Source organism: Pseudomonas frederiksbergensis (assembly GCF_001952935.1).
GTDB classification, from domain to species: Bacteria; Pseudomonadota; Gammaproteobacteria; order Pseudomonadales; family Pseudomonadaceae; genus Aquipseudomonas; species Aquipseudomonas frederiksbergensis.
In genome coordinates, this window is sequence record NZ_CP018319.1 from 602019 (window position 1) to 832704 (window position 230686).

215 protein-coding genes, 8 tRNA genes and 3 pseudogenes (2 of these 226 only partly in view) are annotated in these 230686 nt (G+C 59.3%); 74 read left to right on the forward strand and 152 right to left on the reverse strand.

The features are described from left to right. The 5 genes from PFAS1_RS03050 to PFAS1_RS03070 all read left to right on the forward strand — a co-directional run. A protein-coding gene (locus PFAS1_RS03050) for a deoxyguanosinetriphosphate triphosphohydrolase (protein ID WP_074878806.1) crosses the window boundary here: on the forward strand, positions 1-929 show its 3' portion. 400 nt of this gene lie to the left of the window's left edge; only the last 929 of its 1329 coding nucleotides appear in the window; the start codon falls outside the window, past its left edge; the stop codon is at positions 927-929. A 185-nt stretch (positions 930-1114) separates the two neighbouring features. Then, positions 1115-1507: a response regulator gene (locus PFAS1_RS03055; RefSeq protein WP_076028159.1), complete on the forward strand. Its 393-nt coding sequence runs from the start codon at positions 1115-1117 to the stop codon at positions 1505-1507. Between the two features lie 255 nt (positions 1508-1762). Then, positions 1763-2389 carry a response regulator transcription factor gene (locus PFAS1_RS03060; protein ID WP_074878811.1) on the forward strand — a complete coding sequence of 209 codons (627 nt, stop codon included), beginning with the start codon at positions 1763-1765 and terminating at the stop codon, positions 2387-2389. Between the two features lie 8 nt (positions 2390-2397). Next, a complete protein-coding gene (locus PFAS1_RS03065; RefSeq protein ID WP_076028160.1) occupies positions 2398-6042 on the forward strand; it encodes a transporter substrate-binding domain-containing protein in 3645 nt (1214 codons plus the stop codon). A 49-nt stretch (positions 6043-6091) separates the two neighbouring features. Beyond that, positions 6092-9037, forward strand: coding sequence for an HD domain-containing phosphohydrolase (locus PFAS1_RS03070; protein ID WP_076028161.1), 2946 nt, complete (start codon positions 6092-6094; stop codon positions 9035-9037). Here PFAS1_RS03070 and PFAS1_RS03075 read toward each other — a convergent pair whose 3' ends face one another. Together PFAS1_RS03075 and PFAS1_RS03080 are read right to left on the reverse strand one after the other, a co-directional pair. Further along, positions 9038-9520, reverse strand: coding sequence for a GAF domain-containing protein (locus PFAS1_RS03075; RefSeq protein ID WP_076028162.1), 483 nt, complete (start codon positions 9518-9520; stop codon positions 9038-9040). It lies immediately after the preceding gene. Beyond that, positions 9517-10407: an ATP-binding protein gene (locus PFAS1_RS03080; protein WP_076028163.1), complete on the reverse strand. Its 891-nt coding sequence runs from the start codon at positions 10405-10407 to the stop codon at positions 9517-9519. Before PFAS1_RS03080 ends, PFAS1_RS03075 begins: the two co-directional genes overlap by 4 nt. Before the next feature lie 166 nt (positions 10408-10573). Here PFAS1_RS03080 and PFAS1_RS03085 point away from each other — a divergent pair, with 166 nt between their 5' ends. Continuing rightward, positions 10574-12895 (forward strand): hybrid sensor histidine kinase/response regulator, encoded by a 2322-nt coding sequence (locus PFAS1_RS03085; RefSeq protein ID WP_076028164.1) that lies wholly within the window; start codon positions 10574-10576, stop codon positions 12893-12895. Here PFAS1_RS03085 and PFAS1_RS03090 read toward each other — a convergent pair. The 3 genes from PFAS1_RS03090 to msrB all read right to left on the reverse strand — a co-directional run bounded on the left by PFAS1_RS03090 (position 12879) and on the right by msrB (position 14381). After that, the gene (locus PFAS1_RS03090; protein WP_076028165.1) at positions 12879-13340 is read right to left on the reverse strand and encodes a MarR family winged helix-turn-helix transcriptional regulator; all 462 of its coding nucleotides are present in this window, start codon (positions 13338-13340) and stop codon (positions 12879-12881) included. The two genes, PFAS1_RS03085 and PFAS1_RS03090, sit on opposite strands and share 17 nt — an antisense overlap. Then, complete coding sequence (locus PFAS1_RS03095) at positions 13337-13822, reverse strand: glutathione peroxidase (protein ID WP_008002671.1); 486 nt, start codon at positions 13820-13822, stop codon at positions 13337-13339. Before PFAS1_RS03095 ends, PFAS1_RS03090 begins: the two co-directional genes overlap by 4 nt. A gap of 163 nt (positions 13823-13985) precedes the next feature. Then, a complete protein-coding gene (msrB, locus tag PFAS1_RS03100) occupies positions 13986-14381 on the reverse strand; it encodes a peptide-methionine (R)-S-oxide reductase MsrB (RefSeq protein ID WP_076028166.1) in 396 nt (131 codons plus the stop codon). A 226-nt stretch (positions 14382-14607) separates the two neighbouring features. On the opposite strand from msrB, the gene PFAS1_RS03105 reads away from it, so the two are divergent. Together PFAS1_RS03105 and htpX are read left to right on the forward strand one after the other, a co-directional pair. Next, a complete protein-coding gene (locus tag PFAS1_RS03105; protein ID WP_008145866.1) occupies positions 14608-15819 on the forward strand; it encodes a pyridoxal phosphate-dependent aminotransferase in 1212 nt (403 codons plus the stop codon). 316 nt (positions 15820-16135) lie between these two features. Further along, positions 16136-17023 carry a protease HtpX gene (gene htpX, locus PFAS1_RS03110; protein WP_074878828.1) on the forward strand — a complete coding sequence of 296 codons (888 nt, stop codon included), beginning with the start codon at positions 16136-16138 and terminating at the stop codon, positions 17021-17023. A gap of 189 nt (positions 17024-17212) precedes the next feature. Here the strand turns inward: htpX and PFAS1_RS03115 are convergent, their stop codons facing one another. Continuing rightward, complete coding sequence (locus PFAS1_RS03115; RefSeq protein WP_074878830.1) at positions 17213-17869, reverse strand: thiopurine S-methyltransferase; 657 nt, start codon at positions 17867-17869, stop codon at positions 17213-17215. A gap of 103 nt (positions 17870-17972) precedes the next feature. On the opposite strand from PFAS1_RS03115, the gene PFAS1_RS03120 reads away from it, so the two are divergent. Then, positions 17973-18740, forward strand: coding sequence for a DODA-type extradiol aromatic ring-opening family dioxygenase (locus tag PFAS1_RS03120; RefSeq protein WP_076028167.1), 768 nt, complete (start codon positions 17973-17975; stop codon positions 18738-18740). A gap of 30 nt (positions 18741-18770) precedes the next feature. On the opposite strand, the gene PFAS1_RS03125 is transcribed toward PFAS1_RS03120, so the two are convergent. Beyond that, a complete protein-coding gene (locus PFAS1_RS03125; RefSeq protein ID WP_076028168.1) occupies positions 18771-19484 on the reverse strand; it encodes a UTRA domain-containing protein in 714 nt (237 codons plus the stop codon). Positions 19485-19833: 349 nt separating this feature from the next. Here PFAS1_RS03125 and PFAS1_RS03130 point away from each other — a divergent pair, with 349 nt between their 5' ends. The 6 genes from PFAS1_RS03130 (at position 19834) to PFAS1_RS03155 (ending at position 25149) form a co-directional block, all read left to right on the forward strand. Next, the gene (locus PFAS1_RS03130; RefSeq protein WP_076028169.1) at positions 19834-20904 is read left to right on the forward strand and encodes an ABC transporter substrate-binding protein; all 1071 of its coding nucleotides are present in this window, start codon (positions 19834-19836) and stop codon (positions 20902-20904) included. 135 nt (positions 20905-21039) lie between these two features. Further along, positions 21040-21846, forward strand: a complete 807-nt coding sequence (locus tag PFAS1_RS03135; protein ID WP_074878838.1) for an alkaline phosphatase family protein — start codon at positions 21040-21042, stop codon at positions 21844-21846. Between the two features lie 5 nt (positions 21847-21851). Further along, positions 21852-22688, forward strand: a complete 837-nt coding sequence (locus PFAS1_RS03140; RefSeq protein ID WP_198044968.1) for an ABC transporter permease — start codon at positions 21852-21854, stop codon at positions 22686-22688. Next, positions 22675-23475 (forward strand): ABC transporter permease, encoded by an 801-nt coding sequence (locus PFAS1_RS03145; protein ID WP_076028171.1) that lies wholly within the window; start codon positions 22675-22677, stop codon positions 23473-23475. Before PFAS1_RS03140 ends, PFAS1_RS03145 begins: the two co-directional genes overlap by 14 nt. Beyond that, positions 23472-24461 (forward strand): ABC transporter ATP-binding protein, encoded by a 990-nt coding sequence (locus PFAS1_RS03150; RefSeq protein WP_076028172.1) that lies wholly within the window; start codon positions 23472-23474, stop codon positions 24459-24461. The genes PFAS1_RS03145 and PFAS1_RS03150 overlap by 4 nt, the downstream gene beginning before the upstream one ends. 34 nt (positions 24462-24495) lie before the next feature. Beyond that, positions 24496-25149 (forward strand): HAD family hydrolase, encoded by a 654-nt coding sequence (locus PFAS1_RS03155; RefSeq protein ID WP_076028173.1) that lies wholly within the window; start codon positions 24496-24498, stop codon positions 25147-25149. A 105-nt stretch (positions 25150-25254) separates the two neighbouring features. Here PFAS1_RS03155 and PFAS1_RS03160 read toward each other — a convergent pair whose 3' ends face one another. Continuing rightward, positions 25255-26217, reverse strand: a complete 963-nt coding sequence (locus PFAS1_RS03160) for a zinc-binding dehydrogenase (protein WP_074878849.1) — start codon at positions 26215-26217, stop codon at positions 25255-25257. A gap of 182 nt (positions 26218-26399) precedes the next feature. On the opposite strand from PFAS1_RS03160, the gene PFAS1_RS03165 reads away from it, so the two are divergent. Further along, entirely contained in the window at positions 26400-28481 is a 2082-nt protein-coding gene (locus PFAS1_RS03165) for a carboxy terminal-processing peptidase (protein ID WP_198044948.1), read from the forward strand. A gap of 149 nt (positions 28482-28630) precedes the next feature. Continuing rightward, positions 28631-30421 (forward strand): bifunctional diguanylate cyclase/phosphodiesterase, encoded by a 1791-nt coding sequence (locus PFAS1_RS03170; protein ID WP_076028175.1) that lies wholly within the window; start codon positions 28631-28633, stop codon positions 30419-30421. A 130-nt stretch (positions 30422-30551) separates the two neighbouring features. On the opposite strand, the gene PFAS1_RS03175 is transcribed toward PFAS1_RS03170, so the two are convergent. The 5 genes from PFAS1_RS03175 to PFAS1_RS03195 form a co-directional block, all read right to left on the reverse strand. Further along, on the reverse strand, positions 30552-30971 hold the full coding sequence (locus PFAS1_RS03175; RefSeq protein WP_074878855.1) for an SEL1-like repeat protein: 420 nt from the start codon (positions 30969-30971) through the stop codon (positions 30552-30554). Continuing rightward, positions 30972-31343, reverse strand: a complete 372-nt coding sequence (locus tag PFAS1_RS03180; protein ID WP_003223109.1) for a hypothetical protein — start codon at positions 31341-31343, stop codon at positions 30972-30974. Further along, complete coding sequence (locus PFAS1_RS03185) at positions 31340-31681, reverse strand: helix-turn-helix domain-containing protein (protein ID WP_074880824.1); 342 nt, start codon at positions 31679-31681, stop codon at positions 31340-31342. The genes PFAS1_RS03180 and PFAS1_RS03185 overlap by 4 nt, the downstream gene beginning before the upstream one ends. 109 nt (positions 31682-31790) lie before the next feature. Beyond that, positions 31791-32246 (reverse strand): YkvA family protein, encoded by a 456-nt coding sequence (locus PFAS1_RS03190; RefSeq protein WP_074878857.1) that lies wholly within the window; start codon positions 32244-32246, stop codon positions 31791-31793. A gap of 292 nt (positions 32247-32538) precedes the next feature. Beyond that, positions 32539-33255 (reverse strand): FKBP-type peptidyl-prolyl cis-trans isomerase, encoded by a 717-nt coding sequence (locus tag PFAS1_RS03195; protein ID WP_074878858.1) that lies wholly within the window; start codon positions 33253-33255, stop codon positions 32539-32541. Between the two features lie 269 nt (positions 33256-33524). Here PFAS1_RS03195 and PFAS1_RS03200 point away from each other — a divergent pair, with 269 nt between their 5' ends. Beyond that, positions 33525-35333, forward strand: coding sequence for a di-heme-cytochrome C peroxidase (locus PFAS1_RS03200; RefSeq protein ID WP_076031487.1), 1809 nt, complete (start codon positions 33525-33527; stop codon positions 35331-35333). Beyond that, positions 35330-36463, forward strand: a complete 1134-nt coding sequence (locus tag PFAS1_RS03205) for a catalase family protein (RefSeq protein WP_076028176.1) — start codon at positions 35330-35332, stop codon at positions 36461-36463. Before PFAS1_RS03200 ends, PFAS1_RS03205 begins: the two co-directional genes overlap by 4 nt. 309 nt (positions 36464-36772) lie before the next feature. Here PFAS1_RS03205 and PFAS1_RS03210 read toward each other — a convergent pair. The 4 genes from PFAS1_RS03210 to PFAS1_RS03225 all read right to left on the reverse strand — a co-directional run bounded on the left by PFAS1_RS03210 (position 36773) and on the right by PFAS1_RS03225 (position 37316). Then, positions 36773-36849, reverse strand: a tRNA-Asp gene (locus PFAS1_RS03210). 19 nt (positions 36850-36868) lie between these two features. Continuing rightward, a tRNA-Val gene (locus tag PFAS1_RS03215) sits at positions 36869-36944 on the reverse strand. Positions 36945-37144: 200 nt separating this feature from the next. Further along, a tRNA-Asp gene (locus tag PFAS1_RS03220) sits at positions 37145-37221 on the reverse strand. A 19-nt stretch (positions 37222-37240) separates the two neighbouring features. After that, positions 37241-37316, reverse strand: a tRNA-Val gene (locus tag PFAS1_RS03225). A 160-nt stretch (positions 37317-37476) separates the two neighbouring features. On the opposite strand from PFAS1_RS03225, the gene rdgC reads away from it, so the two are divergent. The 3 genes from rdgC (at position 37477) to sugE (ending at position 39943) form a co-directional block, all read left to right on the forward strand. Beyond that, complete coding sequence (gene rdgC, locus PFAS1_RS03230; protein WP_076028177.1) at positions 37477-38397, forward strand: recombination-associated protein RdgC; 921 nt, start codon at positions 37477-37479, stop codon at positions 38395-38397. Positions 38398-38543: 146 nt separating this feature from the next. Continuing rightward, on the forward strand, positions 38544-39509 hold the full coding sequence (locus tag PFAS1_RS03235) for a bile acid:sodium symporter family protein (RefSeq protein WP_076028178.1): 966 nt from the start codon (positions 38544-38546) through the stop codon (positions 39507-39509). Between the two features lie 119 nt (positions 39510-39628). After that, positions 39629-39943 carry a quaternary ammonium compound efflux SMR transporter SugE gene (sugE, locus tag PFAS1_RS03240; RefSeq protein WP_008151200.1) on the forward strand — a complete coding sequence of 105 codons (315 nt, stop codon included), beginning with the start codon at positions 39629-39631 and terminating at the stop codon, positions 39941-39943. 81 nt (positions 39944-40024) lie between these two features. Here sugE and PFAS1_RS03245 read toward each other — a convergent pair whose 3' ends face one another. The 7 genes from PFAS1_RS03245 to PFAS1_RS03275 form a co-directional block, all read right to left on the reverse strand. After that, positions 40025-40786 (reverse strand): TenA family transcriptional regulator, encoded by a 762-nt coding sequence (locus tag PFAS1_RS03245; protein ID WP_418329144.1) that lies wholly within the window; start codon positions 40784-40786, stop codon positions 40025-40027. Between the two features lie 78 nt (positions 40787-40864). Next, entirely contained in the window at positions 40865-43324 is a 2460-nt protein-coding gene (locus PFAS1_RS03250) for an EAL domain-containing protein (protein WP_076028180.1), read from the reverse strand. A gap of 143 nt (positions 43325-43467) precedes the next feature. Continuing rightward, a complete protein-coding gene (locus tag PFAS1_RS03255) occupies positions 43468-45285 on the reverse strand; it encodes an ABC transporter ATP-binding protein (protein ID WP_076028181.1) in 1818 nt (605 codons plus the stop codon). Next, entirely contained in the window at positions 45278-45880 is a 603-nt protein-coding gene (locus tag PFAS1_RS03260) for a DsbA family protein (protein WP_173860450.1), read from the reverse strand. The genes PFAS1_RS03255 and PFAS1_RS03260 overlap by 8 nt, the downstream gene beginning before the upstream one ends. Positions 45881-45919: 39 nt before the next feature. After that, positions 45920-46861, reverse strand: coding sequence for an oxygen-dependent tRNA uridine(34) hydroxylase TrhO (trhO, locus tag PFAS1_RS03265; RefSeq protein WP_076028182.1), 942 nt, complete (start codon positions 46859-46861; stop codon positions 45920-45922). Positions 46862-47015: 154 nt separating this feature from the next. Continuing rightward, on the reverse strand, positions 47016-47315 hold the full coding sequence (locus PFAS1_RS03270; protein WP_076028183.1) for a BolA family protein: 300 nt from the start codon (positions 47313-47315) through the stop codon (positions 47016-47018). 12 nt (positions 47316-47327) lie between these two features. Continuing rightward, the gene (locus PFAS1_RS03275; RefSeq protein ID WP_074878884.1) at positions 47328-47849 is read right to left on the reverse strand and encodes a DUF2059 domain-containing protein; all 522 of its coding nucleotides are present in this window, start codon (positions 47847-47849) and stop codon (positions 47328-47330) included. Between the two features lie 191 nt (positions 47850-48040). On the opposite strand from PFAS1_RS03275, the gene PFAS1_RS03280 reads away from it, so the two are divergent. Next, positions 48041-49435: a class II fumarate hydratase gene (locus tag PFAS1_RS03280; protein WP_076028184.1), complete on the forward strand. Its 1395-nt coding sequence runs from the start codon at positions 48041-48043 to the stop codon at positions 49433-49435. Positions 49436-49550: 115 nt separating this feature from the next. Here PFAS1_RS03280 and PFAS1_RS03285 read toward each other — a convergent pair whose 3' ends face one another. After that, on the reverse strand, positions 49551-50510 hold the full coding sequence (locus tag PFAS1_RS03285; RefSeq protein WP_076028185.1) for a DMT family transporter: 960 nt from the start codon (positions 50508-50510) through the stop codon (positions 49551-49553). A gap of 211 nt (positions 50511-50721) precedes the next feature. On the opposite strand from PFAS1_RS03285, the gene PFAS1_RS03290 reads away from it, so the two are divergent. Beyond that, positions 50722-50916 (forward strand): DUF6316 family protein, encoded by a 195-nt coding sequence (locus tag PFAS1_RS03290; RefSeq protein WP_033055288.1) that lies wholly within the window; start codon positions 50722-50724, stop codon positions 50914-50916. Positions 50917-51043: 127 nt separating this feature from the next. Here PFAS1_RS03290 and PFAS1_RS03295 read toward each other — a convergent pair whose 3' ends face one another. Together PFAS1_RS03295 and pap are read right to left on the reverse strand one after the other, a co-directional pair. After that, the gene (locus PFAS1_RS03295) at positions 51044-52228 is read right to left on the reverse strand and encodes a thiolase family protein (RefSeq protein WP_076028186.1); all 1185 of its coding nucleotides are present in this window, start codon (positions 52226-52228) and stop codon (positions 51044-51046) included. A 101-nt stretch (positions 52229-52329) separates the two neighbouring features. Further along, complete coding sequence (gene pap, locus PFAS1_RS03300; protein ID WP_076028187.1) at positions 52330-53853, reverse strand: polyphosphate:AMP phosphotransferase; 1524 nt, start codon at positions 53851-53853, stop codon at positions 52330-52332. Between the two features lie 338 nt (positions 53854-54191). Here pap and mnmC point away from each other — a divergent pair, with 338 nt between their 5' ends. The 5 genes from mnmC (at position 54192) to PFAS1_RS03335 (ending at position 61582) form a co-directional block, all read left to right on the forward strand. Beyond that, positions 54192-56174 carry a bifunctional tRNA (5-methylaminomethyl-2-thiouridine)(34)-methyltransferase MnmC2/FAD-dependent 5-carboxymethylaminomethyl-2-thiouridine(34) oxidoreductase MnmC1 gene (gene mnmC, locus PFAS1_RS03305; protein WP_076028188.1) on the forward strand — a complete coding sequence of 661 codons (1983 nt, stop codon included), beginning with the start codon at positions 54192-54194 and terminating at the stop codon, positions 56172-56174. 124 nt (positions 56175-56298) lie between these two features. Beyond that, complete coding sequence (locus PFAS1_RS03310; RefSeq protein ID WP_076028189.1) at positions 56299-58071, forward strand: N-acetylglutaminylglutamine amidotransferase; 1773 nt, start codon at positions 56299-56301, stop codon at positions 58069-58071. 3 nt (positions 58072-58074) lie between these two features. Further along, the gene (gene ngg / locus PFAS1_RS03315; protein ID WP_076028190.1) at positions 58075-59820 is read left to right on the forward strand and encodes an N-acetylglutaminylglutamine synthetase; all 1746 of its coding nucleotides are present in this window, start codon (positions 58075-58077) and stop codon (positions 59818-59820) included. A 144-nt stretch (positions 59821-59964) separates the two neighbouring features. After that, positions 59965-61155 carry an osmoprotectant NAGGN system M42 family peptidase gene (locus PFAS1_RS03325; RefSeq protein WP_074878900.1) on the forward strand — a complete coding sequence of 397 codons (1191 nt, stop codon included), beginning with the start codon at positions 59965-59967 and terminating at the stop codon, positions 61153-61155. 199 nt (positions 61156-61354) lie between these two features. Continuing rightward, a complete protein-coding gene (locus PFAS1_RS03335) occupies positions 61355-61582 on the forward strand; it encodes a YheU family protein (protein WP_003199186.1) in 228 nt (75 codons plus the stop codon). 4 nt (positions 61583-61586) lie between these two features. Here the strand turns inward: PFAS1_RS03335 and csrA are convergent, their stop codons facing one another. The 3 genes from csrA to PFAS1_RS03350 all read right to left on the reverse strand — a co-directional run bounded on the left by csrA (position 61587) and on the right by PFAS1_RS03350 (position 63138). Next, positions 61587-61772, reverse strand: coding sequence for a carbon storage regulator CsrA (csrA, locus tag PFAS1_RS03340; RefSeq protein WP_076028192.1), 186 nt, complete (start codon positions 61770-61772; stop codon positions 61587-61589). 153 nt (positions 61773-61925) lie between these two features. Beyond that, positions 61926-62258 (reverse strand): YnfA family protein, encoded by a 333-nt coding sequence (locus PFAS1_RS03345; protein WP_074878904.1) that lies wholly within the window; start codon positions 62256-62258, stop codon positions 61926-61928. 64 nt (positions 62259-62322) lie between these two features. Next, positions 62323-63138, reverse strand: a complete 816-nt coding sequence (locus tag PFAS1_RS03350) for an SDR family oxidoreductase (protein WP_074878906.1) — start codon at positions 63136-63138, stop codon at positions 62323-62325. 279 nt (positions 63139-63417) lie between these two features. Here PFAS1_RS03350 and PFAS1_RS03355 point away from each other — a divergent pair, with 279 nt between their 5' ends. Next, entirely contained in the window at positions 63418-63576 is a 159-nt protein-coding gene (locus tag PFAS1_RS03355; RefSeq protein ID WP_173860449.1) for a DUF3309 family protein, read from the forward strand. Between the two features lie 61 nt (positions 63577-63637). Here the strand turns inward: PFAS1_RS03355 and PFAS1_RS03360 are convergent, their stop codons facing one another. The 10 genes from PFAS1_RS03360 to PFAS1_RS03405 all read right to left on the reverse strand — a co-directional run bounded on the left by PFAS1_RS03360 (position 63638) and on the right by PFAS1_RS03405 (position 73392). After that, positions 63638-65731, reverse strand: a complete 2094-nt coding sequence (locus PFAS1_RS03360; protein WP_076028193.1) for an LTA synthase family protein — start codon at positions 65729-65731, stop codon at positions 63638-63640. A gap of 627 nt (positions 65732-66358) precedes the next feature. Next, positions 66359-66964 (reverse strand): START domain-containing protein, encoded by a 606-nt coding sequence (locus PFAS1_RS03365; RefSeq protein WP_076028194.1) that lies wholly within the window; start codon positions 66962-66964, stop codon positions 66359-66361. Between the two features lie 41 nt (positions 66965-67005). Continuing rightward, positions 67006-67260, reverse strand: a complete 255-nt coding sequence (locus tag PFAS1_RS03370; protein ID WP_076028195.1) for a YkgJ family cysteine cluster protein — start codon at positions 67258-67260, stop codon at positions 67006-67008. Between the two features lie 162 nt (positions 67261-67422). Further along, a complete protein-coding gene (locus PFAS1_RS03375) occupies positions 67423-67890 on the reverse strand; it encodes a translation initiation factor 2 (RefSeq protein WP_076028196.1) in 468 nt (155 codons plus the stop codon). A gap of 88 nt (positions 67891-67978) precedes the next feature. Further along, positions 67979-69418, reverse strand: a complete 1440-nt coding sequence (locus PFAS1_RS03380) for an aminotransferase-like domain-containing protein (protein WP_008146981.1) — start codon at positions 69416-69418, stop codon at positions 67979-67981. Between the two features lie 202 nt (positions 69419-69620). Next, on the reverse strand, positions 69621-70433 hold the full coding sequence (locus PFAS1_RS03385) for an OmpA family protein (protein WP_076028197.1): 813 nt from the start codon (positions 70431-70433) through the stop codon (positions 69621-69623). After that, positions 70430-70786: a DUF4398 domain-containing protein gene (locus PFAS1_RS03390; protein ID WP_076028198.1), complete on the reverse strand. Its 357-nt coding sequence runs from the start codon at positions 70784-70786 to the stop codon at positions 70430-70432. Before PFAS1_RS03390 ends, PFAS1_RS03385 begins: the two co-directional genes overlap by 4 nt. Before the next feature lie 9 nt (positions 70787-70795). Beyond that, a complete protein-coding gene (locus PFAS1_RS03395; protein WP_076028199.1) occupies positions 70796-71632 on the reverse strand; it encodes a substrate-binding periplasmic protein in 837 nt (278 codons plus the stop codon). 80 nt (positions 71633-71712) lie between these two features. After that, the gene (locus PFAS1_RS03400; RefSeq protein WP_074878922.1) at positions 71713-72642 is read right to left on the reverse strand and encodes an electron transfer flavoprotein subunit alpha/FixB family protein; all 930 of its coding nucleotides are present in this window, start codon (positions 72640-72642) and stop codon (positions 71713-71715) included. Further along, complete coding sequence (locus PFAS1_RS03405; protein ID WP_024164570.1) at positions 72643-73392, reverse strand: electron transfer flavoprotein subunit beta/FixA family protein; 750 nt, start codon at positions 73390-73392, stop codon at positions 72643-72645. A gap of 549 nt (positions 73393-73941) precedes the next feature. Between PFAS1_RS03405 and PFAS1_RS03410 the strand changes: the two genes are divergently transcribed. Then, a complete protein-coding gene (locus tag PFAS1_RS03410; RefSeq protein ID WP_076028200.1) occupies positions 73942-75606 on the forward strand; it encodes an electron transfer flavoprotein-ubiquinone oxidoreductase in 1665 nt (554 codons plus the stop codon). Between the two features lie 186 nt (positions 75607-75792). Here PFAS1_RS03410 and PFAS1_RS03415 read toward each other — a convergent pair whose 3' ends face one another. Next, on the reverse strand, positions 75793-76683 hold the full coding sequence (locus PFAS1_RS03415; RefSeq protein ID WP_076028201.1) for an AraC family transcriptional regulator: 891 nt from the start codon (positions 76681-76683) through the stop codon (positions 75793-75795). Between the two features lie 190 nt (positions 76684-76873). On the opposite strand from PFAS1_RS03415, the gene PFAS1_RS03420 reads away from it, so the two are divergent. After that, entirely contained in the window at positions 76874-77926 is a 1053-nt protein-coding gene (locus PFAS1_RS03420) for an NAD(P)-dependent alcohol dehydrogenase (RefSeq protein WP_076028202.1), read from the forward strand. Here the strand turns inward: PFAS1_RS03420 and PFAS1_RS03425 are convergent. The 6 genes from PFAS1_RS03425 to PFAS1_RS03450 all read right to left on the reverse strand — a co-directional run bounded on the left by PFAS1_RS03425 (position 77923) and on the right by PFAS1_RS03450 (position 83766). Further along, positions 77923-78726, reverse strand: a complete 804-nt coding sequence (locus PFAS1_RS03425; protein ID WP_076028203.1) for an IclR family transcriptional regulator — start codon at positions 78724-78726, stop codon at positions 77923-77925. The genes PFAS1_RS03420 and PFAS1_RS03425 overlap by 4 nt on opposite strands. 60 nt (positions 78727-78786) lie before the next feature. After that, positions 78787-80097, reverse strand: coding sequence for an MFS transporter (locus PFAS1_RS03430; protein ID WP_074878934.1), 1311 nt, complete (start codon positions 80095-80097; stop codon positions 78787-78789). Positions 80098-80266: 169 nt separating this feature from the next. Beyond that, on the reverse strand, positions 80267-81415 hold the full coding sequence (gene dgoD / locus PFAS1_RS03435; protein WP_008152275.1) for a galactonate dehydratase: 1149 nt from the start codon (positions 81413-81415) through the stop codon (positions 80267-80269). A gap of 46 nt (positions 81416-81461) precedes the next feature. Beyond that, positions 81462-82082, reverse strand: coding sequence for a 2-dehydro-3-deoxy-6-phosphogalactonate aldolase (locus tag PFAS1_RS03440; protein ID WP_076028204.1), 621 nt, complete (start codon positions 82080-82082; stop codon positions 81462-81464). A 19-nt stretch (positions 82083-82101) separates the two neighbouring features. Then, the gene (locus PFAS1_RS03445; protein WP_076028205.1) at positions 82102-83094 is read right to left on the reverse strand and encodes a 2-dehydro-3-deoxygalactonokinase; all 993 of its coding nucleotides are present in this window, start codon (positions 83092-83094) and stop codon (positions 82102-82104) included. Between the two features lie 192 nt (positions 83095-83286). Next, positions 83287-83766, reverse strand: coding sequence for a GNAT family N-acetyltransferase (locus PFAS1_RS03450; RefSeq protein WP_007945701.1), 480 nt, complete (start codon positions 83764-83766; stop codon positions 83287-83289). Between the two features lie 132 nt (positions 83767-83898). Between PFAS1_RS03450 and PFAS1_RS03455 the strand changes: the two genes are divergently transcribed. From PFAS1_RS03455 to PFAS1_RS03470, 4 genes are all read left to right on the forward strand, one after another. Next, a complete protein-coding gene (locus tag PFAS1_RS03455) occupies positions 83899-84552 on the forward strand; it encodes an HD domain-containing protein (protein WP_076028206.1) in 654 nt (217 codons plus the stop codon). Positions 84553-84664: 112 nt separating this feature from the next. Continuing rightward, entirely contained in the window at positions 84665-85870 is a 1206-nt protein-coding gene (locus tag PFAS1_RS03460) for an MFS transporter (protein WP_076028207.1), read from the forward strand. A 101-nt stretch (positions 85871-85971) separates the two neighbouring features. Continuing rightward, entirely contained in the window at positions 85972-86226 is a 255-nt protein-coding gene (locus tag PFAS1_RS03465) for a hypothetical protein (RefSeq protein WP_076028208.1), read from the forward strand. A gap of 73 nt (positions 86227-86299) precedes the next feature. Next, the gene (locus PFAS1_RS03470; protein WP_076028209.1) at positions 86300-86680 is read left to right on the forward strand and encodes a Rho termination factor N-terminal domain-containing protein; all 381 of its coding nucleotides are present in this window, start codon (positions 86300-86302) and stop codon (positions 86678-86680) included. A 115-nt stretch (positions 86681-86795) separates the two neighbouring features. On the opposite strand, the gene PFAS1_RS03475 is transcribed toward PFAS1_RS03470, so the two are convergent. The 27 genes from PFAS1_RS03475 to PFAS1_RS03605 all read right to left on the reverse strand — a co-directional run bounded on the left by PFAS1_RS03475 (position 86796) and on the right by PFAS1_RS03605 (position 111681). After that, positions 86796-87725 (reverse strand): PfkB family carbohydrate kinase, encoded by a 930-nt coding sequence (locus PFAS1_RS03475; RefSeq protein ID WP_076028210.1) that lies wholly within the window; start codon positions 87723-87725, stop codon positions 86796-86798. Further along, on the reverse strand, positions 87718-89184 hold the full coding sequence (locus PFAS1_RS03480; RefSeq protein ID WP_076028211.1) for a purine-cytosine permease family protein: 1467 nt from the start codon (positions 89182-89184) through the stop codon (positions 87718-87720). Before PFAS1_RS03480 ends, PFAS1_RS03475 begins: the two co-directional genes overlap by 8 nt. Positions 89185-89405: 221 nt before the next feature. After that, entirely contained in the window at positions 89406-90404 is a 999-nt protein-coding gene (locus PFAS1_RS03485) for an ADP-ribosylglycohydrolase family protein (protein WP_076028212.1), read from the reverse strand. Next, positions 90401-91114, reverse strand: a complete 714-nt coding sequence (locus tag PFAS1_RS03490) for a GntR family transcriptional regulator (RefSeq protein ID WP_074878956.1) — start codon at positions 91112-91114, stop codon at positions 90401-90403. The genes PFAS1_RS03485 and PFAS1_RS03490 overlap by 4 nt, the downstream gene beginning before the upstream one ends. 196 nt (positions 91115-91310) lie before the next feature. Further along, complete coding sequence (gene araH / locus PFAS1_RS03495) at positions 91311-92279, reverse strand: L-arabinose ABC transporter permease AraH (protein WP_076028213.1); 969 nt, start codon at positions 92277-92279, stop codon at positions 91311-91313. Positions 92280-92288: 9 nt separating this feature from the next. Further along, entirely contained in the window at positions 92289-93833 is a 1545-nt protein-coding gene (araG, locus tag PFAS1_RS03500) for an L-arabinose ABC transporter ATP-binding protein AraG (protein ID WP_076028214.1), read from the reverse strand. A gap of 65 nt (positions 93834-93898) precedes the next feature. Beyond that, positions 93899-94903: a substrate-binding domain-containing protein gene (locus tag PFAS1_RS03505; protein ID WP_076028215.1), complete on the reverse strand. Its 1005-nt coding sequence runs from the start codon at positions 94901-94903 to the stop codon at positions 93899-93901. Positions 94904-95022: 119 nt separating this feature from the next. Beyond that, positions 95023-95841 (reverse strand): SDR family oxidoreductase, encoded by an 819-nt coding sequence (locus tag PFAS1_RS03510; RefSeq protein WP_076028216.1) that lies wholly within the window; start codon positions 95839-95841, stop codon positions 95023-95025. Between the two features lie 198 nt (positions 95842-96039). Then, positions 96040-96915: an SMP-30/gluconolactonase/LRE family protein gene (locus tag PFAS1_RS03515; RefSeq protein ID WP_076028217.1), complete on the reverse strand. Its 876-nt coding sequence runs from the start codon at positions 96913-96915 to the stop codon at positions 96040-96042. A gap of 132 nt (positions 96916-97047) precedes the next feature. Beyond that, entirely contained in the window at positions 97048-97764 is a 717-nt protein-coding gene (locus PFAS1_RS03520) for a FadR/GntR family transcriptional regulator (protein ID WP_076028218.1), read from the reverse strand. 127 nt (positions 97765-97891) lie between these two features. Further along, the gene (locus PFAS1_RS03525; protein ID WP_008152312.1) at positions 97892-98452 is read right to left on the reverse strand and encodes a DUF1285 domain-containing protein; all 561 of its coding nucleotides are present in this window, start codon (positions 98450-98452) and stop codon (positions 97892-97894) included. A gap of 16 nt (positions 98453-98468) precedes the next feature. Continuing rightward, the gene (locus PFAS1_RS03530; protein WP_076028219.1) at positions 98469-99077 is read right to left on the reverse strand and encodes a DUF4823 domain-containing protein; all 609 of its coding nucleotides are present in this window, start codon (positions 99075-99077) and stop codon (positions 98469-98471) included. Between the two features lie 252 nt (positions 99078-99329). Beyond that, entirely contained in the window at positions 99330-100298 is a 969-nt protein-coding gene (locus PFAS1_RS03535; protein ID WP_074878968.1) for a GTP 3',8-cyclase MoaA, read from the reverse strand. 139 nt (positions 100299-100437) lie between these two features. Beyond that, a complete protein-coding gene (locus PFAS1_RS03540) occupies positions 100438-101076 on the reverse strand; it encodes a TetR/AcrR family transcriptional regulator (RefSeq protein WP_007945721.1) in 639 nt (212 codons plus the stop codon). Positions 101077-101419: 343 nt separating this feature from the next. Continuing rightward, entirely contained in the window at positions 101420-102205 is a 786-nt protein-coding gene (locus tag PFAS1_RS03545; RefSeq protein ID WP_076028220.1) for a TatD family hydrolase, read from the reverse strand. Positions 102206-102219: 14 nt separating this feature from the next. Beyond that, on the reverse strand, positions 102220-102576 hold the full coding sequence (locus PFAS1_RS03550) for a PilZ domain-containing protein (RefSeq protein ID WP_074878972.1): 357 nt from the start codon (positions 102574-102576) through the stop codon (positions 102220-102222). 42 nt (positions 102577-102618) lie between these two features. Further along, the gene (locus tag PFAS1_RS03555; protein WP_076028221.1) at positions 102619-103608 is read right to left on the reverse strand and encodes a DNA polymerase III subunit delta'; all 990 of its coding nucleotides are present in this window, start codon (positions 103606-103608) and stop codon (positions 102619-102621) included. After that, on the reverse strand, positions 103601-104233 hold the full coding sequence (tmk, locus tag PFAS1_RS03560; protein WP_076028222.1) for a dTMP kinase: 633 nt from the start codon (positions 104231-104233) through the stop codon (positions 103601-103603). Before tmk ends, PFAS1_RS03555 begins: the two co-directional genes overlap by 8 nt. A gap of 19 nt (positions 104234-104252) precedes the next feature. Then, a complete protein-coding gene (gene mltG, locus PFAS1_RS03565; RefSeq protein WP_076028223.1) occupies positions 104253-105518 on the reverse strand; it encodes an endolytic transglycosylase MltG in 1266 nt (421 codons plus the stop codon). A 3-nt stretch (positions 105519-105521) separates the two neighbouring features. After that, a complete protein-coding gene (gene pabC, locus PFAS1_RS03570) occupies positions 105522-106337 on the reverse strand; it encodes an aminodeoxychorismate lyase (protein WP_074878978.1) in 816 nt (271 codons plus the stop codon). Beyond that, positions 106337-107581: a beta-ketoacyl-ACP synthase II gene (fabF, locus tag PFAS1_RS03575; RefSeq protein WP_008152330.1), complete on the reverse strand. Its 1245-nt coding sequence runs from the start codon at positions 107579-107581 to the stop codon at positions 106337-106339. Before fabF ends, pabC begins: the two co-directional genes overlap by 1 nt. Positions 107582-107690: 109 nt before the next feature. Then, positions 107691-107927 (reverse strand): acyl carrier protein, encoded by a 237-nt coding sequence (acpP, locus tag PFAS1_RS03580; RefSeq protein WP_003442511.1) that lies wholly within the window; start codon positions 107925-107927, stop codon positions 107691-107693. Positions 107928-108118: 191 nt separating this feature from the next. Next, the gene (gene fabG / locus PFAS1_RS03585) at positions 108119-108862 is read right to left on the reverse strand and encodes a 3-oxoacyl-ACP reductase FabG (RefSeq protein ID WP_074878980.1); all 744 of its coding nucleotides are present in this window, start codon (positions 108860-108862) and stop codon (positions 108119-108121) included. Between the two features lie 16 nt (positions 108863-108878). Then, positions 108879-109817, reverse strand: coding sequence for an ACP S-malonyltransferase (fabD, locus tag PFAS1_RS03590; RefSeq protein ID WP_076028224.1), 939 nt, complete (start codon positions 109815-109817; stop codon positions 108879-108881). Positions 109818-109942: 125 nt separating this feature from the next. Further along, positions 109943-110953 (reverse strand): phosphate acyltransferase PlsX, encoded by a 1011-nt coding sequence (plsX, locus tag PFAS1_RS03595; protein WP_076028225.1) that lies wholly within the window; start codon positions 110951-110953, stop codon positions 109943-109945. 4 nt (positions 110954-110957) lie between these two features. Then, positions 110958-111140, reverse strand: a complete 183-nt coding sequence (gene rpmF / locus PFAS1_RS03600; protein WP_008152339.1) for a 50S ribosomal protein L32 — start codon at positions 111138-111140, stop codon at positions 110958-110960. Positions 111141-111153: 13 nt separating this feature from the next. Next, entirely contained in the window at positions 111154-111681 is a 528-nt protein-coding gene (locus PFAS1_RS03605) for a YceD family protein (protein WP_004371317.1), read from the reverse strand. A 106-nt stretch (positions 111682-111787) separates the two neighbouring features. Here PFAS1_RS03605 and PFAS1_RS03610 point away from each other — a divergent pair, with 106 nt between their 5' ends. Continuing rightward, entirely contained in the window at positions 111788-112366 is a 579-nt protein-coding gene (locus PFAS1_RS03610) for a Maf family protein (RefSeq protein WP_076028226.1), read from the forward strand. 56 nt (positions 112367-112422) lie between these two features. On the opposite strand, the gene PFAS1_RS03615 is transcribed toward PFAS1_RS03610, so the two are convergent. Genes PFAS1_RS03615 through rluC form a run of 3 tightly spaced genes read right to left on the reverse strand, consistent with a single transcriptional unit; the run spans position 112423 to position 115049 of the window. Beyond that, complete coding sequence (locus tag PFAS1_RS03615; RefSeq protein WP_076028227.1) at positions 112423-113412, reverse strand: S49 family peptidase; 990 nt, start codon at positions 113410-113412, stop codon at positions 112423-112425. Between the two features lie 25 nt (positions 113413-113437). Next, complete coding sequence (locus PFAS1_RS03620; RefSeq protein ID WP_076028228.1) at positions 113438-114100, reverse strand: HAD-IA family hydrolase; 663 nt, start codon at positions 114098-114100, stop codon at positions 113438-113440. After that, a complete protein-coding gene (gene rluC / locus PFAS1_RS03625; protein ID WP_074878993.1) occupies positions 114087-115049 on the reverse strand; it encodes a 23S rRNA pseudouridine(955/2504/2580) synthase RluC in 963 nt (320 codons plus the stop codon). The genes PFAS1_RS03620 and rluC overlap by 14 nt, the downstream gene beginning before the upstream one ends. A gap of 700 nt (positions 115050-115749) precedes the next feature. Here rluC and rne point away from each other — a divergent pair. Further along, a complete protein-coding gene (gene rne, locus PFAS1_RS03630; RefSeq protein WP_076028229.1) occupies positions 115750-118947 on the forward strand; it encodes a ribonuclease E in 3198 nt (1065 codons plus the stop codon). A 189-nt stretch (positions 118948-119136) separates the two neighbouring features. Here rne and PFAS1_RS03635 read toward each other — a convergent pair whose 3' ends face one another. The 12 genes and pseudogenes from PFAS1_RS03635 to PFAS1_RS03690 all read right to left on the reverse strand — a co-directional run bounded on the left by PFAS1_RS03635 (position 119137) and on the right by PFAS1_RS03690 (position 130588). Next, positions 119137-119730 carry a nucleotidyltransferase family protein gene (locus tag PFAS1_RS03635; protein ID WP_076028230.1) on the reverse strand — a complete coding sequence of 198 codons (594 nt, stop codon included), beginning with the start codon at positions 119728-119730 and terminating at the stop codon, positions 119137-119139. Then, a complete protein-coding gene (locus PFAS1_RS03640; RefSeq protein ID WP_076028231.1) occupies positions 119727-120710 on the reverse strand; it encodes an XdhC family protein in 984 nt (327 codons plus the stop codon). The genes PFAS1_RS03635 and PFAS1_RS03640 overlap by 4 nt, the downstream gene beginning before the upstream one ends. Continuing rightward, positions 120710-123031: a xanthine dehydrogenase family protein molybdopterin-binding subunit gene (locus PFAS1_RS03645; protein WP_076028232.1), complete on the reverse strand. Its 2322-nt coding sequence runs from the start codon at positions 123029-123031 to the stop codon at positions 120710-120712. The genes PFAS1_RS03640 and PFAS1_RS03645 overlap by 1 nt, the downstream gene beginning before the upstream one ends. Further along, the gene (locus tag PFAS1_RS03650) at positions 123028-123498 is read right to left on the reverse strand and encodes a (2Fe-2S)-binding protein (protein WP_074879003.1); all 471 of its coding nucleotides are present in this window, start codon (positions 123496-123498) and stop codon (positions 123028-123030) included. The genes PFAS1_RS03645 and PFAS1_RS03650 overlap by 4 nt, the downstream gene beginning before the upstream one ends. A 244-nt stretch (positions 123499-123742) precedes the next feature. Next, positions 123743-124762, reverse strand: coding sequence for a UDP-N-acetylmuramate dehydrogenase (murB, locus tag PFAS1_RS03655; RefSeq protein WP_076028233.1), 1020 nt, complete (start codon positions 124760-124762; stop codon positions 123743-123745). Further along, positions 124759-125223, reverse strand: a complete 465-nt coding sequence (locus tag PFAS1_RS03660) for a low molecular weight protein-tyrosine-phosphatase (protein ID WP_074879007.1) — start codon at positions 125221-125223, stop codon at positions 124759-124761. The genes murB and PFAS1_RS03660 overlap by 4 nt, the downstream gene beginning before the upstream one ends. Further along, complete coding sequence (kdsB, locus tag PFAS1_RS03665) at positions 125223-125987, reverse strand: 3-deoxy-manno-octulosonate cytidylyltransferase (protein WP_008152377.1); 765 nt, start codon at positions 125985-125987, stop codon at positions 125223-125225. The genes PFAS1_RS03660 and kdsB overlap by 1 nt, the downstream gene beginning before the upstream one ends. Beyond that, complete coding sequence (locus tag PFAS1_RS03670) at positions 125984-126169, reverse strand: Trm112 family protein (protein WP_007945752.1); 186 nt, start codon at positions 126167-126169, stop codon at positions 125984-125986. Before PFAS1_RS03670 ends, kdsB begins: the two co-directional genes overlap by 4 nt. Positions 126170-126194: 25 nt before the next feature. After that, positions 126195-127204, reverse strand: a pseudogene (gene lpxK / locus PFAS1_RS03675) (tetraacyldisaccharide 4'-kinase). Further along, positions 127204-127635: an ExbD/TolR family protein gene (locus PFAS1_RS03680; protein WP_074879013.1), complete on the reverse strand. Its 432-nt coding sequence runs from the start codon at positions 127633-127635 to the stop codon at positions 127204-127206. Before PFAS1_RS03680 ends, lpxK begins: the two are co-directional and overlap by 1 nt. Further along, the gene (locus tag PFAS1_RS03685) at positions 127632-128267 is read right to left on the reverse strand and encodes a MotA/TolQ/ExbB proton channel family protein (RefSeq protein WP_046054381.1); all 636 of its coding nucleotides are present in this window, start codon (positions 128265-128267) and stop codon (positions 127632-127634) included. The genes PFAS1_RS03680 and PFAS1_RS03685 overlap by 4 nt, the downstream gene beginning before the upstream one ends. A 98-nt stretch (positions 128268-128365) precedes the next feature. After that, positions 128366-130588: a DNA internalization-related competence protein ComEC/Rec2 gene (locus PFAS1_RS03690; protein ID WP_076028234.1), complete on the reverse strand. Its 2223-nt coding sequence runs from the start codon at positions 130586-130588 to the stop codon at positions 128366-128368. A gap of 134 nt (positions 130589-130722) precedes the next feature. Here PFAS1_RS03690 and PFAS1_RS03695 point away from each other — a divergent pair, with 134 nt between their 5' ends. Continuing rightward, positions 130723-131241, forward strand: coding sequence for a DUF2062 domain-containing protein (locus PFAS1_RS03695; protein WP_074879019.1), 519 nt, complete (start codon positions 130723-130725; stop codon positions 131239-131241). A gap of 177 nt (positions 131242-131418) precedes the next feature. Here the strand turns inward: PFAS1_RS03695 and PFAS1_RS03700 are convergent, their stop codons facing one another. The 4 genes from PFAS1_RS03700 to PFAS1_RS03715 form a co-directional block, all read right to left on the reverse strand. After that, positions 131419-132198: an ABC transporter permease gene (locus PFAS1_RS03700; RefSeq protein ID WP_076028235.1), complete on the reverse strand. Its 780-nt coding sequence runs from the start codon at positions 132196-132198 to the stop codon at positions 131419-131421. Continuing rightward, positions 132195-133127 (reverse strand): ABC transporter ATP-binding protein, encoded by a 933-nt coding sequence (locus PFAS1_RS03705; protein WP_076028236.1) that lies wholly within the window; start codon positions 133125-133127, stop codon positions 132195-132197. The genes PFAS1_RS03700 and PFAS1_RS03705 overlap by 4 nt, the downstream gene beginning before the upstream one ends. A 133-nt stretch (positions 133128-133260) precedes the next feature. Further along, a complete protein-coding gene (locus PFAS1_RS03710) occupies positions 133261-133884 on the reverse strand; it encodes a glutathione S-transferase family protein (protein WP_076028237.1) in 624 nt (207 codons plus the stop codon). Positions 133885-133927: 43 nt separating this feature from the next. Continuing rightward, positions 133928-134587, reverse strand: coding sequence for a transglutaminase-like domain-containing protein (locus tag PFAS1_RS03715; RefSeq protein ID WP_076028238.1), 660 nt, complete (start codon positions 134585-134587; stop codon positions 133928-133930). 250 nt (positions 134588-134837) lie between these two features. Between PFAS1_RS03715 and PFAS1_RS03720 the strand changes: the two genes are divergently transcribed. Further along, positions 134838-137285: an acyl-CoA dehydrogenase gene (locus PFAS1_RS03720; protein ID WP_076028239.1), complete on the forward strand. Its 2448-nt coding sequence runs from the start codon at positions 134838-134840 to the stop codon at positions 137283-137285. A gap of 87 nt (positions 137286-137372) precedes the next feature. Then, positions 137373-137780 carry a PA2817 family protein gene (locus PFAS1_RS03725; protein WP_008152400.1) on the forward strand — a complete coding sequence of 136 codons (408 nt, stop codon included), beginning with the start codon at positions 137373-137375 and terminating at the stop codon, positions 137778-137780. A 207-nt stretch (positions 137781-137987) separates the two neighbouring features. On the opposite strand, the gene PFAS1_RS03730 is transcribed toward PFAS1_RS03725, so the two are convergent. Further along, positions 137988-138986, reverse strand: coding sequence for a LysR family transcriptional regulator (locus tag PFAS1_RS03730; RefSeq protein WP_076028240.1), 999 nt, complete (start codon positions 138984-138986; stop codon positions 137988-137990). 91 nt (positions 138987-139077) lie between these two features. On the opposite strand from PFAS1_RS03730, the gene PFAS1_RS03735 reads away from it, so the two are divergent. The 6 genes from PFAS1_RS03735 (at position 139078) to PFAS1_RS03765 (ending at position 144207) form a co-directional block, all read left to right on the forward strand. Further along, positions 139078-139704 (forward strand): alanyl-tRNA editing protein, encoded by a 627-nt coding sequence (locus PFAS1_RS03735; RefSeq protein WP_076028241.1) that lies wholly within the window; start codon positions 139078-139080, stop codon positions 139702-139704. 92 nt (positions 139705-139796) lie between these two features. Further along, on the forward strand, positions 139797-140567 hold the full coding sequence (locus tag PFAS1_RS03740; protein ID WP_076028242.1) for a 2OG-Fe(II) oxygenase: 771 nt from the start codon (positions 139797-139799) through the stop codon (positions 140565-140567). A 1-nt stretch (position 140568) separates the two neighbouring features. Next, a complete protein-coding gene (locus tag PFAS1_RS03745; RefSeq protein WP_076028243.1) occupies positions 140569-141204 on the forward strand; it encodes a LysE family translocator in 636 nt (211 codons plus the stop codon). Between the two features lie 652 nt (positions 141205-141856). Continuing rightward, entirely contained in the window at positions 141857-143089 is a 1233-nt protein-coding gene (locus tag PFAS1_RS03755; protein WP_074879044.1) for a type II and III secretion system protein family protein, read from the forward strand. A gap of 119 nt (positions 143090-143208) precedes the next feature. Beyond that, positions 143209-143919 carry a tetratricopeptide repeat protein gene (locus PFAS1_RS03760; protein WP_074879046.1) on the forward strand — a complete coding sequence of 237 codons (711 nt, stop codon included), beginning with the start codon at positions 143209-143211 and terminating at the stop codon, positions 143917-143919. Positions 143920-143937: 18 nt separating this feature from the next. Beyond that, complete coding sequence (locus PFAS1_RS03765) at positions 143938-144207, forward strand: DUF3613 domain-containing protein (protein ID WP_076028245.1); 270 nt, start codon at positions 143938-143940, stop codon at positions 144205-144207. Between the two features lie 293 nt (positions 144208-144500). Here the strand turns inward: PFAS1_RS03765 and PFAS1_RS03770 are convergent, their stop codons facing one another. The 11 genes from PFAS1_RS03770 to PFAS1_RS03820 all read right to left on the reverse strand — a co-directional run bounded on the left by PFAS1_RS03770 (position 144501) and on the right by PFAS1_RS03820 (position 154641). Then, complete coding sequence (locus PFAS1_RS03770; protein ID WP_076028246.1) at positions 144501-145463, reverse strand: type II secretion system F family protein; 963 nt, start codon at positions 145461-145463, stop codon at positions 144501-144503. 29 nt (positions 145464-145492) lie between these two features. Further along, positions 145493-146479, reverse strand: a complete 987-nt coding sequence (locus tag PFAS1_RS03775; protein ID WP_076028247.1) for a type II secretion system F family protein — start codon at positions 146477-146479, stop codon at positions 145493-145495. After that, complete coding sequence (locus tag PFAS1_RS03780; RefSeq protein WP_076028248.1) at positions 146476-147909, reverse strand: CpaF family protein; 1434 nt, start codon at positions 147907-147909, stop codon at positions 146476-146478. The genes PFAS1_RS03775 and PFAS1_RS03780 overlap by 4 nt, the downstream gene beginning before the upstream one ends. 3 nt (positions 147910-147912) lie before the next feature. Next, positions 147913-149133 (reverse strand): AAA family ATPase, encoded by a 1221-nt coding sequence (locus PFAS1_RS03785; protein WP_076028249.1) that lies wholly within the window; start codon positions 149131-149133, stop codon positions 147913-147915. Then, positions 149127-149621, reverse strand: a complete 495-nt coding sequence (locus PFAS1_RS03790) for a TadE/TadG family type IV pilus assembly protein (protein ID WP_076028250.1) — start codon at positions 149619-149621, stop codon at positions 149127-149129. The genes PFAS1_RS03785 and PFAS1_RS03790 overlap by 7 nt, the downstream gene beginning before the upstream one ends. Continuing rightward, positions 149621-150100: a TadE/TadG family type IV pilus assembly protein gene (locus PFAS1_RS03795; protein ID WP_076028251.1), complete on the reverse strand. Its 480-nt coding sequence runs from the start codon at positions 150098-150100 to the stop codon at positions 149621-149623. The genes PFAS1_RS03790 and PFAS1_RS03795 overlap by 1 nt, the downstream gene beginning before the upstream one ends. An 8-nt stretch (positions 150101-150108) precedes the next feature. After that, positions 150109-151455 carry a TadE/TadG family type IV pilus assembly protein gene (locus tag PFAS1_RS03800; RefSeq protein ID WP_076028252.1) on the reverse strand — a complete coding sequence of 449 codons (1347 nt, stop codon included), beginning with the start codon at positions 151453-151455 and terminating at the stop codon, positions 150109-150111. 74 nt (positions 151456-151529) lie between these two features. Next, positions 151530-152336 carry a Flp pilus assembly protein CpaB gene (cpaB, locus tag PFAS1_RS03805; protein ID WP_076028253.1) on the reverse strand — a complete coding sequence of 269 codons (807 nt, stop codon included), beginning with the start codon at positions 152334-152336 and terminating at the stop codon, positions 151530-151532. A gap of 15 nt (positions 152337-152351) precedes the next feature. Next, the gene (locus PFAS1_RS03810; RefSeq protein ID WP_076028254.1) at positions 152352-153680 is read right to left on the reverse strand and encodes an AAA family ATPase; all 1329 of its coding nucleotides are present in this window, start codon (positions 153678-153680) and stop codon (positions 152352-152354) included. A 2-nt stretch (positions 153681-153682) separates the two neighbouring features. Next, on the reverse strand, positions 153683-154213 hold the full coding sequence (locus tag PFAS1_RS03815; RefSeq protein WP_076028255.1) for an A24 family peptidase: 531 nt from the start codon (positions 154211-154213) through the stop codon (positions 153683-153685). 236 nt (positions 154214-154449) lie between these two features. Beyond that, positions 154450-154641, reverse strand: coding sequence for a Flp family type IVb pilin (locus PFAS1_RS03820; protein ID WP_076028256.1), 192 nt, complete (start codon positions 154639-154641; stop codon positions 154450-154452). 393 nt (positions 154642-155034) lie between these two features. Here PFAS1_RS03820 and PFAS1_RS03825 point away from each other — a divergent pair, with 393 nt between their 5' ends. Continuing rightward, positions 155035-155904, forward strand: coding sequence for a helix-turn-helix transcriptional regulator (locus PFAS1_RS03825; protein ID WP_076028257.1), 870 nt, complete (start codon positions 155035-155037; stop codon positions 155902-155904). 59 nt (positions 155905-155963) lie between these two features. On the opposite strand, the gene PFAS1_RS03830 is transcribed toward PFAS1_RS03825, so the two are convergent. From PFAS1_RS03830 to PFAS1_RS03845, 4 genes are all read right to left on the reverse strand, one after another. Then, a tRNA-Gly gene (locus PFAS1_RS03830) sits at positions 155964-156039 on the reverse strand. Positions 156040-156042: 3 nt separating this feature from the next. Continuing rightward, positions 156043-156118 (reverse strand) — tRNA-Glu (locus PFAS1_RS03835). Between the two features lie 105 nt (positions 156119-156223). After that, a tRNA-Gly gene (locus PFAS1_RS03840) sits at positions 156224-156299 on the reverse strand. 3 nt (positions 156300-156302) lie between these two features. Further along, positions 156303-156378 (reverse strand) — tRNA-Glu (locus PFAS1_RS03845). 393 nt (positions 156379-156771) lie between these two features. Between PFAS1_RS03845 and PFAS1_RS03850 the strand changes: the two genes are divergently transcribed. Further along, entirely contained in the window at positions 156772-157530 is a 759-nt protein-coding gene (locus tag PFAS1_RS03850; protein WP_198044949.1) for a hypothetical protein, read from the forward strand. Positions 157531-157773: 243 nt separating this feature from the next. Here the strand turns inward: PFAS1_RS03850 and PFAS1_RS30300 are convergent, their stop codons facing one another. From PFAS1_RS30300 to PFAS1_RS03865, 4 genes and pseudogenes are all read right to left on the reverse strand, one after another. Continuing rightward, positions 157774-158655: a methyl-accepting chemotaxis protein gene (locus PFAS1_RS30300; protein ID WP_371916929.1), complete on the reverse strand. Its 882-nt coding sequence runs from the start codon at positions 158653-158655 to the stop codon at positions 157774-157776. Positions 158656-158682: 27 nt separating this feature from the next. Then, a pseudogene (locus tag PFAS1_RS30305) lies at positions 158683-159738 on the reverse strand (methyl-accepting chemotaxis protein); the annotation flags it as partial. A gap of 108 nt (positions 159739-159846) precedes the next feature. Next, entirely contained in the window at positions 159847-161238 is a 1392-nt protein-coding gene (locus PFAS1_RS03860; protein ID WP_076028260.1) for an aminotransferase-like domain-containing protein, read from the reverse strand. Positions 161239-161422: 184 nt separating this feature from the next. After that, positions 161423-162184 (reverse strand): SDR family oxidoreductase, encoded by a 762-nt coding sequence (locus PFAS1_RS03865; RefSeq protein ID WP_076028261.1) that lies wholly within the window; start codon positions 162182-162184, stop codon positions 161423-161425. Between the two features lie 235 nt (positions 162185-162419). On the opposite strand from PFAS1_RS03865, the gene PFAS1_RS03870 reads away from it, so the two are divergent. Further along, positions 162420-163424 carry an NADP-dependent oxidoreductase gene (locus tag PFAS1_RS03870; RefSeq protein WP_074879081.1) on the forward strand — a complete coding sequence of 335 codons (1005 nt, stop codon included), beginning with the start codon at positions 162420-162422 and terminating at the stop codon, positions 163422-163424. Between the two features lie 137 nt (positions 163425-163561). Here PFAS1_RS03870 and pyrF read toward each other — a convergent pair whose 3' ends face one another. The 11 genes from pyrF to PFAS1_RS03925 form a co-directional block, all read right to left on the reverse strand. Then, positions 163562-164260 (reverse strand): orotidine-5'-phosphate decarboxylase, encoded by a 699-nt coding sequence (pyrF, locus tag PFAS1_RS03875; RefSeq protein ID WP_008148060.1) that lies wholly within the window; start codon positions 164258-164260, stop codon positions 163562-163564. Between the two features lie 188 nt (positions 164261-164448). Next, a complete protein-coding gene (locus PFAS1_RS03880; protein ID WP_076028262.1) occupies positions 164449-165504 on the reverse strand; it encodes an AI-2E family transporter in 1056 nt (351 codons plus the stop codon). A 69-nt stretch (positions 165505-165573) separates the two neighbouring features. Next, positions 165574-166380 (reverse strand): DUF4892 domain-containing protein, encoded by an 807-nt coding sequence (locus PFAS1_RS03885; RefSeq protein WP_076028263.1) that lies wholly within the window; start codon positions 166378-166380, stop codon positions 165574-165576. Between the two features lie 8 nt (positions 166381-166388). Beyond that, positions 166389-167048 (reverse strand): glutathione S-transferase family protein, encoded by a 660-nt coding sequence (locus PFAS1_RS03890; protein ID WP_076028264.1) that lies wholly within the window; start codon positions 167046-167048, stop codon positions 166389-166391. Between the two features lie 50 nt (positions 167049-167098). Beyond that, on the reverse strand, positions 167099-167953 hold the full coding sequence (locus PFAS1_RS03895; RefSeq protein ID WP_076028265.1) for an alpha/beta hydrolase: 855 nt from the start codon (positions 167951-167953) through the stop codon (positions 167099-167101). After that, positions 167950-168756: an alpha/beta fold hydrolase gene (locus PFAS1_RS03900; protein WP_076028266.1), complete on the reverse strand. Its 807-nt coding sequence runs from the start codon at positions 168754-168756 to the stop codon at positions 167950-167952. The genes PFAS1_RS03895 and PFAS1_RS03900 overlap by 4 nt, the downstream gene beginning before the upstream one ends. A 131-nt stretch (positions 168757-168887) precedes the next feature. Continuing rightward, the gene (locus PFAS1_RS03905; protein ID WP_076028267.1) at positions 168888-169331 is read right to left on the reverse strand and encodes a hotdog fold thioesterase; all 444 of its coding nucleotides are present in this window, start codon (positions 169329-169331) and stop codon (positions 168888-168890) included. Between the two features lie 32 nt (positions 169332-169363). Beyond that, positions 169364-171031 carry an AMP-binding protein gene (locus PFAS1_RS03910; protein WP_076028268.1) on the reverse strand — a complete coding sequence of 556 codons (1668 nt, stop codon included), beginning with the start codon at positions 171029-171031 and terminating at the stop codon, positions 169364-169366. Between the two features lie 136 nt (positions 171032-171167). Further along, the gene (gene sixA / locus PFAS1_RS03915) at positions 171168-171620 is read right to left on the reverse strand and encodes a phosphohistidine phosphatase SixA (protein WP_076028269.1); all 453 of its coding nucleotides are present in this window, start codon (positions 171618-171620) and stop codon (positions 171168-171170) included. Further along, a complete protein-coding gene (locus tag PFAS1_RS03920) occupies positions 171617-171964 on the reverse strand; it encodes a DUF4389 domain-containing protein (protein WP_076028270.1) in 348 nt (115 codons plus the stop codon). The genes sixA and PFAS1_RS03920 overlap by 4 nt, the downstream gene beginning before the upstream one ends. Positions 171965-171983: 19 nt before the next feature. Continuing rightward, positions 171984-173009, reverse strand: coding sequence for an NAD(P)H-dependent glycerol-3-phosphate dehydrogenase (locus PFAS1_RS03925; protein WP_076028271.1), 1026 nt, complete (start codon positions 173007-173009; stop codon positions 171984-171986). Between the two features lie 196 nt (positions 173010-173205). Here PFAS1_RS03925 and PFAS1_RS03930 point away from each other — a divergent pair, with 196 nt between their 5' ends. From PFAS1_RS03930 to PFAS1_RS03955, 6 genes are all read left to right on the forward strand, one after another. Continuing rightward, positions 173206-175329 carry a TonB-dependent receptor plug domain-containing protein gene (locus tag PFAS1_RS03930; RefSeq protein WP_076028272.1) on the forward strand — a complete coding sequence of 708 codons (2124 nt, stop codon included), beginning with the start codon at positions 173206-173208 and terminating at the stop codon, positions 175327-175329. A gap of 1 nt (position 175330) precedes the next feature. Beyond that, positions 175331-176263: an ABC transporter substrate-binding protein gene (locus tag PFAS1_RS03935; protein WP_076028273.1), complete on the forward strand. Its 933-nt coding sequence runs from the start codon at positions 175331-175333 to the stop codon at positions 176261-176263. Next, positions 176260-178161, forward strand: coding sequence for an ATP-binding protein (locus PFAS1_RS03940; protein WP_076028274.1), 1902 nt, complete (start codon positions 176260-176262; stop codon positions 178159-178161). Before PFAS1_RS03935 ends, PFAS1_RS03940 begins: the two co-directional genes overlap by 4 nt. A gap of 247 nt (positions 178162-178408) precedes the next feature. Next, positions 178409-178924: a 3-hydroxyacyl-[acyl-carrier-protein] dehydratase FabA gene (fabA, locus tag PFAS1_RS03945; protein WP_008148022.1), complete on the forward strand. Its 516-nt coding sequence runs from the start codon at positions 178409-178411 to the stop codon at positions 178922-178924. An 11-nt stretch (positions 178925-178935) separates the two neighbouring features. Beyond that, on the forward strand, positions 178936-180156 hold the full coding sequence (gene fabB, locus PFAS1_RS03950) for a beta-ketoacyl-ACP synthase I (RefSeq protein ID WP_076028275.1): 1221 nt from the start codon (positions 178936-178938) through the stop codon (positions 180154-180156). Between the two features lie 399 nt (positions 180157-180555). Further along, positions 180556-180744, forward strand: coding sequence for a hypothetical protein (locus PFAS1_RS03955; protein ID WP_076028276.1), 189 nt, complete (start codon positions 180556-180558; stop codon positions 180742-180744). Positions 180745-180814: 70 nt separating this feature from the next. Here PFAS1_RS03955 and PFAS1_RS03960 read toward each other — a convergent pair whose 3' ends face one another. From PFAS1_RS03960 to PFAS1_RS03995, 8 genes and pseudogenes are all read right to left on the reverse strand, one after another. Beyond that, positions 180815-181357: a DUF2058 domain-containing protein gene (locus PFAS1_RS03960; RefSeq protein WP_008148015.1), complete on the reverse strand. Its 543-nt coding sequence runs from the start codon at positions 181355-181357 to the stop codon at positions 180815-180817. A 28-nt stretch (positions 181358-181385) separates the two neighbouring features. After that, positions 181386-182219 (reverse strand): nucleoside triphosphate pyrophosphohydrolase, encoded by an 834-nt coding sequence (mazG, locus tag PFAS1_RS03965; RefSeq protein ID WP_076028277.1) that lies wholly within the window; start codon positions 182217-182219, stop codon positions 181386-181388. A gap of 128 nt (positions 182220-182347) precedes the next feature. Further along, a pseudogene (gene relA / locus PFAS1_RS03970) lies at positions 182348-184590 on the reverse strand (GTP diphosphokinase). A gap of 124 nt (positions 184591-184714) precedes the next feature. Further along, positions 184715-186067 carry a 23S rRNA (uracil(1939)-C(5))-methyltransferase RlmD gene (gene rlmD / locus PFAS1_RS03975; protein ID WP_074879117.1) on the reverse strand — a complete coding sequence of 451 codons (1353 nt, stop codon included), beginning with the start codon at positions 186065-186067 and terminating at the stop codon, positions 184715-184717. Then, complete coding sequence (cysM, locus tag PFAS1_RS03980) at positions 186067-186969, reverse strand: cysteine synthase CysM (RefSeq protein ID WP_076028278.1); 903 nt, start codon at positions 186967-186969, stop codon at positions 186067-186069. Before cysM ends, rlmD begins: the two co-directional genes overlap by 1 nt. A gap of 108 nt (positions 186970-187077) precedes the next feature. Continuing rightward, a complete protein-coding gene (locus PFAS1_RS03985) occupies positions 187078-188100 on the reverse strand; it encodes a PDDEXK nuclease domain-containing protein (RefSeq protein ID WP_076028279.1) in 1023 nt (340 codons plus the stop codon). A 183-nt stretch (positions 188101-188283) separates the two neighbouring features. Beyond that, the gene (locus tag PFAS1_RS03990; RefSeq protein ID WP_076028280.1) at positions 188284-189714 is read right to left on the reverse strand and encodes a sensor histidine kinase; all 1431 of its coding nucleotides are present in this window, start codon (positions 189712-189714) and stop codon (positions 188284-188286) included. Then, a complete protein-coding gene (locus tag PFAS1_RS03995; RefSeq protein WP_076028281.1) occupies positions 189701-190423 on the reverse strand; it encodes a response regulator transcription factor in 723 nt (240 codons plus the stop codon). Before PFAS1_RS03995 ends, PFAS1_RS03990 begins: the two co-directional genes overlap by 14 nt. Before the next feature lie 214 nt (positions 190424-190637). On the opposite strand from PFAS1_RS03995, the gene PFAS1_RS04000 reads away from it, so the two are divergent. The 4 genes from PFAS1_RS04000 (at position 190638) to PFAS1_RS04015 (ending at position 195321) form a co-directional block, all read left to right on the forward strand. After that, positions 190638-193391, forward strand: coding sequence for a response regulator (locus PFAS1_RS04000; RefSeq protein ID WP_076028282.1), 2754 nt, complete (start codon positions 190638-190640; stop codon positions 193389-193391). Positions 193392-193412: 21 nt separating this feature from the next. Next, positions 193413-194405: a 2-hydroxyacid dehydrogenase gene (locus PFAS1_RS04005; protein WP_076028283.1), complete on the forward strand. Its 993-nt coding sequence runs from the start codon at positions 193413-193415 to the stop codon at positions 194403-194405. Between the two features lie 77 nt (positions 194406-194482). Beyond that, positions 194483-194917, forward strand: coding sequence for a hypothetical protein (locus PFAS1_RS04010; RefSeq protein WP_076028284.1), 435 nt, complete (start codon positions 194483-194485; stop codon positions 194915-194917). Further along, entirely contained in the window at positions 194917-195321 is a 405-nt protein-coding gene (locus PFAS1_RS04015) for an META domain-containing protein (RefSeq protein ID WP_076028285.1), read from the forward strand. Before PFAS1_RS04010 ends, PFAS1_RS04015 begins: the two co-directional genes overlap by 1 nt. A gap of 162 nt (positions 195322-195483) precedes the next feature. Here PFAS1_RS04015 and PFAS1_RS04020 read toward each other — a convergent pair whose 3' ends face one another. Further along, the gene (locus PFAS1_RS04020) at positions 195484-195951 is read right to left on the reverse strand and encodes a TlpA disulfide reductase family protein (RefSeq protein ID WP_074879132.1); all 468 of its coding nucleotides are present in this window, start codon (positions 195949-195951) and stop codon (positions 195484-195486) included. Positions 195952-196065: 114 nt separating this feature from the next. On the opposite strand from PFAS1_RS04020, the gene arsC reads away from it, so the two are divergent. The 3 genes from arsC to PFAS1_RS04035 are packed head-to-tail and all read left to right on the forward strand — an operon-like array spanning position 196066 to position 197439. After that, positions 196066-196419 (forward strand): arsenate reductase (glutaredoxin), encoded by a 354-nt coding sequence (gene arsC, locus PFAS1_RS04025; RefSeq protein WP_076028286.1) that lies wholly within the window; start codon positions 196066-196068, stop codon positions 196417-196419. Next, the gene (gene wrbA, locus PFAS1_RS04030) at positions 196416-197012 is read left to right on the forward strand and encodes an NAD(P)H:quinone oxidoreductase (protein WP_008147989.1); all 597 of its coding nucleotides are present in this window, start codon (positions 196416-196418) and stop codon (positions 197010-197012) included. The genes arsC and wrbA overlap by 4 nt, the downstream gene beginning before the upstream one ends. Position 197013: 1 nt before the next feature. Continuing rightward, positions 197014-197439 (forward strand): DUF2069 domain-containing protein, encoded by a 426-nt coding sequence (locus PFAS1_RS04035; RefSeq protein ID WP_074879136.1) that lies wholly within the window; start codon positions 197014-197016, stop codon positions 197437-197439. Between the two features lie 122 nt (positions 197440-197561). On the opposite strand, the gene PFAS1_RS04040 is transcribed toward PFAS1_RS04035, so the two are convergent. Both PFAS1_RS04040 and ttcA read right to left on the reverse strand, forming a co-directional pair. Then, a complete protein-coding gene (locus tag PFAS1_RS04040) occupies positions 197562-198236 on the reverse strand; it encodes a DNA-3-methyladenine glycosylase I (RefSeq protein ID WP_076028287.1) in 675 nt (224 codons plus the stop codon). A gap of 131 nt (positions 198237-198367) precedes the next feature. Beyond that, a complete protein-coding gene (ttcA, locus tag PFAS1_RS04045) occupies positions 198368-199192 on the reverse strand; it encodes a tRNA 2-thiocytidine(32) synthetase TtcA (protein ID WP_008147982.1) in 825 nt (274 codons plus the stop codon). A 372-nt stretch (positions 199193-199564) separates the two neighbouring features. Here ttcA and PFAS1_RS04050 point away from each other — a divergent pair, with 372 nt between their 5' ends. Together PFAS1_RS04050 and PFAS1_RS04055 are read left to right on the forward strand one after the other, a co-directional pair. Continuing rightward, positions 199565-200167, forward strand: coding sequence for a Yip1 family protein (locus tag PFAS1_RS04050; protein WP_074879141.1), 603 nt, complete (start codon positions 199565-199567; stop codon positions 200165-200167). Between the two features lie 158 nt (positions 200168-200325). After that, positions 200326-200820 carry a SprT family zinc-dependent metalloprotease gene (locus PFAS1_RS04055; protein WP_074879143.1) on the forward strand — a complete coding sequence of 165 codons (495 nt, stop codon included), beginning with the start codon at positions 200326-200328 and terminating at the stop codon, positions 200818-200820. A 110-nt stretch (positions 200821-200930) separates the two neighbouring features. Here the strand turns inward: PFAS1_RS04055 and PFAS1_RS04060 are convergent, their stop codons facing one another. Beyond that, a complete protein-coding gene (locus PFAS1_RS04060; protein WP_076028288.1) occupies positions 200931-202112 on the reverse strand; it encodes a CaiB/BaiF CoA transferase family protein in 1182 nt (393 codons plus the stop codon). Positions 202113-202256: 144 nt separating this feature from the next. Further along, on the reverse strand, positions 202257-203591 hold the full coding sequence (locus PFAS1_RS04065) for a dicarboxylate/amino acid:cation symporter (RefSeq protein WP_074879147.1): 1335 nt from the start codon (positions 203589-203591) through the stop codon (positions 202257-202259). A gap of 340 nt (positions 203592-203931) precedes the next feature. Here PFAS1_RS04065 and PFAS1_RS04070 point away from each other — a divergent pair, with 340 nt between their 5' ends. After that, entirely contained in the window at positions 203932-204930 is a 999-nt protein-coding gene (locus tag PFAS1_RS04070; RefSeq protein WP_076028289.1) for an AraC family transcriptional regulator, read from the forward strand. Positions 204931-205087: 157 nt separating this feature from the next. Here the strand turns inward: PFAS1_RS04070 and PFAS1_RS04075 are convergent, their stop codons facing one another. From PFAS1_RS04075 to PFAS1_RS04085, 3 genes are all read right to left on the reverse strand, one after another. Next, positions 205088-206434, reverse strand: a complete 1347-nt coding sequence (locus tag PFAS1_RS04075; RefSeq protein WP_076028290.1) for an ATP-binding protein — start codon at positions 206432-206434, stop codon at positions 205088-205090. Next, positions 206431-207108 carry a response regulator gene (locus PFAS1_RS04080; protein ID WP_076028291.1) on the reverse strand — a complete coding sequence of 226 codons (678 nt, stop codon included), beginning with the start codon at positions 207106-207108 and terminating at the stop codon, positions 206431-206433. Before PFAS1_RS04080 ends, PFAS1_RS04075 begins: the two co-directional genes overlap by 4 nt. A 208-nt stretch (positions 207109-207316) precedes the next feature. After that, a complete protein-coding gene (locus PFAS1_RS04085) occupies positions 207317-207919 on the reverse strand; it encodes a hypothetical protein (protein WP_076028292.1) in 603 nt (200 codons plus the stop codon). A 146-nt stretch (positions 207920-208065) separates the two neighbouring features. On the opposite strand from PFAS1_RS04085, the gene PFAS1_RS04090 reads away from it, so the two are divergent. Together PFAS1_RS04090 and PFAS1_RS04100 are read left to right on the forward strand one after the other, a co-directional pair. Next, entirely contained in the window at positions 208066-208857 is a 792-nt protein-coding gene (locus PFAS1_RS04090) for a dienelactone hydrolase family protein (RefSeq protein WP_076028293.1), read from the forward strand. Positions 208858-209025: 168 nt separating this feature from the next. Then, complete coding sequence (locus PFAS1_RS04100; RefSeq protein ID WP_198044950.1) at positions 209026-209751, forward strand: 4'-phosphopantetheinyl transferase family protein; 726 nt, start codon at positions 209026-209028, stop codon at positions 209749-209751. A 159-nt stretch (positions 209752-209910) separates the two neighbouring features. Here PFAS1_RS04100 and PFAS1_RS04105 read toward each other — a convergent pair whose 3' ends face one another. Beyond that, on the reverse strand, positions 209911-211521 hold the full coding sequence (locus PFAS1_RS04105; protein ID WP_074879160.1) for an ATP-binding protein: 1611 nt from the start codon (positions 211519-211521) through the stop codon (positions 209911-209913). Further along, positions 211518-212231, reverse strand: a complete 714-nt coding sequence (locus PFAS1_RS04110; protein WP_074879161.1) for a response regulator — start codon at positions 212229-212231, stop codon at positions 211518-211520. Before PFAS1_RS04110 ends, PFAS1_RS04105 begins: the two co-directional genes overlap by 4 nt. A gap of 739 nt (positions 212232-212970) precedes the next feature. On the opposite strand from PFAS1_RS04110, the gene PFAS1_RS04115 reads away from it, so the two are divergent. Next, a complete protein-coding gene (locus PFAS1_RS04115) occupies positions 212971-215865 on the forward strand; it encodes a ribonucleoside-diphosphate reductase subunit alpha (protein WP_074879163.1) in 2895 nt (964 codons plus the stop codon). 289 nt (positions 215866-216154) lie between these two features. On the opposite strand, the gene flgE is transcribed toward PFAS1_RS04115, so the two are convergent. From flgE to PFAS1_RS04145, 6 genes are all read right to left on the reverse strand, one after another. Beyond that, positions 216155-217459, reverse strand: coding sequence for a flagellar hook protein FlgE (gene flgE, locus PFAS1_RS04120; protein WP_076028296.1), 1305 nt, complete (start codon positions 217457-217459; stop codon positions 216155-216157). 31 nt (positions 217460-217490) lie between these two features. After that, entirely contained in the window at positions 217491-218213 is a 723-nt protein-coding gene (flgD, locus tag PFAS1_RS04125; RefSeq protein ID WP_076028297.1) for a flagellar hook assembly protein FlgD, read from the reverse strand. Positions 218214-218228: 15 nt separating this feature from the next. Then, the gene (flgC, locus tag PFAS1_RS04130) at positions 218229-218672 is read right to left on the reverse strand and encodes a flagellar basal body rod protein FlgC (protein WP_076028298.1); all 444 of its coding nucleotides are present in this window, start codon (positions 218670-218672) and stop codon (positions 218229-218231) included. Between the two features lie 3 nt (positions 218673-218675). Further along, positions 218676-219083, reverse strand: coding sequence for a flagellar basal body rod protein FlgB (flgB, locus tag PFAS1_RS04135; RefSeq protein ID WP_008147960.1), 408 nt, complete (start codon positions 219081-219083; stop codon positions 218676-218678). 278 nt (positions 219084-219361) lie between these two features. Continuing rightward, positions 219362-220189 carry a protein-glutamate O-methyltransferase CheR gene (gene cheR / locus PFAS1_RS04140; protein WP_076028299.1) on the reverse strand — a complete coding sequence of 276 codons (828 nt, stop codon included), beginning with the start codon at positions 220187-220189 and terminating at the stop codon, positions 219362-219364. Between the two features lie 46 nt (positions 220190-220235). Beyond that, complete coding sequence (locus PFAS1_RS04145) at positions 220236-221168, reverse strand: chemotaxis protein CheV (RefSeq protein ID WP_074879173.1); 933 nt, start codon at positions 221166-221168, stop codon at positions 220236-220238. Between the two features lie 82 nt (positions 221169-221250). Between PFAS1_RS04145 and flgA the strand changes: the two genes are divergently transcribed. From flgA to PFAS1_RS04165, 4 genes are all read left to right on the forward strand, one after another. Continuing rightward, the gene (flgA, locus tag PFAS1_RS04150) at positions 221251-222012 is read left to right on the forward strand and encodes a flagellar basal body P-ring formation chaperone FlgA (RefSeq protein WP_076028300.1); all 762 of its coding nucleotides are present in this window, start codon (positions 221251-221253) and stop codon (positions 222010-222012) included. Positions 222013-222180: 168 nt separating this feature from the next. Then, entirely contained in the window at positions 222181-222507 is a 327-nt protein-coding gene (gene flgM / locus PFAS1_RS04155; protein WP_076028301.1) for a flagellar biosynthesis anti-sigma factor FlgM, read from the forward strand. Between the two features lie 48 nt (positions 222508-222555). Beyond that, positions 222556-223023, forward strand: a complete 468-nt coding sequence (locus tag PFAS1_RS04160) for a flagella synthesis protein FlgN (RefSeq protein ID WP_074879179.1) — start codon at positions 222556-222558, stop codon at positions 223021-223023. A gap of 92 nt (positions 223024-223115) precedes the next feature. Continuing rightward, positions 223116-223862, forward strand: a complete 747-nt coding sequence (locus PFAS1_RS04165; RefSeq protein ID WP_076028302.1) for a flagellar brake protein — start codon at positions 223116-223118, stop codon at positions 223860-223862. A 72-nt stretch (positions 223863-223934) separates the two neighbouring features. On the opposite strand, the gene PFAS1_RS04170 is transcribed toward PFAS1_RS04165, so the two are convergent. The 4 genes from PFAS1_RS04170 to PFAS1_RS04185 form a co-directional block, all read right to left on the reverse strand. Then, positions 223935-225305, reverse strand: coding sequence for an MFS transporter (locus PFAS1_RS04170; RefSeq protein WP_076028303.1), 1371 nt, complete (start codon positions 225303-225305; stop codon positions 223935-223937). A gap of 71 nt (positions 225306-225376) precedes the next feature. Continuing rightward, positions 225377-226618 (reverse strand): glutamine synthetase family protein, encoded by a 1242-nt coding sequence (locus PFAS1_RS04175; protein WP_198044969.1) that lies wholly within the window; start codon positions 226616-226618, stop codon positions 225377-225379. A gap of 201 nt (positions 226619-226819) precedes the next feature. Continuing rightward, on the reverse strand, positions 226820-227512 hold the full coding sequence (locus tag PFAS1_RS04180) for a sensor histidine kinase (RefSeq protein ID WP_074879187.1): 693 nt from the start codon (positions 227510-227512) through the stop codon (positions 226820-226822). Next, positions 227509-229113: a tetratricopeptide repeat-containing response regulator gene (locus tag PFAS1_RS04185; protein WP_076028305.1), complete on the reverse strand. Its 1605-nt coding sequence runs from the start codon at positions 229111-229113 to the stop codon at positions 227509-227511. The genes PFAS1_RS04180 and PFAS1_RS04185 overlap by 4 nt, the downstream gene beginning before the upstream one ends. 245 nt (positions 229114-229358) lie before the next feature. Between PFAS1_RS04185 and PFAS1_RS04190 the strand changes: the two genes are divergently transcribed. Next, positions 229359-230686, forward strand: the start of a protein-coding gene (locus PFAS1_RS04190; protein WP_076028306.1) for a CheR family methyltransferase. It continues 2809 nt past the right edge of the window; the window shows 1328 of its 4137 coding nt (coding positions 1-1328); it begins with the start codon at positions 229359-229361; the stop codon falls past the right edge of the window.

Here is a 230686-nt window from a genome sequence, read left to right on the forward strand (position 1 = left end):
GGCTGGATGCGATGAGCGAAGTCGAACGCAATGACTTCCTCAATTTCGAAGGCAATGCCCAAGGCTTCCGGGTACTCACCCAGCTGGAATATCACCAGTTCGACGGCGGCACCCGGCTGACCTACGCCACGCTGGGTACTTATCTGAAGTATCCATGGACTGCAAAACACGCGGACTCACTGGGTTACAAGAAACACAAGTTCGGCTGCTATCAGAGCGAACTTCCGCTCCTGGAACAAATCGCCCATAAACTCGGCCTGCCGCAACTCGAGGAACAACGTTGGGCGCGCCATCCGCTCGTGTATCTGATGGAAGCTGCCGATGACATCTGTTACGCGCTGATCGATCTGGAAGACGGTCTGGAAATGGAGCTGCTGGAATACGCCGAAGTCGAGTCCCTGTTGCTGGACCTTGTAGGTGACGATCTGCCGGAAACCTATCGCCAGCTGGGCCCATTGGATTCGCGTCGACGCAAACTGGCGATCCTGCGAGGCAAAGCCATTGAGCACCTGACCAATGCCGCAGCGCGGGCTTTTGTCGAGCAACAGGACGCGTTACTGGCCGGCACGCTGCCCGGTGATCTGGTGGAGCACATGCACGGGCCTGCCAAGCGTTGCGTGCTGAATGCGAAGGACATGGCGCGGAAAAAAATCTTCCAGGACAAGCGCAAGACCCTGCATGAAATCGGCGCCTACACCACGCTGGAAATCCTGCTCAACGCCTTCTGCGGCGCGGCACTGGAACAGCATAACGGTCGAACCCCGTCCTTCAAGAGCCGCCGGGTCCTCGATCTGTTGGGAAACAATGCGCCCGATCCTCACGGTCCATTGCACGCCTCGTTTCTACGGATGATTGATTTCATCGCCGGCATGACCGACAGCTATGCCAGCGAAATGGCGCTGGAGATGACCGGTCGTTCAAGCCACTGATAAAACCGGGGGGTCAGCCATTACACCGCGTGCAATGGTTGATTTGCCCCCCTCAAACCCCAAGTGCACTCAACGTTCGCCGAATCCCCCTACAACATGTGCTGAGCTAACTGATCGATTTATTCGGTAACTTCGCGAAATAATCTCGCTTCCTTCAGTCCAACAGAAGAAGCGTGAATACTCCTATGTTCAAAGACGATCTGCGCATCTTGCTGGTAGAAGATCATCCCTTCCAACTCCGGGCGACTCAATACTTGCTTGAGAGTTACGGTTTCACTCAACTGACCACGACCGACAGCGCCGATGGCGCCTTGCATCAAATGCTCAAGGCAGTGCAACCGTTTGATATTCTTCTGTGCGATCAATGTCTGCCCGGTCTTTGCGGACTTGATCTGGTCGAATTTGCCAGCCAGCGGGGGATGATCAGACAGGCAATACTATTAAGCAGCCTGACATCCGATGAACTGGATGAACTTGAAAAAAAGGCCAACGAACACGGACTGCCATTATTGGGATACTTGATCAAACCTCTGAAACAATCCGAATTTAGAAACTTGTTGACCTTGGCATCATTCTAAAAAAAGACATACCAACCACACTAAAACCCCCGCCATAACACAATTTGAAACTTACCATTAAATAACTCCAACACTTCGACCAACTACCAACAACCTTCACCTTTCCTCATAAGAAACCTAGTTGATACGTAGTCCTATTCTTCTTCAGCCGTAGGACTATTCCTATATTGCGACTACAGGTCCGTCAGTTCATGCGTCACCTCAACTATCTGAGCTAAGGTGCGCGCTTTATTAGAGCTCGTATGGGATTTGATTATGAACTCCGTTTTTATTGTCGACGATCACCCGGTCATCCGCCTTGCCGTCAGAATGTTGCTTGAACATGAAGGTTACAAAGTCGTCGGCGAAACCGATAATGGGGTCGACGCCATGCAGATGGTTCGCGAATGCATGCCTGACCTCGTCATACTCGACATCAGCATTCCCAAACTGGACGGGCTGGAAGTTCTCGCCCGCTTCAACGCAATGAGTACCCGTCTTAAAACATTGGTATTAACAGCACAGAGCCCAACACTTTTCGGTATTCGCTGCATGCAATCCGGCGCATCGGGATATGTGTGCAAACAGGAGGACCTGAGTGAACTGGTCAGTGCTATAAAAGCCGTATTGTCAGGTTACAACTACTTTCCCAGCCAGGCCTTGAATCCTGTTCGCTGTGATGACGCTCGTTTTTCCGACCTGGAATTGTTCAAGTCAGTCAATGATCGGGAACTGATGGTCTTGCAACTATTTGCCCAAGGACGCACCAACAAGGAAATTGCCAAAGGCATGTTTCTGAGTAACAAGACTGTCAGCACTTATAAAAAACGCCTCATGCAGAAACTCGAAGCCAAATCCCTGGTTGAACTCATCGATATGGCAAAACGTAACGCGTTAGTGTGAGAGACAGGATGCCCAGTCGTATAAAGGATTATCTGACACTCATGGCCGCAGGTTTATGCCTGCACACCTCAGTGGCCGCTGCGCAGACCGTCAGCGAGAACTACAATCTGATGAGTCGCTCGATGGCTGGACACCAGGAAGTCCAACTGGATAAGTCACAACGACAATGGATTGAGCATAAACGGGAACTGATCCTTGGCACGTCAGCCCCGGACTACCCCCCTTTCGACCTGACCATCAGTGGTCACGACTACGAAGGCTTTACCGCCGATTACGCAGGTATCCTTGGCAAAACAACCGGTTTGCCCATCAAGGTGCTGCGCTTTGCGTCCCGGGAGGCCGCGATCGAGGCACTCGAAAGTGGCAGGATCGACTTGCTGGGGACCGCCAATGGCTTTGAAGCCCGCAACGTTGACATCGTACTTTCCGCCCCCTACGCCGCAGACCAGCCGGTTCTGGTGACCCGCGAAGGTGAAACCCGATCCCTGACCGATGGGCTGGCGGGGCTACGGCTGAGCATGGTGTATCACTATTTGCCACTGGAAGAGGTCAAGGCCATGTATCCGGGGGCGATCATCACGTCCTTTCCGTCCTACCAGAATGCGATCAATGCCGTTGCCTTCGATCAGGCTGACGTGTTTCTGGGTGACACCATTTCCACCCATTACATGATCAACAAGGGGTATCTGAACAACATCCGCATGGCCAACTTCGGCAAACACGAAGCCCACGGTTTCAGCTTTGCCGTGCATAAGGACAACCCGCAACTGCTCGGCATCATCAACGCAATGCTGATGGCCATCCCCACCAGCGAACGAGACAACATTGCCAAGCGCTGGAGTGCCGGCAGTGACATGCTGCTCACCGATCAGAAATTGCAACTCACCCACAACGAGGAACGATGGCTGGCACAAAACCCGGTAGTGCGAGTGGTGGTCAATGAGGCTTTTGCGCCGCTGACGTTTTTCGACAGTGATGGCAACTTTCGTGGGGTTACCGCGGACTTGCTGGAGCTGATCAGATTGCGCACCGGCTTGCGCTTCGATGTCCGTCGCAGCCGCAGTGATGAAGAGATGATCCAACAGATCAGCGACAACCAGGCCGACGTGATCGCCGCGCTGCTCCCCAGTGCCCAACGTGAAACGACGTTGAACTTCACCCGCCCCTATTTGCAAAACTCCTTTGTCCTGCTGACTCGCAAAGCCGCCGACAGCCCGGCAAGCCTTGCGCAACTGGAGGACAAACGCCTGGCAATCGCCCAAGGCAATCCCCTGGTGGATTACCTGCGCAGCGAGTTCCCGCGGATCAGGCTGATTGAAACCCCGGATACGTTCAGCGCCGTGGAGTTACTGGCCGAGGGCAAGGCAGAAGGTGCGGTGAATTCACTGGTGATTGCCAACTACTTCATCTCTTCGCAGCTCTTCGAGCACAACCTTCAAATCAGTACCACCATCGGCACCCGGCAGGCCGCGTTTTCCCTGGCCACAAGCCGGGACGCCAAAGAACTGAACACCATTCTCGACAAGGCGCTGCTGAGCATTGCGCCGGAAGAACTGGGCATCATCAACAGCCGCTGGCGCGGCTATTCGGCGTCCTCGCAAAGTACCTGGCGCAACTATCACCGTCTGTTCTACCAAGTCGTCATCGGTGCCGGGGTGCTGCTGCTGATTTCCGTTGCCTGGAACGCTTACATGCGGCGCCAGATAAAGCAGCGCCAGGCAGCCGAGCGTGCATTGAACGATCAACTCGAATTCATGCGATCACTGGTCAACGGGACGCCTCATCCGATCTACGTCCGCGATCGCCAGGGACTGCTGCAAAGCTGCAACGACAGTTACCTGGAAGCCTTCTGTGCAAGACGTGAAGACGTCATCGGCAAAAGCGTCATGCAAGCCAGCCTGAGCAATGCGTTCGAAGCCCGGGAATTTCAGGCTGATTACCAGCGCGTCGTGGCCGAGGGCAATCCGCTGATTCTCGATCGCGCGCTGCACATCGGCGAGCGCAGGTTGACGATTTACCACTGGATTCTTCCCTACCGTGATTCGAGCGGTGAAGTCCAAGGCATCATTGGCGGCTGGATCGACATCAGCGAACGGCGGCAACTGTTCGATGACCTGCGCGAGGCCAAAGAGCGCGCCGATGAAGCCAACCGTGCCAAAACCACCTTTCTGGCGACCATGAGCCATGAGATCCGCACTCCGATGAATGCGGTCATCGGCATGCTCGAACTCACACTCAAACGCATCGATCACAAGCACCCGGATCGCCCGGCAATCGACGTGGCGTACAACTCGGCGAAAGACCTGCTGGAGCTGATCGGAGACATTCTCGACATTGCACGGATTGAATCCGGACGCCTGAGCCTGAGTCCTGAACGGGTCAATCCCAGTGAAATCGTGGCCTCGGTGGTGCGGGTCTTCGATGGACTGGCGCGTCAGAAAAATCTGCGGCTGCTACTGGAATTTCGCCCTGCCAATCCAGGGTTTGATGTCCTGCTGGACCCGATGCGCTTCAAACAGGTGCTGTCCAACCTGGTGAGCAACGCCATCAAGTTTACGGAACGCGGCCAAATCAGGATCATCGTCGACCTGCAGCCGACCGCCGAGCCTGAGCGGGTCCGGATGTTGTTGCAGGTTCACGACAGCGGCATAGGGATCAGTCAGCAGGATCAGCAGCGGTTGTTCGAACCTTTCGCTCAGGCCGATCACGCCGGGCAGGCAGGCAGAGGCGGTGCGGGGCTTGGGCTGGTGATCAGCCGCAGCCTGTGCGAAATGATGGGCGGCAGCCTGCAATTGAGCAGCCAGCCGGGTGCTGGCACTCACGTCGAGGTGTCGTTGCACCTGGCAACATTGCCATTGGTACAGATGCCGGAAACTGCTGAAGCGCAAATCCGCACCACGGCGACTCCCTTGAACGTTCTGGTGGTCGACGATCACCCCGCCAATCGCTTGCTCATGTGCCAGCAACTGGAGTTTCTGGGCCATCGATTCAGCGTCGCGCCGGACGGCCAGGCGGGGCTTCAGGCATGGGAAGCCGAGCCGTTCGATCTGGTGATTGTCGATTGCAACATGCCGGTCATGAACGGATACGAACTGGCCCGCGTCATTCGCCAACATGAACAAAAAACGCACCGCCCGGCCTGTACCGTGCTGGGCTTTACCGCCAACGCACAACCGGAAGAAATACAACGCTGCAAACAAGCCGGGATGGACGACTGCCTGTTCAAGCCCCTTACCCTCACAGCCTTGAGTCAGTGGTTTGAAGGTGTCAGGCCAACCGTCCGCGATCCTGCCTTCAGTCTGCAAGGATTGCGTCTTTTGACCGGCGGAGATCCGATATTGGACCAGCGACTGTTGACCGAACTGTTGAACAGCAACCGTCTGGACCGACAGGAATTGCTGGCGCTGTCCCCCTCTAAAGAACCTCAGTCATTTCTCGACGTCGCCCACAAAATCAAGGGCGCCGCCCGAATCGTCCAGGCGTCCCGGGTGATCGACAGCTGCGAGGCGATGGAAAAGGCCTGCCATGAAGTGTTCCATCAGGATCAAGTGGCCGATTGCAGCAAGGCTATAGAGCGCGCCATGCTCGAACTGGAGCAGGCATTGCAGCAACAGATCGGCCAAAACGACAAAGGCAGAATGACAGAGCCTTAACTATGCTTGGACGCTGAGCAGTGTGTTAACCATCATGGAGAGACCTGCAATGCCCAGCCCACTGCGCCCGGATCAACGTCGGTTTCCCCTGCACGTCCATATCAGTGTGATGTTCACGTTCCTGCTGTTGCTGACCGGCGTGGTGCTGGGCCTTTTCAACTACCAGCAAACCACGCAGATCATCCTTTCCAGCAGTGAGAAACTCTTCAACCGCATCGAGCAGGATGTTCGCCTCGACCTGCACGCCACTTATGAACCGATTCGCCATCTGCTATCCCTGCTGGCGCAATACCCGGCGACCCAGGCACCTGACCTTGCGCAACGCCTGGCGCTGCTCAAACCCTTCAGCCAGTCGCTCACGGACAACCCCGACCTGGCCTCGTTGTACCTTGGCTATGGCAACGGTGATTTCTTCATGGTTCGGCCCTTGCGAATCCCCGAGCTGAAAACGCTCCTCAAGGCACCGGACACGGCGGCTTATCAGGTGTGGAGCATTGAGCGAACAGGCAACAGCGGCCAGGTCCGCTCCCAATCATTGTTTTTCGATCAGGATCTGGCCCTCATCAGCCGCCAGGACAACCCCGACGAATCCTACGATCCGCGAACCCGTGCCTGGTATGCCAATGCCCGTAGCGACAGCGATCAGATCACCACCGAACCCTATGTCTTTTTCTCCACCCGCAATGTCGGCACTACCCTGGCCCGGCGCAGCGGCGAACAGGCGGTCATGGGTGCCGACCTGACCCTGGCGGCACTCTCCGCAACCCTGGCCAAACATGTCGTGACCCCCAGTACCGAAATCGTGCTGTTCGATGCTGAAGGAAATGCCATCGCGTATCCCGACAACAGCAAACTGATCATCGACGATCAGACTGCCCGCCTGACCAAAGCCGCCGACCTGAGCCCCAGCCTCGGTGCATTGCTCAACAATCCCCCCGCAGGTAATCGCCTGGATGTCGCCGGTCGTCAATGGATCGTTGCCCGCAGCCGCATGCAAGAGGGCGGCCCTCAGGGACTGCAACTGGCGCTGCTGGTGCCGGAAGATGAATTACTGGTCGATGCCTACCGCATGCGCTGGCAAGGCGCGCTGATTACCCTGGCCACGCTGTTGCTGTGCCTGCCGCTGGGCTGGCTGACCTCACGAATCCTGGTCAAACCCTTGCGCGCGCTGGTGCAGGAGGCCGATGCGGTGCGCAGTTTCGACTTCAACTTTCCGGCCTCGCGTCGCTCTCCTGTGCTCGAAGTCGACCAACTGAGCGTGTCGATGACGCGCATGAAAGACACCCTGGCGAGTTTTTTCCGGATCACCGACAGCCTGAGCGCCGAGACTCGCTTCACCCCCTTGCTGGAACGGGTGTTGTTTGAAACCGTGAAAATCGGCCAGGCCCAGGCCGGCCTGATCTACCTGCGCGAAAGTGATGGCGATCGAATGGAGCCCCATGGTCTGGTCCTCAACGGCTCCTCACGGCCATTGCCGTCATTTCATCTTCGAGCACACGACTCCCAGGCGCCGCAAAGCCCGGCATGGCTACAACAGCTGTCGAAGGCCGACAACATCGTCACCACACTTGGTTTTGAACAGGCCGGGGATTTGCAAAAGGTGTTGCATGAGCTGGAGTGTCCCCGGGTGCACCTGATCGGCATTCGACTGCACAATCGTCATAACGAAACCGTGGGCCTGCTGGTCCTGCTATTGGCCGATACCGGTAACCAGAGCGATCTGGAGAAACTTCGTCCGGACCGCATCGCGTTCCTCCAGGCTGTGTCCGGCGCGGCCGCCGTCAGTATTGAAAGTCAGCGTCTGCAAGCCAAACAAAAACAACTACTGGATTCCTTCATTCAACTGCTGGCAGGGGCGATTGACGCCAAAAGCCCCTATACCGGCGGTCACTGCCAGCGAGTACCGGCGCTGACCCTGATGCTCGCCCAAGCCGCCGCTGCCAGCCAGGACCCGGCCTTCAGTGGCTATCAGCCCACCGAAGATGAATGGGAAGCGCTGCACATCGCCGCCTGGCTGCACGACTGCGGCAAGGTCACCACCCCGGAATATGTGGTCGATAAAGCCACGAAGCTGGAAACCCTCAACGACCGTATTCACGAAATCCGCACCCGCTTCGAAGTGCTCAAGCGCGATGCCTGGATCAGCTATTGGCAAGCCCTGGCCCTGGGCGGTAACGAGCAGCACCTGGCCGAACTGCGTAACACCGCGCTGGCAGAGCTGGACGATGATTTCGCGTTCGTTGCCCGCTGCAACCTGGGTGGCGAGGCGATGGCCGAGTCCGACCAGCAACGCCTGCGCAGCATTGCCCAACGCAGCTGGACCCGAACCCTGGATGACCGGCTGGGCGTTTCCTGGGAAGAGAATCGACGTCAGGCACGGACCCCGGCACCGGCACTGCCGGTCAGCGAGCCATTGCTGGCGGACAAACCCGAGCACCTGTTCGAACGCCCCGAAGCCGAGTTGATTCCAGAGGACAATCCCAGGGGGTTCAAGCTCGATGTGCCGCGCTACAAGTACAACCGGGGCGAGCTCTACAACCTGAGCGTTGCCCGAGGCACCCTGACCCGCGAGGAGCGTTACATCATCAATCACCACATGGTGCAGACGATTCTGATGCTCAGCCACCTGCCCTTCCCCGGCCACCTCACCAACGTCGCGGAGATCGCCGGCGGCCACCACGAGAAAATGGACGGCACGGGGTATCCCAAACAGTTGAAGCGCGAAGAAATGAGCCTGCCGGCGCGGATGATGGCGATTGCCGATATTTTCGAAGCCCTGACCGCCGCCGATCGCCCCTACAAGAAAGCCAAGTCCCTGAGCGAAGCGCTGGGCATCATGGCCACCATGTGCCGGGATGCTCACATCGATCCCGAGTTGTTCGGGCTGTTCATCAACGCGCAAATCTACTTGCAGTACGCCGATCGTTTCCTCGATCCCCAACAAATCGATGCGGTTGATCCGGCAAGCCTGCTGGTCAAGGCAGGCCTGGCATGATCAGCAGTCGGTCAGGCGCAGGAAAATCGCCGCCAATTGCTCGATACCAGCCTGATCTTCAGCGGTAAAACGCGCCAGTTTCGGGCTATCGAGGTCCAGCACGCCAATCAATCGACCGTCCTTGACCAGTGGCACCACCAGCTCGCTGTTCGACGCACTGTCGCAAGCGATGTGCCCGGGGAACGCATGCACATCCTCGACCAATTGGGTCTGCAAGGTAGCCGCTGCCGCTCCGCACACGCCACGGCCGAACGGGATCCGCACGCAGGCGATTTGCCCCTGAAACGGGCCAAGCACCAGCTCTTCGTTGCGATTGAGGTAGAACCCGGCCCAGTTCAGGTCATCGAGCTGGTTGAACAGGAACGCCGAGAACTGCGCGGCGTTGGCGATGAAATCCCGTTCGTCCGCCAGCAATGACTCCAATTGCGCCCACAGCATGCCGTAGCCTTCAAGGCCCTGGCCGCTCTTTTGTAAATCGATCATGCCTTGTGCTCCAACAGCTTCAACCCGACCCAATAGCGGGCAAATTGATACGCGCAACGTCCGTTGCGATTACCGCGGCCCGTGGCCCAGCGTACCGCGAGGATGTCCAGTTCTTCGTTGCGCTGCCACTTGAGGCCCGCCTTGTCGGCCAGTTGACCGATCCAGTGTTCGACGACGTTGAGGAAGTGCTCCTGGGTAAACGGATAGAACGACAGCCACAATCCGAAACGGTCCGACAGCGCAATCTTGTCTTCCACCGCCTCACTAGGATGGAGTTCGCCGTCAACGCGTTTCCAGTTTTCGTTATCGCTTTCCTTTTCCGGCACCAGATGGCGACGGTTGGACGTGGCGTACAGCAAAACGTTGTCCGGCGCCTGTTCGAGAGAGCCGTCGAGCACGCTTTTGAGCACGCGATAATCGCCCTCGCCCGACTCGAACGACAGGTCATCGCAGAACAGCACAAAACGCTGGGGCAGCCTGGCGATCTGTTCGACAATACGCGGCAAGTCCGCCAGGTGATCGCGCTCGATTTCGATCAAGCGCAAACCGGCTTCGGCGTGTTCGGCCAGCAAGGCGCGAACCAGCGACGATTTACCGGTTCCACGCGAACCCCAGAGCAGCGCGTGGTTGGCCGGCATGCCGTCGAGGAACTGTAGGGTATTACGCCCCAGTTGCTCCACTTGACGGTCGACACCGACCAGGTCGGTCAAACGCGTGTCGAGGCTGACTTGCAGCGGCAACAGAAAACCGCTGCGGCCCTCACGTTGCCAGCGCGCGGCCAGGCAGTGAGTCCAGTCGATGGTTTGCCGAGGGGCTGGCAGCAGCGGTTCGATACGGGCCAGAACGGCATCGGCGCGTTCAAGAAAAGCATTTAATCGGGAATCCACGTCTTCTCCTCGGGCACGTTCACAGTAATGATGGTGATACAGCGACGAAACACAACATCCGGTGTCCGGTTCATCCCTCTGCACAAGGGCTCACGAGAACATCGGTATCCATGCATGATCGACTATGCTTGAGCAGCGAAGGGAAACGGAAGTGGTTCAACACCCCATGGATATCAAGTTCACCAACCGGCTGTCCTACAAGCAAGCCAGGCTGACTGTGCTGGTCGGTTTCATTCTGGGCACGCTGCTCAGCCTGCTGCAAATAGGCATCGATTATGCCAGTGAAGACGCCTCCATCAACCGCGAAATCCTGTCGTTGCTCGAAATCAGCCATAACCCCGCGTCCCGCATTGCCTACAACATCGACGCCGAACTCGCTCAGGAACTGACCCTGGGCCTGTTGCGCTCGCCGGCGATCATCGGCGCACAATTGATCGACAACAACAGTACCGTGCTGGCCAACGTCAAACGCCCGGGGGTGCAAAGCGGCTATCGGGTGATCAGCGACTTCCTGTTCGGCGCCAATCGGCAGTTCGAAGACCGTCTCTACCTGGATCACTTGCCGACAGAATCCCTCGGTATCCTGCGGCTGGACGTCGACACCTATTCATTCGGCAACCGCTTTCTGCGTCGGGCCGAGGTGACCCTGCTCAATGGCTTCGCGCGCAGCCTGCTGCTAACTGGCATCCTGCTGGCGCTGTTCTACGTGATGCTGACCAAGCCGTTGGTGCGGGTGATCCGTGAACTCAGCAGTCGCGACCCGCGCAGCGCGGAGTCAACGTCGCTGGAGTGTCCGACGGACCATGAAAACGATGAAATCGGTGTACTGGTCAAGGTGGCCAATCAACAATTTGAAAACATCGCCACCGAAATCCAGCAGCGACGCAACGCGGAAAACCGCCTGACCGACTACCTCGGGCAACTGGAGAACATCGTCTCGGCCCGCACTGCGGAACTCAAGGCGATCAACTCGCGGCTCAGCCAATCCAACGAGGAACTGGAAGTCGCCCGCAGCACCGCCCTGGACATGGCCGAAGCGCGCTCGGTGTTCCTGGCCAACATGAGCCACGAGATCCGCACGCCGCTCAATGGCCTGCTGGGGATGATCGCGCTTTCCCTGGACGGTCCGCTCAATGCCGAGCAACAGCAACAGCTGTCCATCGCCCATGACTCGGGCAAAGTGCTGGTGGAACTGCTCAACGATATTCTCGATCTGTCGAAGTTCGATGCCGGCCAACTGGAGCTCGAACATATTCCGTTCGATCTTGGCTCGCTGATCGAAGACACCGCCAACCTGCTATCGCAAAACGCCGCGCCGAGTGTCGAGCTGAGCTGCCTGATCGACCCGCAGTTCCCGGCCCTGGTCCTGGGGGATCCGACGCGAGTCCGACAGATCGTCAGCAACCTGTTGTCCAACGCCCTCAAATTCACCCGTTTCGGTCGGGTCGATGTGCGCCTGTCGACATTCGAGGACGGCGTCAGAATCGAAGTCTGCGACACCGGCATCGGTATCGCCCAGGATGCCCAGGTCAAGATCTTCCAGCCCTTTACGCAAGCGGGTGCCGGCATTACCCGGCAATTCGGCGGGACCGGGCTGGGTCTGGCACTGACCTATAACCTCTGCGAAGCCATGCAAGGGCGCCTCACCATCAGCTCGGAAGCAGGCTTCGGCAGTCAGTTCTGTGCCGATCTGCCGCTACCCAGCCACACCCGCGCCCTTCCCCCGGCCTCTTTACGGGGCAAGGTCATCGCAATCACCGCCGCCAGCAGCGGTCTGGCCGAACTGTTGAGCAGTGTTTTGCCTGGCTGGGGACTCGACTATGAGCAGCGTTCCATCGATGACTCGTTGCTGGGTGTGAACCCGGATGTACTGATTACCGATTGCCCCGAATGTCTGTTTGGCCTGCGTCCTTCGTGTACAGCCCCCATTCTGCTGGTCACCGCGTATGGCAGTTTCATGCCCAGCGAAGAAGCCCTCGCCCTCGCCCCCTTACAGCAACAGGCGCGACCTCTGGCACGCAACGCGCTGTACCAGACGCTAAGGCGAACCCTGCAGCCGGAACTCAGCACGATCAACGGTGCCCGGCTCGACGTCCTCTCCCCACAACGACGCGGGCGCGTGCTGTTGGTGGAGGACAATCCGGTCAACCAACTGGTGGCCAAGGGGATGCTCGGAAAACTCGGTTGCGAGGTGATTGTCGCCGGTCACGGTGGTGAGGCGCTGGATCAGCTGGAGCAAAGCGAATTCGATCTGGTGCTGATGGACTGCAACATGCCGGTGATGGACGGCTACGAGGCCAGTCGGCAAATCCGTCGCAGCGGGCGTTGGCCACAGCTGCCCATCGTCGCCCTGACCGCCAACGCCATGTCCGAGGAGCGCGAACGCTGCCGTGCGGCTGGCATGAGCGATTACCTGGCAAAACCCTTCCGCCGGGAAGAGCTGGCTGCCCTGCTGGACTTATGGGTTCCGACTACGACAGTGCTTTGATTTGCCCCAACAGGTGATCAAGGCCGTCGCGCAGATCATTCAAGCGATCCAGATCGACACCGCTGTCGCATAACAGACGGGCCTTGAGCGGCCCGACCTGATCGCGCAAAGCCTTGCCGGTTGGCGACAGGCTCAAGTGCACTTCCCGCTCGTCCCGCGCCGAGCGCTGACGCTGAACCAGTTGCAGTTGCTCAAGACGCTTGAGCAACGGCGTCAGCGTGCCGGAATCCAGTGCCAGGCGTTCGCCCAATGCCTTGACCGTCGGCTGCTCTGGCGCTGTGTCCTGCCATTCCCACAACACCAGCATCGCCAGGTACTGCGGGTAGGTCAGGCCAAGCTGATCGAGCATCGGCTTGTAGGCGCGGATCACCGCCCGGGAAGCGGCGTACAGCTTGAAGCACAGTTGACTGTCAAGCTTCAGGGAATCGACTGACAAGGTGTTCATTTGAGCAGGGCTTCGATCTCGCGGGTCAGGTCCTGCGGCTTGGTCGCGGGGGCGAAGCGCTTGACCAGTTGGCCATCCTTGCCAATCAGAAACTTGGTGAAGTTCCACTTGATGCCTTGGGAACCCAGCACACCCGGCGCGCGCTTTTTCAGTTGAACGAACAGCGGGTGGGCACCGGCGCCATTGACTTCAATCTTTTTGAACAGCGGGAAACTGACGCCGAAGTTCAACTCGCAGAACTCGGAAATCGCCCCTTCGTTGCCCGGCTCTTGCTTGCCGAACTGGTTACACGGAAAACCCAGCACCACCAGACCTTGATCCTTATAGGTCTGCCACAACTCCTCAAGGCCTTTGTACTGCGGGGTGAAACCGCATTTGCTCGCGGTGTTGACCACCAACACGGCCTTGCCGGCGAAATCCGCCAGGGTCTTTTGCTCACCCTTGATGGTGGTGCAAGGGATGCTCAGCAGATTGTCGCTCATGGTTCGGACTCTGAATGAGGGAAGATGAGACAAACATAGCGAGCAATTGAATTGTGTGCAATTTAATAAATCAATTGCCGATTGACTGTAGGAGCACGGCTTGCCTGCGATGGCGTCCTTTTGATCGCCATCGCGAGCAAGCTCGGCTCCCACAGGGCTCGCATTACTCGCGCGGTACCAGGTCCAGGCACACCGAGTTGATGCAATAACGCAGGCCGGTCGGCGGCGGGCCGTCCGGGAACACGTGCCCCAGGTGCGCATCGCATTTGGCGCAGACCACTTCGGTGCGGATCATGCCGTGGCTGACGTCACGGATCTCGACCATGGCGCTGTCGCCGATCGGTGCATAAAAGCTCGGCCAGCCGCAGCCGGAGTCGAATTTTGTTTTGGAGTCGAACAGCGGTTCGTTGCAACAGATGCAGTGGTAGACACCGTCAGTTTTGGTGTCGTTGTACTTGCCGGAGAACGGTCGCTCGGTGCCCTTGAGGCGGCAAACGTTGTACTGCTCCGGGTCGAGCATCGCCTTCCATTCTTCCTGGGTTTTTTCCAACTTTTCCATTGTCACACCTCAGCAGCTGAAAAAGCCCGATCTGAACCTTTTCCACGGATCGGGCGGCACGTATGATTGCGCCTCGTCAAACGCCAGTCTGGCAGCCAGACCACGCGCATTCAAACGGATTTATGGATGCTGCCTCTCAAGGCGTCAGGCCTGTGTGAATACGCAGGATTCCCAGCACGGTCGTTCATACACCGCCTGGATCGTTCATTTTCGGGAACACATCGCCATGCAGGTCAGCAAATCGAACAAGCTCGCCAACGTCTGCTACGACATTCGCGGCCCAGTGCTCAAGCACGCCAAACGCCTGGAAGAGGAAGGCCATCGCATCCTCAAGCTGAACATTGGCAACCCGGCGCCTTTTGGTTTCGAAGCGCCGGATGAAATCCTCCAGGACGTCATCCGCAACCTGCCGACTGCTCAAGGCTACAGCGACTCCAAAGGTCTGTTCAGCGCCCGCAAGGCCGTGATGCAGTACTACCAGCAAAAGCAGGTAGAAGGCGTCGGCATTGAAGACATCTATTTGGGCAACGGCGTTTCCGAGCTGATCGTGATGTCGCTGCAGGCCCTGCTCAACAACGGCGATGAAGTGCTGGTGCCAGCTCCAGACTATCCGCTGTGGACCGCCGCAGTGAGCCTGTCGGGCGGCAACCCAGTGCATTACCTGTGCGACGAGCAGGCCAACTGGTGGCCGGACCTGGCCGACATCAAGGCCAAGATCACCCCGAACACCAAGGCACTGGTGATCATCAATCCGAACAACCCGACCGGCGCGGTGTATTCGAAAGAAGTCCTGCTGGGCATGCTCGAACTGGCCCGTCAGCACAACCTGGTAGTTTTTTCCGACGAGATCTACGACAAGATTCTGTACGACGATGCCGTGCACATCTGCACAGCCTCGCTGGCGCCGGACTTGCTGTGCCTGACCTTCAACGGTTTGTCCAAGTCCTATCGCGTGGCGGGTTTCCGTTCTGGGTGGATTGCCATTTCCGGCCCGAAACACCACGCCCAGAGCTACATAGAAGGCATCGACATGTTGGCGAACATGCGCCTGTGTGCCAACGTACCGAGCCAGCACGCAATCCAGACCGCCCTCGGCGGTTATCAGAGCATCAATGATCTGGTATTGCCCAACGGACGATTGTTGGAACAGCGCAATCGCACTTGGGAGCTGCTCAACGATATTCCCGGCGTGAGCTGCGTCAAGCCAATGGGCGCGCTGTATGCGTTCCCAAGGATCGACCCGAAAGTCTGCCCGATCCATAACGACGAGAAATTCGTGCTCGACCTGCTGCTGTCGGAGAAACTGCTGGTGGTACAAGGCACGGCCTTCAACTGGCCATGGCCGGACCACTTCCGTGTGGTGACCCTGCCGCGCGTGGACGAGCTGGACATGGCCATCGGACGTATCGGCAACTTCCTCAAGTCCTATCGCCAGTAACCTGCCTGTCACCGTGCGACGCTTGCGCATGTCGCACGGTGATTGATTCAGCAACATTTCTTTGCGCCCTGCCGAACATCGCTTCTTCAATCGCTGACCGATGCCTCGTTGCGTGCTCGCGCCTAACAACGGCGGGGCTTACGACGTTAATTGGCTGACAAACACTTCCTGCATCGATGTCGGAAATGCCCTTCAAACAGCTAGACTGTTGCCGTAGGACACAGTTTGAAATAGTCACCCGGTTGAATAGCCCGGGTCAGCACCTTATATACCCCGCAGTACGCTACATCTTTAGCATGAGGAGATTTCTACAACCATGATGCGCATCCTGCTGTTTTTGGCCACTAACCTGGCGGTCGTGCTGATTGCCAGCATCACCCTGAGCCTTTTCGGCTTCAACGGGTTCATGGCGGCCAACGGGGTTGATCTCAACCTCAATCAGCTGCTGATTTTCTGTGCGGTCTTTGGTTTCGCCGGTTCGCTGTTCTCGCTGTTCATCTCCAAGTGGATGGCGAAGATGAGCACCAGCACCCAGATCATCAGCCAGCCGCGCACACGTCACGAGCAATGGCTGCTGCAAACCGTCGAGCAATTGTCCCGGGAAGCCGGGATCAAGATGCCCGAAGTCGGTATTTTCCCGGCCTACGAGGCGAACGCCTTTGCCACCGGCTGGAACAAGAACGACGCGTTGGTCGCGGTCAGCCAAGGGCTGCTCGAACGTTTCTCGCCTGATGAAGTGAAGGCCGTTCTGGCCCACGAAATCGGCCACGTAGCCAATGGCGACATGGTCACCCTGGCATTGGTCCAGGGTGTGGTGAACACCTTCGTGATGTTCTTCGCACGGATCATCGGCAACTTTGTCGACAAGGTGATCTTCAAGAACGAAGAAGGCCAGGGCATCGCCTATTACGTGGCGACCATCTTCGCCGAACTGGTCCTGGGCATTCTGGCCAGCGCCATCGTCATGTGGTTCTCGCGTAAACGCGAATTCCGTGCAGACGAAGCCGGTGCACGCCTGGCCGGCACCGCCGCAATGATCGGCGCCCTGCAACGCCTGCGTGCCGAACAGGGGCTGCCGGTGCACATGCCGGACACCCTGACGGCTTTCGGCATCAACGGTGGCCTCAAACAAGGGTTCGCCCGCATGTTCATGAGCCACCCGCCGCTGGAAGAGCGTATTGACGCGTTGCGTCGTCGGGGCTGAGAGGCTTCGCACTAAAAGAAAAGGCCCGCAGTGAATGCGGGCCTTTTTTTGTCTGCTGATTGTTGCAGTGTTCATTCGGGCCCCATCGCGAGCAGGCTCACTCCCACATTAGACTGCGTCTATCTAGACAGCTCGGTCAACTGTGGGAGCGAGCCTGCTCGCGATGAGGCCGGTACAAACAACACCAATCTATCGGCTGGAAACCCGATAAACCCGCTCTTCAAGCCGCGTAACACCCTTTTCCAGGAACTTCCAGCTTTCGCCCAGAACGTCCTGATCTTCCAGAATCTTCAACTCCCACGACGCACCGAACAACCGCTGCACTTCGTCATCCAGCACGGCAAAGGGCGGTCCCTCCATTTGTGCCTGGTCGTAATCCAGGGTAATCAGCAGCCCCAGCGAATCCTTCGGCATAATCCGCTTCAGATGCTCGGCATATTGCTCGCGCATCTTCGGTGGCAAGGCGATCAACGCAGCGCGGTCGTACAGCGCGCTGCAATCGGCAACGTCGCCGGCCGTCAACGCGAAGAAATCACCACACCAGATCTCGATCGAGCCCGCCCGATAGACCGTGAAGGGGCCTTGATCGCTGACGTCCGGATCAAATTGATGCTCATGGAAAAAGTCTTCCACCGCTTTTTCCGACAATTCGATGCCCAGCACCTCATGACCGCATTTCGCCAGCCACAGCAGATCCAGGCTTTTCCCACATAACGGCACCAGTACGCGCGCGCCCTCTTCCAGGCCCAGCTGCGGCCAGTACCGCTGCAGATATGGATTCACTTCCGGCAGGTGAAAGCCGATCTGATTCGACGTCCACCGCTTGTGCCAAAACTCCGGCTGCATAATTAATCCCGAAAATTCGATCAAAAGACTCTAAAACTTATATTAGATTTAGATCAATGATCTGACTGAAGATGATGCCATCTTACCCCTCAGGAGCGCATTCATGTTCCCCAGCCTTTACATATCCCATGGCTCGCCCATGTTGGCACTGGAACCGGGCGCCAGCGGGCCCGCTCTTGCTCGCCTGGCGGCAGAACTGCCGAAACCCAAGGCCATCGTCATTGTTTCTGCGCATTGGGAAAGCAACGAGTTGCTCGTCAGCGGCAATCCCCAGCCTGAAACCTGGCATGACTTCGGCGGTTTTCCACAGGCGTTGTTCAACGTGCAATACCCGGCACCCGGCAATCCACAATTGGCCGCAGAGGTTGCCGAACTGCTGAAGAGCAATGGCCTGCCCGCTCGCATCGACGCCGAACGGCCGTTCGACCATGGGGTCTGGGTGCCCTTGTCATTGATGTATCCACAAGCCGACATCCCCGTGGTGCAAGTTTCGCTACCCACCCGCGGCGGCCCGGCCCTGCAGACCCGTGTCGGTCATGCCCTGGCCAGCCTGCGCGAACATGGCGTGTTGCTGATTGGTTCCGGGAGCATCACCCACAACCTGCGCGAACTGGACTGGCACGCCGGCCCGGAAAGCGTCGAACCCTGGGCCCAGGTATTTCGTGACTGGATGATCGAAAAACTTGCTGCCAACGACGAAACCGCGTTGCACGATTACCGTCAGCAAGCGCCGAATGCCGTGCGCAACCATCCCAGCGATGAACATCTGTTGCCGTTGTACTTTGCGCGCGGCGCGGGAGGGACATTCAGCGTGAGTCACAAGGGATTCACCATGGGCGCCCTGGGCATGGACATTTACCGATTCGGGTAATGACAGGACCGAGGCCTGTGGCGGTCAGGCTCAGACCACATCAACCCCGACATGAATCGCATCGTGCCGCCAAAACTCCAGATCACAATCGATCAACCGTTCATGCTGATCGTAATTGACCCGAGCGATGCGCAACCCCGGGCTCCCCACCGACACCCGTAAAGCCGCCGCCGCATCCACCGACAACGCCGTCGGCACAATCTCGAAACGCACCCGCCCATAGTGCAAGTCGTAATGCCGGGCATACAGTTCGGTAATTGACTGATTCAGATCGAAATCCAGAATCCCGGGGAAAAACTGCGGATTCAAATAATGCTCCACATACAACACCAGCCGCTCATCAATCCGCCGTGCCCGGCAGATCTGAATCACGCTGGACAACGCCGGCAACTGCAACCAGGCACAGACCGCCGCCGACGCCGGTTGCAACCGCGCGCTGATCACCTCGGTAGACGGCACCCGCCCCTGCGCACTGACCATCGCGTGAAAGTGACTGCGCTGCATCAGGTTATAGGCCAGGCGCGGTGGCGATACGAACCAGCCACGGCGCTCCTCCCGATAAATCTGCCCCTGGGCTTCCAGTTGCAACAACGCTTCACGCACGGTGATACGCGTGGTTGCGAACAACTCACTGAGCTTGCGCTCGGCCGGCAGTTTGCTCCCGGGCGCCAACAGACCATGGTCGAGCTGTTCCTGCAGCACCTGCCCGATGGCTGTCACCGCTTTGGTTGTCTCGATGCGCATCAACGTTACCTATCTGGACTAGACCAGCACTGTTCCGGGGCGGAACCGCGGTTCAAATCGGTTCCCTCAATTCCCGACAAGCCTAGGCACTGCACATGACTGACAGATGACAAAGCCGCCGAACGGTTGCTCCAGATGCCTGCAATTTCACGGCCAAGTCCTTTTAGATCAGCCTATTAGCCATGGTCTACGCTTACTCCGAAGCCTGAGCTTTGCAACTTGAAAAATATAGGCCGACCGGTCGTCGACATCAAAATGTCATCCGAGGCGCCTAGATTGGCTCAGGTATTGCTGACCTAGACCAACACACCCGCAATCGCAGCGTTGAAAACGCCCAAAGGAGCTTCGGATGAAACAGCTTTTCCTGGCCTCACTGTTAGGCTCGACCATTGCCATGTGTACCGCCGCGATGGCGGCTGATAGCGATTTGAAAACCCTGGAAGCCGCGGCGAAAGCGGAAGGTGAGGTCAACAGCGTCGGCATGCCCGACAACTGGGCCAACTGGAAAGGCACCTGGGATGACCTGGCCAAGAACTACGGCCTGAAACACATCGACACCGATATGAGCTCGGCCCAGGAAATCGCCAAGTTCGCCGCTGAAAAAGACAATGCCACTGCCGATATCGGTGATGTCGGTGCCGCGTTCGGTCCGATCGCGGTGAAGCAAGGCGTTGTGCAACCTTACAAGCCAAGCACCTGGGATCAGATCCCGAGCTGGGCAAAGGATAAGGACGGCAACTGGGCGCTCGCCTACACCGGCACCATCGCGTTCATCGTCAACAAAAAGCTGCTGCACGGTTCCGACGCTCCGACCAAATGGGCTGACCTCAAGGATGGCAAATACAAGGTTTCCATCGGTGATGTGAGCACTGCGGCCCAAGCCGCCAACGGTGTTCTGGCTGCCGCGCTCGCCAATGGTGGCAATGAGAAAAACCTCCAGCCGGCGCTGGATCTGTTTTCCGATATCGCCAAGCAAGGCCGACTGTCGATGGCCAACCCGACAATTGCCACCATGGAAAAGGGTGAAATCGAAGTCGGCGTGGTCTGGGACTTCAATGGTCTGAGCTACAAGGCCAAAATGGCCAACCCGGATGACTACACCGTGCTGATTCCCTCCGATGGCTCGGTGATCTCTGGCTACACCACCATCATCAACAAGTACGCCAAGCACCCGAATGCCGCCAAGCTGACCCGCGAATACATCTTCAGCGACGCCGGCCAGATCAATCTGGCGCGCGGCAACGCCCGTCCGATCCGCGCCGAGCATCTGACTCTGCCGCCCGAGGTTCAGGCCCAGTTGCTGCCTAACGAGCAGTACAAAAAGGTCACGCCGATCAAAGACGCCGATGCATGGGAAAAGACCTCCAAAGCCCTTCCGCAGAAGTGGCAGGAAGAAGTCATCGTCAACATGAAGCAATGATGCAACCCTCGTAGGCGCAAGGCTTGCCCGCGATGGCTTCACCTCGGTCACCAGACAGACCGAGGTGCCTGCATCGCGAGCAAGCTTTGCGCCTACAGGTGTTTCGAATTTCTGTTTTGCGGAGTTCCAGCCCCTATGAAGCACAACGTCATCCTTGTCGTGCTCGACGGCCTCAATTACGAGGTCGCCCGTCACGCCATGGGGCACCTGCAGGCTTATGTCGGCGCAGGACGCGCGGCACTCTACAAACTGGAGTGCGAATTGCCGGCGCTGTCCCGACCGCTTTACGAGTGCATCCTGACCGGTGTCACCCCGATCGACAGTGGCATCGTTCACAACAACGTCTCGCGCCTGTCGAACCAGCGCAGCATCTATCACTACGCCAGCGATGCCGGCCTTGTCACCGCCGCCGCGGCCTATCACTGGGTCAGTGAGCTGTATAACCGTTCGCCGTTCGTGGCCGCGCGGGATCGTCACACCGACGACCTGGACCTGCCGATCCAGCACGGTCATTTCTACTGGAACGATCACTACCCGGACTCGCACCTGTTCGCCGACGCCGAAAACCTGCGCCTGCGTCATGCGCCGAATTTTTTACTGATCCACCCCATGAACATTGACGACGCCGGGCACAAGCACGGTCTCGACACCCCGCAGTACCGCAACAGCGCCCGTTCGGCCGACATAATTCTGGCCGATTACCTGCAAACCTGGCTCGACGCCGGGTATCAGGTGCTGGTGACCGCCGACCATGGCATGAACAACGATCGTTCCCACAACGGCCTGCTGCAGGAAGAACGCGAAGTACCGCTGTTCGTCCTCGGCGATGCTTTCAGCTTCAATGCCAACGCCGCACCGAAACAGACTGAAATCTGCGGCACTGTCTGTGAACTGCTGGGCGTGCCCCACGACAAACCTGTGTGCCGGGAGCTGCTCAAGTGAATACCATGACCCGCGGAAAATGGCTGGCAGCCTTGTGTCTGGTGCCTTTCGCATTGTTCTTTATCGTGTTCCAGATCGCCCCGCTGACCTGGGTGATGATCAACAGCCTGCAATCGGAAGAGTTCGGCTGGGGCATTGCTAACTTCACCAGGATCTTCAATTCGAAGTTCTATCTGCAGGCGATCCAGTTCAGCCTCGAGATCAGTTTCTGGTCCAGCGTGTTCGGGATCATCATCGCGGTGCTCGGCGCCTATTCCCTGCGTCGGGTCGATTCGAAACTGCGCAACTTCGTCAACGCCTTCGCCAACATGACCAGCAACTTTGCCGGTGTACCTTTGGCCTTCGCGTTCATCATTCTGCTGGGCTTCAACGGCAGCTTCACCATCATGCTCAAGCAGGCCGGGATCATTCAGGACTTCAACCTGTATTCAAAAACCGGGCTGATCATTCTCTACACCTACTTCCAGATTCCGCTCGGCGTGTTGCTGCTCTATCCGGCCTTTGATGCCCTGCGCGAAGACTGGCGCGAATCCGCCGAGTTGCTCGGCGCCAATGGCTGGCAGTTCTGGCGGCACATCGGTTTGCCCGTGCTGACCCCGGCGCTGCTCGGTACGTTTGTGATCCTGCTGGCCAACGCCTTGGGCGCCTACGCGACGGTGTACGCACTGACCACCGGCAACTTCAACGTGCTGCCGATCCGCATCGCGGCGATGGTTTCCGGCGACATTTCCCTGGACCCGAACCTGGCCAGTGCTCTGGCCGTGGTACTGGTGGCGTTGATGACCCTGGTGACCCTCGTGCATCAGTTGCTTTTGAAGAGGAGCTACCATGTCTCGCGCTGAACTGGGCCCCGCTGGGGTCTATCACCGGGTGGTGGTGTATTTGCTGTTTGCCATCCTGTTGCTGCCGTTGCTCGGAACGCTGATCTACTCGATTTCCAGCAGTTGGTCGGCGACCATTCTGCCCAGCGGCTTCACCGTTAAATGGTACGTGGAGCTGTGGAGCGATCCGCGGTTTCTCCATTCGTTCGGCCAATCGCTGCTGGTCTGCGTCGGCTCGCTGATTCTGTCGGTGGTGCTGATTCTGCCGTTGCTGTTTGTGGTGCATTACCATTTCCCGAAACTCGATGCGCTGATGAACATTCTGATCCTGCTGCCCTTCGCGGTGCCGCCGGTGGTGTCATCGGTGGGGCTGTTGCAGCTTTACGGTTCGGGGCCGTTCGCGATGGTCGGGACGCCGTGGATTCTGATCGGCTGCTACTTCACCGTGGCGCTGCCGTTCATGTACCGGGCGATCACCAACAACCTGCAGGCGATCAATCTGCGCGACCTGATGGACTCCGCTCAGTTGCTCGGTGCCAGCACCTGGCAAGCGGCGTTCCTGGTGGTGCTGCCAAACTTGCGCAAAGGTTTGATGGTGGCGTTGCTGCTGTCGTTCTCGTTCCTGTTCGGTGAGTTCGTGTTCGCCAACATCCTCGTCGGGACCCGCTACGAAACCCTGCAGGTCTACCTCAATAACATGCGTAACAGCAGCGGCCACTTCACCAGTGCGCTGGTGATTTCCTATTTCTTCTTTGTGCTGGTTCTGACCTGGGCTGCCAATATTTTGAACAAGGACAAAAGCCAATGAGCTTCGTCAGCGTCCAACACCTACTGAAAAGCTACGCGGGCACCACGGTGTTCAGCGACATCAACTGTGAAATCCAGAAGGGTGAGTTCGTCACCCTCCTCGGCCCGTCCGGTTGCGGCAAGTCCACACTGCTACGCTGCATCGCCGGGCTGACCTCGGTGGATGGCGGCAAAATCCTGCTCGATGGCCAGGACCTCGTGCCGTTGAGCCCGCAAAAACGCGGGATCGGCATGGTGTTCCAGAGCTACGCACTGTTTCCGAACATGACGGTTGAGCAGAACGTCGCCTTTGGTTTGCGCATGCAGAAGGTCAACGCCGACGACAGCCACAAGCGTGTTACCGAAGTACTGAAGCTGGTGGAACTCAATGACTTCGCCGCGCGTTATCCGCATCAACTGTCTGGCGGCCAATGCCAGCGAGTCGCCCTCGCCCGCTCGTTGGTGACCCGACCTCGCCTGTTGTTGCTGGATGAACCGCTGTCGGCCCTGGATGCGCGGATTCGCAAGCACTTGCGCGAACAGATCCGTCAGATCCAGCGCGAACTTGGCTTGACCACGATCTTCGTCACGCACGATCAGGAAGAAGCCCTGACCATGTCCGACCGGATTTTCTTGATGAATCAGGGAAAGATCGTACAAAGCGGCGATGCCCAGACCCTTTACACCGCACCTATCGATATCTTTGCCGCCGGTTTCATCGGCAACTACAACCTGCTGGACGCCGACAGCGCCACAAAACTGCTGCAGCGACCGATTACCCACCGCATCGCGATTCGCCCGGAAGCCATCGAACTGAGCCTGAACGGCGAACTCGACGCACAAATCCGCAGCCACAGCCTGTTGGGCAACGTGATTCGCTACCGGGTCGAAGCCCGGGGGGTGGAATTGGTGGTGGATGTGCTGAACCGCTCGGCGGCCGATCTGCATCCCGATGGTCAGCGTCTGGCGCTTTCCATCGATCCGACGGCCCTGTGTGAGGTAGCCTGATGACTTTGCTGATGTTGAAGAGAGAACCGCACTGATGGCCCTGGCAATTTTTGATTTGGACGAAACCCTGATCCACGGCGACTGCGCCACCCTCTGGAGCGAACAAATGGGTCGCCTGGGCTGGGTCGATCCCGAGTCGTTCATGCGTCAGAACAATGAACTGATGGACGCCTACAGCCACGGCAAACTACGGATGGAGGAGTACATGACCTTCAGCCTGGAGCCGATGATCGGGCGCACCCCCGAAGAGGTCGACCATTTGGTAGGGCCTTGGGTGGAAGACTTCATCGAGCCGATCATTTTCAGTGACGCCACCAAAGCCATTGCCGCCCATCGCAAGGCCGGCGACCGGATTTTGGTGATTTCGGCGTCGGGCACGCACCTGGTCAGGCCGATTGCCGATCGTTTGGGCATTGACGAGATTCTCGGCATTGAACTGGAAGTGGCACATGGGGTGTATAGCGGCAACACCGTTGGCACGCTGACCTACCGCGAAGGCAAGATCACGCGGTTGCTGGAGTGGCTGGATGCACAAGAGGAAAACCTGGAAGGCGCGAGCTTCTACTCCGATTCACGCAATGATTTGCCGTTGCTCCTGAAAGTCGATTTCCCACACGTGGTAAACCCGGATCCGGTGCTGCTTGAACACGCAGAAAAAGCCGGCTGGCCAATCCATATCTGGAAGTAACCGAAAATCAATGTGGGAGCGGGCTTGCTCGCGAAAGCGAACTTACATTCAACACATGTGTTGACTGACACACCGCCTTCGCGAGCAAGCCCGCTCCCACAGGGATCAAACCAGGCTTTCGTCGATCACCAACACCAACTTTCCAGACACCTTGTTAGTCGCCAACTCCGCAAACGCCGCTTCGGCGTCCTTGATCGGGAAGGTCTTGGCCAATTGCGGGCTCAAACGCCCTTCGGCAAACAACGGCCAGACATGCTGGCCGAGATCGCTGAACAGATCCGCCTTGAACTGCTCGTCACGACTGCGCAAGGTCGAACCCAGCAGTTGCACGCGCTTGGCCAGTACCTGTGCCAGATCCAGCTGCGCCTCACGACCGCCCATCAGGCCGATCAGCACCCAACGACCATCGAGCGCCACCAGTTTCAGATTCAACGCGGCGTAGCTGCCGCCCACCGGGTCGAGAATCACATCGAACGGCCCCAGGTCGCTCAAGCTATCCAGATCGCCGTTGCGCACGACCCCACCTTGGGCACCCAGCGCTTCGCAGTAAGCCAAACGCTCGGCGGAACCGACGCTGACCCAGCACGGGTTACCAAACGCCTTGCACAGCTGAATGGCAGCTGAACCGATTCCACTTGCGCCGGCGTGCAGGAGAACTTTCTCACCCGGCTTGAGCGCAGCCAGTTGAAACAAATTCAGCCAAACGGTCGCATACACTTCGGGCAGCGCTGCCGCCTCCGCCAGGGACAAACCTTCGGGAACCGGCAACACATGCCGTCCGTCGACAACTACCTCCTCGGCCATCCCGCCCCCGGCCAGCAAGGCGCAAACCCGATCCCCGACCTGCCAGGACGAGCCCGGCCCCACCTCGCTGATCACCCCCGAACACTCAAGACCCAGTACCTGACTGGCTCCTGGCGGTGGCGGATAAAGACCCGCTTTCTGTAACAAATCGGCGCGATTAAGACCCGCTGCCGCCACTCGAATCCGAACTTGTCCTACATCGCATGTAGGACTGGGCTCTTCAAGCCATTCCACTCGACCTTCAACGCCTTGCAATGCTTTCACAGTGCCTCCATAGTGAGTCTGGACTGAGCCCGTTGCTGTAGCGCCGGGCTTTCTTGCATTATGCGACCGGCCCTGGGGTCTGTACGAAAGCTAACAGGCAGTTTCCATACAGAGACTAGTGGTACCGGCGACTTCAAAGACGGCCTAATATGCGTGATCAATTGTCCCCGCGTCGAATCAGCATGAAGCATTTTTTTCCCAGCACCGCCCTAGCCCTGTTCATTGGTATCGGTCTGCTGCCGATGTCGACCCATTCGTTTGCAGCCAACAGCTGGGACAAGCTTCAGCCTGATCGTGACGAAGTGATCGCCAGCCTGAACGTCGTCGAGTTGCTAAAGCGCCATCACTACAGCAAGCCGCCGCTCGATGACGCACGCTCCGTGATCATCTATGACAGCTATCTCAAACTGCTGGATCCGTCGCGCAGCTACTTCATGGCCAGCGATATTGCCGAATTCGACAGGTGGAAAACCCAGTTTGACGATTTCCTCAAAAGCGGCGACCTGAACGCCGGCTTCACCATCTACAAGCGCTATCTGGACCGCGTCAAGGCGCGTCTGGACTTCGCCCTTGCCGAGTTGAACAAAGGCGTCGACAAGATCGACTTCAACGCCAAGGAAACCTTGCTGGTCGATCGCAAGGACGCCCCTTGGCTCAAGAACACCGCAGAACTCGACGATCTGTGGCGCAAACGCGTCAAGGACGAAGTCTTGCGGCAGAAGATCGCGGGCAAGGACTCCAAGCAGATTCAGGAAACCCTGACCAAGCGCTACAAGAACCAATTGGCGCGCCTGGACCAGACCCGTGCGGAAGATATCTTCCAGGCGTACATCAATACCTTCGCCATGTCCTACGACCCGCACACCAACTATCTGTCACCGGATAATGCGGAAAACTTCGACATCAACATGAGCCTGTCCCTCGAGGGCATTGGCGCCGTGTTGCAGAGCGACAACGACCAGGTGAAAGTAGTGCGTCTGGTGCCTGCCGGCCCGGCCGACAAGACCAAACAGGTCGCACCGGCCGACAAGATCATCGGCGTTGCCCAGGGCAACAAGGAAATGGTCGACGTGGTCGGCTGGCGCCTGGACGAAGTGGTCAAGTTGATCCGTGGGCCAAAAGGCACCGTAGTGCGCCTGGAAGTGATCCCGGCCAGCAATGCGCCGAACGACCAGACCAGCAAGATCGTCCCGATTACCCGCGAAGCGGTGAAGCTTGAAGACCAGGCCGTGAAGAAGTCGGTTCTCAACCTGAAACAGGACGGCAAGGACTACAAGCTCGGCGTCATCGAGATCCCGGCCTTCTACCTGGACTTCAAGGCCTTCCGTGCTGGCGATCCGGATTACAAGAGCACCACTCGCGACGTCAAGAAACTGCTGACCGAGTTGCAGAAAGACAAGGTCGACGGCGTGGTCATCGATCTGCGCAACAACGGCGGCGGTTCCTTGCAGGAAGCCACCGAGCTGACCAGTCTGTTCATCGACAAAGGTCCGACCGTTCTCGTGCGTAATGCCGATGGCCGGGTCGATGTGCTGGAAGATGAAAACCCGGGTGCCTTCTACAAAGGGCCGATGGCGTTGCTGGTCAACCGCTTGTCTGCCTCGGCTTCGGAAATTTTTGCCGGCGCCATGCAGGACTACCACCGCGCGTTGATCATCGGCGGCCAGACCTTCGGTAAAGGCACCGTGCAAACCATTCAGCCGCTGAACCATGGCGAACTGAAACTGACGCTGGCCAAGTTCTACCGGGTTTCCGGCCAGAGCACCCAGCATCAAGGCGTACTGCCGGACATCGATTACCCGTCGATCATCGACACCAAGGAAATCGGTGAAAGCGCACTGCCTGAAGCCATGCCGTGGGACACCATCCGCGCGGCCATCAAGCCTGCGGTCGACCCCTTCAAGCCGTACATTTCGCAGCTCAAGTCCGAGCATGACGTACGCTCGGCCAAGGACGCAGAGTTCGTATTCATCCGCGACAAACTGGCCCTGGCGCAAAAACTGATGACGGAAAAAACCGTCAGCCTTAATGAAGCCGATCGTCGCGCACAGCACGCCGATATCGAAGCCAAGCAACTTGCCATGGAAAACATCCGTCGCAAGGCCAAGGGTGAAGAACCGCTCAAAGAGCTGAAGAAAGAAGACGAAGACGCGATTGCGGCCGAGACAGACAAGACCAAGCCAGAAGACGATGCCTACCTGAGCGAGACCGGGCGGATTCTATTGGACTACCTGAAACTCAATACCGCAGTAGCCAAGCACTAAATGGTTACACGCAAGATGATGGCAATTTAATGCTGACGCTCCCCGGAGCGTCATCAAACAGTCATCATTCTGTCGTGAAATAAAGGACTGGGAGCCCCTCTTCATCCAAGAGAGTGCTCCCGGTCCTTTTTTTATCGCCAGAGAAAGCCATGACCACCACAGAACAGCTGAGTGCCTTGAGTTCCATACTGACTCAAAGCGGTTTGCACAGCTTGTTCCAGCCGATCATTTCCCTCTCCGAGCGACGTATTGTCGGTTACGAAGCCCTCAGTCGCGGCCCCTCCAACAGTCCGCTGCACTCTCCCCTCGCGCTGTTCGCCGTTGCCCGTCAGGCAGGCCGGTTGAGCGAGCTGGAAATCGCTTGCCGTCAAAGCGCCTGCCGACATTTCAATGAGCAGCAACTACCCGGCAAACTGTTCCTCAACGTTTCCCCTGAATCCCTGCTCGAAGCCGCCCACCAACCCGGGCGCACCCTGCAACTGCTGCAGGATTTCGGTATACCGCCAAGTCAGGTGGTAATCGAACTGACCGAACAGACCCCGACCGATGATTTCGAGCTGTTGCAAACCGCTCTGCATCACTATCGAGCGATGGGATTTTCCATAGCACTGGATGATCTGGGCGCAGGCTATTCGAGTTTGCGACTGTGGTCTGAATTGCGTCCGGACTACGTGAAGATTGATCGACATTTCATCGACGGCATTCACCAGGATGCCTTAAAGCGCGAATTTGTCGGCTCGATCCTGCAAATTGCCAAGGCCTCACGGGCACAAGTGATCGCTGAAGGTATCGAGTTGCCAGAAGAGCTCGCGGTGTTGACCGAGATGGGCGTTGATCTGGTTCAGGGCTATCTGCTCTGCCGCCCTCAAGAACATCCGCCTCGTGATGCCCGAGCCCTGATGCCCAAGCGGGAAAGCACTGCGGTGGCGTTGAATGATGAAGTCAGCGACCTTAGCGCTTTGCTTAACGACCAACCCGCAGTGGGTCGCGATACCCCGACCGCGACAGTGCTGGAAGCCTTTCGCCGCCAGGCCAACCTGAACTCCCTGGCGGTGCTCGACGAGCAAGGCCAGCCCTGTGGCATCGTCCACCGGCATTCGCTCTCCGATGCACTGCTCAAGCCTTTTGCCACCGACCTGTTCGCCCGCAAACCGATCAGCCGCTTAATGAGTGATGACTTCCTCGCCGTTGAGATGAGTCAGTCGTTGCAACAAGTGAGTCGCCTGATCACCAGCCGCGCGCGACAGCGCATCGAAGAAGACTTCATCATCACCCTCAACGGTGGTTACCTGGGACTGGGCCGGGTGATCGACGTACTCAAGCTGATTACCGAACTGAAGATCCAGCAAGCCCGTTACGCCAACCCGCTGACCCTGCTGCCGGGCAACGTGCCGATCCAGCAATGCCTGTCGCGAGTGCTGCAACAGCAACGGGAGTCGGTGATCTGCTACGTCGACATCGACAGTTTCAAACCCTTCAACGACATCTATGGCTACGGCCGTGGCGACGAAGTCCTGCTGTGCCTGGCGCAATGCCTGAATGATCGCGTCGACCCTTCCCGCGACTTTGTCGGCCATATCGGCGGCGATGACTTCCTGCTTGTACTGGGCCCGGAAGACTGGCGCAAACGCTTGAACCAGTTACTGGACGACTTCCAGAGCCAATGCCGACGCTTTTATCGCAGTGAACACCTGGAGGCCGGCTGCTTCATCGCGCCAAACCGTCAGGGTGTGCGCCAGGAGTTTGCGTTGTTGTCACTGTCGATTGGCGTGGTGCATTTACATCCACAGGCCTGTGGACAACTCGATGCCAGCCAGTTGGCGGAGATGGCATCGCAGGCCAAGCATCACGCGAAGAATGTGCCGGGCTATAGCGTGCATGTGATCGATAGTCTGGCGGTGCCAGCAGCCGAAGAAGAATTGCTCGTCGGGCAGCGGTGATCGGTCTGACGCCTTCGCGAGCAAGTCGAATCGTCGCACCGCCGCTCCCACGATTCAATCCCATTTCTTCTGGAGGAACTCGGTGAAATGTGGGAGCGGGCTTGCTCGCGAAAACGCCAGTTCTGCCAACTCAGATCGAGGGCGGTGCCTCGGAACCGCGAGCCGCCAACTCTTTCAGTTTAAGCTCCGCCAACGGATGCCCTGCTTTGGCGGCGATCTCCCAAAACCGCGCAGCTTCAACCGCGTCCGGCGCCTTGCTCGGCGTTCCCGCCAGGCTGATCACACCCACCTGATACGCTGCTTTGCCATCCCCCGCCAACGCCGCCAGGCGCAGCAATCGAACACCTTCCTCACGAGCCCCAAGGCCCACGCCGCGAAAGGTCAGGATGTGGCCATAGAAGCTCTGGGCACCAACATCCCCCAGGTTCGCCATGCGTGCGAACTGACCTTCGAGCCAGCTCCAGCCACGCGGCTGACGCACAAACCATGACCAGTGAAACAAGCGGCGAGCCAGCCAGTAGCTGGCCCGCGCCTTGAGTTTTAAAAACACTCAGGCCTCCGCCGATTCCGGGTACTCGTATTCGAACACCCGCACCACTTCCGAGGCATGCCAGGACGCAGCGGCCACCCCATCGGACGGCCCGGAGAAACGCCCCAGACGCTCGACACATTCAAAGAATCCGGTGCGCGGCAGGCGGCTGGCGCCCTGGCTGATCACCAGCGAACTGCGCAATGGCTGCTCGGCCTTGGCGTCCAGCGCGGCCAGGTGCTCAAGGGCGGCGGTCAAGGTTTGCATGGCCGGTGTGGGTAATTGCAAACGTTCAAGTAACGCCCGGTATGTCAGAAGATGACGCTGGCGCCGTGCCTGATCCAGTTCGCCTAGCAACCCGTCCCAATGTTGACGACTGATGCGTACGCTCACGATTCATCCCTCCACCCTGGCACCGTCAATTCCCAGGCCAGGCTGCGGCGAATCGCAGCGTCGGGTAGACGCTCGCCACTTTCGATCAAGGCCAGATAAGACGGGCTGATGCCTACCGTGCGGGCCAACGCCTCGATGGCGATGCCCTTCCCTTCGCGCAAACTGCGTAATTGATCCAGCCCCGGAAGAATCTGGTCTGGTGTTGCCGCCGGACGCTCTGGGGCGACCCGAGGCGGTTGTTCATTGATGCCTGCTGCTTTCAGTAGAGCCTGATACTGAGCCCATGGAAGAACCGCATACTCGGGCTCTCCTTCGCGTGTAATTATCTGAATATCCATGACTACCCCGTAGGACAACAACACTTAGCGAGTCGGCACTTTTCCCTAGAAGTGTAATCCTAACAGCGGCCAAGGTCGCGGGGGTATCAATGGATGAGACTGAATCAGTTCAGTTTTTTTTCGGACCCTGAAGTTGAAGTTGTTCGGGTGTATCGGGCAGGCGTTCGACCACCGCAAGCTTTTCCGGTAACTGACGCTTGCGCCAGGCGCGGAAGGCGTTGAGTTCATCGTCGAGAACCTTCATCAGCCAAGCCAGCACGGCGATGTCATCGAGCATGCCGAACACTGGAATGAAGTCCGGCAAGGCATCCAGCGGACTGAGGAAATACATCAGGCCTGCCACCACCGATATCAGCGCTTTGGGGCTGATGGACCGATACTCGCCGCGCCAGTAAGCCAGGCAGAGTGCCTGCAGCAGGCGTAGATCATCCTTGATCTTGCCCAGCCGATTACCTTGGCTGGCACCTTTGCTGGCTACGGCGAAGAGCAAGGTCGGCAAACGTCCGCGCGCGAGCAGGCGTCCAGCCAGAGGCAGGAAACGAGCGAAATTCCAGGGCGTTTTCATCATTTCTCCCGCTGAAATGTTATCCACACAAATTGTGGATAACCTTGTGAACAGAGCTGCATTTCATGGCTGAAAGCCCCGATTCATAAGGGCCTGACTCAGATCGGGCGTTTTTTACTCACATAAAAAAACCCAAGATTTCATTGACTTGGCGCTTTGGCGCGGCTAGCGCGGGCGCCCTCAATGGCTAAGACTCCAGCCTATAGCATCCGTTCGCTTTGTTTACCTTCGCCGAACGCCAGATGCAACAACGCCCCGCATAAGCGAGGCGTTGTTTTTAAAGCAGACGCTGTTACTTGGCAGGAGCGTCTTGTTTTGCCGGATCCTTGATTGCCAGCAGTTCCAGGTCGAATACCAGCACCGAATTGGCTGGAATCGCCGGGCTTGGGCTTTGGGCGCCGTAAGCCAGTTCGCTAGGGATGTACAGTTTGTACTTCTCGCCAACGTGCATCAGTTGCAGGCCTTCGACCCAACCCGGAATCACACCGCTGACCGGCAGATCGATCGGGCTGCCACGTTCGACGGAACTGTCGAAAACAGTGCCATTGGTCAGGGTGCCGGTGTAGTGAACGGTCACTACGTCAGTCGGCTTAGGCTGTGCGCCATCGGCTTTCTTGACCACTTCGTACTGCAGGCCCGAAGCGGTGGTGGTTACACCGGCTTTCTTGGCGTTGTCTTCGAGGAATTTCTTGCCAGCAGCTGCCGACTCTTCGCTCATTTTGGCCATACGCTCTTCGGCACGCTTTTGCAGTGCTGCGAAGGCTTCGACCAATTCATCGTCCTTCAGCTTCTGTTCTTTCTTGCCGACGGCATCTTCGATGCCTTGGGCTACGGCTTTGGAGTCCAGATCATCCATGCCTTCCTGAGCCAGGCTCTTGCCCATGTTCAGGCCAATCCCGTAGGAAGCTTTTTGCGCCGGGGTTTTCAGCTCTACGCTGGTCTGCGAATCACAACCCGCAAGTACCAGGCCAACCAGGGCCACCGCCGCCGCCAACCGATGCTGTTTCATGCTATTTCCTTGTTCATGCGCCTAAAGGGCAATCGAGTAAAGCCGCGAGCTTATCAGGCCGCCACGACCAATGGCTACCGGCATGAGAGCAGGAAACTTCTGATAAGTTCAGGTGTTTTAACGCATTTCGGGGAATGGACCGATGAAGCTTCTGTCATCTTGAGCTCACAAGGACCGATAGCAGAACCCCGGCATCTGGCGTAATGGCCTCTTGCCGCACTTCAGCTGCTGAGGCATAAGGGAGCTTCAAATCAACAAGGATGTTCATCTTGCGCCTCTTCTTTCGCTTGCTGGTTCTGTTCGCAGTCCTGCTGGGGCTGGGCCTCGCTGTGGCTCTGTACTACGTCGCCAATCCGAAACTGCCAGTCTGGTCTCCCGTGGAGCAAGTGCATTACCTGGAACAATGGAGCGCCAGCGATCGCGAGACTTACTACTTCACACCCCAGGGCACTCAGGTCAAAGGCTTGCGCTATGACTGGTTCAAGGCCCTCGAATTACCGTTCTCGCAACAGCGATTCGCCGCCCCCGAATACCTCGCCCGCTTTGGTTTTCTGGTCGACCCCAGCCAGAAACCCACACTGAACAACCCCGGCAATCTGCCCGTAGGTTTTGCCCGTCATAAGAACCCTGGAAGCCAGGACGAGTTTCTGGACATTACCTGCGCCGCCTGCCACACCGGGGAACTGCGCTTTAACGGTCAGGCTGTGCGCATCGATGGCGGTTCGGCGCAGCACGTTCTGCCCTCCAGCGTTCCCACGTTGCGCGGCGGCAGTTTCGGACAAGCGCTGGTAGCGAGTCTGACGTCGACTTACTACAACCCATGGAAATTCGAACGTTTCGCACGCAACGTATTGGGCCAGGACTACGATGCCCGGCATCAACAACTGCGCAAGGACTTCAAAGTCTCTCTCGACACCTTCTTGAAAGTGGCCTGGAACGACACCCATCGCGGGCTCTATCCCACCGAAGAAGGCCCCGGTCGCACCGACGCTTTCGGGCGCATTGCCAACGCCAGTTTCGGCGATGCGATTTCCCCCGCCAACTACCGTGTGGCCAACGCTCCGGTCGACTATCCGCAACTGTGGGACATGTGGACCTTCGACTGGGTGCAGTGGAACGGTTCGGCGCAGCAACCGATGGCCCGTAACATCGGCGAGGCCCTGGGAGTGGGCGCCACGCTGAGTTTCTTCGACGCTGACGGCCAGCCGCTTAAAGGAGACGACCGTTATCCGTCCAGTGTCCGCTTGCGCGATCTGCACCTGATCGAACAAACCCTGCAGCGGCTCAAACCACCAGCCTGGCCGGAAGCACTGCTGGGCGCCATCGACAAAACCCAGGCCGCAAAAGGTCGTGAGTTATTCACCGAGAACTGCGCCGGCTGCCATGTACCTCGAACGGTCCAAAGTGACGGGCGCTGGGTGCAACATTTGAAAATGCTGCCCGTGGAGTTCATCGGCACCGACCCGGGTGCGGCCAATAACATCGCCGACCATCGCTTCGACCTCACCGCCTTGCAATGGGACCCGGCAGAGTTGGCGCAGCTAGGTGTTCAGTTGCAGCCGACGCCCACTGAATCGCTGGATTTGAGCAAGCTCTCATCGGCTAAGGGGTTGGCCTACGTCACCGCTTTCGTCGGAAACCGGGCCTACCGTGACGCAAACATTCCTGCGGCCGAACGACCGGACATGGATGGTTTCGGCCTGCCGATTGGCGTGCGCGAATTGCGCGCCTACAAGGCGCGACCATTGGCGGGAGTCTGGGCAACCGCACCGTTTCTGCATAACGGTTCGGTGCCGAGCCTTTATCAGTTGCTCTCACCCCAGGATGAACGCGCAACCACCTTCTACAAAGGCACTTTCGAGTACGACCCCCGGCACCTCGGCTATCGCACCGAGGCCTTCACCAATGGCTTCATGTTCGACACACGCATCACCGGCAATCACAACAGTGGCCACGAATTCCGCGCAGGCAAGCGTGGTAACGGCGTCATCGGTCGCCTGCTGCAACCAGAAGAGCGCTGGGCGCTGCTGGAGTATCTGAAAGTGTTGGGCGGCCCATTAGAGGCACAATTGCCATGAGCAGACTCTGGATGCGTTTTGGCACCTTCCTCGGCAAAACCCTGCTGTGGTCGCTGGGCTTGGGATTGCTCGCCTGGGCGTTTGCCGCCGCATGGTTCGCCTGGCAGCACCGCGGCCCTGTCTCGGCTGAAGAACTGATTCCCGATGGCGAATCAGCGATGACCCGAGACATCATCCAGACAGCCGTGCGCATCGTCGATCAGCACCGGGAAAGCACCCGCTACCTGCGTGACGCCCATGCCAAGGCCCATGGCTGCGTGAAGGCCGAGGTTCAGGTGCTGCCGGATCTGGCAGGCGAACTGCGTCAGGGTGTGTTCAACGAACCCGGCAAAACCTGGCAAGCGACGATGCGGCTGTCCAACGGCAATGCGTATCCGCAATTCGACAGCATCCGCGATGCCCGGGGCATGGCAATCAAATTGCTCGATGTGCCTGGCAAACAGTTGCTGAGCGATCGCCAAGGGCACAGTGAACAGGACTTCGTGATGTTCAACCATCCGAACTTCTTTGTCAGCGATGTCGCTGAGTATCGTCAGAATGTGGCTGCTCAGGCTGATGGCAAAAAGGCGATGGCGTTCTTCCCGGGTTGGGACCCGCGCACGTGGCAAGTCCGCCATCTGTTTATTGCGTTGGCGACGCTCTCCCCTGCCCCGGCAAGCCCGACGCAGACCACTTACTTTTCGGTTTCGCCGTACAAGTTCGGTGAAGCCAACGCTAAATTCCGCGTGATGCCGGATCCTGATAGCTGTCCGGCCTACACGCTGCCCACGCAAAATCAAAACCTGCCGAACTTCCTGCGCACTGCGCTGAACCAGCAGCTGTCGACCGATCGGGTGCCAGCCTGTTTCGTACTGCAGATACAGCGCCAGGATCCGACCAAATACATGCCGATCGAAGACACCAGTATTGAGTGGCAGCAACGCGATGCTCCGTTCGAGACCGTGGCGCGGATCAAAGTACCCGCCCAGGACTTCGATACACCTGCGCTGAACATGCAATGCGATAACCAGTCGTTCAACCCGTGGTTTGGCCTTGAGGCTCATCGCCCCATTGGCGGCATCAACCGGTTACGCAAAGCCGTGTATGAAGCAGTCAGCGACTACCGCCACAGCCGCAATGCTGAACAATAGGCAAGGCAGAAACGAAAAAAGCGACCCGAGCAGGTCAATGCCTGTCAGTTCAGGCGCACAACTTGTGGGAGCGAGCCTGCTCGCGATGACGGCGGTACATTTAGCATCAATGTTGGCTGACCTGCCGCTATCGCGAGCAGGCTCGCTCCTACAGGGGTTGCCGTGTTCAAGTCCTAACTGACGGGCATTACCCGAACAGGTCGCTTTTTCAGTGGATTCGCTACAAAGCCAAACCCCAGACAGCAAAAAGCCCGCATTAAGCGGGCTTTCTGTGGTGACCTGGCGTTCAGCGTTCCAGGTGACCGAATATGGCGCAGCGGACGGGACTCGAACCCGCGACCCCCGGCGTGACAGGCCGGTATTCTAACCGACTGAACTACCGCTGCGCGTAGCGTTGAAAGTAAGTGGTGGGTGATGACGGGATCGAACCGCCGACATTCTGCTTGTAAGGCAGACGCTCTCCCAGCTGAGCTAATCACCCTTTACCTTCGTTGCGGGGCGCATTGTGCCACAGATTTTCATAAAGTGTTGATTTAATTGAATAATTCTTCAAAAAAATCTGAAAACCCATAAAACGACGCGACCTGCAGGAACAAATTGCAAACTTTTGACAGAAAAAAACCCGCGTTAAGCGGGCTTTTCCGTGGTGACCTGGCGTTCAGCGTTCCAGATAACCGAATATGGCGCAGCGGACGGGACTCGAACCCGCGACCCCCGGCGTGACAGGCCGGTATTCTAACCGACTGAACTACCGCTGCGCGTAACACTGGAAGCGAATGGTGGGTGATGACGGGATCGAACCGCCGACATTCTGCTTGTAAGGCAGACGCTCTCCCAGCTGAGCTAATCACCCTTCACTTTCGGTGTGGCGCGCATTCTACGGAGCGACCACATCTCTGGCAAGCACTTTTTTAATTAATTTTTTCAGGCCTTCCAAAGGCTTAGAGAAGGGTTGGCCTATGGCGCTGCGAAGAGAATAATGCCCCCCTTTGTATAAAGGAGAGACTCGCCCCATGTGGTTCAAAAACCTGCTTATCTATCGCCTGACCCAAGATCTGCCTTTTGATGCCGAGGCGTTGGAAACTGCACTGGCGACCAAACTGGCGCGTCCATGTGCAAGCCAGGAGTTGACCACCTACGGTTTCGTCGCGCCCTTCGGCAAGGGCGAAGATGCTCCGCTGGTGCACATCAGCGGCGACTTCCTGCTGATCGCTGCCCGTAAAGAAGAACGCATTCTGCCGGGCAGCGTCGTGCGCGATGCGGTAAAGGAAAAGGTCGAAGAGATCGAAGCCGAACAAATGCGCAAGGTCTACAAAAAAGAGCGCGACCAGATCAAGGATGAAATCATCCAGGCCTTCCTGCCGCGGGCCTTTATTCGTCGTTCGTCGACTTTCGCTGCTATCGCGCCGAAACAGGGCCTGATCCTGGTCAACTCGGCCAGCCCGAAACGTGCCGAAGACCTGTTGTCCACCCTGCGTGAAGTCATCGGCACGCTGCCGGTACGTCCGCTGACCGTGAAGATGTCCCCTACCGCGACCATGACTGAATGGGTCACTACCCAGAAAGCCGCGGACGATTTCTTCGTGCTGGACGAGTGCGAGCTGCGCGACACCCACGAAGACGGCGGCATCGTGCGTTGCAAGCGCCAGGACCTGACCAGCGAAGAAATCCAACTGCACCTGAGCACCGGCAAAGTGGTTACTCAGCTGTCGTTGGCCTGGCAGGACAAGCTGTCTTTCGTTCTTGACGACAAGATGGTGGTCAAGCGCCTGAAGTTCGAAGATCTGCTGCAGGACCAGGCGGAACAGGACGGTGGCGAAGAAGCCCTCGGCCAACTGGACGCCAGCTTCACCCTGATGATGCTGACCTTCGGCGACTTCCTGCCGGCGCTGGTTGAAGCGCTGGGTGGTGAAGAGACTCCGCAGGGGATCTAAAAGGTAAAAAGTTATCACTGTGGGAGCGAGCCTGCTCGCGATGGCGTCATCACGATCAACATGTATGTTGACTGTGAAACCGCTATCGCGAGCAGGCCCGCTCCCACATTGGTTTTGTGGTGTTACTCAAGAACAAGGATCAGGCCATGCGCGCACTGCCTGCATTGAGTCGTTTTGTCGGCAACACCTTCGCTTACTGGGTATTGATTTTCGCCGTCGTGGCGTTCCTGCAACCGACCTGGTTCATCGGCCTGAAGGGCGCGATCGTGCCGCTGTTGGGCCTGGTGATGTTCGGCATGGGCCTGACCCTCAAGCTCGAAGATTTCGCCGAAGTCGCTCGCCATCCATGGCGCGTGGCCTTGGGCGTGGTTGCGCATTTTGTGATCATGCCCGGTGTGGCGTGGTTGCTTTGCCAGGCTTTCCACTTGCCGCCGGAGATCGCTGTCGGCGTCATCCTGGTCGGCTGCTGCCCTAGCGGCACCTCGTCAAACGTTATGACCTGGCTGGCCCGCGGCGATCTGGCGCTGTCGGTGGCCATCGCCGCTGTCACCACCCTCCTCGCCCCGCTTTTGACCCCGGCTCTGATCTGGCTGCTGGCCTCAGCCTGGTTGCCGGTGTCGTTCATGGAGCTGTTCTGGTCGATCCTGCAAGTGGTGCTGCTGCCGATCGTGCTTGGCGTGGTTGCCCAGCGCCTGCTGGGTGATCGGGTTCGCCACGCGGTAGACGTGTTGCCACTGGTGTCGGTGGTGAGCATCGTAATCATCGTCACAGCCGTGGTGGCCGCCAGCCAGACGAAGATTGCCGAATCCGGCCTGCTGATCATGGCCGTGGTGATGCTGCACAACAGCTTTGGCTATCTGCTGGGTTACTTCACCGCAAGGTTGTTCAAATTGCCACTGGCCCAGCGTAAATCCCTGGCACTGGAAGTCGGCATGCAGAACTCCGGTCTGGGTGCAGCGCTGGCCAGTGCACACTTTTCACCGCTGGCGGCGGTGCCGAGCGCGTTGTTCAGCGTCTGGCACAACATCTCCGGGGCGCTGCTCTCGACATATTTCCGCCGGATGAGCGAGAAAGAAGATCGGGAAACGGCGGCGCAGCAGGCTATCGACTGATCCGAAAACTTGATCCCCGGGTTAATGATGGGCAATCTATTGCAAAACGCGAGGACGACCTCGCGGCTCGATCGAGTCATTAATCTGGGGACGACCCCGTCAATCGATGGAGGTCTCTCATGTCCTGGATCATTCTGTTTTTCGCCGGCCTGTTCGAAGTTGGCTGGGCTGTCGGCCTGAAATACACCGATGGCTTCAGCCGCCCTCTCCCCACCGCATTGACCGTTGCCGCCATGGCGATCAGCCTTGGCTTGCTGGGCCTTGCCATGAAGGAATTGCCGCTGGGCACGGCCTATGCGATCTGGACGGGTGTCGGTGCGGTCGGGACGGTCATTGCCGGGATCATCCTGTTCGGTGAATCCATGGCGTTGTTCAGGCTCGCCAGTGTAGCGTTGATCATTTCCGGGCTGGTTGGACTGAAGATCAGCGCCTGACTGTTGTTGACTGCCAATACAAAAAAGCCCGCCTCCCTAGACAAGGGGGAGCGGGCTTTTTCAATGGCGTGTATCAGCCGATCAGCTCTCGGCCAGTTCCATGCGCTCACGCGCGACAGGTGCCTTTTGCGCATGCTCAAGCTGCATGCAGCGCTCCAGGAACAGGAACATGTAGTCGTAGCTCTTGCACACGGCCTGACGCAGTTCCACTTGCAGGGATTTACAAGGGTTCATACCCGCCAACGTGCAGATGATTTCCAGGGCTTCCCACGGATGGGCATCGTCGTACTGGGCATGCATCTTCAACCACTTCATGGCCCGCTTGCGATCTTCCTCCGGGAAAGAGGCCGCGTAGATACCATTGGAACAGACCAGCGCCGACCATTCCCCGGTCGCGCCTTCAATGGCGTAGTTGGTGGCGGCAATGGCAACAATCAGCGAATCCGCTGAACTGGTGTGCCAGCACCAATGGCTCAAGGCGTGAAGTTCAGGGGCAACTTTTTGCGCTTGCAGATCTTCCAGGCTGACACCGTGAGCACGGCTCCAGTGCACCCAGTAATCGGCATGGTTCAATTCAACGCGTATGTTACGCATCAACCAGCGACGTGCCATGTCTTCACCTGGATGGCGGGCAAAGCGTGTCTTGGTCAGGTTTTGTGCCATATATAACGCGAACTGTTCGACTACCGGCCAGCCACCAATCAGGTACTGGCGCATGGTCTTTGCACTGAGTTTGTTATCACGCAGTCGCTGATACAGTTCGTGTTCGACAACCCGGCGTTTGCTCTCGCTGCAATCCTGGATCAGGCGTTGAGCCCAGACGGGATAACTTGCAGCGTCCATGAGTGGTCCGGTTCGGTTGAATGTGTCGATCACTGTCGAGCTCCTTTTGATTGTGATTATAAGGATCAGCAAGAGATTTCAACGGAACGTGCCAGGCGCCTTGAACAACAAAGGCTGTGGCCTGGCGGGACGACTTTGTAAACTGTCGCAGGTAAACAAATGCGGGCGTTCAATAACATACCCTTGAGCGTAATCCACCCCGATCTCCAACAGTGCCTGCTCGATCTGGGGTGTTTCAACAAACTCGGCAATCGTACGCTTACCCATAACATGACCGATGTGATTGATCACTTCGACCATGGCGCGGTTAATCGGGTCGTCCAACATATCCTTTACGAAACTCCCGTCGATCTTCAAGAAGTCTACAGGTAAATGTTTCAAGTATGCGAATGAGGACATTCCGGCGCAAAAATCATCCAGTGAAAAGTGGCAACCTAAGCCTTTGAGTTCATTAATAAATCTGATTGCACTTCCAAGATTTGAAATAGCACTGGTTTCAGTGATTTCAAAACAAATCATTTCAGGCGGTATGGAGTAAGTAACAAACTGTTCACGCAGGAAGTGCAGAAACGCCTCATCTCCGATAGTTGTGCCTGACAGATTAATCGCACACATGGCCAATGGGCCTTTGTGCTGTTCGGCTATGCATTGGGCAATAATTTTGAATACGTTCTGTACCACCCAGCGATCAAGGGATGTCATCAGACCATATCGCTCAGCAGCCGGAATAAAACTGTCGGGCAATATCATGCGTCCGGCTTCGTCATGCAGGCGCAACAAAATTTCGATATGTCCACCGCCCTTCTCGACATGACCAAGTGGCGCGATTTCCTGGGCATACAAACAGAAACGGTCTTCTTCCAGTGCGATGTGCAAGCGCTGTACCCAAGCCATCTCGCCGAAGCGCAGGGACAGTTCCGAATCATCGGCGTGATAGACCTGAACCCGATTGCGCCCCTTTTCCTTGGCCATGTAGCAGGCCATGTCGGCAGCGCGCAGCGAGGCCTCGAGGGTGGTCGGATTCTGAGCAACGTGAACCAGCCCGATGCTCACAGTGGTTACAAAGGGTCGGCCTTTCCAGACGAAGTGCAGGTTCTGCACAGTCTGACGCAGGCCCTCGGCGATTTTCTCGGCGGCTTCCGGGGCGCAGTTCTCCAGCAGGATGCCAAACTCGTCGCCACCCAGGCGGGCCAGGGTATCGCCTTCGCGCAAACCAGACTGCAACAGTGCGCAGATATGCCGGAGCAATTCATCACCCGCTGCATGGCCACAGGTATCGTTGACCAGTTTGAACTGATCCAGATCGAGGAACATCAGCGCATGGCGCCCCGTCTGACGTGTCAGGTTGTGCAGCGCCTGCTCCAGGCGATACTCAAACTCACGGCGGTTGGCGAGCCCGGTCAAGGCGTCATGGGTCGCCTGCCAGGACAGATTGGCAATGTATTGCCGCTCCTGGGTCATGTCGTGCAGCACCAGCACCGTGCCGCTGACCTTGCCCGCGTTGCGGATCGGCGCACCGACCAGGGTCACCGAAACCGTGCTGCCATCCAGGCGCTGGATCAGTTTTGAGTGTTCGCTGCCACCGCTCAGCTGTCCGCTCAAAATGTGCTCGATCAACGTAAAACCTTCGGCCTGAGCGTTCTCGTCCAACAGATTGAATAGCGCCGCCAGCGGCAAACCCGTCGCCTGTTCGGCTTTCCAGTGCGTCAACGCCTCGGCGGCCGGGTTCATGTAGGCAATCGCTCCCTCGACATTCGTGGTGATCACGCCATCGCCGATCGATTGCAAAGTGATTTGTGCCCGGTCTTTCTCCAACTGCAACGCGTCGGCGAAGGCATGGCGCTGCTTGAGCAGTTTGTGCGTGCGCATCAAGGCCAGGAGGATCAATCCCAGAGCCGTGGCGAGGTTGGTCACCAGCAACACCCGCAGGATCCTCCGCGAGCCTTCGCCCAAGGCATCGCTGAAGGCCTTCGCCGCCGGTGTCACACTTTCGTTGATGAGGAATATCTGTTCCTTCCAGCGCTTGATATCGCCAGCGGTGGCCTGGCGGGTGGTGACGCGCTGATGCATTTCCCGCGCAATGGCATCGAGTTGCAACAGATACGCATCCCCCACCCTCCAGAGGTCAATGGCTTTCTCGTGGTAACTGAAGTGCCGGAAATTCAGGTACAGCCAGATCACACTATCGATGTCATCCGGGTGGTTGCCGCCTTTGAGGATCGCCACGCGCGCGGCTTCGATATTCGGCGGTTGATGATCCAGCGCCACGCGCAATTCGTGGCCCCCTTGGGGCACGGCAATGGCGTTCTGGTATTTGAGGAAAATCGCCTCGTCGCGACTGTCGGCGTAGAGATTGAGGTAATAAATGGCGTCTTTCTGGCCTTTGGACCACAGGCTTTCACCGGCAACGTAGCCGCGAACCGCCGACAGAACGTACAGGCTCACGCCGCCCAACAGGGCCTGAAATAACACAACGGCGATAAATGGCCAGACAATGCCCAACAACCGTGGCGTTCCGAGAGTCCGCGTTTGTTTCATGAGATCCCTTGCATTAGCACTGCTTGATCGTCTTCCGGACGAAATCGCTACAGCTAGACTAGGGTGCGTTCCCGGTTCCGGCAAGCGGAGGATCCGCCTTGGCACCCTCTGAACATCGCCCTATATAGGTACGCGGCACTGATCTAATGCTGCTGCAAATGCCCATAAAGCTTGGCGTATAAACCACCCTCGGCAATCAACTGCTGATGGTCGCCATCCTCGGCAATTTGTCCGCCATCGAATACCAGCACCCGGTCGGCCTGTTTCACCGCCGATAACCGGTGCGCAATGATCAGCGTGGTGCGATTGCTCAGGAACCGCGCCAGCGCCTGGTGAAGGTTGTATTCGGTGGCGGCATCCAGTGCCGAAGTGGCCTCGTCGAGGATCACTACCTTGGGTTCGGCCAACACCATCCGCGCAATGGCCAGGCGTTGGCGCTGGCCGCCGGACAAACGCACGCCGGAACGCCCGACGATACTGTCCAGGCCATTGGGCAACTCTCGAATCGTGGCGTGCAATTGCGCGATTTCCAACGCCTGCCAACAGGCGTCGTCGCTGCGCTCACGGCCCATGGTCAGGTTGGCGCGCACGGTATCGTTGAACAGCGCCGGGTGTTGCAAGACCACGGCGACGTTCTCCCGCACGGTTTCCAGGCCGATCTCTTGCTGGGTCGAGCCGCCGAAGCGGATCGTCCCGGCGAGCGGCGTGTACAACCCCAGCAGCAACTGCACCAGCGTGCTTTTGCCACCACCGCTGGCGCCGACGATCGCGACTTTTTCGCCGGGGGCGATGGACAGGTCCATCTGGTTCAACACCAACTCGTCGCCGTAACCGAAACTCAATCCCTGGACTTCAATGCCCACGGTTTCGCGACCGTTGAACGGGTCCACTCCGCCCGGGTATTCAGGTTCATCGGCCCGGGCCAGCAGCTCGTTGATCCGCGACAGCGCGCCGCCGGCGGCATAGTAGGCGTATTGCAGATTCAGCAGCTGTTCCACCGGACCGATCATGAACCACAGATAGCTGAACACCGCGAGCATCTGGCCGATGGACAGGTCGGAAAACAGCACGGTGAGCATCGCCGCCGCACGGAAAATATCGATGCCGAACTGGAACAGCAAGCCGCTGGCACGGTTCGAAGCATCGGTTTTCCACTGCGAGTTCACCGCGTAATCGCGCACTTCCCGGGCGCGCTGCCCCAGGCGCCCGAGGAAAAAACCCTGACGGTTGCCGGCACGCACTTCCTGAATGGCATCGAGGGTTTCGGTGAGTGCCTGGGTAAAGCGCGAGGTGCTGTCGTTCTCGAGTTTCTTCAGGTGCTTGACCCGCTTGCCCAGCAATACCGTGGCGTAGATCACCAGCGGGTTGAACAGCATGATCAGCAGCGCCAGCTTCCAGTGCATCCAGATCAGAATGCTCGCGGTGCCGACCAGGGTCAGCATGGCGACCAGGAAACGGCTGAGGGTTTCGCCGACGAATTTGTCCACAGTGTCGAGGTCGGTGACCAGGTGCGTGGTCACCGTGCCGCTGCCCAGGCTTTCGTATTCGCCCAGGGAAATGCGCTTGAGCCGATCTATCAGCCGTGTGCGAATGCGGTACACGATGTCCTTGGCCAGTGCCGCAAACAACTTCGCCTGAACCACGTTGAACAACAAGGCGCCACAACGCAGCAACAAGGTCACCAGCAGCATCAGGCCGATATAGCCCGACGCTTTCTGCCAGCCGTCGGGCAGCGCGTGGTTCATGATCTTCAGCGCAGAGTCGCCATGGCCCAGCAGCACTTCGTCCACCAGCAACGGCAAGAGCAAGGGAATCGGCACGCTGCACAAGGTGGCCAACACGGCCACGCCGTTGGCGATCCACAGGGATTTTTTGTGATGCAGCGCCAGGCGACGGATTTCCGCCCAGCTCAGACGGTCGACACGTGTAGCGGTTGCTGCTTCGTCAGGCTGGTCATGCACAGGCAGCGCGCTCCAGCCAGCGGCCGAGCAACGGAGACAGTACGCTGAGCGGCTGATAGCCATTGGTCAACAGCGCCAATTGACCATTACGCTCAGCCAGCAAGGTAGGGAAACCGGCAATGCCCAGGTCCTGGACCCAGGTGAAATCGGCCGCTGTCGCGGCGTGCTGATCGGCACGGTCGAACGCGGCGGCGAACTCGATGCGCGGCAGACCGGCCTGCTCCGCCAGCTCCACCAGGACACTGGCATGCGTGACGTCGCGACCTTCGGCGTAAAACGCGTGCTGAATCAGCCCCAGCAGTTTCCACGCGCAATCCGGCGCCAGGCTGCGCGCGGTTACCAGTGCCCGACAGGCAGGTTCGGTGTCGTAGACGAACCCGGCGGGCAACGCACCTTCCAGTTTGAACGGTTGACCCGTGGCTTCGGTGACCGCTTGCCAATGCTCAAGGATGTAGCGCCGGGTGGTCGGCTCCAGCGCGGAACCGCTGCCGGTACGCAAACCGCCCACCACCAGGTGCACGTCCACCCCCGCTGCTTGCGCCTGCTCGACCAGCGCGTTGGCCACCGGCGCGAAGCCCCAGCACCAGGAGCACATCGGGTCCATCACATAGAGCAGGCGTTGCGCAGACATGGTTCAAGCCTCGGAAGGAGTTTGCTTGTAGTTGTAGCCGATCGGGTGCGGCAGGTTGCGCGCCTTGGCCAGTTCGATCTGCTTTTGCCGGTCGATGGCACTGCGACGGGTCTTCTCGCTCAGCTTATCCCAGCAATGCGGGCAACTGATGCCGGCCACGTAGTGCTCGGACGCGCGGTCTTCGACACTGACAGGGGTACGGCAGGCATGGCATTGATCGTAGTCGCCTTCGCTGAGGTCATGACGCACGGTCACGCGGTTATCGAACACGAAGCAGTCGCCCTGCCATTTGGTTTCTTCCTGCGGCACCTCTTCGAGGTATTTCAGAATGCCGCCCTTGAGGTGATAGACCTCGTCGAAACCCTGGCTGAGCATGTAGCTCGAAGCCTTTTCGCAACGAATGCCGCCGGTGCAGAACATCGCGACTTTCTTGTGCACGGCCGGGTCGAAATGGGCTTTGATGTAGTCGGGGAATTCGCGAAAACTGGTGGTCTTCGGGTCGATGGCGCCTTCGAAGGTGCCGATCGAGACTTCGTAGTCGTTGCGGGTGTCGATCAACAGCACTTCAGGATCGCTGATCAGCGCGTTCCAGTTCTGCGGATCCACATAGGTGCCGACCTTTTTGTTCGGGTCTACGCCTTCGACGCCGAGGGTGACGATTTCTTTCTTGAGTTTGACTTTGGTGCGGTAGAACGGCTGGTCGTCGCAGTACGACTCTTTGTGGTCAATGTCGTCCATGCGCGGGTCGTTCTTGAGCCAGGCCATCAGCCCGTCAATGCCTTCGCGGCTGCCGGACACGGTGCCGTTGATGCCTTCTTCGGCGATCAGCAGGGTGCCTTTGATGCCGTTGTCGACCATCGCTTGCAGCAGGGGCTCGCGCAGGGCGACGTAATCTTCCAGGGTGACGAACTTATACAGTGCCGCCACGACAATCTGTTGTGTCATGGGTGATTCTCCAGGTGGCTACCCTCGTAAGGGGTGAACCGGATGCGAAAAAAAACGCGCCGGGTGAGCGGCGCGTTGCGGATTCTAGCAAAAACGGTGTGGTTTAGGACTGCGATCTGCAGGCTTGGCACAGCCCATCAATCAACCCTTCACATCAATGCTTGCTGCCGCCAGCACAGGTCGGCGAGGCCGGAGCCGCGTCGATCTGTGCCCATTCCTCTGGCGTGTAGGTATGCAGCGCCAACGCATGGAACTCGCCCATCAGCTCGCCGAGCGTGCCGTAGACTTTCTGGTGACGCTTGACCCGGTTGAGCCCTTCGAACTGCTGGCTGACCACCACGGCCTTGAAGTGGGTCTGCAACCCACGGCTGTGCATGTGGCTTTCATCCAGCACTTGCAGATGCAGCGGCTGCAACAGGCCCAGCGTTGATTCGATGCGTTGTTGCATGGTCATACCGAACTCCGCTTAAGGCTTTTTCTTGGCAGGAGCGGCGCCTTTAGGCTCCAGCTCGGCCGTCATGTCAGCCAGCAGCTTGTTGACCACAGGCACCGCGCTTTCCAGCTTGGCTTGAGTCATCTGGGCCGATTGCTGAGTCAGCTGCGGCATTTTTTCCAGGACTTTCTTGCCCAGTGGCGACTTGTAGAACGCGACCAGGTCTTTCAGCTCGGATTCGCTGAAGTTGGTGGTGTAGAGCTTGACCATGTCCGGCTTCAGCTTGTTCCAGCCAATGGCTTGGTCCAGCGCGGCGTTGGCTTTGGCCTGGTAAGTTTCCAGCAAGGCTTTTTTCGACTCGGGGGCTTTGGTTTGCTCAAAGCGCTGAGCGAACATTTGCTGCACTTGCATGTACACCGGAGTGCCCAATTTGTCAGCGTGCGCCAGGGTCAGGAAAGCTTCGGCACTGGCGTTGTGGCTGGCGGTATCGGCAAGAACCTGGCCGCTGGCGCAAACCAGTGCAACCGCGGTACAGATGGCACGAAGACGAGTCATCGAGTTTCCTTTTCTAGCAGGCGAGGCAAAACCTCAAGGGCGACCATTCTGCACCTAAAAAACTGTGTCACTCAACCCCAAGCCTTGTCGCACCTGATTTAGAGGGGCTGAACGGTCAAAAAACAGACTGATGGAACCACGGCCGGCGATCACGGCCTAAACTGCGCTATCGACCTACAGGAGTGTGCATGATGAGCCGTATCGAAACCGACAGCCTTGGCCAGGTTGAAGTCCCGGATGAAGCCTACTGGGGCGCTCAGACGCAACGCTCGCTGATTAACTTCGCCATCGGCAACGAAAAAATGCCGCTGGCGGTGCTGCATGCCCTGGCGCTGATCAAGAAAGCCGCGGCGCGGGTCAATGACCGCAATGGTGACCTGCCCGCCGACATCGCCCGGCTGATCGAACAGGCCGCCGACGAAGTGCTCGACGGCAGCCATGACGACCAGTTCCCGCTGGTGGTCTGGCAGACCGGCAGCGGCACCCAGAGCAATATGAACGTCAACGAAGTGATCGCCGGTCGCGCCAACGAGTTGGCCGGTAATGCTCGTGGCGGCAAGTCGCCGGTTCACCCTAACGATCACGTCAACCGCTCCCAGAGTTCCAACGACTGCTTCCCGACCGCCATGCACATCGCGGCCGCCCAGGCGGTGCAACAGCACTTGTTGCCGGCGATCAACGAACTGTCGGGCGGATTGGCCGAGTTGACCGCGCGGCACATGAAACTGGTCAAGACCGGCCGCACCCACATGATGGACGCGACGCCGATCACCTTCGGTCAGGAACTGTCGGCCTTCATCGCGCAACTGGATTACGCCGAGCGGGCGATCCGCAGTGCGCTGCCGGCCGTCTGTGAACTGGCCCAGGGCGGCACCGCGGTCGGCACCGGGCTGAATTCGCCCCACGGTTTTGGCGAAGCCATCGCTGCTGAACTGGCCGCCCTCTCCGGCCTGCCGTTCGTCACCGCACCCAACAAGTTCGCCGCCCTGGCTGGCCATGAGCCGCTGACCACGCTGTCCGGCGCGCTGAAAACCCTCGCCGTGACCCTGATGAAAATCGCCAACGACCTGCGCCTGCTCGGCTCCGGGCCGCGAGCAGGCTTCGCTGAAGTGAAATTGCCGGCCAACGAACCGGGCAGTTCGATCATGCCGGGCAAGGTCAATCCGACTCAGTGCGAAGCCCTGTCGATGCTGGCGTGCCAGGTATTGGGCAACGACGTCGCCATCGGGTTTGCCGCGAGCCAGGGGCACCTGCAACTGAACGTGTTCAAACCGGTGATCATCCACAACCTGCTGCAATCGATCCGCCTGCTTGGCGATGGATGCAGCAACTTCCAGCAGCATTGCATCACCGGTCTGGAACCGGATGCAGAGAAAATGGCTGAACATCTGGAGCGTGGATTGATGTTGGTGACGGCGCTTAATCCGCACATTGGCTACGACAAATCGGCAGAGATTGCCAAGAAGGCTTATGCCGAAGGACTGACCTTGCGTGAGGCGGCGTTGCAGTTGGGGTATCTGACGGATGAAGAGTTTGATGCGTGGGTAAGGCCGGAGAATATGCTGGAGGCTGGTGCCAAGGGCTGACCTGACTGATCGTTCCCACGCTCCGCATGGGAATGCAGCCCGGGACGCTCCGCGTCCCTGCCGAAGCGGACGCGGAGCGTCCATTGAGGCATTCCCACGCAGAGCGTGGGAACGATCATCCGACCGCTATTCGGGCCTTTCGAGCCCTGAGCCCCGCAATCAACGACGGCCCCAACGCCACCAGCGCCGATCCCAGCACCACCAGCACCGCCCCGCCATACCCCAGACCATTGATCGTCTCGGCATGCACATAGTCCGGCCATAACCACGCCGCCACGGCCACCGCAGCGAATGTCACCAATGGCGTGATCGCCAGCGTCGCACTGACCCGCGATGCCTCCCAATGCGCCAGGGCTTCGGCAAAGGCACCATAGGCGATCAGGGTGTTCATGCAGCACGCCAGCAGCAGCCAGCCTTGCAGCGGGCTCAGTTGCAGCGCTTCCAGCGGGTGCACCCACGGCGTCAGCAACAACGCGCAGAACAGGTAGATCACCATCATCACTTGCAGCGAATTCCATACCGTGAGCAGTTGCTTCTGGCCCAAGGCATAAAACGTCCAGACCGTGGACGCCAACAACACCAACAGCACGCCGGCGGTGTAATCAGTCAACGAGGTCAGCAATTCGGCCAGCCGCTGATTGAAAAACAGGGCAAAGCCGATCAGCAGCACGAGCAGGCCAATCCCCTGCCCCACGCTGAACCGTTCCTTGAACACAAACAGACTGGCAATCAGCAACATGATCGGCCCCATCTGCACCACCAGTTGCGCGGTGCCGGGGCTGAGCAGGTTCAGGCCCATCAGGTACAGCACGTAGTTGCCCACCAGGCCGAGCACCGCCATCAACACCAACCAGCCACCACGCGGCCCGAGCACCTTGCGGCTCGGCAGGCGCTTGGTCGCCGCCAGATAAATGAACAGGCAGCCGCCGGATACGATCAGGCGAAACCAGGTCACCGTCACCGGGTCCATCACCAGCAGCACTTGCTTGAGTTTGATCGGCAGGATTCCCCACAACAGCGCGGTCACCAAGGCCAGGAACAGACCGTAAACCCAGCGACCCGATGAAATGTGCATTGCGAACCCCGAAGCCAAGTGGCGAGAACCGTCATTCTAGGCTCAGACCTGTTCGGTACACAGGGACAGTTGGGGGCGGGCCGCGAATGAAACTGTGCAGGTCGCACCATTAAATTGGCGCTATGCCGTCGATCGGCTGGCCAGGCGTCGCAAGTGGTTCATGCATAAGCTCATGGAATTCGCCAACAGGAATATTCCTCAGGAGATCGCCATGTACGGCAAACGCGCCCAGGACAATGCCCCCGCCACTCACTTTCGCTGTGACCGGGTGTGTCGTGTGAATGGGGATTTGTATTTCAGCACCCGGGAAAACACCCTGGAGGGCCCGTTTGAAAATCCGGAGAAGTTGGCGCGCGAGGTACAGGCTTACATTGAGCGGATGCTGCTTTTGCGGATGAGCTTATAGACCGCGTCGCTCCCTTCGCGAGCAAGCCCGCTCCCACATTCAACCGCACTCCAATATGGAAACTCGGTCAATGTGGGAGCGGGCTTGCTCGCGAAGGCGATCTAATAAACAGCAAGAACTTTAAGGGTTAACGCACCGCCTCGAACAACCCGGTCGCCCCCATCCCGCCCCCCACACACATGGTGACGATGCCGTAACGCACATTGCGGCGCTGCAACTCACGCACCAGATGCCCGACCTGACGCGAACCGGTCATGCCGAACGGATGGCCGATGGAAATCGAGCCGCCATTGACGTTGTACTTGTCGTTATCGATCTCCAACCGAATGCGGCTGTACAGGCACTGGGACGCAAACGCTTCGTTGAGTTCCCACAGATCAATGTCGGAAATCCGCAAACCCTTGGCCTTGAGCAACTTCGGCACCGAAAACACCGGGCCGATGCCCATTTCATCCGGCTCGCAACCGGCCACGGTGAAACCACGGAAGAACGCCTTCGGTTTCAACCCCAGTTCCAGTGCTTTTTCCAGGCTCATCACCAGCGTCATCGACGCGCCATCGGACAGCTGCGAAGAGTTGCCCGCCGTCACCGAACCGTCTTCGGCAAACACCGGTTTCAATCCCGCCAGGCTTTCCAGGGTGGTGCCCGGGCGGTTGCAGTCATCGTGGTCGACGATGCCGTCGAGGATCTGCACCTGACCGGTGGCCTTGTCTTCAACCCGATACTTCACCGCCATCGGCACGATTTCATCGTCAAACAATCGATCGGCCTGAGCCTGAGCGGTACGTCGCTGACTTTGCAGCGCGTACAGATCCTGTTCTTCGCGGCTGACGTTGTAACGACGAGCGACGATTTCGGCGGTCTGGCCCATCGGGAAATAAATGCCCGGCACCTGCTCTTTCAGCAGCGGGTTGATCAGGTTGTCGGTGTTGATGCTTTTCATGGTCAGGCTGATCGACTCGACGCCACCGGCGACGATGATGTCGCTGCAACCCGAGGCAATCTGGTTGGCGGCGATGGCGATCGCCTGCAAGCCCGACGAGCAAAAACGGTTGAGGGTCATGCCGGCAGTGCCGGTGCCCAGGCGTGACAGCACCGCGATGTTGCGTCCGATGTTGAAGCCCTGGCCACCTTCGTTGGAACCGGCACCGACGATGCAGTCCTCGACGCTGGCCGGGTCGATGCCCGAGCGCGCCAGCAGCGCATTAACGCAATGGGCCGCCATGTCGTCCGGGCGGGTCATGTTGAACTTGCCGCGAAAGGATTTGGCCAGGCCGGTCCGCACACTGTCGACGATCACCACTTCACGCATGGCATACCTCATTGTTGTTGTCGGTTGGGAGTGGACCGAGCATAAGTCCACTGCATTACCGACCGCGACAATCATTCACCCCGCGTATGCGTAACCATCGCTCACTTCTGGTGCTGCTTCACTTTCCTGCTGTGCTTGTCGGACTTTTCGAAAGCCTCTTCCAGCGCCAGATTGATCGTGCGCAGGACTTTGACCCGCGCCCAGCGCTTGTCATTGGCTTCCACCAGCGTCCAGGGTGAAATCTCGGTGCTGGTGCGATCTACCATGTCACCGACCGCCGCGCGGTACGCGTCCCATTTGTCACGATTGCGCCAGTCATCTTCGGTGATCTTGAAACGCTTGAAGGGAATTTCTTCCCGCGCCTGGAAGCGCTCCAGTTGCGTCTGCTTGTCGATGGCCAGCCAGAACTTGACCACGATCACCCCGGCCTCGGCGATCAGTTCTTCAAAATCATTGATTTCACTGTAGGCCCGCAACCAGTCAGCCGGCGGGCAGTAGCCTTCGACGCGTTCCACCAGCACCCGCCCGTACCACGAACGATCGAACACCGTGAACTTGCCCTTGGCCGGGATGTGCCGCCAGAACCGCCACAGATAAGGCTGCGCCCGTTCCTCTTCAGTGGGCGCGGCAATCGGCACGATGTTGTACTGACGCGGATCGAGGGCCGCGGCAACCCGGCGGATCGCCCCACCCTTGCCGGCCGCGTCATTGCCCTCGAACACCGCCACCAAGGCATGCCGACGCATGCGTTTGTCGCGCATCAGGCCGGAGAATCGTGCCTGTTCGGTAATCAATTGTTCTTCGTAATCGTCCTTGTCCAGGCGCAGGGTCAAATCCAGGCTGTCGAGCAGGCTCAGTTGATCGACATGGATCGGCAACGGCGCGGCATTGACCTTGGAAGGATGGACCTTGTGTCGCTTCAGGGCGCTTTGCAGGCCTTCGAGCAGGATCTTGCCCACCGCCAGGCTGCGGTAATGCGGGTCAACCCCTTCGATCACATGCCAAGGCGCATAGTCGCGGCTGGTGCGGCGCAACACGCGTTCGCCGTATTTCACGAACTTGTCGTAGGTTTGCGATTGCTGCCAGTCCAGCGGACTGATGCGCCAACTGTGCAGCGGGTCATCCGCCAGGGCCTTGAGCCGCGCCTTCATTTGCTTCTTGGAGAGGTGGAACCAGAACTTGAAGATCAGCGCGCCTTCGTCGCAGAGCATTTTTTCAAAGCGCTCGGACTGATTGATGACCTGATCCAGCACCGGGTCCTTGAACAAGCCATGCACCCGGCCTTGCAGCATCTGGCTGTACCAGTTGCCGAAGAAAATCCCCATGCGGCCCTTGGCCGGAAGCATCCGCCAGTAGCGCCAGGCCGGTGGCCGCGCCAGCTCTTCGTCGGTCTGCTGATCGAACGTGCGGACCTCGATCAAGCGTGGGTCCATCCATTCGTTGAGCAACTTGACCGTCTCGCCCTTGCCGGCGCCTTCGATGCCATTGATCAGAATGATCACCGGGAAGCGGCGTTGCTGGTGCAGTTCGAACTGCGCTTCGAGCAAGGCTTCACGCAGGGCCGGTTCTTCGGCTTCGTAGGTTTCTTTGTCGATGGCGTGACCGATTTCGGCGGATTCGAACATGGGACGGCTCCTTCCAGGATTGAGCAAGACTAGCGGATTGACCTCTCCTGCGTGGGAGAAATCCCATTTTTGAGGCTGATATGAAACCTGTGGCGAGGGAGCTTGCTCCCGCTGGACGGCGAAGCCGTCCCGGTATCGGCAAACTTGCACTCGGGAGGTACACAGATAACCCGTTTGCGGCTGCTTCGCACCCGAGCGGGACGGTGCGGCGATCCGACAAGCTCCCTCGCCACAAAAGCAGCGATTGTCCCTGACACTTCCAACCTGACACTTGCCATGGATCAAGCACCACCCCGGCGATCGGCTAGAATGGCCGCCTTGCCGTTGCCGAGCCTGCCATGAAACCTGTATTGCCCCACGCCCAGCTCGACTGGGACGACCAAGGGCTCCCGCGTTCGCGGGTGTTCGATGATGTGTATTTCTCCGACCTGTCGGGGTTGGACGAAACCCGCTACGTATTCCTCGAACAGAACGCTTTGCGTGAACGTTTTGCCGCGTTGCCGGCCGGCGGTCGACTGGTGATTGGCGAGACCGGTTTCGGCACCGGGCTGAATTTCCTTTGCGCCTGGCAGTTGTTCGAACAGCACGCGGTGGCGGGGGCGCGACTGCATTTTGTCAGTGTCGAAAAGTACCCGCTGAGCCTGCCCGACCTGCAGCGCGCCCTGGCCTTGTGGCCGGAGCTCAAGCCGTTTGCCGATCAACTGCTGACGCAATACATCGCCATCCACCCAGGCTTCCAGCGCCTGGTGCTGGACAACGGCCGTGTGACCCTGACCCTGCTGATCGGCGATGCGCTGGAACAATTGCCACAACTCGACGCGCAGATCGACGCCTGGTTTCTCGACGGTTTTGCCCCGGCGAAAAACCCCGACATGTGGACCGCCGAACTGTTTGCCGAATTGGCGCGTCTGGCGGCCCCCGGCTCGACCATCAGCACCTTCACCAGCACCGGTTGGGTGCGCCGTCTGCTGAATGCGGCGGGCTTCAAGATGAAGCGCACGCCAGGCATTGGCCACAAATGGGAAATCCTGCGGGGCGTGTTTCTCGGCTGGCCTGAAGAAGTCCCGGCGCCCGCCGCGGCCAAACCATGGTTCGCGCGCCCGACGCCACTGACCGGCGAACGTCGTGCTCTGGTGATCGGCGCCGGCCTGGCCGGTTGCGCCACGGCCGCCAGTCTCGCTGCACGGGGTTGGCACGTCAGCCTGCTGGAGCGTCACAACGCACTGGCGCAGGAAGCCTCGGGCAATCCACAGGGCGTGCTGTACCTCAAGCTTTCGGCCCATGGCACCGCGTTGTCGCAGTTGATTGTCAGCGGGTTCGGTCACACCCGACGCTTGCTTGAACATCTGCAACGGGGCGTCGACTGGGACGATTGCGGGGTCTTGCAACTGGCCTTCAACGCCAAGGAAGCCGAGCGTCAGGCACAATTGGCCGCCGCCTTTTCGCCAGACCTGGTGCACTTGCTCGATCAACCGAAAGCCCAGATTCAGGCCGGCATCGCCCTGGAGCACGGCGGATTATTCTTCCCGGAGGGCGGCTGGGTTCATCCGCCGGCGTTGTGCCATTGGCAAGCATCTTCGGCGAACATCCAGTGGCTGCCCCATCGCGATGTCCTGGAGCTGCGCAAGGTTGATGATCAATGGCAGGCCTGGGACGGTGATGATTTGCTGGCCAGTGCCCCCGTGGTAATCCTGGCCGGCGCCGCCGAAATCAAGCGCTTCCCTCAAAGCGCCGAGCTGCCCCTCAAACGCATTCGTGGCCAGATCACTCGGCTGGCGCAAACACCGGAAAGCCAGAGCCTGACCACCGTCGTCTGCGCCGAAGGCTATGTGGCGCCGGCTCGACTGGGCGAACACACCCTCGGCGCCAGCTTCGACTTCAAGAGCGATGACCTGACCCCGACCCTCACCGAACACCTCGGCAACCTGGCTTTGCTGGAGGAAATTTCCCCCGACCTGGCCACGCGACTGCATGCACAGGAATTGGACCCGCAACTGCTTGAAGGACGCGCCGCGTTCCGCTGCACCAGCCCGGACTACCTGCCGATCGTTGGCCCGTTGGCCGAACCCGCGGCCTTCGCCGATGCCTACGCCGTGCTGAGCAAGGACGCCCGGCAAGTACCGGACATTCCCTGCCCCTGGCTTGAGGGCTTTTACGTCAACAGCGGCCACGGTTCTCGCGGCTTGATCACCGCACCACTGTCGGGTGAATTGCTCGCGGCATGGATCGAAAACGAACCGCTGCCCCTGCCCAGAATGGTTGCCGAAGCCTGCCATCCCAACCGTTTTGCCGTGCGCCAATTGGTCCGCGGAAAAGTCTGACGCCGCGTCTTATAACTTATCGGTCTAAAACTCCGGGGATTCAGCCGGGTCAGTTTCTGAGTACCCGCCGTTTTTGGCGCGGTATCGATTGACCCTCCCCAACGGAAAAACCGGTAAGGAATTTATGTGCGGATTAGCTGGCGAGTTACGCTTTGATCATCAACCTGCGGACCTCGCGGCCGTTGAACGAATCACCCATCACCTGGCCCCACGCGGCCCTGACGCATGGGGCTTCCACAGCCAGGGGCCGATTGCCCTGGGCCATCGTCGCCTGAAAATCATGGACCTGTCGGACGGCTCGGCGCAGCCGATGATCGACAACCAACTGGGCTTGTCCCTGGCCTTCAACGGCGCGATCTACAACTTCCCGGAACTGCGCACCGAGCTTGAAAGCCTCGGTTATGCCTTCTATTCCGGCGGTGACACCGAAGTCCTGCTCAAGGGTTATCACGCCTGGGGCGAAGCACTGCTGCCCAAGCTCAATGGCATGTTCGCCTTCGCCATCTGGGAGCGCGATGCCCAACGCCTGTTCATCGCCCGCGACCGTCTCGGCGTAAAGCCGTTGTACCTGTCGCGCACCGGCCAGCGCCTGCGCTTTGCCTCGGCACTGCCGGCGTTGCTCAAGGGCGGCGACATCAACCCGATCCTCGACCCGGTGGCACTCAATCATTATCTGAACTTCCACGCCGTCGTCCCGGCACCGCGCACCTTGCTGGCCGGCATCGAAAAACTGCCACCGGCGACCTGGATGCGCATCGAAGCCGATGGCACCACCGAGCAGAAAACCTGGTGGACCCTGCCCTACGGCCCACACGCCGACGAGATGAATCTGACACTCGAAGACTGGCGTGACCGCGTACTCGACAGCACCCGTGACGCGGTGGCGATCCGTCAACGTGCGGCAGTCGACGTCGGGGTGCTGCTGTCGGGCGGTGTCGATTCGAGCCTGCTGGTCGGCCTGTTGCGTGAAGTCGGTGTGGAAAACCTGTCGACCTTCTCCATCGGTTTCCAGGATGCCGGCGGCGAGCGCGGCGACGAGTTCCAGTATTCGGACCTGATCGCCAAGCATTACGGCACCCAGCATCACCAATTGCGCATCGACGAAAAAGAAATCATCGAGCAATTGCCCGCGGCGTTCCGCGCCATGAGCGAACCGATGGTCAGCCATGACTGCATCGCGTTCTATCTGTTGTCCCGTGAAGTTTCCAAGCACTGCAAAGTGGTGCAGAGCGGCCAAGGCGCGGACGAGTTGTTCGCCGGGTATCACTGGTATCCACAAGTCGACGGTGCCGAAGATCCGTACACCGCCTATCGCGATGCCTTTTTCGACCGCAGCTACGACGACTACGCCGCCACCGTGCAGCCGAAATGGCTGACAGCGAATGACGCTGCTGGTGACTTCGTGAAGGAACATTTCGCACAACCCGGCGCCGATGCCGCGGTGGACAAAGCCCTGCGTCTGGACAGCACGATCATGCTGGTGGACGACCCGGTCAAACGCGTCGACAACATGACCATGGCCTGGGGCCTGGAAGCGCGCACACCGTTTCTCGACTATCGCCTGGTGGAATTGTCGGCGCGCGTGCCGGGCAAATTCAAACTGCCCGATGGCGGCAAGCAGGTCTTGAAAGAAGCGGCGCGGCTGGTGATTCCGAGTGAAGTGATCGATCGCAAGAAAGGCTACTTCCCGGTCCCCGGCCTGAAGCATTTGCAAGGCGATACGCTGAACTGGGTGCGCGAACTGCTGCTCGATCCGAGTCAGGATCGCGGCCTGTTCAACCCGGCGATGCTCGACCGTCTGCTGACCGATCCACAAGGTCAATTGACCCCGTTGCGCGGTTCCAAGCTGTGGCAATTGGCGGCGCTGAACCTGTGGCTCAGCGAACAAGGAATCTGATCGATGAAACCCCACGCCACGGCCTACAGCCAACGCTTGTTGCGCGGTCAGGCGCCCTCTTACGAACGCTTGCAGGCGCGCCTGGCCGAAGACGGCAGTGAATTGGGCGCTGCACCCATCGCCGTGCATTGCGGTTGGGGCCGGTTGCTGATCGGCCATACCTTTCCGGATGCGGCGAGCCTGGCCCAAGAGCTGCTCAACGAGCACACCGGTGAACGCGACATCGCCCTGTACGTGGCTGCGCCTCAGCAAGTGCTGGGGCTGGAACCGGCCCAGTTGTTTCTCGACCCGTCCGACACCCTGCGCCTGTGGTTCAGCGATTACCGCCAGTCGACGCGGGTGTTTCGCGGCTTTCGTATCCGCCGCGCCCAGAGCGACGCGGACTGGCAGGCGATCAATCAGCTGTATCTGTTGCGCGGCATGCTGCCGATCGATGCGAGCCTGCTGACGCCGCGTCATCAGGGCGGGCCCGTCTATTGGCTGGCCGAAGATGAGGACAGCGGTGCGATCATCGGCAGCGTCATGGGCCTCAATCACCACACGGCGTTCAACGATCCGGAAAATGGCAGCAGCCTGTGGTGCCTGGCAGTCGATCCGCAATGTTCGCGTCCGGGTGTCGGTGAAGTGCTGGTGCGACATTTGATCGAACACTTCATGAGCCGTGGGCTGAGTTACCTGGACCTGTCGGTGCTGCACGACAACCGGCAGGCGAAAAGCCTTTACGCCAAGCTGGGGTTTCGCAACCTGTCGACGTTCGCGATCAAGCGCAAGAACTGCATCAATCAGCCGTTGTTTCTCGGCCCGGGTCCCGAAGCCGAGTTCAATCCTTATGCACGAATCATCGTCGAGGAAGCGCACCGTCGCGGCATCGAAGTGCAAGTCGATGACGCCGATGCAGGCCTGTTCACCTTGATCCATGGCAGTCGCCGCGTACGTTGCCGTGAATCCCTCAGCGACCTGACAAGCGCCATCAGCATGACGTTGTGCCAGGACAAAAGCCTGACGCACAAAGTGCTCAAGGCCGCCGGGCTGAACCTGCCGTCGCAGCAACTGGCCGGCAATGCCGACGACAACCTGGCGTTTCTCGACGAGCACGAACGGGTGGTGGTCAAGCCGCTCGATGGCGAACAAGGCCAAGGCGTCGCGGTGGATTTACGAAGCATCGAAGAGGTCCAGCAAGCCATCGAATCCGCCCGCCAGTTCGACAGTCGCGTGCTGCTGGAGAGTTTCCACGAAGGCCTCGACTTGCGGATTGTGGTGATCGGTTTTGAGGTGGTCGCCGCGGCGATTCGTCGTCCGGCAGAAGTGGTCGGTGATGGCCAGCATTCCATCGGTGCGCTGATCGAAGCGCAGAGCCGGCGTCGCCAGGCGGCTACCAGCGGTGAAAGCAAAATCCCGCTGGATCACGAAACCGAGCGCACCTTGAAGGCGGCGGGTTTTGACTACAGCAGCATTCTGCCGGCGGGCGAGCATCTGTTCGTACGGCGTACGGCGAACCTTCATACCGGCGGGATTCTTGAGGATGTGACGGCGATCCTGCATCCAACCTTGGTGGATGCGGCGGTGCGCGCGGCGCGGGTGCTGGACATTCCAATGGTCGGGCTCGACCTGATGGTGCCTGCCGCCGATCAACCGGAGTATGTGTTTATCGAAGCCAATGAGCGCGCCGGACTGGCCAACCACGAACCGCAGCCGACGGCCGAGCGGTTTGTGGATTTGTTGTTTCCGCACAGTCAACCGGCGGCTTAGCCCCCCCTTCCTGATCGTTCCCACGCTCTGCGTGGGAATGCAGCCAGGGACGCTCTGCGTCCCAAAAGCGGACGCGGAGCGTCCAGTGAGGCATTCCCACGCGGAGCGTGGGAACGATCAACGCTTAACTCATCAGGAGTTTCCATGACCAGCAACATTCCCGAACCGGATCTGAACTACCTGCAAAAAGTCCTGCTGGAAATGCTCGCCATTCCCAGCCCGACCGGGTTCACCGACACCATCGTGCGTTACGTCGCCGAACGGCTTGAAGAGCTGGGTATTCCCTTTGAGATGACCCGCCGCGGCACTATCCGCGCCACCCTCAAGGGCAAGAAGAACAGTCCCGACCGCGCGGTCTCCGCTCACCTCGACACCATCGGCGCAGCGGTTCGCGCGATCAAGGACAACGGCCGCCTGACCCTGGCGCCTGTCGGTTGCTGGTCCAGCCGTTTTGCCGAGGGCAGCCGGGTCAGCCTGTTTACCGACAACGGCGTGATCCGTGGCAGCGTGTTGCCGCTGATGGCTTCCGGGCATGCGTTCAATACCGCCGTGGATGAAATGCCGATCAGTTGGGATCACATCGAATTGCGCCTGGACGCCTATTGCGCCACGCGTGCCGATTGCGACTCACTGGGGATCAGCGTCGGTGATTTTGTCGCCTTCGACCCTTTGCCGGAATTCACCGAAAGCGGCCACATCAGCGCCCGTCATCTTGACGACAAGGCCGGCGTTGCCGCATTACTGGCGGCGCTCAAAGCGATCGTCGACAGCGGCCAAGAGCTGATGATCGACTGTCATCCGCTGTTCACCATTACCGAGGAAACCGGCAGTGGCGCGGCGGCGGCGTTACCGTGGGACGTCAGCGAATTCGTCGGCATCGACATTGCCCCGGTCGCACCGGGTCAGCATTCCAGCGAACACGCGGTGAGCGTGGCGATGCAGGATTCCGGCGGGCCTTACGACTACCACCTGTCGCGACATCTGCTGCGCCTGGCCAGTGACAACGAGTTGCCGGTGCGCCGTGACCTGTTTCGCTATTACTTCAGCGATGCGCATTCGGCGGTCACTGCCGGACATGACATTCGCACCGCCCTGCTCGCCTTCGGCTGCGACGCCACTCACGGCTACGAACGCACCCACATCGACAGCCTCGCTGCGCTCAGTCGCCTGCTCGGCGCCTATATTCTGAGTCCGCCGGTGTTTGCCAGCGATGCACAACCGGCCAAGGGGTCGCTGGACCGGTTCAGTCATCAGATCGAACATGAGACACAGATGGAAAGCGACACGCGGGTGCCGTCGGTGGATAGCCTGGTGGGGCAGCGCTCCGAAAGCTGAGTCTTGCTTCGATCGTTCCCACGCTCTGCGTGGGAATGCAGCCCGGGACGCTGCGCGTCCCTTTCTAGAGTTGGAACGCGGAGCGTCCCTTGAGGCATTCCCACGCAGAGCGTGGGAACGATCATTAACAGGTGAAGCCCAGGCTAGCCGCCGTTGGTCATTCGCCGTAGCATCGCGCCATTGTTTAGCCGAGGTGCCTATGCTGATCCCCCACGACCAACTTGAAGTCGACACCCTCACCCGCCTGATCGAGGATTTCGTGACTCGTGACGGTACGGACAACGGCGATGACACGCCGCTGGAAACCCGTGTTCTGCGTGTTCGCCAGGCATTGACCAAGGGCCAGGCGCTGATTGTCTTCGACCCGGAAAGCGAACAATGCCAGTTGATGCTCAAACACGATGTGCCCAAGCACTTGTTCGACTGAGATCTCAGCGCCCTTTGTTTTTCGCCAGTTTGAGCTGGATGCGGTCGTAGACCTCGGACCGGTGCACGTTGACGTTTTGCGGCGCTTCGACGCCGAAGCGCACACTGCCGCCGTTGACGGCAAGAACGCGCACGGAAATGTTGTCACCGATGGAAATCAACTCGCCCACAACGCGACTGAGTACAAGCATGGCATTCGTCCTTCAGGGGTATCGGACCCTGACGATGCCTTGCGTTAAGAGGGGCTTCAATGGGATTACGGCAAATCAGTCCCGCCCTACAGCCCCTTCCGAACAGTTCCTATGGAAACGTCTGACAAACCTGTTGAATGAAGGACCGATCCTTCAGGAAGCGGAGAATCGCGGGCCGAAAAGGATGACGCTGGCCCCGATCACACACAGCGCCACCCCGAGCCAGTCCGAGCCCAGCGGACGAATCCGCTCGACCACCGCCAGCCAGCCGATCGACGCGATGATGTAGATGCCTCCGTAAGCGGCATAGGCGCGACCGGCGTAGGTCGCTTCGATGCGGGTCAGCAGCAGCGCAAACAAGGTCAGACTGAGCAGCGCGGGCACGACCCACCAGGCACTTTTACCCTGGCGCAGCCACATCCAGAAGGCAAAACAGCCGGCGATTTCGAACAGCGCGGCGAGGAAAAACCACAGGTAATTGAGCATGCAAACGTCTCGCGAGGATGGCCGATGGCGGCCACCCTAACGACGGTATTGCGTACGGGCAAGTTCAGCCTGCGGTTTGTTTGGCCTTGGCGCGCATTTTGTCGGCCATGGCGGTCATTTCGTCGTAGAGCAGTTGCGGGTTCTTCTGCTTGAGCGCCCAGGCCATGCGGCCCTGTTCGTGAGGCAGGATCATGAATTCGCCGGCGGCAACGTGCTGATAGATGTAGTCGGCAATGTCGGTTGCGGTGATCGGCGAGCTTTCCAGCAACTTGCCGACCTGGGCTTTCATGGCCGGCGTCGGGCCACGGAAGGAGTCCAGCAAGTTGGTCTGGAAGAATGACGGGCACACCACATGCACGTCGATTTCCTGCTGCGCCAGCTCCACCAGCAGGCTTTCGGATAACGCCACCACGCCAGCCTTGGCCACGTTGTAGTTGCTCATGGCCGGGCCTTGCATCAGGGCCGCCATCGACGCGATGTTGATGATCTTGCCTTGGCTTTTTTCCAGCAGCGGCAGGAAGGCCTTGCAGCCCTTGACCACGCCCATCAGGTTGATCGCGATCTGCCAGTCCCAGTCTTCCAGGGACAGTTCACTGAAAAACCCGCCCGAGGCAACGCCGGCGTTGTTGACGATGACATCGATGCCCCCGAATTTCTCGTCGCAGGCCTGGGCGAAAGCGGTCAGCTGGCTGTAATCGCGCACGTCGCAACGCTGGATAAAACCGTCGCCGCCGGCTTCTCGAACCAACTTCAGGGTTTCCTGCAGACCGGGTTCGCTGACATCCGACAAGGCCAGCTGCCAGCCTTCACGCGCCCAGCGCAGCGCGATTTCGCGACCCAAGCCCGAGCCCGCGCCAGTGATCATCATGCGATTTTGCATAGCAAACAGCCTTGTTGTTCCGGGGAAGATGTACCGAGTGTAGCGAAGGACCATGCCCGATCCACGCTCCATCAGATTGCTGAATGGCCCGAGCAAACCGTGGCAGCGCCTGAACCAACTTGTGCATTAAAAACGAAATAAGCCTTTCTTCGAAAAACATTAAAAAAACTTGGAATTTTCTTTCATTCACTACAGTCGGATTTTGTAAGCAGCCCGGATTTATAGCAGCCCGGCTGACCGTTAAACGCCAGGTAATTCCAGAACACTTCCAACAAGGAAATAGATATGGGCACAATTCTAATCATTATTCTGATCCTCCTACTGATAGGTGGTTTACCGGTCTTCCCTCACTCCAGAAGTTGGGGTTATGGCCCGTCGGGTATCATCGGCGTGGTGTTGGTGGTGCTGTTGATCCTGCTGTTGCTCGGCAAGATATAGAGATTTAAAAGGCAAAAAAAAGAGGCCCTTTTCAAGGGCCTCTTTTTTATTGCATCAAGACTTAGTCCGGCGTGCCGTCAACCACACCGGCGGTGTTGTCGATCAGGCTCTTGGTCGCCGTTTGCAGGAACGCTTCGAGCTTGAGCTTCAGCTCAGCGGTACGCGGCGCATCCGGAACGATCTCGGCGTGAGGTGTGGCGCCCAGTTCGTACTGGTACATTTTCGGCGCCATTTCCTTTTCCTTCGGCAGCACCAGAATCTGATCCACCGTGATGATGGCGGTGGTCTGCTCGCTACCCGACGGCTTGATCACGCCGAAACCGGTATCGCCTTCAGGCAGGTTGAGCAAATCGCGGCCCCAGCACTGATGGCGCACTTCGCCACCAATACGGCCCATGATGGTCGGCACGATGTCGATCTGCGTGCCCACGGTATGGTCCCGCTCGCCGAATTTTTCCTGGATGCCCGGTGCGATCATCAGCATCGGTACGTTGAAGCGGCCCAGGTCCATTTCGGTGATTTGACGCTCGTTGCCAAAACCGTGGTCGCCGACGATCACAAACAGGGTTTCCTTGAAATACGGCTCCTTGCGGGCCTTTTCAAAGAACTGGCCGAGCGCCCAGTCCGCATAACGCATGGCGGTCAAATGCTCGTTCAGGCTACCGCGATCGGTCACGGGCTCAACCGGCAATGGCGTCGGCAAGGCGTATGGCGTGTGGTTGGACAGGGTTTGCAGCAGCGCATAGAACGGCTTGCCGTTTTCCCGTGCCTTGAGCTCAGTCAGACCTCGGTCGAACATGTCCTGGTCGGACACGCCCCAGGTCGGATCGGAGAACACCGGGTTCACGAAGTCGTTGCGCCCAATGAAGTTGGTCATGCCCTGGTTGCTGAAGAAACCCGACTGGTTATCCCAGGCGAAGTCGCCGTTGTAGACGTACACGTCGTCATAGTCACGGGCACTGAGCAATTGCGGCAGGCCGGACAGCTTGTGGCTGCCTTCCGGCGTCTGCATCAGGTATTCGAAACCCGGCAGGTTCGGGAAGCAGGCCATGGTGGCGAACATACCCTGGTGGGTATGGGTGCCGTTGGAGAAGAAGCGGTCGAACATCAGGCCTTCCTTCGACAGTTTGTCGAGGTACGGCGTGATGTTGCCCGGTGCACCCAAGGCGCCCACCGAGTGACCGGCCATGCTTTCCATCAGGATCACGACGACGTTCTTGATCGGCAGGGTCTTGTCGGCCGGCGGCGTGTAATCGCGACGCACGGCTGCGGTTTGGGCATCCACCAGTTTGTCGTCCGCCATCACCAGCATGTCACGCACCACTTTCTGCGCTTCAGGCTGTGGCAGGGTGGCCTTCCAGATGTTGTCGCGATCTTCGGACATCCGGCTCTTGGCCGCGGCGACCAGCGACAAAGTACCGTTGAGGCCCAACTGGTTGGCGAAGTTCGAATCGGTGGTGTAGACGTCACCCCAACGCATTGGCGGGCCCTGGCGCAAGGTGCCACGAGCGGCGACCACGCAGACCAGCAGGCAGACGACAAACACCGCGATGCGTGAGTACCACGGGGCGACCTTGCGCGTACCGATACTGCCGCCGCTGAAGGGGCCACGAGGCCGGGTGGCGCGGTCGGCGCCCTTGAATGCCAGGGTCAGGATCAACGTGCCCACGGCCCAGGCCAGCAGGTAGCGAACCACCGGAAAACCGTACCAGAGCATACTCATCACGGTTTTCGGGTCTTCTTTTACATATTGGAAGACCAAGCCGTTGAGGCGCTGGTGGAACTCGCGGTAGAAGTCCATCTCCATCAGGCCGAGGAACAGGGCGATGCTCGAGGCAATGGTCAGCCAGAACCGAAAGAATCCGCGTGCGGCCATCGCCTGGGCGCTGAACAGCGCCAGCAGCAATGGAATGCTGAGGTAGACCACCAGGCGCAGGTCGAAACGCAGACCGTTGGCGAACGCTTCGAGAAAGGTCGAAGCCGGGGTGTCGAGGATCATCTCGCGGTTGTAAACCAGCAGCGCAACGCGCAACAGGCTGAACATGACCATCATGACCAAGGCACACAGCAGCGTGTAGGCCAGATGCGATTTGACGGTCGGTTGCAGCAGGCGACTAGAAGCTCGCTGCTGACTCAGGGCGTCCGGGTTTGCCATGTCGTTTTAGGACCCATTGGAAGTTGAAGTTTCAAAAAATACAGCGGCGCCTTGCCCTCTGTTGGCCTGTACTCGGCCCCGGGGCTTGCGCGGTGCGCAAATGTTGCACGATCAACCGCGGCATTGCCATTGATTACTGTCCGGCATGTCTGGCGCGGGCGAATTGTCTTGGAGGCGTTGTGAAAATTTCGTGCAACGTATATTCGGATACAAAATAAAGTCACCCGCTCCGAATGCCCGTTAGTTTGATCGTTCCCACGCTCTGCGTGGGAATGCATCCCGTGACGCTCCGCGTCACCAGTGCGCAGGACTTACGCCTTGCGTCAACAGCGGAACGCGGAGCGTCCCCGGCGGCATTCCCACGCAGAGCGTGGGAATGATCAGATGTACGCGCCAGCGTTGAGGAAACAGGGGCCCACGGAGCAGGACCGGCGAGGGCATGCCGAACCTGGACGTGGCACCGACCGAAAGGGGCAAGAGCCCTTGGTTACTTGGGACTTTTCCAAGTGACTCGCTATAAAAGCGAAGCCGCCAGCCGCCGTTACGGCAAAAACGGATATGCCCCTAAACCACCCCACCAAATAGAAAACGCCCCAAACAAGTCAGGGCGTTTTATCAAAAGAGCAATTATTTCTCAGCGCGTTCTTTCAGGGCTTTCAAAGTATTAAACGGCGCATCCACCACAAACTTGTTGGCAACCATCGACGGAATGCTACCGCCCGGCTCGGTATGCACCTGATAGGTCACTTCAATCTGATCGCCCTTGGGCACAAACTTCCAGAACCCATCAATCTTGGTCACCCGCACAAAGCCTTTTTCTTCAGGAAGGTACGTCGGCACACCTTCAAGGTTGCGAGTCAGACTGCCATCGGCGCCTTCGGTGGTGGTGACATGCAACACCGAGTCACGCGCGGTAACCGGCCAAGGCGTATTGAACTGAGTGTAGGTCCAGCTCTGACCACCTTCGTGTTTGAGCAATTTCTGAGTCTTGCAGTCGTGAATCCAGGCACAGGCGCCTGGCACGTCTTCCTGCAGGGCACGCAGTTTGGCCATGGTGGTCTTCATCAGGGTGACGCCCTGGTAAGCCTTGTAATCGGAGCCAGCCACTTCACTCAAGGAAACCTTGATGCCGTCTTCGTTCTTGGCAACTTTCCAGTCTTCTGCCTGAGCGGCCGTGGAAGCCAGTAAAACCGTCAAACCACACAGCACAGCCATACGTTGCAGCGAACCCATAGTCTTATTCCTTATTGTTGAAGATCCGTTCGTTGAACACATCATGCCGCCGTCATTTCCTCCCACCACCCCAGCAATTTGATCGCTTCGTCACTGCTGCTTCCGCAGACTTCGACGTCGGCTGCGAACGCCGAACACACTGCTGGACGTTCCGGTTTGCCGAAAATGCCGCACAGGTTATCGACAGAGAGTTGTACGCAACGTTCTCCCGCGGGCTTGCCATTAGGCATGCCGGGGATCGGTGAACTGATGGAAGGGGCAATGCAACAGGCGCCACAGCCTTCACGGCATTTCATGACGACGAGCTCCTCGACGGGTGATGTGTTAAATGACGTGGCACAGAGTAACCGCTAAAACGCTTGTTTAAAATTGTCTGTACCGGGGTTTTTCGCTTTAACGAGCGTGACTGACCAGTCTCCGACAAAGCGTCTGGCCAACAGGTCACGGACGGTAAGAAATTATCGCTTGAACTCGAATTCCAGGGCTGCGCCTTCGACCTCATGACGCTCTTCATTGCGCAGTTGCAACTGCATTTCGTTGCTGATCAGCCTCCCGTTGAGCTGAAACGGGCCAGCCTTGTCACTAAACATTTGCGGCAATACTGCATCGTGCCGTGGCAATTCTACCGTACCGATCGGTTTCAGCTCCTCGGCCATGTCTTCGGGCAGGCTTAAATCCAGGTCGGCCGAAGGCAGCCTGGTTTTCGCGATCTCACTGGCGGATTTCGACTTGGATGCAATCGGCGCTCGTTTTTTCGCCTTGGCCGCTTTCTTCTTGACCGGCGCGGCTTTCTTCACCTGTGCCGGTTTTTTCGAGGTGGCGCTGGCTGCCGGTTTTTCTTGAACGGAGGCCGCCAATACACCTTCGGCCTGGAAGGTCATCAGCAGGCAGATCGATAGCCATACGGCGGGGAAAATCGGCTTCATGGACCCAACGGGGCAAACGGCAGGAGCCATATGCTCGCCTGTTGTACGCGACATGACAAGCTCGGGCAGGAATATCCTGCCCGCCCCCTCAAAAGCCGCCGACCATTTCCTGACAGAGCTGGGTGGCGAGCATGCCCAGGGTCATCAATGCACGTTCGGCTTCACGGTTCCAGGGTGTGCCGCAGTTCAGCCGAATGCAGTGGTTGAACTGCTCGGTGTTACTGAAAATCAGCCCCGGCGCGATGCTGATGCCCTGCTGCAACGCACGAACGTGCAGCTCTTGCGTGTTGACCCGCCCCGGCAGGCTGACCCACAGAATGAAGCCGCCGGTCGGCCGGGTCATCTGCGTGCCTTCCGGGAAATATTGCTGTACCGCCAACTGGAAAGCGCTGAGGTTCTTGCGGTACTCCTGACGGATGTAGCGCAAATGCCGGTCGTAACCACCATTTTCCAGATAAGCCGCGATGCCCATTTGGGTGACGCTGCAGGCCGAGTGAGTGCTGAAGGTCTGCAAACGCTGGATTTCCTGCTGGTACTTGCCGGCAATCATCCAGCCGATTCGCACGCCCGGCGACAGGGTTTTGGAGAAGCTGGAGCAATAGATAACCCGATCCAGCCGATCGTAGGCTTTAAGTGATTTGGTGCGCCCCTGCTCGAACATCAGTTCGCCGTAGATATCGTCCTCGACAATCTGGATATCGAAATCCGAGGCCAGGCGCAGCAGTTGTTTCTGCCGCTCTTCGGGCATGGTGCCGCCCAATGGATTGCTCAGACGAGTGGTCAGCACCAGTGCCTTGATCGACCACTGGTTGGCCGCCAGCTGCAAAGCTTCGAGACTCATGCCGGTGGCCGGATCGCTCGGAATCTCGATGACCTTCAGCCCCAGCAGGTCAGCCAGTTGCAGCAAACCGTAATAGGTTGGCGACTCCGCCGCGATCAAATCGCCCGGCCGGGTCAATACGCGCAGAGACATCTGCAAGGCATCAACGCAGCCGTGGGTAATCACCACTTCCGAGGGATCGACCACTACGCCGGCATCGCGCATGCGAATCGCCACTTGTCGGCGCAACGGTTCGAAACCCGGGCTGAACATGTAGCTGAACGCCCGCGGGCTATGGAAACGGGTGACTTTGGCCAGTTGCTGATGCAGAGCGCGCACCGGCAGGTAATCAACGCTCGGTACCGCCGCGCCTAAGGGAAACACACCCTCGCGGCGGGATTCGACCAGGACTTGTTGGATGATGCTGCTGCGGGTGACCAGACCTGGACGCTCGACCCGGGCGATGTCCGGTGTCGGCGCGGTCAGGGCCGGGGTCTGGTGCACGTAGTAACCGGACTGCGGCCGGGCGCGGATCAGCCCCTGATCCTCGAGGTTGGCGTAAGCCTGCAACACCGTCGCATGGCTGACATTGAGCTGCGAGCTCATCTTGCGCACCGATGGCACGCGCTCCCCCGGTTGATAGACGCCACGGCGGATGTCTTCGGCCAGTTGCTGAGCAATACGTTGGTAGAGCAAGAGATTGGTCATGACGCAGCACTCGATTTCACGGGCATTTTATTCTTGTGTGAAACAATACCGGAACAGTTTAGAAGTGTACTGGGACAGTTGCCACAATAGTCGACCGTACAGTGCAGTGTCAGCAAAAACTGTACTGTTTTTTGGAGTTGACCGGCAGGCGTAAAAAAACCCGGCGCTGACGGGCAGGCCGGGTTTTCCAGTGACGCAGCCCTTAACGGGCAGCGCCGAGCTGGCCTTTTTCGTCAGAGAACACAATTTCCACCCGACGGTTCTGTGCACGTCCCCGCTCGGAGGCGTTCACGTCGACTGGATATTCATCACCGTAACCTTCGACCTGAATGCGTTTATCGTCGATACCCAAATCCATCAGCACGTCTGCCACCGATTGCGCACGGTCACGGGACAGCTTGAGATTTTCCTGCTTGCCGCCGGTGCTGTCGGCATAACCTTCGATGCGCACTACGCGCTTGGGGTTGAGCTGCAGGAACTGCACGATCTTCAACACCACGCGGTTAGCCGAGTTTTTCAACTCCGCTTCGCCCGTGTCGAACAGCACGTCGCCCAAGGTCATCACCAGGCCGCGATCGGTCTGGGTGGTCGCCAGCGCGACAATCTGTTCTTCGAGCCATTTGCCCTGCTGTTGCACGCTGAGCAGTTTGGATTCGCGCAGGGCCAGCTGCAGACGCTGACGCTCCAGTTCAAGCTTCGCCGCACGTTCTTCGTTGAGCACCTGATTGGTGTGTTCGCGCGCGATTTCGCTATAGCGTTCACTTAGGTAAGCGTAATGCAGCACGTCCGATCCGCTGCCCCAATAGCTGGACAGACGATCGGCACGGGCTAGCGACTCACCGGCGCGAATCACTTCCTTGGGCGCGATTCGCAGCACGTTGGAATCTTCCTTGACCTTCTGGAAGTCAGTACTGGCCTGCTGCAATGCGGCCTCGCTGTGCTGACCGGCACAACCGTAGAGGCTGGCGCAGCCTGCCAGGATCAAACCGCCCAAGGCTTTGGTCTTGAGGCTCATTGGGCATCTCCCAGTTGCTTGCGCAGGCGAGTGATGCGGGTGTTGAGCACGTTCAACTGTTCCTCGCTCTTGAGGGTCAGAACCCGGGCTTCGGCCAGACGCGCGTCCAGCTCGGCTTGCTCGGCCCGCATGCGCGCGTTCTTGAAGGATTGGTCGTTCATGCTGCCCTTGGCGCGGTTGAACTTGTCTTCGGCCAGTTTCATTTCCGGCACGTCGGCGGCGGTGGCGCCCACGGCCTTGGCCTGCTCTAGTGCCCGTTCGGTCAGGCGCATTTGTTCATTCGGCGCCGGATCGGCTGCACAACCCGCCAGAGCCAGAACGGCCAGGGCAGCGAAAAAAGGTCGGATACTCACTAAAAATCCCTACTGTTTTGGGGTACTGACAGGTGGTTGCTGCGGCTGTGAGAGCTGCGCCTTCCAGCGCTCGATGTTGCGTTGCAGCACGGCTTCCGTCAGTCCGGACGCGGGCAATTCTGTCATCTTTTTCGCCAGCTGTCCGCGCAACCACGGATCGTTGCAGGCGGAGTTGTGGGAAACCGCGAGGAACAGGCCGGGTTTGTCGATCGGTTGTGGACGGGCGATCAGGTCGTTGGCCAGATTAAGTGTCTGCGCAGCCGTCAAGCCCGAGTAGCGTCCGGCGAGGACAAATTCCACCTCACCCAGCAGCAATTTCTGAAAGGCCTGGGTGAGGTTAGGCGTACGTGCGAGGGTCAATTGCTGCTCGGCGAACACGCCAAATGCCGGTGTCATACGAGACTTTTCCGACAATGCGCCGGGATGACCGTGAAGGTCCTGCGCTTCGTTGTAGACCAGCGTCGAGTCTTTGCGGGTCCAGACCAGGTAATCGTTTTCCAGTAATGGAGGATGAATGTAATCCAGAGTGTCCAGTTCGCTGACCGTCAATGACGCATCCGCCAGCATGTCCATTCGCCCACTGCGCACTTCATCCAGAGCCTGTGCGCGTTTGCCGGCGTAAAGCAGTTCGACCTTGATCCCCAACTCCCCCGCCACTTGCTGCAACAGATCAGCACTGGCGCCGATCAGGTGCTTGGGGTTTTGCGGGTCCTGCCACAGGTACGGTGGCGCGTCCGGGCTGCCGGTCACCACCAGGCGCTCGCACTTGCCCGCGGCGACGGACAACGCCGGCAACACCATCAGGCCCAGCAGCAATGACCAGCCGTAAACGCGGCGCAGATCCATGGCAACATTCTCCCACTCAAATCCGGAACAAAAAAAAGCCCGACCAAAAGGTCGGGCTCTTTATAAGTCAGGCCGCTGGATTAGACCAGCTTCTCGAACTCAGGGATTGCTTCGAACAGGTCTGCCACCAGGCCGTAATCGGCCACCTGGAAGATCGGCGCTTCTTCGTCCTTGTTGATCGCAACGATCACTTTGGAGTCTTTCATGCCGGCCAGGTGCTGGATCGCGCCGGAGATACCGACGGCGATGTACAGCTGTGGAGCAACGATCTTGCCGGTCTGACCGACCTGCATGTCGTTGGGTACGAAACCTGCGTCGACGGCGGCGCGGGAAGCACCGACGGCAGCGCCCAGCTTGTCGGCCAGGGCGTACAGATGTTTGAAGTTGTCGCCGTTCTGCATGCCGCGGCCGCCGGAAACGACGATCTTGGCAGCGGTCAGTTCCGGACGATCGGACTTGGCCAATTCTTCGCCGACGAAGCTGGAAATACCCGCATCGTGAGCAGCTGCAACGGCTTCAACCGAAGCAGATCCACCTTCAGCAGCAACCGGGTCGAAACCGGTAGCACGCACGGTGATCACTTTGACCGCAGCGTTCGATTGAACGGTGGCGATGGCGTTACCGGCGTAGATCGGACGCTTGAATGTGTCAGCGCTTTCGACCGAGATGATCTCGGAGATCTGGTCAACGTCCAGTGCAGCGGCAACGCGCGGCAGGATGTTTTTGCCGTTGGAAGTAGCGGCAGCCAGGATGTGGCTGTAGCTCTTACCCAACTCGGCCACCAGCGGCGCGACGTTTTCCGGCAGCTGATGCGCGTAAGCGGCATTGTCAGCTGACAGGACTTTGCTCACACCAGCGATTTTCGCCGCTGCTTCAGCCACGGCGCCAGCGCCCTGACCTGCAACCAGAACGTGGATGTCACCACCGATTTTAACGGCGGCAGCGACGGTGTTCAGCGTGGCCGGGGCCAGCACTTTGTTGTCGTGTTCAGCAATAACCAAGATAGTCATTTAGATTACCTTCGCTTCGTTTTTCAGTTTCTCGACCAGTTCAGCCACCGACTTGACCTTGATACCCGCGCTGCGTGCAGCTGGCGCTTCGACTTTCACGGTCTTGTTGGTGGAGGCGGTGGAAACGCCCAAAGCGTCCGGAGTCAGCACTTCGAGAGGCTTCTTCTTGGCTTTCATGATGTTTGGCAGGGACGCGTAGCGCGGCTCGTTCAAACGCAGGTCGGTGGTGACGATGGCCGGCAGTTTCAGGGAAACCGTCTGCGCGCCGCCGTCGACTTCACGAGTCACGGCAACGCTGTCGCCGCTGATTTCGACTTTGGAGGCGAACGTGCCCTGACCGTAGCCGCTCAATGCCGCGAGCATCTGGCCGGTCTGGTTGTTGTCGCTGTCGATGGCCTGTTTGCCAAGGATCACCAGCTGAGGCTGTTCCTTGTCGACAACAGCCTTGAGCAGCTTGGCAACAGCCAGCGAAGTCAGGTCTTCAGCGGATTCGACGAGGATGGCACGGTCGGCACCCAGAGCCAGCGCGGTGCGCAGTTGCTCTTGAGCGGTGGACGGGCCGATGGAGACGACGACGATTTCAGTCGCAACACCTTTCTCTTTCAGGCGTACGGCTTCTTCCACTGCGATTTCGCAGAACGGGTTCATCGACATCTTGACGTTGGCGAGGTCGACGCCGGAATTGTCCGCCTTGACGCGAACCTTGACGTTGTAATCCACAACGCGTTTGACAGCTACAAGAACCTTCATGGATTCCTCGTTACTCTCCGGTGAAAAGAAAGTCGCCTAGGCGAACCTGGCGGTTTGATGCTCAGCGGCGCAAGGGCACCTCTAAAAACGCTGGCAAAGGTGTCAAGTGACAAGCGCTCACGATGAAGATGACCGTTCGTCAGTGGTGACTGACGAGTCATTCAATATCGTGGCGTGTAAACTGCGCGCCGGAACCTGCGCTGCGCATCACCTTGTACTGCCATCGCCCTGTCTTTAGAGGTGCTCTTGAAACCAACAGTCAGCCTACGGCGAGCGCAAAACCGACCGTATCTTGACCGGAACGCCTATTCCGGTCAATACGGCAAAATGGCCAGTCATAAGCCGCGTGACTTTGATTTCTCTGGCTTTGAGCCGATTCAAACAAACGTTTGTATTGGACGCTAGGAGTGGTGTAGATATAATGCGCCACCTTAGAGAGAAAGGTGGCTCATCGATTGTCCTCTTCCTGCATTGCGCAGGAATTCATGGATGCGACACCAAACCTCCAATTAGAAAAAAAACTGTTGAGCCTTGAGTAGGAGATAACCTGTGGAACGCGAATACATGGAATTCGACGTCGTCATCGTCGGTGCCGGCCCCGCTGGTCTTTCCGCCGCCTGCCGCTTGAAGCAGAAGGCCGCCGAAGCCGGTAAGGAAATCAGCGTCTGCGTGGTCGAAAAAGGCTCCGAAGTCGGTGCTCACATCCTGTCCGGCGCCGTGTTCGAACCACGCGCCCTGAACGAATTGTTCCCTGACTGGAAAGAACTCGGCGCCCCGCTGAATACGCCAGTCACCCGCGACGACATCTTCGTTCTCAAGAACGCCGACAGCGCGCAGAAGATTCCTGACCTCTTTGTGCCCAAGACCATGCACAACGAAGGCAACTACATCATCTCCCTGGGCAACCTGTGCCGCTGGCTGGCCCAACAGGCCGAGAACCTGGGCGTGGAAATCTACCCAGGCTTCGCCGCCCAGGAAGCACTGTTCGACGAGAACGGCGTGGTTCGCGGGATTATCACCGGCGATCTGGGCGTTGACCGCGAAGGCAACCCGAAGGAAGGCCTGTATACCCCGGGCATGGAACTGCGTGGCAAGTACACGCTGTTCGCCGAAGGTTGCCGCGGCCATATCGGCAAGCAACTGATCAAGCGCTTCAATCTCGACAGCGATGCCGACGCCCAGCACTACGGCATCGGCCTGAAAGAAATCTGGGAAATCGATCCGGCCAAGCATCAACCAGGCCTGGTGGTGCACACCGCCGGTTGGCCGCTGGACATCATGGGCACCGAGAACACCGGTGGCTCGTTCCTCTATCACCTGGAAAACAACCAGGTTGTAGTCGGCCTGATCGTCGATCTTTCCTACAGCAACACCTTCCTGTCGCCGTTCGACGAGTTCCAGCGCCTCAAACATCACCCGGTGCTCAAGCAGTACCTGGAAGGCGGCAAGCGCATCAGCTACGGCGCTCGCGCCATCTGCAAAGGCGGCCTGAACTCGCTGCCGAAAATGGTCTTCAAGGGCGGCGCGCTGATTGGTTGCGACCTCGGCACCCTGAACTTCGCCAAGATCAAAGGCAGCCACACCGCGATGAAGTCCGGCATGCTCGCCGCTGAATCCGTGGCCGAAGCGCTGTTTGCTGAAAAAGACGGCACCGAAGAGCTGACCACCTACGTCGACGCATTCAAGAAGAGCTGGCTCTACGACGAACTGTTCGCCAGCCGCAACTTCGGCCCGGCGATCCACAAGTTCGGCGCCATCGTCGGCGGCGGTTTCAACTGGCTCGACCAGAACATCTTCGGCGGCAAACTGCCGTTCACCTTGCACGACACCAAGCCGGATTACGCTTGCCTCAAGCTGGCGGCGGACTGCAAGAAGATCGACTACCCGAAACCGGACGGCAAGATCAGCTTCGACAAACTCAGTTCGGTGTTCATCTCGGGTACCAACCATGAAGAAGAGCAGCCGTGCCACCTGAAGCTGACCGATCCGAGCATCCCGATCGCCAAGAACCTGCCGCTCTACGATGAGCCTGCCCAGCGTTACTGCCCGGCCGGCGTGTACGAAGTGGTGACCAAGGAAGACGGCGAGAAGCGCTTCCAGATCAACGCCCAGAACTGTGTTCACTGCAAGACCTGCGACATCAAGGACCCTGCACAGAACATCACCTGGGTCGCACCGGAAGGCTCTGGCGGCCCGACTTACCCGAACATGTAAGTCGAATCGCTGAACATCAAGGCTCCCGAAATGGGGGCCTTTTTGTTGTCCGCCATTTACCCCACACCACAATCCCCCTGTAGGAGTGAGCCTGCTCGCGATTGCGGTGAGTCATCCAAAGAAGATGTCGACTGACCCACAGCAATGGCGAGCAGGCTCACTCCTACAGGGGGGATCAACGTCAACTTAAGCCGCGCGCTCATCCCCCGGATTACGCTCGAAGTAGCGCTTGTACTCGCGACTGAACTGCGACGTACTTTGATACCCGACCCGATGCGCCACCTGCGCCACACCCAGCCCCTCGGATAGCAACAACTGCTGCGCCTTGAGCAAACGTAAACGCTTCAAGTACTGCACCGGCGACAACAATGTGCTGCGTTTGAAATGCTCGTGAAAGGTCGACGCACTCATGTTCGCGCAACTGGCCAGGGTTTCGACGTTCAGCGGTTCGGTGTAATGCGCATGCAGATGGCTGAGCGACGCCGCGATCCGGGCGAACTGCCCCTGCTGCTCGACCAGCGCCCGCAGCACATCGGCTTGCGGCCCGCGCAAGGCGACGAACAACAACTCGCGCAATCGCGCCTGCCCCATGACCTGGCATTCCAGCGGATCGTGCAGGCAACGCAGCAGTCGTTCAACACAACCACGCATCGCATCGTCGAGTACCGCCGAGGTCATGGACTCTGGCGTTTGCGCCGCAATGCTACGCCCCGGCGCCAGCCCCATGGCCAAGACCAACTCACCGAGCAACACCCGGTCAATGGCAATGGAAACACCCAGCATCGGTCCATCTGGCGCCGAAAACGTTTCGCACTCAAAAGGTACCGGCAATGCCTGAATCAAATAATGCCCGGCGCCGTATTCCAGCGTCCGCGGCCCCAGATACGCCAACTTGCTGCCCTGGGCGATGATGACCAGGCTTGGCTCATAAATCTGCGGGCCACGAGCCACATCACAACTGGCGCGCAAAACCTGCACCCCCGGCAACGCCGTGGGGGCGAAACCGTCGCGATTGGTCAAAGGCTGAATCAGCGAAACCAGCGTGGCATTGGCATCCAGATGACGGGTCAACAACATGAGAGCTCTTCACAAAAAAGTCGCGAAAACAGGGATGAAAGCATCATCGCAGGTCTGATGGCCAATGCGACCCGTCGAAGGCTGATGCCGGAGGATTAGGCATGACACCCGGAGGAATCGCCATGGCCGGTGGCCGGTGCGGCGCCCAAAATGCGCCACCTCACCCGTCACAGCTTTTGCGAGGTTCATCATGTACACCGCCATCGGATACGCCGCCCAGTCGGCCACCACTCCCCTCGCCCCCATGAAATTCGAGCGCCGTAGCCCACGAGCTGACGACGTTGCGATCGACATTCTCTACTGCGGCGTCTGCCATTCCGACATCCATCAGGCACGCAACGAGTGGGGCATTGCCGTTTATCCACTGATGCCCGGCCACGAGATCGTAGGCAAAGTTACCGCCGTCGGTGTGAACGTCACCCAACATAAAGTCGGCGATCTGGTTGGCGTCGGCTGTATGGTCGATTCCTGCCGCAACTGCGAAGCCTGCCAGTCGAACCTCGAGCAATACTGCCTTGAAGGTCCGACCATGACCTATGCCACGCCGGACCGCGTCGATGGCAGCAACACCATGGGCGGCTATTCCGACAGCATCGTGGTCAGCGAACATTTCGTCGTGCGCATCCCGGAAAAACTCGACCCGGCCAGCGCTGCGCCGATCCTGTGTGCCGGCATCACCACCTATTCGCCGCTCAAGCACTACGGCGTGAAGGCGGGCGACAAGGTCGGGATTCTCGGCATGGGCGGCCTCGGCCACATGGGCATCAAGTTCGCCAAGGCGATGGGCGCCGAAGTCACGCTGTTCACCCGCTCGGCGAGCAAGGCTGAGGAAGGTCGTCGCCAGGGTGCGGACCACGTGATCGTGTCCACCGATGCCGAACAGATGAAAGCCGCCGCAGGACATTTCGACTTCCTGCTGGACACCATTCCGGTGCAGCACGACCTCAATCCCTACCTCGATACGTTGCGTTTCGACGGCGTGCACATTCTGGTGGGCTTGATCGAGCCGGTCGATCCACCGGTCCACGCCGGCAAACTGGTGATGAGCCGTCGCGTATTGGCCGGCTCCCTGATCGGCGGCATCGCCGAAACCCAGGAAGTGCTGGATTTCTGCGCCGAACACGGCATTACCTGCGACATCGAAATGCTCGACATCCGCCAAATCAACGAGGCTTACACCCGCATGATTGCCGGTGACGTGAAGTACCGCTTCGTGATCGACATGGCGACACTGAAGATTTAAACCTTCAAACCAAGCTCCGCCGACAGCCGAGCCGTTACCCCTTTGATCAGGGGAATCAGCTCGGCCATTTTTTCCAGCGGCATATAAGGCACAGTGCTGGCGATGCTGATGCCAGCAACGATGCGTTTACTGGCATCACGAATCGGCGCCGCCACACAACGGATCGACGGTTCGTTATCTTCCAGATCGAAGGCGTAACCGCCCGCCACATACTCGACCATGCGCTGCTGAAACTGCTCCCAGGACTGCTCCGGGTGTTGCGGCCAGAACTGATTTTTCCCACCCGCCGGCAAGCTGACTTCGTACAGCCGCTGCCATTCTTCCTGCGTGTCGTCGAGCATCAGCGCCTTGCCGATCCCGGTGCGCGCCAACGGCATGCGATGGCCGACCCGCGAACGCATTTCCGGGCCATTGCGCCCCGGATTCTTATGCAGGTACAGCACTTCGTCGCCTTCACGAATCGCCAGGTGAATGGTGTCGCCGGTCAACGCTGACAACTCATCCAGATACGGCCCGGCCAATGTGACCAGCGGCAATTCTTCACGCGCCTGGAAGCCCAGCTCGATCAACTTTGGTCCCAACAGATAACCAACTTGCGGCACCACGCGCAGATATCGCTCGTCCACCAGGCAGCTGGCCAGTCGATGAGTGGTGCTGCGCGTGGTGCCGATCAGCCGGGCGATCTCCTTGAGATCGCGGGCGCCGCTGGCCACGGCCTGAACCACACCCAATCCACGAAGCAATGTCTGGGTGCCGGTCGGGGCGGCGTCCTTGGCGATTTTTGGGGCGTCTTCCTGCATATCCAGCCTTTACCGTTGAGCGAGTGAACGGGCGGCATTATGGTCGCCCGCATGCCGCAACTACAACTTGATACGCTCGACTTTGCCGACCAGCAAGATGTAGGAAAGCGCACCAATCAACGCCAGAACCGAGATATAGGTAATCGCCGGGGCGAACGAATCACCGGTAGCAAGGAAACCGATGACGATCGGCGTGGTAATCGCCGACAGGTTGCCGATGAAGTTGAACACCCCACCGGTCAACCCGAGCAATCGCGCCGGGGCCAGCGTTGAAACCAGCGACCAGGTGATCGAAGCCAGCCCGTTACCGAAGAACGCCAACGCGAGGAAGGCAATCACCAGCGGTGTCGACTCGACGAAGTTGGCGCCGATAATCGAGGTGGAGATCAGCAGGCCGCCAATGATCGGCAACTTGCGGGCGAAACCCACGGTGTAGCCGCGACGGATCAGCCAGTCGGAGAAGAACCCGGAACAGAGCACACCAACGAAGGCGGCGAGAAACGGCAGCGACGCCAATAGGCCGGACTTGATGAAGTCCATGCCGCGATATTTCACCAGGTAGGTCGGGAACCACGTCAGAAAAAACCACAACGTCGAGTTGAGGCAGAACTGGCCGAGGTAGATGCCCCAGAGCTTGCGCTTGGTCAGCACGATACCGAGGTCGATCCAGCTGAATTTGGCTTTGACTTTGGCTTGTTCAGCCTGGATATCCACCAGCCCGCCGCCCTCGCGGATCAGCTCGATTTCGGCGTCATTGGCCCCTTTGAAATCCCGCGGCTCGCGATACACCGCGTACCAGATCACTGCCCAGAGAATGCCCACCGCACCGGTGCTGACGAACACCATGTGCCAGCCATATTGATGCTGCAACCAGGCCAATACCGGCGTCAGGAATGCTAGGCCGACGAATTGCCCGGAGGTATAGAAACCAATGGCCGTGGCGCGTTCGCGCTCGGGAAACCAGGTAGTGACCACGCGGCTGTTGATTGGGTACGCCGGCGCTTCCAGTGCACCGACTGCCATGCGCAACACGAACAGTGCGATGAAGCTGCCGGCGAAGCCGAGCATCACTGTGGCGATCGACCATAGCAGCAGCGCGACGCTGTAAAGAATCCGCGGTGGAACCCGATCCACCAGCCAGCCGCCGGGGATTTGCATGGCGGCGTAGGTCCAGCCGAATGCCGAGAAGATCAGCCCGACGTGGATCGGATCGATGCCCAGTTCGCTGGTGAGTGCCGGGGCTGCGATGGACAGGTTGCTGCGGTCCAGGTAGTTGATCACCACGGTGATGAACAGCAGCACCATGATGAAAAAACGCTTGCGACTGGGCGTCACCAACGACGCCTGCCCGGTGAGGGTTTGCGGTTGCATGAGGAATGCCTCTTCTTATGTTTATTGAGGTCGATGAAAAGCTTGGATGTGATCGTTCCCCCGCTCTGCGTGGAAATGCCTCACCGGACGCTCTGCGTCCGCTCTTGGGACGCGGAGCGTCCCTGGCTGCATTCCCACGCGGAGCGTGGGAACGATCATCGAGAGGGCATCACCACTCGGCAAAACTGCCATCGGCATGGCGCCAGATCGGGTTGCGCCAGCGGTGGCCGACGGCCGCGCGTTCGATGACGTATTCCTCGTTGATCTCGATCCCCAGGCCCGGGCCATTGGGGATTTTCACGAAGCCTTTGTCGTAGTCGAACACCCGCGGATCCTTGACGTAATCCAACAGGTCATTGCTCTCGTTGTAATGAATGCCCAGGCTCTGTTCCTGGATGAACGCGTTGTAGCAAACCGCATCCAGCTGCAAACACGCCGCCAGTGCAATCGGGCCCAACGGGCAATGCAGCGCCAGCGCCACGTCGTAGGCTTCGGCCATGTTGGCGATCTTGCGGGTTTCGGTGATGCCGCCGGCATGAGACGCATCCGGTTGAATGATGTCGACATAACCTTCGCTGAGCACACGCTTGAAATCCCAGCGCGAGAACAGCCGCTCGCCGAGGGCAATCGGGGTGCTGGTCAGCGGCGCCAATTCTTTCAGCGCTTCGTAGTTTTCGCTGAGCACCGGCTCTTCGATAAACATCAGTTTGTACGGGTCGAGTTCCTTCATCAGCACCTTGGCCATGGGCTTGTGCACCCGGCCATGGAAGTCGACGCCGATGCCGACGTTCGGGCCCACCGCATCGCGCACGGCGGCGACGTTGGCCAGGGCCAGGTCGACTTTCTCGAAGGAATCGAGGAACTGCAGTTCTTCGGTGCCGTTCATTTTCACCGCAGTAAAACCACGCTCGACCGCCTCTTTCGCCGCACGAGCGGTGTCCGCCGGGCGGTCGCCGCCGATCCACGAATAGACGCGAATCTTGTCCCGCACCTGACCGCCCAGCAGATCACTGACCGACACACCCAAGGCCTTGCCCTTGATGTCCCACAACGCCTGGTCGATACCGGCCAGCGCACTCATGTGGATTGCGCCGCCCCGGTAGAAACCGCCGCGGTAGAGCACGGTCCAGATGTCTTCGATGTTGCGTGGGTCTTTGCCGATCAGGTAGTCGGACAATTCTTCAACGGCGGCGGCGACAGTGTGGGCGCGGCCTTCGACCACGGGTTCGCCCCAACCGGTTACGCCCTCGTCGGTTTCGACCTTGAGGAAGCACCAACGCGGCGGAACGATGAAGGTGGTGAGTTTGGTGATTTTCATCTATTGCCTCTCTTATTAGATGCAGCGCTCGCAGCGCCAAAAAGTCTTAGCGAAGGGCTTTCCAGGCAGCCACGTAGGCCTTGGCGTTTACCGCCACTTCCTCTGGCGTCATGCCCGGTTTGAACAACCCGGAACCGAGGCCGAAACCTTTGACGCCCGCGTCGATAAACACCTGCATGTTGTCCGGCGTGATCCCGCCGACCGGCGCCAGAATCGTTCCCGCTGGCAGCACCGCGAGCCAGGCTTTGACGACTGCCGGGCCCATCTGCTCGGCCGGGAACATCTTCAGCACGTCCGCCCCTTCGGCCAATGCCGCAAAGGCTTCAGTCGGCGTGGCCACACCCGGCGACAGGAACAACCCCGCCGCTTTCGCTGCGCGCAACACCTTGGCATCGCTGTGCGGCATGACGATCACCTGACCGCCCGCCGCTTTCACTTGCTCGACCTGCTCCGGCGTCAACACCGTGCCGGCACCGATCAGGCAATCGGCGGGCAAGGTACTGCGCAGGATGCGGATACTTTCGTACGGCTCAGGGGAATTGAGCGGCACTTCGATGACGCGAAATCCGGCGGCGTAAAGGACTTCGCCGATGGCTGCCGCTTCTTGCGGGCGCAGGCCACGCAAAATCGCGATCAGACCGTTTTGCGCCAATGCTTTCTTGAGCATGTCAGACCTCCAGTCAGGTTTAACGGGATGGGTTGGGTGTGATCAGTCCGGCGGCAACCGCCAACTGCCACAAGCCGCGTTCGGTGGCTTGCTCGGCCAGGGTCACCCGGGTAAAACCACAGGCCTCGAGCGCCCGGCTGTAGCGGGCACAGAGTTGGGCATTACCGATGAGGACGATCGAAGGCAGATGAACGCTGTTGCGTCGGCGACGCTGAACAGTCGCCAACGCTGACAATTCATGGCCGATCAACAGGCCGGACAAGTAATCCGGTTGAGCGGTGGCGCCGAGTTCGCCAGTCAACCCAAGGCTGCGGGCACTGAACAATGTCGACAACGGCCCGATCTCGCCATCCGCCGACAGCGCCACCTGCACACCACGATCAAAGGCGTGGCCATCAAAGGACGCGCCCTTTTGCTGGGTGCGCCCCAGAATGCTGTGTTCGCTGAGCACGGCGAAGACTTCGCCGGTCATGAAGGTATCGAAATGCACGATGCAGCCGTCGGCCACTTCCACCCATTTCGAATGACTGCCCGGCAGGCCGATCAACAGATCACTACCCGCCTCGGCCGGTAGATTGTGCAGCACGCCAAGCACCTGAGTTTCTTCGCCGCGCATCACGTTCGGCAAACGCGAACGCTGAATCACGCCCGGCACGATGTGCACATCGACACCGCGAAGACTGCGAACCGTTTGTAGGGAGATTCCGAGATTGGCGACGTTCGCCGGCGTATCGCGGTAGGCCGCTTCACGCCAGCCTTGTGCGCTGCCGACCATGCCGCAAGCGATCACCGGCAAATCGGGCTGCGCGTCGAGCCAGTCACCGCAAGCCTCATCGAAGGCCAGTTCAAAACCGTCGGCACATTCCTGACCCGCAATCATTCGCGGCGTCCTGGGCAGTTGCATGATCCCCGACGACAGCGAACGCTGTTCGAGCACCTGGCCACCCGCGGCGAGTTTGTAAGCACGTAATGAGGTTGTCCCCCAATCGAGCGCGATCAATTGCGCCAGCATCGCTTCACCTGTTTTGTTTATTGGCAGTGAGTGAGCTGGACTATAAACCCGGACGCGCCTAAATCTCAATATATAAATATTGATCCCATATATTGAGACATAGTCAAAAAAAGATCGCAGCCTTCGGCAGCCTCCTACGGATAGATGTAGGCGCTGCCGAAGCTGCGATCTTTGGTGGAGGTCGGTTGCGATCTAGCCTTCGGCAAACTCCCGCAACACCGCCCCATCCATCCGATACCGAACCCACTCCTCCTGCGGCTGAGCACCCAACGATTTGTAGAACTCGATCGCCGGTTTGTTCCAGTCGAGCACGCTCCACTCAAATCGACCGCAGTCATTGGCGCAGGCGATTTTCGCCAAGTGGCGCAGCAAGGTTTTACCGGCGCCGCCGCCACGCTGTTCAGGGGTGATGTAGAGGTCTTCGAGGTACAGGCAGTTGCTGCCCAGCCACGTGGAATAGCTGAAGAAGAACACCGCGAAGCCAATCGGCAAGCCGTCGCGCAGGCAAATCAGGCCGTGAGCGGTGGCGCCTTCGCTGAACAGGCTGCGCTCGATGTCGGCGACGCTGGCGATGACTTCGTGGCGGGCACGTTCGTAGTCGGCCAGTTCGGTGATGAACCCGAGGATTTGCGGTGCATCGCTCGGGGTCGCCGGGCGGATCTCGATCGTCATGGACGTGCCTTCGTCAAAAGTTGAAAACGCAATACTAAGTCGGCAAGCAGCGCTCGTCACACTGGAAATTCAAAGCTGATCCATGGAGCATGTGGAGAGCTGCAAAAGACGTTTTCACTTAACAGGATGTTTATGAACACTGATGCTTTCGCGCCACTGCAACTTCTCGCTGCACAACTGCTGCCCCACGCGCTGGAGCCGTCGGAAGACGGTGCCCATGACCTGTCGCACTTGCAGCGGGTCTGGCACAACGTGCGTACGCTTCATGCTGAAGAGGGTGGCGATCTTGAGGTGCTGCTCGCGGCCGTGCTTTTGCACGATTGCGTGGCGGTAGAGAAGAATTCGCCGCTGCGTTCTCAGGCGTCCCGGCTGGCCGCCAAAAAGGCATCGAAATGGTTGGCGGACATGGCCTGGCCTGGCGCAAAAATCAGCGCAGTTGCCCATGCCATCGAAGCGCACAGTTTTTCCGCCAACATCGCGCCAACCACGCTCGAAGCGAAAATCATGCAGGACGCCGACCGCCTCGATTCCCTCGGCATGCTCGGTGTGGCGCGGACCTTTTACATCGCCGGACGTATGGGTAGCGCTTTGTACGACCCAGAGGATCCCGAGGCGAAGGACCGGGAATACGATGACAAACGTTTTTGCCTCGACCATTTCCAGACCAAACTGCTGCACCTGGCGGATGGGTTCCAGACGACCACCGGCCAAACTCTGGCGCGGATTCGTCATGAGCGGTTGAAGGGGTTCATGGTGTTGTTCAAGGAAGAAATCGGCGTCTGCTGAAGGCCTTACTCCGGCCAACACTAACCCTGAAATCAATAACCTCAGACCTAACATCGACGCCTTGCGTGATAGATAGATGAAGCTCTCTTCTATCGGGTCAAGGAACTGCGTCATGCCTAGCGCAACACCCCAAGTCTCAAGCAGGTTGTTCGGCCTGTTTTGCCTCGCCAGCTATTTGCTGTCGCTGTCCTATGGCTCGACCTTTTTGCTGTCGCTGTTGATCGGTGCCCGCGGCGGCAACGAGCACGATGCCGGCAGTGTGATTTCGGCGGCGATGCTCAGTACGTTTGCAGCGGTGATCGTCTCCGGGCACTTGTCCGATTTGCTCGGCGCGGCGCGCTCGATTGCGCTGTTCGGCATTCTGCTGGTGGCCGCCAGCCTGGGCTTTGCCCTGGCGCCAGGCTTCGGCAATCTGCAGTTGTTTTTCGGGCTATTGCTGGGGCTGGGTTGGGGCGTGTTCTACACCCTCGGGCCGATCATCGTGGCGAGTCTGGTAACGCCTGCCCAACGCGCGAAATACTTTGCGCTGTTGTCGGGCAGCATGATGACCGGGATCGGCAGCGGCCCCTTGTTAGGCCGCGCCGCCAGTGCACTCGGTTATCCGGTCACCACAGCGTTTTACCTTGCGGCGCTGGCCAGCCTGATCGGCGTATTACTGTTCTGGCGGTTGGATTCGCAGCTGAAAAAAGCGCCGGCCCACTCGGCAGCGGTGTCGCGAATTTCCTGGCGGGCAGCGGCGCAAGTGCTGTCGTCCAGAGCAGTGTTTCCGATCATCATGGTCGGGCTTGGCGGTTGCGTTTTCGGCGGTCTGTCGAGTTTTCAAACCAGCTACGCGGCGGCGCGTTCACTCGACTATTCACTGTTCTTCCTCGGCTTCATGAGCGCTGCGATCAGCAGCCGCATGCTGATCGCCGGTTTCGTGGTCAAGCGCGACCCGTTCCGGGCGTCCTGCCTGCTGTCGGGCTTGATGATGGGTTCGATCCTGATGTTCGGGTTTGTCGTCGACGACGGGTTCAGCTACGTGTTGGCGGCGGTGATGCTCGGGGTCGGTTACGGGCTGACCTATTCGGTGATCAACGGCCTGGCGGCCAACGAGACGCCGAACGGCACCACCGCGCAATCCTTGCTGCTGTTCAGCCTGTCCTACTTTATCGGCGTGTTTGGCTTTCCGTTGCTGGCCGGGAAAATCATCGTGGAACAGGGGATGGCGACGCTGTTGCTCACGGTGTTGGCGGTTGCTGTACTGAATTGGCTGATCAGCGTCGGCCGGCTGGCCTGGCTCCGAGCCGTTACCCGCAAAGTGTTGCAGCAGGCCTAGACCGTTCGTCGTTCATCAGGCACCAATCCAAATCGGGGGCGGACCAATTCAGATAAGGAGTCTAATTAAATGGACCTATCCACATCCATGAAGAGGTAACCATGAACGTCGATAACAACCTTGAGAAAGAAGTCCTGACCCGTCTGCTGCATGCCCATCCAAGCGGTTTGGGCAAAGAGGTCCTGGACAATTACCGGGGGGAGAGAATCGTGGCCAGCACCCTCGCCACGCTGCAGGATCGTGGGTTGATCCAGCAGGGTCATGTGACCTGCAACGAGGCCGGTGAGCACTCGTTGAACTTGCCGATCAAACTCAGTGCCGCAGGCGTTGAGGCGGCGCGCAAGCTGGACGTTTGACAAGACGAATCAGGTCGCAGTCGTGCGCGGCTGTGACCGTTTGAGAGACTCTACAAGCAAGAGGAGAAATCCCATGCCTCGTGGAAGCAAAGACAGGTACACCGCCGAGCAGAAACGCAAGGCCGAACACATCGAAGAGAGCTACGAGCACAAGGGTGTCTCGAAAGAAGAAGCCGAAGCCCGGGCCTGGGCGACCGTGAACAAACAGTCGGGCGGCGGTGAGCGCAAAGGTGGGTCCGGACGCAAGAAACCGGCGAGTGCCAAGTCGCAAGATCGCCAGGAATCAGCTCGTCGTGCGGTGGCCAGCCGTGAAGGTCATTCGCGTAACAGCAAGGCTTCGCGCGAAACCCAGACCGTCGACAGTTTGATGAAAGAAGCCCGGGCGAAGAAGATTCCGGGACGGTCTAGCATGCGCAAGCAGGAGTTGATCGAGGCGTTGCGCAAGGCTGGGTAAGGTCGGGATTTGTGTTGAATTGGATGCCGCCTTCGCGAGCAAGCCCGCTCCCACATTGGTTTTGTGTACGACACAGATCCAATGTGGGAGCGGGCTTGCTCGCGAAGGCGATAGATCAGGCGCCAAAGGTCTTGCGGATTAAATCGTCCACCTCAGCCGACCCCGGCGAAGTCGCCGGCCCCCATCGAGTCACCGCCAATGCCGCCGCCGCATTAGCCCGCCGTGCAGCTTCAAACGGTACCAACCCTCGCGCCAACCCGGCCACAAATACCCCGGCATGCGCATCCCCCGCGCCATTGCTGTCCACCGCCTCGACCTTGAATCCCGGCACGTGCTGGCAGTCTCCACGCTGGCTGATCCAGCACCCCTGCGGGCCGTCACGCACCACTATCAACACGTTGGCCGGCAGATGATCGGCCAACCGGTTCAAGGCTTCGGCAATGTCCGCCGCACCGGTAAACTTCAGCGCTTCGACACTGTTGCTGGTCCACAGATCGATGCGCGCCAGCAAGGCTTGCATCAACGGCTCATCCGGCGAATCCACCAGCGGACCCGGATCGAACACCACGTTGATTCCTCGCGGCAAATCCAGCACCCAATCCACCAGCGCCTGGGCTTTGCCGCCATGCAGCAGGCTGTAACCGCTGACGTAGACATAGTCACCCGCCTCGGCTGGCACGCTGGCCAGATCCTCGGCCGTCAGCTCACCTTCGGCACCGATATAGGAAATGAAACTGCGCTCGGCCGACGCTTCGGTCAGCGCGACGCACAATCCCGTATCCCGTTCGGCACGGTGAATGATGCCAATCCGTATGCCTTCAGCCTTCATCGCTTCACGGGCAAGATCACCGAAACGCCCGGTGCCGTGGCGGCCGAGGTAAACCACCGGCAAACCATTGCGCTGGGCGGCAGCCATCACATTGAATCCGCCGCCAGCCTCGAAACTGGCGGAGTGCGCCAGCACGTCGCCGCCCGAATGCGGCAGTTTATCCACGGCCATGACCAGGTCGATCATGACCTGGCCGGTGTGCAGCAATCTAGGCATGAGCGTTCTCAACCAACGCGGCGCGGCGATCCTTGGCGCCGCCGAGTACACAGTAAATACCACCGGCCACCAGGAACGTCACGATCCAGCCGAGGCCGTTATGACCCAGCCAGGAGTCGGACAGGAAGCCGCGGAACCACACGGTTTGTTCGGTCGTGCCTATGGTGGTGAAACTGAAGCCCAGCACGATTGCCAGCGCCCACGCACCAAAGGCGCGCCACTCGACACCGCCGCTGTACCAGTAAGCGCTGCTCGGGCTGACGTCCAGCAGGTCTTTGGGGCTGTAGTAATGACGATGGATCAGGTCAACGACGAAGATCCCGACCCACGCGGTGATCGGCACCGCCAGCAGTGAAATGAAAGTAATGAACGGGCCGTAGAAACTGTCGGCGATCAGCATGAAATAGATTGAACCGGCAAAAATCGCAACGATATCGACGACCACCGCGTAAACACGTTTGACCTTCAGGCCAAGGGTCAGCGTGGTCAAACCGGCGGAGTACACCGACAGGTTGTTCGACAGCAGCAACCCGCCGAACGCGGTGATCAGGTACGGCACGGCCATCCAGGTCGGCAGCATGTCGCGGATCGCGATGATCGGGTCGGTGGCCGAGGCCAGGTCATTGTTGCCCACTGACAACAGGCCGCCGAGGGTGATCAGCAGCACCAGGGGAATCCCCGCACCGAACGCCGCCGACGCCACCAGGCGCACGGCTTTGACGCTGCGGTGCTGGTAGCGCGACATGTCGGCACCGGCGTTGGCCCAACCAATCCCGGTGCCAGCGGCCATGGTGCCGACGCCGATGATCATCGCGCTCAACGGTGCCGGTGTGGCGTTGAACACCGCGCTCCAGTCGATGGTGGCGCAGAGGAAACCGCCGACCAGAATGTTCAGCGCACCGAACACGTAGGTTGCCCACTTCTGGATCACCAGCAAGGTGGCGTGGCCGAGGCCCGACACCGACAGGGTCAGCAGCACGAAAATCGCAATGAAGATCAATGTCAGCACGGGTGCGCTTTTGGCTTCCACCGGCGAGCCGAACAGGATCGAGCACAGCGACAGCAACACGAACGCGGCGGTGGTGGTGTTGACGGTTTCCCAGCCCAGACGCGACATCAGCGAGACCAGGGTCGGGCCGATGTTGCCGCGTACACCGAAAATCGCTCGCGACAACGTCAGGCTCGGGGCGCGACCACGGCGACCGGCAATGGAGATGATCCCGACCACTGCGAAGGAACCGGCGGCGCCGAGGACAGCGACGATGATCGCCTGCCAGATCGCCAAGCCGCGAAAGGCTACAAGGGTCGCACCCAGCGGCAGGCCGAGGATGGAGATGTTGGCCGCAAACCAGACCCAGAACAGCTGCAGTGGATGACCGTTGCACTCCGCTTCCGGCACCGGCTCGATGCCTCGGGTTTCCAGTTGCCCGGCACTTTGCCCGGTGTTCGATGAACTCATGTGAAATGCTCCTGTTGCCTTTGTTGTGGTTGTGGGCAATTGCGGAAGACGACATAACATTTCGGCGGTCCTGGCCGTGTTTGTGCTTTCCGTTGCGGGTTATCAAATCAAGCAGGCGGCGCGCTCATCGCGAGCAGGCTCACTCCCACAGGTACGGCGTGTACCTCAAGGTTTGCACTATCCCTGTGGGAGCGAGCCTGCTCGCGATGGCGCCAGTGCTGTCAACGCAAGGCCAAGAGCCCCTGCACCAACGGTTCCAGCTCCAAGTCATTGACAGCTTTGACCTTGTCGATCATCGCCGCCGGCCAACTCTCAAGACCCAGGCAGGCCCCAAGCATGGCGCCGAGAATCGCCGCGATGGTGTCCGTGTCGCCGCCCAGGCTCGCGGCCATGCACAGCGCTTCGAACGCATTCATTTCACCAATGGCCACTTGCTGGGCCAGGGCAAACGAGACCACCACCGACTCCTGTGAAGCCACCGAAGTGCCGATCACGTCGTACATCAAATCCGCCAGCAATGCCTTGTCGCTGTCGACACTGATGGTCCGCGCCCAGCTGATGCGCGAGGCGATGCGTCCGCCCGCCACCCAGTTACCGTGGCCTTCAGCTTGTAGAGCGATTTGCTGGCCGAGGTTCAACGCCTCGCCCAGGTCCATGCCGTTGATACCGGCCGAGACCACCGCCGCCACCGCCGCCGCACTGGAAATGCCCAGCGTGGTGTTGTGGGTGACCTGGCAAGCCTGCACGACAGCGTTGATGAAACGCTCAGGGTTGGCGACATCCGCCGCAATCCCCACCGGCGTGATGCGCATCGCCGCGCCATTGGTGGTGCCGTAGCGTCCCGCTTCTTCCGGCGAGTGGCCGGCGAGGATCATCTCGATGGCACGTTTGGTCGAAGGGCCGAGCAAGTCTTGCGAGCCCTTGGCCTGCATCGCCGCTTCCCATTCGATCAGCCGTTGGGCGAGCAGCGCCGGTTCGATCCGGCCCTCTCCCTCAACCAGCAGTTGGCCGACCAGAATCGCCTGTTCGGTGTCATCGGTGATCGAGCCTTTGAGCATGTTGGCGGCGATCGGTTGATCGGGGCCTGCGTCTTCCAGGCCAGTGATTTCGCCGAAGCGCACCTTGATCTCGGCACGGCTCAGGGATTGGGTCGGCATGCCCAGCGCATCGCCCAGGGCCAGTCCATAGAACGCGCCCAATGCACGATTGAGCGCGGTCACTTTGACTCTCCAAACTGCAGGTGCAAGCGAAAATGCACCGGGTCGAGCAAGCTTTCGACCTGTTCCATGAAGCGGTTTTTCCGGTCGTAGGTGGTGCGCAACGCCTTGAGGAACACCGTGCCCTCCGGACGACCGAGCAGTTCGGCGTCTTCGGCGTTCAACGGTTCGGCGCCGATCCATTGATCGCCGCGCTCGCCGATATAGCCGTAGGCGGCCAGGGTGATGGTCAGGGAGTTGTCGATAAGGCCGACCCGCGGCAGGCTTTCCAGGCCTCCGGTGGCGGGCATCAATGAGCGTTCAAGGGAGACCAGCTTGCCTTCGTTGGAACGACGGCGACGGTCGAGGGTGATGAATTGGTCGGTGCCGAAACGCGGCAACAGGTCAGGACGGGTGACCGCCTCCAGCCGCAGCACTTCGGTATTGATCAGCGCCCCGCTGTCGGCCAGGGCCTGGGCCCAGCCGCTGCGTTGATCGAGCACCACGCCGTCGAAGGTGACGATGGAGCCCACCCCGCTTTGCGTCGCGATGTAGTTGCGCCGTTTCAACTCAGCCAGGGCTTCGCGCAGCGTGCCGCGGCTGACTTTGAATTCTTGAGCCAATTGATGCTCGCCCGGCAACAGAAAACCGTCCTCCATGAGGCCGCTTTCGATGCGCCGGATGAGTTCGTCGACCACCCGTTGTTTCTTGTCAAATCGTACCTGTCTAATCATGTACAAAGAGATACCCGAAACGGGCTGGGGCGAGCAAGGAATATTTAGGGGAAATGACGGAAGGAATTACACATGATCGTTCCCACGCTCCGCGTGGGAATGCAGCCCGGGACGCTCCGCGTCCTGCCGAAGCGGACGCGGAGCGTCCATTGAGGCATTCCCACGCGGAGCGTGGGAACGATCAGTTAGCGGGGGGTTAGCGTTGTTTGAGGCGGTCGATCACCACGGCCAGTAGCAAGATCGAACCGCGAATCACGTACTGGTAGAAGGTATCGATATTCTTCAGGTTCATCGCATTCTCGATGATCGCCAGAATCAGCACCCCGGCAATCACATGCCGGATCATGCCGATCCCCCCGCTCAATGACACCCCGCCCAACACACACGCCGAGATCACCGTCAGCTCAAAACCCTGGCCAATCATCGGCTGGCCGGACGTCATGCGCGACGCCAGGATCACCCCGGCCAGCGCCCCGATCAACCCGTGCACGGCAAAGATAATGATCTTGGTCCGGTCAACGTTCACCCCGGCCAGCAACGCCGCTTCCTGGTTGCCGCCGATGGCCATGGTGTTGCGACCGTAGGTGGTGTAATTCAGCAGCCAGCCGAAAAACAGGAAGCAGACGATGGTGATCAGGATCGGCACCGGCACACCCAACAACTGGCCGTTACCGAAGACGAAGAACTGCTCTTGCGACACGCCCACCGCTTTACCGTTGGCGAAGATGTAAGCCAGGCCGCGAACGATCTGCATGGTCGCCAGCGTGGTAATCAACGCATTGACCCGCAGCTTGGCGATCACGATGCCGTTGATCAACCCGACGATCAGCCCCATGAACAGCGCCGCAGCCACACCGAGAAACACGCTGTCGGTATCGCGCATCACCACCGCGGCAACCACGCCGGCGCAGGCAATCACCGAACCCACCGACAAATCGAAATGCCCGGACGCCAGGCAATACAACATGGTGCACGCGGCAATCCCCGTCGTCGAAATCGCCAGGCCCAGGCCGCGCATGTTCAGTGGCGAGAGGAAGTTATCGATCAGCAAAGTGCAGAGCACGAAGATCCCGACAGCCGCCAGCAGCATCACCCAGTCATCGAGAAAGCGCCGCAGGTCCAGAGGTTTGCGTTGGGTGGGCAAAGCGTTGTTTTGGATTGTCATAGTCACCTCTCAGTTCGCCACGCCGTCAGCGCGTTGGCGCGGCAAAGCCAGTTGCAGCAGGTTGGATTCATTGGCCTCTGCGCGGGACAACTCGCCGCGCATTGCGCCTTCGCAGAGCACCAGGATGCGGTCGGAAATACCCATCACTTCCATCAGGTCGCTGGAGACCACGATCACCGCGATGCCGCTGGCGGCCAGGTTGTGGATGATCTGGTAGATCTCGGCTTTGGCGCCGATGTCGATGCCGCGAGTCGGTTCGTCGAGCAGCAGCACTTTCATCGGCATCGACAGCCAGCGGCCGAGAATGGCCTTCTGCTGATTGCCGCCGGACAGGTACATGATTTTCTGCGCCGCGTTGGGCGTCTTCACTTTCAGCGCCTTGATCTGCTTGTCGGCGTTGTCCTTCTCCCACAGGCCGCGCAACAGGCAACCGAAGGTGGAGTGGGCGCCGCGGGCGCTGATGTTGATGTTTTCGGCGACGCTGGCGAGCGGCAGGATCCCCTCTTTCTTGCGGTCCTCGGGGCACAGCAGAATCCCGGCGGCAATCGCATCGCGGGGTGAACGCAGCTTCAGTTCATGACCGCGCAATTCCAGGCGTCCGGCGGTGTTGCGTTCAAGGCCACTGAGCATACGGAACAGCTCGGTGCGACCGGCGCCGACCAAACCGAACAGCCCGAGAATCTCGCCTTTGTGCACCTCGAAACTCACCGGCTCACGCAAACCCGGCCCCAGCAAACCGTCGACCTTGAGCGCCACCGCGCCACGCTGACGGTGGCGGTAATCGTAGATGTCCTGAATGTCGCGACCGACCATGCAGGTCACCAACTGATCGTGAGTCAGTTCGCTCATGTCTTCGAACGTGCGCACGAAGCGGCCATCCTTGAACACCGTCACCGCGTTGCAGATGCGGAACACTTCTTCCATGCGATGGGAGACGTAAAGCACCACTTTGCCTTCGTCGCGCAGGCGACCGATGATCGCCATCAACCGATCGATTTCACGCGCTGACAGGCTGCTGGTCGGTTCGTCAAACGCGATCACATGCGCACCACGGGACAAGGCCTTGGCGATTTCCACCAGTTGCCGCTGACCGAGGGACAGGCGCCCTACTTTCTCTTGCGGATCGATTTCATCGGCCAGGCCTTTGAGACAGGCCAATGCCTGTTGCCGCAACGCACCGCGATTGATCAAGCCGAAACTGGCCGGCAGATGACCGAGGAACAGGTTCTCTGCCACGGTCATTTCAGGGACCAGGTGCAACTCTTGATGGATCACGGCGACGCCACTGCCGATGCTGTCGGCGGTGGACTTGAAGACCATCACTTGCTCGCCGATCTGCAGGTCGCCGCTGCTGGGGGTGTAAGCCCCGCCGAGGATTTTCAGCAGGGTCGATTTGCCGGCGCCGTTCTCGCCCATCAAGGCATGAACCTGCCCCGGGTGGGCGACGAAGCTGATGCCATCCAGCGCCTTCACCCCGGGAAAGGTCTTGCCGATCCCGTTGAAGCGCAAGCTGCCGCCGGCATTGTGTTGTTGTATTTTTGATTGCGCGTGCATAACCCACCTCTTCACACAGATCAGGCAGCCCCGTCGCCAGGGCCACCGATGAAATCAACCGCGCCTCAGTTCCAGAGGCCGATCTTTTCCAGTTCCTGCTTGAAGTTCTCGCGAGTGATCAGCGTTACGTCGTCCATCGCGGTGTACTTCGGCGGTTCTTTGCCGGTGGTGACCCACTCGTACATCATGCTGGCGGTGTTGTAGCCCTCGATGTGCGGGCTCGGCAGCATCGAGCCGAAGAAGCCGCTGTTGGCCTTCTTCAATTCGCCAATGGCGTCAGTGCCGTTGATGCCGATGCCGATCACATTGGCCGCGGCAAAACCGGCGCTCTCGGTGGCGCGCACGCCGCCCAGCACGGTGTTGTCGTTCATGCCGCCGATGATCAGGTTTTTCGCCGCGCTCGGCAGTTTCACCAGTGCCGAATTGGTGGCGTCCATGCTGCCGGGTACGTCGAGGGTTTTCAGCGCCGAGAACAGGATGTGGTCTTTGGGCATGCCGGCATCTTCCAGCGCCTTGACCGAACCGTCGGTGCGTTTCTTGCCGGTGTCGAGTTCGTTGAAGGTGTTGATCACCGCGTAGGTATCTTTCCAGTCCCAGCCACGTTTCTTCGCTTCGGTGGCCATGGCGCTGCCTTGTTTCTGGCCGACTTCGAACGCAGCCATGCCGAGGTACGGAACGTCTTCCATGAACTTGCCGCTGGCATCGACGAAGCGGTCATCGACGGCGATGACTTTCAAACCGTTGAGCTTGGCCTTGGCCATGATCGCCGGGCCCAGGGACACGTCTGGCGGGCAGATCACAAAGCCCTTGGCGCCGTTGGCAGCGAGGCTGTCGATGGCCGAGAGGGTTTTCTCGCCGTCCGGCACGGCGATCTTGATGACGGTGAAGCCCTTCTCTTTCCCGGCCTTTTCGGCAAATGCCCATTCGGTCTGGAACCAGGGCTCTTCCGCCTGCTTGACCAGAAAACCGATCTTCACTTCCTCGGCCGCCAGCAACGAACTGCTCAGGCTGACCGCGGTGACCGCCAAAGCGGCACAGCACAGGGAACGGATCCCACGACGACGATTCATAAGCTGACTCCTTGTTATTTTTTTTAGCGTTATTTGAAAGCCAATCAAACTGTGCAGCTAATAGTCATATCGTATGATGATTGGATTTCAGGCGTAGTTCCGCGCGAAATCCGATTGACTCAGTCGTGGTACATGACCGAGCGACCGCCATCGATGGTGATGCACGAGGCATTGATGAACGGCGCTTCATCGCTGGCCAGGAAAACGGCGGTCATGGCGACTTCGATCGGCTGGCCGATACGACGTGGCGGGTGCAGATCGAACGCGCGCTGTCGCTCGGCATGCGGGTCGGCAAAACCGTTCCAGTAATCGACGTTCAGTTGGGTTTCGATGTAACCCGGCGCGATGGCGTTGACGCGAATGCCCTTCGGCGCGTACTCGATGCCCAGGGCGCGGGTCAGGCCGAGCAAACCGTGCTTGGCCACCGGGTACGGGAAGCAACCGGGAATGATGTGAGTGGAATGGGTCGAGGCGATGTTGATGATGCTGCCAATGCCTTGCTCGATCATCTGCGGCAGCACCGCTTTGCAACCGTACCAGGCGCCATCGAGGTCGATGGCGAAGCAACGACGCCAGTCTTCCTCGGTCATTTCCAGCGGATCGCGGAACACGTTGACCCCGGCGCAGTTGACCAGCACATCGATGCGACCGTGCAGCTCGATCGCCAGTCCGGCCATGGCGTGCAGGTCTTGCTGGTTGGAAACGTCAGCCTTGATTGCCTGCACATCAAAGCCTTTGTCCCGCCATTGAGCCGCGACTTTTTCGACTTTCTCACCCTGGATATCGCTGATGATCAGCCTGGCCTGCTGGGAAGCGAAGGTCGCGACAATCGCCTCGCCAATGCCCTGAGCAGCACCGGTCAGCAGCACCACCTTGTTTTTCAGGCGCTCACCCTTTGGTGGTTCGGGCACCGGTGGCAAGGAAAGAGGTTCAGCCATGGATCAACACTCCTTTTCGAAGGCACGACAAAAACCGGGCATCTGTCGATGTCCGGTCAAAAAGCTTTTTGGAAAATCGCTGCATCACTTCACCTGTTTTGTTTTTTTAAGTGTGAGTGCGTGTAACTGATGGAGCCGACTATAAACCCGACCGCCAAATAATCTCAATATATAATTTTACATCCCATATTTTGGGATTTACCCCACAAACCGCGTGCAGGCCTTTCCGGGCACATCGACTCGAACCGACAACAACGCCCCGTCCAACGGATGATTGAGCGGGCTCGCAGCGCTGGTGATGTACAGGGTTTTGAAGTCTTCACCGCCGAATACGCAGCTGGTGGGACGGCTGACGGGCAGTTCAATCACGCGATCGACCTGCCCGTCCGGGCTCAGCCTGAGTAGACAGCTGCCATTCCAGCGGGCATTCCAGATATAACCTTCGGCATCCATCGCCGAGCCATCCGGCTCGCCGCGCTCATACGGCCCGAACCAGATGTGGGCCGGGTCGAGGCTGCCGTCGGTGCGGATGAAGTACTGGTAGAGCGTGTTGTCGAGGCTGTCACCGAAATAGACGGTGGTCCCGTCGTCGCTCCACAGCAACGTGTTCGGGATGCCCAACCCGCGAAGCAACGGCGTGACCCGAGCATCGCGATCGATGCGAAACAGGCCGCCGGAGCGCCGGACGATGGGCACATCTTCACCCTGCTCGCCAATGTTGTTCTGCATGGTGCCGAGCCAGAGCCGGCCCTGCGCATCGCATCGGGCTTCATTGGCGCGATTGCCGGGTTGCGGATCGGCGACGCAGAGCAAGGTCAATCGTGGCTCGAGGCCGGGGGAATCCAGATCAAGTCGATACACGCCGCTGTTCAACGTCACCAGCGCATCGCCGCTTTCGCAGGGAATGAAGGCTGACACGTGCTCGGGCATCTGCCAGATCTGCACGTTGGCGCCGATCAGCCGCAACGCCTGTTGACCGGCGATATCAACCCAGTACAGCGCCTGGGTCGGCGCATCCCAGAACGGACTTTCGCCCAGTCGTGCCCGGTGTTCGGTAACCGCGGTCCATTCCATGAAACCTCCTGCTTTCTTATTGCTTTTATGTGGGAGCGGGCTTGCTCGCGAAGGCGTCGGTACATTCAACATCACGGTTACCTGACACACCGCCTTCGCGAGCAAGCCCGCTCCCACAAGGGATTTGAGTGATCAACTGGCCTTCTTGTCAGCCATGACTTGCGGGTAGAAACGCTTGATCGCCAGGTTGGCATTATCTATCAGGGTCATGCAGGCCCAGACTCCTCGCGCGGCATCCCGGGCGGCGATGGCCTCAGCCATGTCTTTGTGAATCGGCAGCGTACGACGCAGTTCGTCCGGGTCAGCGGCCGAAACTTCGAACGACACCGCCAGCAGTGCGCCGAGGGCCGGGACCATTTGTTCGATAAATTGATTGTGGCTGGCAGCGAGGATGCACTCGTGGAAGAACTGGTCGGCACGGTTGTAATCGATGCCGCTGTCCACTGCCCGCTCCAATGCGTTGTAAGCCTGAAGGATGGCGTGAACCTGCTCGACGGTAGCGCGCTCGCAAGCCCAGCGTACGGCCATGGGTTCGATGGTGCGGCGCAGGTCGAGCAAGTCGTCGACGAAGTTTTCCGGCAAGCCGCTGCGCGACAGCCAGCCTACGACTTGCGGATCGAAGAGGTTCCAGCGGCGCACCGGCAACACCCGCGTGCCGACCTTGGGCCCGACTTCGAGCATGCCCTTGGCGACCAGGGTTTTGATGGCTTCGCGGATTACGGTGCGGCTGACACCGAGCTGTTCGCCCAGGTCGGCCTCGACCTTGAGCGTCTCACCGGGTTTGACCTGCCCCGTGGCGATCCAGCAACCCAGCCAATCGACCGTCGACGCATGAAAACTGCTGGACATGGACACCTCGATTCAGGGACGGCACAAAGCCGTTCGCGATAGGTGCCTACGCTAATCATCATACGATTGGGTGTCAATTTGAATTTTCAGCGCCAACACACATCAAGCATGCACAGTTTTTTACTGTTTACGGCTCAAGCCCGATGGGGAAGAACTCGCCAGCGCTCCACACACCTAACCAGCGCTGCCCGTCGATCTCGCGGGTGACGGCCAGCTCCACCAGTTGGTAGAACACGTTGCGGTGGATCAAGGCTTCGAGGTTGGTGCGCACATGCACGTAGGGCGCAGGTTCTTGCGTGACCGGATCGATCACCACACGCATGGGGTGTTCGGGACCGGCCTCGGCGGTCTCGTCAACATTGGTGGTGAAGCGCAGGACCTGGGTTTCACCCTCGCCTTCGACATCCACGGCAATCGCCACGAAGGGCGCATCGTCGACCTTGATGCCAACCTTCTCGACCGGGGTGATGAGGAAGTAATCGTCACCATCGCGGCGGATGATGGTAGAGAACAGCTTGACCATCGGCTTGCGCCCGATCGGCGTGCCCAGGTAGTACCAGGTGCCGTCACGGGCGATACGCATGTCGATGTCGCCGCAGAAGTCGGGGTTCCACAAGTGGACCGGCGGCAAGCCTTTGGTTTTGGGGATTTGCCCCAACAGGTCGTTGGCTTTTTGCGGGCCACTCATGGCGTTCTCCTTTGAATTACTGGTCGCTGAGCCCCAGCAGGCTGCGCGCGTATTGCTCCAGCGGCGGGCCCATCAGGTCTTCTGGCTTTTTATCGTGGAACGTCAGTAAACCGCCACGACTCTTGATACGTGCAGTATCAATCAAATACTGGGTGCTGGTCTCGATCAACATGATCTGAATCACACCACCGTCGATACCGAGGCGATCCAGGGCTTCCTGATCGAGCCACTCGTCCGAGTTGCCGATACGGTCATCAGACTTGGCGAACCGGGTATAGAGCAGGTAATGGGCACCGGCGGCACGGGCTTCGCCCATGGCTTGATCAAGACCTTGCGGGGCACGGGCGCGGCGGACCATAGGGAAGTATTCGACAAAACCATCGAAGGCGACTTCGGCAATCACGTTAGGTCGTGGGTAGACAGTACTGCCTGGCGGCACAAAGGCGCCCTGGGCGATATAGACGAAAGAGTCCGGCTGGATGCGCAGGTTATTCACCCGGCGGCTGTCGCTATGGTCGAGCAGCCCCGCGTCGCTCATGTGGTAGCGAGTCCCTTCAGCCAGATCGCTGACATTCATGCAGCCACCAAGCGCCAAAACGGCCAGCAGCAAAACCAGGCTACGCATCCTACCCTCCAGAGGCCGGTGACGGAAAACCGGCGAATGGCCATGGGATGCAGCTTCCGCGCCAGTCCCTGGAACTCAAATCATTTCACGTGAACTGTGGCGAGGGGGCTTGCCCCCGTTCGGCTGCGTAGCAGCCGTAAAACCGATACAGACGGTGCTTCAGACACAGTAGAGAGAATGGTTTTAGGGTCGCTTCGCGACCCAACGGGGGCAAGCCCCCTCGCCACAACAGCTCCTCACCACAGGGCCAGCTCAGCCGCCGATGATTTTCATGATGGTCGCGCCCCCAGAGAATGCCACTTCCTGCTTGTCGCCCAAGGCTTTCACCAGGAGTCTCTGCAAGGCGGGCAACGCTTGATGACGGGGCTTGTCCAGCAGGTCGCCGACATAGTGGCGGTTGCTCGACGACAGGCAGCCATGCAGCCAGCCCGTGGAGGACAGACGCAGCCGCGAACAGGTGCGGCAGAAAGGAACGCTTTCGTTGGCGATAACGCCGAAGTAGCCCTGCCCCGGAATTTCATAACGCACGGCGGTGGCATCTACCGGCGCATCGGCCTGCAGGTATTCGTAGCGCTCGCCGATCAGGCTCAGCAACTGCTGAAGGCTGACAAACTGCTGCAGGAACGCATTGGAGTCACTGGCCAGGTGGCCCATGCGCATCAACTCGATGAAGCGAAGCTCATAGCCGCGCTCCAGACAGTAATCGAGTAGCGGCATCACTTGATCGAGGTTCTGCCCACGCAGCGGCACCATATTGACCTTGATCTTCAAGCCGGCGGCGCTGGCTTGATCCATACCGTCGAGCACAGTCGCCAGATCGCCGCCACGGGCAATGCTGCGAAAGGCGCTCGCATCCAGGGTATCGAGGGAAACGTTGATGCGACGAATACCTGCATCCACCAGCAGTGGCAGCTTTTTCGCCAGCAGCTGACCGTTGGTGGTCAGGCTGATGTCCGCCAGGCCCATCTGCCCGACAGCAGTCATGAAGGTTTCGAGTTTGGGGCTGACCAGCGGCTCGCCGCCGGTGATGCGCAAACGCTCAATGCCGGCAGCTTCAATCAGATAGGCCACGCCACGCGCCATGGCCTCGGCCGACAATTCATCCTGCGCAGCGACCAACCGTTTGCCATTGGGCACGCAGTAGGTACAAGCGTAATTACAGGCTGAAGTCAGACTGATTCGCAAATTGCGAAAACGCCTGCCTTGACGGTCAACGATCATGGACTACTCCGGCGGAAGAATATTCGGACCGCTAAAACTTGACTCACAAATCAAGTTTTAGCAAGTCCTATGCCTGAGTATATTCCTGCGGTACTGCACCACGTAGCGAAATCATGGCGCAATAAGGCAACTGAATGGTTCAGCTGCTCGGAGTGTCGCTATCTCGCTTGCGTTTGTTGCCCATGCGCACGCCGATGTCCATCAGGAACTGGAAGAAGCCTTCCTGATCTTCCAGCACATTGCTCCAGAATGGCGAGTGATACAGCGCCACGGCGCCGTGCACCAACGCCCAGGAAGCGCAGTAATGGAAATAAGGCGGTACGTCTTCGAGTTTGCCTTCGCTGATCCGGCCCTTGATCAGCAGGGTCAGGCGTTCGAAGTTCGAGGCGCGGATCTTGTGCAGCTCCTCGACCATCTCCGGCACCTGATTGCCCTTGACCACCTTTTCTTCCAGGCGATCGAACAACCGATAGCGTTGAGGATCGCGCATGCGGAATTCGAAGTAGGCCCGGGACAGGGCTTCCTTGTCCTTGTCGACATCGGCCGAATGCAACAGCTCGTTCAAATCGCGCTCGTAATCGAGCATCAGGCGCAGATAGATTTCGGCCTTGGATTTGAAGTGCTTGTAGATCGTGCCTTTGCCGATACCGACGGCATCAGCAATCATCTCGACGGTGACACTGTCTTCACCTTGATCGAGGAACAGCTTGAGCGCGGTATCGAGAATTTCTTGCTCGCGGCGACGAAACTCACGGACCTTACGAGGTTCTTTATGCATAAGAAAAGGTCTGTAGGGGGTCAAAATTCGAAGCCGCGTATTATGCCTAACTTGCGCAAAAATGCACGGATCATCCAACCATATATGTGTTTCTTGATGAATTCCGCCAGTCTCGCAGATTAATGAGAACTCAACCGAAGCGCCCGTATTCCAAATTTGTTTAAAAACCGGCGCCGGGAAACTGGACTCGGCGCGATACTGATCAATACTTCAACTGTCGGCGGGACATCTCCCCCAAGTGTTGCGCCGATATAGGTACCAACGGACCGCGTGCCTTTGTTTTACTCCTAATGGTCTTAACCCGGATTCACCCCCCAGAACCCGGGTTTTTTTTGCCTGCGATTTAGCCTTTCACATGTGCCAACGGAAACAGGCGCTTGAAGTTCTCGGTGGTTTGCTCGGCAAACCGCTCGTAGGGCTCCCCTCGCAACATTGCCAGAAATTCCGCTACCTCGCGCACGTACTGCGGCAGGTTCGGCTTGCCGCGATGCGGGATCGGCGCCAGGTAAGGCGAGTCGGTTTCCACCAGCAACCGATCAGCGGGTACTTTACTGGCTACGTCACGCAGGGCGTCGGCATTGCGGAAAGTGACAATCCCGGACAAGGAAATGTAATACCCCATGTCCAGCGCCGCTTTGGCCATGTCCCAGTCTTCGGTGAAACAATGCAGCACGCCCGCCTGGGGCAGCGCCGCTTCACGCAGGAGGTTCAACGTATCGGCGCGGGCACCACGGGTGTGGATGATCACCGGTTTGCCCGTCTGCTGTGCCGCTTGCAGATGCAGGCGAAACGACGCCTGCTGCAACTCTGCCGCTTCCGGTTCGTAGTGATAATCCAGGCCCGTTTCACCGATCGCGACCACACGCGGGTGATTGAGCTCGCGCAACAGCCAGTCCAATGCTGGCGCGGCGCCCGGTTGCACGTCCAGCGGATGCACGCCAACTGAACAATCGACGTCGTCGTAACGTTCGGCCAGGGCTTTGACGTCGGCGGCATTCTCGACGCTGACGCCAATACACAGAAAGTGCCCTACCCCGCGCAGACGGGCCGCATCCAGTGCAGCATCCAGGGAGCCGTCGTGGGCGGCAAGGTCAAGGCGATCAAGGTGGCAATGGGAATCTACGAGCATAAAAGGGCTGCAACTTACATCGTATGAGTGGGACGGTCGGACTTCAGGGCTCCGGCCAGATGGGTTTCGATTCGACTGCGCGCGGTATTGTCGCCATCGTTGAATTGTACGCCGACCCCGGCGGCCCGGTTACCCTGCGCACCTTTTGGGGTGATCCAGGTGACCTTGCCGGCGACCGGAATCTTCTCCGGCTCGTCCATCACGCTCAACAGCATGAATACCTCGTCGCCCAACTTGTAACTCTTGTTGGTCGGGATAAACAGGCCACCATTCTTGATGAACGGCATGTAGGCCGCGTAAAGCACGGACTTGTCCTTGATCGTCAGGGACAAAATGCCGTTGCGCGGCCCCGGATTGACGAGTTCATTCATGCTGACCTCCGTTGCTGATGCTCAGAGTCTAGGCACAGACGGTCACTTCTGGGTAGGCAAACCTACCCATTGCACCAACAGCGCCTCCAGCAACAACACCCGGTTGAGGTTGGCTTTGCTCATCACTTTCTGGCGCTGGGCGAGGATCCAGTCCTGGATATTCAGGACTTTGTCCTGGCCGGCTTTCTGCGCCAGGTACTGAATCACCTTGCGCATGTCCGTCAGTCCCAGGCCTTCTTCATCCTGAGTCAGCTGATAGCGCAGGATCAGGCTCGACCAGTCGCAGAACCAGTCGAACAACAGCAACAGCGGAATCGCATTCCAGCCTTCGGCCAGTTGCGTCGGTGACTGTTGCTGCTTGAGCAATTTCTTCACGCCATCGACCACCAGCGCCCGCTGCTCGCGCACGCCCTGGGCCTGCAAGTTGACGGCGGCCAGTGGCGAACCGGCAGCCAGCGTCAGCAACTCGATGCGTTCTTCTTCCGAGCAGTCCGGCAAAGCCTTCGCCAGCCAGGCCAAACTCATGGCTTCGCTCGGCAGCGGACAGGCCTGCTGCTGACAGCGGCTCTTGATCGTCGGCAGCAAACGACTGGCCTGGTGACTGATCAGCAGCAACACGGTATCACCGGAAGGCTCTTCAAGACTTTTGAGCAAGGCGTTGGCGGCGTTGATGTTCATCGACTCGGCCGGCTCGATCAGCACTACTTTGCGACCGCCCATCTGCGCGGTCTGAACCACGAAGCTGACCAGATCACGAACCTGATCGACCTTGATCGCCTTATCGGCTTCTTCCGGTTCCAGAATGTAGTTGTCGGGGTGACTGCCCGCCTTGAGCAACAGACAGGATTTGCATTCGCCGCAAGCATCGTGGGCGGCGCTCGGGCGCTGGCACAGCAAACTGGCCATCAAGCGCTCGGCGAGCGCGCGTTTGCCGATCCCGGCCGGGCCATGCAACAGATAGGCGTGGGCATGTTGCTTGCGACCGGCCAACTGCTGCCAAAGGCTGTCCTGCCACGGATAGGCTTCAGCCACGGGTCAACTCCAGCAGACGCGGCAGCAAGGCATCTAGTGCCCGCTGAACCTGCGTCAGCGGCTGGGCGGCATCGACCAGGACATAACGCGCAGGATCCGCCTCAGCACGCTTGAGAAAGGCACTGCGCACCGCATCAAAAAAGGTCCGGCCCTCGAGCTCGAAACGATCCAGACGACCGCGAGCGCTGGCGCGGGCCAGGCCCACTTCCACCGGCAGATCGAAAATCAACGTCAGGTCCGGGCGCAGATCGCCCTGGACGAAGGCTTCCAGCGTCGCGATGCGCTCCAACGACAGGCCGCGGCCGCCCCCCTGATAGGCATAGGTCGAATCGGTAAAGCGATCACACAGGACCACCGCACCGCGGGCCAGTGCCGGGCGAATCACCTCGGCCAGATGCTGGGCTCGCGCGGCGAACACCAACAGCAACTCGGTGTCGGGGTTCATGACTTCGTCAACCGGCGCCAGCAGCACTTCGCGGATCCGCTCGGCCAACGGCGTACCGCCTGGTTCGCGAGTCAGCACGACCTCGATACCCGCGGCGCGCAGGCGCTCGGCCAGGTATTCGCGATTGGTGCTCTTGCCGGCCCCTTCCGGGCCTTCCAGGGTAATAAACAAGCCAGTCACAGGCAGTCCTTAGTCAGGGTCATTGCGGGCTTTGCGGCGCGACTGCATCCGGTTCGGGCGCGGGGGCAGCTGCGGGTTCTTGAACGGGTTCTTGCACCGGCTCCGGTGATGACGAAGGCTCAGGCGCTTGCGATTCTGGTGGCGCCGCCTGAGCAGGCTCTTGCGGCGACACTTGCGGCACAGCCTCGAGGACTGTGTCGGGTGAAGCAGCCGGAATCGGTGCCTGCTCATCCGTCGCCTCTGGTGCCGTGGTCGGCGCCGGGCTGGAGCGGTAGTCGGCACGGCGCTTGATCTGGAATTCCCGCACAGCGTTATTGTGCGCGTCCAGATCATCGGAGAACACGTGGCTGCCATCACCACGAGCAACGAAATAGAGGCTATTGCCTGGCACCGGATTCAGCGCTGCATGAATCGCTTCGCGGCCGACCATGGCGATCGGGGTCGGCGGCAGTCCCGAAATCACGTAGGTGTTGTACGGTGTCGGTTCCTTGAGGTGGGCGCGAGTCAATTTGCCGTTGTAACGATCACCGAGGCCGTAGATCACGGTCGGATCAGTCTGCAACAACATGCCCATTTCCATGCGCCGCACAAACACGCCAGCGATTTGCCCGCGCTCCTGCGGCACGCCGGTTTCCTTCTCCACCAGCGAGGCCATGATCAGCGCCTGATAGGGCTCGGTGTACGGCACGTCAGCGGCGCGCTGGCTCCATTCCTTGGCGAGGACTTCGTCGAGGCGGTCGTAGGCTTTTTTCAGCAGTTCGACATCGGTCATGCCGCGCACGAAGCGATAGGTGTCAGGGAAGAATCGCCCTTCCGGAAAAATCCCGCTGTGGCCGAGTTTGTCCATCACCTCGCTATCACTCAAACCGTCGAGGGTCTTTTCGAGTTTTTCATCCTTGGCCAGAGCAGCGCGGACCTGATGGAAATTCCAGCCTTCGACCAGCGTCAGGCTGTACTGAACCATTTCCCCGCGTTTCCACAGGTCAATCAGGCCTTCGACGGTCATGCCCGGCTGCATGCGGTACTCGCCCTTGTGCAACGGTTGTTTGGCGAGATTGAAACGCCAATAGACCCGCAGCCAGAAAGCGTCCTTGATGACGCCATCGGCTTCAAGTCGATAGAAAGTGCGGGTCGGTGTCGTGCCTTTGGGCACTTCCAGCAGCTCTTCCTGGGTGATGTTCAGCGGCTGTTCCAGCGCCGAATGAATTTTCCAGGCAGAAGCGCCCAGACACAGCCCTGCCAGAACCAGTCCGGTTTCCAGCAGCAGCAACAATTTACGTCTCACGTATCAAGCATCCAGTAGCGCGCGGGCAATGGTTTGGAGTTTACGGGTGAGCGGTCCAACCGGCCAGCTTAGTGCGGCATAGGCGCGCACCGGCCAAACGCCATACACGCTGTTGCAGACAAAGACTTCATCAGCCCATTGCAGCTGATCGAGGGTGATATCGGTGATTTGTGTGGCGATCCCCAATGACTCGGCTTGAAACAATAATTCGGCACGCATCACACCAGCCACGCCGCAGCGCTTCAAATCAGCCGTGATCAGCACGCCATCGCGAATCAGGAACAGATTGCTGAACACGCCTTCAATGACACGTCCGGCCTGATCGAGCATCAAGCCTTCGGCATGATCGGTGTCTTGCCATTCGGAGCGGGCGATGACCTGCTCAAGACGGTTCAGATGCTTGAGTCCGGCGAGCAGAGGCTGTTTGGAAAGCCGCGTCGCACAGGGAAACAGGCGAACGCCCTGCTCCGCATGGGCAACAGGATAAACCGCAGGAGGGTTGCCGAGCATGATGCGGCGCGCCTGGGCCGAAGGATCGGGCGCATAGCCGCGCGCGCTTTCGCCACGGGTGACGATGAGCTTGAGCACACCTTCGCCCAACGCTTGGGCGTAGGTCAGTAATTCTGTGCAGACAGCCGGGTGATCGAGATTGATTGCCAACCGCTGACAACCCTTGACCAGGCGCACCAGATGCCGATCCAGCAGCACCGGGCTGCCGTTGTGTACGGCGATGGTCTCGAACAGACCATCGCCGTAAGCCAGGCCGCGATCCTTCAGCGACAAAGCGTCAGCCGGCTGACCGTCGACCCAGCTGTCCATCAGTCAGCGAACCGGCGGAACACCAGCGAGCCGTTGGTACCGCCAAACCCGAAGGAGTTGGACAGCACCACGTCGATATCCATATTGCGCGCGGTATGCGGTACGAAATCGAGGTCGCAACCTTCGTCCGGCTCATCAAGGTTGATGGTCGGCGGGGCTACCTGGCTGTTGATCGCCAGCACGCTGAAAATCGCCTCGACCGCGCCCGCCGCACCCAACAGGTGACCGGTCATGGACTTGGTCGAACTGACCGCCAGCTTGTAAGCGTGATCGCCGAATACCGACTTGATCGCGCAGGCTTCGGCAAGGTCGCCCGCCGACGTCGAGGTGCCGTGGGCGTTGATGTACTGAACCTGATCGCCGTTGATCCTGGCATCGCGCAGCGCATTGGTGATGCAGCGTGCAGCACCCGCGCCATCAGCCGGTGGCGAAGTCATGTGGTAGGCATCGCCACTGGTGCCAAAGCCGATCAGCTCGGCGTAGATCGTCGCGCCGCGGGCCTTGGCATGTTCCAGTTCTTCCAGAACCAGAGCGCCGGCACCGTCGGACAACACGAAGCCATCACGGCCCTTGTCCCATGGACGGCTGGCGCGGGTCGGTTCGTCGTTGCGGGTCGACAGTGCGCGGGAGGCCCCGAAGCCGCCCATGCCGAGGCCGCAAGCGGCCATTTCAGCGCCGCCGGCAATCATCACGTCGGCTTCGTCGTACATGATGTTGCGTGCAGCCATGCCGATGCAGTGCGTACCGGTGGTACATGCGGTGGCGATGGCGTAGTTAGGTCCCTGTGCGCCCAGATGGATGGACAGGAAACCGGAAATCATATTGATGATCGAGCCAGGCACGAAAAACGGAGAAATCCGTCGTGGGCCGGAATCATGCAGCGTGCGGCTGGTTTCTTCGATATTGGTCAGTCCGCCGATACCCGAACCCATGGCCACGCCGATGCGCTCACGGTTGGCGTCGGTGACTTCCAGACCGGCGTTACGAACTGCCTGAAAACCTGCGGCCAGACCGTACTGAATGAACAGGTCGAGCTTGCGAGCTTCCTTGACCGACAGGTATTCCTCGACATTGAAGCCCTTTACCGAGCCGCCAAAACGGGTGGAATAGGCAGAAAGGTCGGTGTGTTCGATCAGACCAATGCCACTGCGGCCAGCCAGAATGCCCTGCCAACTGCTCGGCACATCCGTGCCCAGTGGCGACAACATACCCATACCGGTGACTACGACGCGTCTACGCGACACAGCACTCTCCTTTTTTCAAATGACGACTTTGCATCAGGCCTAAAGAAAAAACCGCACGCCGTGATGGCAGTGCGGTTTTTCCATGACAGCAAGCAACGATTACAAGCTATTAAGCCTGGTGGTTAGTAACGTAATCGATTGCGGCTTGTACAGTAGTGATCTTCTCAGCTTCTTCGTCAGGGATTTCGGTCTCGAATTCCTCTTCCAGAGCCATCACCAGCTCAACGGTGTCAAGGGAGTCGGCACCCAGGTCTTCAACGAAGGAAGCAGTGTTGACCACTTCTTCTTCTTTAACGCCCAGTTGCTCAGCAACGATTTTCTTGACGCGCTCTTCGATGGTGCTCATACCTTGTTTTCACTCCTAATGGACAAATTCAGGCAGCTGGCCAGTGGGTAAGTGTATAGAAAGACTTTTCAGTTTTTCAACTGAAAGCTTCACTCCTCAAACCCGACGACCCTCTGCCTATAAATAGATTGCAGCTTTATAACGGATTTTAGACAGCTCGTATGACATTTTTTTGAAGCAATCCGTCACATTTAACTCATGTACATCCCGCCGTTCACCGGGATTGTAGCCCCAGTAACGTAAGCCGCACCGTCGGATGCAAGAAAAGCGACCACAGACGCGATCTCTTGAGCTTGCCCCAGACGGCCCAGCGGAATCTGCGTCTGCAAGGCTTCACGCTGTGCCTCAGGCAATTCGCGGGTCATATCGGTGTCGATGAACCCAGGGGCCACCGAGTTTACCGTAATCGAACGCGAACCGACTTCACGCGCCAGGGAACGACTGAAACCTTCCAGACCGGCCTTGGCGGCTGCGTAGTTTACTTGGCCTGCGTTGCCCATGGCACCCACAACCGAGCCAATACTGATAATTCGTCCCCAACGGGCCTTGGTCATGCCGCGCAAAACGCCCTTGGACAGGCGAAACAGACTGTTCAGGTTGGTATCGACGACATCATGCCATTCGTCATTTTTCATCCGCATTATCAGATTATCGCGGGTGATACCGGCATTATTGACCAGGATCGCCGGCGCACCGAACTGCGATGTAATGCTCGCCAGGACTGCCGCAACGGATTCGTCGCTGGTGACATTGAGTTCCAGGCCAGTGCCTTGAATCCCGTTTTCCGCCAGGGTTGCCGCAATGCGCTCGGCACCCGAGGCAGACGTCGCAGTGCCGATAACGATGGCGCCCTGACGACCCAATTCCAGGGCGATAGCCTGGCCGATACCGCGGCTCGCGCCAGTGACCAGTGCAACTTTACCTTGCAGACTCATGCAGGCTTCTCCTGATTCAGGCCAACGCTGCGCGAGCGGCAGCGAAGGCGTCGGGGGTATTGAGGTTGGATGTCGACACGCCTTCGGCGCAACGCTTGTTCAGGCCTGCCAGCACTTTGCCTGGGCCGCATTCGACCAACTGGGTAGCACCTTTGGCGGCCAGCGCCTGAACCGATTCGACCCAGCGTACAGGCTTGTAGAGCTGCTCGAGCAGATCGCGCTTGAGGGTTTCCAGATCGGCCGGCACAGTGGCGCTGACATTCTGAACCAGCGGAATCTGCGGCGCCTGCCAGTCGATCGCTGCGATCGACTCGGCAAAACGCTCGGCCGCCGGACGCATCAACTCGCAATGGGACGGCACGCTGACCGGCAACGGCATGGCACGCTTGGCACCACGGGCCTTGCAGCCTTCGATGGCGCGCTCGACCGCGGCCTTGGCACCGGCGATGACCACCTGGCCAGGGGAGTTGAAGTTGACCGCACTGACCACTTCGCCTTGCGCCGCTTCGGCACAGGCTGCCAGCACATCAGCATCGTCCAGACCGAGAATGGCGGCCATGCCACCTTGCCCGGCCGGAACGGCTTCCTGCATCAACTGACCACGGCGCTCAACCAGCTTCACCGCGTCGCCCAGGCTCAGGCTGCCCGCAGCGACCAGAGCGCTGTATTCGCCCAGGCTGTGTCCGGCAACATAAGCCGGACGCGCACCGCCTTCAGCCAGCCACAGACGCCACAAGGCAATCGAGGCGGTCAGAATGGCCGGCTGGGTTTTATCGGTTTGATTGAGTTGCTCTTCCGGCCCTTGCTGGATCAGTGCCCACAGGTCGTAACCCAGAGCATCGGAAGCTTCTTTGAATGTTTCGAGGACAACCGGATGTTGTGCGCCCAACTCGGCCAGCATGCCGAGGGACTGCGAACCCTGTCCCGGAAAGACGAATGCGAGGGAAGCAGACATGTAACAAGCCCCTAATGATCTTGTCGTCGGAGAATTGACGTCCCGCTTGGGGGACGCAAGAAACTGACAGTTGGATGGCAAATTGAACTGAGCGGTCACATTTAAGCATTGTCCGACGAAAACGCCTAAAGCAACAAATCCTCCAGGCGACCGTGAATGCGTTCCGGCAGGTTTTCCTGAATCTCGATCAAGGCGCGCTGAATCGCACTCTGGAAGCCCTGAACCCCCGCCGAACCATGGCTTTTCACCACAATCCCCTGCAAACCGAGGAAACTTGCGCCGTTATGCCGCGCAGGCGCCAGATCAGCCTGCAAGCGCTTCATCAGCGGTAAAGCCAGAGCACCGACCACTTTCGACGCAAGGTTTTTCTTGAACAAGGCTTCGATGCGCGCGGCAATCATGGTCGCCAGGCCTTCGCTGGATTTGAGCAGGATATTGCCGACAAAACCGTCACAAACCACCACATCCGCCTCGCCACGGTACACACCGTCACCTTCGACAAAACCGATGTAATTGATGCCACGAGCACTTTGCAACAATGTTGCAGCCAGCTTGACCTGCTGATTACCCTTGATGTCTTCAGTACCAATGTTCAACAGCGCCACTCGCGGACGAACAATGCCCAGGGTTTCCGCCGCCACCGACCCCATCACAGCGAACTGCAACAGATGCTCGGCACTGCAATCGACATTGGCACCCAGGTCGAGCAACTGGCAATAACCCTTCTGCGTCGGGATCGCCGCCACCATCGCCGGCCGGTCAATGCCCGGCAAGGTCTTGAGTACAAACCGCGACAACGCCATCAGCGCACCGGTATTGCCAGCACTGACGCAGGCCTGGGCCTTGCCATCGCGCAGCAACTCCAGCGCCACGCGCATCGACGAGTCGGGCTTGCCGCGCAGGGCCTGGGCAGGCTTTTCGTCCATGGTGATAACTTCGGACGCCGGCACGATCGACAGGCGCGAGCGATCCACAGCCGATTGGCCAGAGAGCAATTCTTCAAGAAGGGAGGGTTGACCGACGAGGGTCAGGTGCAGCGAGGGCGTAGCAGACAGGCAAGCAAGGCTGGCCTGAACAATGCTGCGGGGACCGAAGTCCCCGCCCATTGCGTCAATCGCGATGACTTGAGCAGACAAGTGATTACTCGTCAGCGCCCTTGTCGATCACTTTACGGCCACGGTACACGCCTTCTGGCGATACGTGGTGACGCAGGTGAATTTCACCGGTGGTTTTTTCTACAGACAGAGTGCTTGCCGTCAGGGCGTCGTGCGAACGACGCATGTCACGGGCAGAGCGGGATTTTTTGTTCTGCTGAACAGCCATAATTGATTAACTCCTAAACGTTTGGGTCACGCTTTAACTGCGCCAATACACTGAACGGGTTGGACCGCGTTACCTCGTCCTCGCTCGGTTCGGGCTCATCGAGACCCGCCGGCTGCTGGCATTCTTCCGGATGATGAGCAGGCACAATGGGCAAGGCGAGCAGAAGCTCCTCCTCGATCAGTGACTGCAGATCCAATGGATCTTCGCCCAGTTCCAGCACGTCATAACCTTTCGGCAACGACTGGGTATTCGCACCCTCCTTCACCACAGCATAACTGCATTCGCTATGGATCGGCAGGGTGACCAGCTCAAGACAACGCTGGCAAACCATTTTGACTTCGGTGTCGATAAAACTGTGGATTACCACAGACTTACGTTCATCTCGTTCAAAAACGAATTTAGCCTGCACCGTACCGACAGTGTCGGAAAGCGGGTCGCAGAGTCTCTCCAAATCGGCCAGCAGCAGTTCACCTTGAAGGGTGGTGCCACGATCTGCCAATTTGCGCGGGTCAACGTGAGGTGGAATCGGGTCATTCAACATAGGCGCAGCATTATAGGGATGCCCCCAGCCATGTCAAAGGAAATTCAGCCCTGTCCGTCACTTGCAAGCCTCCGTTAGAATTCGCGCCTGTCTTCTGGAGATGCGCATGCTGCCTTTATTACTCGCTTCAAGCTCGGTTTATCGCCGGGAATTGCTGGCTCGCCTGCAGCTGCCGTTCACCTGCAGCTCGCCGGATATCGACGAAAGCCACCGATCGGGTGAGTCTGCCGTCGAGCTGGTAAAGCGCCTCGCCGAGGAAAAAGCACGCGCTCTGGCCAGCAGCCACCCCGCCCACCTGATTATCGGCTCCGATCAGGTTGCGGTGCTCGGCGAGCGGATTATCGGCAAACCGCACACCTTCGAAAAGGCCCGCGAACAATTGCTGGCCTCGAGCGGTGCCAGCGTGACTTTCCTTACCGGCCTGGCCCTGCTCAACAGCCAGACGGGTGAATGCCAGGTCGACTGCGTGCCGTTCACCGTACACATGCGCTCGCTCGATCAGGCGCGCATCGAACGCTACCTGCGCACCGAACAGCCCTACGACTGCGCTGGCAGCTTCAAAGCCGAAGGTTTGGGGGTGAGCCTGTTTCAAAGCACCGAAGGCCCTGACGCCACCAGCCTGATCGGCCTGCCATTGATTCGCCTGGTGGACATGCTGCTGGCCGAAGGCGTGCAGATACCTTAAAGACCTGTTGACTTAAAAAAACCGGCAAAAGCCGGTTTTTTTATGCAGCCAGAATATTAACGCAACGAAGGCCCCTGGAAGCCCATCCACATCGCCAGATGCTCAGCCACACTGGCACCGAGTTTTTTCGAGAAGCGGTCGAACGGCGATTCCTGAACGGTGAAATCCACCAGTTCTTTCTCGCCAATCACGTCACGCGCCACCGAACTGGCATTCCCCAGACCATCGATCAGACCCAGCGGCAGTGCTTGCTCGCCCGACCAGACCAACCCGGAGAACAACTCCGGATGCTCCTTGTCCTTGAGGCGGTCGCCACGACCTTTCTTGACGCTGCTGATGAATTGCTGATGAGTGGTATCGAGCACACCCTGCCAGAACCGGGTTTCTTCAGGCTTCTGCGGCTGGAACGGATCGAGGAACGATTTATGCTCGCCAGAGGTGTAAGTGCGACGCTCGACACCCAGCTTCTCCATGGTCCCGACAAAGCCATAACCGGCCGCCGTCACACCAATGGAACCCACCAGGCTCGCCTTGTCGGCATAGATCTGATCCGCCGCACTGGCGATGTAGTAAGCACCGGAAGCACCCAAATCCGAGATCACCGCATAAAGCTTGGTGTCCGGATGCAGGCCGCGCAAACGGCGGATCTCGTCATAGACGTAGCCCGACTGCACTGGACTGCCACCCGGACTGTTGATTCGCAGGATGACACCCTTGACCTTCTTGTCCTCGAACGCTGCACGCAGGCTGCCGACGATGTTGTCAGCGCTGGCAGGCTCCTTGTCGGCGATCATGCCGGTCACGTCGATCAGAGCGGTGTAGTTGCCACTGAGGGTGGCGGCTTTTTCCATGTCCATCAGGGGCGTGAACAGGATCAACGCGCCAAACAGGTACACAAAAGTCAGCAGTTTGAAGAAAATCCCCCAGCGACGGGACCGGCGCTGCTCCTGCACGCTGGCCAGCAGGGTCTTTTCCAGCAGCTTCCAGCTTTTCTCGTCACCGCTCTCTACGCTTGCCTTGGCGGGCGCTTTCCATTCGTCGCTCATGACATTTACCCCAGCAAAAAACTTGTTAAGCCCGCTGACTCAGCCAGGCATGCAATTCTGAAAAACAATCAATGGCCAGTGTCGGCCCGAATAATTTCAACGCTTCGATCGATTGCGCGCCGTAGCTGACGGCCACCGAATCCATGCCCGCATTGCGTGCCATCTGCAAGTCAAAGGACGAATCGCCCACCATCAGCGCCTGCTCCGGGCGAACTTCACAGTGAGCGAGGATCTGCTCGAGCATCAGCGGATGGGGTTTGCTGGCGGTTTCGTCGGCCGCGCGGGTGATGTCGAAATAATCTTCCCAGCCGTGAGACTTCAGCACCCGATCCAGCCCGCGACGAGCCTTGCCGGTCGCGACCGCCAAGTGATAACCCTCGGCACGAAACGCCTCCATCGACTCGACTACCCCTTCGAACAACGGCGAAGGCACGGCTTCCGAGGCGATGTAGTGATCAGCATAGTGCTGACGGAAGGCCACCAATTCGTCGTCGCCGATTTCCGGATACAACGTACGAATCGCTTCCGGCAAGCCCAGACCGATGATCCCTTTGACAGCAAAATCATCGCGCAACTGAAAACCGGAGCGCTCGGACGCGGCATGCATCGATTCAACAATCCGACCAATGGAGTCGGCGAGCGTGCCGTCCCAATCGAAAATCAGCAGTTTGTAGTCAGATGGGTGCACTCAGGCGCTCCACGGTTTTGGCCCACATCTCGTCGACGGGCGCCTGCAACTTCAGCTCACCGCCATCCGGCAGCGGCACGGTCAGCAGGTAGGCGTGCAGGAACAGGCGCTTGCCGCCCAGGTCACGAATCTCTTTGCTGAAGCCTTCATCGCCGTACTTGGTGTCACCGGCAATGCAATGCCCGGCGTGCAAGGTGTGAACGCGGATCTGGTGAGTCCGGCCAGTGATTGGCCTGGCTTCGATCAGGGTGGCAAAGTCGCCAAAACGACGCAGGACCTTGAACACGGTCACGGACTCCTTGCCCTCCTCCTCGTCGACTTCGACCATACGCTCGCCGGAGCGCAAATTGCTCTTGCCCAGCGACGCCCGGACTTGCTTGATCGAGGCTGCCCAGTTGCCGCGAACCAGCGCCATGTAGCGCTTGTCGACGCCATCGCCGCGCAATGCCGTGTGCAAGTGACGCAGCATGCTGCGTTTCTTGGCGATCATCAGCAGGCCGGAGGTATCACGATCGAGACGGTGAACCAGTTCGAGCTCCTTGCAATCGGGACGCAACTGACGAAAGGCTTCGATCACCCCGTAAGTCAGTCCGCTGCCACCGTGGACCGCAATGCCGCAAGGCTTGTTGATCACGATCAACGCCTTGTCCTCGAACACAATCGAGGCTTCGAGGCGCTGTAGCAGGCCTTGTGCCAGCGGTACCGGTTCGTCGCGCTCAGGCACGCGAACCGGCGGCACGCGCACGATATCGCCCGCCTGCAGCTTGTATTCGGGCTTGATCCGACCTTTGTTCACTCGCACTTCGCCTTTGCGCAAAATGCGGTAAATCAAGGTCTTGGGCACGCCTTTGAGCCGAGCGAGAAGGAAGTTGTCAATACGTTGGCCGGCATATTCCGGCGAGACCTCCAGCAGTTGTACGGCTGGGGTCGAAGGGGCTGTAGTCGTCATGGCGCGGATGATAACAATTTTTTATGGAATTGAAGCACTTAATCATTGCTGCTATAGTCGCGAACGCCGCCAAAAGTGGCCTGGACAGCGGACTAACGGTCAAAAACCGGCCCTGACCAACGCAATTCACGAGGACGAGAGGCCGTCCTACGAGGCTTTCGCTACGAAACGGTAGAGTTTGCAGTTGTAACGAGCGCAGGTGACATGAGGCCTGAAGCATGCCGCAAAGCAGAGTTTTCACTCGCCTTGCGAGCAAATATTCATGGCCAGTTCACAAAGTGCAGTCAGCTACGAACAAACCCGAGCGAACGCTGCGGAAACAACGCCTAAATTAGCCATGATGCGTGACCTCCCCTTTCGGAGCTCACGGTAAATGCCAACCCGCTGCGGATTCTGCGCGCGGCAGCACCCGAATTATCAGGGATACGTGTAGGGTGGAGATGCACAACCGCTGGACTGTGTAGCAATAGGCTTTATCAAGACGCTTCATCTCGTCCACAGCCGCTGGTTGATTCCTCCTCCTGACTGAGTGCTTAAGTAGCCACAGCAAGCAGGACGCGTACGTCGCGATGCCGGCCCAATTGGTCGGGGTTCGCTAGACACTGGAGTGTCCAACCACTCCTGACGCACCTGACACCGACCATGAGAAGTCGTGTGTGCCGAACGCCGTTTCCGGCAGCCCGGAAACCGACGGTACTACATGAAAAGAATGCTGATTAACGCAACTCAACCCGAAGAGTTGCGCGTTGCACTGGTAGATGGCCAACGCCTCTACGACCTGGACATCGAATCCGGTGCACGCGAGCAGAAAAAGGCCAACATCTATAAAGGCCGGATTACTCGCATCGAACCAAGCCTGGAGGCTGCCTTTGTCGATTTCGGCTCTGAGCGCCACGGCTTCCTGCCCCTCAAAGAAATCTCCCGCGAATACTTCAAGAAAGCCCCCGAAGGCCGCGTCAACATCAAGGACGTCCTGAGCGAAGGCCAGGAAGTCATCGTTCAGGTCGAAAAAGAAGAACGTGGCAACAAGGGCGCAGCCCTGACCACTTTCATCAGCCTGGCCGGTCGTTACCTGGTTCTGATGCCGAACAACCCGCGTGCTGGCGGTATTTCCCGTCGCATCGAAGGTGAAGAGCGCAACGAACTGCGTGAAGCCCTGAACGGCCTGGTTGCCCCAGCCGACATGGGCCTGATCGTTCGCACTGCCGGCCTGGGCCGCAGCAGCGAAGAAATGCAGTGGGACCTCGACTACCTGCTGCAACTGTGGACCGCCATTAAAGAAGCCTCGCTGGATCGCTCCGCGCCGTTCCTGATCTACCAGGAAAGCAACGTGATCATCCGCGCCATCCGCGATTACCTGCGCCAGGACATTGGCGAAGTGCTGATCGACAGCGTTGAAGCACAGGACGAAGCCCTGACCTTCATTCGCCAGGTGATGCCGCAGTACGCCAGCAAGATCAAGCTGTACGAAGACAGCGTTCCGCTGTTCAACCGTTTCCAGATCGAAAGCCAGATCGAGACCGCTTTCCAGCGCGTCGTTGAACTGCCTTCCGGTGGTTCCATCGTTATCGATCCGACCGAAGCCCTGGTGTCCATCGACATCAACTCGGCGCGCGCCACCAAAGGCAGCGACATCGAAGAAACCGCTCTGCAGACCAACCTTGAAGCCGCCGAAGAAATCGCCCGTCAGTTGCGCTTGCGCGACATCGGCGGCCTGATCGTCATCGACTTCATCGACATGACCCCTGCCAAGAACCAGCGCGCCGTGGAAGAAAAAGTCCGCGAATGCCTGGAAGCCGACCGCGCTCGCGTGCAAGTCGGTCGCATCTCGCGCTTCGGCCTGCTGGAAATGTCCCGTCAGCGCCTGCGTCCATCCCTGGGCGAAAGCAGCGGCATCGTTTGCCCGCGTTGCAACGGCACCGGCATCATCCGTGATGTTGAATCGCTGTCGCTGGCGATCCTGCGCCTGATCGAAGAAGAAGCCCTGAAAGACCGCACCGCCGAAGTTCGCGCCCAGGTGCCGATCCCGGTCGCCGCGTTCCTGCTCAACGAGAAACGCAACTCGATCACCAAGATCGAACTGCGCACCCGCGCCCGCATCGTCATTCTGCCGAACGATCACCTCGAAACGCCGCACTTCGAAGTGCAGCGTCTGCGCGATGACAGCCCGGAAGCCGCGGTCGGCCAGTCCAGCTACGAAATCGCTGCTGCCGCTGCCGAAGTCGAAGAAGTCCAGCCAGCCGCTGCGACCCGTACCCTGGTTCGCCAGGAAGCCGCGGTCAAGACGGCTCCGGTCCGCGCCAACGCTCCGGTTCCGACCGAAGTCGTCGCTGCCGCCCCAGTTGCCGCACCGGCCGCCGCGCCAGAGCCAAGCCTGTTCAAAGGCCTGGTGAAATCGCTGGTCAGCCTGTTCGCGACCAAGGAAGAGCCTGCTGCTCCGGTTGTGGTTGAAAAACCGGCGACCACCGAGCGTCCGGCCCGCAACGAAGAGCGTCGCAACGGTCGTCAGCAGAGCCGCAACCGTAATGGTCGCCGCGATGAAGAACGCAAGCCTCGCGAGGAACGTGCACCGCGTGAAGAGCGCGCACCACGTGAGCCACGCGAAGCCCGCGAAGAAACGCCAGCAGTAGCAGTCGCCCGCGAAGAACGCGCTCCACGTGAAGAGCGCGCACCACGCGCCCCGCGTGAAGAACGTGCACCGCGCGCTCCTCGCGAAGATCGCAAGCCACGTGGCGATCGTGAAGAGCGTCCGGTTCGTGAACTGCGCGAGCCACTGGATGCCGCTCCGGCCGCCGCTGCTACCGCTGAAGAGCGTCCAGCTCGCCAGCCACGTGAAGAACGCGCTCCACGCCCACCGCGTGAGGAACGTCAGCCACGTGCCGAACAAGCCGCTGCCGCAGTAGCTGAAGAAGAGCTGGTTACCAACGAAGAGCAACTGCAGGAAGACGGTCAGGATGGCGCCGAAGGCGATCGTCCACGCCGCCGCTCCCGTGGCCAGCGTCGTCGCAGCAACCGTCGTGAGCGTCAGCGCGATGCCAACGGTAATGTGATCGAAGGTTCGGAAGAATCCGAGTCCGCCGAAGGTAACGAAGCGGCTGCAACCAGCGAAGCGCCAAGCGCTGCCGATCTGGCCGCCGGCCTGGCTGTTACCGCAGCCGTTGCCAGCACCGTGATCAGCGCTCCAGCCGAAGCACAGGCTAACGAGCAAGCCGAACGCGCGACTGCCGCCACCCTGGAAACTGCTCCAGTGGAAGCGCCAGTGGTTGAAGCAACGACTCCGGTCGAAGCCACCGCCGCTCCGGAAATCGAAGTGGCACCGATTCGTGAAGCACAGCCTGTATTTGAAGCTGCCGCTGAGCCATTTGTTGCCGCAGAACCGGTTGCCGAAACAGCCAGCGAAACAGTGACCGAAGCTGTCCGTGAAGTTCGCGAAGAGCAAACCGCGTTCAACTGGGTTGCCGAGCCAGCCGCTGCCGAAGCGCCAGAAGCCGAGGCCATGGTGTCCGAGCCAGTGGTTGCTGCTGCCGAACCTGCTCCGGTGGTTGAAACGCCGGTTGTTGCCGAAGTGGCCGCACCGCAAGTCGAAGCTGCCCCTGTCAGCGCCCTGACGCCAAGTGGCCGTGCGCCGAACGACCCACGTGAAGTGCGTCGCCGCAAGCGTGAAGAGGAGCGTCTGCAGAAGGAAGCCGAACTGGCTGCCGCTGCTGCTCCGGCTGCTGTCGAAACAGCACCGGTTGTCGCTGAAGTCGTCGAGGCAGCACCTGCCCCGACTGCTGAAGTCGCTGCTGCCGAACCCGTGGAATCCGCGATCGACGAAGCACCGCGCTCCGTTCAGGAAGCGGTAGAGCAACACGAACAAGCCCTGGAAAAAGAACACGAGCCTAAACCTCTCGTCTGATTCCATCGGCTAATAAAAAGCCCCGCCTGGTGATCCAGGTGGGGCTTTTTTATGTCTTCTGATCGTTCTGATCGTTCCCACGCTCTGCGTGGGAATGCCTCTAGGGACGCTCCGCGTTCCAGCACTCGAGAGGGACGCGGAGCGTCCCGGGCTACATTCCCACGCAGAGCGTGGGAACGATCATTACGATCATTGCGGGTAGGTCAACTTCTCTGGCACATCCACATCCCACAACACCCCGGGATCGTCCACGGCCACCTCGACCACCCGGGCCTGCGCAAACAACGCCTTGGCGCCTCGATCACCGGACAACGCCATCAACGCGGCACCAAAGCTGCGCCCAAATCCCACCGGATGCCCATACTCGTCTTGATGCACCGGAACACTGACGGCGTCATCTGCAATCGCCGCCACCACGCGCTCAATACTCGATGGAAGGATGAACGGCATATCCCCCAGCACAATCAGCCAGCCACCGAGCTGCGGACAGGCCGCTACCCCGGCCGCGATGCTGTCGCCCATGCCGGTCGATTCAATCAGCACAATTTCGCATCCATAAGCCTTGGCCATGCGGATCACTTGCGGTCGGTCCACAGTTGTTACCAGGACGCGTTTCTCAAGGGACGCCGGCAAATTCACCAGCACTTGCTCGATCACCGAATGCACAGCGCCGTCGCGCCCCGTGCAATCCGCTACCAGCTTGTCCCGCTCAACACCGGCCTCCTGTCGAAACCGACGGCCCTGCCCTGCTGCCAGCACAACGACGCCGATGGGTTCGCTCATACCACCTCCTGCAACAGCTTCTTCTGCTTGAGCTCGACACCGTTCTTGATCGCGACAATTTCGGCCAGCAGCGACAAGGCGATTTCCGCCGGTGTGTGGCTGCCTATGTGCAAACCGATCGGGCCGTGCAGCCGAGCGATAGCCTCTTGTGACAAGCCTAGCTGAGCCAGATTGTCCCGGCGCTTCAAGCTGTTGACCCGGGAGCCCAGCGCGCCGACATAAAACGCTTTGGAGTCCAAAGCCGTGAGCAGCGCCATGTCATCGAGTCGAGGATCGTGGGTCAGTGCGACAATGGCCGTACGCTCGTCAGTCTGGATGCTGAGCACCGCGTCATCGGGCATGCCGGAGACAAATCGCCCGTGCTGCTCTTCCCAGCCGTAAACGAACTCGGTACGCGGATCGCAGATCAGCACTTCGAAATCCAGCAGCCGCGCCATCTCGGCGACATACCGGGACAACTGCCCCGCACCGATCAGCAACAGCCGCCAACGCGGACCGTAAATAGCGCGCAACGTCTTGCCATCGAACGTCAGCACATCAGTCTTGTCAGCCGGTTGCAGCGTGACTTCACCCGTCTCGACACTGAGCGAGCGAGCCACGATTTCATGCGCCTCGCAGCGCGCCAGCAACTCGGCAACCCAAGCCGGATCGCCGACCCGCTCCTCGGTCAGGCGCAAGGTGCCGCCGCACGGCAAACCGAAGCGTGCCGCCTCCTCACGGGTGACGCCGTAAGTGATCAACCGCACCGGCGGCCCATCGGCAGGAATACGACCGTCGTGCAGGCGGGCAATCAAATCGTCTTCGACACAACCACCGGACACCGAACCAATCACCACGCCATCTTCACGCAAGGCCAGCATGGCGCCAGGTGCCCGCGGCGCGGTGCCCCAGGTCTGGACCACGCTGTACAACACCACCCGCTGACCGGCGCGGCGCCATTGGAGCACGCTGCGCAGGACATTCAGATCGACGCTGTCCATCAGGCTTGCGCCTTCTGCCAACCTTGCAGCTGATAGCGAACCGGCAGGTTGCGGATGCGTTTGCCGGTGGCGGCAAAGATTGCATTGCACAGCGCCGGCGCAATCGGCGGCACGCCGGGTTCACCGACCCCGCCCAATGGCACATTGCCTGGTGGTGTGACCAGATGCACCGCAACTTCCTTCGGCGCCAGGGACATGCGCGCCACTTCGTACATGTGGAAGTTGTCCTGCTGGACCTTGCCGTCCTTGAAGCTGATTTCCCCCAGCACTGCGTTGCCCAGGCCCATGACGCAGGCGCCTTCGAACTGCGAGCGAATCCGCTCGGGGTTGATCTGCGGTCCGCAATCCACCGCGATGTCAGCCTTGTGCACGATCAGCGTGCCGTCGTCTTTGACTTCGACCTCGATCACCGCCGCCACATAAGTCACGAAGCTGTAATGCACCGCCAGGCCCAGGCCTCGGCCCTTGGGTAACTCACGGCCCCAACCGGCGGCCTTGGCAGCGGTTTCCAGTACCGTGCGCATCCGCGCGGTGTCGATCGGATAACGCTCGGGGGATTCGCCGTAGTTCCACTCTTCACTCAAGGTGCGCGGATCGATCTGCCGGTCCGGACCAAGCAATTTGATCTGGTACTTGAGCGGATCCTGGCCGGCCTTGTGCGCCAGCTCATCGACAAAGCTTTGGATCGCAAAACCGTGAGGAATGTTCGACACCGAACGATACCAGCCGACGCGTGTGTGAATCGCCGCTTCCGGGTTTTCCAGGCGCACGTTGGGGATCGCGTAAGCCATGTTGGTGAAACCCATGCCCAGCTCGAAGGCCGCCTCGTGGTTCATGCCCGGCGCGAACAACGCGGTGATGCTCGGCGCCACGGTGCGGTGCAACCAGCCGGACGGCAGGCCGTCCTTGTTCAGGCTGGCTTTCAGGTACTCGGCGGATACCGTGTGGAAATAGGAGCAGTGGATGTCGTCTTCACGGGTCCATTGCACCCGCACGGCCTTGCCGGGGAACTCCTTGGCGAGGATGGCTGCTTCGATGATGAAGTCCGGTTTGGATTTACGCCCGAAACCGCCGCCCAGCAAGGTGACGTTGAAGGTGACGTTATCGAACGGAATGCCGAGGCGCTCGCCAATACGTTCGCGAGTGACTTGGGGGGCCTGGCTTGGGGCCCAGGCTTCGCACACACCGTCCTTGAAGCGGGCGATGGCGACCATCGGCTCCATGGGTGCTTGCGTGAGATGCGGCAGGTAATAGGAGGCCTCGACGGTGTTGTCGGCACTGCTCATGGCTTCGTCGATATTGCCGGTATTGCGCACCACTTTGCCGGGTTTGAGCGAGGCAGCCTCAATTTCCTTGCGGTAGGCGATCGAGTCGTAACTGGCGTTGGGGCCATCGTCCCACTCGATTTTCAGCGCTTCGCGGCCCTTGATCGCCGCCCAGGTATTACTGGCGACCACGGCCACGCCGCCCAGCGGTTGAAACTCCAGCGGCAGTGGCCGATTTTCGATCTGAATGACCTTGATCACGCCCGGGACTTTCATCGCGGCGCTGGAGTCGACGGACTTGACCTTGCCGCCGTACACCGCAGGGCGCGCAATGGTGGCGTAGAGCATGCCGTCGAAATGCACGTCTGCACCGTAAATGGCGCGACCGTTGACGATGTCGACACCGTCGATGGCCTTGGCGCCTTCCTTGCCGATGTAGCGGAATTCCGACGGTTGCTTGAGTCGCAGGCTGTCACGCGCCGGCACTGCCAACGCACCGGCTGCGGCGGCCAAGGCGCCGTAACCCAATTCACGGCCGGTCGGCTTATGGATGACTTTATGCAGTTGCGCATGGCATTCGCCGACCGGCACTTTCCACTGTTCGGCAGCGGCTTGTTCAAGCATGGTCCGCGCGGCAGCACCGCAGCGACGCATCGGCTCGTACCAGTGGCGCATGCTGCGCGAGCCATCGGTGTCCTGGTTGCCGAAGCGCACTTCGTCGCCCGGCGCCTGTTGCACCTTCATCATCGCCCAGTCGGCTTCCAGTTCATCGGCCACCACCATCGTCAGGCTGGTGCGCACACCCTGGCCCATTTCCGAGCGGTTGCAGACCACGGTCACCCTGCCGTCAGCGGCGATGCTGACGTACACCTTGGGATCATCGATCCAGCCGTTGGGCATGCCATCGGCGCCGAATTTCTTTTCTTTCTCCGCAGCGAAAGCCTCTTGCCAGCCCCAGCTCGCCACCAAAACCAAGGCACTGGTGGCGCCAACGCCTTTGAGGAAACCACGGCGACTGAGGTTGCTCAGCGCGAAATCATTCGGTAACTGGCTCATGCCTTGGCCTCCTTCAGGTGAGTGGATGCCTGGCGGATGGCAGTCTTGATGCGGTTGTACGTGCCGCAGCGGCAAATGTTGCCGACCATCGCCTCTTCGATCTGTTCGTCGCTGGGGTTCGGGTGGGTCTTGAGCAGCGCCGTGGCGGACATGATTTGCCCGCCCTGGCAGAAACCGCATTGAGCCACGGCGGTGTCGAGCCAGGCTTGCTGGACGACTTGCCCGACCGGATCGGCGTGCAGGTTTTCGATTGTAGTGACGTTCTGGCCGACCACCGAACCGATCGGCGTGATGCAACTGCGCGCCGGGGCGCCGTCGATATGAATGGTGCACGCGCCGCACAGGCCCATGCCGCAGCCGAATTTGGTGCCGTTGTAACCGGCCACGTCGCGGATTGCCCAGAGCAGCGGCATGTCCTCGGTGACGTCGAGTTGATGGTCTTGACCATTGAGCTTCAGGGTAATCATGGGCACGCCCGCATAGTTATCGGTTATGGGGTCGAGCAATCTGCCGCCAAAGGTTGGCGGTTGGCATCACGCAGATCGGCTCAGGCTAAATGGGCTCTCTTATGCGGACGGTAGCGTCTGCATCGGGCCTTTGGTGGAGCAAACGTTTGCATCGTTAGGTGGCTAAGTTAACCCAGCATTAACAAAAAAGCCCTGCACCGTTAAACGTGTGCAGGGCTTTGAGATCAGTCTTGAAAGCGTAGCCTCAATACCGATTGGGCTCCATTTCCAGATCGACATGAAAACGTTCTGAAATGTCTTTCTGAATGCGTTGCGCCAGGTTCAGCAATTGCAGGCCCGTCGCGTTGCCGTAGTTGACCAGCACCAATGCCTGCAATTTGTGCACGCCGGCATCGGCGTCACGAAAACCTTTCCAGCCAGCCCGCTCGATCAGCCAGCCCGCCGCCAGTTTCATCTGCCCGTCGGGTTGCGCGTAGGCCACCAGATCCGGGTATTCACCTTTGAGTTGCGCAACAAGCGCCGCCGGCACCAACGGATTCTTGAAGAAGCTGCCAGCATTGCCGAGCACGGCCGGGTCCGGAAGCTTTTCATTGCGGATGCTGCAAATCGCCTGGCTGACATCGGTGGCGGTCGGATGATCGATACCTTGTTCGGTCAGGCGCTGACGCACCGGGCCGTACTCCAGATGCAGGTGCGCGGCGCGGTCCAGGATGAAACGAACCCGCAGGATCAACCAGCGCCCGGGTTCCTGTTTGAACAGGCTGTCGCGGTAGGCGAAGTTGCATTCTTGCAGGGTGAAGTCCCGCAAGTCGCCGGTCTGGCGATCCAGCGCGGTCAGGCCGGCGAACACGTCCTTGATCTCCACGCCATAGGCGCCGATGTTCTGCATCGGTGCCGCGCCGACGGTGCCGGGAATCAGGCTGAGGTTCTCCAGCCCCGACAACCCCTGCGCCAGGGTGTGCTGCACGAACGGGTGCCAAGGCTCGCCGGCCTCGGCTTCAATCACGACCTTGCTGCCGTCATCGCTCAGGATGCGAATCCCGCGGGTGGCCATGCGCAGCACCAGCGACTGGATATCGGCCGTCAGCAGCAGGTTGCTGCCACCACCAATCACCAGCAACGGCACGTCATGCTCCACCGCATAAGCCAGGGCTTCACGCACGTCGGCATCGTTATGAGCCTCGGCAAACAGCCGGGCCTGAACATCGACGCCGAAGGTGTTGAACGGCTTGAGCGAAACCCGGGGTTGGACCAGCAAACTCATAGCCGTCCCTTCAATTCGATCACCAGCAAATCACTGGCGCGCTCGATCAGGTCCAGCACCTGTTCAAAACCTTGGTCACCGTCGTAGTACGGATCCGGCACTTCATCGATTTCCGACTGGTAGCGACGCAAAAACAGGTCCAGCTCGGCTTTGCCCTTGGCCGGTTGCATGGCCTCGAGGTTGCGCAGGTTGCTGTGGTCCATCGCCAGAATCAGGTCGTAGGTGGCGAAATCGGCGCGGGACACTTGCTGGGCGCGCTGGGCGGACAGGTCATAACCGCGCAGCCTGGCTGCCGCCTGGCTGCGCTTGTCCGGGGCCTTGCCGACGTGCCAGTCGCCGGTACCCGCGGAGGCGACTTCGATTTGATCGGCCAGCCCCGCTTCGCGCAGTTTATGCCGCAGCACGCCTTCAGCCGTGGGGGAACGGCAGATGTTGCCCAGGCAGACAAACAAAACCCGCATCAGGCCTCCAGCAGGCGACGAACGCGCTCAAGGTCTTCGACGGTATCGACGCCGGTCGGCGGTGCGATCAGCGCGTCGGCGACGTGAATCCGCACGCCATGCCACAGGGCACGCAGCTGTTCCAGGGATTCGGTATTTTCCAGCCAGCACGGGCCCCAGCTGACGAAGTCATGCAGGAAACCGGCGCGGTAGGCATAGATGCCGATGTGGCGGCGATAGGGCACGCCTTCCGGCAATTGCTCGCGGCTTTTGGCGAACGCGTCCCGGGCCCACGGCAACGTGGCACGACTGAAGGTCAGCGCCAGGCCATTAAGGTCGCTGACCACCTTGACCACGTTGGGATTGAACAGGGTTTCCACGTCTTCGATCGGCTCGGCCAGCGTGGCCATGCGCGCTTCGGTGTGGGCGGCCAGGTTGGCGGCCACCTGATCGATCACACTCGGCGGGATCAGCGGTTCGTCACCCTGGACGTTGACCACAATGGCGTCGGGCGCCAGACCCAGTTTCGCGGCGACTTCAGCCAAGCGGTCGGTGCCGGAATTGTGATCTTCGCGGGTCAGCACCACTTCAGCGCCAAACCCTTTGCAGGCCTCGACGATGCGCGCATCGTCAGTGGCCACCACCACGCGCTGCGCACTGCTTTTGCTCGCCTGTTCCCAGACGTGCTGGATCATCGGCTTGCCGGCGATCAGCAACAGCGGCTTGCCCGGCAAGCGAGTGGAGGCGTAGCGCGATGGAATGACAACGGTAAAGGCTGTGGTCATTTATCCAGACGCTCGTCGGTGGTCAGGGTGCGGGCTTCGGTTTCGAGCATCACCGGGATGCCGTCGCGAATCGGGTAAGCCAGGCCTGCGCCCTTGCTGATCAGCTCGGTTTTGTCGGCACTGAGCTTGAGCGGGCCTTTGCAGACCGGGCAAGCGAGGATATCGAGCAATTTGGTGTCCATGAGCATTCCCTGGATAAAAACGGATTTAAGGCAAAAGACGAGCCGGCAACAGGCGCATCAGCTGCGTATCGAACCAGGCCACGAAGGCCGGCGATGGCGCAGCATCGACCGCCAGGTACCACCAATCGGCGGCGGCGAAGGCACGGCACTTCACCGCGTCCTTTTCGGTCATCACCAACGGCAATGACGGTGTGAAATTCAAGGCCTGCACGCTGTATTCGGCGTGGTCGGCAAACGCATGCGGCACCGGTTGCCAGTGTAGCGTTTCGAGGGTTGTGAAGAAACGCTGCGGATTGCCGATCCCGGCCACCGCGTGCAGCGCCTGCCCAGCGGGGAAGTGGTCGAGGGACGTCGCTCGCCACTGCGCAGATTGATCAATTCGGTGGGTTGAAGCTGGAAGGCGAACCCCCCGTCGCGATCGGCAGCGGCACCGTTGTAGAGCACCGCGTCGACACTTTGCAGACGCTCGGCCGGCTCACGCAACGGCCCGGCGGGCAGGCAACGCTGGTTGCCCAGGCCGCGGGCGGCGTCGATCAGCACCAGTTCAAGGTCGCGGGCCAGACGGTAATGCTGCATGCCGTCGTCGGACAGGATCAGGTCCAATGGCTCACTCGCCAGCAGCGCTTTGACGGCGCTGCTGCGGTCCGGGTCGATCATCAACGGAACCCCCGTGCGCTGGACGATCAACAGCGGTTCGTCACCAGCGATATCGGCGCTTTGATCCGCCTCGACTCGCCACGGCAATTGCGGCGGCTTGGCGCCATAACCCCGACTGACCACCCCGACCCGCAAACCGCTGCGCTGGCAGTGCTGGATCATCCACAGAATCAGCGGCGTCTTGCCGGTGCCGCCGACGGTTATGTTACCCACGACGATCAGCGGCACGGGCGGTTGATAGATATCGCCCTCTCCCGCCAGAAAACGCTTGCGCTTGTTCATGACCACGCGCCGATACAGCCACTCCAGCGGCTGCAACAGCTTCAGGGCCGGATGACCCTGGTACCACGCGGCGAGCAAGCGATCGGACATGGCCATCAGGGCGCGGGCGGCGCCGCCTCGACTGTGGTCATGCGCAGGTGGCTGAAACCGAGTTTACCGGCGGCGTCCATAGCTGTGATGACGGACTGATGCTGGGCCTTGCCGTCGGCGCTGATGGACAGCGGCAAGTTGGTGTCGCCACTGGATTCTTTTTGCAGTGCGTCCATCAGGGTCGCCAGGTCGTTCTTGGGCAAGACCTGATTATTCACCGAGATGGCGCCTTCGGCACTGATGGCAACGTCCAGGTGTTTGACCTGCTGGTCTTCGGCCGGCGAACCGCTGACCGCCTCCGGCAGATCCACGCGCAACTGGGTTTCTCGGGTAAAGGTGGTGGTCACGACGAAAAACAGCAGCAGGATAAACACCACGTCGATCAGCGACGCGAGGTTGATGTCTACCGTTTCCCGCGGTTTGCGGCGGAATTTCACGCTTTGCCCCCATTCAGGTCAACATCACGGTCACCCTGTACTACCTCGACCAGTTTGATCGCTTCCTGCTCCATGCCCACCACCAGCTCATCGATCCGGCGTTGCAGGAATCGATGGAAGAATACGGCCGGGATACCGACCATCAGGCCCGCGGCCGTGGTGATCAGCGCTTTGGAAATACCGCCTGCCAGCACCGCAGCATTGGTACCCATGCCTGTGCCCATGAACGCGCTGAAAATGTCGATCATGCCCAGCACCGTCCCCAGCAGACCCAGCAACGGAGCCATGGCAGCGATGGTGCCCAACGCATTGATGTAGCGTTCAAGCTCGTGGATGACCCGTGCGGCAGCCTCTTCGATGCACTCTTTCATGATCTCGCGACCATGCTTGGAGTTCGCCAGGCCAGCGGCGAGGATTTCGCCCAACGGCGAGTTGGCGCGCAATTCCTTGAGTTTTTCTTTATTGAGTTGCTTGTCCTTGATCCACACCCAGACTTGCCCGAGCAAATGCTCCGGGGTTACACGGCTGGCTCGCAGGGTCCAGAGACGCTCGGCGACGATTGCCATGGCCGCGATGGAACTCAAAATGATCGGCAGCATCATCCAGCCGCCGGATTTGACTAATTCCCACACAGTGACAGCCCCCTCGAAAAAGTGCGCCACTCTAACATAGGGGGTGAGCGCACCGAAGACCGTGATGTCGCATCCGCTCGGGGTTTAACAACCCCGGTTCAGTGCGCAGAGCGCCAGAAGCGCCGTTCTTGACGCATCGTCCACGGCGGTTTGAAACGTCCCAGTTGCAGACGGATGGCGCCCTGCTCGGCGCTGTCATAAACCGACAGGCCGCGTTTTTGATAGCGCGCGACGACCGTAGGATGGGGATGACCGAATGAATTGCCGTGACCGCGGGAGATCAGCACTGCTTTGGGTTGCAGCGCGGTAAGCAGCGCCATTGAAGACGAACTGCGACTGCCGTGGTGCGGCGCCTGCAACCAATCAGTGGTGACGGCCAGTGGACTGTCGAGCAGTGCCCGCTCGGCTGCCGCGTCTATATCACCGGTCAATAACAGACGCTCACCGTTGGCTTCAATTTGAAGGACACAGGATTTTTGATTGCTCTCGCTGGCCGAAGGCCATTGCCAGAGCTGGAACCTGACATCATCCCAGACCCATTGCTTGCCGCTCTCGCAGCCCTGCGCCTGTAACTCCGTCGGCAGCGCCTGGGGATCGCCACTGACCACCCGTTTTACCGGCAGACCATCGGCCACGGCCCCGGCCCCGCCTGCATGATCGGCGTCGGCATGGCTGATCAGCATCACATCGAGCCCCTCCACGCCCAGCTTGCGTAATGCCGGCAGCACCACCCGCTCGCCCAGGTCGAAATCGCCGAATCGTGGCCCGGTGTCATACAACAGTGTGTGATGACGGGTGCGAACGAGGATCGCCAAACCCTGGCCGACATCCAGCTGCCAGACTTCGGCAATGCCTTCAGGCAAGACTTGCCGGGGCGGAAAAACCAGCAACAGCAGCATCGGCCAACCCAACGCGCGAAACGGCACACCCCGAGGCATTAATAGTAGAAGCGCGCCGAGTGTGCCTACAGCCCAAATCCACAATGGGATGGCCATCGGCACCCACGCGGGCAAGTACCCGGCCATCAGCGTCAAGCCCTTGAACAAGAGGTCGATCAGACCTCCTGCCAGCCACAGCAACCCCTCGCCCACATAAGGAAGGGGTAAAAACAACGTACCCAGCAAGGCCACGGGCAGCACAACCAGGCTGATCCACGGCACCGCGAGCAAATTGGCCAGCGGCCCGCTTAGACTGATCGGCAACCCGAGCACCAGCAGCAACGGACACAGGCCAATCGCGATCAGCCATTGGGCGCGGGTCCAGGTTTGCCACCAACGCCATGGGCCCAGCCGCCCCCCGAAGGTGAAGATCAACACCGCCACTGCTGCGAACGACAGCCAGAAACCCGGTTGCAGACTCGCCAGCGGATCCAGCAGCAACACCCCGTCGAGCGCCAGCAACAGCGGCCACCAGGCGCCGAGGTGACGAAATCGCAGGCGCCACAACAGCACCAGGCCAATCATCACGCAGGCCCGCCGCACCGGCACCTCGAAACCGGCCAGCAGCCCATAACCGAGAGCGGCCGCGAATGCGAGTCCACAGGCCCACGGCAGCCAAGGCAAGCGTTTCGGCCATAGGCCATAACGGGCCAGCCCGGCGATCAACAGATACACCAGCCCTGCCAACAACCCGATGTGTTGGCCGGAAATTACCAACAGATGGACGGTGCCGGTGTCTTGCAGCACCTGCCAGTCTTCGCGACTCAGCCCGGCGCCATCCCCCAGCACCAACGCCGTCAGCGCTCCCGTTCGCCCTTGGGCATCCACGGACTGCAAGCGCTGACGGACGCCGTCGCGCCAGGCCCATCGGGTTTCCTTGAGCCGTTCGCCAGCCTTGACCGTCCCGGTAGCGCCAATGCGTTGCGCCAACAGCCAGGCGTCGTAGTCGAAGGCATGGGGGTTGAGCAGCCCTGCTGGACGCTTCAACTTGACCGCCAGTCGCCAATGTTCGCCGCTGTTGACCGGCGGCCCGTCATACCAGGCCAGGCGCATCAGTTGCGGCACCTTGCCGTGTCGCGACCGGGCGTCCGCCAACTCGAAACGCACGACGGCCTCATTGTTCTGCGGCAATCCCGTCACCCGGCCTTCGACCCACCGGGTTTCGCCATCGAGGCTCGTCGGCAATCGATCATCCAGCGCCCACTGTGCATTCGCGCCTGCCCAGCTGAAGCCGAACAGGAAGAAAGCCAGTGGATAGCTGCGAAACGGCAGCAACATCAAACCGATGACCGGTAGCAACATCAATAACCAGACCGGCGGTAATACCGGTAAAAAACGCAGGATCAACAGACCCAACGCCAGCGCCATCATCCCTGTGCGCATACGCCCGTCCTTGAGAGTCACCTCTTAGGCATAGCCGGCTATCGCACCGCCATCGTTATTAATTGTCACAAAGTCTGAATGGGCGGTTCATAGAATCCAGACATACTTGCCGCCTTAACCGACCGAGAAGCCTTATGCCCCGGCGCTTATTCAAACGTTACATGCCAGACCCGGTCAGCATCAGGGAACACAAGTCCTTACGCTTTCTCGGCACCCTGCTGCATGACCCGAACCTCTGGCACCTCAACCGCCATTCCGTCGCACGGGCCATGGCTGTTGGCCTGTTCGCGGCGTTCCTGCCGATTCCCTTGCAGATGCTGCTCGCCGCCATTCTCGCCATCATGGTGCGCGGCAACATGCCGATTGCGGTGAGCCTGGTCTGGCTGACCAATCCAATCACCATGCCGGCGGTGTTCTTCTGCACTTACCAGACCGGTGCCTGGCTGATGGACGTTCCCACCCGCCATTTGCCAGACGAGCTGACCTGGGAATGGATCAGCGGCGAACTCTCGACGCTTTGGCAGCCGTTCTTGCTCGGCTCGGTGGTAACGGGACTGGTGCTCGGCGCGCTCGCGTATTGCCTGACCATGATGTACTGGCGCTGGTGGGTCGGAAGGCAGTGGCGGCGGCGTCAGAAAAAACGGATGCAATAAATGCAAAACGGCCTCCGCTTGGGAGGCCGTTTTTTGGTGTCTGGACTGGCGCCTTCGCGAGCAAGCCCGCTCCCACAGGGATCTGCGGCGTGGCACAAATCGCATAGACACTAGAGCCCCTGTGGGAGCGGGCTTGGTCCGGGCGGCGTTCCGACGAAGCAGGCGACTCGGTCTTCCTTAGGTACGCATCCCGCGCCCACTGACCAGCAGCCGTGCGCAACCGATGTACAGCACAACGGTCGCAATCAGCATGAAGGTGATCGCCACGCTGATTCTGATGTCCGAAACGCCAAGAATGCCGTAACGGAAGGCGTTGACCATGTGCAGCACCGGGTTGGCCAGCGACACGGTCTGCCAGAACGGTGGCAGCAAGGAGATCGAGTAGAACACCCCGCCCAGGTAGGTCAGCGGTGTCAGCACAAACGTCGGGATGATCGAGATGTCATCGAAGTTGCGCGCAAACACAGCGTTGATGAAGCCCAGCAGCGAGAAGATCGTCGCCGTCAGCACCACCACCAGAATGGTCACGCCCAGGTGATGCACCTGCAACTCGGTGAAGAACAGCGACAGCAACGTCACGATGAGCCCGACCATCAAGCCGCGCAGCACACCGCCCAGGGTGTAGCCGATCAGAATCGTATGCGGCGACACCGGCGACACCATTAATTCTTCGATGGAACGCTGGAACTTGCTGCCGAAGAAACTCGAGACCACGTTGCCGTAGGAGTTGGTGATCACCGACATCATGATCAGCCCCGGCACGATGTACTCCATGTAGGTGAAACCACCCATGTCACCGATCTGCCGGCCGATCAGATTGCCGAAGATCACGAAGTACAGAACCATGGTGATGGCTGGCGGCAGCAGCGTCTGCGGCCAGATCCGGGTAAAGCGTTTGACCTCTCGGTAAACGATGGTGTTGAGGGCAACGAGGTTGGGTTGCAGCTCGGAACTCATACCGCCACCTTCGACAGATTTTTCTCCACCAGGGACACGAACAACTCCTCGAGGCGATTGGTTTTGTTACGCAGGCTCAACACTTCGATGTTCTGCTGCGCCAATTGAGTGAACAGCGCAGTGATGCCCATGGCCTTGTCGACCTGAACTTCAAGGGTGTGGCTGTCGAGCAGCTTGGTCGGGTAACCGAGCAACTGCGGCGCGGTTTGCAGGGTGTTTTTGAGGTCGAGCAGGAACGTTTCCACATGCAGTTGGCCGAGCAACTGTTTCATGCTGGTGTTCTCGACGATGGTGCCGTGATCGATGATGCCGATGTTGCGGCACAACTGCTCAGCCTCTTCCAGATAGTGGGTGGTAAGGATGATGGTGATGCCTTTCTTGTTCAGCTCGGTGAGGAACGTCCACATCGAGCGACGCAGTTCGATGTCCACACCCGCCGTCGGTTCGTCAAGGATCAGCAGGCGCGGTTCGTGAACCAGCGCACGGGCGATCATCAGTCGACGCTTCATGCCGCCGGACAGTGAACGCGACGGCGTATCGCGCTTGTCCCACAGGCCCAGTTGGGTCAGGTACTGCTCGGCGCGTTCCTTGGCGATTTTCGGCGGAATGCCGTAATAACCGGCCTGGGTCACCACGATGTCGAAGGTTTTTTCGAACTGGTTGAAGTTGAATTCCTGGGGCACCACGCCGATGCAGCGCTTGAGCTGCGCAGGATTCTTGTCCAGGTCATGACCGAAAACATTCACCGTCCCGCTGGTCTTGTTCACCAGGGTCGAGAGAATGCCGATGGTCGTGGATTTGCCGGCGCCGTTGGGGCCGAGCAAAGCGAAAAAGTCACCTTCGGCGACGTCCAGATCGATACCACTCAAGGCCTGGAAACCGTTGCCGTAGGTTTTGGTTAGCTGCCGGATGGACAGAGCGGAACTCATATCGGATTTACGCACCAAGAAGGGAAGAAAGGGAGAAATAAGGGTGGGCGGCGACTATTACAACCACGGCGCACGAGCGCAATGGTGCTTGTCACCGCCACACAAGTACAGTCAAGCGTGTCGATAGTGAGTATTAAGTCAACGCGGTCATAACCGCTTTCTGATACGCCGGACGCTGTTTCAGGCGTGCATACCAGGCTTGCAGATGAGGCTGCGGTGCGCGCTCGATCGGCATCTCGAACCAGGCATAAATGAAACTGCCCAGAGGTATGTCGCCCATGCCGATCTCATCGCCGGACAGGTACGGTTGGGTTGCCAACGTCTGGTCGGCCATGGACAGCAGACCATCGCACTCCTTGATCGCGGCGTTGATTGCGGGCCAGTCCTGCTGGTCTGCCGGGGTACGCAATACGCCCCAGAACACTGTGCGGAACGGCCCGGCAAAACTTGAAGTGGTCCAGTCCATCCACTTGTCTGCAGAAGCCCGGGCCTGCAGATCCTCTGGATACCAGGCCGTGCCGTTGGCGTGGCGAGCCATCAGGTAACGCACGATGGCGTTGGATTCCCACAGTACGAAACCCTCGTCTTCAATCACCGGCACGCGGCCATTGGGGTTCATCGCGCGGTACTGCGGCGTATCGACTACACCAAAGGCGCCGCCGGCATCGATGGCTTCATAGGCCAGGCCAAGCTCCTCGGCGGCCCACAAAGGTTTTCTGACATTCGACGAGTTTTTCCGACCCCAGATCTTCAGCATGACCGCCTCTTTATGGATGAATGCGCAGGCAGCATACGCCGGATCAGGCGCGACTCAAATCACCCTGCATGTCACCCAGCAGCACGGGCGATTGGTCACTGAACAGATGCGGATAGCACTTTTCCAGGTGCTCGAAAAAGAACGCTTCAGGCACGTCGGTGAACTGGCCGTGGTCAATCAGGTATTCCATCAATAGCTCGCCGTCGCGATTGAACGGATGAAAAACGCTGTCGTTGATTCCGTCGAATTCCAGTGGTGCGACATTGAACAGTTCGCACAAGCCTTGGTTGAACGCTGGCGTGGCTTTGACCCAGCGGTCGTTCAGGTGAAGCTCTGTATAACCGTGCATGGCGAACACGTCGCTCTTGAGCAACTCGAGCAACCGCGGCGTCGACAAATGATTGCGCACATCCGCCAGGCCGATCCGCGCGGGAATCCCGCAATGCCGGGCGGCACCTGCCAACAGCGTGGCTTTGGGTACGCAATAACTCTCCCCCGCTGCCAGCGCATAACTGCCGCGCAAGGTATTCGGGTCGCGACTGAAGGTATAAGGGTTGTAACGCACGGCTTCGCGCACGGCGTAATAGAGATTGATCGCCTGCTCTAGAGGATCGCGACTGTTGCCGCGATGTTTTTCGGCGAACTCCACCACCGACGAGTGGTCACTATCGATGAAGCGGCCGGGGCTCAGATACTCGTGCATGAGAACAATCTCCTGGGGAAGCCACGAGTCTAGCGACACGTTCAGCACAGAGATAACGACGTTTCGGCCAAACATGGACGCTTTGCCGCCCGCCCATCGAACGATTTGCGCGGCCTGGTGCCAACCGGGTCCTACAAAACTCATCGAAGGTTTCCCACGATTTCAATCACATCGCTCTGACCACCCTGTTTTACGGATGCCGTCTAAGCTCTGAAGGTTGCTTTTGCCCTGGTTTCACGGAGGATTAAATATGCTGCTGTTGTGGATACTGGTTCTGGTTGTCGGGATTGCGTATTTAGCCCACCGTCGTATCGCCCCGCTGCCCGCCCTGTGCGTCGTTGCCGTTTACGTGGTGGCGATGGGGGCTTTCAGCCGCGCACCAGGCTGGTTACTGCTGGTTCTGTGGATATTGATCGCGGCTGTCGCTGCGCCCTTGTTGTTGCCCGACCTGCGCCGCAAATATTTCAGCGCGCCAATGTTCAGCTGGTTCCAGAAAACCCTGCCGCCGATGTCGCAAACCGAACGCGATGCGATCGATGCCGGCACGGTGTGGTGGGATGGCGAACTGTTCAGCGGTCGCCCGGACTGGAACAAACTGCTGTCCTATCCAAAAGCGCAGTTGAGCGAAGAGGAACAGGCCTTTATCGACGGCCCGACCGAAGAACTCTGCGCCATGGTCAGCGACTGGCAGATTGGTCAAGACATGGACCTGCCTCCCGAAGCCTGGGCCTACATCAAGGACAACGGCTTCTTCGCCCTGATCATTCCCAAGGAGTTCGGCGGCAAAGGTTTCTCCGCCTATGCCCACTCCCAGGTGGCGATGAAACTCGCGACCCGCAGCGGCGACCTTGCCTCGACCGTGATGGTCCCCAACTCCCTCGGCCCGGCCGAACTGCTGTTGCATTACGGCACCGACGAGCAACGCAACCACTACCTGCCACGACTGGCGCGCGGCGATGAAATCCCGTGTTTCGCACTGACCGGACCACTGGCCGGCTCTGACGCCGGCTCGATGCCCGACACCGGAGTGATCTGCAAAGGCGAATGGGAAGGCAAGGAAACCCTGGGCCTGCGCCTGAACTGGGAAAAGCGTTACATCACACTGGGTCCGGTCGCTACCCTGCTCGGCCTCGCGTTCAAGGCCTATGACCCGGATCACCTGCTGGGTGAGGAGGAAGACCTGGGGATCAGCCTGGCGTTGATCCCGACCGATATCGCCGGTGTCGAAATCGGGCGCCGCCACCTGCCTCTGGGCGCGTCATTCATGAACGGCCCGAACTCCGGCAAAGATGTGTTCGTACCGCTGGAGTACCTCATCGGCGGCCAGGAAATGCTCGGCAAAGGCTGGATGATGCTGATGAACTGCCTGTCGGTCGGGCGTTCGATTTCGTTGCCAGCGGTCGGCACTGGCGCCGCCAAGTTCACCAGCCTGGTGACCGGCCAGTACGCGCAGGTCCGTGAACAATTCAATGTCCCCCTGTCGGCCTTTGAAGGTATCCAGGAAGCAATGGCCCGTATCGGCGGCAACGCCTGGATGATGGACGCCGCGCGGATGCTCACGGCCAATGCGGTGGATTTGGGCGAGAAGCCATCGGTGCTGTCGGCGATTCTTAAATATCACCTCACCGAACGCGGCCGCGAGTGCATCAGCCACGCCATGGATGTTCATGGCGGCAAGGCAATCATCATGGGGCCGAACAACTACCTCGGTCGCAGCTGGAACGGCGCGCCGATTTTCATCACGGTGGAAGGCGCGAACATTCTCTCGCGCAACTTGATGATCTTCGGCCAGGGTGCGATTCGCTGCCATCCCTTCGTACTCAAGGAAATGGCTCTCGCCGGTCGTGAGGACAAGGATCAGGCCCTCACCGAATTTGATGGCCTGCTGCTCAAACACATCGGTTTCGCCGTGAGCAACGCCGCCAGCACGCTGGTGCTGAACCTTGGTTTCGGCTACTTCGAACACGCGCCAGGCGACAAGCTCAGCCAGGGTTACTTCCGCGCCCTCAATCGCCAGGCTGCTGCGTTCGCCCTGCTCGCCGACCTGAGCATGATGCTGCTGGGCGGCGAATTGAAACGACGCGAACGTCTGTCGGCACGTCTGGGGGATGTGCTCAGCAACATGTACCTCGCCTCCGCCGCACTCAAGCGTTACCACGACCTCGATTCACCGGAGCACATGGCACCGCTGTTTACCTGGGCCATGGAAGAAAGCCTGGGGCAGTCGGAACGAGCACTGGATGAACTGCTGAGCAACTTCCCGAACAAGGTGTTGGGTTGCCTGTTGCGGGTGATCGTGTTTCCGTTCGGTCGTCGTCACAAAGGGCCATCGGACAAACTCGGCGCCGAAGTGGCGGCGGTGATCGGCCGCGCCAAGGGCGATCCGACCCTGGAAGAGTTGCTCGGCGGTTGCTACCGGCCGCAATCCACTGATGACCCGGTCGGCGCCCTGCAACAGGCGTGCAACCTGCTGAGTGCTGCGCAACCGCTGCGCAAAAAGCTGCATGTCGCGCTCAAAAGCGGCCAGGTCAAACCGGTCGCCGGGGAACACGTCATCGATGCAGCGCTTGAAGCTGGCGTGTTGCAGCCGGGGGAAGCGCAGACCCTGCGTGACGCCGAAGCAGCGCGGCGCAAGGTGATTGATGTCGATGATTTCGATAAAGATGAACTGACACTGGGTGAAGGAAAGGTCCGCTGATTCCGCTGACCCTGTGCCTTCTACCTGTAAAAACGGACGCGGGCGCTTTATACTCCCGCGCCCGTTTTGCTCTTGAGGACTTATCTCGTGTCCAATGTCGTTGCCGATCATCTTGTCTTGCTCGACCACCTGCGCAGCATCCTGGTCGCCGTAGGTGAGGCCGAACAGGTTCCCGAAGAAAGCCATGCCTTGTTCCTGGAGCGCTTCGACGAACTGCGTGCGTTGCTGCCGGTCGACCCGATCGAAAGCCAATACCTGGGCCAGGACATTCTGTGCCAGGTGATCACCCGCTACCCGCAAATCGCCCACCTGGTCCCACGCGACCTGTTGTGGTACTTCGCCGGTGACTGCCTGCATTACATGCCCGACGATGAAATCGACTTGTATCAGGCGCTGGAAGAACGTCGTTTCGAAGCTGAACAAAACGACGAACCGTTCGACTGGAACCAGGAAAAACAGCTGCTGGCGATGTCGAAAGACGACAGCAAGCACTGATCCTCTGTCAGAAATGCAAAAGGCCCGCATGGTGATTCATGCGGGCCTTTTTTGTGCCTTGCTTCGAGTGATGCAGTGGCTCATCGGGCCCCTTCGCGGGCAAGCCCCTCCCACAGGGGATCTCCATTGATGGCAAAATTTATATCCAACACCGATTCAATGTGGGAGCGGCGGTGCGACGGTTCGACTTGCCCGCGAAGGCGTCTGTCAAAGCAACCCATCACTCTCGGGTAGCTCATACTGCGCAGCGACTCTTCCCAACGCACTCGGCTTACCCGGCTTGCCCAGGGTTGGCTCCTTCTCCAGGCACTCCACCAGATAGTCGATCAGCACCCGTAACTTCGGTGGCAGATAACGGGTTGGCGAATGCAGCAACCAGGCACCGCCGTGGTAGGACGCCAGAAAGGTCCAGTCCGGGAGCACCTGCACGATCAGCCCCTGCTCCAGCGCATAACGCGCGGTGAAGTACGGCAAGCTGCCAATCCCGATGTGCTGCAACACCGCGCCCAAACGCACGCCGGTGTGATTGGCTGCATACCGTCCACGCACACCAACGGTGACAGCCTTGGTGCCTTTCTTGAATTTCCAGCGTGCATCGCTCGGGGTTTCGCCCAGGTAGATGCAGCTGTGGTTGAGCAAATCGTGGGGATGGGTCGGTGTGCCGTGTTCGGCCAGGTATTGCGGCGTCGCACAGAGCAAATGATCGATGGTGAGCAATTGCCGCCCGACCAGTCCGGCAGGTGGCCGATCTGTAATACGAATCGCCAGGTCAACGTTGTCGTCGATCAAATCCACCTGGCGGTCCTCAAGCAATAGCTCTACATCCACTTTGGGATAGCGGCGCAAAAATTCCGGCATATGCGGATGAATCACGAAACGCCCTACCGCCTTCGGCACACTGACGCGCACCAGCCCTTCCGCTTCATGGGTGAACTGGCCGCTGATTTCCATCACCGATTTGGCGGCGCTGACCATTTCCTGGCAACGCTTGAACACCTCTTCACCACCGTCGCTCAAGCGCAACTTGCGCGTGGTTCTCTGCAGCAAACGAGTGGCGAGCGCCTTTTCCAGGCGCGAAATGCTGCGGCTGACCGCCGAAGGTGAAGAGCCCAACTGGCGAGCAGCCTCAGAGAAGCTGCCAGTCTCGACAACCTTGACGAAAATCGCCATTTCACCAAGCAGCGGTAGTGGAAGATTTGTGCTCACAGCGCAACAGTCCTTTGAGGTTTGAACGGATTATCACGCAATTCCACGCTTCATATAATAAAAAATAGAATTGTTAATAAGGGCATGGAATATGACGCTTCGCCTCTTTTTCCATAGTGATGACCTCAAGGCCAATGTGGAAGTCCTGGATTGCACGCCCCACGAGAACGAATTTGCCGTGGTGCTGCGCGCCACGTTGTTTCACCCCCAGGGCGGTGGACAGCCCTTTGACACCGGCTGGATCGGCGAAAGCCGGGTCCTGCGGGTTGTTCAGGATCCGGACCGGATCATTCATTTCGTCGACCATCCGGTAAAACCGGGCATGACCCAGATTCGGGTCGACGAACAACGCCGCCAGTTCAACTCACGCATGCATTCCGCCGGCCACCTGATCGGCCACTTCGTCCAGGCCATGGGCTGGATGCCGATCAAGGCTCATCACTGGCCGGGCGAAGGACGTGTGCAATTCAAACCGGCAGAGTCGGCAAAAGACGTTGATGCCGAGATGATTCAGCACCGCATCGAGCAGTGGATCACCAATGATCTGCCGCGCCTGACATCGATGCGTGAAGGCGCCCGGGAAATCGGTTTCGGTGATCTGCCCGCCTATGGCTGCGGCGGCACCCATGTACGCAGCCTGAAGGATTTGGGCACGGTCACGATCGCGTCCCTTTCACTGAAGAAGGGAACGCTGTCAGTCCACTACAGCGTGGATTGAGCATGTGGGCGATGCCGTTACTGTCATCGCCTGACGCCGGAGGAACCTGCGGTCGCGGGTTCTGTTGACTATTGGATAGATGGACCTAACACATGATGCTTGACGTCGAGCGTCTCGATGAGACGTGCATAAAAAAACTGGCCAACGAAGAAGTCCTCGCCATCCGCGTCAAAGGCTTGTTGCCCAAGCCGCTGGCGATTCAGATCGGCGACAAGATCCTCGCCCCAGGCTTCGAAGGCTATATCAATGCGCCGAGCATCGGTCGCATCGGCATGGCGTTTTATGAAGCGGAAAACCAGCCGCTGCTGATCGAAGACTATTTCGAACGCGCCACCCGCAACATTGCGGAATTACGCAACCGCTGCGCGCCCTATTCGTCCCCCGTCGACACCCTGCGCTGCATGCTCGATGAGTCCTGGCCGGCGGGTGCGCACCTGGAAAATCTCTACGGTCGCAAGATGTATGTGGGGCTGTCCCGGGTGGTGAAACCCGGGATCTGCTTTCTGGCCCACCACGACATTTTCGCCAAGGACGCCCCGGACAGTTATCAGGCCAAAAGCCTGGAAGCGCAGTTCGCCTGCAATGTTTACCTGAACATGCCCGTCGAGGGCGGTGCGCTGCAGATGTGGGACCACGACATCTCCCCGGACCAGTTCGACGAAATGCGTGGCGACAGTTATGGCATCGATCCGGCTTTGCTCGGGACTCCGACCCTGGAGATTCTTCCCGAGCCGGGTGACTTCATCATGTTCAACTCGCGCTGCATGCATTCGGTGACTCCGGGTGTGGCTGATCCGCGCTTGAGCCTTTCGTTCTTTGTCGGCTATCGCGGCAATGCTTCACCCCTTACTTTCTGGAGTTGAGATGCTTTCGAATTACCTGGGCGAGTTTCTGGCGCTGGCGACTATTCACTTTCTGGCCGTGGTTGCACCCGGACCGGACTTCGCAGTGACTATCCGGCAAAGCGTGCGTTTCGGCCGACTGGTCGGGATTTGCACGGCGCTGGGCATCGGCGCGGGCATTTCCGTGCACGTGCTTTACACCTTGTTCGGAGTCGGCGCGCTGATGCACACGACACCCTGGCTGCTGACGGTGGCCAAGGTTGTGGGTGGCGCTTACATTTTGTACCTCGGTGTCAGCCTGTTGCGCAGCAAGCCCAAGACCGTACTGGAAGGCGATAAGCCTGATGAACCGGTTGTAGAGCAAACGTTGTGGAAGGCATTTACCACCGGCTTCCTGACCAACGCGACCAACCCGAAAGCCACACTGTTTTTCCTGGCAATCTTCACCACCATCATCAGCGCCACAACGCCACTGAAGATCCAGGCGCTTTACGGAATGTGGATGTGTTTTGTGAATGCGCTGTGGTTTGTCATCGTTGCGCTGTTCTTTTCAAGCAGCAGGGTGCGATTGCTGTTCTTGCGCTTGGGGCACTGGTTCGAGCGGAGCATGGGGGTGATCCTGATTCTGTTTGCTGGTCGGTTGATTTTGTCGATGTAAATACACGTGAATCGAGCAGGAGGCGGCTTCACAGCCGCCGTCCTCTCACACCGCCATACGTACGGTTCCGTGCAAATGGCCACCTTACCCCGCTGACTAGACATTCAGCATCCCCGTCAATATCAGGCAATCGCACTGCGCTACGATCTTGCCCGCACCTCTCGCCCGCGCGCCTTTCTCCAGCCTTTGCCCCGTGGTTTTTTCTAAAATCATGGCACTTTGGTTCGATTGAACTAACGTCAAGCAATAAGAAGTCATAACGGCTCGAGTTTTCACGTTAGCTTCAGTGATCAGATGGTGAATTGGCAAAAGGAGTTACCTTTCTATGATCCTGTCAGGTGCTTTGCGGCTTTGTACCTTCATTGCCGATTACTTTCCGGGGGAGCCAGGTCGGCGGACAGTACCGTCCATAGCCGCAAAGTTCACTCTGGCGGGCAGTCCAGAGAACCGGATCACTAAAAACCGTTTTAGCAAAGGTCGCTCGCTGTCCAGGCAGGTCAGCGAATTGCACCCGCTCGTGTGTAGCACGTAAGGAAACACCAAGGCCATGGACAGGTGGCCTGACGCATTGGGGGGGATAGTCCGGTCCCCGTGAAGTGATCCGGACAAATCAGTCAGCCTAAAGATGGCCTATCCAGTGAGGATGTATTAAATGAGCCTTCGTCCCGTGCCCGCTTTCAAGCGAATTTTCCATGGCCTGTTCTGGATGGGCCTCAGCGTGAATGCGGCTCAGGCCGCGCCGAACAATTGTTCGCAGCTGGACAATTGGCCGACAACGTATGAGGTCGGCCAGGGGCTGCAAAGTGAACTGCGCAGCCCCGTTCCGGTAACACAACTGGCGGTGGGTGACCCGAAAATTGCCGACGTGCAATCCAGTGCCAACAGTGGCGACAACGCATTCATACTCACGGGCGTTGCACCGGGGACCACCAGCCTGATGGTCTGGACCGCCTGTTCGAAAACGCCGCGCCAAAGCATGGTGTTCGTCAAGGGTAAGGCCACCGCGGCGCTGACCAGCGTCTCGACCATACCTTCCGAAGACCCGCTGTTGCCGATCCAGGTGCAAACCGACATCCGCTTCGTTGAAGTCAGCCGGACCAAACTCAAGGAAGCCAATGCCTCGATTTTTGGTCGCCAAGGCAACTTCCTGTTCGGCTCGCCCAGAACCTTGCCCACCATCGACGGCATTGTCAGGCCGTCGTTGCCGGTGAACAACGACATGTTCAACCTCTCCTTTTTGTCCAGCGATACGCTAGTGTCGATCAACGCGCTGGAAGGTAGCGGTTTCGCCTACACCCTGGCACGACCAAGCCTGGTAGCGCTCAGTGGGCAGAGTGCGAGCTTCCTGGCGGGTGGTGAAGTGCCGATTCCGGTGCCCAGTTCAGGCAGCGATAACGTGTCCATCGAGTACAAGGAATTCGGGATCCGCCTGACCCTGACACCGACCATCATCGGGAAAAACCGCATCGCGCTGAAGGTGGCACCGGAAGTCAGTGAACTGGACTTCACCAACGCTGTAAGCATCGCCGGCACCATCGTTCCGGCGCTGACCATACGCCGTACCGACACCAGCATCTCCCTGGCCGACGGCGAAAGCTTCGTCATCAGCGGCCTGATCAGCACCCGCAACAGTTCTCAGATAAACAAGTTTCCGGGGTTGGGTGATATCCCGATTCTGGGGGCGTTCTTTCGCGACAACTCCATCAACCGTGAAGAGCGTGAACTGTTGATGATCGTCACCCCTCACCTGGTCCAGCCACTGGCTGTCAACGCAAAACTGCCGTCGTTGCCAGGAGAGCAACTGCGTAATTACGACCCGAACTTCTACCGCATGTTCTTCCTCGAACGTGGCGACTTCGACAGTATGAGCGGGCTCTCGCAATGAGCCATGACCTGAACAAGACGTGTCTCGCCCTCACTCGTAACGGTGACCTTGAACGCTTGCCGGGCCAGCCTTATTGCCAATGGCCAAGGGTTCAAAGTGTTGTAGCCAGAGGACATTCGATGAAAGCAGTCATTGCAATAACAGCGACATTGATGCTCGCGGGCTGTGCGTCCAACGGCGTGACTTCGCGGCCACCTGAATGTGCCAAGCCCGCATCGGAGCAAGAGCTGGCCCTGAGCCTGGCCGACAACATGGCCAACGAAGGTCGTTTGTATGCCAGTCTGGCGAATCTTGAAGGTTTGCCTGACAGTCTGGTCCAGGTTCGCCTGCGCAAGGCCCGGGTGTTGCGCTTGATGGGGCGTAGCGAGGCGGCGCCGTTGTACGAAAGCTTGCTTCGCACCTGCCTGGCGGCTGATGGGGAACATGGTCTGGGCCAGTTGGCCGCAGCCAGAAATGATAACGCCGCCGCGACCCTTCACCTTGAGCGTGCGGTGAAGATGGCCCCCACCGACGACAAGATGCGCAATGACCTGGGGGTCGTCTACCTCAATCAGCGACGGATCCCGGAAGCGCGTTTTGAGTTCATGACCGCCATGGAACTCAAGCAGGCAAACACACTGGCGGCACTGAATATGGTGACGTTGCTGATCTACCAGGATAACTGGAAGGCGGCTTCCGAACTCGTGACCCGCGCCGACTTGAGCCCCAAGCAATTTGCCGAGGCTCAGGCCCGCGCGGAAAAACTCAAGGCCTCCGCCAACAAAGTGGTGGCTTCCGAGAGGAATCGCCGGACCGAGGTAGCCGATGCCTCTTCCAGTGCGATCAAGTAGAACGTACGAGGAGTCGAGATGAAGACCAAAAGACTTTTGATCGTGTGCATGGCATGCCTGTCCACCACTGCCTGGGCCATTGAGCCGGGCCCCTCTTCGCCGTATCAACAAGGCACCGAGCAGTGGTTGCAACTGCAGATTCGCGGTGTGGTTGCCTCCCCTCACCTGCAAACCGCTTCAGCCACTGAACGTGACCTGGCCATGCAGCGCTGGCTGAATAGCTTCAACTACCCGATTCCAGAGTTTTATGACCAGGATGTAGCGGGAGAGATCACTAGCGGCAACTGAGGCATGTCAATGGATGATCAGCCTCTGGCATCGTCCGGAGTAGCCTGGCTGCAAAGCCGGGCTTAATGTTGTGTGCAGGAAAGCAGTGGTCTCTACACGATTCAACCCTGGCCGGGATTACCCCGGAACTGACGCAGGCTGCGATCATTTGATTCAGAGGACGAGGCAACGAATGGCCTGCCAGAAAAATCAAAAGATCGCAGCCTGCGGGAAATGGGTAGATCCATGACAGGAAAGTGCAGGTCAGACTCGGGGGCAAGGCCATCGCGCTCGACAGCCTCCGGCCTTTTACTTCACCCGAATGCCTTGAACACTCCGATCATGGCGGGGCCGATAGCGACCAGAAAGAAGCTCGGCCACAGACAGAAAATCAGCGGGAATATCAGCTTGGTGCCGATTTTCGCCCCCATCTCTTCGGCGGCCTGCATACGCCGGTCACGGAACTCGTCGGCATAGATACGCAGGGTATCGGCCACGCTGGTACCAAAGCGGATGCTCTGCGCCAACAGGCTGACCAGCCCTTGTACATCATCCAGACCCGTGCGCAGGGCCAGTTGCTTGAGCGCCTCGGTACTGGAAATGCCCGCGCGGATTTGCGCATTGACCAGGGCCAGTTCTTCAGCCAGTTCGACCTGACTGACCGACATCTCCTCAGCCACCCGCTCGATGGTCGCGGGCAGGGCCAGGCCCGACTCCACGCACACCACCATCAGATCCAGCGCATCCGGAAACGCGGCACGCAACCGACCTTGCCGTAACTGCTTGCGCTTGGCGACATATAGCCCTGGCACCAACCAACCGATACCGGCCACCATGACCACCAACAGCAGCCCCGTGATCAGAGAAATCTTGGGAATTATCGGCAACAGCAGCAACGCAATACCGACCAATAACAGCGGCAACATCAAGCGCACGGCCCAGTACATCTGCACCGCCGACGAAGAACGGTACCCCGCATGTGTCAACAGGGTCTGGGTGACGGACGTCTGAGCCGATTCGGCCGAGCTAAAGCGCTGTCCGACCCTCTCCAGCAACAGTTGCAGATTACCCGGAGCCTCCTGCCCTGCGGTATTGCCTAAATGACCACGCTTGATCAGCGCCAGACGACGCTGCACCGGATCCTGAAGCCCCATCATCAGCAAGATTACAGCGACGACCGCAAGCACCGTACTCAAAACGATCGAGCCGATGAACAACAGACGCGCCAGCTCCTCGTTCCCCGTGAACCGACTGAACAACCCGAGCAAAAAGTCCATGATCTGTACCTCCCGGTAGCGAATACCACTTAAACCTGAATCCGGATGATTTTGCGTATCCAGAAAATCCCGAGCAACATGGCGCAGAACGCCCCCATGATCAGCTTATGGCCTATGGGATCATTGAGCAGCATAGGCAGGTAGTTCGGGGTGGAGATAAAGATCGCGATCGCCAGCACAAAGGGAACCGCCACCAGCACCCAGGCCGACATGCGCCCTTCCGCCGACAGGGTTTTGACTTTGCGCTGAAAGCGGAAGCGCCCGCGGATCAGGCGACTCAGACGCTCCAGCACTTCTGTAAGGTTACCGCCGGTTTCGCGATGGATGAGGATCGAGGTCACCAGCATCATCACCGTCATGCTCGGCATCCTCTCAAGCAGGCCGAGCATGGCCCGACGTACATCATTGCCATAGTTGATGTCAGCGAAGGTCAAGCCGAACTCATGAGCGACCGGCCCCCTATGCTCATCGGCCACAAGACGCAGGGTTTCGTTGAATGGGTGCCCGGCGCGCAGAGCGCGGCACATGGAATCCAGCGCGTCCGGCAGACCTTTTTCGAACGCAGCGAAACGCTTGCCACGGTCGCGTGAGATTTTCAGTATGGGTAACCAGAAGATCGCGAAACCCGCCACCAGCGCCATCCACCAGACTGACGAGACCATCCAGATCAAGATACCCGTCGAGCCTCCCAGCACCAGCCCGAGCAGCAATACCCGATAGGCCCGGTATTCGTGCCCGGATTGCTCGATCATTTGGGTCAGGCTCGCCATAAAAGGCAACTGCTCAAGCATGGCCTCCAGTGGCGATAAGCGCGTCAGGTATTTCTGCCGCAACACCGTTTGCATGTTGGGCTGATTGTTGGCTTTCTCCAGCACATGCAAACGGCCGCGGATGCGTTTGCGCATCTTGCCGGCCTCGCCGAACACCGGCACCACCACACCCTGGGACAGGAGGAACACAGCGATAAACACCATGCCGAGGAACATCAGAATGAATTCACCAGGAATATGGCTCATGACTGCCGTGCCTCCATCCACTCAGGCCTGAACATCGTAAGCGGCAACTCGATACCGCGCTTGGCCAGCACATCGCGGAAGGCGGGGATCATGCCGCTGGGCCGAAAATCACCCAGTACTTCGCCGTTTTCGCCAATGCCCTGGCGGACGAAGGAGAAGATTTCGGTCATGGTGATGATCTCGCCCTCCATGCCGTTGATCTCCTGCACACTGACCAGGCGACGCTTGCCGTCCTCCTGGCGTTCCAGCTGGATGACCACTCCGATGGCCGAAGCGATTTGCTGGCGCATGGCCTTTATCGGGAAGGTCGCCCCGGTCATCGACACCATGTTCTCGATCCGCCCCAGCGCATCGCGTGCGGTGTTGGCGTGGATCGTGGTCAACGAGCCGTCATGACCGGTGTTCATCGCCGTCAGCATGTCCAGCGCCTCGGCGCCGCGCACTTCGCCGATCACAATGCGGTCTGGACGCATCCGCAAGCTGTTGCGCACCAACTCCCGCTGGCTCACCTCGCCACGCCCCTCGATATTCGAAGGCCGGGTTTCCAGGCGTACCACGTGGGGCTGTTGCAATTGCAGTTCGGCTGAGTCTTCGATGGTAACGATCCGCTCGTTGTGCGGGATGAAACTGGACAGCACATTGAGCATGGTGGTCTTGCCGCTGCCAGTACCGCCGGAAATCAGCACGTTCAAGCGCCCGCGGACAATCGCCTTGAGCAGCAGGGCAATGGCCGGGTTCAACGCCCCCACCTGGATAAGGCTGTCGGTATTGAGCAGGTCGACGGAAAAGCGCCGGATCGACATGCTCGGGCCGTCGATGGCCAGCGGCGGAATAATCGCGTTGACCCGCGAACCGTCCTTGAGCCGCGCATCCACCAACGGCGAAGACTCGTCGATACGCCGACCCAGGCTGGAGACGATGCGGTCAATGATGTTCAGCAAATGCTGATCATCGCGAAAACGCACATCGGTGCGTTGCAGCTTGCCGAAGCGCTCGACATACACTGAGTCATGCCGATTGACCAAAATGTCGGACACCGTATGATCGGCCAGCAGCGGTTCCAGAGGCCCCAGACCGAGCACCTCGTCGGTGATCTGTTTGATGATCAACTGGCGGCTGGAAGTACTCACCGGTGCCGAGTGTTCATCGAGCAGACGCTGGCAAATATCGCGAATCTGCCGAGTAGCCTCGGCCTGCTCAAGGGAGTCCAGCAAGGACAGGTCCATGACCTTGAGCAACTGTTGGTAGATCTTTTCCCGCCATTCCGCCTCCACCGGGGTGACCTGGCTTCTGGTTTCGTAAAGAACGTCCGGCGCTGCACGCTCCCAGGCCATTATTTCCTCTGCCGGATCCAACAGGTCGTCGCCCAGTTGGGCAGCGGTGGGTTTACCGGACTGTTTGCGCAAGCGGTTACGAAAGTCGCTGATCATGGGTCATCCCCCGAAAAAACGGTTGAAGGCACGTTTGAGCAAGCCTTTGTTGCCGGCCACCTCTTGACCGATCAGGTCCTCGGTCATGTTGCGCAGTGCAGCCGTGATCGCCGCCCTCGGCGCATGCAGCCCCAACGGCACGCCAGTGTTCTGACTCTGGCTGACCAGATTGAAGTCGTTGGGTAACTTCGACACATTGGTGCAGCGCAGCGCCTCGCCGATATCTTTGAGGCTGACCGCTGCCGCCTTGTCATAGCGGTTGACCACTATCTGCAATTGATCCCCACGCACGCCCAGGTCTTCGCGAAGAATCCGTACCAGGGAGCTGGCATCGCGCAGATGGCTGACGCTCTGTTGCACCACCACGTACACCCGATCCACCTGCTCCAGCACAGAGCCGGTGAGGTGATCGATTTGCCGCGGCAGGTCGATCACCACCCAGCCATAGCTGGCGCGGGCCAACTGCAACAGGGTGTCGAGTTGCTCGGGTTGGGTATCCTGCGGCAAACACAACTCACCGGCCCGACCGCCCAGCACATGCAGGGTCGGGCTGAAGTGACTGCAAAAACCGCGTAACGCGACGCTGTCCATCCCATCGATCTGGTGCAACACCTCCAGATGGCTGTGCGTCTGCGCCACATCCAGATAATGCGTCACGCTGCCAAATTGCAGGTCCATGTCCAGCAACAGGGTACTGCCACCCATGATGCTGAGTTGCTGAGCCAGGTTGCAGGCCAGCAGGGTTCCGCCGGAGCCGCCCTTGGCGCTCATTACGGCGATCAGTTTTCCTTCTGTTCCACTGCCGGTTCGAACTTCCGTGACCAGACGATTCAAGGCGGCGGCCAGTTCGGTCTCGGCGATGGGCTCCGGCAGCACGTCCCGGGCACCGGCCTGCATCGCCAGGCGCATGGCTTCCTGGTCGCTCAGCAGCCCGCACACCAACATCGGCGGACGCTCATGGGCCGGACGCTGCAACAGTGCCGACAGCTCTTCACGCCACAGGTGGCTAACGCGCAACAGCAGCAGATCGGGCATCCGGTCCAGACCGTAGAGCGGGTCGACATGCCCGTTGCTCACCAGCCGCGTACTCACCTCCAGGCTGGGCATGCGTTGGCAGACGCCTTGCAGGTCGCGCAACGACGTGGCATCACGACTGCTAATCAGCAACCGTAACCCGGCTTTGCCGGTCGAGGTAGAGACTGGAGTTTCCTTGGTATTCAGCATGGCGTGATCTCCCCGGAATCGGAATGACGCCCGAGGCTTTCGCGTGGCAACGTTGCCCTGAATGTAGGCAGGGTAATGGGGACGGCGAACCCGGGAATAAGCAGATTGAAAACGAAGTTTTGCAGACTCAACTGGACATAGCGGATGGCACGAAAACCATTGACGCTGACCAGGTCAGCGGGGTTGGCCACCAGAGCACCATTGACGTCCAGATAAGTCAGCGTCAGGTGGGTGGTGGCCAGATTGCCGATCAGTTGGCTCGTACCTGCATCGGTCGCGGCATTGAAGATCGCCCGCCGCAGAACCACCGGATCGCTGATATTGCACACCGACGCCAGGCGCGTACCACGCCGTACGGCTTCATCCAGTGCATTGACCGTGAAGTACAGGCGGCCCATTTCCAACACGCCGAACAACAGCGTGAACATCAGCAGGCCAATGAAGGCGAACTCCACCGTGTAGGTGCCGCGCATGTGTTTTCTTTTCATCACAGTGCCCTCATCACGGTAGTGGCAACCAGCGGAATGCTCAGCGCAATCTGAGTACCAAAGAAACCGGGAATCGAGCCGCCGCAATTGCCACCACCAATCACTGGACAGAACGTGTAAGTGATGGTGACCCGCACATGGTCAGTGCCCACTGCGGCGACGACCACGTTGCCAGTCGTGAGCCCTGACACCACCGCGGTCCCGGTATTGGCAGGCACACCATAGACCGCAACGTTTTTTGTCTGGGTCTGTAGCGTATTGCTCAGAGCGACCTGACCAAGCGTCGAGTCCCAGGCCCGGCTAGCAACGAAACGGTCGGCATCGCGGCTGGCCTGCAGCAGCACGTTGTATTGATAGAGCATGCGACCGAACTCACCGAAGGCCAGCAACAGCAACAGCAACACCGGCAGGACGAGGGTGAATTCCACCATGGCCAGACCTTGCTGGCGCTTCGGATGTTTAAACCCGTGAAGTCTCATGACGCCTCCTACGAGTCAGTGCTCGGAATGCCAGTGCCGCTGCCGAGATAGGTTTTGTAGAGCTGGATGATCTGCGGCCCGGAATCGGTTGACGGCGAAGGGCCTGCCACGTTGTCGCCTTCGCACTCCTTCACGAACTGTCCGAAGATCTGCGCGTCCTTGCCGCCGCCATCCATTGGCTGCACCACGTAATAGCAGCCGAAACCCAGGACGGGGATCGAGGTTGAACCGCCCTGCTTCCCGGTGCAGTTGCCCACCACGATTTTCATCATCCTGCGCTCGAACACCCCATTGCTCTGACAGCCACTGGCCCCAGCCACACACGCGGCAGTGCTCGCACGCCAGTCGTTGTAGTCAAATATCGCGTTGCTGCCCGCGGTGAGATTGCCGTTGCTCGAGGTGACGACTTGCCCCTGGTACTTCGCTTGTGGCGGGGAGACTGAGTCGTCGTACGTGATGGCTGGGTTGCTGGATGTGGTCACCAGGTCCGGCGGATAGTCCGAGGCACTGACCGGGCCGTTGTAGATGCCGAAGCGCGTATTCAGGCCTTGAGAGGTAGGGCCGACCTTGTTGCCGGGGGCGGTCTGGACAGTGTCCCCCGCCGTGCGGCAGACGCTGCCGCCTCCGGCCAGGTCCTCCCTGACGGTACTGCCGCCCGAGCCAAAATCGAGCAACTGAAAATTGCCTGGACCGATGGGCGACGAATTGCCGGCAGCGGTCTTCAATACCTTCAAATCACCAAACTGGAAGCCCCAGAACATGCCAGCGTCCGGGTCGTATTGAGTCGGGTCGCCACAGACCATCAAAGGTGAGAGATCACAAGGACTGGTAGGGCTGGGTCCAGCGGTAGCGATCGCCGCCACCGCTTTGGCCCCCAGGCCGCCAGCGCCGAATACTTGAGCGAAGTTCCAGAAAAATCCCGTCAGGTTATAGCTCGGTACCGATACCCGAACGTACTTGGCATCCGTCGGTCCGGGATAGGAGAACGGGCCATAGACGCTCGCTGCCAGTTCCACCACTGCAAATGCGCCTGCGTTGCCGCCGACAGCCGTGGCCAATTCGTTGTTGCCCGTGGCATTGGCGTTCTGTATCAGCGTATTGAGCGCGGCGGCGCGCGTCGTGCTGGCAATATTGCTGCCACCCTCCACCTGACTCAGGGTTTTGGCGCCACTCAGGGCGGCGGCGTCCACCGCATTCTGCAGGCGCGTTTTGTTCAGCATCATATGTCCGCCGTCCAAAGCCAGCGCCGCTACCATGCCAGTCACCGCCAACACCATCACCATCAATACACTTACCGATCCTTCCTGGCGCCTTGGCGTCGAAGTGAACGACCGCTGAATACGAATATTCATCATCAAGCCCTCGTTTGCCGATACTGATCCGGATCGGCGCCGCCAATACTTGGTGCCCAGGCACCCCTACCGTCCTGTCAACGTTTGACTACACTGGCTTCGGTCCCGCGGATAACGGTAATAGCCCCGCCACCCTCGCTACTGCGGCGCTGTACCACGCGTTTTGGCGCCGCGACGGCGGCCACCGCCACGGCTGGCACAACAGGCGCAACGGCAGCGATTTTCTTCTCTAGGTTCAGTGGGTTACGCAGCGCCAGTTGCAACTTGCCTTCCGTCTGCGCCGTGACCAGTGCTTCCGCTTCAGAGGCCGACATCTCCAGCGTCACTGCGCGTACCACCACGGGTTGGGTCTTGTCGGTACCCGCCGTCTGATCCACCGCCAATACCCGCAAGTTCTCGAGGATGGTCCTGGATACGGCGTTATTGCCGGAGCCATCAGTGCGTTTGGTCGCCAGTACATCGACCCGGTTACCCGGTAGCAGGAACCCGCCCACGCCGACCACATCGTCCACACGTACCGAGATGGCACGTTTGTCTGTAGCAATCAGAGAAGCCAGGGTACTGCCCCCCAAATGCTCACTCAGACGTGCACCACGCATGATGTCGCCCTTCAGAATGTCGAATGTTGCGATCTTGCCTACTGCTTTGTCGGTGGAGTCGAAGGCATCGTCCGGGACTGTGTCCATGGGCATGCGCATGGTCGTGACTTGTTGGGCCTCGACCATCTGCCCGAATGGAATCTCTACCGTGGCGACCACCACGCTTCGAAGGTTGTCATCCGGGCTGGCGCTGAGTCGTGCGCTCAGCCAGGAGTCGGCCATCCATGCAGCGCCAAGGCCCATGACCAGGGAAACGCCTATCAGGGTAAGAGTACGAGAGCTCATGTCAGTATCTCCGTATCAAAGAAAGTTGAGCTGGACGAAGTAGTTGTGCCAGGCCCATTCCAAATCTTGCGGTGACAGTGATCCGGAACCGCCCATATAACGCTGACGATCGAGGGCCATGTTCAGGAGATCGCGGGGATGGCAAGGCACCAGGGGCATGCCTTCACTGGCATAGAGCCTTTGCAGCACATACCGCACCAGCAGCTGGTCAAAAGGAATGCCCAGGCGCTCGCTTTCCTGACGCCAGATCTTTTCGTACTCCTCAGGCTTCAGGTAACCAAACTGCAGCTTGTAGCCAATCCGGCGAAGAAAGGCCTCATCGGCCAGCTCCAGAGGATTGAGGTTGGTGGAAAACACCAGAATCAGATCGAACGGCAGTTCGCAATGCCGACCGCCCCCCAGGTTGATGAAGTCACGCTTCTCTTCCATCGGGACGATCCAGCGATTCAACAGCTCGGCGGGTGCCATGCGCTGGCGTCCCATGTCATCGATGATGAACAGGCCATTACTGGCCTTGAGCTGCAAGGCCGCCTGGTATTGACGGGTGGAAGGGTCATAGCGAACGTCCAGTTGCTCCATGCTCAATTCACCGCCGGTAATGACGATCGGGCGTTTGCAGCACAGCAGTCGACGGTCGATCCCTTCGTTGAGCATCAGATTGTTCATTTGACTGTTGTCATTCAGACGCTGATGCACCTGCGGGTCATAGATCTCGATCACCGATTCGTTGATGACGATGGCGTGAGGCACCCAGATGGCTTCGGCAAACAGACGAATCAGCCGACTGCTGACATAGGTCTTGCCAGTACCCGCAGGGCCATAAATCATGATCGCGCGCCCGGAGTTCATCGCCACCCCCAACTGATCGAGCATCCCTTCCGTGAGCACCACACCCGCGAGGGCATTGCGCATATCGTTGGCGTTGATGCGACCATGGTGAATGGTTTGAAGTTTGATCAGGGACCGGTAGGTGCTCACCGGGAAGGGCGCCGCACCGATATAGCCGCTGCGCGACAGGGCATCGCGGGCGGCACTGCGACCGCGCTCGGTCAAGCCATAACGCAACATCTGCCCGCCCGTTTGGCTCCCCTGGCCAAGCACTTCGACACGACCATCCTTGCGCAGAAACGCCAGGACCTCTTCAAGTACCGCGCCGGTCAGCGCCAGGCGTTCCACCAGCCGCGACATGTCCAGCACACCGGCATCAAACAAATGTTTGCACACCAACTCACCGAGAAAACTGTCGGTCAGACCCGTCTCGCGAATAGTGCAGGGCTGAGGTGCCAGTCGTTGCACCGCCTCCCGGTCGCAGGGGTAGGCATCACTATCGACGATGACGTGCATGACTAAGCTCCCAATCCACCGGCAACAAGTTGCCAGTAGACGCTGTTTAAAGTCCCGATCAGGATTGCAATCGAATAAGGGAAAGGCTTGCCGGCTACTTCATCTGATGTCGGCGCATAATAGGCGTGCGCTCTTAGAATCAACCAATAGCGCTCCAGGGTCTGAAGCAATTGACCTCGAACCAGTACGATCAAAAGACCGCACACGCCACCGGCGATCAGGCTGAAAAAGGCAGCCCACAACGCGAAATGGATGGGTAGAAAACTGCCGACCATGGCCATCAACTTGACGTCGCCGGCAGCCATGCCACCCAAAGCGTACATCGGCATAAACAGCCCAAAACAGATCAGGGTGGCCAGCAGGCTGTCACCCAATCCGCTGACACCACTTGAATACATTTGACCGACCAATCCCAGGGCAAGTCCCAACAGGACCAGCATGTTGGGAATACGGTGGCGACGCAGATCACTCACCACCGCCACGCCCAAAAGTCCTATCAGTAAAACAGTCGATACCATCAGTTCCGTGGACATGGCGTGTCTCCCTGCAGGTATTAATCGTTAGCACGCAACGTAGCTATTTGCGGCTTGAACAACTTTGACGAACTTTAGTACCGAAACATTGATTGCTTGCAGAGTCACTTGGATCACTAGAACAGCCCTGCCGCTCACTCCGTGCGAAGTCCATGAAGAAAGTTGCCGGTGCCCTATCAAAAATAGCGGCAACCGGCTGTCCCATAGACGTCGACACGTCCCCCATCCGGGAATTATCAGCAAGCGCTACCTTTGAGGCCGGTGCACAGCGCCTGCATTTTGGTCTGAACCTCTGTCCCAAGGGCCGTGAACAATCCGACGACAAGCGCCGTAATCAAACCACCGGCCACCGCATATTCCACAATGGTCAGACCATCTTCGTCTTTGACGAACTTCATTACCGAAGCCTTGATTGTTTGCATGTTCATTTTGCCCACCTCACTTGAATGTTTTTTTCTGGAAGCAGTACTTTCTGTGCTGCCTGATGCAACCTTAGTCAGGGGGAAGGCATAGCCGTTAGGAGGATTTTGCACATCACTAGGACTTTTTTGCGGAGCGGCCAAATAGGGGTCATTGGCCTTTGCAGAAGTAACGGGAGGGGTAAACAAGGCATGGCAGGGCAAATGCGATTTTCATTGATTCACAAGCGATAAGCGTTCTAACCCTTGCTCATCGAAGACACACAGGCAAACAGTCGCTTTCCAGGCCCCCATAGAACCAACAGAACTAAAACTCGTCTTTCCTATCGAGATTAATTCTGCAAAGTGATGGCACATTGACGATACTGCTTAGCGAGTCACTGAGAATCCAAGAGTAGAGACATGACGTCCAACTTGACCAGAAGGCCAACGCTCCTATGGTTCGATCTGACTCATGATCGATCCACGAAAGAACTCATCGCGCAGTTCGAGGGTACCTGCGACGGCAAACTGGCGAAAAACTCCGTGCTGCCCATCGGGGTAAACGCAGACATGATCTGCATCCATTTCGATCGCCCCGACACACCAGGTCTCAGGCTGTTGCTGGACATCAAACGCAGCGCACCGGCCATCCCGATTACTATGTTCACCGTGCAGCACTCGGAAGAACTGGCCGTCTGGGCCATGCGTTCCAGCGTCTGGGAATACATAGTGCTCCCCCTTTCGGTCAGTGAGAGGAGTCGCTATCTGACTGCTGTAGTTCAGCTCTGCGAGCTGCGCCGGAATGTTATCGACCACCGCAAGACACAGCTGATCGACCACTCCCCGACCCTGCCGGACAGCATCCGGTTGACCTCCGGGCACCAAAAACATCAGGCGCTGAGCAGCATCATGCTTTACATCGAGCAGCACTTTCGGGACAGCATTGATCAGAGAGATTTGGCGCAGCGCTGCGGCATGACGACATTTCGCTTCAGCCGCCTGTTCAAGGAAGCCAATGGCCTTGGCTTCACGGATTACATCTTGAACAAGCGCATGAACTTCGCCAAAGAACTACTCGACAACAGCCAAATGCCTATTACCAGCATCGGCTATGAGGCCGGCTTCAAGGATCCTTCCTACTTCGCTCGAGCCTTCAAGCAGTTCGCAAACTGCACGCCCAGCGAATACCGCTTGGCACGCCAACTCAGAGCGACTGCATCTGCGCAAATGGTGCAAGATGAAAAAACCACTGAAGCGCTCGAAAGCCTGGTGCAAAGCCTCAGCGGTTGACGCGGTTTTTATACGCGCACACAAAAACGCCGCTCATTGAGCGGCGTTTTTGTTAAATATGGAGCGGGAAACGAGACTCGAACTCGCGACCCCGACCTTGGCAAGGTCGTGCTCTACCAACTGAGCTATTCCCGCAAATGGCGTCCCCTAGGGGACTCGAACCCCTGTTACCGCCGTGAAAGGGCGGTGTCCTAGGCCACTAGACGAAGGGGACACGCTAACTGAAACACATGGTGTGTATTTCAGTGCCCAAATCCGCATCCGAAGATGCTGGTTCTGGTTTCACTCAGCCCTGCCCGAAAGCAACGCTGTTTAAAATTGGAGCGGGAAACGAGACTCGAACTCGCGACCCCGACCTTGGCAAGGTCGTGCTCTACCAACTGAGCTATTCCCGCATATGGCGTCCCCTAGGGGACTCGAACCCCTGTTACCGCCGTGAAAGGGCGGTGTCCTAGGCCACTAGACGAAGGGGACACACGTACAACATTCACTGCCTACCGCGTTTCGCTGTGTGCTTTACGCTGTAAGTGGCGCGCATTCTATGGATGGATTGAGGGGTCGTCAACCCCCAGATATAAATTTATTTAAATCAATGACTTCGCCCTGCTTTGAGACACTAATCGGGCTTTTCCGTCGCTAGGGGTTTGACGCCTATATTCTGACACCCGCCAAGACGTTATAGTCCACCCACGCCAAAGATGATGGCAATGTGCACCTCGCACGCTATTACTTATATAAGCAGAAACGCGGCCGATACAGACAGTGCAGTAGCCGATTCAACTCGCCGAGCGGCGCTATGCGCCTCAATGCCAAGCCACTACACTCGCACGCGAACCCCATAAAGAGGTCTTACCGGTGACACCACTCATGATCACCCTGCTAGTCGTAGCCGGGATCGCACTATTGATCGCCATTGGCTACATGAACCATGTGGTGGAAAACAATAAGCTGGAAAAGGCCCGCGCCAAAGTTGAGCTCAACGATCGTCTGCGTCGTTGCGGCGAAATCACCGAGACCTTTCCCGGCCAATTGATGACTCCGGGCCTCAAATTGCTATTGACCCGCCTGGAATTGAACGTCTGCGAACGCCTGCTCACTCTGGAAAAAACCAACGCCAACCTCAAGGCACGGATTGCTGAACTGAGCGCCCTGGTCGGCCAGGGCGAGTCGATCCCGGTCAACAACCCGCCGGCACCGATCCAGACCGAAGCCAAAGCCAAGGACGTACGTTTCCTGCTCGAAGCCCTGCACGGCCAAATCACCCGCGCCGCACAGGACGGCTTCTTGCCGACCAACGAAGCCAAACGCTGGATCCGCGAAGTTCGCCACATCCTGGTCCTGCTGCACATTGAATTCTTCAACAACCTTGGCCAGCACGCCCTGCAACAGAACCAGCCCGGCCAGGCCCGCCTGGCATTCGAACGCGGCGTGCAATACCTGCGCAAACAACAAGAACCCAAGGTTTATGCCGAACAGCTGGAATACCTGGAAAAGCTCCTGGCTCGCGCCAACGCACAAGTCATGGACAACATCGCCCCGGTAGAAGGCGAAGTGAACCAGCTGACCGAAGGCCTCAAAGACGTCGAGGCCGATGCGGACTGGAAGAAAAAAGTGATCTACGACTGATCAGAGAAAGCAGAAAGCCACCTGAACAGGTGGCTTTTTTTTGCGTTGAGTTTGATGGACGGGTACAGCCGCGACAGTAAGGTCGACTATCGGTCGCCATCGCGAGCAGGCTCGCTCCCACAATTGGACGATGTACAACCGCAAGGCCGCCATCGCGAGCAAGCTTTGCTCCTACAGAGCCAAAAGCAGAGCGGCATACACCCGCCGCCCCTCACCGCTCAACAGGCCGAGCGTTAGCTCGCCTCAGAGCCGAAAGTGCCCCACCATCCCCTTCAACTCAACCCCCAACTGCGCCAACTCGATACTGGAAGCCGCATTCCCCTGCATCGCCAACGAAGACTGATCCGCACTGGCGCGAATACTCGTGACACTGCGATTGATCTCCTCCGCCACCGAACTCTGCTCCTCGGCAGCTGCTGCGATCTGCTGGTTCATCTGCTGAATCAAAGACACCGCCGCTGCAATACTCCCCAGCGCACTCTCCGTCTGCAACGCATCACTCACCGCCAGCTTCACCAGTTCGCCGCTGTTCTGAATCTGCTGAACAGAAGACTGAGCCGCCGAACGCAAGGCGCTCACCAGTCGTTCAATCTCCTCGGTCGATTGCTGGGTACGCTTGGCCAAGGCCCGCACTTCATCGGCGACGACCGCAAAGCCCCTGCCCTGCTCGCCGGCTCGAGCCGCTTCGATCGCGGCGTTGAGGGCCAACAGGTTGGTTTGCTCGGCCACACTCTTGATGACGCTCAGCACCGTACCGATGTTCTGGATTTCGGCACTCAAGCTTTCGATGCTCGAACTGGCCGAGGTGGCTGAATCCGCCAACTGTTCGATCCGCGCCATGCTCTGGCGCACCACCTGCTGGCCACTTTCAACCTTGTCGTCTGCCGTCTGCGCTGCCTGAGCGGCCTCTTCAGCATTACGCGCAACGTCGTGCACGGTGGCGGTCATCTGGTTCATCGCAGTAGCAACCTGTTCGGTTTCTTCCTTCTGGCTGCTGACTTCAAGATTGGTCTGCTCGGTCACCGCCGACAGCGACTGCGCTGAACTGGCCAACTGTTCGATACCCGCCTGCAAACCGCTGACAATACTGCTGAGCCCTGCGCCCATCTGCTGCATGGCCTGCATCAACTGCCCGATCTCATCACGACGGGTCACTTCAACCGTTGCACTCAAATCGCCAGAGGCAATCTGTTGAGCAACCCGGATCACGCTGCGCAGCGGTGCCACGATCAACCGGGTAATAACCCAGGCCGCAATCAGCCCGACCAGCAGCGCCAGCGCCGAGGAACCGATGATCAGCATCGAATTCTTTTTCAGCTCCGCCTGCATCGACTGGTCTTCGGCGACATAGGCCTGGTCCACCCGCTCCATCACCTGAGCAGCGCGCTGATGGAGTTGCTCATAGACGGTTTTTTCCTGCGCCAGCAGGCCGGTGTATTCGGCGAGTTTTTCGCTGAATCCGCCAATGTGCCCGACCACTTCATTGAGGACCGTCTGGTAACCCTCATCCTTGACCGTGGTTTTCAACTGCTCGGCCTGGGTCAGCGCCTGGTCGGCCTGCTCGATCTTGCCCTGCCCTGCGCTGTCATCGCCTTTGCGACTCAGGTCCAGGCGCACGCGCGCTTCGTTCATGGCCTGCAACATCAACCGCGACACCTGGCTGACCTGATTGGCCTGTTCGATGAACTGCCCTCCGTCCTTGCCTTCGGATTCCTTCAAGGTATAAGCGCCGTCATCGGCCAGCCCGGCCTGCAGCACGTCGAGGTTATTGGCCACGCTGGACACCGACCAACTGGCCATCTCCAGTGCCAGGTCCTTGCCCTGGCTGAGCGAGACGAACTCGTCGAAGGCCTTGCGATAAGCCCCCAATGACTGCTCCACATCATTCATCACCGGCACGTTGGCCGCAGACGCCGCTTTCAGTTGGGTTGCCAGGGCGATCAAGCCGTCAACGCCCTTGCGTAGCGCATCAGCGGTTTTCGGGTTGCCGTGCAAAGCGTATTCCTGCTCGAGCAGTCTCACCTTGAGCAAACCGCTGTTGAGCGACGACATCTGCTTGAGCCCGTCGAAGCGCTGGCTGATGGTTTGCAGTGACCAAACACCGATGGCCGCCACCAAGGCGGTCAACAGCAGCACCAGTACAAAACCGACACCCAGTTTTTTCGCCATACCGAGGTTGGCAAAACGTCCTTGCACGGCCGAAATCATTGCACTTAGTCCCCTGACATAGTCTGTTGACGCAGATTCGCAACGGGCCTGTATCAACACAAGTCTCTGGCGTCTGAATAATGGCAAAAAGCTACGCTTGCGTCGTTTTCAGAACGCTTGAGGTCGATCCGGAGCGGTGGCCTGAAAAAACGCCCGTGCTCGCGGATCACAGGCATAGGCCACATTGATACGCTGCCAGTCACCGGCCTCTGCGGCGGGACTGAATGCCGTCGCAGAAGACAACAGGACACCGAAGCGCTGGGCTTGTTTGCGCACCTGAGCGTAGTCGGACATCCGTGATCGCGCCCAGATGAACAATCCCCCGGCCGGTTTGCCGAAAACCTCCCATTCGGCGTCTTCCAGCACTTGCAGCGCAGCTTCCCTGTCATTGCTTAAACGCTGGCGCTGGCGCTGGACCAGTTTGCCGTAGGCACCGCTGGCCAAAAGGCTTGCCAGCACCGACTCGCAAAACCGTGAAGCGCCCATACTGCTGATCATCTTGACCTCGGCCAGCTGCGAAATAACCCCGGCGCCGGCCACTACAAAACCGACCCGCATCGAACTGCTGAGGGTTTTGGAGTAGCTGCCGACGTAGATCACGTTGTCATCGATCCCCAACGCAGCGAGGCGCGTACCGGGGCCGCTGTGCAAATCCGCATAGACGTCGTCTTCGATTACCAGAAGGCCATGGGTTTTGGCCAATTGCACAACCCGCTGCGCCACCGCCGGCGCCAGGCTGCTGCCAGTGGGATTTTGATAGAAGCTATTGATAAATATCCCGCAGGGCCTGTACTTGACCAGCAGCGCCTCGAGCGCTTCAATGTCCGGCCCGTGCGGGGTTCGCGGGACCTCGATCATGTTGACTCCGTGCAATCTGAGCAGGTCGAACAGCAAGCAATAACCGGGACTTTCCACCACCACGCAATCACCCGGTTTGAACAAGGTCCGCACGATCAGATCAAGCCCCTGACTGGCCCCCGCCGTTGTCAGGATTCGGCTTTCCTCCACTACGATATCCAACTGTTTCAGGCGTTTGTGGATCTGCTGGCGCAAGGCTGGCAGGCCCAGTGGCGTGCTGTAGTTGAACAGGCCGGCCATGTCGGTGCGACTGACCTGTCGGATCGCGTAGCTCAGGTCGTCAGTTTCACGCCAGCTCTCGGGCAGTCCGCCACATCCCAGCTTGAGTCGGCCCGAGGTGCCGCCCTGTGCCCTTTCGGCCCCCTCGAACCAGGGACAATCCTGTTGCCCCTGAGCGGCCAGCGCTGGGATGGCAACAATGAAACCGGCGCCATGACGCGGAGCCAGCACCCCTTGAGCCACCAGACGCTCACAGGCCTCAGCGACGCTGGACTGACTGAGCAAATTGATCCGGGCGATTTGCCGCACAGAAGGCAAACGCGTCCCCGGTGGCACCTCGCCACGGCACAGCCAGCAGGCTAGCGCGTCGACGATTTGCTGTACGACCGGCACCAATGCCTGTCGATCGATTCTCAACTCCATGAGCAAGCAAACTCCTGTCCGTTTTGCGGGAAACAGTTAATCACAAGAGCGGTCGATCAGTTGTGCGACAAAACCGCCAAAACCCTCGGTTCTAACCATTTGAAACACATTGTCCGCCCCCTTTAAGGAACCGAAAAAAAACCCGCACAAATGCGGGTTTTTTCCTACGTTTCACTGCCTGTATTCAGAACGCCGTAACACCACCGTCCACCGCAAGCGAATGCCCTGTGGTGAACGCTGCGCCGTCGCTGCACAGGTACAGCACCGCGCTGGCGATTTCCTCGACCTTGCCGATGCGCCCGACCGGGTGCATCGCATTGGCGAACTCGCCTTTCTTCGGGTCGGCTTCATAGGCACGGCGGAACATGTCGGTGTCGATGACTGCCGGACACACTGCGTTCACCCGAATCTTTTTCTTGGCGTATTCGATGGCCGCCGATTTGGTCAGGCCGATCACTGCATGTTTCGACGCCGCGTAGATACTCATCTTCGGCGCAGCCCCGAGGCCGGCTACCGATGCGGTGTTGACGATCGCACCGCCGCCCTGGGCCAGCAGTAACGGCAACTGGTATTTCATGCACAACCAGACGCCTTTGACGTTGACGCCCATGATCGCGTCGAACTCGTCGACCGTACCTTCGGCCAGTTTGCCTTTCTCGATCTCGATGCCGGCATTGTTGAAGGCGTAGTCGAGACGGCCGTAGGTATTGACCACCTCGTCCATCAGATTTTTTACCTCGCTCTCCTGCGTGACGTTGCAGCGCACGAAGGTGGCTTCACCGCCAGCGGTACGAATCAGCGCCACCGTGTCCTCACCACCCGCCGCGTCCAGGTCGGCCACTACCACTTTCAAGCCTTCAGCGGCGAATGCCTGGGCGGTCGCGCGGCCAATGCCATTGGCGGCGCCCGTTACAACGGCGACCTGGCCAGAAAACGTCATGCTCATTGTTATGTCCTCGAAGAGAAGATGCGGGGGATCGCGTGTTGGCAATCTAGCCACAAGGGCCTGTGGCGCGGCAGCACTATCAAAAGGCCGGTTGGGTGCCCATGAGTGGCAGTGATAAAACCGCCGGCTCGACTATCACTGCACTGGATCAATGTGCATTCGCCGCATCAGCCAAACTTGCGGCATCGTTCATGAAGGTCTATCAACAAGTCTTCATTCATCTTGAGTGCCTGTCATGACTACCCAGATCAATCGCCAGTTCCTGCTCGCCAAACGTCCGGTGGGCGCGGCGACCCGCGAGACCTTCACCTATCAGGAAGTACCGGTCGGCGAACCGGCTGCGGGTCAGATCCTGGTCAAAAACGAATACCTGTCCCTGGACCCGGCCATGCGTGGCTGGATGAACGAGGGCAAGTCCTACATCCCCCCGGTCGGTATCGGCGAAGTGATGCGCGCATTGGGCGTAGGCAAAGTCGTTGCCTCGAATAATCCGGGCTTCGCAGTCGGGGACTACGTCAATGGTGCCTTGGGTGTGCAGGATTACTTCCTCGGCGAGCCACGAGGTTTCTACAAAGTCGATCCGAAACTGGCGCCGCTGCCACGCTATCTATCGGCGCTGGGCATGACCGGGATGACCGCCTATTTCGCCCTGCTCGATGTCGGCGCACCAAAGGCTGGCGACACCGTGGTGCTGTCGGGCGCGGCCGGTGCGGTGGGCAGCATTGCCGGGCAGATCGCCAAGATCAAAGGTTGCCGGGTAATCGGCATTGCCGGGGGCGCGGACAAGTGCCGGTTCCTGATCGACGAACTGGGTTTTGACGGCGCCATCGATTACAAAAACGAAGACGTCCAGGCCGGCCTCAAGCGCGAATGCCCGAAAGGTGTCGATGTGTATTTCGATAACGTCGGCGGCGATATCCTCGACGCGGTGTTGAGTCGCCTGGCGATGAAGGCGCGGGTGGTGATCTGTGGCGCCATCAGCCAGTACAACAACAAGGAAGCGGTCAAAGGCCCGGCCAACTATCTATCGCTGCTGGTCAACCGCGCGCGGATGGAAGGTTTTGTGGTGATGGACTACGCCGCGCAGTTCGCCGCCGCCGGACAGGAAATGGCCGGTTGGATGGCCAAGGGGCAACTCAAGAGCAAGGAAGACATTGTGGAAGGTCTGGAGACGTTCCCGGAGACGCTGATGAAGTTGTTCAGCGGCGAGAATTTCGGGAAGTTGGTGTTGAAGGTTTAACCCATATTTCAATGCTCCATAAACCGATGTGGGAGCGGGCTTGCTCGCGAAGAGGGAGTTTCAGTCGACATTAGTGTTGACTGATACACCGCTTTCGCGAGCAAGCCCGCTCCCACATTTGGATCTTCAGTGCTTGGTTAAGCGAGTTCGGCGACTACGGCAGCCAACGCCTTCGCCGGATCCGCGGCCTGGCTGATCGGACGGCCGATCACCAGGTAATCGGAACCGGCATCCAGCGCCTGACGCGGCGTCAGAATGCGACGCTGATCGTCCTGGGCGCTGCCCGCCGGACGAATCCCCGGAGTGACCAGTTGCAACGACGGGTGCGCCGATTTAAGGGCCTGGGCTTCCAGGGCCGAACACACCAGACCGTCCATCCCGGCTTTTTCCGCCAACGCGGCCAGGCGCAACACTTGCTCCTGCGGCTCGATATCCAGACCGATACCCGCCAGGTCTTCACGTTCCATGCTGGTCAGCACGGTCACGCCGATCAGCAGTGGTTTCGGACCGGTGCGCTGGTCAAGCACTTCGCGGCACGCGGCCATCATGCGCAAACCACCGGAGCAATGCACATTGACCATCCACACGCCCATCTCCGCAGCTGCCTTGACGGCCATGGCGGTGGTGTTCGGGATGTCATGGAACTTGAGGTCCAGGAACACTTCGAAGCCCTTGTCACGCAAGGTGCCAACGATTTCCGAAGCACAGCTGGTGAACAGTTCTTTACCGACTTTGACCCGGCACAGCTTCGGGTCCAACTGATCGGCCAGCTTCAGTGCGGCGTCACGAGTGGGGAAATCCAGGGCGACGATGATAGGAGTCTGGCAGGCGGACATGAGTGGGCTCTCAGGCAGGTCGAAATCGGCGCGCATTGTAGCGGAACCAGCGCCTCTGCGGGACCCGATGATCGGTAATTCGTCGAGGCGGCTCAAGCAAGACTAGCCCTTGCCCCCATTGTGTCGAGTCAGAGCGTTACCGAACGCTGGATAGCGACAGCAATGGCGCAGGTTCCGAGGGCCTGATCTCAAGGTCGGCGATCCTCGACCCGAGCCTGACTCTTGCTCCAGTCGTTCAGCAGGCTGTAGGCCACCGCCAACAACGTCGGGCCGATGAACAAGCCAATAAACCCAAAGGCTATCAGCCCGCCAAACACCCCGAGCAGGACAATCACCAGCGGCAAATTACCGCCCCGGCTGATCAGGTACGGTTTGAGCACGTTGTCGACGCCGCTGATGATGAACATCCCCCAAACCCCGAGAAACACCGCCATCCCGTACTCACCCTTCCAGGCCAGCCAGGCCGTGGCCGGAATCCACACCAGTGGCGGCCCCATCGGAATCAGGCTCAACAAAAACGTGACGATCCCCAGCACCAACGCCCCGGGAACCCCGGCAATCAAAAATCCGATCAACGCCAGAACCGCCTGGGCCGCAGCCGTCCCGATCACGCCGTTCACCACCCGCTGCACCGTGCCCGCCACCAATTCAATGTAATACCCGGCACGGTCACCAATCAGCCGTTCCAGCAACCCATGAACAAATGCCGCCAGACGCGGCCCGTCACGGTAGAAAAAGAACACGAAGACGATACTCAACGTCAGTTCAAGTATCCCGCCGCCAATCTGCGCACTGCGCGCCAGCAGCCAATTGCCGACCTGGCCCAGATAAGGTTTGACCGCCAGCATCATCGCCGCGCCCTGCTGATCGATGCTGTTCCAGAGCCCCACCAGCCGCTCGCCCACCAAGGGAATACTGCCCAGCCAGGTCGGCGCTTCCGGCAACCCGTCGACCTGCACATCCTTGATGAACGCTGTGGCATCGCGCACATGGTCCGCGAGGTTGAACCCCAGCCAGACCAACGGCAACGCCACCAGCAACATCCAGCCCAGCGTCAGCACGGCGGCCGCCAGGGATTCGCGACCATTGAGCAAACGCGTCAGCAAACGCATCAGCGGCCAGCTGGCAAACGCCAGCACCGCGCCCCAAAACAGCGCCGACCAGAACGGCGCCATCACCCAGAAGCTCGCGCCAAACAGCACCAGGAGCAGGATCTGCACCAACAGCCGATCGTTATTGATCATCTAAATCTCGAAAAAAGTCAGTCCGCAAAAGAGTAGGCGAACGCAGCAAATACGTTCGCCGGATAAAGCTTATCGCAACAGTTGGATGTGCAAGCCAGCACCTTCGACACTACCCGCTTCCATCCTGGCGGTACGCACACCCTGCCCGATCAGTGCCTGACGCCAGGCTTCAGCCTTCGGCCCGGAAATACTGACCCGCAATGTGGTGTCCAGATTCAACCCGCGCGAGATCAGGCGCAGCCAGGTTTCGTCAGGATCGCCGGTCAGTTTGGGGAAATCGAGTTCACCGGTGCTTTTGAGCTCTCGCAGCAAGGTTGCAGAAGTCGGCAGCAAATCACCCAGCGGCGCGGCGGCGTCAAACTGTTCGACGTGCAGATAAGCTTTGCGATTGCCGCGCGTGATGCTGTAAAGCGCTACCAGCGTGTTGTCCTGTGGGGCCGCCAGGCGCAACAGCAAATAGGCTTGCTGATCATCGGCACCATAAAGCTTGGCATTGCCGAAGACATCATTGGCCCACAGGCTGCTTTCGCCGCAATCTCGGGCCTGGCACCAGAACAGCAACTGGGCATCCTGCTTCTGCAAGGCTTCACGAGCGGCGGTGAAGGCCTCGGTGGAGGAATGCTCCGGTGGCAACTCGTAGGTTACCGAAGTGGCTTGCCCTCGGGCAGCGACCTGGCCGTCGAAGCGCAACTGGCCGCTGATTTTGCGGATCGAGCCCAATGGATAGATCCGCTCGAGTTCGGCGACCGGACGATAGTCAACGATCTGCGCATCGACCATACGCGGCACGACCGGCAGGTCCTGACTGCCCGGGACATCGGCGGCAAATAACAGCGGACTGAAGCAACACAGCGCCAGCAGACTGAATGAACGCATGGATAGACTCATCGGATCAGCATGGCCTGGGCACCCTTGATGATACTGGCGTCATCGATGCGCTCAGGCACCAGCAAACCGCGCTGTACCGCTGGACGCGCCTCCATGGTTGCCATCCAGCGCTGCAGGGCGGGCAAACCTTCGACCTCGACACCCGACCATTCATGGCCACGGACCCACGGATAAGTGGCGATGTCGGCAATGCTGTATTCACCGGCCAGAAACTCTACGGCTTGCAGGCGCGTGTCGAGCACTTCATAGAGGCGGCGGGTTTCATGCTGATAGCGATCGATGGCGCCCTGGAGCTTCTCGGGGAAGTAACGGAAAAACACGTTGGCCTGGCCTTGCATCGGGCCGATCCCACCCATCTGGAACATCAGCCATTGCAATGCCACTGAACGCCCCTTGGGGTCTTTTGGCAGCAGTTTGCCGCTCAGTTCCGCCAGGTAAATCAGGATCGCACCGGATTCAAACACGGCGAAATCGCCGTTGGCGCGGTCGACAATCGCCGGAATCCGGCCATTGGGATTGATCTTGAGGAAGCCCTCGGACTTCTGTTCCTTTTTGTCGAAACTCAAGGCGTGCACCGTGTAGGGCAGGCTGAGTTCCTCGAGCACGATAGAGACCTTGTGGCCATTCGGGGTCGCAGCGGTGTAGAGATCTATCATGGTTGTCTCCCATTTCAACCCGCCCAGCCTCGACAGTTGCCCGGCGCAAGTCAAGGAACGGCGAAGAACCGATTGAAACAGTCTGCGACAAGCTCGGCACCGGGTTCGTCATTCAGGTGCAAATGATGGCCGCCAGGCAGCTGTTCACGGCTAAAGGGTAGACGCTCCAGCAACTCGGGATGTTTGGCGAGCATGCCGTCGGCAGCCACCAGCAGTTTTGCAGGACAACTGACTCGCTGGACGAAGGCCATCGCCTGTTCGGAGGTCAGCCGCAGCGGCGACGGCAAGGTCAAGCGGTTATCGGTGCGCCAGGTATAACCGCCCGGCACCGGCATCAATCCACGTTGGGCCAGCAGTTCTGCGGCTTCGCGACTGACAGCGACCAAGCCTTTCATGCGCGCCTCGATGGCCCGGTCGAGGGTGTTGTAGACCGGTTTGCGCTTCTCGCGCAAATCCAGCTGCGCTTGCAGGGCCATGCCCATCCGCTCGGCAGCGTTTTCGCCCTTGTCTGTAGGAGGAATGACGCCGTCGATCAACGCCAGGTGCGTCACGCGTTGCGGTAACGAACCGGCCAGCACCAGCGAAACGATCGCGCCCATGGAATGCCCCAGCAACCCGAAACGCTTCCAGCCCAATTGCTCAGCCACTTGCAACACGTCATGGGCATAGTCCCACAGCGCGTAACCGGCACCGCTCGGCCGATGCCCGGAATGACCGTGACCGGCCATGTCCAGTGCGATGATGCGCAAGCCTTTGAGCTTCGGCGCCAGCCGGGCGAAGCTGTTGGCGTTGTCCAGCCAGCCATGCAAGGCGATTACCGGCATGCCGTCTTCGGGGCCGAACAAGTGCGCTGCCAACTCGATGTGCGGCAGGCTCAGGCGAACTTCTTCAACGACATTGCTCATGCGCAATCCTGTTGGTGGCGACCGTCCCACCGGCTGAGCAGGTTCTTCAGCAGTGTGGCCGTGTCCTGGGGACGTTCAAGGGGAAACATGTGGCCGCCTGGCATGGTCAGGGACTCGCCCAGCGGCAAGCGCCCCACGAGGCTTGCGTGATGACGCATCACCACCCGACTCTTGTGCCCGCGAACCACCGCCAGCGGCACTTTCAGTTGCCGTGTGCGGCCGGGACTGGTGTGCGGCACGCCGCGGTAGATACTGATTTCCGTGGCCGGGTCGAAGCGCAGGCGCAACCGGTCGCCCACCTTGTGCAAGCCATGTTGCAGGTAAGCGTCGAAGCATTCCGGGTCGAAGCCGCGAAACAGGGTTTTGCCCGCGAAATAGAGTCGAGCCGCTTCCAGATCGGTGAACTCTTCCCGCCGTCCCAACGTACGGCCGGCCGGGGTCAGGCGATCGATGAAACCGAAGCGTTTGGCAGCGCGGATCACCCATTGATCAGCGCGGGTCAGCACCGGCGAATCAAGCATCACCACGCCGCGATAGAGCTCGGGGCACCGCAACGCCGCGTGCAGATGCAACACGCCACCGAAGGAATGGCCTACGCCCCACACCGGTTCCGGTTGTTGCTCGAGGTGATGAATCAACTCGTCGACCAGGTTGTACCAGTTGTCATCCGCCGGAAAACGCGGGTCGTGGGCGTGCTGCTGCAGATGCGTCACCTGGTACTCGGGCGCCAGCGCCGCGAATAACTTGCCGTAGGTGCCCGAGGGAAACCCGTTGGCGTGGGCGAAAAATATCTGTTGCGACATACCTGTGATCCATCAACGAAAACGAGGGTTGATTGTCCGTAAGACGACGTCCTACAGCAATGACCGTAAGCGCCATGAATGATGACAGTCCGGTCAAGGAGGCTGCGTTCGGCTGCTACATGGAAAGCGTTTCAGCGGGAGGGTGGATTCTCACCCAATGGCACCACCGCCATGGTCAACCGCGACACACAACTGGCCTTGCCCTCATCGCTGGTCAAACGGATATCCCAGACATGCGTCGTGCGACCAATGTGAATTGGCTTGGCCACCGCCGTGACCCGCCCACTGCGCAAGCCGCGCAAATGGTTGGCGTTGATTTCCAGGCCTACGCAGTAAAACTTGCTGGCGTCGATGCACAGGTAACTGGCCATCGAGCCGACCGTTTCGGCCAGCACCACCGAGGCGCCGCCGTGCAGCAAGCCGTAAGGCTGGTGAGTGCGATGGTCGATGACCATGCTCGCGGTCAGGGACTCTTCGTCGAAGGCTTCGAAGCGAATATCCAGCACTTCACCGATGGTATTTTTCCGGGTTTCGTTCAAATGTTCGATGCTGGGAGTAGTACGCCACAAACTCATAGTTACTTTCCTTTGTAGGTTTTATTCGTGACTCAATCCTGCCACAGCACCGCTTCACTGCGCTCGCTCCATTCTTTGAAGCGGGCACCGTAGGCGGCTTCGATCACATTGCGCTTGATCTTCAGGGTCGGCGTCAGAAAACCGTTTTCCACCGCCCAGCTGTCCTTGACCACCACCAATCGATGCAAGCGTTCGTGTTTGTCGAGGACGCCGTTGACCTCTTCCAGGAGTTTTTCCAGGCTTGAATGCAGGCCCGCCCGCGCCGCTCCGCTGGCGTCCTGCTGACCGACCGCCGAGAGCACGCACAACCCCAGCGGCGCACTCAGGCCATCGCCCACCACGCACACTTGCTCGATGCGCGAGTGCTCCGCCAGACGATTCTCGATCGGTGCCGGGGCGACGTATTTGCCTTTGCTGGTCTTGAAGATTTCCTTCAGTCGCCCGGTCAGGCGTAGGTTGCCTTCGGCGTCCTCCTCACCTTTATCGCCGGTGCGCAGGAAGCCGTCTTCATTGATGGTTTCGGCGGTTTTCTCGGGTTCCTTGAAATACCCGAGCATGGTCGCGCCGCTGCGCACCATGACCTCGCCCGACTCGGCGATCCGCACCTCGACCTCCGGGCAGGGCTTGCCGATCCAGCCGGGTTTGTTCTGGCCCGGCAGGCAAATGTGCGAATAACCACAGCTTTCGGTCATGCCGTACACCTCCAGCACATCCAGCCCCAGCTTGCGGTACCACAGCAGCAAGGTCTGCGGCACGGGCGCGGCGCCGGACAAGGCGATGCGCAAGGCATCCAGCCCGAGCCCGGCCAGGATTTTGTGGCCAACCCGCTTGCCGATGATCGGCAGACCGAGCAGGAAGTCGAGGCGCTTTGCCGGGATCTTGCTGTACACGCCCATCTGGAATTTGGTCCAGATCCTCGGTACGCCGAACAGCGCGGTCGGTCGTGCACGGCGTAAATCGGTCAGGAAGGTGTCGAGGCTCTCGGCAAAAAACACCGTTTGTCCGGTGTAGATCGACGCCAGCTCGACGAACATCCGTTCGGCGACATGGCACAGCGGCAGGTAGGACAGCAACCGATCCGACTCATTCAAGCCAAACAACTGCGTGCCGCGAGTGGTGGCAAACCCCAGGTTGGCGAAACTGTGCATCACGCCTTTGGGCATACCGGTGGTGCCGGAGGTGTAAATGATGGTCGCCAACTGGTCGCCGGACGGCTTGGGATCGTCCTGGATCGGTGTGCTCTTTTGCAGGTCGGCCCAGCTGTAGTCGAACGTTCCAGGCGGATGCAACGGCAGACTGATCGTCGGCAGATCGGCGCTGACCCCGCGAGACATGCCGGGCCAGTCATCGAGTTTGCCGATGAACGCCAGCGCCGCTTCGGAGTGTTCAAGGACCTGGGCCACGGTCTCGGCGGTGAGGTTCGGGTAGAGCGGCACCGACACGTGCCCGGCCATCCAGATCGCCAGGTCGGCGATGATCCAGTGCGCGCAGTTTTTCGAAATCAGGGCGATGTGGCTGCCTTGGGGCAGTTCGCGCGCGCGCAACCAATGTGCGGCGCAGCGCGCCTGATGACCGACGTCGCCCCAGCTCAGGGTTTCGACCTGGCCGCCGCCCGTGGGCTGGACCAGAAAGCGCTGGCGGGGATGACGGGCCTCGCGCTCGTAGAAGACGTCCAGCGGCAAACGAAAAGCAGCAGGCATGCGACTCGCTCCTTTATTTTTGGTCTGGAGCAAGCGTAGTCAACCAAGCAAGTGCTTGGTTAAATTATTTGAGGGTAGAGCCAGATCAAAAGACCGCAGCCTTCGGCGGCTCCTACAGGCTGCGGTCTTTTGGCTTTCAAGGGTGTTTGATGCCGTTAAGCTTCATCGACCCGATCAGTAGTTCGTTGTGCTCAAGCTCGGCCAAGCCGGCGGTACTGACTTTTTCCGGTGGATAGCCGGCGCCGTGCTGCAGATAGCTCAGCAAATTGCCCACCAGCGGATTGTGACTGACCAGCAGGACGTTACTCACCGACACCAGCTGTTCTGCCACCTTGTCCGGGTCGGTATCCGGGGTCAGCCAATCGACCGTGCGGATCTCCGGTGCGAAATTCAGCGCCGTGCGCACAATTTCAGCAGTCTCCTGCGCTCGCAGGAAAGGACTGGCATAGATTGCGGTCAGCGGCTTGCCGGCCAACTCGGCGGCAGTGCGTAGTACTTCTTCACGACCATGAGCGGTCAGTGCCCGTTCCGAATCAGGACGCTTGCCGTGTGGTTCGGCTTCACCATGACGCAGTATCCAGAGTTTCATAGCTTGGGCTCCTCATCTCGGACCGGGTGTGGTGCCGGCGCCACAGCGTGCGGCGCTTCACCTTCCGGTGTACGCGGCGTCGGCCAGTCGGCGAACGGCCAGGGCTTCTGGTCACTGTGAAAACTGCCGAATCGACCGATCTGCGCCAGAAACTGGCTCAGGCTGTCGCCGAAGTTCATCAGGCTGGCGCTCGGGGCGCCATATATCAAACGATAGATCAACTGCACCAGCACCACGGCGCCAAGGATGAACTGCGCCACTTGCCAGACCAGCACGTAGACGATCATCCACAGCACTCGCAGCAGGATGGATTCGTACTTGTCCTCTGTTTTCGGATCGTTCATGTCTCGCTCTCCCTGATGCTCAGTTGAAACCACTGGTGGAAATAAAGTCGACGTCGGTTTTCGGCTCGGCACGCATCAGTAGACCGATCACCTGCTCCAGCGTGCGCCCTTCGAACAGGATGGCATGCAGCCCGGCGACCAGCGGCATGTACACGCCCACCTCCTGAGCCTTGGTCTTGAGTACCTTGAGGGTGTTCACCCCTTCAGCGACTTCGCCCAGGCGCGTCACGGCCTCTTCCAGGCTCAAGCCCTGGCCGAGGGCGAACCCGACCTGGTAGTTACGGCTTTTCGGCGACGAGCAGGTGACGATCAGATCGCCCACGCCCGCCAAACCGAGGAAGGTCATCGGGTTGGCGCCCTGATTCACCGCAAAGCGGGTCATTTCCGCCAACGCCCGGGTGATCAGCATGCTCTTGGTGTTTTCGCCCATGCCCATCGCCACGGCCATGCCGGCAATGATCGCGTAGACGTTTTTCAACGCCCCGCCCAGCTCGACGCCATAGCGGTCGGCGCTGGCGTATACGCGAAAGGTCTTGCCGTGCAGCGCTTCCTGGACCCGCTGGCAGAGTTCTTCGTCTTCGCTGGCGACCACCGTGGCGGTCAGCGCATGCTCGGCGATTTCACGGGCCAGGTTCGGCCCGGACAGCACGCCGATGCGCGCTTGCGGGGCGATCTCTTCGAGGATTTCGCTCATCAGTTTGAAGGTGTGGGCTTCGATGCCTTTGGTCAGGCTCACCAACAATTTGCCGTTCAAACGTTCGGCGTGCGGCATCAATACCGAGCGCAGCGCGCTGGACGGCAGTGCGACGAAGCACAGGTCGCAGGCTTGCAGGGTGGCCAGCAGGTCGGTGACCGCTTCCACGGCCGGCAGAATCTTGATGCCTTTGAGGTAACGCGGGTTCTCGCGATTGACCCGAATGGCCTCGGCCTGTTCGGGGTCACGCATCCACAGCCGGACCTGATGCCCGTTCTCGGCCAGCAGATTAGCCACGGCGGTACCAAAACTTCCGCCTCCCAGGACCGCAATTGGGCGCTGTTCAGTCATATGCAATCCGTTAATCCATACCAGTGGCGATGTCGGCATTATACGGAGCGCCCCAGTGGCGGCCAGCCCCCACATCAATTACCGACATTTGTAGGAAGAAGACTAAGAAAACCGAGGAAAATGCCCACAACGTGACTGGAAAAGTCATTGCGCTCGGTTAACATGCGCGCCAATTGTTCGCAATCAAGGATGTGTTGTGTCGTTTGGCTCTCCATCACCGCGCTCGCCGTTGGTACTGGCACTGCTCTTCAGCTCGCCATTGCTGGCCGACGACTTGTTCCTCGACAGCGAGCAGCTGCCGCAAGTATTGACCGCCACGCGGCTCAAGCAGTCGCCGGCCGCAGTACCGGGAAGCATGACGGTGATCGACAGCGAACTGATCAACGCCAGTGGCGCCCGGGACATCAGCGAGTTGCTGCGACTGGTGCCGGGAATGATGGTCGGCAACATCAACGGCAACCAGGCGGCGGTGAACTATCACGGCACCAATGCGACCGAAGCGCGACGCCTGCAAGTGTTGATCGACGGCCGCTCGGTGTACCGCGCAGGCCTGGCCACGGTGGACTGGAGTGACATTCCGGTGGCCCTGGAAGACATCGAACGCATCGAAGTTTTCCGCGGCCCGAACACCGTCAGCTATGGCGCCAATGCGCTGATGGCGGTGGTCAATATCCTCACGCGCAACCCGGCCGACAGCCACGGCACGCGAATGAAAGTAACCCGTGGGCAGCGCGGCATCGACGACTTTTACGCCAGCCAGGGCGTGGGGTGGGACGGCGGCGACCTGCGCCTGTCGCTGTCCGGCCAGCAAGACGACGGCTTCGACTCGGAGCGTAACGGCGCCGATTACCGCGACAGCCGCCGTTTGAACCGCTTCAACCTCGCCGTCAGCCAGACGCTCACTGAAAACCAGAGTATCGACTGGCAATTGAATGCCAAAGAGGGGAGCAACCAGCGGCCGTATACCTACCGCCCGGTCTTCTCTGGGATTACCGATGCCGGGAACAATTCCGACGTCATCGCCAAGGACTATGCCGGTTCGCTGCGCTGGAACCTCGACATCAATCCCGATCACAGCCTTTACGTCCAGGGCTCGGCACAGCACTGGGATCGCCAGCAGACCTGGCGTGCCTGCGATGCCGAGGTTTCGTTCAGCCCGCAGTTGACCGAACTCTGGCAGCTCAACCCGAATTACACCGAACGCCTGGCGCGCAACATGGAGCGCTACACCGGCCCCGGCGCGCCCGCAGGTGACCCGACCCAGCGCGCACTGGCCAATCAAGTGCTCGACCAATGGCGCAACGGCGCCCGGCAAACCCTCTGTGGCGATATTGACCAGAGCACCCGGGAATCGCGCTACGACCTTGAATTGCAGGACACCCTCAGCCTGTCCGACAGTCTGCGGCTGGTCAGCGGCATGAACTATCGTTACGACCGGGCAAATTCCGAGACCTACTTCAATGGCACCCTCGACGACACCACCTGGCGAGCGTTCGGCCAACTCGAGTGGCGCGCCACCGAGCATTGGTTGCTGCAGGGCGGTGCGATGTTCGAAGACACGCAATTGATCGGCAGTTCGCTCACCCCACGGGTGGCGGTCAACTACCTGATCAACCCGCGCCATGGCCTGCGCGCGGTGTACTCGGAAGCCATCCGCTCGCCGGACATGTTCGAGAACAACGTCAACTGGAGCTATCAGGTGAAGAGCCTGCGCCCCGGCGCCTATGGTCAGTCCAGTGCCCGTTATTTCGTCAAGACCCGTGGCCCCGGCAACCTCGAACAGGAACACATGCGCTCCCGGGAGCTGGGCTACAACGGCTACTTTGCCGAAGCGGGGCTGGCGGTCGATGTAAAACTGTTCTACGACGAAATCACCGGGATGATCAGCGAACCGTTGCGCAACAATCAGTACATCGCCAGCAACTCAAACAGCGCGCGCTTCTCCGGGGCAGAAACCCAGCTCGACTGGAGAATCAGCAGCGCCGATCGCCTGCGCCTGACGTATGCCTACGTCGATGCCGAGGCGAGCAACCCGCAGGATGCACAACAGACCGCGCGAAACAGTGGTTCCGCCGGTTGGCTGCACAACTGGGGCCACGGCTGGAACAGCGCGCTCTTCTACTATGGTGACGATGCCCTGAACGGCTACCGCTTTGAACGGGTCGACACGCGCATCGCTAAACGCATCGGCCTGGGCAAGGCCAGCCTGGAACTGGCCGGTGTGCTCCAGCAACGCCTCGACAACCAGCCCACAACGTTCGTCGACAACAACTACGACGAGCGCCGAGTGCTTTATTTCAGCGCAGAGCTGGCGTTCTAAGGTGCTGTATAGCCCGTCACGCAAAACGCCAATCCTTGGCCGCCTGCTGGCCGGGTTGTGCCTGGTGTTTGCCGGACTGCTGAGCAGCCTGCCGGCCAGCGCCGCGGACATTTTGCTGACCGGCGCGGAGGACAGCCTGGCCATGCAATCCTTCACCCAGGCGCTGAGCACCTTGCGGTCTGCCGATAACGTGCGCTTCCAGCCGCTGGCCAGTCTGCCGGCGCCAGGCAAGCTGCCCGCCGGGACCCGTTTGATTCTGCTCGATCTGCCGAGCCTCGACTGGCGTCTGCAAGACGCCCAAGGCCCGGCGACGCTGGTGCTGCGCATCAGCCGCCTGCAAGCCCGCCAGCGTCTGGGGACCACCCTGCCCCCGCGCCTCAGCCTGCTCTGGAGCGACCCGCCGCTGGACCGCCAATTGCGCCTGACCCGATTGCTGCTGCCGCAGGTCAAACGGGTCGGCGTGCTCTTTGACAGCCATAGCGAATTCCTTTTGCAGGAATTGCATCAGGCCGCCCACTCCCTGGGCCTTGAGGTGGTCACCGAGCGCTGGGACAACACCAACGACAGTCGGCCGTTGCAGAACTTGCTGAAGAACAGCGACGTGTTGCTGGGCCTCGACGATCCCGACCTGTACAACCCGAAAACCGTGAAAAACCTGTTGCTCAGCAGCTATGCACGGCAAATGGCGCTGATCGGACCTAACGCCGGGTTCGTCAGGGCCGGGAGCCTGGCCAGCACCTACAGCGATCAGAGCGATTGGCTGGCAATGCTCGACGAACTGCTCGACCGGCCACCGGCCACCTGGCCTCGCGCGCACTACCCGCAACGCTTCAAAGTCTTGAGCAACCCGCAAGTGGCTCGTTCATTAGGTATTGAACAGATGGACGACGCGTCTGTCGCAACACAGTTGGCCGAAGGAGAAAATCGCCCATGACCTTCCGTCGCCGTTGGGACATCAACACCCGCACACAAATCATCAGCCTCGGCCCTGCCCTGTTGCTGACGTTGCTGTTGATCAGCTTCTTTACCTTCGTGCGGATCCAGGACCTGCGTCAGGAGCTCAATCACACCGGGCAACTGATCGCCAACCAACTGGCGCCGGCTACCGAATACGGGGTGATCTCGGGCAACAACGAGGTGCTCGACAGTTTGCTCAAGGCGACCCTGGCCACGCCCAATGTGCGCTTTCTGGAAGTCCAGGACAGCGCCAACCGGATTCTGGTGTACGTCGAGCAACCGTCGCAAACTCACAACCGCTCACACCAGGTCGAAGTGTTCCAGGCCCCCGTGCGGCTGCAACGCATCCAGCTGCACAATGATTTCCTGCAGGGCAGCCGCGTCGCCAACGCGGCGCCCACCGAGGATTATCTGGGTCGGGTGATCGTCGGCCTGTCCAATGACGCCTTCAGCCAGCGTCAACAGGAAATCCTGCTCAAGGCCGGGATCCTGGCGCTGTTCGCCCTGCTGTTCACCTTTCTGCTGGCCCGGCGCCTGGCCGGCAGCCTGTCGCAACCGATCCGCGACATCGGCAACGCGGTCAAGGCGATTCAGGACGGCGACTACAAAACCCCGCTGCCGATCGTCGACGACACTGAACTGGGCGCGCTGTCGCAACACATCAACAACCTCGCCAGCGGGCTCGAACAAGCCAGCCGCGAACAGCATCAAGCGATGGCGCAGTTGATTCAGACGCGCGAGGAAGCGGAAAAAGCCAACAATGCCAAATCCGATTTCCTAGCGATGATGAGCCACGAACTGCGCACGCCGATGAATGGCGTGCTGGGCATGCTGCAACTGCTGGAAACCACCGAGATGACCGAGGAGCAGGTCGAATACGCGGCGCTCGCCTCGGAGTCCACCGAACACCTGCTCAAAGTCATCAACGACATTCTCGATTTCTCGCGCATCGAGCGTTCGGAACTGGAGCTGGAGCACATTCCATTCAACCTCGCAGACCTGATCGGCAGTTGTGCCCAGTCGTTCTCGCACAGCGCAGCGCAACGCGGGCTCGACCTGGCGCTGTCGATCCCGGACGACATGCGCGCGTTGCAGGTGCAGGGCGACCCGACGCGGATCCGGCAGATCCTGGTCAACCTGATCGGCAATGCACTGAAATTCACCGAACAGGGCCGCGTCAGCATCGAACCGCAATGGCAATCGCTGGACCACGAACTGCTGTGGTTCACCTGCACTGTGCGCGACAGCGGGATTGGGATCTCGGCTGAAAGCCTGGAATTGATGTTCAACGCCTTCCAACAGGCCGACAGCTCTATTTCCAGGCGATACGGTGGCACCGGGCTGGGCCTGCCGATTGCTCGCACGCTGGCTGAACGCATGGGCGGCACGTTGCGCGCCCAGAGCGAGGAAGGTCGCGGCTCGGTATTCACCCTGGAAATCCCGCTGGCGCTCTATAAACAGACGCCACCCGTGCTGGCGCCACGCATACCGACCGGCAGCGGTGATGGCGAAGGGCGCAACGTGTTGCTGGTGGAAGACAATCCGGTCAATCAGACGGTCATCGAAGCAATGTTGCGCAGTCTGGGCTTTACTGTCAGCGTCGTCACCGATGGCGCGCAGGCAGTGCGCAGTGCGGAGAGTCTGATTTTCGAAGCAATTCTGATGGATTGCCGGCTACCGATCATCGACGGCTACGAGGCCACCCGGCAGATTCGCCAATTACCCGGTTGCACAGACTTGCCGATCATCGCGCTGACCGCCAACGCCTTGCAGGGTGACCGCGAAGCCTGTTTATCGGCGGGAATGAACGATTACCTGGCCAAGCCCTTCAAACGCACAGATTTGCAGCAAATTCTGCAGCGCTGGGTGCAGTAGTGCAGGCCTTTCGGCTATCTGCGACTGGCGTGAAAGGCGAAAGTGCGGCAGTCTTAGGCACCCGAACAGGCCCGAAAAGGGGCTTGAATAATAATTTCAGTGCACAAGTGTACATTCATGTCCTTGGTGCTGTGACTTTCACCACAACGCAATAGTCTATGAGTAGGCTGCTGACTCGAGGCATGAACGCTTCGATCGGCCGGGAAGATTTGCCCCACCTGCCGCATGGGACTATTGAGGAGCTCGCATGACCCAACAAAACGCCTTTACTCGGGAAGACCTGCTGCGCTGCAGTCGCGGTGAGCTGTTCGGCCCAGGTAACGCACAACTGCCCGCCCCGAACATGTTGATGGTGGATCGCATCACCCATATCAGCGCCGAGGGTGGCAAGTACGGCAAAGGTGAATTGGTCGCCGAGCTGGATATCACTCCGGACCTGTGGTTCTTCGCTTGCCACTTCGAAGGCGATCCGGTGATGCCAGGCTGCCTGGGCCTCGACGCCATGTGGCAACTGGTCGGTTTCTTCCTCGGCTGGCAAGGTCTGCCGGGCCGCGGTCGCGCCTTGGGTTCGGGCGAAGTGAAATTCTTTGGTCAGGTTCTGCCGACCGCCAAGAAAGTAACCTATAACATTCAGATCAAGCGTGTACTGAAAGGCAAGCTGAACCTGGCCATCGCCGATGGTTCGGTCAGTGTCGACGGCCGCGAGATCTACACCGCCGAAGGCCTTCGGGTCGGCGTTTTCACCTCCACTGACAACTTCTAAGGGTTATCCGCATGCGCCGCGTCGTTATCACTGGTCTGGGCATCGTTTCGTGCCTGGGCAATGACAAAGAGACCGTCTCCGCTAACCTGCGTGCAAGCCGCCCTGGCATCCGGTTCAACCCGGAATATGCCGAAATGGGTCTGCGTAGCCAGGTTTCCGGCTCCATTGACCTTCCCCTCGAAGAGCTGATCGATCGCAAGATCTATCGCTTCGTCGGCCACGCGGCGGCTTACGCCTACCTGGCCATGAAAGACGCCATCGCCGACTCCGGTCTGACCGATGAGCAAGTCTCCAATCCGCGTACCGGCCTGATCGCCGGTTCCGGTGGTGCCTCCACGCTGAACCAGATGGAAGCGCTGGACATCCTGCGCGAGAAAGGCGTGAAACGCGTTGGCCCATACCGTGTAACGCGGACCATGAGCAGCACCGTTTCCGCTTGCCTGGCCACGCCGTTCAAGATCAAGGGCCTGAACTACTCCATCGCGTCTGCCTGCGCCACCAGTGCTCACTGCATCGGTAACGCCATGGAACAGATCCAGATGGGCAAGCAGGACATCGTGTTCGCCGGTGGCGGTGAAGAAGAGCATTGGAGCCAATCGTTCCTGTTCGACGCCATGGGCGCACTGTCCAGCCAGTACAACGAAACCCCGGAAAAAGCTTCCCGTGCCTACGACGCCAAGCGTGACGGTTTCGTCATCGCCGGCGGTGGCGGCATGGTCGTGGTCGAAGAGCTCGAACACGCTCTGGCCCGCGGCGCGAAGATCTACGCGGAAATCGTTGGCTACGGCGCGACCTCCGACGGCTACGACATGGTCGCCCCAAGCGGCGAAGGCGCCATCCGCTGCATGCAGATGGCCATGTCCACCGTTGACGCTCCGATCGACTACCTGAACACCCACGGCACCTCGACTCCGGTCGGCGACGTCATGGAAATGAAAGGTGTGCGTGAAGTGTTCGGTGACAAGGCTCCGGCCATCAGCTCCACCAAGAGCCTGTCGGGTCACTCCCTGGGCGCCGCCGGCGTTCACGAAGCGATCTACTGCATGCTGATGATGGAAGGCAACTTCATGGCGGGCTCCGCCAACATCGACGAACTGGACCCGGAAGTGGCTGACATGCCGATCCTGACCAAGACTCGTGAAGACGCCACCATCAACACCGTGATGAGCAACAGCTTCGGCTTCGGTGGCACCAATGCCACGCTGGTACTGAAGCGCTGGGCCGGTAAGTAATACCCGCCCTTCTACGCTGCACACAAAAACGCCCCGACTGGTTCGGGGCGTTTTTTTTGTGCCTGAAAGATTGAACACCGCAATCCTGTGGGAGCGAGCCTGCTCGCGATGACGGCACCACATTCAACATTTCTGTATGAATAAGACCGCTATCGCGAGCAGGCTCACTCCCACAGGTTTTGTGTGAAGCCAGACATTTTCTTCAATGCGAACATGAAGCTTTTGTCATGAAACCCAGGGGCCTGCGACCAAATGCCACGTGTTTCAAGGGCTGCAGGATTTTCTCTGATTTTGCAAAAATCCGTTACCAGACTCGGCCATTTACTTAGCAGGCTAACCAAACCTATAACGGAGTACTGCACACGCCTTGCTGCAGATAACAGAGATTGGAGCTAGCAGATGACTGTAAAAGTAACTGAACGCGACGATTCACATAAGTCCCACGAAGGCATAGCCGCCGGTCTCCGGATCTGGGACGTGCATCAACAAGACATGCTGGTGGGGATGTTCCACTCCGAAACCGATGCCCACAGCTACAAGGCCGAACTGGAAAAACTGGAGAAGCAACGAGCGCTCCAATCCGCATAAGCAATGACAGCATTAAAAACGACAAACCCCGCCATGAGCGGGGTTTGTCGTTGTTGCAGCCTTTATCGGCTTACCACATCAGATCGTCCGGGATCTGATAGGCCGCGTACGGATCGTCTTCGGCAGCGACTTCTTCGGTCTTCACGTTCATCTGAACGATACGCTGTGGATCGCGCTCCTGGATCTTCAGGGCCGCCTCACGCGGGATCACTTCATAACCGCCGGCGTGATGCACGATGGCCAGCGAACCGCTACTGAGCTTGTTGCGCATCAGCGTGTTGACGCAGATGCGCTTGACCTTCTTGTCGTCGACGAAGTTGTAGTAGTCCTCGGTCGTCAGCTTCGGCAGACGCGAGACTTCGATCAACTGTTTGACCTGGGCAGCGCGAGCCTTCGCCTCGGCCTTCTCCTGTTGCTGACGGTTCAACTCCTGATCGCGCTTGACCTTCTCGGCCATGGCTTCCTGAGCCGCCCGCTGCTGCGAGTCATCAAGTTCGATCTGACCTTTGTGGGCCAGACGCTGCTGTTTCTGCTTCTCTTTGCCGACCTGTTTGGCCTGCTTCTGGTTGACCAGCCCTGCTTTGAGCAACTGGTCGCGAAGGGAAATGCTCATGGTGCTTATTTCTCACTTAGGCAACTGCTCAACCGCAGCTGGGCAAATTCTTTTCCTGACGTTTGGCTTCGCCCCACAAGGCGTCCAACTCTTCGAGGGTGCAATCTTCTATGGGACGGTGGGTGTCGCGCAATGCCTGTTCGATAAAACGGAAGCGTCTTTCGAACTTGGTGTTGGCGCCACGCAGTGCAGTTTCGGGATCGACCTTGAGATGACGCGCCAGATTAACCACCGAAAACAACAAATCACCGACTTCATCGGCAATCGCTACCCAGTCATTGTCGGCCATGGCTTCAAGCACTTCATCGAGCTCTTCGCGCACTTTGTCGAGCACCGGCAAGGCGTCCGGCCAGTCGAAACCGACCTGCCCTGCGCGCTTCTGCAACTTCGCCGAACGAGACAATGCCGGCAATGCTGCGGGTACGTCGTCAAGCAAGGACAGCTGCATTGGCGTGGATGATTTCTCGGCGCGCTCTTCGGCCTTGATCTCTTCCCAGCGCTGCTTGACCTGATCTTCATTCAGCCGCGGAACATCCAGCGGCGCGTACAGATCACCGGTAGGAAACACGTGCGGATGACGACGAATCAATTTGCGGGTGATGCTGTCGATGACGCCGGCGAATTCGAAGCGCCCTTCTTCCCGCGCCAGCTGGCTGTAATAAACCACCTGGAACAGCAAATCCCCCAACTCCCCCTGCAAGTGATCGAAGTCACCGCGCTCGATGGCGTCGGCGACTTCGTAGGCTTCTTCAAGGGTGTGCGGGACGATGGTTTCGTAGGTTTGCTTGATGTCCCACGGGCAGCCGTACTGCGGGTCGCGCAGACGGCTCATCAGGTGCAGCAAGTCTTCAAGGCTGTACATCAATTTCTCTCACTGCAAAATCCTGTGGGAGCGGGCTTGCTCGCGAAAGCGGTGTGTCAGTCGACATTGATGTTGACTGACACTCCCTCTTCGCGAGCAAGCCCGCTCCCACATTGGATTGGGAATCATCACGGCGTCCGGTTACGACGGGTTTCAATGATGTTCGGCAACTGGGAAATCCGCCCCAGCAACCTCCCCAACGCATCCAGCCCCGGAATCTCGATGGTCAGGGACATCAACGCGGTGTTGTCCTCTTTGTTCGAGCGGGTGTTGACCGCCAGCACGTTGATCCGCTCGTTGAGCAGCACTTGCGAAACGTCACGCAGCAGGCCGGACCGGTCGTAGGCGCGGATGATGATGTCCACCGGATAGGTGAGCACCGGCACCGGCCCCCAGCTGACCTGGATGATCCGCTCGGGTTCGCGGCTGCCCAGTTGCAATACCGAGGCGCAGTCCTGACGGTGGATGCTCACGCCGCGGCCCACAGTAATGTAACCGACGATCGCATCCCCCGGCAGCGGCTGGCAGCAGCCGGCCATCTGGGTCATGAGGTTGCCGACGCCCTGGATCTGGATGTCGCCGCGCTTGCCCGGTTTGTAGCCGGTGGCCTTGCGCGGAATCAGTTCCAGCTGTTCGTTGCCGCGCTCCGGCTCGACCAGTTGCTGCGCCAGGTTCACCAGTTGCGCCAGACGCAAATCGCCTGCGCCCAACGCAGCGAACATGTCTTCGGCCACCTTCATGTTGGCCTTTTCGGCCAGCTTGTCGAAATCCACTGCTGGCAGACCGAGGCGACTGAGTTCACGCTCCAGCAAGGTTTTACCGGCGGCGACGTTCTGGTCGCGCGCCTGCAACTTGAACCAGTGAACGATCTTCGCCCGCGCCCGCGAGGTGGTGATGTAACCCAGGTTCGGGTTCAGCCAGTCGCGGCTCGGGGTGCCGTGCTTGCTGGTGATGATCTCGACCTGTTCACCGGTTTGCAGGCTGTAGTTGAGCGGCACGATGCGCCCGTTGATCTTCGCGCCACGGCAGTTGTGACCGATTTCGGTGTGCACGCGGTAAGCGAAGTCCAGCGGCGTCGCGCCCTTCGGCAAGTCGATGGCGTGACCGTCCGGGGTAAAGATGTAGACCCGGTCCGGCTCGATATCGACCCGCAGCTGTTCAGCCAGGCCGCCGATATCGCCCAATTCTTCATGCCACTCGAGGACCTGACGCAGCCAGGAGATTTTCTCTTCGTAGTGGTTGGAGCCGGACTTGACGTCGGTGCCCTTGTACTTCCAGTGCGCGCACACGCCCAGTTCGGCTTCTTCGTGCATGGCATGGGTGCGGATCTGCACTTCCAGCACCTTGCCCTCGGGCCGATCACTGCGGTGTGCAGCGAGCGATAGCCGTTCTCTTTCGGGTTGGCGATGTAGTCGTCAAATTCTTTCGGGATGTGCCGCCACAGGGTGTGGACGATACCGAGCGCGGTGTAGCAATCGCGCATTTCCGGCACCAGCACGCGAACGGCGCGCACGTCGTAGATCTGGCTGAATTCCAGACCCTTGCGCTGCATTTTGCGCCAGATCGAATAGATGTGTTTGGCCCGGCCGCTGATGTCGGCGTCAACGCCGGTGGCGGTCAGCTCGTTCTTCAACTGGCTCATCACGTCGCTGATGAAGCGCTCGCGATCCAGACGTCGCTCGTGGAGCAACTTGGCAATCTGTTTGTACTGATCGGGCTCAAGGTAACGGAAGGACAAATCCTCCAGTTCCCACTTGATGTGACCGATACCGAGACGGTGAGCCAAAGGCGCGTAGATGTCGAAGACTTCACGGGCGACGCGGTTGCGTTTTTCGTCATCGGCGGTTTTCACCGCACGGATGGCGCAGGTGCGTTCGGCCAGTTTGATCAGCGCAACGCGAACGTCGTCGACCATGGCGACCAGCATCTTACGCAGGTTTTCGACCTGGCCCTGCGTGCCCAGCACCAGGGATTGGCGGGGGCTGAGGCTGGCGCTGATCGCCGCCATGCGCAACACGCCGTCGATGAGCTTGGCGACCACCGGACCGAAGCGCTGGCTGATCGCCGGCAACTCGATCTGGCCTTCGCGCACGCCGCGATACAGGATCGCGGCAACCAACGAATCCTGATCGAGTTTGAGGTCGGCGAGAATCTCGGCGATCTCAAGGCCCGTACGGAAACTCGAGGTCCCTTCGGACCACAGGTTTTTCGCCGCATTGGCTTGTTGTTCAGACGCACGAGCAAACTCGCACGCTTCCTTCAAGGCTTCGCGATCCAGTGCCGGATCGACACTGACCGCATGATCGAGCCAAGCCTCGAGATTGATACTGCCGTCGGTGTTGATCGGCTGGTGTGCTCTCACCTGTACCATCTTGCTTACCTTCCCTACGACGCAGATTCAATGCGTCAAATCGCTGACCTTTCGTTACCCTTGGACGCTCGCGGGGCTAATGCGAGAGTGGCGCGGGTAGGCCAGTCGGACCAGACGAGCCGTCCTAGCTCGCTTCAAATAACGCCATGGCCTCGACATGTGCCGTCTGAGGAAACATATCGAGAATCCCGGCACGTTTTAACCGGTAGCCCTGCTTGATCAATTCGACCGTGTCGCGCGCCAGCGTTGCCGGATTGCACGACACATACACCAACCGTTTGGCGCCCAGGGACGCAAGCTTGCGCACTGCCTCGAAAGCACCGTCACGCGGTGGGTCCAAGAGTACCGCACAAAAGCCTTCGCGCGCCCATTCGGCATCGGTCAAAGGCTGGGATAAATCGGCCTGAAAAAACTTCGCATTATGAAGATTGTTGCTAGCAGCGTTCGCGGCTGCCCGCTCGACCATCGCCTGCACACCTTCCACCGCCACCACTTCGCGAACGACCTTGGCCAGCGGCAAGGCAAAGTTACCCAAGCCACAGAATAGATCGAGAACGCGTTCATCCGCCGTCGGCTTCAGCCACTCCAACGCCTGGGCGATCATCGCTTCGTTGACCCCGGCGTTGACCTGGATGAAATCTCCCGGTCGGTACGCCAGGTCCAAATCCCACTGTTCCAGTCGATAACCCAACGACTGGTCAGCCTCGACCGGTTGCGGTTCACCGTCACCGTGCAGCCACAATTGGGCTTCATGGAACGCGCAGAAATCCTTGAGGATCGTCATGTCGGCGTCGGACAGCGGCGCCATGTGCCGCAGCAGCACCGCCAACGATGAACCGCTGAACAATTCCACATGCCCCAGCGCCTGAGGTTTGCTCAAGCGCCGAAGCATTTCCGGCAAGCGGGTCATGATTGGTTGCAAGGGCTGTACCAGCACTGTGCATTCGTTGATCGCAACGATGTCCTGACTGCCAGCGGCGCGGAAACCGACTTCGAGTTTTTTCGCCTTCATGTCCCAGCGCACCGCCACTCGGGCGCGACGCCGGTAACCGAATTCCGCACCGCTCAAAGGCGCGGCCCATTCTTCGGGTTCGACACCGGCGACCTTGGACAATTGCTCGGCGAGCATGCGCTGTTTCAGGGCGAGTTGTTCGTTGTGCGGCAAATGTTGCACGCTGCAACCGCCACAGCGACCGGCATGCGGACACGGTGCCGGGCGGCGCAGTTCGCTGGCCTGGAACACCCGCTCAGTGCGCGCCTCGACCACTTTGCCGTGGGCGCCCAATACACGTGCTTCGACTTCTTCACCGGCCAATGCGCCGATGACGAACCAGGTGCGACCTTCAAAAAACGCGATACCGCGACCGTCATTAGCCAGGCGCTCGATACTCAAGCGCTGCTTTTTGCCAGTCGGAATTTGCGGGGCCTTGCTGCCGCCGGTGGGCTGGAAGCGCAGGCCTCTCTCTTGTTTGGCCATCAGTTGGGCGCGTCGAAAATGCCGGTCGACAAGTAACGGTCGCCACGGTCGCAGATGATCGCGACGATCACCGCGTTTTCAACTTCTTGGGACAGGCGCAGCATCGCTGCCACCGCACCGCCCGAGGACACGCCGCAGAAGATGCCTTCTTCGCGGGCCAGACGACGGGTCACGTCTTCGGCTTCGCTTTGCGCCATGTCGACGATCCGGTCCACGCGCTCGGCCTGGTAGATCTTCGGCAGGTATTCCTGCGGCCAGCGACGAATGCCCGGGATCGCCGAGCCTTCCATCGGTTGCAGACCGATGATCTGCACGCTCTCGTTCTGCTCTTTCAAGTAGCGCGAGACGCCCATGATGGTACCGGTGGTGCCCATGGAGCTGACGAAATGGGTGATGGTGCCTTCGGTCTGACGCCAGATTTCCGGGCCGGTGGTGGTGTAGTGCGCTTCGGGGTTGTCCCCGTTGGCGAACTGATCCAGCACCTTGCCGCGGCCTTCGGCTTCCATGCGCTGTGCAAGGTCGCGGGCGCCTTCCATGCCCTCTTCCTGGGTGACCAGGATCAGCTCGGCGCCATACGCCGTCATCGCGGCTTTACGCTCGGCGCTGGAGTTGTCCGGCATGATCAGGATCATCTTGTAACCCTTGATCGCGGCGGCCATCGCCAGGGCGATCCCGGTGTTACCCGAGGTCGCTTCGATCAGCGTATCGCCGACGTGGATCTGCCCGCGCAATTCAGCGCGGGTGATCATCGACAGCGCCGGACGGTCCTTGACCGAACCCGCCGGGTTATTCCCTTCGAGCTTGAGCAAAAGGGTATTGCTGGTGGCGCCAGGCAGGCGCTGCAAACGGACCAGCGGAGTGTTGCCGACGCAATCGGCGATGGTTGGGTACTGCAAGGTCATGGCGTATTCGCAATCCAGACTGCGGGGGCGCCTATCATACCGGCAAACCTTCGAAGGCCATATCACGCAAAGTACGGTGCTTATGGCTTATGGGAATAAGGGGCTGGATCAGTACTCTTCGCCTTGCGCGACATTCAATGCATAGAACTCATGCAACTTGGCTTGCAACAACTGTTTGTCCGGTAGCTGCACCTGGTATTCAGCGATCAGCGCTGGCGACAGGCTGCGGTTAAGGGCGTACTCGACGACCTCGTCATCCTTGCTGGCACATAGCAACACACCAATGGCAGGGTTTTCGTGGGGTTTGCGTTCATCGCGATCCAGCGCTTCCAGATAGAAGTTCAGCTTGCCCAGATACTCCGGTTCAAAACGACCGACCTTAAGCTCAATGGCTACAAGACAATTGAGGCCACGGTGGAAGAACAGCAGATCCAGGGCGAAATCACGCCCGCCGACTTGCAGCGGGCGTTCAGAGCCGACAAAACAGAAGTCGCGCCCCAGCTCGATCAGAAAATCTTTGAGGCGCGCCAGCAACCCTTTATGCAGATCGGTTTCGCCATGGTCGGAGGGCAAGTCGAGAAACTCAAGCATGTAGGCGTCGCGGAACACGTTCAGTGCCTCAGGGTGAGTGTGTCTCAGCACCGCAGAGGCTTTTGCCGGTTGGGTCACGCTTCGCTCGAACAGTGCAGCTTTGAACTGACGCTCCAGTTCACGCTTCGACCATTTTTCCTGAACAGCCAAACGGACATAGAACTCCCGCTCTTCCGGCCGTTTACTCTGGCTGAAAATGATCAGGTTGTGCGACCAAGACAATTGTCGCACCAGTGGTGCGACTTTCTCTTCAGCGTGATAAGCCTCATAGAACTGGCGCATGCGGAACAAGTTCGACCGGGTAAACCCACGCAACCCCGGTTGAGTCTGAGCCAGATGCTCGGCCAATTGGCTGACCACAGAATCGCCCCATTCGGCTTTTTCCAGCTTGCGACTGATGTAAGCACCCACCTGCCAATACAGCTCGATCAACTGGGTATTCACCGCCTGCATGGCTTGCTGCTTGGCACTTTGAATCAGCGCAAGCACTTCATTGAAACGGTCGTCGGTTGTGCTGTCGGGGACGCTGGGTGCATTCATGCCGAACTCCTGGAGGACGAAGGAAAACGTGAGTCTATTCCGTCGAATCAGGCACAAGGTGTCGGCAATGACCTTTAGGAAAGGTCGTACAAAATAACGGGAACGCTCCGGCAAAGTTAGAACGGTTGTAGCTGGGAGGGCCTCATCGCGAGCAGGCTCGCTCCTACAGGGTTAGGGGGTTGATCACACCATTTGCGGCCGACACCCATCCAATGTGGGAGTGAGCCTGCTCGCGATAGCGTCGTCACTGACTCCACCGTCATCCGCCACCAACCGCATATTCAGCCGCAACCCCACCCCAGTGTTCTCAGCCCAAAGCCGCCCCCCCTGGCGCTGCACCGCATTCCTCGCAATGCTCAACCCCAAGCCAAATCCACCATCCCCCGGCCGCGATCCGTCAAGTCGGATGAACGGCGAGAAGATCCGCTCCAGCTCTTCATCGGCCACCCCGCCGCCCTCATCCTCCAGCCACACGTGCCAGAAGTCGCCATCGCGCCGCCCACCCAAGCGCACAATGCCGCCCTGCGGTGAATGACGAATGGCATTGCGCAGGATGTTTTCCAGCGCTTGAGCCAACGTATTGAGATGGCCGCGCACCCAGCAGGAAGAATCCACCGCGCACTGCAACTGGCTCGCCGGCCAGCCACTTTCATAGCAGGCATTTTCCGTGAGCATTTCCCACAACGCCTGAACCTGGATCGATTCATCGGGCAACCGAGTGCGCTCGGTGTCGAGCCAGGCCAGTTGCAGGGTGTCTTCGACCAGTCGCTGCATGCCATCGACCTCTCGGCCAATACGCTCGCGCAATTGCGTCAGCCCCTGCTCGCTTTCGCTGGCCACCCGCAGGCGACTCAGTGGCGTGCGCAATTCGTGGGACAAGTCGCGCAGCAGTTGTTGTTGCAGGGCCACCGTGCTTTGCAGGCGCTCGGACATGTGATCGAAGGCCCGGCCCAGTTCACCCAGCTCATCCGGGCGATTGGTGATACGGCTCGACAACCGCACGTTCAACTGGTCGGCACGCCAGGCATTGGCCTGTTCGCGCAGACTGTTCAAAGGCACGACCAGCAACCGATACAGACCAACGCACAACAGCAAGGTGAACAACCCTGGAATCACCCCATTGGTGATCACCCGCCAGAACACCCGGTAACGGCCGGGCACGAAACGCTGGGGCAGTTCGATCACCAGACTGCCGGCGGACGGATCCTTGGGAAATGGTACTCTCAACCATGGCAATCCTTTGGTATGACGACTCGTCGGCCAATCCAGGCCGCGTAAAAAGGTCAGGCGCCGGGTTTCTTTTTCCGTCAGCGGGTAACTGCTCAATGACTGCAAATCGCCGCCAATCACACCGAGCCATGTCGACTCGCGATGGCCGACATCGTGCAACCATTCATCGACGCCTGCACTCTGGCGCTTATTCCACGCCTGCTCCGCCTCGGCGGCGTAGCGCATCAGCGTGCCCCGTGCCTCGTCGGACAGGAACAGGTTTTTCTTTTCCATGTAGCGGCCCCAGGACCAACTGAGCCAGATCATCAGCAGACAGAACGCCACCAACAAACACGCCAGTTTCCAGAACAGCGAATGCCTGCCCGGCAGCTCAGTCCACTTCATCGACAGCACTCAATACGTAACCCTTGCCCCACACCGTGCGCACTTCGCGCTCGAGGTAGCCGACAGCCTTGAGCTTGCGGCGGATCTGACTGATGTGCATGTCGAGGCTGCGGTCATGGGGCGCGTAACCGCGCTGCAGCACATGCTGGTAGAGGAAGGCTTTGCTCAGGACTTCATCGCCATTGCGGTTCAGCGTTTCCAGCAGCCGGTATTCGCTGCGGGTCAGGCCGACGGCGTGTTCGCCGTAAAAGACATCACAGCCTTCATCGTCGAAACGCAGGCTGTCCGCCGAAGGGGCAATCGGTGCCGGCGCTGGCCGGCGGTCGAGCGCGACCCGTCGCAGGATCGCTTCGATGCGCACCCGCAACTCGACCATGCTGAAGGGCTTGGGCAGGTAATCATCGGCGCCCAGGCGAAAACCACTGATGCGATCCGCCTCGGCACCGAGCGCCGACATCAGTACCACCGGGGTGGAATGGCTCTGGCGCAACTGCGTCAGTACATTCAGCCCGTCCAGGCCCGGCAGCAGAATATCCATCAGCACCACATCGAAGGCTTGCTGGCGAGCGATGGTCAAGCCTTCCAGTCCGTTCTGGCACCACGTCACCTGAAAACCGCAACGTCCCAGATGCTCATGAACATAAGCACCGAGTACGAGGTCGTCTTCTATAGACAGGATACGAGGATGGCCAGCAGTGATGGGAGTCATGACTATCTGCAAATAATTCTCAGTTGGCGATTATTCAAGATTGCCTCGCTGCGGGCAACACAAGGTTTGCCCGCAGGGTAAAAGTGGCGATCCAGCCGACGAATGCCGACATCAATTTTACGAAGATTGCCCGCCTGCAAATCGCTACACTGCGCAAATGGCGCGTGCTGGACGTACGTGCAGGTCGTTAAATCGCTGGATGCAGGAGAGATGCGTGCTCAAAAAACTTGGAATTAAAGGCCGCGTGCTATTGCTGACCCTGTTGCCGACCAGCCTGATGGCCTTGGTTCTGGGCGGTTATTTCACCTGGATGCAGCAATCCGACCTGCAAACCCAGCTCATGCAGCGTGGCGAGATGATCGCCGAACAACTGGCGCCGCTGGTGGCCCCGGCCATGGGCCACAAGAACACCGAGCTTTTGGAACGCATTGCCACCCAATCGCTGGAACAATCGGACGTTCGCGCCGTTTCGTTCCTCGCCCCCGACCGCTCTTTGTTGGCCCATGCCGGGCCGACCATGCTCAATCAGGCGCCGGTCGGTAACGGTGCGCAGATGCTGCGCCGCAGCGGCAATGACGCGACGCGTTACTTGCTGCCGGTGTTCGGCAAGCACCGCAATCTGGCCGGTGAACTGATTCCCGACGAAGCCGACCGCCTGCTGGGCTGGGTCGAGCTCGAACTGTCCCACAACGGCATGCTGCTGCGCGGTTACCGGAGCCTGTTCGCCAGCCTGTTGCTGATCGGCGCAGGCCTGGCCGGTGCGGCGCTGCTGGCGTTGCGCATGGGCCGGAGCATCAATCGGCCGCTGAGCCAGATCAAGCAAGCGGTAGCGCAACTCAAGGACGGTCATCTGGAAACCCGCCTGCCGCCCCTCGGCAGCCAGGAGCTGGACACACTGGCGTCCGGCATCAACCGCATGGCCGGCACCCTGCAGAACGCGCAGGAAGAATTGCAACACAGCATCGACCAGGCCACCGAAGACGTGCGCCAGAACCTGGAAACCATCGAGATCCAGAACATCGAACTGGACCTGGCGCGCAAGGAAGCCCTTGAAGCCAGCCGGATCAAATCCGAGTTCCTGGCCAACATGAGCCATGAAATCCGCACGCCGCTCAATGGCATTCTCGGCTTCACGCATCTGCTGCAAAAAAGCGAACTGACCCCGCGCCAGCTCGACTATCTGGGCACTATCGAAAAATCCGCCGACAGCCTGCTGGGAATCATCAACGAGATTCTCGACTTCTCGAAAATCGAGGCCGGCAAACTGGTGCTCGACAATATCCCGTTCAACTTGCGCGACCTGCTCCAGGACACGCTGACCATCCTCGCCCCGGCCGCCCACGCCAAGCAATTGGAGCTGGTGAGCCTGGTTTATCGCGATACGCCGCTGTCATTGGTAGGCGATCCGCTACGGCTCAAGCAGATACTCACCAACCTGGTCAGCAATGCGATCAAGTTCACCCGCGAAGGCACCATCGTCGCCCGCGCCATGCTTGAAGAAGAACACGAAGACAGCGTGCAACTGCGCATCAGCATCCAGGACACCGGCATCGGGCTGTCGAACCAGGACGTGCGCGCCTTGTTCCAGGCCTTCAGCCAGGCGGACAACTCGCTGTCCCGGCAACCGGGTGGCACCGGTCTGGGGCTGGTGATTTCCAAACGCCTGATCGAACAGATGGGCGGCGAGATCGGTGTCGACAGTACGCCCGGTGAAGGCTCGGAATTCTGGATCAGCCTGAGCCTGCCAAAAACCCGCGACGACGCCGAAGACCTGCCCGGTCCGCCGTTACTCGGGCGTCGGGTGGCCGTGCTGGAAAATCACGAACTGGCCCGTCAGGCATTGCAGCATCAACTGGAAGACTGTGGCCTCGAAGTCACTCCGTTCAATACCTTGGAAAGCCTGACCAATGGCGTGACCGGCGCGCATCAGACCGATCAGGCGATCGACCTAGCGGTGCTCGGCATCACCAGCAACGACATGCCACCCGAGCGCCTCAACCAGCACATCTGGGACCTCGAACACCTGGGCTGCAAGGTGCTGGTGTTGTGCCCGACCACCGAACAGACGCTGTTCCACCTCTCGGTGCCCAACCCACACAGCCAGCTCCAGGCCAAACCGGCCTGTACCCGCAAGCTACGGCGGGCCTTGTCCGACCTGGTCAACCCGCGCCAGCACCGCAGCGAACCTGGCGAACCGGTGTCCAGCCGTGCGCCAAAGGTGCTGTGTGTCGACGACAACCCGGCCAACTTGCTGCTGGTGCAAACCCTGCTGGAAGACATGGGCGCCAAAGTCCTCGCGGTGGAAAGCGGCTACGCGGCGGTCAAGGCGGTGCAGACCGAAACCTTCGATCTGGTGCTGATGGATGTTCAGATGCCCGGCATGGACGGGCGGCAAAGCACCGAAGCGATTCGCCAGTGGGAAAGTGAACGGCATTGCACGCCGCTGCCGATCGTTGCCCTCACCGCTCACGCCATGGCCAACGAAAAACGCGCGCTGCTGCAAAGCGGCATGGACGATTACCTGACCAAACCGATCAGCGAACGGCAACTGGCCCAAGTGGTGCTGAAGTGGACCGGCCTGGCGCTGCGCAATCATGGGCCGGAGCGTTCCAGCGACAGCCACGGCAGCGGTCATGAATTGCAGGTGCTCGATCACGAAGAAGGTTTGCGCCTGGCCGCCGGCAAGGCTGATCTGGCGGCGGACATGCTGGCGATGTTGCTGGCCTCACTGGAAGCCGACCGCGAGGCGATTCGCTTCGCCCGGGAAACCAACGACCAGAACGCCCTGATCGAGCGCGTCCATCGCCTGCACGGCGCGACCCGTTATTGCGGCGTCCCGCAACTGCGCGCCGCCTGCCAGCGCAGCGAAACCCTGCTCAAGCAACAGGACCCCAAAGCCCCCAGTGCACTGGAAGACCTCGACCGGGCCATCAATCGCCTGGCCGCCCATGCCCGTATAAATGCCTGATGTACATTCCAGGAGGACCGCATGCGTACGATTCTTTTCAGTAGCCAGACCTACGACCGCGACAGTTTTCTGAGTGCCGACCTGCCCGCCGGCATTGAACTGCACTTTCAATCAGCGCGACTGAGCCTTGATACGGCGGCGCTGGCGGAGCATCACGAAGTGGTCTGTGCCTTCATTAATGATGACCTCGGCGCGCCGGTGCTCGAACGCCTGGCCGCGGGTGGTACACGCCTGATCGCCCTGCGCTCGGCGGGTTACAACCATGTCGATCTGGCGGAGGCAAAGCGTTTGGGGCTGGCGATTGTGCGCGTCCCGGCCTATTCGCCCCACGCAGTGGCGGAACATGCGGTGGCGCTGATCCTGGCGCTAAACCGACGCCTGCACCGCGCCTACAACCGCACGCGCGAAGGGGATTTCAGCCTGCACGGGCTGACCGGCTTCGACCTCGTGGGCAAGACCGTCGGTGTCGTCGGCACCGGACAGATCGGCGCGACCTTCGCGAAAATCATGAACGGCTTCGGCTGCCAATTGCTGGCGTACGACCCTTTCCCCAACCCGCAAGTCGAAGCGCTCGGCGCCCGTTACCTGAGCCTGCCGCAACTGCTGGCCGAGTCGCAGATCATCAGCCTGCACTGCCCGCTCAACGAACAAAGCAAACACTTGATCAATCGCGAGTCCCTGGCGCACATGCAAGCGGGTGCGATGCTGATCAACACCGGCCGCGGTGGCCTGGTGGACACGCCGGCGCTGATCGACGCGTTGAAGGACGGTCAACTGGGTTATCTGGGGCTGGATGTGTATGAAGAGGAGGCGCAGCTGTTCTTCGAGGACCGTTCCGACCTGCCGCTGCAGGACGATGTGCTGGCGCGGCTGCTGACCTTTCCGAACGTGATCATCACCGCTCACCAGGCCTTCCTGACCCGCGAAGCCCTGGGTGCGATTGCCGCGACCACCCTGCAGAACATCGCCGCCTGGGCAGCAGGCGCGCCTGCGAATCTGGTAACGGCTGACTGAACCAGATCGAAGGTCATACGCCCGCTCCATGCTGCGCTGATGTCCGTGCTAGCATGCCGCGCATATTTGGAGGACCCATGGTCGAACACGATTTCCGCTATAGCCTGATGAACCCGCAACACACTCTCACCGAATGCCGCGCCCTTGTGCCGGGGCGTTATCAAGTCACCGGCAACGGCGGCTCGATTCGTAACAACGACGTGCTGGTAGTGACCCTCAAGGGCGCCAAGGACTTGTCCATGCGCCTGACCGTTGAAACGGTTCGCCACTTGATCAACCCGCCCGGCCAATGGGTCGCGGTGGCCAGTGGTCCGGTGTTCGGTGAACTGGCGATCCACACCTGGAAAGTCAACTGCGACAGCTGCGCCAAAGAGCTGAGCTTCGAGTTCGCGGTCGACGCCAAGCTGGGCAACAAGGCTGAAAAGCCTGCTGCCACCGCTCGGATTGCCGAGTTGGGCTGGACCACGGTCAGCGAGAAGCACCTGTGCCCGAAATGCCAGGAGCCCGCGTGATGAAACGCCTCGCTCTGACCGCGATGGTTGGCGCCAGCCTGCTGGGCTGCGCCGCCGAGCCGGTGCAATTGCAACACAACCGCAGCTACATTCTGGAGTGGATTGGCGAACGTCCGTTGATGGATTACAGCCACCTGACCATCACCCTCGGTGACGACGGCCGGGCCTACGGCAACGGCGGCTGCAACCACTGGTTCGCGCCGTACACCCTGGAAGGCGACAAGCTGAGCTTCGGCAAGGTTGGCAGCACACGCAAGCTGTGTGCGCCGGCGCTGATGGAGCAGGAAAAGCGTTTCCTCCAGGCCTTGGAAAACGTTCAGCGCTGGGACGTCTCGCCGATCGACCAGATGCGTTTCTGGCCGGCAGAAGGCAAACCGTTGCGCTGGTGGCTTGAAGAGGGTTAACCCTCTCAATTGTGGCGAGGGAGCTTGCTCCCGCTGGGCTGCAAAGCAGCCCTAAACCCAACCACTTCGTGTCGTCAGGTACACCGCATACACAGCTTTACGATTGCTGCGCAATCGAGCGGGAGCAAGCTCCCTCGCCACAGGTGGGAACGATCAGCGCACTCAGTTCTTCGCCTGCAACGCCTCAAGCTTCGCCATCACCCCCGCCGCCGTCTGCTCGCCCATCAACTGTTCCCGTACCTTGCCCTTGTTATCGATGATGTAAGTCACCGGCAACGCCTCACTGCGCGGCACCTCAAACAGATCAGCCGGATCAGAAGCCAGTACGGTGAACTTGATGCCCAGTTTTTCACTGGCGCTTTTCAGCTCTTCCCCCTGCACATTGTCGAAGTTGACCCCGAACACACCAATCTTCTTGTCCTTGAGCTGATCGGCCAACGCGTTCAATTCCGGGATCTCGGTTCGGCACGGCCCGCACCATTCAGCCCAGTAATTGAGCACCAGCCATTGTTTGTCCAGGCGTTCGGCGGCGACTTTCTGGCCGTTCTGGTCGATGCCATAGTCGTTACCGCAGCCCCCCAGCAATAACGTACCGATGATCGCCAATGCCGCTGCCAGTCGCCTAGTCATGTCGTATTCCTTGTTCAAAATTGAATGTGCCTGCGACCCATCGCCTCCCAAGGTTCTGGATTACGCGCTGCACAGTTAGAATAGCCGTCACCTTACGCAAGATGCGAACCGCACATGACCGATCTGACGCTTTATCACAACCCGCGCTGCTCGAAATCCCGCGGTGCGCTCGAACTGCTCGAAGCCCGTGGCCTGACCCCGACCGTGGTCCGCTACCTGGAAACCCCGCTGGACGCCGCGCAAATCCAGAGCCTGCTGACCAAGCTCGGCATCAGCGCCCGGCAACTGCTACGCACCGGCGAGGACGAATACAAAACCCTCAACCTGGCCGACAACAGCCTGAGCGAGGCGCAATTGATCGCCACCATCGCCGCCAACCCGAAACTGATGGAGCGACCGATTCTGGAAGTCAGCGACAAAGCCATCATCGGCCGACCACCGGAAAATGTGCTGGAGCTACTGCCGTGAGTGCGCCGTACATTCTGGTCCTGTATTACAGCCGCAGCGGCTCGACCAATGAAATGGCCCGGCAGATCGCCCGTGGTGTCGAGCAGGCTGGCCTGGAAGCCCGGCTGCGCACGGTCCCGGCGATATCCAGCGAATGCGAAGCCGTGTCGCCGGACATCCCGGACGAAGGCGCGCTGTACGCCAGCCTCGACGATTTGAAAAATTGCGCAGGCCTGGCCATGGGCAGCCCGACCCGGTTCGGCAACATGGCGGCGCCGCTCAAGTACTTCCTCGACGGCACCAGCAACCTGTGGCTGACCGGCGCTCTGGTGGGCAAACCGGCCGGCGTTTTCACCTCCACCGCGAGCCTGCACGGCGGCCAGGAAACCACGCTGTTGTCGATGATGTTGCCGTTGCTGCACCACGGCATGCTGATCACCGGCCTGCCTTACAGCGAATCGGCCCTGCTGGAAACCCGTGGCGGCGGCACGCCTTACGGCGCCAGCCATCACGCCGGGGCCGATGGCAAAAGCGGCTTGAATGAACATGAAGTCGCGCTGTGCCGGGCCTTGGGCCTGCGCTTGGCGAAGACGGCACAGAAACTGGGGAACTGACGTGGCCAAAAAGCCGAAAATTTTGCCCTCCATCGAATGGCTCGAACCGCGGGTTCGGGCGATGCGCGTCATCAGCCTGCTGTGCTACTTCGGTCTGGTGGGTTTGCTGTGTGCCTACTACCTGGTCTTCGCCGACCTGCACGGCGCCCGTCCGTGGGTGATTCTGCTGATCGAACTGGTGCCGCTGCTGTTGCTGGCGCCGGGGATGATTATTGGCAGTGCGCGCGGGCATTCATGGATGTGTTTTGTGGTGAACCTTTATTTCATCAAGGGCGCATTGGCGGCCTATGACCCGAACCGGCAGCTGTTTGGCTTGCTGGAAATGGGCGCCAGCGTGGCGGTGTTCTGCTCGGCGCTGTTGTATGTGCGATGGCGGTTTCAGTTGAACCGCAAGTTGGCGGGTGAAGGCGAAACCGCGGCAGCCTGATCCTCCTACAGTGATCGTTCCCACGCTCTGCGTGGGAATGCATCAAGTGACGCTCCGCGTCACAGGGACGCGGAGCGTCCCGGGCGGCATTCCCACGCGGAGCGTGGGAACGATCATTTTCGTCAGTGGTTGACGGTGTAGGCGAGCATCATCGATATCTGGCTCATCGGCCGCCCACCACTTTCTTCATGCCACTGGTTAAACACATCCTGTACCAACGCCAGATCCCGCAGGCTGGTCGGCACCTTGTCGACGATTTTCTGTGCATTCAACGCCGCGACCACGTCATAACTCGGCACAAACGTATCCTTGCCGACCATGCGCAAGAACCGCGGAGCCGACAAGCCACCCAATTGATGGCCACGCTTTTTCAGGTAGGTCCACAACCCAACGATATCCGTGACTGGCCAATCGGCGATCAACGCGCCGAAGCTGCCCTTCTCATGCGCCACATCCAGAATGAACTGCGCATTGCGCGGCACGCTCTTGAGTTTGCCCAGGTGACGAATGATCCGCGCGTCTTGCATCAGACGTTCAAGGTGTTCGGCACTCATCAGCACGACTTTCTCAGGGTCGAACTTGAAGAACACTTCTTCGAACGCCGGCCATTTGGCGTCCACCAGGCTGTGCTTGAGCCCGGCACGGAAGACGCGCAGCGCCATGGTCGAGAGGTAACGGTCGTCGCTGATCTTGCGCAATTGCGCCGGAGTTTTCGGAACGGGCAGATGGGCTTCCAGTTCAGCTGCCGAACCGAAGCGGTTCAGACAGTATTCGTGCAGCCACTTGTAATCGCGCATGCCCTTTCCTGATGAGTAAGTGAACAGACTCATGTGGGAGCCAGCCTGCTGGTGATAGCGGTGGGTCAGTCAACAACGATGTGTCTGACCGACCGCTATCGCCAGCAGGCTGGCTCCCACAGTGATTGTGTTTAGAGGTTGACTACGTTGACGAAGCGCGAAGCGGCGGTTTCATCGATACGCAGATTGGTGAAGTCGAACAGATTACGGTCCGCCAGTTGCGACGGGATCACGTTCTGCAAGCTGCGGAAAATGCTTTCGGTGCGGCCTGGCGTCTTGCGTTCCCACTCCTGAAGCATGTCCTTGACCACCTGGCGTTGCAGGTTTTCCTGGGAACCGCAGAGGTTGCACGGGATGATCGGGAATTGCTTGAAGTCCGAGTAGGCCTGGATGTCTTTTTCGTTGCAGTAGGCTAGCGGGCGGATCACCACGTTGCGGCCATCGTCGGCGCGCAGCTTCGGCGGCATGGCTTTGAGCGAGCCGTTGAAGAACATGTTCAGGAAAAAGGTCTCGACGATGTCGTCGCGGTGATGACCGAGGGCCATCTTGGTCGCGCCGATTTGGTCGGCAAAGGTGTAGAGCGTGCCGCGACGCAGGCGCGAGCACAGCGAACAGGTGGTCTTGCCTTCCGGGATCAGCTCCTTGACCACCGAATAGGTGTCTTTCTCGACGATGTGGTACTCGATGCCCAGCTCTTTGAGATAGGCCGGCAGCACATGCTCGGGGAAACCCGGCTGTTTCTGGTCCATGTTCACGGCCACGATCTCGAACTTGATCGGGGCGACCTTCTGCAAGTGCAACAGCACGTCGAGCATGGTGTAGCTGTCCTTGCCACCGGACAGGCAGACCATGACCTTGTCGCCGTCTTCAATCATGTTGAAATCGGCAACAGCCTCACCAGCCTGGCGGCGAAGGCGCTTTTGCAGTTTGTTCTGGTTGACCGTAAGAGTGCCCATGACGCGAAATCCGTGAGGTGTGACGAAAGGCCGGCATTTTACGCAAAAACCAGTCACGGGCGAAGAGCCCCCTATCCCCTGTGGGAGCGGGCTTGCTCGCGAAAGCGGAGTGTCAGTCGAAACAATGTTGCCTGACACACCGCTTTCGCGAGCAAGCCCGCTCCCACATGGATTGTGGTGACAGACCCGCCGGCGATTAGCAGCAGGGTTTACAGTGCAATTTGCTCTAAAGCCCTGCAACCCGCGCCGTTAAGACCTTTCTATACTGCGACATAAGGTCGCACACATAATCCAGACCTTTCCTTACTCGGCCACTTTGGCCTGTAGGCGCTCCACTGGGGGGCGACGGTAAAAACAAGAGGAGTGACTGGCATGATCCATCACGTAGTGGGGCTCTTCACCCACCCTGACCAAGAATGGAAAGAGATTCGTGGCGACCAGGAGGAAAGCATCAGCCACATGTATCTCACACATACCCTGATTCTGGCGGCGATCCCTGCGGTGTCGGCATTTATTGGCACCACACAGGTCGGCTGGGTCATTGGCAGTCGCGCACCAGTGATGCTGACGATGGAAAGCGCGATATGGATGACGGTCATGTCGTACCTGGCGATGCTGGGCGGTGTGGCGGTAATGGGCGCGTTCATCCACTGGATGGCGCGCACCTATGACGCCAACCCGAGCCTGGCACGCTGCGTTGCATTTGCGACCTACACCGCGACACCGCTGTTTATCGGCGGTCTGGCGGCGCTGTACCCACACATGTGGCTTGGGATGATCGTTGGCACCGCGGCCATCTGCTACACGGTGTACCTGCTGTATGTGGGGCTACCCACTTTCATGAACATTCCATCAGACGAGGGTTTTCTGTTTTCGAGTTCGGTGCTTGCTGTAGGCCTGGTGGTGCTAGTGGCCATCATGGCGTTCACGGTCATTGTCTGGGGACTCGGCGTGGGGCCGGTCTATACGAACTAGCCACTCTTCACCCAAAAACAAGATCTGCCAACACAGGCCGCCGCAAGGCGGCCTTCTAATGTTCAAGGATAGAAAACGGTGACGACCATTCGGCGCCTGAACGATTCGCAAGTCCCGAGGGTTGCGGCATACTCGACGCCTCTGGAGATCCATCAAGCATGCCCGAGCAACTCAATTCCCGCGTCGAAGACTGTTACCAGCTAGCCGAATCCTTTTTCAAGCGACCTTTCAAACGCCCCGTGGTGAGCCTCAAGCTGCGCGGGCAAAAAGCCGGTGTCGCGCATTTGCACGAGAACCTGCTGCGCTTCAATCCACAGCTGTACCGGGAAAATACCGAAGACTTCCTCAAACAAACCGTGGCCCACGAGGTTGCGCACCTGATCGCCCATCAACTGTTCGGCGACCGCATCCAGCCCCATGGCGAAGAGTGGCAACTGATCATGCGCGGCGTGTACGAGCTGCCGCCCAACCGCTGCCACACCTACGACGTCAAACGCCGCAGCATGACTCGCTACATCTACAAATGCCCGTGCCCCGACAGCGATTTCCCGTTTTCGGCGCAGCGTCATGGTTTGGTGAGACAGGGGCGACGGTATTTGTGTCGGCGGTGCCGGAGCACATTGGTGTTTAGTGGGGAAATGCGGGTCGAGTGACCCACATGATCGTTCCCACGCTCTGCGTGGGAATGCCGCCATGGACGCTCCGTGTCCACTGTGACGCAGAGCGTCACGGGATGCATTCCCACGCGGAGCATGGGAACGATCTATGTAACGACCCTGGCACGGCGCAACTCCGCGATCTGCTCAGCGCTATACCCCAACTCCTCCAACACCTGATCCGTATGCTGCCCTATGGCCGCGCCAATATGCCGAGGCTCAGGCAAGCCGTCCGAAAACTTCAACGGACACGCCATCTGCGCCTGAGTCGTCCCGTCACCCCGCGGCACTTCGGTCACCAGCGCCCGCGCCTTCACCTGCGGATGCCGCACCGCTTCGCCCAGGCTCAACACCGGCTCGACGCACGCATCGACGCCGGCGAACAGCTCACACAACTCGGCAAAGTCGTGTTTTTCGAATTCAATCTTCAACGCCTCCTTGAGCGCCTGTTGCCGGGCCGGCTCGGGCGACAACCCCTGGGCCGCCAGTTCCGGGCGACCCAATGCCGTGCAGAGTTGCTGCATGAACACCGGCTCCAGACTGCCCACCGAGAACCAGCGCCCCTCGCGGGAACGGTAATAGTCGTAGAAGCTGCCGCCATTGAGCATCTGATTTTCCCTGCCCGGCTCCACCCCGCAGGCCAGGTACCCGGCACCGGCCATGGCGTTCAGGCTGAACACACAGTCGGTCATGCTCACATCCAGATGCTGCCCCTGCCCGGTTTGCTGCCGGGCGATGACCGCCGCCAGCAGGCCGATCACCCCGTGCAACGAGCCACCGGCGATATCCGCCACTTGCATGCCCAACGGCAACGGGCCACTGTCGGCGCGGCCGGTGTAGCTCGAAAGCCCCGCCAACGCCAGGTAGTTGATGTCGTGGCCGGCGCGGTCCTTGTAGGGGCCGGTCTGGCCATACCCGGTGATCGACACATAAATCAGCTTCGGATTGATCGCCTTCAAGGCTTCATAGCCCAAACCCAACCGGTCCATCACGCCGGGACGAAATTGCTCCAGCACGATGTCGTAGTCCTGCAACAACTGCTTGATCACCTCCAGCGCCTCGGGCTGCTTGAGGTCCAGCGCCAGGCTGCGCTTGTTGCGATTGAGATAGGCGTGGCTGGCCGAAACGCCTTGATCATGCGGTGGCAACACCCGCAACAGGTCCATGCGTGTTGGCGATTCGATGCGCAACACCTCGGCGCCCATGTCCGCCAGCAGCAACGAGGCGAACGGCCCCGGCAGCAATGTCGAGAAATCCAGAACCTTGAGTGATGCCAGTGGACCGAGCATGGGCGTTCTCCGTAAACGATGCCTCCAGACTAGGCAGCCTACGCCCTTGCAGCAATCACCTTATGCGTCAGTTGCGCTGACCGTTGCGCTCAAATCCCAGACATGAAAAAACCCGCCGAAGCGGGTTTTTTCAGTGCAGCCGTCTTATTTGACGTTGCTTGGGGTCGGGCCTTCAGCCACGCCCAGGTCATCTACTTCACGCTCGTCGGAGATACCGCGACCGCCAGAAGCCAGCTCGACTTGCAGCTTGTCTTCGTCCAGCTCTTTCACCCACTTGGCGACCACGAGGGTGGCTACGGCGTTACCAACCAGGTTGGTCAGCGCACGGGCTTCGGACATGAAGCGGTCGATACCGAGGATCAGCGCCAGGCCGGCCACCGGCAGAGTACCCACGGCCGACAGGGTTGCTGCCAGCACGATGAAGCCGCTACCGGTCACACCTGCAGCACCTTTGGAGGACAACAGCAGCACCAGCAGCAAGGTGATCTGGTGAGTGAGGTCCATCGGCGTATCAGTCGCCTGAGCGATAAACACAGCCGCCATGGTCAGGTAGATCGAAGTACCGTCGAGGTTGAAGGAGTAACCAGTCGGGATCACCAGACCCACTACCGATTTATCCGCACCCAGACGTTCCATTTTGATCAGCATGCGTGGCAGCGCGGATTCCGAAGAGGAAGTGCCCAGCACGATCAGCAGTTCTTCACGGATGTAGCGAATCAGTTTCAGCACGCTGAAACCGTGCGCGCGGCAGATGGCGCCCAGAACCAGGACTACGAACAGGATGCAGGTGATGTAGAAGCAGATCATCAACTGACCCAGTTGCACCAGCGAACCGACACCGTAGGCACCGATGGTGAAGGCCATCGCACCGAACGCACCGACTGGAGCGAGCTTCATGATCATGTTGATGATGTTGAACATCACGTGAGCGAAGCGATCGATGAAGTCGAGCACCGGTTTGCCGTAGGCACCCAGGCGATGCAGGGCGAAACCGAAGATCACCGAGAACATCAGCACTTGCAGGATGTCGCCGTTGGCGAAGGCGCCGACGATGGTGTTCGGGATCACGTTGAGAACGAAAGCAATGATGCTCTGGTCTTTACCGGCCGAGATGAAGCCGGCGATTTTACTGGTGTCCAGGGTTGTCACGTCGATGTGCATGCCGGCGCCCGGTTGCACGACGTTGACCACGACCAGACCGATCAGCAAGGCGATGGTGGAGACGATTTCGAAGTACAGCAGCGCATAGCCGCCGGTCTTGCCGACCGATTTCATGTTCTGCATGCCGGCGATACCACTGACGACCGTACAGAAGATGATCGGCGCGATGACCATTTTGATCAGTTTGATGAACCCGTCACCCAGCGGCTTGAGGGCTACACCGGTCTGCGGGTAGAAGTGACCGAGCAGGATGCCGATGGCAATAGCAACGATCACCTGGAAGTACAGGGATTTATACAGTGGCTGACGAGTCGTCATTGCAAAGTTCCTCAAGAGTGCCTCAGTAGCAACATCCATCTGTTGCACCTGACACCTCAATTGCGAACCCTCCTGCACTGGAGGGATTTGTTTTGTCGAGCTGCGCAGCGGCAGGCATCTGCGAGTTGTATCGCAAGGCCCGTGCCACCTTCGTCAAATCGCCAGCAAGCCTTTTGGCTTCAAGGGTTGCAGGTTTTTCTTTGTCACCAGACGGTTACGGCAAAGTGGCGGATTTCCGCCCATCGACCAAACCTCGTCCTACAAATTGGCGGATATCCGCCTTGTTCATCATCAGGCGCCACGGCTACCATCGGCCGTTCAATGGACGGACTTGCCTGCTATGCGCGAACGCACCATCGCCAGTCATTTCGCCCGTGCCGCCCTCGGTGGCGCACGCCGGCTGGGTTATGACTATTCGAATCTGCTGCAACAACTCGGCATCAGCCCCGAGTTGCTTGAAGAGCCGCGAGCGCGAATCGCGCCTGAACAGTTCACCCGATTGATTCAGGGGCTGTGGCTGGCACTGGATGACGAATACCTGGGCTTCGGGCCGGTTCCGAGCAAAACCGGTAGCTTCGCGATGATGTGCCATGCGCTGATCCATTGCCGCAATCTGGAGAAAGCACTCCACCGCGGCCTGTTGTTTTACAGCTTGTTCCCCAACAGCCCCCGTCTGACCCTGACCCGCGAAGACGACCTGATTCGTCTGAGCCTCGACGACTCGCAGTTCCGCGACCCGGACCACTTCCTCACCGAGAGCCAGTTGCTGGTGTGGCATCGTCTCGGCAGCTGGCTGATCGGCCAGCGCATTCGCTTGGAACAGGCGACGTTCAGTTACCCGAAGCCCGAGCACGGAGCCGAATACGATTTGCTGTTCCCCTGCCCTCTGGCGTTTTCCACGGCGCAGAGCAGCCTGTTGTTTCACAGTCGTTACCTGGACATGCCGCTGCTGCAGGATGAACGGACACTCAAGCATTTCCTCGAACGCTCCCCCGCCGACCTGTTGTCGCGCCCGGACGACGGCGACAGTTTGAGCAGCCAGTTGCGAAGGTTGCTCAGCCGCGACAGTTCGCACTGGCCGGATCTTCAAGAGGTGGCCGCGCACTTGCACATCAGCCCGCAAACGTTGCGTCGGCATTTGCGGGAGGAAGGGTCGAGTTTTCAGGAATTGAAGGATCAGCTGCGCCGGGACATTGCGATTTATCACCTGGGGCGGGCGGATTTGTCGTTGCAGCAGATTGCCGAGCAGCTGGGGTTTTCCGAGCCTTCGGCGTTTCACCGGGCGTTCAAGAAATGGACCGGACTTACGCCTGGGGCTTATCGCGCGCAAGAGAACTGAAGTTCCACTGATCGTTCCCACGCTCTGCGTGGGAATGCCTCAAGGGACGCTCCGCGTTCCAGCTCCCGAAAGGGACGCAGAGCGTCCCGGGCTGCATTCCCACGCAGAGCGTGGGAACGATCAGTCGCTCCGCGTGGGAACGATCGGTTACTCGCGGTCAAACCACCGGAAAATGAATCCGGAACGCCGCCCCGCCCAGTGGCGAATCCCCCAGCGTCAGCTTCGCGCTGTAGCTCTCGATGATGTCCTTGACCACCGCCAACCCAATCCCCTGCCCCGGATGCTGGCGATCCAGCCGCTCTCCCCTTTGCAGAATCCGCGCCCGCTGATCCGGCGGCACGCCCGGCCCGTCATCCTCAACGCACAACTCAACCCCGCCAAGGCTTTCGCGCACGCTGATGCGTACTTCGCCGAGGCACAGGCGATAGGCGTTTTCCAGCAGGTTGCCCATCATTTCCAGCAGCGCACCCTGCTCGATCGGCACGTAACACTGCTCCGGCAGATCGAACGCGACCCGCACGCGTTTGTCGCGGTAGACCTTGTCCAGCGTGTCGCACAGGCTTTGCAGCACCGGGCGCAGGCGTACCTGATGACGCACCAGACCACTTTTGCGCAGGCTGGCGCGTTGCAGTTGATAGCTGATCTGCTGACTCATGCGTTCAATCTGGGTTTGCAGCACCCAGGCCTGATCACGATCGGCCGGGCGCTGGGCCATGTCTTCGCTGACGCCTTGCAGCACAGTCAGCGGGGTTTTCAGGCTGTGGGCCAGGTCGTCGAGGGAATCGCGATAGCGGCTGCGTTGTTCGCGCTCGCTGTGCAGCAAGCGGTTGAGGGAACCGGTCAGGCGCAACAGTTCGCGCGGGTGTTGTTCGCTGAGGCTTTCGCGGGTGCCGCTTTCGATCTCGTCCAGTTCCTGACTGAGCCGGCGCAACGCCTGCAAGCCCCAGGTCAGGCCGCTCCACAGCAGCGCGAGCAACACCAGCAAGGCGGCACCGAAACCGAGGTAGAGGTTTTCCCGCAGGCCTTCGAGGGTTGCTTCGTACTCACGCACCGGTTGCAGCGCGACGATGCTGAACGCCGCGCTCTTGCCGCCGAGCAGTTTGACCTCGACGTCATAGACGAAGAATTCCTGGCCATTGGCTTCGCTGATTCTCGCGAACTCATTACCGCGCCCGTCGTAACGCGGTGTGTAGTTGATGTGCTCTTCCTGGGTGCCCTTCGAGCGCCAGACCAGATGCCCTTCGCGGTCATAGATGTAGCCAAGCAAACGGCCGTCAGTGAGGTTGAAACGCTCATCGGGCAACTGCGCCGGCATCTGCAAGCGGTTGTTCTCCACCCGGGCGGCGGAAATCAGCGTGGTGACGTCCGACGCCAGGCGCTGTTCGATCGAGTCCTGCAACGCCAGGCTGAACGCGCCCTGCATCGCCGGCAGCAGCGCCAGCATGAACAACACCGCCAGGAGCGCGGCAGCGAGCATCAAACGGACACGAAGGGAACGAATCAAGTGCAGCGCTCATTGAACAGGTAGCCGAGGCCACGCACGGTATCGATCGGTTTGAAGCCGGACGGGCCTTCAAGTTTGCGGCGCAGACGGCCGACCAACACTTCGATCACGTTCGGATCGCGCTCGTCGTCGTCCGGGTAGAGCTGCTCCATCAAGCGATCCTTGGCCACCACTTGCTGGTGATGCCGCATCAGGTACTCGAGGATCCGATATTCGTAAGCGGTCAGCGCCAACGGTTGTTCATCAAGGGACGCCTGTTTGCGATTGAGGTCCAGCAGCAACGGCCCGGCGACGATGGTCGACTGGGTGAAACCGCTGGAGCGGCGCAGTAAGGCGTTCAGCCGGGCATCGAGTTCTTCGAACTGGAACGGCTTGACCACGTAATCGTCGGCGCCGGCGGCGAGGCCTTCGACCTTGTCCTGCCAGTTGCCGCGCGCGGTGAGGATCAGGATCGGGAAAGTCTTGCCGCGCGAGCGCAGCTGACGGATCAGGTCGAGCCCGCCCATGCCCGGCAGGCCGAGGTCGATCACCGCCAGGTCATGGTTGTACTGCTCGGTCTGGTACAGCGCCTCTTCAGCATTGGCCACGGACTCGACCACGTGGCCGCTGTCCGTCAGGCGGGTTTGCAGGTGATGGCGCAACAGCGCTTCATCTTCGACGACCAGCAGTTTCATAACGCTCTCCTACGCAAATCAACATCTCCAGAGGCATAGTTTCGCCAGCCAGGTAAATCGCGGAACCTGTGGGAGCGGACTTGCTCGCGAAGACGGCGGCACAGTCAACATAGTTGTCGCCTGACACACCGCTTTCGCGAGCAAGCCCGCTCCCACAGGGATTTTGCTTTTCTGACTCACATTGGTGCATGCCCTTGCGAAGCCCTTGTCAGAAAGCGTAGTTCGCCGACAGGTAGGTCTGGGCGCTGCTGGTCAGGTCCAGCGAGCCCTGTTTGCTGCCACCGCGCTCGCTCATCTCGGTGCTGGCGTTGCTGCGCAGGTAACGGTAACCCAGTTCCACCGAGGTGTTTTGCGAAACCTGTTGCAGGACACCCACCTGGCCGCCGATGGCGTAACCGATGTCGCTGTCGCGGCTGAAGCCTGGCGACTCCTGAGTCATTTTGGTCAAACCGGCCGTGGCGCCGCCGAACAACCTGGTGCTGCTGCCCACCGGGTAGAACAGGTCGTAGCTGCCCAGGAGGTTTTCCTGCCGCAGTTTAATGCCGTTGTGGGAGCCCGATACGTTGTCGTAAGTGGCATAGTAGCGGCCCTGACTGTTTTGCCGGCCCAGACGCACACCCCAGGTGTTGTCCTTGCCGATCACGCCGTCGGCGTTCGGGCTGTTGAGGTTGTCGTTCAGGGCGTGGGACTTTTTGACTTTGTCGCTGGTCTGTCCAAAAGTAAGGCTGGCGAAATTGTCGTCGGAAGCGAAAGCCGCGGTACTCGCGCTCAGGACAGTAAAAGCCAGAAGCAGTTTTTTGAATCCAGTCATAGGGGAGTTCCTTATGTGCTATTTGCTATTTGGGTACGGGGCAAGGTTACTCACCCGGCCCTGAACTCCCCCTGAACGCACGCTGAACCTGAGCTGAATCAAATCGACCAGGCTGTTTTGATGACTTTTTTGCAGGAGATCCGACGATGCGCATTTTCCTCGCCTTTGTATTACTGGCCTTGAGCGGGCTCAGCCAAGCCGCTATCAAGACTCAGGAGATCCCTTATCAAAGTGCTGACGGCACCAAGCTGATCGGCTATTTCGCCTATGACGACGCCATCCAGGGCGCACGCCCTGGCGTTGTGGTGGTACACGAATGGTGGGGGCTCAACGAGTACACCAAGCGCCGCGCCCGGGATCTCGCCGGTCTGGGCTACAGCGCACTGGCCATCGATATGTATGGCGATGGCAAAAACACTGAGCATCCCAAGGACGCCATGGCCTTCATGCAAGCGGCATTGAAAGACAGTGCCGCGTCCAGTGCACGCTTTCAGGCCGGGCTTGATCTGCTGAAGAAACAGCCACAAACCGATCCGGACAAAATCGCCGCTATCGGTTATTGCTTTGGCGGCGGCGTGGTGCTGAATGCGGCACGCCAGGGTTTGCCGCTGGCGGGCGTGGTGAGTTTTCACGGTGCGCTGGCAACCAAGACGCCTGCCACACCGGGTAGCGTGAAAGCCAAGATCCTCGTCGAACATGGCGCTCTGGACAGCATGATCACCGCGGATAATGTTGCAGCGTTCAAGGCTGAGATGGACAAGGCAGGCGCTGACTATCAGTTCGTCAACCTTGAAGGAGCCAAGCATGGATTCAGCAATCCTGATGCGGACCGGTTGAGCCATGGCGATCACGGCGGGCCGGATATTGGCTACAACAAAGCGGCGGATGAAAAATCCTGGGCGGACATGCAGGCGTTCTTCAAGAAAATATTTAGCTGACACAGTGATCGTTCCCACGGTCCCCGTGGGAATGCAGCCCGGGACGCTCCGCGTCCCTTTCGAGAGCTGGAACGCGGAGCGTCCCTTGAGGCATTCCCACGCGGAGCGTGGGAACGATCAAGCCGTTGCTACTACCCAGCCTGAGAGCAACCCGGCAAAATCCCCCACATGAATCGCGCCCCCGCCCTCCCCGTCTGCTGCACTCCACTCGATGCCCATTGGCCGCTGCCGTTTGCGCTGCCCGATACGGTGCTGTTGAGCACTCACTTCGATACCTCGCAACTGGCCAGCGATGATTTCCAGCGTAGCGCCATCGAGCCGCCGCCCACCATCCAGCGTTCGGTCGCCAAGCGTCAGGCAGAGTTCCTCGCCGGGCGGGTTTGCGCTCGGGCGGCGTTGCAACAGCTGGAAGGGCTGAGCTTTATTCCGGCTATCGGCGAAGACCGGGCACCGGTATGGCCGACGCACATCACCGGCTCGATCACCCACAGCACCGGCCGGGCCTCGGCGATCGTCGCGAAGAAAACCCACTATCGCGGCCTGGGGATGGACCTGGAAAACCTGCTCAACCCTGAACGGGCCGAGCGGCTGGCCGGGGAAATCCTCACCCCGCCCGAGTTGCAACGCATGACCGCAGGCCGTCGCGACCAGTTGGCGATGCTGGTCACCTTGACGTTTTCAGTGAAGGAAAGCCTGTTCAAGGCGCTGTATCCGATCGTTCAGCAGCGCTTCTATTTCGAGCACGCTGAAGTGCTGGAGTGGACCGAAAGCGGTGAAGTGCGGCTGCGGTTGCTGACTGATTTGTCCAGCGAGTGGCGCAACGGCACTGAGCTGGATGCGCAGTTTGGGGTCATTGATGGGCAGTTGTTGAGTCTGGTCAGCATCAAGGCCTGAGTTTTTTCAGTGCCTGTAAGGGCCTCTTCGCGAGCAAGCCCGCTCCCACATTTGATCTGCTGTGAACACAAAATATGTGAACACTGAAGATCCAGTGTGGGAGCGGGCTTGTCTCCGGGCGGCGTTCCGACGAAAGCGGTGGAACATTCACCAACAATCTCACCGCTTCTCCTGATTGCGCGGCCAACTCAAACTGAAACACGCCCCGCCCAGGCTTTTACTCTTGCTGATCAACGCCCGGCCATCATGCCAATGGATGATTCGCCGCACGATGGACAACCCCAACCCATGCCCACCGGAGGCGCGGGTACGGCTGTCGTCGAGGCGCAGGAATGGCGTGAAGATTTTCTCCCAGGCCGTTTCCGGCACGCCCGGTCCGTCATCCTCGACATCCACTCGACAGCGCTGCTGCCCGACCTGATAGCTGACGGTCACCCGCGATTGAGCGTGGCGCATGGCGTTGCTCACCAGGTTCTGCAACGCCCGGTGCAGGTAACGCGGCTCGGCCTCGACCCAGGCATCATCATTGTCCGCGGCGGACAAACACAAACCGCGCTGCACCGTGACCTCGGCGCGTAACGGCGCCAGTTCTTCGATCACCTGATTGACCAACGCATCCAGATCGATCCGCTGAAAATTCAGTGCCGGTGAACCCTGCTCCAGTCGTGCGTAGGTGAGCATCTCGTCCACCAGGCGATCGAGATCCTCGATGTCATGGTCCATGCCTTCACAGTATTTTTCCAACGCCTGCGGCGTGGTCGCCGAGCCGATCATTTCCAGGCCAAAACGCAACCGCGCCACGGGTGTGCGCAGCTCATGAGACACGGCACGCACCAGCTCACGCTGAATCGCCAGCAATTGCTGCAAGTGTTCGGCCATGCCGTTGAACGCCGAAGCCAGCCGTCCCACCGAGTCCGCGCCGCGTGTTGGCACGCGGGTTTCCAGGCTGCCCTTGGCGATGCGCGTGGCGGCCGCTTCCAGGCCACGCAAACGGCGTTCAAGTTGGCGCACCAATAAATAGACGATCAAGCCGATCAGGCTCAAACCCAGGGCGGCGATCAGCACCAGCCACTCCGGCGGATAAGGATTCATCTGATACAACGGGCCGATTTCCAGCACCCACGGCGTCCCCACCATGCCGGCAAACACCCGGATCGAATCGCCGCCCTTGCCCAGCGCCATCACCGTGTCGCCCTCAGACACCCGGCGACTCTGGTCTTCGTCCATGTCCGCCTGTTCGATCTTCACCAGCCGCAAGTCGAAACCAAAGCCTTTGTCGCGCTTCAATTGCGCCAGGCGCTCGGGTTGCTCGGCCACCGGGTAGCGCACCAGTTCATCGGCCAGCAGGTAAATAGTCGCCCGGGCCAGTTGTTCGCTGATCTGCTGGACTTCGCCGGTCAGCACCAACTGTTCCTTGTCGCTGACCAACCGGTAAACCTTCGCCGCGTGCGGACCGGTCTGTTCCACCAGCGCCTGACCGCGCAGCACGCGGGTGCGCTGGGTCATGTCGAGGTCGGTTTGGGCAAAGGTCTTCAGCGCCAGAGGAATCCCCAACAACCGCTCCCACACCAGCAAGGCACGGTGGCGCTCGGTTTCGTTCATCGGGTTCAGATTGTCGGCCATCAGCGAGAACGTGCCGTGGGCCAGGCGTTCGCGGTATTGCTCGCCGCGCACCTGGTTAAGCAGGTGCAAGGCCAGCACGCCGAGCACCGCCACCAGAATCAGCGCCGCGCACATGCCACCGTAAATGCGCAGGAAGATCGAGTTCACAGCGTGCAGGCTTCTGGAACGAACAGATAACCTTTGCTGCGGATGGTCTTGATCAGCCGCGGATGCTCCGGGTCATCGCCGATTTTTGGGCGAATGCGCGAGATGCGCACGTCGATGGAACGGTCCTGGCCGTCATAGCCAATGCCGCGTAGCGCGGTGAAAATCTCTTCCCGGGACAGGATGCGCCCGGCGTTGGCCACCAACAGCCAGAGCAGGTCGAACTCGGCGCTGGTCAGTTCGATGCCGTTGTCGTTCAGCCAGGCTTCGCGCAATGCGTTGTCGACCACCAGGGGGCCGAACTGCAGGCGCCGTTGTTTTTCCGGCGCCACTTCAGGGGCTTCACTGCGTCGCAACAGGGCCTGGATACGCGCCAGCAACAGACGGGGGCGAACCGGTTTGCACACGTAGTCGTCGGCGCCCAGGTCCAGGCCAAGTATCTGATCGGTGTCGTCGGTGCGGGCGGTGAGCATCAGGATCGGGCCGTCATACTTGTCGCGGACCTTGCGGCAGATGCTCAGGCCATCCTCGCCCGGCAACATCAGGTCGAGGATCACCAGGTCCGGTTTCTCCTTGATGATCCGTGCCGCGGCCAAGGCGCCGTTGCCCTCGATCGATACGCGCAGACCATTGGCTTCCAGGTAGTCGCGGGTCAGTTCGGCCAGACGCTGGTCGTCCTCGACAATCAATACCTGCCAGGCTTCTTGCTCCACGGTGACCTCTGCTTGCCAACAACACTTTATAAGGAAGGATCCGCCCGTCTTTTTGTAATGATTGGGGAGGATAAGAATGCATCTGCATGAGCCGATTGTATAAACGCCGCTCGCCAAGAACACAAGCCGGTAAATGCGTTCGGACAACGCGGTTTTTTGTGATAGGGTTCGCGCCCTTAAAAAGCCGAGCAACTGTTTTCAATCGGTGAAAATCAGTGAAAAACGGTCCGCTCCAGCTAGGTCGCGGCCTACACGCCCGTTCCACCTTTCACACACAATTTACGCACAGGTTTATCCACAGGTAGTACGTTGCAACACCCCCAAAAACGCATTATCTTGTACCCCGTCGCCAAAAAAACCCTACATGTAGGGTTTTTGCATAAAAACCAAACACAAATCAGACACCGGTTTCAAGCGCTTTTATTGCCTCTTTCCGGTTGAACCAAACGTATTTTCGAAAGACCAAACCGCGCGTACGGATGGCTACTGTTTTTGAGCCGATAACGGCGTTAACGGTACGGGTGTTGCAGTCGATTACTGTCACCCAAAAGGATCCCGGTTCCAGGTTCAAGCCCTGGGACCAAAGACTTCGGCATGGAAGCGGCGCCCCAATAGCCCCTTCCTGATCTGTCCCGAAGTTGGTATGCCCGGCCCCTCGCCGGTTGTAGTGCTTCAGGACGGAACGGTGGGCACCCAAATGGTGCCCAAACAAACATAGAGAATGTGGAGACAACCCCCCATGCAAACCGACACAACTCGCGAGAACCCGCAGGGCACCTTGCCGCAGGCCGCAGATTCGACTTCGGATCTGTCCGCCACCGCGCCTGGCCAACTGCGTGTGATCAAGCGTAACGGCACTGTCGTTCCTTACACCGATGACAAGATCACCGTCGCCATCACCAAAGCGTTTCTCGCAGTTGAGGGCGGCACCGCTGCCGCTTCGTCGCGAATCCATGACACCGTTGCCCGTCTGACCGAACAAGTCACCGCGACCTTCAAGCGTCGCATGCCCTCGGGCGGCACGATCCACATCGAAGAAATCCAGGACCAGGTCGAACTGGCCCTGATGCGTGCCGGCGAGCAGAAAGTAGCCCGCGACTACGTGATCTACCGTGACGGTCGCTCGAAAGAACGCGCAGCCCACGCACCGGCCGAAGAAGCAGTCAACGCTCACCCGTCGATCCGCATCACCCGCGCCGATGGCACCTTTGCTCCTCTGGACATGGGCCGCCTGAACACCATCGTCACCGAAGCGTGCGAAGGCCTGGAAGAAGTCGACGGCGACCTGATCCAGCGCGAAACCCTGAAAAACCTGTACGACGGCGTGGCCCTGACCGACGTCAACACCGCGTTGGTGATGACCGCCCGTACGCTGGTCGAGCGTGAGCCGAACTACTCGTTCGTGACCGCCCGCCTGCTGATGGACACCCTGCGTGCCGAAGGCCTGAATTTCCTTGGTGTCGCCGAGAGCGCGACCCATCACGAAATGGTCGACCTGTATGCCAAGGCCCTGCCTGCCTACATCGCCAAGGGCATCGAATTCGAATTGCTGAACCCGGTCCTCGCTACCTTCGACCTGGAAAAACTCGGCAAGGCAATCAACCACGAGCGCGATCAGCAGTTCACGTACCTGGGCCTGCAAACCCTGTACGACCGTTACTTCATCCACAAGGACGGGATCCGCTTCGAACTGCCGCAAATCTTCTTCATGCGCGTGGCCATGGGCCTGGCAATCGAAGAGAAGAACAAAGAAGACCGTGCGATCGAGTTCTACAACCTGTTGTCGTCCTTCGACTACATGTCCTCGACCCCGACCCTGTTCAACGCCGGCACCCTGCGTCCACAGCTGTCGAGCTGCTACCTGACCACCGTGCCGGATGACCTGTCGGGCATTTATCACGCGATCCACGACAACGCCATGTTGTCGAAATTCGCCGGCGGCCTGGGCAACGACTGGACTCCGGTTCGTGCACTGGGTTCTTACATCAAGGGCACCAACGGCAAATCCCAGGGCGTTGTTCCGTTCCTGAAAGTGGTGAACGACACCGCCGTCGCCGTTAACCAGGGTGGCAAGCGCAAAGGCGCTGTCTGTGCCTACCTGGAAACCTGGCACATGGACATCGAAGAGTTCATCGAACTGCGCAAGAACACCGGTGATGATCGTCGTCGTACCCACGACATGAACACCGCCAACTGGATTCCTGACCTGTTCATGAAGCGCGTCTTCGATGACGGCAAGTGGACCCTGTTCTCGCCGTCCGAAGTGCCGGACCTGCACGACCTGACCGGCAAGGCGTTCGAAGAGCGTTACGAGTACTACGAAGCCCTGTCCGAGTACCCGGGCAAGATCAAGCTGTTCAAGACCATCCAGGCCAAAGACCTGTGGCGCAAAATGCTGTCCATGCTGTTTGAAACCGGCCACCCATGGCTGACCTTCAAAGACCCGTGCAACCTGCGCAGCCCGCAGCAGCACGTCGGCGTGGTTCACAGCTCGAACCTGTGCACCGAGATCACCTTGAACACCAACAAGGACGAGATCGCCGTTTGCAACCTGGGCTCGATCAACCTGCCGAACCACATCACCAACGGCAAGCTGGACACCGCCAAGCTGGAACGCACCGTGAACACCGCCGTTCGCATGCTCGATAACGTTATCGACATCAACTACTACTCGGTGCCACAAGCGAAGAACTCCAACTTCAAGCACCGTCCGGTCGGTCTGGGCATCATGGGCTTCCAGGACGCTTTGTACCTGCAGCACATTCCTTACGGTTCCGACGCTGCCGTCGAGTTCGCCGACAAGTCGATGGAAGCGGTCAGCTACTACGCGATCCAGGCCTCCTGCGACCTGGCCGATGAGCGCGGCGCCTACGAGACGTTCCAGGGTTCGCTGTGGTCCAAAGGCATCCTGCCGCTGGATTCGCAACAGATCCTGATCGAGCAACGTGGCCAGAAGTACATCGACGTTGACCTGAACGAATCCCTGGACTGGGCACCGGTTCGCGCCCGTGTGCAGAAAGGCATTCGTAACTCCAACATCATGGCCATCGCACCGACCGCGACCATCGCCAACATCACTGGCGTATCGCAGTCGATCGAACCGACCTACCAGAACCTCTACGTGAAATCGAACCTGTCGGGCGAATTCACCGTGATCAACCCGTACCTGGTTCGTGACCTGAAGGCTCGCGGTCTGTGGGACTCGGTCATGATCAACGACCTGAAGTACTACGACGGTTCGGTGCAGCAGATCGAGCGCATCCCGCAAGAACTCAAAGAGCTCTATGCGACTGCCTTCGAAGTGGACACCAAGTGGATCGTTGACGCGGCAAGCCGTCGTCAGAAGTGGATCGACCAGGCTCAATCGCTGAACCTGTACATCGCTGGCGCATCGGGCAAGAAGCTGGACGTGACCTACCGCATGGCCTGGTACCGTGGTCTGAAAACCACTTACTACCTCCGTGCCCTGGCCGCGACCAGCACCGAGAAGTCGACCATCAACACCGGCAAGCTGAACGCTGTTTCCAGCGGCGGCAACCACGGTGAAGACTCGGTCCTGGCAGCCCCTGCCGGTCCTGCTCCAGTGCCGAAGGCTTGCGCCATCGACGAGCCGGATTGCGAAGCTTGCCAATAAGCTGAGCCGGTGAGCGCTGAAAGGCGCTGACCTCGATAACCCCCGATCGGTCCTCTGGATTGTCGGGGGTTTTCTTTTGCCTTGAGGAATGTGGTGACTGTGCTGACGCCATCGCGAGCAGGCTCACTCCTACAGGGCCGGGTTGACTCGGAGGAATGCGATCTACTGTGGGAGCGAGCCTGCTCGCGATGAGGCCAGCACAGATAACCAGGATGCCTGCGTCAGGGACAAATCCCGGTCATAAAAAAACCCCTCTTGCGAGGGGTTCTTTATGCAGCGCTATCCCGCATCAGGTCATCTGAATGATGGTCTGCATGATGGTGCTCTGGGTGGAGATGGTCTTGGCGTTCGCCTGGTAGTTGCTCTGCGCCTTGATCAGGTCGACCAGTTCATTGGTCAGGTTGACGTTGGACTCTTCCAGGGAGTTGGAGTGAATCTCGCCCAAGGTACCGGTGTTCGGCGCATCGTAGCCCGGGATACCCGACGCGTAGGTTTCTTTCCAACTGGTGCCGCCTACTGGTTGCAAACCTTGTTCGTTGGTAAAGCTGGCGAGCGAGATCTGGCCGATGGGCTTGGTCTGGCTGTTGCTGAAGTTGGCGAGCATCACACCGCTGGAGTCGATGGTCAGGTTGGTGATCTGGCCGGTGGCGTAGCCGTTCTGCGAAGGAATCGAACGCGCGGTGTCAGCGTTGTACTGCGTGGTTTTGTCCATGGAGACCGTAACGACTCCGGAGGCAGCACCGTTAGCTGTCCACACGCCATTGGTCACGTTACCCGGAACCCAGCCGGTGACTTTCAGGTCAGGACTGACAATCGGCGCAGGGACGGCTGGAGTGGTGACGGAAACCAGTTTGCCTGACGAATCGAACGCCATGGTCGAAGCGACAGGAGGTGTAACGGTAGGATCGCTGCCATCCGGGTTGCGACCCTCGATCAGGGTGTAGGTCTTCCAGGTGTTGTCACCCGTCTTGACCATGTATTGATCCATGATGTGCTTGTTGCCCTGGGTATCGTAAATCGGGGTACTGAACTGCTTGGTAAAGGACGCTTCCTTGGACGGGTCAAACGGATTGGTCGTCTGGTTGATGATGGGAGCGGTGGAGTTCAGGTTGATCGTCGACGAAACCGTGGAAGTGTTTTTTGGCGCCAGGTTCGACGTATCGACGCGCAGGTCAGTCAGGACGCCATTGAGGATCTTGCCATTGGCATCGACGCCATAACCCTGCAGGCGCGCAGAGCCATCGCTATTGGTGACGTAACCGTCCTTGTCGACCTTGAACGTACCGGCACGGGTGTAGGACATCGAACCGTTTTCGCTCAGCACGAAGAAGCCGGAACCGTTGATGCCCATGTCCAGCACGTTGCCGGTGTTGTTGACGTCGCCCTGGGTAAACTGCTGGGAAACGTTGGCCAGGCGCACGCCATTACCGATGGTCTTGCTGCCCGAACCCAGCTTGGTGGCCGAGTAAACGTCTTCGAATTCCGCACGGGACGATTTGAAACCGGTGGTCGCGACGTTGGCGATGTTGTTGCCGGTCACGTCCAGTTGTTTGTTGGCTGCATAGAGACCGCTAAGGCCGATATTGAAAGACATATTCCACTCCTTTGTGCCGTGTTAGTCGGCTCTACATACCAATAGTTTGTACTTTGGACAGGGCGATGCTGCCGGCTCCGGCCAGGTTGAGCATCAACTCACCGCCGGTCTGGCTGATCGTCACGCTGTTGACCGTTGCCGGCAGGTACGTCACCAGCGAGGTCGCCTTGCCGTCGTAGGTCGCCGTAGCGCCGAAGGTATAGGTACCCGCCTTGGCCACTTCGCCTGCGTCGTTTTTGCCATCCCAGATGAAACTGGAAGTGCCGGCTTTCTGGCTGCCCAGGTCGATGGTGCGGACAACCTTGCCATCGGCATCGGTGATCTTGACCTTGAGCGGGTCCACCGACGCCGGTACGGCAATGGTGCCGCTGAAACTCTTGGAGGTATCGACCACCGACTTGTCGCTCGGGGCAATAACCGAACGCCCGACCAGGGATGACGCCTGCAACGCTTGGGACGAGTTGTAATTGCTCGCCAGGCCACTGACGGTGTCGTTGAGCGTGGTGATGCCTTCCAGGCTACTGAACTGGGCCAACTGGGCGACGAACTCGCCGTTGTCCTGCGGTTCCAGCGGGTTCTGGTTTTTCAGTTGCGTTACCAGCAACTGCAGGAACGCGTCCTTGCCCAGGGCCTTTTTGCCGGTGGCGCTGTTCGTTGCCGCCGCCAGGCCGTCGGCGCTGGTGTTGGTCTTGATCGAGGAGTTGGCCAGGATGTCCTTGAGGCTCAAACCACTGGTGGTATCGGTAACACTCATCTGAGTCGCCCCTTATCACTGACCGAGAGTCAGGACCTTCTGCATCATGGTTTTGGCGGTGTTCATCATCTCCGCGTTGGTCTGGAACGAACGGCTCGCGGAAATCATGTCAGCCATTTCTTCCACCACGTTGACGTTCGGGTAGTAGACGTAGCCCTTGGTGTCGGCCGCCGGATGGTTCGGCTCGTAGCGTGCGTCAAGGTTGCTCTGGTCTTCGACCACGCCCAGCACTTGCACGCCTTGACCGGCAGCGTCCTGGTCCTGGAACAGCGAATCGCTGCCGCCGCTCTGGCCGCCCTGGAACATGGTGGCGAATACCGGGTGCCGTGCACGATAGGTCTGGTCGATGCTCGACGAGACGGTCTCGGCGTTGGCGATGTTACTGGCGACGGTGTTCAAACGAGTGGTCTGGGCACTCATGCCGCTACCGGCGATGTTGAAAACACTGGCTAGGGACATGACTTACTCTCCACGAAGGGCTGAGACCAGCCCTTTGAATTTGCTGTTGAGCAGGGTGAAGCTGGCCTGGAAGTTGACCGCGTTTTCCGCGTAGTTCGACTGTTCCAGCTGAGCGTCAACGGTGTTCTGGTCGATCGACGGTTGCATCGGCGTGCGATACATCAGCGACTCGTCGCCATTGCCCAGACCTTCGGCTTCGATATGACGACTGTTGGTCATGTTCAAGGCGAAAGATCCGCTCTTGGTCTTCTCGTTCTGTGCGGCGAGCACTTTGGAGAAGTCCAGATCCCGAGCCTTGTAGTTCGGGGTGTCGGCGTTGGCGATGTTGTTGGCCAGGACTTCGGCACGCTGGGCGCGGAAGCCCAGGGCTTGTTCGTGGATACCGAGCGCTTTATCGAAGCTGATGCTCATGTCGGAAACCTTTGGGTGACCTGATTTTTCGTAACAGGGACATAGCAAGCGTCGTGCCAATTCAAAAAAGCCCATAAACCGGGGCTTTGCGGGCAGTGGCCATGCGGCAATGCCAGAAAAGCGGCAACCGATTTCCGCCGCCTGCCGCTTTTCTGCCGCTTCACACACACTGGAGAACACCACCTGCCCCTGTGGCGAGGGGATTTATCGGAATGGAATGAACAGGCAAAAAAAACGGGAGCCCCTGAGGACTCCCGTTTTTTGATGACGCCAACGAATCACTTCGCCTGGTAAATGATCCCCGGGCTGCACTGGACCATCTGGTAATGATCCGGCAAACCGTTCAGCGCCTCGGACGCGCCGAGGAACAGATAACCGCCCGGCTTCAACGTGCTGTGAATGCGCAACAGGATGTCCTTCTTCACCTCGGCGGAGAAGTAGATCAGCACGTTGCGGCAGAACACGATGTCAAACTTGCCCAGCGCTGCGTAGCTGTCCAGCAGGTTGAACGAGCGAAACTCCACCCGGCACTTGATCGGAGCCTTGATGGCCCAGCGTCCCGGCCCTTTCGGGTCGAAGTAACGTTGAAGGCGCTCGGGCGACAGGCCGCGGCCGATGGCCAGGCTGTCGTACTCGCCGGTCTTGCAGTTGGTCAGCATGGTGCCGGACAGATCGGTGGCAACGATCTGCACGCCCATCTTCAACTGGCCCATGTTCACGCGCTCGAACTCATCGATCGACATCGACAGCGAATAAGGTTCCTGACCCGACGAGCAGGCCGCCGACCAGATCCGCAGACGCTGGCCAGGGGCGGCCTTGATCGCCGCGGGCAGCACCTTGTTCTTCAAGACTTCAAACGGATAGGTGTCACGAAACCACAGGGTTTCGTTGGTGGTCATGGCATCCACCACCATCTCGCGCAAACCGCTGCGCGGCTGGGTCTGGATGCGCTGGACCAGCTCACCCAGAGACTTGATGCCTTGCTGTTCCATCAGTTTGTTGAGACGGCTCGAGACCAGGTATTGCTTGTTTTCACCAAGCAAAATGCCACAGGCTTTTTCCAGGAAGACCCGGAACTGTTCGAAATCCAAATTACCCGTAGACAAAGATGCCGCCTCTTAAATCGTATTAACCGTTAGGGGCAAAAGGCCCCTAGCTGATGTCTGCTGCCTTGATCCGGTTGACTACCCGGGATGCCAGGTCATCAGGGCGGAATTTGGCAAGGAAGTCATCGGCACCGACCTTCTTGACCATCGCCTGATTGAATACACCGGACAACGAAGTATGCAGGATGATGTGAAGCTTTTGCATGCGAGGGTCGTTGCGGATCTCGGCCGTGAGGGTGTACCCGTCCATCTCCGGCATCTCGATGTCGGAAATCATCATCAGGAACTCTTCTTCCGGCTTCTTGCCCTCGTCGACCAGCTTGCGCAGGTAATCCAGCGCTTGCCGACCGTCGTTCAACGCCACCACTTCGACACCGACCGTCTGCAGGCAACGGGTCACCTGCTTGCGCGCCACCGACGAGTCATCGACCGTCAGCACTCGCAAAGAGAGCGCCTTGTGCTGGGTTTCGACATCCACTACGCCGACGGAAATCGCTTCCGGTGTCGGCGCCACTTCTGCCAGCACTTTCTCGACGTCGATGATTTCGACTAACTGATTGTCGACCCGAGTCACAGCTGTCAGGTAATGATCGCGTCCCGTGCCCTTGGGTGGCGGATGGATCTCCTCCCAATTCATGTTGACGATGCGTTCCACTGACCGCACCAGGAAACCCTGGGTCTTGGTGTTGTACTCCGTGATGATCACGAAGGGATTGCTTTGATCTTTCAACGCACCGGAGCCGGTCGCCATCGCCAGATCAAGAATCGGAATGGTCGCCCCCCGAATACTTGCCACACCGCACACGACAGGACTGGATTTTGGCATCAGCGTCAGTTTGGGGCATTGCAGCACTTCCCGAACCTTGAACACGTTGATCCCATACAGCTGCTGGCCGTCGAGACGGAACAACAACAGCTCAAGGCGATTCTGCCCTACCAGTTGCGTGCGCTGGTTTACCGCATCCATTACCCCAGCCATGCACAGACTCCTACACCAACGCTTAAGTGTGTTGCGACGCGCATTCATCACTAAACGGCACGGCGCTTGCTTTTTAACTCTTATGAACACAGAACCGACATTTTTCCGACGCCTGACATCAAACGCCCGCAAATTGCTTTGCGCGGTGTCGGCCGTCTGCCTGTTCAACGCTGGCTGCCCTGCCCTTGCTGACGCGGTTACCTTGCCTGACATGCTTATCGGCGTCACCCAGGGCTTTCTTGAATTCACCGTAGAAGACTATCTGGCCACCAGTCAAACGGAAGGCCGCTACGAGATCGAGGTCAAGCAACTCGATCCTCGGCTGCGCATGCCGATGTGCGACAAGGAATTGACAGCGTCCCTGGAGAGCCCGGCCACGCCGCTGGGCCGGGTTACGGTCAAGGTTCGCTGCGAGGGCGCGTCGCCCTGGACGGTCTTCGTACCCGCTCAAGTGCGCCTGTTTCGCGACATTGTGACCACCACCCGCCCGCTGCGACGCACCGGTATCGTCGAGCCTCAGGATGTGACCCTGCGCGAGCGTGACATCAGCCTCATCAGCCAGGGTTACCTGACTTCCGTCGATCAGGCGATCGGGCAGAAACTTACCCGACCAATGGTCGCCGACCAGGTCATGACCCTGGTGCACATGGAACAGGCAGAAGTCATCAGCAAGGGCGACCAGGTGGTGATTACCGCCCGCAGTGGCACGCTGAGCGTGCGCATGCCGGGTGAAGCGCTGTCCAACGGCGGCTTGCGCGAACAGATCCGGGTGAAAAACCTCAACTCCCAGCGGGTCATCAAGGCGCAAGTCATTGCGCCTGGCCAAGTGGAAGTAGCCATGTAGAACACTCTCTGTTTGTGAAGAAGTGGCGCGCCACTCGACTGTTCCCTAGACTGTGCCCTATGCAGGGCAAGCGCTGACGCGCGCAAGCTCATTGATAATTGGGCCTAAAGTTTTCCCGGGTATGGCCGAAAACATGGCAAGCGTCCAAATACCCAGAGGTTTTTTGTCATGGTCATCGATTTCAGCCGTTTAAACAGTTCCTCGTCACTTACCGGTAGTACGCGTACCAGCGCCGCGAAGGAAACTGCCGAAGCCGGCAAGCCCGCACCGCTGAATACCCCGGCCGAACAGGCCAGTACCGTCAAAAGCGGGGAGTCGGTACATCTCAGCAATGAGGCTCAACAGTTGCAGAAGGTCACTGACAAGCTGCGCGATCAGCCTGCCGTCGACAACGCCCGCGTGGCCGAGTTGAAAGCAGCGATTGCCGATGGCAGCTACAAAGTCGACAGCAACCGTGTAGCCAGCAAACTGCTCAACTTCGAAGCCCAGCGCTAGGCCAAGGCCTGCGCCAGGCTTTTGGACGCTTAAAACCCAAGGCCAGCCATGCACGACACTAATTTACTGCAACTGATCACCGACGATTTCGCTCCGGCACAGCACTTGCTGGAGTTACTGCAAACCGAGTCCCTCGCCTTGCACGGTCGCGACATGCCTCTGCTCGAAGAGATTCTGGCGCAGAAACAGGCATTGATCATTTTGCTCGATCAGCATGGCCGCAAGCGCAGTGAAATCCTCGCCAGCCTCAACCTGCCGACCAATCGCGATGGCCTGGAGCAACTTGCCAGCCATTCGAGCATTGGCGATCAGTTGCTCGAACAGAGCGATGTATTGACCGATCTTCTGGCTCAGTGCCAGGCGGCCAACGTCAAGAATGGCCAGTCGATCCTGGTGCAACAGGCCGCGACGGCCAATCAGCTGAAAATCCTCAACGGCGGCGAGCCGCCAGCGCTCTACGATGCGCGCGGATCAACCTCCATGCTTGCGAAGCCACGCCCGCTCAGCCAGGCATGAGCCTGCTGAAAGCGCGCACTATCAAGACGCGCAAACTGCTGGCAATATGCTGGCCAGCCGTAGTCATATTTTTGCCTGGAGATCGATGAACCGTGTTCAATGCCTTAAGCGCGGACGATGCTCCGCAGCCACCCAAGGTGCTCACCACGCCGTTGGAAATCTCCGGCACCCTGCGCCAGCTGCAAGACAGCCATGATCCGCTGATCATCACGTTCCATGAGCGCAGCCAGCGCTTCCAGAGTTATCTGGTGGACATCGACCGTGACAGGAACATGATTGCCCTGGACGAAATGATTCCCCGCGATGGTGAACGCTTCCTGCTCGCCGGCGAACCGTTCAAGGTCGAAGGCTTTCACGACGGCGTGCGCATTGCCTGGGAAAGCAACGGCCCATTGACCATCGACGAATCCGGTGGCGGTCGCTGCTACCGTGGCGCCCTGCCCGCCGAGGTGGTTTACCACCAGCGTCGCAATGCATTCCGCGCAGCATTGAAGCTGGCACAACTGGTCAACGTCGATCTGGGCGGTGAAAAGCTCAAGTCGCCGATCAGCGGCAAGCTCCTGGATATTTCTGCCACCGGCTGCAAGTTGCGCTTCGAAGGCGACATCACCGATAGCCTGCAACTGGGTCAGGTCTATGACCGCTTCATCGCCGCCCTGCCCTTTGGCAACATGACGGCCCCCGTCGAGCTGCGTTACCTGCACTTCGAAGAAAGGATCTCCACCACCTTCGCTGGCGTACGCTTTCACAACATGAGCGGGCTGGTGCAGCGGCAAGTCGAACGGTTCGTCTATCAGCTGCAGCGCGAAGCGCGGCGCTTCGACAAAGACGACATGTAATAAGCCGCTTCAATAGAAAACGGGCAGTCCCTTGCGGTGACTGCCCGTTTTTTTATGCGTTGTTTTTATGCGTTATGGCCTCGCCTCGGTGAAACTTTGCTCGCGAGATGTATCTGGGTCTTCTTGCGGCGGATCGGTTTCGGGCTCAGATTCAGGTACCGGGTCCGGCTCAGGGTTGATCGGGTTCTGCATCTGCTCCTGAACCACCTGCTCATCGACCCGCGGGTCAAGGCAAGCCACCAACGGCGAACTCGACATACTGTCCGGCATGGCGACGTGATGCAGCGGCGCATCGTCCACCACATGCAGGTTGGTCACCGCTTTCGGACGAATTCGCCACACCAGCACCAACGCGAAGAAACTGAAGAAGGCATAGAGCATGTGGCTGCCGAACAGCTTCATCAGCACCCCGGCCACCAGCGGTCCGATACTGGCGCCGACGCCGTAGGTCACCAACAGCATCGCCGTCAGGGACACACGGCGATCGCCCTCGACGTGGTCGTTGGAGAACGCCACCGCCAACGGATACAGGCAGAACATCACCAGCGAACAGAAGAACCCGGTGATAAACAAAACCTCCAGCGGTACCTGTTGCATGATGGCCAGCGGCAACGCGGTAAGCGCCAGGGCCAGGGCAAAACAGCGGATCAACAGCGCCCGGTCATAACGGTCGGACAGCCAGCCCAAAGGCCATTGCACCAGCAAGCCCGCAAAAATGCAGCTACCCATGAACAGACCGACCTGCTCCGTGGACAACCCCTGCTGTGAGGCATACAACGGTGCCAGACCGTAGAACGAACCGATGATCAGCCCTGCCCCCAGCACCGTGCTCAACGACTGCGGCACGCGCTTGATGAAAAACCGCGGCTCCATCGGTGCCGGGTGCAACGGTGCCGGGTGAATCCGCCGGGTCAGGGCCACCGGCACCAGGCACAGCGCGAAGCACAAGGCGACCAGCATCAGCAACTCAAGGCCCAGGGCCGGGTGCATGACCAGAATCAACTGACCCAACACCAGCCCCAGGTACGAGGCGATCATGTAGCCGCTGAACACCGTCCCGCGCTGCGAGGCTTCAGCCTGCTCATTGAGCCAGCTTTCAATGACCATGTATTGGCACATCATGCCGAGGCCGACGATGACCCGCAGGAAGATCCAGGCCGGCAACCAGTCCACCAGGCCATGACCCAGCACCGCCGCACCGACAATCCCGGCGCAGGCCGAATAGGCGCGAATATGTCCGACCCGGGCAATCAGCCGGTGGCCGATCTTGCCACCCAGCACCAGGCCGCAATAGTTGGCGGCCATCAACGCACCGACCCACAGGCTGTCGACCTTGTCGGCAGCCAGGCGCAAGGCCAGGTAAGTGCTCAACAGGCCAGAGCCGATCAACATCATCAGCGAGGCAAAATAAAGCGCTCGAAAGGGTTTCCAGATTTGGCGCATCGGCGTTCCGAGCGGCTCCTTGCAGTGAGTTTCGGGCTACCGACAAACGATAGCCTGATGTCGACGGATCGTCAGGCCTGGGCCGCTAAAACACGCCGTTCCCAGGGAGTAATTTCATCAAGGAAGCTGGTCAATTCCATGGTCTTCGAGGCGATGTAGCCTTCGATGAACTCCTTGCCAAACAGTTCCATCGCCAATTGGCTACGTTTCAGACGTTCAAGAGCGGCATGCAAGGTACACGGCAACGAAAGATTGTCCGGCACTTCAAATTCGCCCTGGATCGGCTCGCCAGGCTCCAGTTTGTGTTCAATGCCATGCAACCCCGCGGCAAGGCTGGCGGCGATCGCCAGGTAAGGATTTGCATCAGCCCCCGGCAAGCGGTTTTCGACCCGACGAGCGGCGGGTGAACTGGCCGGGATACGCAATCCGGCCGCCCGGTTGTCGTGGGACCAGCAGGCATTATTCGGTGATGCGAAGGGATGGCACAAGCGCTGATACGAGTTCACGTTCGGTGCGAACAATGCGGTGAAATCCGCCATGCCGGCCTGCTGCCCCGCGATGAAATGACGGAAGGTCGCCGTCGGCTCGCCCGCCTTGTCGCTGAACACGTTTCGCCCGCTGCCGATCTCGATGATGCTCTGGTGAATATGCATCGAACTGCCCGGCGTGTGCGCCAGCGGCTTGGCCATGCAAACCACGGTCAGGCCATGCTTGAGCGCGACTTCTTTAAGCAGATGTTTGAACAGCAGTGTCTGGTCGGCCAACAGCAGAGGATCGCCGTGCAGCAGGTTGATCTCGAACTGGCTGACGCCCATCTCGTGCATGAAGGTATCGCGCGGCAGGCCCAGGGCCGCCATGCAGGCGTAGACCTCACTGAAGAACGGCCGCAAACCATTATTGGAACTGATACTGAACGCCGAATGACCGTCCTCGCGACGACCGTCCAGGCCGAGCGGCGGCTGAAAAGGTTGGGTCGGGTCGGTGTTGGCCGCGAAGACAAAAAATTCCAGCTCGGTCGCCACCACCGGCGCCAGGCCGAGGGCCGCGTAACGCGCGATCACGGCTTTGAGTTGACCGCGGGTCGACAGAGACGAGCTTTCACCCGTCAGCTCGTCCGCATCGCAAATGGCCAAGGCTCGCGGCTGCTGGCTCCACGGCAAGCGATGGATCTGTGCAGGGTCGGGCACCAGCGCCAGGTCGCCATCATCGCTGCCGTAAAAGCGCGCTGGCGGATATCCGCCCATGATGCATTGCAGCAGCACTCCCCGCGCCATCTGCAAACGCCGCCCCTCGAGAAAGCCTTCGGCAGTCATTACCTTGCCACGGGGTACGCCATTCAAATCCGGCGTGACACATTCAATCTCATCAATGCCCGTCAATCGCTGTGCGAGTGAACGATGGCCATCGGTCGTCATGACGCAATCCTTTGTTATTGTGCAAGCCGCGAACGGCGACCCGAACAAAATAGGCTCCGCCTGTTCGGAATATCAAGCAGCGGCCAACAAAAAGACCCGTCAGGGGAGGTAAAGGCTGAACACCCCGCCGCCCAGCGAGCCGCCATTGCTGATTTCGGTGCGACCGCCCACGCCGTTGCGCTGATGAAGTGCCGCAATCCGCCCGGCAAAGTACAGGCCCAGGCCAGTGCTTCCGCTGCTGTGGTTGATGCCCTGCACGTAATCGGCCTGACGCTCGATCATCTCGGGTGGATAACCCTCGCCATCGTCGTTGACGGTCAGCACCAATTGCCCGGCTTCATCGCTGACGCTGATCAACACTGCGTGGCGGGCGTAACGGATGGCGTTGTTGATGCTGTTGCCCAGCACCGAAGCGATCAGCTCCCGATCGAAGAAACCCAGAGGGCTCAGTGGGTCCACTTCATAGGTCGCGATGATGCCGCGACTGGCGAACACGTCCTGGTGGCAGGCCAATTGCGCTTCGATGAAGTCATCCAGTTCATGGTAGGCCGGTTGCAACGGCATCTGGTTGACCCCGAGTTTGTACAGCCCCAGCAACTGCACGAGCATGCCATTGAGGTGTGCGAACTCGAATTCGATCACGCCCTGCTCCGGGGTGTGCTGTTGCGGATCCGGCAAACGCGCCAGCCATTGGCTGTGGGCCTGCATCAGCATCGCCAGGGAGTTCTTCATGTCGTGCACGGTGGAGGCAATCACCGTGGAAAAATCGAGTGCCTGTTCGCTGTTGTTCATTCGCCAAACGCCTTGCTTCGCAACTTCTGATAACGGGGGAAACGCGCATCCGTGTCCGGCATCAGGCCGACCATTTTCAGGCACGTCCGACATTCCTCCAGCTCCGCCGAAGGAACACTGGTGTCGGTGCCGTGCAGCAGCGACTGCGCCATGTTCAGCGCGATGCTGATGTTCTTCGGTTGCAGCGCCAGGGCTTTGCGGAACACCTGCCGCGCCTCCACCAGATTGCCGGTCTTGTACACCCGCACGCCCTGACGGTTGAGGTCGGCTGCGGCGTTGCCGGAGTTGAGGATGGCCGGATCGTCGGTCAACTTGGCGATGCCCTTCATCACCGTCGGGTCGTCGCCGTAGATTTCCGCGCAGTTTTTCAGCATCGAGGCACCGGCGCTGGCCTGGCCGAGCATCTGCAGTTGCTTGGCCACCAGCAGCGCCGCTTCGGCGCTCATGAACTGTTCCATGCCATCGAGGCGCATCATCGCTTGCTCGGTGAGCTTCTCGGCGGTTTCGGCATCGTTGAGCAGCAGGCTGGTGGCTTTCATCAAGCGCGCGCGAATCTGCAGACCCGGGTCGGAAGGGTTTTCCTTGGCCACCGCACTCAGCGTCGTGTTGATTTCCAGTCGAGTCCGGGTATCCAGACCTTTTTCGCTGCCTTTACTGATCAAGGCATGGGCCAGACCAAGGTTGCTCTCCGCATCCTTGAAACGTGACTGCGCGCCCTGCGCCACGGCCTGACGATAGGCTTTGGAGGCGGTGTCGAAATCTTCGTTGGTCATCGCCAACTTGCCCAGCAGCGCCTGCCGGCGCACCGCCAGCGGCGACAAGCGGATCGCCTCTTCCAGCACACGCTGGGCCGCCTTGGTGTCGCCTTCGGCGACCAGCACATCGGCCATGCCGTCGTAGAGCGCCGGCATCATCGGGAACACTTTCAGGGCTTTTTCATACACGCCTTTGGCCTGAGCGACCTGGCCACGCTTGAACAGCAATTTGCCCAGGCCGGCAAACGCCCACGGCAACGGTCGATCGGCAATGATGCTGTCGTAGAGTCGCTCCAGCGCCTCGTTCTGATTCAGGTCACGCAAGGCATCGGCGCGGTAGCGCAGGCACAACGGCGAATAGCGGATGTCTTGCTTGCACAGGGCAATGCAGGCATTGAGCACTTCAACCGGCTTGCCCCGGTCAAGGGCCTGCAAAATCGGCTTGAGCAAGGTCTTGCGTTGCTCCAGCCGCTCCAGGCGTTGAGCCAGGCCGGAACGGTTGAACGGCTTGGTCAGGTACGCATCGGGTTCGTGTTCCAACGCACTGAGCACCATTGCCTGACTGGTCTCGGCGGTGACCATGACGAACACGGCCTCATGGCTGATCAGCTTCTCGATCATCAGGTCCTCGAGCACCTGCTGGCCGTTCTTCTTGCCATCGCCCAGGTGAAAGTCCTGCAGGATGAAATCGTAGGCCTTCTGCGAACACATCCGCAGCGCCTGTTCACCGGTGTCGGCGGTGTCGACATCCTTGACGCCCAGCTCGCGCAGCATGGACCTGACGGAACTGCGAAAATCCGAGAAATCATCGACGATCAAAAAGCGCTTTTGGTGATACGACAGCATCGAAGATTTCCAGGCAATTTAAGAATAAGACCATGATTGTTCGGGTTATCGGCCAGAACAGGCATTCACTTGAAGTAACGGGAGTGCAATCGCTCATTTGGCGGTCAAAGAGTTTATGAGCGCCTCCCATGGCGCGCTAAATATTTGAAGGTGTTATTGAAAAACGGGATTATCCTGACTTATTGAACTGCGCTTCCTGTCGCTTGCAATTAACACGCTCTACGTCGTAGCTAAAGGCCAAAGTCATGACCACCAAACCCAAGCGCCCGGAGACCACTTCCGAGCGAAAGGCCCGGATCCCCAGCACCCTGGACTTTCCGGTGGTGGGCATCGGTGCGTCGGCAGGCGGGCTGCAAGCGATCAAATTGTTCTTTGAAAACATGCCTCAAGACAATGGCATGGCGTTCGTGATCATTCTCCATCTGTCGCCCGATCACCAGAGCATCGCTGACAAGATCATCCAGGAATCGACCAAAATGCCGGTTCTGCAAGTGACCGAAACGGTGGCCATCGAGAAAAACCGGGTGTACGTCATTTCACCGGCGCAACGGCTGGCAATGAACGATGGCTTTCTGGAGGTCAGCGCCACAGACCCGCGCGAAGGTCGCCACGCGTCCATTGATCTGTTTTTCCGCGATCTGGCCGATGTGCACCGCGAGCGCGCCTTCTGTCTAGTGTTGTCGGGTACAGGCTCCGACGGCGCAGTTGGCTTGTCACGGATCAAGGAACAAGGTGGCATCACATTGGCCCAGGCACCGGAAGACGCCGAATTCGATGGCATGCCTTGCGCCGCCATCGAAACCCGCATGGTTGACCTGGTGCTGCCCGTGGTGGAAATGCCGCAAAAACTGCTGGAGCTATGGCGCAACTCCAAGGAAATCACTTTACCCATCGCCGACGATCCGGAACTGCAAACCATCGCTATGGTGTCCGAGCGTGACGCGGCACTTTCCGAACAGGTCCTGCGCGACATCCTGATCCAGTTGCGCACGGGTACCGGCCATGACTTCAAACACTACAAACGCGCCACCGTGTTGCGCCGGATCGAACGCCGCATGCAGGTCGCCGGCCAGCCCGACCTGACTGCCTATTACCAGTATCTGCAACACAATCCCGAAGAAACCAAGGCACTGCTGGGCGACATGCTGATCGGCGTGACCAACTTCTTCCGTGACAGAGAGGCTTTCGAAGCCCTGGAGCGGGATGTTGTGCCGCAACTGGTCAGCGCTGTCGCGTCCTCTCAACCCGAGAAAGAAGAAATCCGGGTCTGGTCCGCGGGCTGCTCCACAGGCGAAGAAGCCTACAGTCTGGCAATGCTGCTCAACGATCAATTGCAACTGGACGCCAGTGCGGCGTCGATGCAGCTGTTCGCCACCGACATCGACGAACGCGCCATCAGCATCGGCCGGGCCGGCCTGTATCCACAGGCGATTGTCACCGATGTGCCACCCTCGCGGCTGCGCCACTACTTCATCAAGGAAGACGATCATTATCGGATTCGCAAGGAAATCCGCGAAAAGGTCTTGTTCGCCAAGCACAGCCTGTTGTCCGACCCGCCTTTCTCGCAGATCGA

Coding starts and splice junctions, on each gene's coding strand:
- PFAS1_RS04085 (WP_076028292.1), bottom strand. CDS start 207,919: ATGACTGGATTCAAAAAACTGCTTCTGGCTTTTACTGTCCTGAGCGCG.
- PFAS1_RS04080 (WP_076028291.1), bottom strand. CDS start 207,108: ATGAAACTGCTGGTCGTCGAAGATGAAGCGCTGTTGCGCCATCACCTG.
- PFAS1_RS03870 (WP_074879081.1), top strand. CDS start 162,420: ATGACTACCCAGATCAATCGCCAGTTCCTGCTCGCCAAACGTCCGGTG.
- arsC (WP_076028286.1), top strand. CDS start 196,066: ATGACCGATCTGACGCTTTATCACAACCCGCGCTGCTCGAAATCCCGC.
- PFAS1_RS03115 (WP_074878830.1), bottom strand. CDS start 17,869: ATGCAGCCGGAGTTTTGGCACAAGCGGTGGACGTCGAATCAGATCGGC.
- PFAS1_RS03105 (WP_008145866.1), top strand. CDS start 14,608: ATGCAGGTCAGCAAATCGAACAAGCTCGCCAACGTCTGCTACGACATT.
- PFAS1_RS04015 (WP_076028285.1), top strand. CDS start 194,917: ATGAAACGCCTCGCTCTGACCGCGATGGTTGGCGCCAGCCTGCTGGGC.
- rluC (WP_074878993.1), bottom strand. CDS start 115,049: ATGACGACTACAGCCCCTTCGACCCCAGCCGTACAACTGCTGGAGGTC.
- PFAS1_RS03055 (WP_076028159.1), top strand. CDS start 1,115: ATGTTCAAAGACGATCTGCGCATCTTGCTGGTAGAAGATCATCCCTTC.
- rdgC (WP_076028177.1), top strand. CDS start 37,477: ATGTGGTTCAAAAACCTGCTTATCTATCGCCTGACCCAAGATCTGCCT.
- PFAS1_RS03245 (WP_418329144.1), bottom strand. CDS start 40,786: ATGGACGCTGCAAGTTATCCCGTCTGGGCTCAACGCCTGATCCAGGAT.
- PFAS1_RS03295 (WP_076028186.1), bottom strand. CDS start 52,228: ATGCGTGAAGTGGTGATCGTCGACAGTGTGCGGACCGGCCTGGCCAAA.
- PFAS1_RS03650 (WP_074879003.1), bottom strand. CDS start 123,498: ATGATTACCCTGAAGCTCAATGGTCAAGACCATCAACTCGACGTCACC.
- PFAS1_RS03710 (WP_076028237.1), bottom strand. CDS start 133,884: ATGCTGAAGATCTGGGGTCGGAAAAACTCGTCGAATGTCAGAAAACCT.
- PFAS1_RS03380 (WP_008146981.1), bottom strand. CDS start 69,418: ATGACCAATCTCTTGCTCTACCAACGTATTGCTCAGCAACTGGCCGAA.
- PFAS1_RS03505 (WP_076028215.1), bottom strand. CDS start 94,903: ATGAATCGTCGTCGTGGGATCCGTTCCCTGTGCTGTGCCGCTTTGGCG.
- PFAS1_RS04060 (WP_076028288.1), bottom strand. CDS start 202,112: ATGCTCGGTCCACTGGCATCACTCAAGGTTCTGGATTTCTCGACATTG.
- PFAS1_RS03130 (WP_076028169.1), top strand. CDS start 19,834: ATGAAACAGCTTTTCCTGGCCTCACTGTTAGGCTCGACCATTGCCATG.
- PFAS1_RS03790 (WP_076028250.1), bottom strand. CDS start 149,621: ATGAAAAGAAAACACATGCGCGGCACCTACACGGTGGAGTTCGCCTTC.
- PFAS1_RS03690 (WP_076028234.1), bottom strand. CDS start 130,588: ATGCGCACAGGGATGATGGCGCTGGCGTTGGGTCTGTTGATCCTGCGT.
- PFAS1_RS04180 (WP_074879187.1), bottom strand. CDS start 227,512: ATGAACAACAGCGAACAGGCACTCGATTTTTCCACGGTGATTGCCTCC.
- PFAS1_RS03205 (WP_076028176.1), top strand. CDS start 35,330: ATGAGCAGACTCTGGATGCGTTTTGGCACCTTCCTCGGCAAAACCCTG.
- PFAS1_RS03645 (WP_076028232.1), bottom strand. CDS start 123,031: ATGAGCCAGTTACCGAATGATTTCGCGCTGAGCAACCTCAGTCGCCGT.
- rne (WP_076028229.1), top strand. CDS start 115,750: ATGAAAAGAATGCTGATTAACGCAACTCAACCCGAAGAGTTGCGCGTT.
- flgM (WP_076028301.1), top strand. CDS start 222,181: ATGGTCATCGATTTCAGCCGTTTAAACAGTTCCTCGTCACTTACCGGT.
- PFAS1_RS03125 (WP_076028168.1), bottom strand. CDS start 19,484: ATGCGCATCGAGACAACCAAAGCGGTGACAGCCATCGGGCAGGTGCTG.
- PFAS1_RS04175 (WP_198044969.1), bottom strand. CDS start 226,618: ATGACTGCCGAAGGCTTTCTCGAGGGGCGGCGTTTGCAGATGGCGCGG.
- PFAS1_RS03765 (WP_076028245.1), top strand. CDS start 143,938: ATGAAGACCAAAAGACTTTTGATCGTGTGCATGGCATGCCTGTCCACC.
- ttcA (WP_008147982.1), bottom strand. CDS start 199,192: ATGGGCACTCTTACGGTCAACCAGAACAAACTGCAAAAGCGCCTTCGC.
- PFAS1_RS04160 (WP_074879179.1), top strand. CDS start 222,556: ATGCACGACACTAATTTACTGCAACTGATCACCGACGATTTCGCTCCG.
- PFAS1_RS04005 (WP_076028283.1), top strand. CDS start 193,413: ATGCGTACGATTCTTTTCAGTAGCCAGACCTACGACCGCGACAGTTTT.
- PFAS1_RS03810 (WP_076028254.1), bottom strand. CDS start 153,680: ATGCACGTCATCGTCGATAGTGATGCCTACCCCTGCGACCGGGAGGCG.
- PFAS1_RS30300 (WP_371916929.1), bottom strand. CDS start 158,655: ATGCAGGCCATGCAGCAGATGGGCGCAGGGCTCAGCAGTATTGTCAGC.
- PFAS1_RS03990 (WP_076028280.1), bottom strand. CDS start 189,714: ATGAAGTGGACTGAGCTGCCGGGCAGGCATTCGCTGTTCTGGAAACTG.
- PFAS1_RS03250 (WP_076028180.1), bottom strand. CDS start 43,324: ATGAAACAAACGCGGACTCTCGGAACGCCACGGTTGTTGGGCATTGTC.
- PFAS1_RS04020 (WP_074879132.1), bottom strand. CDS start 195,951: ATGACTAGGCGACTGGCAGCGGCATTGGCGATCATCGGTACGTTATTG.
- PFAS1_RS03470 (WP_076028209.1), top strand. CDS start 86,300: ATGCCTCGTGGAAGCAAAGACAGGTACACCGCCGAGCAGAAACGCAAG.
- PFAS1_RS03780 (WP_076028248.1), bottom strand. CDS start 147,909: ATGATCAGCGACTTTCGTAACCGCTTGCGCAAACAGTCCGGTAAACCC.
- trhO (WP_076028182.1), bottom strand. CDS start 46,861: ATGACACAACAGATTGTCGTGGCGGCACTGTATAAGTTCGTCACCCTG.
- msrB (WP_076028166.1), bottom strand. CDS start 14,381: ATGGAAAAGTTGGAAAAAACCCAGGAAGAATGGAAGGCGATGCTCGAC.
- PFAS1_RS03800 (WP_076028252.1), bottom strand. CDS start 151,455: ATGATGAATATTCGTATTCAGCGGTCGTTCACTTCGACGCCAAGGCGC.
- PFAS1_RS03085 (WP_076028164.1), top strand. CDS start 10,574: ATGGATATCAAGTTCACCAACCGGCTGTCCTACAAGCAAGCCAGGCTG.
- PFAS1_RS03135 (WP_074878838.1), top strand. CDS start 21,040: ATGAAGCACAACGTCATCCTTGTCGTGCTCGACGGCCTCAATTACGAG.
- PFAS1_RS03905 (WP_076028267.1), bottom strand. CDS start 169,331: ATGAGTTTGTGGCGTACTACTCCCAGCATCGAACATTTGAACGAAACC.
- PFAS1_RS03425 (WP_076028203.1), bottom strand. CDS start 78,726: ATGCAGGAAGACGCCCCAAAAATCGCCAAGGACGCCGCCCCGACCGGC.
- PFAS1_RS03155 (WP_076028173.1), top strand. CDS start 24,496: ATGGCCCTGGCAATTTTTGATTTGGACGAAACCCTGATCCACGGCGAC.
- PFAS1_RS04090 (WP_076028293.1), top strand. CDS start 208,066: ATGCGCATTTTCCTCGCCTTTGTATTACTGGCCTTGAGCGGGCTCAGC.
- PFAS1_RS03070 (WP_076028161.1), top strand. CDS start 6,092: ATGCCCAGCCCACTGCGCCCGGATCAACGTCGGTTTCCCCTGCACGTC.
- PFAS1_RS03640 (WP_076028231.1), bottom strand. CDS start 120,710: ATGGACAGCGTCGATCTGAATGTCCTGCGCAGCGTGCTCCAATGGCGC.
- PFAS1_RS03165 (WP_198044948.1), top strand. CDS start 26,400: ATGAAGCATTTTTTTCCCAGCACCGCCCTAGCCCTGTTCATTGGTATC.
- acpP (WP_003442511.1), bottom strand. CDS start 107,927: ATGAGCACCATCGAAGAGCGCGTCAAGAAAATCGTTGCTGAGCAACTG.
- PFAS1_RS03615 (WP_076028227.1), bottom strand. CDS start 113,412: ATGAGCGACGAATGGAAAGCGCCCGCCAAGGCAAGCGTAGAGAGCGGT.
- PFAS1_RS03540 (WP_007945721.1), bottom strand. CDS start 101,076: ATGCATAAAGAACCTCGTAAGGTCCGTGAGTTTCGTCGCCGCGAGCAA.
- PFAS1_RS03605 (WP_004371317.1), bottom strand. CDS start 111,681: ATGTTGAATGACCCGATTCCACCTCACGTTGACCCGCGCAAATTGGCA.
- PFAS1_RS03815 (WP_076028255.1), bottom strand. CDS start 154,213: ATGTCCACGGAACTGATGGTATCGACTGTTTTACTGATAGGACTTTTG.
- PFAS1_RS03345 (WP_074878904.1), bottom strand. CDS start 62,258: ATGCTCAATTACCTGTGGTTTTTCCTCGCCGCGCTGTTCGAAATCGCC.
- PFAS1_RS03785 (WP_076028249.1), bottom strand. CDS start 149,133: ATGCTGAATACCAAGGAAACTCCAGTCTCTACCTCGACCGGCAAAGCC.
- PFAS1_RS03865 (WP_076028261.1), bottom strand. CDS start 162,184: ATGAGCATGACGTTTTCTGGCCAGGTCGCCGTTGTAACGGGCGCCGCC.
- PFAS1_RS04050 (WP_074879141.1), top strand. CDS start 199,565: ATGATCCATCACGTAGTGGGGCTCTTCACCCACCCTGACCAAGAATGG.
- sugE (WP_008151200.1), top strand. CDS start 39,629: ATGTCCTGGATCATTCTGTTTTTCGCCGGCCTGTTCGAAGTTGGCTGG.
- ngg (WP_076028190.1), top strand. CDS start 58,075: ATGAAACCCCACGCCACGGCCTACAGCCAACGCTTGTTGCGCGGTCAG.
- PFAS1_RS03530 (WP_076028219.1), bottom strand. CDS start 99,077: ATGCGTAGCCTGGTTTTGCTGCTGGCCGTTTTGGCGCTTGGTGGCTGC.
- PFAS1_RS03480 (WP_076028211.1), bottom strand. CDS start 89,184: ATGAGTTCATCGAACACCGGGCAAAGTGCCGGGCAACTGGAAACCCGA.
- PFAS1_RS03775 (WP_076028247.1), bottom strand. CDS start 146,479: ATGAGCCATATTCCTGGTGAATTCATTCTGATGTTCCTCGGCATGGTG.
- PFAS1_RS03360 (WP_076028193.1), bottom strand. CDS start 65,731: ATGGCAAACCCGGACGCCCTGAGTCAGCAGCGAGCTTCTAGTCGCCTG.
- PFAS1_RS04170 (WP_076028303.1), bottom strand. CDS start 225,305: ATGCGCCAAATCTGGAAACCCTTTCGAGCGCTTTATTTTGCCTCGCTG.
- dgoD (WP_008152275.1), bottom strand. CDS start 81,415: ATGAAAATCACCAAACTCACCACCTTCATCGTTCCGCCGCGTTGGTGC.
- PFAS1_RS03755 (WP_074879044.1), top strand. CDS start 141,857: ATGAGCCTTCGTCCCGTGCCCGCTTTCAAGCGAATTTTCCATGGCCTG.
- PFAS1_RS03075 (WP_076028162.1), bottom strand. CDS start 9,520: ATGATCGATTTACAAAAGAGCGGCCAGGGCCTTGAAGGCTACGGCATG.
- cysM (WP_076028278.1), bottom strand. CDS start 186,969: ATGACCTTGCAGTACCCAACCATCGCCGATTGCGTCGGCAACACTCCG.
- rlmD (WP_074879117.1), bottom strand. CDS start 186,067: ATGGCCAAACAAGAGAGAGGCCTGCGCTTCCAGCCCACCGGCGGCAGC.
- PFAS1_RS04100 (WP_198044950.1), top strand. CDS start 209,026: ATGAATCGCGCCCCCGCCCTCCCCGTCTGCTGCACTCCACTCGATGCC.
- PFAS1_RS04070 (WP_076028289.1), top strand. CDS start 203,932: ATGCGCGAACGCACCATCGCCAGTCATTTCGCCCGTGCCGCCCTCGGT.
- PFAS1_RS03190 (WP_074878857.1), bottom strand. CDS start 32,246: ATGAAAACGCCCTGGAATTTCGCTCGTTTCCTGCCTCTGGCTGGACGC.
- PFAS1_RS03550 (WP_074878972.1), bottom strand. CDS start 102,576: ATGAATGAACTCGTCAATCCGGGGCCGCGCAACGGCATTTTGTCCCTG.
- PFAS1_RS03525 (WP_008152312.1), bottom strand. CDS start 98,452: ATGAGTGGCCCGCAAAAAGCCAACGACCTGTTGGGGCAAATCCCCAAA.
- PFAS1_RS03430 (WP_074878934.1), bottom strand. CDS start 80,097: ATGCAACCGCAAACCCTCACCGGGCAGGCGTCGTTGGTGACGCCCAGT.
- PFAS1_RS03090 (WP_076028165.1), bottom strand. CDS start 13,340: ATGAACACCTTGTCAGTCGATTCCCTGAAGCTTGACAGTCAACTGTGC.
- PFAS1_RS03535 (WP_074878968.1), bottom strand. CDS start 100,298: ATGATCGTTGACCGTCAAGGCAGGCGTTTTCGCAATTTGCGAATCAGT.
- PFAS1_RS03260 (WP_173860450.1), bottom strand. CDS start 45,880: ATGTGCTCCTGGTGCTGGGGCTTCGCGCCGGTGGCCAACGCGCTGGTC.
- PFAS1_RS03955 (WP_076028276.1), top strand. CDS start 180,556: ATGACTGTAAAAGTAACTGAACGCGACGATTCACATAAGTCCCACGAA.
- fabB (WP_076028275.1), top strand. CDS start 178,936: ATGCGCCGCGTCGTTATCACTGGTCTGGGCATCGTTTCGTGCCTGGGC.
- PFAS1_RS03060 (WP_074878811.1), top strand. CDS start 1,763: ATGAACTCCGTTTTTATTGTCGACGATCACCCGGTCATCCGCCTTGCC.
- PFAS1_RS03290 (WP_033055288.1), top strand. CDS start 50,722: ATGTACGGCAAACGCGCCCAGGACAATGCCCCCGCCACTCACTTTCGC.
- PFAS1_RS03760 (WP_074879046.1), top strand. CDS start 143,209: ATGAAAGCAGTCATTGCAATAACAGCGACATTGATGCTCGCGGGCTGT.
- PFAS1_RS03440 (WP_076028204.1), bottom strand. CDS start 82,082: ATGCTCAAGAAAGCATTGGCGCAAAACGGTCTGATCGCGATTTTGCGT.
- PFAS1_RS03820 (WP_076028256.1), bottom strand. CDS start 154,641: ATGAACATGCAAACAATCAAGGCTTCGGTAATGAAGTTCGTCAAAGAC.
- PFAS1_RS03795 (WP_076028251.1), bottom strand. CDS start 150,100: ATGAGACTTCACGGGTTTAAACATCCGAAGCGCCAGCAAGGTCTGGCC.
- PFAS1_RS03270 (WP_076028183.1), bottom strand. CDS start 47,315: ATGACCATGCAACAACGCATCGAATCAACGCTGGGCCTGTTGCAGCCG.
- sixA (WP_076028269.1), bottom strand. CDS start 171,620: ATGAAACTCTGGATACTGCGTCATGGTGAAGCCGAACCACACGGCAAG.
- PFAS1_RS03370 (WP_076028195.1), bottom strand. CDS start 67,260: ATGAAATGCCGTGAAGGCTGTGGCGCCTGTTGCATTGCCCCTTCCATC.
- PFAS1_RS03695 (WP_074879019.1), top strand. CDS start 130,723: ATGCCCCGGCGCTTATTCAAACGTTACATGCCAGACCCGGTCAGCATC.
- PFAS1_RS03850 (WP_198044949.1), top strand. CDS start 156,772: ATGATCACCCTGCTAGTCGTAGCCGGGATCGCACTATTGATCGCCATT.
- PFAS1_RS03385 (WP_076028197.1), bottom strand. CDS start 70,433: ATGAGCCTCAAGACCAAAGCCTTGGGCGGTTTGATCCTGGCAGGCTGC.
- rpmF (WP_008152339.1), bottom strand. CDS start 111,140: ATGGCTGTTCAGCAGAACAAAAAATCCCGCTCTGCCCGTGACATGCGT.
- PFAS1_RS03420 (WP_076028202.1), top strand. CDS start 76,874: ATGTACACCGCCATCGGATACGCCGCCCAGTCGGCCACCACTCCCCTC.
- PFAS1_RS03145 (WP_076028171.1), top strand. CDS start 22,675: ATGTCTCGCGCTGAACTGGGCCCCGCTGGGGTCTATCACCGGGTGGTG.
- PFAS1_RS03745 (WP_076028243.1), top strand. CDS start 140,569: ATGCTTTCGAATTACCTGGGCGAGTTTCTGGCGCTGGCGACTATTCAC.
- PFAS1_RS03515 (WP_076028217.1), bottom strand. CDS start 96,915: ATGGAATGGACCGCGGTTACCGAACACCGGGCACGACTGGGCGAAAGT.
- PFAS1_RS03325 (WP_074878900.1), top strand. CDS start 59,965: ATGACCAGCAACATTCCCGAACCGGATCTGAACTACCTGCAAAAAGTC.
- flgD (WP_076028297.1), bottom strand. CDS start 218,213: ATGAGTGTTACCGATACCACCAGTGGTTTGAGCCTCAAGGACATCCTG.
- PFAS1_RS04040 (WP_076028287.1), bottom strand. CDS start 198,236: ATGCGCGATTACAAGTGGCTGCACGAATACTGTCTGAACCGCTTCGGT.
- PFAS1_RS03925 (WP_076028271.1), bottom strand. CDS start 173,009: ATGACTGAACAGCGCCCAATTGCGGTCCTGGGAGGCGGAAGTTTTGGT.
- PFAS1_RS03890 (WP_076028264.1), bottom strand. CDS start 167,048: ATGATAGATCTCTACACCGCTGCGACCCCGAATGGCCACAAGGTCTCT.
- pyrF (WP_008148060.1), bottom strand. CDS start 164,260: ATGTCCGCCTGCCAGACTCCTATCATCGTCGCCCTGGATTTCCCCACT.
- PFAS1_RS04145 (WP_074879173.1), bottom strand. CDS start 221,168: ATGGCTGGGGTAATGGATGCGGTAAACCAGCGCACGCAACTGGTAGGG.
- PFAS1_RS03490 (WP_074878956.1), bottom strand. CDS start 91,114: ATGATTAGACAGGTACGATTTGACAAGAAACAACGGGTGGTCGACGAA.
- PFAS1_RS03350 (WP_074878906.1), bottom strand. CDS start 63,138: ATGCAAAATCGCATGATGATCACTGGCGCGGGCTCGGGCTTGGGTCGC.
- PFAS1_RS03455 (WP_076028206.1), top strand. CDS start 83,899: ATGAACACTGATGCTTTCGCGCCACTGCAACTTCTCGCTGCACAACTG.
- flgB (WP_008147960.1), bottom strand. CDS start 219,083: ATGAGCATCAGCTTCGATAAAGCGCTCGGTATCCACGAACAAGCCCTG.
- PFAS1_RS03150 (WP_076028172.1), top strand. CDS start 23,472: ATGAGCTTCGTCAGCGTCCAACACCTACTGAAAAGCTACGCGGGCACC.
- flgE (WP_076028296.1), bottom strand. CDS start 217,459: ATGTCTTTCAATATCGGCCTTAGCGGTCTCTATGCAGCCAACAAACAA.
- PFAS1_RS03715 (WP_076028238.1), bottom strand. CDS start 134,587: ATGCACGAGTATCTGAGCCCCGGCCGCTTCATCGATAGTGACCACTCG.
- PFAS1_RS03700 (WP_076028235.1), bottom strand. CDS start 132,198: ATGAGTTCCGAGCTGCAACCCAACCTCGTTGCCCTCAACACCATCGTT.
- PFAS1_RS03095 (WP_008002671.1), bottom strand. CDS start 13,822: ATGAGCGACAATCTGCTGAGCATCCCTTGCACCACCATCAAGGGTGAG.
- PFAS1_RS03450 (WP_007945701.1), bottom strand. CDS start 83,766: ATGACGATCGAGATCCGCCCGGCGACCCCGAGCGATGCACCGCAAATC.
- PFAS1_RS03510 (WP_076028216.1), bottom strand. CDS start 95,841: ATGGCTGAACCTCTTTCCTTGCCACCGGTGCCCGAACCACCAAAGGGT.
- murB (WP_076028233.1), bottom strand. CDS start 124,762: ATGAGTTTGCTGGTCCAACCCCGGGTTTCGCTCAAGCCGTTCAACACC.
- PFAS1_RS04055 (WP_074879143.1), top strand. CDS start 200,326: ATGCCCGAGCAACTCAATTCCCGCGTCGAAGACTGTTACCAGCTAGCC.
- PFAS1_RS04065 (WP_074879147.1), bottom strand. CDS start 203,591: ATGACGACTCGTCAGCCACTGTATAAATCCCTGTACTTCCAGGTGATC.
- PFAS1_RS03740 (WP_076028242.1), top strand. CDS start 139,797: ATGATGCTTGACGTCGAGCGTCTCGATGAGACGTGCATAAAAAAACTG.
- PFAS1_RS03365 (WP_076028194.1), bottom strand. CDS start 66,964: ATGGGTTCGCTGCAACGTATGGCTGTGCTGTGTGGTTTGACGGTTTTA.
- PFAS1_RS03335 (WP_003199186.1), top strand. CDS start 61,355: ATGCTGATCCCCCACGACCAACTTGAAGTCGACACCCTCACCCGCCTG.
- PFAS1_RS03185 (WP_074880824.1), bottom strand. CDS start 31,681: ATGGATATTCAGATAATTACACGCGAAGGAGAGCCCGAGTATGCGGTT.
- PFAS1_RS03940 (WP_076028274.1), top strand. CDS start 176,260: ATGACCTTCCGTCGCCGTTGGGACATCAACACCCGCACACAAATCATC.
- PFAS1_RS03140 (WP_198044968.1), top strand. CDS start 21,852: ATGACCCGCGGAAAATGGCTGGCAGCCTTGTGTCTGGTGCCTTTCGCA.
- PFAS1_RS03860 (WP_076028260.1), bottom strand. CDS start 161,238: ATGGAGTTGAGAATCGATCGACAGGCATTGGTGCCGGTCGTACAGCAA.
- PFAS1_RS03920 (WP_076028270.1), bottom strand. CDS start 171,964: ATGAACGATCCGAAAACAGAGGACAAGTACGAATCCATCCTGCTGCGA.
- PFAS1_RS03770 (WP_076028246.1), bottom strand. CDS start 145,463: ATGGACTTTTTGCTCGGGTTGTTCAGTCGGTTCACGGGGAACGAGGAG.
- PFAS1_RS03545 (WP_076028220.1), bottom strand. CDS start 102,205: ATGCTCGTAGATTCCCATTGCCACCTTGATCGCCTTGACCTTGCCGCC.
- PFAS1_RS04115 (WP_074879163.1), top strand. CDS start 212,971: ATGCAAACCGACACAACTCGCGAGAACCCGCAGGGCACCTTGCCGCAG.
- htpX (WP_074878828.1), top strand. CDS start 16,136: ATGATGCGCATCCTGCTGTTTTTGGCCACTAACCTGGCGGTCGTGCTG.
- PFAS1_RS03880 (WP_076028262.1), bottom strand. CDS start 165,504: ATGATCAATAACGATCGGCTGTTGGTGCAGATCCTGCTCCTGGTGCTG.
- PFAS1_RS03195 (WP_074878858.1), bottom strand. CDS start 33,255: ATGAAACAGCATCGGTTGGCGGCGGCGGTGGCCCTGGTTGGCCTGGTA.
- csrA (WP_076028192.1), bottom strand. CDS start 61,772: ATGCTTGTACTCAGTCGCGTTGTGGGCGAGTTGATTTCCATCGGTGAC.
- flgA (WP_076028300.1), top strand. CDS start 221,251: ATGAACACAGAACCGACATTTTTCCGACGCCTGACATCAAACGCCCGC.
- PFAS1_RS03670 (WP_007945752.1), bottom strand. CDS start 126,169: ATGGACACCAAATTGCTCGATATCCTCGCTTGCCCGGTCTGCAAAGGC.
- PFAS1_RS03885 (WP_076028263.1), bottom strand. CDS start 166,380: ATGCGTTCATTCAGTCTGCTGGCGCTGTGTTGCTTCAGTCCGCTGTTA.
- PFAS1_RS03375 (WP_076028196.1), bottom strand. CDS start 67,890: ATGAAGCCGATTTTCCCCGCCGTATGGCTATCGATCTGCCTGCTGATG.
- PFAS1_RS03465 (WP_076028208.1), top strand. CDS start 85,972: ATGAACGTCGATAACAACCTTGAGAAAGAAGTCCTGACCCGTCTGCTG.
- PFAS1_RS03415 (WP_076028201.1), bottom strand. CDS start 76,683: ATGTTGTTGACCCGTCATCTGGATGCCAATGCCACGCTGGTTTCGCTG.
- PFAS1_RS03405 (WP_024164570.1), bottom strand. CDS start 73,392: ATGAAGGTTCTTGTAGCTGTCAAACGCGTTGTGGATTACAACGTCAAG.
- kdsB (WP_008152377.1), bottom strand. CDS start 125,987: ATGACCACAGCCTTTACCGTTGTCATTCCATCGCGCTACGCCTCCACT.
- PFAS1_RS03235 (WP_076028178.1), top strand. CDS start 38,544: ATGCGCGCACTGCCTGCATTGAGTCGTTTTGTCGGCAACACCTTCGCT.
- PFAS1_RS03065 (WP_076028160.1), top strand. CDS start 2,398: ATGCCCAGTCGTATAAAGGATTATCTGACACTCATGGCCGCAGGTTTA.
- PFAS1_RS03985 (WP_076028279.1), bottom strand. CDS start 188,100: ATGAATGCACCCAGCGTCCCCGACAGCACAACCGACGACCGTTTCAAT.
- PFAS1_RS03475 (WP_076028210.1), bottom strand. CDS start 87,725: ATGCCTAGATTGCTGCACACCGGCCAGGTCATGATCGACCTGGTCATG.
- pap (WP_076028187.1), bottom strand. CDS start 53,853: ATGTTCGAATCCGCCGAAATCGGTCACGCCATCGACAAAGAAACCTAC.
- fabG (WP_074878980.1), bottom strand. CDS start 108,862: ATGAGTCTGCAAGGTAAAGTTGCACTGGTCACTGGCGCGAGCCGCGGT.
- araH (WP_076028213.1), bottom strand. CDS start 92,279: ATGACAATCCAAAACAACGCTTTGCCCACCCAACGCAAACCTCTGGAC.
- PFAS1_RS03720 (WP_076028239.1), top strand. CDS start 134,838: ATGCTGCTGTTGTGGATACTGGTTCTGGTTGTCGGGATTGCGTATTTA.
- flgC (WP_076028298.1), bottom strand. CDS start 218,672: ATGTCCCTAGCCAGTGTTTTCAACATCGCCGGTAGCGGCATGAGTGCC.
- PFAS1_RS03120 (WP_076028167.1), top strand. CDS start 17,973: ATGTTCCCCAGCCTTTACATATCCCATGGCTCGCCCATGTTGGCACTG.
- PFAS1_RS03280 (WP_076028184.1), top strand. CDS start 48,041: ATGAGCCGTATCGAAACCGACAGCCTTGGCCAGGTTGAAGTCCCGGAT.
- PFAS1_RS03275 (WP_074878884.1), bottom strand. CDS start 47,849: ATGACTCGTCTTCGTGCCATCTGTACCGCGGTTGCACTGGTTTGCGCC.
- PFAS1_RS03910 (WP_076028268.1), bottom strand. CDS start 171,031: ATGCCTGCTGCTTTTCGTTTGCCGCTGGACGTCTTCTACGAGCGCGAG.
- araG (WP_076028214.1), bottom strand. CDS start 93,833: ATGCACGCGCAATCAAAAATACAACAACACAATGCCGGCGGCAGCTTG.
- PFAS1_RS03960 (WP_008148015.1), bottom strand. CDS start 181,357: ATGAGCATTTCCCTTCGCGACCAGTTGCTCAAAGCAGGGCTGGTCAAC.
- PFAS1_RS04185 (WP_076028305.1), bottom strand. CDS start 229,113: ATGCTGTCGTATCACCAAAAGCGCTTTTTGATCGTCGATGATTTCTCG.
- PFAS1_RS03735 (WP_076028241.1), top strand. CDS start 139,078: ATGACGCTTCGCCTCTTTTTCCATAGTGATGACCTCAAGGCCAATGTG.
- PFAS1_RS03660 (WP_074879007.1), bottom strand. CDS start 125,223: ATGCGGGTTTTGTTTGTCTGCCTGGGCAACATCTGCCGTTCCCCCACG.
- PFAS1_RS03395 (WP_076028199.1), bottom strand. CDS start 71,632: ATGGATCTGCGCCGCGTTTACGGCTGGTCATTGCTGCTGGGCCTGATG.
- PFAS1_RS03400 (WP_074878922.1), bottom strand. CDS start 72,642: ATGACTATCTTGGTTATTGCTGAACACGACAACAAAGTGCTGGCCCCG.
- PFAS1_RS03610 (WP_076028226.1), top strand. CDS start 111,788: ATGCTGCCTTTATTACTCGCTTCAAGCTCGGTTTATCGCCGGGAATTG.
- PFAS1_RS03310 (WP_076028189.1), top strand. CDS start 56,299: ATGTGCGGATTAGCTGGCGAGTTACGCTTTGATCATCAACCTGCGGAC.
- PFAS1_RS03445 (WP_076028205.1), bottom strand. CDS start 83,094: ATGCTGGCGCAATTGATCGCGCTCGATTGGGGGACAACCTCATTACGT.
- PFAS1_RS03520 (WP_076028218.1), bottom strand. CDS start 97,764: ATGTCCAGCAGTTTTCATGCGTCGACGGTCGATTGGCTGGGTTGCTGG.
- PFAS1_RS04010 (WP_076028284.1), top strand. CDS start 194,483: ATGGTCGAACACGATTTCCGCTATAGCCTGATGAACCCGCAACACACT.
- fabA (WP_008148022.1), top strand. CDS start 178,409: ATGACCCAACAAAACGCCTTTACTCGGGAAGACCTGCTGCGCTGCAGT.
- PFAS1_RS03900 (WP_076028266.1), bottom strand. CDS start 168,756: ATGTCGCAACAGATATTTTTCGCCCACGCCAACGGGTTTCCCTCGGGC.
- PFAS1_RS03995 (WP_076028281.1), bottom strand. CDS start 190,423: ATGACTCCCATCACTGCTGGCCATCCTCGTATCCTGTCTATAGAAGAC.
- mnmC (WP_076028188.1), top strand. CDS start 54,192: ATGAAACCTGTATTGCCCCACGCCCAGCTCGACTGGGACGACCAAGGG.
- PFAS1_RS03460 (WP_076028207.1), top strand. CDS start 84,665: ATGCCTAGCGCAACACCCCAAGTCTCAAGCAGGTTGTTCGGCCTGTTT.
- PFAS1_RS03705 (WP_076028236.1), bottom strand. CDS start 133,127: ATGAGTTCCGCTCTGTCCATCCGGCAGCTAACCAAAACCTACGGCAAC.
- PFAS1_RS03285 (WP_076028185.1), bottom strand. CDS start 50,510: ATGCACATTTCATCGGGTCGCTGGGTTTACGGTCTGTTCCTGGCCTTG.
- cpaB (WP_076028253.1), bottom strand. CDS start 152,336: ATGAGCTCTCGTACTCTTACCCTGATAGGCGTTTCCCTGGTCATGGGC.
- pabC (WP_074878978.1), bottom strand. CDS start 106,337: ATGGACAGCTGGGTCGACGGTCAGCCGGCTGACGCTTTGTCGCTGAAG.
- fabD (WP_076028224.1), bottom strand. CDS start 109,817: ATGTCTGCTTCCCTCGCATTCGTCTTTCCGGGACAGGGTTCGCAGTCC.
- PFAS1_RS03825 (WP_076028257.1), top strand. CDS start 155,035: ATGACGTCCAACTTGACCAGAAGGCCAACGCTCCTATGGTTCGATCTG.
- PFAS1_RS03170 (WP_076028175.1), top strand. CDS start 28,631: ATGACCACCACAGAACAGCTGAGTGCCTTGAGTTCCATACTGACTCAA.
- PFAS1_RS03635 (WP_076028230.1), bottom strand. CDS start 119,730: ATGAGCGAACCCATCGGCGTCGTTGTGCTGGCAGCAGGGCAGGGCCGT.
- PFAS1_RS03895 (WP_076028265.1), bottom strand. CDS start 167,953: ATGAGCAATGTCGTTGAAGAAGTTCGCCTGAGCCTGCCGCACATCGAG.
- mazG (WP_076028277.1), bottom strand. CDS start 182,219: ATGTACAGCCTTGAAGACTTGCTGCACCTGATGAGCCGTCTGCGCGAC.